Source organism: Paenibacillus sp. EKM212P (assembly GCF_011066115.1).
Lineage (GTDB): Bacteria > Bacillota > Bacilli > Paenibacillales > Paenibacillaceae > Paenibacillus > Paenibacillus polymyxa_B.
The window spans coordinates 461,372-692,057 of the sequence record NZ_JAAMNR010000002.1 but is presented as its reverse complement, the minus strand read 5'-3'; the positions used below and the strand labels follow the sequence as shown (position 1 = coordinate 692,057).

Here is a 230,686-nt window from a genome sequence, read left to right as displayed (position 1 = left end):
ATAATCAGCAACATGATGATCATGGAGGGACAGCTTGAAGAAAGCGGTAAAGCATCTCAGGATCAGGCGCTCGGGTCAGAAGCTAACATCGTTCCCTCCACAGCAAACAAGACAGAGTCCGGCCAAGAAGAAGACCTGTTGCGTGAAAAGACGGTCCATTACTTGAAGACTCTGCTTTCAACGTCCATCGGCCTGCCCGTATATCGAATCGAAGAGGATACACCTTTTGAAAATTATGGGGTTGATTCTATAAAGTCTATGGAGTTGACCGACCAGCTGGAGAAAACATTTGATCAGGTATCGAGGACTCTATTTTTTGAATATCCGGATATCCGGAGTTTAACGAAATATTTTGTGGAAGCCTATCGAGACCAATTGATTGCTTTGTTTGGTATAGATCAGGTAGCGGTGGCAGGCGCGAAAGCTGACACAACTTTTGCAGCAAACGAGGAAGTGTCCGGCAGAGCAGAGGACCTGCTGCGTGAAAAGACAGTCCATTACTTGAAGACCCTGCTTTCAACGTCCATCGAACTGCCAATATATCGAATCGAAGAGGATACACCTTTTGAAAATTATGGGGTTGACTCTATAAAGTCTATGGAGTTGACCGACCAACTGGAGAAAACATTCGATCAGGCGTCGAGGACTCTATTTTTTGAATATTCAGATATTAGGAGTTTGACGGAATATTTTATGGAAGCCTATCGAGACCAATTGATCGCTTTGTTTGGTATAGATCAGGCAGCAGCTGCGGGTGCAAAAGCCGACACAACTTCTATAACAAATAAGGCAGTGTCCAGCCAGGAAGAAGAGCTACTACGTGAAAAAATGATAAGTTACCTAAAGCGCCTGCTCTCTTCGTCCACTGGACTGCCGGAACATCGCATTGAAGAGGACAAAAATCTGGAAAACTATGGTGTTGACTCCATAAAGTCAATGGAATTAACCGATGAGCTGGAAAAAAACTTCGGACCGCTATCGAGGACCTTACTTTTTGAATATCCGAATATCCAGAGTTTAATAGAATATTTCCTGGAATCGCATCGGGGCGAATTGATTGAATGGTTTGGTATGGAGCAGGCAAAAGCCCCTTCTCCGATATTCCGTCATCCCCAATTTTCTGCAACTGAGGGAGAGCCTCCGGAGGAGGAGAAACAAGAAACAGGAGCGATGGACATTGCTGTAATTGGGGTGTCCGGGAAATATCCAGGTGCGGAAAATCTTCAGGAGTTCTGGAGCAATCTCCAAGAAAGCAAGGACTGCATTACCGAAGTTCCAAAAGATCGTTGGGAGCATGATCTTTATTTTGACAAGGAGAGAAACAAGGCGGGAAAAACCTACTGCAAGTGGGGCGGTTTCATGGAACGAATAAGCCTGTCAGAGCCAGCATTCTTTCATCTCACCCCCTATGAGATCAGTTTAATGGACCCGATGGAGCAACTCTTCCTGGGGATAATATGGAATTTGCTTGAAAGTGCAGGATATACGCGAGAGGCATTACAGAAGAAACACCAGAACAAGGTTGGCGTCTATGTGGGCGCTACGTATCACAAATACTGCTCCTGTGATACCGAACCGGACTCTGCTCAACGGGTAACATCATTTGGGTCTGTTGCAGTCGCAAACCCCATGTCGCATTATTTCAATTTCCAGGGACCGAGCATATCCATTGATACGATGAGCTCTTCCTCAGCTGTAGCTGTCCATATGGCATGTGAAAGCCTGATCAGGGGAGAGTGTCAAATAGCGGTAGCTGGCGGGGGGAATCTATTGACCAGTCCCAAAAAATATATTGAATCCAGTCAAAATCAGTTGATTGGAAGTCATGAAGATAGCAGAAGCTTTGCAGATGGGGATGGGTACCTTCCAGCGGAAGGAGTTGGAGCGGTACTCTTAAAACCGCTTCATAAGGCTGTACAGGATGGAGATTGCATTTTAGCGGTTATTAAATCCACGGCAACCAATCATGGGGGACATAGCAATGGATATACAATCCCTAACCCCAATGCGCAGGCGCAACTAGTCGAAGAAAACTTTTTGAAAGCCGGTATAGACCCCCGGACGATCAGTTATGTAGAGGCAGCCGCAAATGGGTCTACATTGGGAGACCCTATTGAACTCGCTGCTTTGAATAAAGCATTCCAGAAATTCACAACCGAGCAACAATTTTGTGCCATTGGCTCAGTCAAATCCAATATTGGGCATGCAGAAGCGGCTTCGGGGATATCACAGCTAACCAAGGTCATATTGCAATTATGGCATCGAAAACTGGTTCCTACCATTAAGGCCGAGAAGCTTAACCCTAATATTAATTTCAGTAATACTCCATTTTATTTGCAGCGGGAAGTTCAGGAATGGGAGCGGCCTGTAATTGAGATGCAGGGAGAAAAACGGGAATTCCCGTTGCGGGCAACCGTAAGCTCCTTTGGTGCGGGAGGCTCTAATGTGCATTTCATTCTGGAAGAATATATCCCTTCAGAAAAAGACAACATTCATTTACGAGTGGCAGATCAGCCCGAAGTGGTGATTCTCTCGGATATAAACCGGGAGAGACTGATGGCGCTTGCCAATCAATTACTTGGATATCTGGAGCAGCAGAGCGATGATGCCTTACAAGATATTGCCTTTACACTTCAGACAGGTCGCGAAGCGATGACATGGCGGGCGGCAATCGTAGCGAGTACGCGGCAGGATCTACTCACGGGTCTTAGGGAACTTCTCGAAATAGCTGATAGCGGCAACGGGCCAGAAGGGGCATCTATTCCTTTATTTATAGGAGAAAGCGCAGAAGACTCAAACACGAGTGCGCTTCTCTCAGGGAAAATAGGAGAGACCGTTTCTCAATTGCTGCTAGAGGAGAAAAACATGGAAAATATAGCGATGTATTGGACCCAGGGGGGCAGGATTTCATGGGAGGCACTCCATGAGGATAAAGATGTCCGCAGGATTCCTCTACCGATAACCCAGTTTTAAACATAAACAGGGAACCGATCACTATCAGATAGAAATTACAAATTATTCTGGAGGTAAATCATGAGGGAATTTAAAGATAAGATAGCCGTAGTTACAGGAGCTGCCAGTGGGATTGGCCGCGCTATTGCGGACCGATGTGTAAATGAGGGCATGAAGGTCGTTCTTGCGGACATTGAGGAGGAGGCCCTTCTAAGGGCTGAAAAACAATTGAAAGACATGGGCGCAGAAACGTTATCCGTAGTGACGGATATTTCCAAAGAAGCTGATATACGTGCATTAGCGCAAAAAACGGTTCAGACATTTGGAGCTGTGCATCTTTTGTTCAACAATGCAGGGGTGGACGCCGGCACGGGCTGCTTATTGTGGGAAAATACGGTGGCAGATTGGCAGTGGGTAATAAACGTAAACATATGGGGGATTCTCTTTGCAACTGAAGTTTTTGTTCCTATTATGCTGAAACAGAAAACCGCATGTCATATTGTGAATACAGCATCCATCGCCGGACTATTGTCCGGCCCCGGTAATGGAATATATAGCGCGTCAAAACATGCCGTTTTAAGCTTGTCTGAAACGCTACACCAAGAACTCAGATTGATAGGTTCCAATGTAGGAGTTTCGGTTGTCTGCCCTGGGTTCGTACGTACCCAAATTATGGATGCGGAACGGAACCGACCGACGGAGCTGAGTAAGCAGACCGGACTAGGAAATCTTCCCCCGGAAAGACAAGTCATTAATCAATTGGCCCGTAAGGCTGTCCAGAATGGAATACTTCCAGAGGATGTAGCAAATCAGATGTTTGAGGGAATCAAAAAAGGGCAGCTATATATCATAACAGAGCCGAAATTCAAACCTGCAATAAGACAACATATGGAGAATGTTCTTAACGAAAGCAATCCTACACCTTCCCAAATGCAATTAGTTCGGAATTTACTGTGAAATATTTATTTTAAATGGTTTTATTAGGATTTTATCAATGAGTATGTTGTGGGAGGTTAGAATGGACAGATCTGTGATTTTTATGTTTTCAGGCCAAGGCTCACAATACTACGGCATGGGAAGAGAATTATATAAGTTAAATCCAGTTTTCCGAAAATGGATGACCAAGCTGGATGAGATTCATACGGATATTACAGGCAGGTCCGTATTAAAAATGCTGTACGACGACAACCGTGGGAGGGGAGACGTGTTTGATAGCCTGTTATATACTCACCCTGCAATTTTCATGGTGGAGTATGCCCTCACACAGGTATTACTGGAAAAGGGGATTTATCCTGATTATGTTTTAGGTTCCAGCCTCGGTGAGTTTGCATCTGTTGCTGCGGTTGGTTGTATGAGTTATGAAGATACTCTTCAATGCCTTGTCAAGCAAGCAGAAATGGTAGAAACCTACTGTCCAAAGGGTGGCATGCTGGCAGTAATTGGCGACCTCAGTCTGTATGACCAAATATCCGTATTGAATGCCAACTCAGAGTTAGCATCAATCAACTATGACTCGCATTTTGTCATTTCTGGAAGCTGTGAGGAACTGGAAGAAATTGAACGCTACTTGATAGCAAATGAGATTATATGTCAAAGGTTACCGGTCCAGTTTGCTTTTCACTCTTCCTTAATGGACCCTATAGCCTTGGAATATACAGCGTATTTAAAGCTTAAGACCCTAAGGAATCCGACTATAAATATGGTTTCATCTATGTTCGGAGGAAAGGCGACATCCCTTGACAACCGTTTTCTTTGGGATGTTGCTAGAAAACCTATCCGTTTTCGGAACGCTTTAAAATGTCTGGGAGACGGGGACGAGGTTATCTATATTGACCTTGGCCCCTCTGGCACTCTTGCTAATTTTGTGAAGTACAATTTTGGTAGCAAGAAAATGGCAAGTATTTGTTCTATTCTTTCACCTTTTCAAAACAATATGAAAAATTTGGATCGTCTATTTGAAATATTCAACTAATATGCATTCACTAGCAAAAAGGAGGACACAAATGATCGCATATCTGTTCCCTGGACAAGGGGCTCAAGCCAAAGGCATGGGAGTAGGGCTGTTTGACGAATTTCAGGAATTGGTTGCAAAAGCGGATGCTATTCTTGGTTATTCTATTAAGAAACTGTGTCTTGAAGATCCTGCCAATCAACTGGGACAAACGGATTTTACCCAACCGGCGCTATTTGTCGTAAACGCTTTGAGTTATCTTAATACATTAAAAGAGACTGGAAGAAAACCTGATTATGTTGCAGGACATAGCCTGGGTGAATACAATGCCTTATTTGCCGCAGAGGCATTTGACTTTGAAACGGGCTTGAAGCTGGTTAAAAAAAGAGGAGAGCTGATGGTCAAGGCTACCGGTGGTGGTATGGCTGCGGTCATAGGCTTGAAGGAGGAAGTATTTAGAGAAGTTATCGAGAAAAATAATTTAAGGGAGATTGATGTTGCTAATTTTAATTCGCCAAGCCAGATTGTCATCTCAGGACCGAAGGGCATGATTGAACGGGCGCAGCCAATTTTTGAGGATGCAGGAGCCACAAACTATGTAATTTTAAATGTAAGCGGAGCATTTCACTCTAGGTATTTGGAAGATGCCAGACAGAGATTTGAGGCCTATGCGTCACAGTTCGAATTCTCAAAATTGAAAATACCAGTCATTTCAAATATCTATGCCAGACCCTACAGGCAGCAAGATGTAAGGAGTACGCTGATCAACCAGATCGTAAGTCCAGTCAAATGGTCGGAAAGTATAAGATATCTAATGGGTAAAAATGTAACCCAGTTCATACAGGTTGGGCCTGGAAAAGTCATAACAGGGTTGGTTAACGCAATACAACGAGACGCAGAACCGCTGATTGTGAGGGAGGATGAGGAACGTAGCGAGCAGGTACAGGAAGTAAAGTCGAAGAATAGTATATCCGGCCAACGATTTACGGCGGAGTCTCTTGGTCATAGCGAATTCAAACAATATTATGGACTTAAATACGCGTATCTTATGGGTTCGATGTATAAGGGAATATCTTCAAAAGAGATGGTCGTAAAAGCAGGTAAGGCAGGAATGATGGGATTCTTTGGGGCAGGGGGAGTCAAGATTGGGGCCCTTGAGGAAGCTATAAAGTATATTCAGCAAGAATTGAACCAAGGCGAAGCCTATGGAATGAATCTTATTCATGTTCCCGATCACCTGGAAATAGAAAATAACATCGTTGATTTGTACATAAAATACGGTGTTAGAACTATTGAAGCCTCTGCTTTTATGAGTATAACGCCTTCTTTGGTAAGGTACAGATTGAAAGGTTTGAAACGAAATGAAAAGGGGATCGTAACACCGCAGAACAGGATTATAGCGAAAGTATCAAGACCCGAGGTTGTGGAGGCATTCTTGAGTCCTGCGCCTCAGAATATCGTAAATAAACTGCTCGAGGAAAATAGGATAAGCCGGGATGAGGCCCGGATGGCGATGGAAATTCCTATGGTAGACGATCTGTGTGTCGAGGCTGATTCAGGCGGGCATACTGATCATGCTGTTGCATATGTACTGGTTCCGTTAATGCTTAAAATGAGGGATGAAGCGTTACTTAAGTATAAATACAATAAAAGTATAAGGGTAGGGGCAGCCGGGGGGATAGGGACTCCACAAGCTGCTGCGGCAGCGTTTATACTGGGTGCGGATTTTATCATGACAGGCTCAATCAACCAATGTACGGTTGAAGCAGGGACAAGTGATGATGTAAAGGATTTGCTCCAGCAGTTAAATATACAGGATACAGACTACGCCCCCGCAGGAGATATGTTTGAAATGGGAGCGAAGATTCAGGTTATGAAAAAAGGAGTTTTTTTCCCGGCCAGGGCGAATAAATTATATGATCTTTACCGTAATTATAACTCCATAGATGAAATTGATAGCGGAACCAAAAAATATATTGAAGAAAAGTATTTTAAGAAGAGTATTGAACAAGTATATGAAGATATTAAAGCTTATTACCCGGCTGAGATCATTGAAAAAGCTGAAAGAATTCCTAAACGTAAGATGGCGTTGATATTTAGATGGTACTTTACTTATTCTACACGACTTGCAATGAATGGAGACAAACACAGTAAGGTTGATTATCAAGTACACTGCGGACCAGCCCTCGGCGCTTTTAACCAATGGGTTAAGGGAACAGTCTTTGAGAATTGGAAGAACAGGCATGTTGACGAAATAGGACAAAAAATAATGGTTGAAACTGCGGAATACCTGAATGAGAGGTATAAAGCTTTAACGATAATGTGAGTATATGTGTGGAGAAAAATAGAAATCATTAAGATGATAGGGAATAAAAGAAAGTGGGGTTTTTCATGCATAGTTACAGGACTCATAACTGTGGAGAATTGGATCAAAAACATGTCGGCGAAGTAGTGAGAATTGCAGGATGGATAAAAAATATGCGTGACCATGGCGGGGTTATTTTTATTGACCTTAGGGATCAATATGGAGTAACGCAGATTGTTGTTTCTGATAATAACGAATTGAAAGATTTTGTATCAAAGATCACCAGAGAGTCAACTATTTCTGTTACAGGTACTGTATGTAACAGATCTGAAAATACGATTAGTCCCACTATGAAAACCGGGCATATTGAGTTAGCTGCTAATGAGATAGAAGTTTTAGGGAAGGTAGTGAATCCATTACCTTTTGAAGTATCTTTAGCAAATGAAGCTCGGGAGGATTTAAGATTAAAGTATCGTTTCTTGGATCTGCGGAATGAAAAACTACACAATAATATTATACTTCGTTCTAAAGTAATTCAAAGTATCAGAAGAAAGATGATCGATTTGAATTTTTTAGAGATTCAGACACCTATCCTGACAAGTTCATCTCCAGAAGGCGCCAGAGACTATTTAGTTCCTAGTAGAGTGCATCCAGGTCAATTTTATGCCTTGCCTCAAGCACCTCAACAATTTAAACAATTATTAATGGTTTCGGGCTTTGATAAATATTTTCAAATTGCTCCTTGCTTTAGAGATGAGGATGCAAGGGCAGACAGATCACCAGGCGAGTTTTATCAGCTGGATTTGGAAATGGCTTTCGCAACACAGGAAGATGTCTTTAATGTAGTTGAAAATATGCTATATGAAGTTTTCTCCGAATTTACAAATTTTAAAATCTCAAAGCCTTTTAGCAGGATTCCATATCAAGAAGCCATGCTCAAATACGGGAGCGATAAACCTGATTTAAGAAATCCATTAATTATCCATGATGTTACAGAGCTGTTTACAGAGACTGATTTTAAAGTATTTAAAAATAATACGATAAGAGTTATTGCTGTTCCTAGTTGTGGAGCACAGCCAAGAAGCTTTTATGACGATATAGTAAACTTTGCTGTTGAAGCTGGAGCGAAAGGCCTATCATGGATTAAGTTCAATGATGATATGTCTCTTAGTGGCTCTATTGCAAAATTCATCTCTGAAGAGGTGAAAAGCCAATTAATACATGTTACGCAAGCTAGTTCAGGATATGCATTGTTTTTTGCTGCTGACCAACTTAAAAATGTAGAAAAAATAGCCGGTGCTGTCAGAAATCAATTAGGAAAAAGACTGGATTTGCTGGAAAAGGATATATATAAATTTTGCTGGATAGTTGATTTTCCTATGTTTGAATTGGATACTGATACTCATAAAATTGGATTTAGCCATAATCCTTTTTCGATGCCACAAGGTGGTATGGATGCGCTACTGAATATGAATCCTCTTGATATCCTTGCGTACCAATATGATATTGTATGTAATGGGATTGAACTGTCCTCGGGTGCTGTCCGGAATCATGATACGGAGATTATGGTAAAAGCCTTTGAGATTGCAGGTTATACATATGGAGACATCAAGAGTAAATTTCCTGCACTCTTTAATGCTTTTCAATTTGGGCCGCCGCCTCATGCAGGTATAGCACCTGGAATTGATAGGATTGTTATGATCATTGCAAATGAATCGAATATCCGCGAGGTTATTGCTTTTCCAATGAATAGCAAAGCGCAGGATCTATTAATGGGAGCACCTTCGGAGGTTACTGAAAAACAATTGAGAGATGTTCATATAAAATTGGTAAATACTCAGCCAGAAACAGAATAAACAGATTCAACAACATACTGAAAGCAAAGGCTCAATCCGGCACGTATTTAAATCTCATTGAGTGTGTTAAAAACTCTCCCTGCTAGATGCAGAGGAGAGTTTTTTATTTAGCTCAGATTGGGGTTGTTCACTATGCAATCTTCATCGGTACACTGGAAGGTATAGCAGGCTTATCGAGTGGAGCTATACCAAAAAGTAGAAATTATAGGAATACAGGAAAATCGAAATAGCTAGAAACGAAAGAATCAGCGTCGCGGTGTATACCTTTCTTAACAATGTAGTTTGGGTAACACTGCATCTTCTTACAGCAAGATAGGTGGCCGGTACAAAGGCAAGCCCCAGTACCCAGAAAAAGATAATATTCAAATTGAAATTGGACATAGGCTGAAAGGGGTCGCCTATCAATTGGATGCTGGAAGCAATGAGATTGACGATCACAAGCAGACCCAGCAAGGGTATTACGGTTACACTGTCAGGGAAGGAAAGCCGCGAAGTACTCTTCTGCTTTCTTGCGTCCTTGAGCTTCCGCAGCCATCCAATAATACCGAAAATAGAACCAAGCGCAAACCAAATACCGCATCCCCCGACCAGAATATAACTAAAAATGGATGTTTGCAGGAAGGATATCGGGAATTGGTCATCGATCACTCCATATGACAACTGCGTCACTTTACCATCGGCATTGGTTAAGAAAAAAAGACGGCTGATATTTAGGCCCGCATGATCATAAGGAGTGCTCCCGGGAGTCACGCGTTCAAAAAAATAGGGTTTGGTTTCTACATAATCAACATTAATATTCATGGATGGAATACTCAGAGTGATTCCGCCATTGCCGTTGGCTGTGACTACTTCTTCCGCATTGGATAATACGGGTATAAGCTTCAATATACCAGATGATACTGCGCGAGCAGAACGGTATTTTCCCGCCACATCCCCGCTATGCTTCAACGTGCTGTCCGCTTGCGGAGTAGCGTCGGAACCCCCGACAAACAGGTCAATGAGTTCGCTTCTCGCCCCGGACATTTCATTTTCCACATTAGTCAGAATACTGATCCCAAAGTTTTGATCCGGCACGATAGAGACCAGAGAGGAGAATGAATCTGTATTTCCACCGTGCTCGATAACACGATAATCTCCCGCGAACCGTTCCCAAAAGCCATGGGCATTCCCCGGAAGCTCAGGATAGTGGGTAAACGAAGCCTCATGCATTTCTCGCAAGGTTTCATTCTTGTTGAACAGCGAATGTTTTAAGGAATGGTCCATGTTCAGATGAGCAAGCATAAAATGAGCCATGTCCTCCGAAGTAATGTTTAACGCACCCGCCGGCACATCATTAAAGAAAACATTCGGCTTTGCCACCCAGTTTCCATCCTTCTTGGAGTAGCCTGTTGCTTTATGTTCGATAACCTCTGGGATAAGATCATACCGTTGTGTAAAGTAAGAATGTTTCATGTCTAGAGGCTCAAATATATGTTTCTGAATATAGGTTTCAAAAGGTATTCCGGATACACGTTCTATAATATAACCGGCCAGGTTGGTCCCATAGTTGGAATAAGCAATCACTGTTCCAGGCTCATAAATCTGTTGAGGCTGATTTCCGGGTGCGATATGCTCCTTGAGAGGCCTAAGATCAGCAGCGTCATGAACCAAAAGTTTTTCCAGGCGCTCCTCAAAACCTGCCGTGTGGCTCATCAATGATTTCAGGGTAATAGGCTTATCAAAAGAAGGCTTGAGAAAGCCGTCAGGCAAGTATGTGCGGATGTCCGTATTCAAATCCAGCTTTCCTTGCTCAACCAGTTGCATTACTGCCGTCCAGGTGAACAATTTCGATACGGAACCGGCCTCCATATAGGTTGTTTCCGTACTCATGGGTGTTTGTTTCTCGATGTTTGCGTATCCGTAACCTTTTGAAAAAACAATTTTTCCGTCCTTTACTATGGAAACCGCAGCACCAGGAATCGCTGTTCCTATATATTTTTTCATAATTTGATCTGTTCTGTTTTCGATTTCGGAAATCGGAATTCCAGAGGGAGTGGTTGGAACGGACCCAGAAGCATATGCCTGGACCGGGATAAATGCCATCAATGCCAACAGGAACAAAGAGGCAAATCGTTTTTTCAATTTCATATCAAGTCTCCTTTTTGCTGCGCTTGAATCTTTAAGAGCAGTCTGTTTTTTGGAACATTTTTAGTGTAGCAGTCAAGTCTTTCTTATTTCTCTCCTGTTCCTTACTTTTTTCTTTCTCAAATGAAGCTTCAACTCTCAAATGATTTACCGAAAAAAAGCAATATTTACGTTGGTACAGCTTTATATGTATGTTGACTACCTATAAAATAAAGACAAGAAGAATCCTCATAGTTGAAAAAAATAGGAGATGACAATAAATGAAAGCCTGTGAACCTCTGACTATTTCATCTGAAAGCGGATACAATCTTCAAACTGATGAAAGTGTGCCCATTGCCCACGCTTGGAACATGATTGCGCGAGATCATAAGCAAGTGTTTGGCCGCGAACCATTGCTAACAGAAGTAGAGCCCTCGATCATTATCCGTTATGCGCAGGAAGGAGATAGCTGTCCGCATTGGCCAGAGGGCTATTGTCTGCGTTTTGTTGCTGGTAGCAAGGGAACGGTACTCCATATTATTGGCCGTGATGAATTAGGAATTATTTATGGACTGCTTCATTACAGCCGTTTCGCTCTGGGTGTGGAGCCGTTCTGGTTCTGGGCGGAGATTCTACCGCCTAAGCGGGATACCATAGTTTTGCCGAGTCAGAATGTTGACAGTATACCGTCCAAGGTCCGATATCGGGGATGGTTTGTCAATGATGAGGTATGCTTGATTGGCTGGAAGGATGATTATCCACCGACGGAGCAGGTGTGGCAGCCCGTTTTTGAAGCGTTACTGCGCTGTGGTGGAAATATGGTGATTCCCGGAACCGATTTACCACGCACAGGTATCCATCATAAGCTTGCAGCAGACATGGGTTTATGGATCACACATCATCATGCTGAACCGTTGGGGGCGGAGATGTTTTTGCGCGCCTTTCCGGGTAAACAAGCTAGCTACAGAGAGCATCCCGAGTTGTTTGAACAGCTGTGGCAGGAAGCGATTGAACGGCAAAAGGAAGAGAAGATTGTATGGGTATTATCTTTTCGCGGGCAGGGTGACAAGCCTTTTTGGGAAGATGATCCTTCCTTTAATACGCCGGACAAACGTGGACAATTAATCTCGTATGTGGTTCGCAAGCAGTACCATATGATCTGTGAATTTGTGGAGCATCCTGTGTGTTGTATGGCGATGTATGGTGAGATTGCCGAGTTATATAAGCAGGGACATATTGAAGTACCCGAAGGGGTGATCAAAATATGGGCGGACAATGGTTACGGTAAAATGGTATCTCGGCGCCATGGGAATCTTAATTATCGTGTGCCAGCATTGCCTGAGGCGCAGGATGGGGGCAAGAATGGAGTATATTACCATGTGACCTTCCACGACTTGCAAGCGTCGAACCATCTTACCCAATTTCCCTCCTCAGCCAGCTTGATTGTAGAGGAATTAACTTCAGCATTTACTGCAGGGGCGGACGAGTACCTGCTGGTCAATTCAGGTAATATTTTGCCACATGTATATACGCTGGATTTAGTAGCAAATTTATGGACGAAGGGTGAAGTGGATGCTGAAGAGCAGCTTACTGATTTTATCGGGCGGCTGTACAGTAGTCAGCTTCAAGAGATTTCCCAATTATACCGGGATTATTCCCGCTGCACGATCGTTTATGGCCCGCACAAGGATGATCGAGCAGGGGAGGAGTTTTATCACCATCCGGCTCGGCAGATTATGGGGTATTGGCTACAAGGCAAAGAAGGCAGTGATGAACGACTGTACTGGGCTACTGGAAAAAGGCCTTTTCCTGAACAGGTACGCTGGTTCAAGGAAAAAGCCGAGTCGGCAATCCCGGACTGGGTTGAACTGCGAGAGCGGTGTCTACGAATCATGAAGCAGTTGTCAGAAGATGAATGTCGAAGGCTGTATAATCAACTGCTTGTGCAGATTGAACTGCATCTAAGTGGCTCACGTGGACTGGCAAGCTTATGTAGCGCTTATGGGCTGTTCCTTGAAAAAGATTATCCACGAGCATTTATACAAGCTTCTCATGCCGTTTGGAGCTACCGAATGGGTAAAGAAGCTTTATCGCTCGCAGGAACTGGAAGATGGGAGCATTTCTACCGGGCAGATTGGTTAACCAATCTAGATAACACTATTTCTCATGCGGACACTGTGCGGAGATTTCTTCGTCTTCAGGGAGACAGTCCGGATATGTTCCTGTGGTCCAAACAATATTTAATGCCTGAAACAGAGAAATATATCTACCTAGAGAATACGCATCGCAAGCCCCTTCCCGATGATGAGTTGGCACGCAGTCTGGAGAAGGTATTATATTAAAAAGGAAGGCATGTAGCATAAGAAGCAACAGCGTCTGCCTGCAACCTTTCCAGCTTATACTACGTCAATGAAGTTGTTAATGGCCAAGCGGCCTAATTCAACTACAAGGTGGAACTTAACATGAGTATGAGAAAAAGTGCATTCGCAGCCATTACAACTGTAGCCATTTTGTCCTTCTCCATTGGAGGTCAAATGTCTGCGGCAGACAGTCAATTCAAGGATTTGAACAACGTAAGCGGCAAAGAAAAAATCATATCCCTTAAAGATCAGGGTCTACTCAAAGGTGTCTCTGACACGCAGTTTCTTCCGTCATCTAAAGTGACCGCTGCCCAAGGCATTCAGTTGATCTCCGGCGGACTCCAGCTCAGTTTGGCCGCGATTGATTTTAATAAAGCGCCACAGGCCAGTGGACTGTTCACCCATGTTAGGGATACCGCATGGTACGCTGAAGCTTTTATCAACGCTCATTATAATGGTGTGGTTATTCCAAAGGATATTGATCCTGCCAAAGCTCTGACTAAGGAACAGTTCACCCACATGCTGATTCAGGGCATGGAAAAAGCAGGCGCTCTTCCGATGATTAAAATCGCACCTGCGAATATTGCGGATGACAGCGAACTGGAGCCTTCTTACCAAGGTAGCATTCAACGCTCGCTAGTCTACAAGGTCAATACCTTGGATGCAAATGAAAAGTTTCATCCAAAAAAAGAGATTACACGTGCCGAAGCTGCTGTTATGTTATATAATGCATTGGAATACCTGAATGCTCATACAAAATCGTAATAAATACAGCAATAAAGAGCTTTTCTTCTGAGGGAATTAAGCTTTCAGTTACTTGACATCATTATCGTTAATGTTATAATAAGGAAATCGAATTTAGACCTGCGGTAGCTGATTACCGTAAGGATATTTTCCTGGTCCTTCGGCATATAACACAGGTAACGAATAAATAAGCTGGCTCCGGATGAGGAGTTCAGCTTATTTTTTTGGATCAAAAAGCTTACCGTTTTCACAGATCTACATATTGAGAGGAGACAGGGGTATGTTTGGGAATGACTGGGATGATGTACTACGAGAAGAGGTCGAAAAGCCATACTTTAATGAATTAAGGTATACGTTAGCCCGAGAGTACAAGTTACATAAGGTATATCCTCCAAAAGAAGACTTGTTTTCCGCACTTAAATTAACGCCATTTCATCTGACCAAAGCGGTTATATTGGGACAGGATCCATATCATGGAGAGGGACAAGCTCACGGTTTGAGCTTTTCTGTTAGACCTGGTGTGCGAACACCGCCATCTCTACTAAATATATATAAGGAGCTTCGCGATGATATCGGTACTCCCATTCCGAATCAGGGATACCTCGTTCCTTGGGCTGAGCAAGGTGTGCTGCTGCTAAACAACGTGTTAACCGTACGTGAAGGACAACCGCAATCTCACCAGGGAATAGGTTGGGAACGTTTCACGGATGCTGTCATTGAAGCGATTAATGAGCGCGAGCAGCCAGCAGTGTTTATTTTGTGGGGGAGCCATGCTCAGAAAAAAGCAAGCTTCGTGAATACCAGCAAGCATTTGGTGCTGAAATCCGTTCATCCGAGTCCATTGGCGGCTCACAGAGGCTTTTTTGGCAGCAAGCCTTTTTCGCGTACCAATGCATTTTTGCAGGAGCATGGAATGGAGCCGATTCGGTGGGAGATTCCTAACCGCTAGCACTGGAGGTGAGGACATGCGTCAATGGAAGGGACGTCAGGTCATTTTATATCACGGCAACAACGATCATACCCAGAAGGTGCGCGGCACGCTTGAAAAATGGGATGATATACGAAAGTGCGTTATTTTAGGCCCGAAAATGCTGGCTATTCCTTTTGAAAATATTACGTATATTACCATGCTACCTCCGGGGCGTGAGCGTAGAAGCCGCCATCCGGCGAAGCTCAACGCTATCGGTTATGTAATGAGTGTTCCGTTGCAGTTTGATAATGCCATTCATTTTCAGTCGGCGGTGACGATTTGGAGAGAAGATCAGCTGATTGCTTATAATGTAAAGCTGGTTAGTCACTCGGCACACAATGTAATCCTTGAAGATGGACAAACCTTATCTAAAGAAGAGCATTTGTTTGTGGTAAGGTCACTGCGTGGAGAACTTTAACTGTAATTATTCACCTTTTTTTGATGAAGGGTTCAATTTAGTAAGCTGCTAACCGATAAAAGTAATGGGATTGTTAATTATATCCTATTTTATAGAGATGAAACTAAGGGAGAGAAACGAATGGAGCGTATGAAACGTATGAGCAAACGGAGTACCTTCTTACTTGCTTTGCTGATGTTTGTATTTGCAGCATGGCCAGCGGGTTTGATCCGGGCTGAGGAGAGCACGACCTCCACGGTACAGTGGGACAGTCAAAATCCGACTACATTGAATCTGGGTGGAAGCCCCGCTCAATTAAAAGTGTGGTCATTGACTGAAAAGGGCAAAGAAGATGTTACCCAAAAGGCAGAATGGATCTCTGGGGATTCAAGCATTTTAAAGGTTGATAAGGGGCTCATTACTCCTGTGTCAAAAGGGCAGATTAAGGTTGTTGCCACATATGAGCAGCAAACGGTAAGTACAACGATTACAGTAAAATCGCCTTACAGCAAGCTGCAATTAAATCCGTCTAGTCCCATTAATTTGACGATTGGCGGAGAATCAAAGCAATTGACTGCTCAAGGTGTACTTACTGGAGGTGGGACGGAAAATGTATCCGGTATCGAATGGACTTCTTCGAATGCGGCTGTTGCTACCGTTGAAGATGGTCTTGTTCGTCCACTTGCCAAAGGCGTGACTTACATTAAAGCAAGCAAAGATGAACTTAAAGCACAAACGATTGTGTATGTGCGTTCTTCTTCTCAGGCGTTAGTATTGAGTGCAACTGGGGCCAAATCGGTCTTTCTGGGTAGCTCCCCAATTCAGGTTAGTGCAACCGATGTCAACCTGACTGGCGGCAAAACAGATGTAACCAACACGGCAGAATGGACTTCCTCCAATCCGCTGGTTGCCACAGTCGAGCAAGGTAAAATCACACCAATGGATGCAGGCAATTCGACGATTACAGCGTCCTATCACGGTTTGAGCAAGACTCTGAAGATTAATGTACTTCCAACGGTTGAAAAACTGGTTTCGAGCAAAGCCAGTCTGACTCTCGAAACAGGAGGCAAAACTTCTCTTCCGAGTATATCTGCTTATTTGGTCAATGGGGCAAAAAAAGCAGTTCAATCCGATGTAAAATGGAGCTTAAGCAGTGAAAGTGCAGTTAAAATAGCAAATGGTAAGCTAGTTGCAGTGAACCCAGGCAGTGCAACATTGACAGCAACGGTAGGTGCACTCAAACTGGATATTCCAGTGACTGTGCAATACAAAGTACTTAAACTAACCGCTTCAGAGAAAAAATACGTATTGGTTGCAGGCCAAGAAGCAAGTATTCCGACAGTAAAAGCACACATGGCTGGTGGCGGAATCCTTGATGTTACCAATCAGGTAAGCTGGGTAGGTACAACAGCCGCAGTTACAGTAGCAAATGGTAAAGTAAAAGCGGTGAATGGCGGTAACTCTGGAATCAAGGCTATGTATATGAACAAATATGTGAAAGTACCTGTCATTGTGGAAGGAGCCATTTCTACATTGACACCAAGCTTTTCGAGTGCTGATATGAATTTGAAAGGAAGTAAGTCCATCAAAGTCATCGGCATATATACGGAAGGTAAAAAAGCTACGCTAAGCAGTAAAGTGAAATGGACAACATCGAATGCTTCCGTAGCGATCGTAAAAGGCTCTTCTATTAAAGCCGTTGGAATTGGAAACGCAACGATTACGGGCACATATCAGGATAAGTCGTTTAACGTTGAGATCAAGGTCACACCTAAGCTGCTCAAACTGGTATTGAGCAATAAAAACCTGAAATTGCCTAAAGGCTCCTCTCAAGTGCTTAGTGTGAATGCAGTTTATGATTCAGGTGCAACTACCAATGTGACAAGCTCAGCGGTATGGACATCTTCCAAACCGTCGATCGTACAGGTTACTGGCGGTCAGGTGAAGGCGATTGATACCGGAAGTTCCAGTATCAAAGTAGTTTATGGTGGTAAGACTGTAGCGACATCGGCTAGAGTGTTAAAATAGTCTACGCATATTGCCACATCCACTTATACAAAATAACCCCCGGTCCAAAGACCGGGGGTTATTTTCAGCTTATTCTACGCCGTCCTGATAATGATTTTTCCAGTGCTTATCGCCTTTGTGTGCGAAGTCTTCAACTGTCTTTTCCAAAGTAGCTACCAGTTGGGCTTTAATCTCAGAAATTGTGTCTCGGAACAGTCTTTCTTCCGTACCATTAATTTTTTCACCATATAGAGCCTGAGCGGCTATAAATTGACGATGTTGCTCCACAAAACTGTCAATCGAATGCAATGCATGCTCCACGTATTGGGAGATGCTATGATGCTCGTTAGGCAGTTGCAATTTTAATTCATGAACTCTGTTTAATAATGCCATGATGATCACCTCGTGCGTTTTGTTATGTCAATAATTATACATCATTTTCGGAAAACTTTCATTAAATTTTGATTAAAATGTGACTTTTATTATGTCATGATTTCATTTTCACTGGTGATCAGGCATAATTTTTGGAATTATTTCGTTATTTCCTTTGTGTCGTGATTTTAAAATTTAATATATATGATACGAAGATGATATAGGAGCAAGCTGCGACAGCTGTCTTTCTGACATGTTATAATGGGGAAAAAGCCCAGTCGGAAAGGTTGTCAGTAAGGTATGAAGCTTTTTAAAGGTTTATTTTGGGGGATTCTGATCAGTCTTCTCCTGTGGTGTGCTTTGTTCGGGCTTGTCCACTGGATGTCTCATTAAGTCGCTTCCTGTATCTTATACAATAACTCTTGCGACCGTATCCACGTCATTAACGGAAATCGTATATACGTGTTCGTCATCGTAGAGCTTGAATTGCTGAGTTTCTTGGTCAGATAGGAGCTTAGGCCAGCCAATTAAGGTACTTCCATTCAGTAACCGGACTACAACGGCTTGCATTTGGCTCACGGCCAGTTTGATCTCATCGTTCATTCGTACAACCTCCTTTCTATACTATTTGTCGTCGAATATTCAACCTTTTTTTATAGTCAGTAAGGGGTTACAAAAAATAAAATCCGGGGATTACCTTAGTTGAAGGTATCTACTGGAATAGCTTGAAGGGAAGAGGGAAATTGAAGAAAAAATTGCTAAGTTTTATAGCTTTAGTACTGCTAGCTGCGGGCGCGTACTGGTTTGAAGGAGGCAATCTTCTTACGAAAACGACAGGAGAGAACCCGCCTTCATCGGCTCAGGTTACGCTGCAATTCCCGTCAGGTCGTTACCCTGAAACGGCGCAGCATATTAAGGAAGCCATTCAGGCGGGGAAATCACCGGTATGCACAATTGACCGTGAAGGAGCCGAGCAAAATCGCAAGCATTCGCTTGCAGGTGTTCCCACTCGTAAAGGATACGATCGTGACGAATGGCCGATGGCTATGTGCTCAGAAGGTGGCAAAGGTGCAAATATCAAATACATAGCCCCTAAGGATAATCGTGGGGCAGGATCATGGGTCAGTCACCAATTGGATGAGTATGAGGATGGAACTCGTGTGAAATTTGTTGTGAAATAGTGCTATTACTTTTTATTACCTTGGGCTGTTTCCTGTCTGGCCTTAATCAACGCCAGAAAATCAAAAAAATCACCTAGTGTATTGAAGCCGGCACCTAAAATGGCCAAGTCTTCAGCGGATAGTTGGTTAAACCATTCCATTTGCTTAGCATCAAACATATTATCACCGCCAACCATTGATAATGTATAGTATGTACTGACGGCAACGAAGGTCAGGGCTCTGGCATACCATTTAAGTATGCCTGTTTTTTGTGCAGAGGATGTGTAGAACTCATGTTTAAATTTAATTTTTATACTAAAATCGTTTCCATCGTTATCGTATTGCTTATACCTGTGCTGATCCTGTATGTCTATTCTAATCAGACAACAACAGGCGTATTACGTGAGGAGCTGAATCAATCTAATTATAATCAGCTGACTTTTTTTCAAAACCAGGTGAATACGAATATTGAAATGATTTCCTCCTGGCCGCATCTGCTGATTCATGATCCCGATGTAGCCAGTTTTCAAGCGATTTTTTTGAAGGACAAGGTTCTCAATCTGGATGGAATTAACCTTGTCAAACGGATTCAAATCAAGCTTGGGCTTCAGGAAAGCTCTTCTAATTGGAGAACCGGGCTGAGTATCTATTCTCCTTCGCTTGGACGGGTTGTATCGGAGAATGGAGCAGGTTTATATGACCAGAAAAAACTAAATCAGCTGATAAAAGACGGCTGGCAGGTATCCAAAAAAAGATCATACGGGAAAGACCAATTTATATTTTCATTGTATACATTATCCCCGTTTTCTTCGCTTGGTAATCCAGAAACCGCTAACACGATTATTAAAGTTGAATTTGACAGCAGTAATATTCAGGATATGCTTGACCGCTTCAAAGGTGATGGTCGAAAGGAGCCTTTTTATTATAAAAAAGGCGTAGGAGCGATCTATAATCGTACTGCCAATGAAGAGCTGTCTGGACAGCTGATTTCAAAATTAGAAAAAATGGGGCTCCATGAAGTTGATAATCTGACTGTGAAAATTGGAGAAGAAAGCTACCTGGTTCATGCCGTTCTTTCGCAAACGACGGGGTGGTATTTGATTGATTATATGCCTTTGTCCGATATGATGTCTCCGATTTACTCATCGAATCGACTGTTTTATATAACTGTTGTTGGCTCGCTGCTGGTAGGCTTGATTGGCGCTTACTTGCTTCATTCACAGGTACAAGTGCCGATTCTTCAGCTTGTGCGGGCATTTCGGAGACTAAAGGATGGAGACTATGCTGTTCGATTAAGTCTAAGAGGGAGTCACGAGTTTGCTTTCCTGTCTAGTCAATTTAATCTGATGGTCGAACAGATTCAGGAGCTATTTGAGAAGGTGTATGTTGAGCAGCTGCATGTCAAGGAAGCGCGACTAAAGCAGCTACAGTCACAAATCAATCCGCATTTTTTTTATAATTGTTTTTCGTTTATTACAAGTATGGCGAAGCTGCGCAATCATGAGGCGGTCGTGGCCATGGCTCATAATTTATCCAGGTATTATCGATATACAACAAGACAGGAGCGGGATTTGGTTCCATTGTCAGAGGAAGTCGAATTTGTTCAATATTATTTGAACATACAGCAGATGCGTATGCCAAGGCTAACGTTCTTAATTCATGTTTCTTCACAGGCTAGCAGTCTGCTGATTCCGCCGCTTGTAGTGCAGCCACTGGTGGAAAATGCGGTGCTGCATGGGATAGAGCCTCAAGCGGAGGATGGTGTAATTCATATTTTAACCGAGCGTGTTGGCTCGTATATGTACCTGATTGTGGATGATAACGGACTCGGTTTGAGTAGAGAGGCTATAACTGCCCTGACATCAACGCTTGACAAGCCAGTGGAAGAGGAACATGGATATGGTCTATGGAATGTGCATCAACGCATGCGATTACATTTTGGGGAAGATGCAGGACTGGAATTCTCTTTGTCTCCATTGGGAGGATTGCGTGCAGTTTTAAAATGGTCGATCTCAACAGAAGGAGAGCATGCGAATGGTTTAATTGAGCCTTCGCCAAATTCGAATATAGTTAAAACGGAGGGAACAGATGGTTCAGATATTACTAGTAGATGATGAGAGTTATGTAACAGAAAGTCTGGCAGCTACCATTCCGTGGGAGACGCTAGGCATCGAGAGGGTTCATCAAGCGGCTTCCGCATTAGCAGCAGTGGATGTGCTGGAAGCGTACGATATTGATATTCTGGTTACGGATATTCGTATGCCTGGTATGACGGGACTGGAGTTGATTGTTGAAGTAAACGAGCGATGGCCGCATATCCGAAGTTTGTTACTGACAGGCTATGCCGATTTTGAATATGCTAAAAAAGCGCTTCAGCTTAAGGCTTTTGATTACATTTTAAAGCCGGTGGATGATGAAGAGTTTATCAAATGTGTGTCAGCCGCCATGGATTCGCTAAAGGAAGAATGGGAAGCATTTGACAAGGTTCATCAATTACAATATAGCCGCAGAAACGATTTTGGTGTACTGCGGACCCATTTGATGCATGATTTACTACTCGGGCGTGATTTACCAGTACCCAAAATAGAGAGCAAAATGTCCGAGTACGAAATCAAGCTACGCACGGGACATCCTGCCAGTATGCTGCTTATTCAGCTAGGAAAGCATTTTTCTGATATGGACTATCATTCAGTCTCCTTAATTGAGTATGCGATTGGAAATATTGCCGAAGAAGTGTTCGCACCTGATTTTCACGTTTGGCATTGCAAAGCGCCGCATGACTGCTTAATTGTATTAATAGAAGGGAATTGGAATTCATTCCCTGAACGGAGCGCGGATGAGCAGAATCGTTTTTTGAGTGCGGCGATTGAGACCTTTCGAAAAAATGTGAGCAATTACTTGAAAGGGGAAATTTACGTTGCATTGACCGGATGGTTTAAGTTTCCAGAGGAGCTACCTAAGCTATATCAGAAAGCGATTAGATCCTTATACTGGAACCATCAGGAGGAGACGGATACACTGCTATTCATAGAAGAACAGACAGAACAGCCACACAGCTCAGTTAAGTCACTGGAGGGGCTTTATATGCACCCAACGCTTACTCATCTGCTTGAATCCAGGCAATGGGACGAGGCAGAAGCGAAAGTGAGCCGTGTATTTGGAAAAATGGAAGAGGTGGGATATACACGCGAGCATTTATATGAGCTGTTTATTTCGGTGACGAGCGCCTTTATGTATACAGCGCACAAACAAGGACGTTTCATTACACAGATGGATCAAGTAGGCTTCGATCCGTTACATGCGCAGAAAATGGTTCATTCGTTCCCCCACCTCAAAGAGTGGATATTTTCCATGATGAACAAACTTAAATCTGAATGGTCCGCAAGCGAGCAAAGCGCTAAAAGCTATGTGGTCAAGCAGGTTCAGGAGCTCATCTCCCAGGATAAAGGCCAGGAGCTGTCTGTTAAGACGATTGCTGATCAGGTTTATCTTCATCCAGTCTATCTGTCTAAAATTTATAAAGCTGAAACCGGAGAAGGTTTGGGTGACTATATTATCCGAATGAGAATGGAGCGGGCTCTTTATTTGCTCAAATATTCCAACAAAAAAATATACGAAATTACGACGGAACTAGGCTACCAGAATCCCCAATATTTCAGTAAGATGTTCAAAAAGCATTACGGAATGACTCCGCATGAATTTCGGGACCAGTAAAGATGGGACCAGTAAGGACGAAACCAGCAAAGATCAGTTGGGAAAGGTGCAGAAATATTTATTTTGTGACATAGGCTGTGAAGAAAAGCCCTCTTATAATAAAAGAGTAGAAAATGATTTTTAGAGGGGGAACAATATGCGAGTTCATTCGAAGAAAAAGCTGTTGTCGTTGCTCGCCGCAACTATGGTATTAGGAGTGGGCCTTGTGGGCTGCTCAGGTACGGGGAATGATGGAAATGCGGACAGCACAGCTAAAACTGAAAACGTATACAAAGAAAAATACAATCCAGAAGTCACAATTTCCACGGTATGGGGTGTAGATCCCGCCTTAAAATTTAAAAATGGTGAATCTATCGAAAATAACATTGCGACCAAATGGGCTAAAGAGAAATTCGGTATTAATATCAAATCACTCTGGTCCGTCACGGATACGAATGGCGCATTTGCTACAAAGCTGCGTTTGGCTATGTCCTCCGGTCAGGAGATGCCGGACGTCGTTGTACTGGGGACGGAGAATGAGCAACTGGCACAAGACATGATCGATTCTGGTATGTTTGCAGAGGTGGGTCCGTTGTTTGACAAGTACGCTTCGGATTCCTGGAAGCAGGCGATGAATCAGGATACAAACGTATGGAATCAGTATAGCCGAGATGGCAAAAAAATGGGTATTCCTGTGCTTGATTTCGCCTATAACCATGATTATGTATTGTGGGTACGACAAGATTGGTTGGATAAGCTGGGTATGAAGGCTCCAGAGACGATGGATGATCTGGAAAAAGTGATGGATGCTTTTAAAAATAAAAATCCGGACGGACTGGCTCCGAACAAAGTGATTCCGCTCAGCATCGGTTTTAAAACATCCATGAACACTTGGATGGGTGACCCATCCTGGATTTTCGGGGCATATGGCACTCTACCTCAGCAGTGGAACAAAGGCACAAATGGCAGTTTGGAATATGGCTCCGTGCAGCCTGGCATGAAGCCGGGTTTGCAAAAGCTGAGCGAGTGGCTCAAAAAGGGATATATTCCTCAGGAAGCAGCATTGTGGGATGAAAATAAAACGTCAGAACCTACAGTCGCAGGAACAGCCGGTATGATTCCTGGACCATATTGGATGAGCGGCTGGCCGCTTCAGGATACAGTCAAAAATGCGCCGGGTGCCGTGTGGAAGCCGATCAAGATTCCAGCGGGTCCTGACAATAAAGCCATGCGTCACGGAACGCAATATACCAATGGTGTTGTATTAATCAACAAACAAATGCAGCATCCTGAAGCTTTTTTCACTTATCAAAATTATTTGTTTGACCATTATGCTAATGCCAAACAAGACGGCGATTTGTCGAATGGGCTGTTTAAGGGCTACGATTATGATTTGGATGCGGGCGGAAAGCTAATGTCTATCGATAAAATACCAGGCGGTTATGTAAACTCTTTTCGTTATTTGCTGGTTCGTGATGGTGCGCGTATACCTGATGCCCAAATGAAGGCTTTGTTAAGTTTAGCTAACGGCGCAGAACCGAAGACCCGTCTGGAGAAAGATGTAATGGTGAACTACGGGAAAGATACTCCCGCAGCTGCCAAAGTGCTTATGGAACAGAAGGATATCTCCATGAAAGATCAGTTCACAGGCCCTACTACGCCAACCATGAAGGCTAAAAAGGACTATCTGGATAAGATTGAAAGTCAGACCTTCAATGAAATTATTTATGGCAAGCAGCCGATCTCTGCTTTTGATACCTTTGTACAGACGTGGAAAACAGCTGGTGGCGAACAAATTACAAATGAAGTAAACGAATGGTATAAAAGCGTCGAAAAGTAAAAACCAATGATGTTGTAACAGAGTAGGAGGGCTGTCCCGAGGTGGGCAGCCTTTTTACTACAGCTTCACCCGTATCGAGTGGAAATGAATGCGCTATCATTGCGTGTTTGAAAAAAAGTTTTATTCGTTTGGCGAGCTTGAAAAATGATTGCTTTTGTGCCATGTATGTTGGTTTTTTGAACTGTTGGGACAGCGAAAACGCTTTTATAATTGAAGTATACCATGAGAGTTACAGGAGGAACTGCAATGAGAAGTCTGCAACGTACGTGGCCATTTCATATCATGCTGCTGCCAGCCATCATTTTCTTAATTGTATTCAGCTACATTCCGATGGGCGGCATCGTGATGGCCTTTCAAAATTACAAGCCTTGGCTAGGCATAACTGGTTCCGAGTGGGTTGGACTGGATAACTTCCGCTTTTTGTTTCAACGGGAGGACAGTCTACAAGTCGTCTGGAATACGCTGATTATTGCTGTGTTAAAGATGTTTTTCAATCTGGTGGTTCCGTTTGTTTTTGCTATACTGCTGAATGAAATTCGTAAGGTCGGACTACAGCGATCCATTCAGACACTGGTTTATCTGCCACACTTTCTGTCGTGGGTCATCTTGGGCGGAATTCTGATTGACCTGTTGGCTTCAGATGGATTTATGAACCGTATTCTCGGTAGTTTCGGGATCCAGCCTATCTTTTTTCTGGGAGATAATAACTGGTTTCGGTTTACTGTCATTGTATCGGATATATGGAAGGAGTTCGGCTACAACACCATCGTATTTCTTGCCGCACTGGCGGGAATTAATCCTTCGTTGTATGAGGCTTCTGAAATGGATGGAGCGAGCCGCTGGAGACAGACGCTGCACATCACTGTACCTTCGTTAATTCCGATGGTAGTCGTTGTTGGAACGCTTGCACTTGGCAATGTACTGAACGCTGGTTTTGACCAGATTTTCAACCTTTATAATCCGCTGGTTTACCAAAAAGGCGATATTATTGATACATTCGTCTACCGGACAGCGTTAATCAATGGGGAAATGGGCTTTGCTACTGCAATCGGGTTGTTCAAATCCGTTATCAGTATGATTCTCATTCTGATATCTTATCGACTTGCTCACAAATGGGCAGGTTACCGCATATTTTGATTCCACGAGGCTGAAAGAGGGAGAGTCATGTATCATAAAACAACGCCATACCGCATCTTTAATGTGTTTAATATTTGCTTGCTTGTGATTTTGTCCATCATGTGTATCGTTCCGCTGATTCATGTGTTAGCGGTATCATTTAGTGCTAAATCAGCTGCAGATGCCAATCTGGTTGGACTGTGGCCGGTACAATTTTCATTAGAAGCCTATAAGAAGACGATGAATAACCCGATTTTTCTGCACTCCATCTGGATTTCTGTCTGTCGGACTGTATTGGGAACCGGCTTAACACTGCTTATTACCTTTTTAGCTGCTTATCCACTTTCAAAGGAAACATCTGTGTTCCGTAGCCGAAACGTATATTCATGGTTGTTCGTATTCAGCATGATTTTTAACGGTGGTCTGGTTCCATTCTATATGGTTATTCAAAAGATCCACCTCATGGACAGCTTCTGGGTACTTGTTTTGCCAGGAGCGGTCAACACATTTCTGATCATCCTTATGTTGAACTTTTTTAGAGGAATTCCCAAAGAGATGGAAGAGGCCGCATTGATCGACGGAGCAGGACATTTTCGGACATTGTTTAGTATCTTTTTACCGATATCCATGCCTTCCATTGCGACGATTGCGCTGTTTAGTATGGTATTTCATTGGAACTCCTGGTTTGATGGTCTGCTCTATTTGAGCAATGCAAAGGATTATCCGCTGGCGACGTTCCTACAAACTGTAATTATTCAGAAGGACATGAGTTCCATGAGCATGAGTCCGAAAGAGATGGAATTACTTTCTCAAACGACGGTTAATGCTGCGCAAATTTTCATTGGTGCAGCGCCTATTCTCATTGTATATCCATTTTTACAAAAGTATTTTGTTAAAGGTATGACGCTAGGTTCCGTCAAAGAGTAACAGAATTAATTGAAGGAGATGATTTGTAGTGACGAAGCAAAACATAATCAAGTACCCTCCCATTAGTGAGCGAGTTCCACGTATGCTGCATGGAGCGGACTATAACCCGGAGCAATGGCAGCATTACCCTGAGGTGTTAGCGGAGGATATCCGTCTAATGAAACTAGCCAAATGTAACGTGATGTCTGTCGGTATTTTCTCATGGGTTTCATTGGAGCCTGAGGAAGGCGTATTTACGTTTGAGTGGCTGGATCGTATTCTGGATTCGTTTGCTGAGAACGGAATCTATGCATTTTTGGCCACTCCTAGTGGAGCAAGACCAGCCTGGATGTCACAAAAATATCCTGAGGTGCTGCGTGTGGAGGCTAACCGTGTCCGTAATCTGCACGGGTTTCGCCATAATCACTGTGCTACGTCGCCTGTTTACCGGGAAAAAGTACGTATCATGAATACGAAGCTAGCCGAGCGTTATGCTAACCATCCGGCTGTTATTGGCTGGCATATTTCCAATGAATTTGGTGGAGATTGCCACTGTGATTATTGTCAGGAGGCATTTCGCGCTTGGGTCCAGGATAAATATGGTACGCTGGACAAGCTTAATCACGCATGGTGGACGACCTTTTGGAGTCATACAGTTACAGATTGGAGCCAAATTGAGTCTCCGGCACCTCATGGTGAGACACAGGTTCATGCTATGAATTTGGACTGGAGACGGTTTGTGACCGATCAGACCGCAGATTTTATCAAACATGAGATTGTGCCGCTCAAGGCTGCAAATCCAGCCATTCCGGTCACAACCAATTTAATGGAGTTTTTTGAAGGATTGAATTACTGGAAGTTTGCTGATCTGCTCGATGTTATATCCTGGGATAGTTACCCGACGTGGCATGACCGTGAGGGAGATGATAGCCGTCAAGCTGCGAAAGTGGCTATGATGCACGATATTATTCGTTCAATCAAGGGAGGCAAGCCTTGGATGCTCATGGAGAGTACGCCGAGTTTGACAAACTGGCAAGACGTCAGCAAGCTGAAGCGGCCGGGAATGCATCTGCTATCGTCTTTACAGGCTGTAGCACACGGGTCAGACACCGTTCAATATTTTCAGTGGCGGAAAAGTCGGGGTTCGAGTGAAAAGCTGCACGGTGCGGTCGTCGATCATGTCGGACATGAGCACACTCGGGTATTCGGGGATGTGACCCATGTCGGTAATGCGCTGGAAAAACTGGAGGAGGTTATCGGTACATCGGTACCGGCGGAGGCCGCAGTCATTTTTGACTGGGAGAACCGTTGGGGAATCAACGATTCACAGGGACCGCGGAACAAAGGTGTGAAATATGAGGAGACAGCTGAAGCGCATTATTTGGCACTTTGGGAGCAGGGTGTGCCTGTAGATGTCATTCATATGGATGCAGATTTCTCCAAATACAAACTTTTGGTAGCTCCGATGTTGTATATGGTCCGCAGTGGTGTGGGGGAGCGTATACAGAAATTTGTTGAAAATGGCGGCGTTTTCGTAGCAACCTATTGGTCTGGTATCGTAGATGAACATGATTTGTGCTTCCTTGGAGGCTTTCCGGGCCCGCTTCGTAAGACGCTGGGGATCTGGTCGGAAGAGATTGACGGATTGCATGATCATGATCGTAATCACATTTTGCCGGTTGAAGGCAATGAGCTGGATCTGCAAGGGGAGTATGAAGCTGTAGAATTGTGTGATCTCATTCATACGGAGGGTGCAGAGGTACTGGCTGTGTACGGCTCAGACTTTTATGCAGGACGTCCGGCTTTGACGGTGAACCGTTTGGGACAGGGAAAGGCTTATTACATCGCATCACGCAACATCGGACTATTTCACAGTCATTTTTACAGAAGTTTAATTGATGATGCAAGAATCAGTAAAGCACTCAATGTGAAGTTGCCTCATGGAGTGAATACGGCGATTCGTACCGATGGGGTTCATGATTATATTTTTATACTAAATTTCACGCATGAGCCGCAAAAGATTACGTTGGATGGACGAACTTATGCGGATATGCTTGAAAATCATGCGATAGAAGACGGTAGCGTTCAATTGGATGCCTACGCTGTTAAGGTTTTAAAGACAGAGCGCAATAAATAGAACATGATATTAAAGTGTGATCTCTGTCGTTTTCCCGAGTGAGGGAATTGGTAGGTTGGTCAGAGGCAATGAGAAGTATACAATTCGGATGGGAGATGACTTATGAAAACAGGTAACCGCACGATGGTATTTGCGATGTTGATCTTGCTATCCAGCTTATTGTATCCGTTCGGCTCTGTAGGGTTGGGTGCGGCTTCGGCCGCCCCTGCTTTCGCCAAAGGAGCAGATATAAGCTGGGTAGCAGGAATGGAAGCGCAAGGTATGACTTGGAAGGATAAAAAGGGTGTTCGTCGAGATATACTGCAAATTTTGCGAGATGACTATCAGATTAACTCGGTACGTATCCGTGTGTGGGTAAATCCTGACATGAAAGATTATGCAAGCGGATACATGAATGCCGAAAAGGCAGCAGAACTGGCGCAGCGAGCTAAAAAATTGGGTATGAGCGTTATGCTGACTCTACATTATAGTGATTCCTGGGCAGATCCAGGGCAACAGAACAAACCTTATGCGTGGCGCAATTTCACATTTACACAACTCATGGATGCAGTCTGGTCTCATACGGTCTATGTTATGAACACGATGAAAAGCAAGGGGGTAACACCGGACTGGGTGCAGATCGGTAATGAGACGAACAATGGAATGCTCTGGGAAGACGGCAAAGCTTCGGTGAACATGAAAAACTATGCCTGGCTCGTCAATACAGGTAATAATGCTGTAAAATCGGTAAGCAGCAGTACCAAAACGATCGTACATTTAGCCAACGGGGATAACGGTTCCGTGTTGAACTGGAATATCGGCGGACTGATTGATAATGGAGCTCAGTTTGACCTCATCGGGCTGTCTTTGTATCCGTCTCCTACTGACTGGCAGGGCAAGGTGGATCAGACGATTACCAATGCCAATAACCTAATTGCCAAATACGGTAAAGGCATTGTCATCAGTGAAATCGGGATGGAATATAACGAACCTGCAGCTTCCAAGGCATTTATTTCTGCAATCAAAACAAAGGTTCGGAACATTGGAGGCGGCAAGGGTACAGGGGTATTTTATTGGGAGCCGGCTGCAACCCCAGGTTATAATCAAGGTTATAACAAAGGTGCTTGGCAGGCTGACGGTAAACCAACCTCAGCTTTGGAAGGATTTATAAATTAAGAAGTACGTAAGAGTATATCAAAGAACCTCTAGTTCGCTTCTATGCAGACTAGAGGTTCTTTATTGTTATCTTGAGTTACTTGGAGGTTATAAAATTAGGCTTCCCGGTTCACCTTGAAGAACGAAATGAGCTCTTCCAGCTCCCCGGACATCAATGTAAGCTTGTCAGAAGCTTGGACAATAGAAGCCATAGACTCAGCCTGTTCTCCAATGGTATGCTCGATTTGTTTGCTGCTGTCGACTGTTTTGCTAACTGTCGAAGAGAGCTCGTCAGAGGTAGCTGACATTTCCTGCGTGCTGGCTGAAATCTGCTCCGTTGCGCTGGATACCTCTTGAATTTGTGACGACACTTTATTAGACGCATCTAAAATTTCAGAGAACATTTCGCCTGTTTGCTTCGTAACTTCTAGCCCAATGTGAACTTCTTTTGTACCAAGGCTGATGCCTTTTACAGTCTGCTCAATTTCTTTTTGGATTTCTTCAATAAGCTCTGCAATTTGTTTGGCAGACTCTTGAGACTGTTCAGCCAAATTACGCACCTCTCCCGCTACGACTGCAAAACCTTTGCCCTCTTCACCGACTCTGGCAGCTTCAATAGAAGCGTTCAGTGCAAGCAGATTCGTTTGACTGGCAATGCCTGTAATGATGCTGACGATATTGCTGATTTCGTTAGAACGGTTCTGCAGCGCATTAACGGAATCAGCTGTACTTTCCATTGTAGTGGAGATGGAGTCCATTTGAGCGGAAAGCTTTTGGGCTACCTGATTGCCTTCAACGGAGCGTTTTTCCATAGAATAAGCTTGATCGGCTACGGAAGAGGAGCTTTCGGCAATCGTTTGGATAACTGTCGACATTTCATTCATAGCTCTGGAGCTTTCAAGTGCTGCGTGATCCTGAGCTTCAAGCCCCTGGGTTATTTCCTGAATATTGCTGTTAATGACGTTCGTATTCGTACTGTTTTTCTCGCTAATGCTTAACAATTCCTGGGCAGATCCCGTAACTTCTTGCGTCGTATCCTGTACTTTCACCATGGTATCGTTAAGGCGTTTGATCATAGAATTAAATTTTTGATTGATAATGCCAAGGTCGTCCTCACCTGTCTTGATTTTTACATTCAGATTCCCCTCGCTGACTTCTTCAATGCCCTTCATCAGGCTACGAATCGGGGAGAGGGTACGTTTTACCAGTAAATATTGGACCGTTAAGAAGATCGCAAGGAACAGAATGAGCAATGAAACACCATATACAAGCAATTTATGAAGTCCGTTAGGTACAGAGCTCGCGTCTACGTCAAAGTATATCGCACTTGTGATTTTACCGCTTTCATCTGTAATTGGGTAAACAATGGTCGTCCATGTGCCAAAATCGTCAGTATAAAAGCTGCTAAACGCTGAGTCTTTAGATTGAAGCATTTTATTTACACCTTGTACATTTTCGTCTGGAAGAGTATACATATCCCCAATGTTCATCTTTGAGTCTTGGAAAGCTTGGACTAAATTTGTAGGAACGCCAATAATGGAGGTTTGATTTCCTTCTGCTAGTTCTGTGCCAAATATGTAAGCTTGGGCAACATTAGGATAAAATGTGTGGATAGAATCTAGGAATTTGCGTAAATCCTGTTGAGCAGAACCGTTATAATCTTTTTCGCTTAATGCTTGTTGTACTTTTGTTTTGTCAACATCTTCTGCCCATTTTTTAGTCAATACTTTAACTTGGTCTTGCAGCTGCGTGGTGAGAATGTTCTTTTGAAGTATATAGCTGGATGTGATGAGAATAGCACCTATTAATACGATGTTAAGAAAAGAGATTAATAGATTTTTACCAAAAAAGGACATAGTTCTCCACTTCAAGTTTTTCACGTTTTCTTCTCCTTTGAATTAGCATTTTAGTTTCATATACAACCTACCCCATATATATTTCGACAATTTGCTTTCTAAATGTTAGGTATTTATTAAAAGGGAGAGTAGAAGGTTATTCAAAAAGAACGGCGGCCCCTAGTAAATGAAACGATGGGACCGCCGCTTGTCGGCAAAACTGGATTTTATGTTGTTTTTCCAACTCAATTCTTACTAAATCACTTTATTGTTCAAACAATATTTAAAAAATAAGATAAATGAGAGCAAACGGGTATACTTTATACCTATAAATACCTGGATTGCATTGAGGGTTCTTAAGTTTCTGTCCCTATAAAAGAAGTGAAATGAGTAAGGGTAGTGAAATGAGCGATAAGACTGAGCTAATAACAAATGCAGATGCAGCTTCCGTTTCCAGTGTTTCATAACGGGTAGCAATCATAGCGGCCACAGCCGAGCCGGGAAAAGCGACAAGCAATACGGCCTTGGTTACATCTTCATGGGATAGTCCTATCAGAACAGCAATACCGAGCATAACCATAGGCATCACGATGGCTTTCAGCACAGCGATGCTAAGTGCTTTTGGACTGAACGTAATCTTTTTGATACCAATGGTTACCCCGATGGCAAATAGGGCTGTACCAGCAGTAATATTGCCGATTTGATCAAACATGGATTGCAAAAGTTTCGGAGCGTGGAATCCACATAGAGTCAATACGACACCAAACAAGGGTACGCAGGCAAGCGGCTCGCTGAGTCCATGAAGGACTGATTTCATAGTGACTTTAAATAAGTTGCCTTTAGTGCCGTCGGATTCTGTTGTTTTGCGCTGACCGACCGTTCCCAAAATACTTGCAAGCGGATCAAGAATGGCATTAACGACGATCCCAGTAATCGCAATCGAGATGGCGACTGCCGCACTTCCGAACAAGCTGCCCAGAACCGGAATTCCCATGAATGCAAAAGAAGGCTGTGTCGAATTCAATGCGAACATGGAGGATTCAGTCAGGCCTTTTTTGGCAATTAAGCGATAAACAATGAGCAATACAATATAAAAGCCGATTACACCAAGTAGCAAAGCCACAAGAAAGGGCCACTTTTGAATCAACGTCTCTCTGGGTGTCGTCGTAATACCAATAAACAAGTGTGCAGGTAGAGCAAACTTCGTCACGAGTGTATTTAATCCCTTAGAAGAAGCAGGGTTAAAGGCCTTAAACAATCCTGCGAAATAACCAATTAAAATGACAAAGAAAATAGGAATTAAGATAATAAAAATATGACCTGTAGCCATGATGTCGCCTCCAATGAAGATGTCCGCCAAAAATGGCGGACATCAGTTAAATAATCACTTTGCATATGCAAGTACACATTTGATGTTGTTCGCTATTTTTTAAACCAGAACCGTTTCCTGACCATATTGTTTGATGGGTTTATATTTGCAGTCCCACATCGCATCTCGAACTGCTTGTGCGATATCGTCCGGTTGATGACGCGCTACTCCATCCTGAACTGCTGCCTTAGCTACAGCCACGGCTACCGCTTCAGATACTTCTCGTAGCTCGTTGATTTTTGGCAGCAGGGAAGCACCAGGCTGCGACAAATCAACCATTTGAGCTACTGCATGGGCAGCTGCTGCAAACATGCTATCTGTTATAATTTTGGATTTTACCACGATTGCGCCGAGACCCAGACCCGGGAATACGAAAGCATTGTTGGATTGCCCAATTTCAAACTTAATATTGTTATAGATCACTGGCTCAAAAGGACTTCCTGTTGCAATGAGGGCTTTTCCTTCGGTCCAGTGGATCAAATCTTGCGGAGTTGCTTCTGCCAGTGGAGTCGGGTTGGACATAGGCATAATAATAGGACGTTCTGTATGTTTGGCCATTTCTTTAACGATTTCCTCACTAAATGCCCCAGTAACACCGGAAGTACCGATCATAATCGTCGGTTTCACGCGGCGAATGACTTCAAGCAAAGGGATTTTGCCATCCTCAGCATGTTCCCAGTCACGGCATTCTGCAACATCACGCACATAAGGGACCTGGAATGGAAAAAGTCCTTCTGTTTCGTTGGTGAGCAGGCCGCGGTAATCATAAGCCCAGAAGTTACGTCTTGCTTCTGCTTCTGACAGTCCTTCCAGCATCATGGCGGCGCTAATTTGGTCTGCATTGCCGATTCCGGCAGCTCCTGGACCAAAGACTAGCACCCGATGCTTGCTCAGTGGGATTCCGGACAATTGAACACCAGACATCACACCCGCGAGCGTAACCGCTCCAGTACCTTGAATATCGTCATTGAAAGTCAGAATACTATTACCGTATTTATTGATAATGTTCCGTGCGTTGACATTGCCCAGATCTTCCCAGTGCAGCAGGGCATTCGGGAAAAAGGAAAGTGCAGCTTGAACATAAGTGTCAATAAATTGGTCATATTGTTCTCCACGTACACGTTTATGACGATTCCCCATGTATAAAGGATCTTCCAATAGCTTCTCGTTGTTTGTACCTGCATCAAGAACAACTGCCAGCACCCGGCTAGGATCTATACCAGCAGCAGCTGTATACACAGCAAGCTTACCAATAGAGATATTAATACCTCCGACTCCCCAGTCCCCGATTCCCAAAATACTCTCGGAATCTGTGGCTACGATCAGGTCGATATCATCAGGGTCTAGGTTCAAATTCTTAAAAGCCTCTCCAATACCCGCAAGATTATCGATAGATAAATACATACCACCAGGCTTGTGATATTCATGACTGTATTCCTGTATAGCCTGGCCTACTGTTGGTGTATAAACAATCGGGAGCATTTCGCTTAGGTGCTCAGAGAGCAAACGATAATAAAGAACGGTATTCCGATTAAAAAGATCATTTAACGCAACATTTTTACGCAAATTATCCGGTTGGCTCTGAAATTGCTCGTAAACCCGCTGAACCTGCTCCTCAATAGTTAATATCGTAGGAGGAAGGAGACCATCGAGTCCAAGCTGTTTCCGTTCTTCCAGGGTAAAAGCCACTCCTTTATTCAGCAGGGGGTTGGCAAGTAGATCTTTTCCGGTTAATTTAGTTTCGATAGATCCGTCTTCCGTAAAATGAAAAGCACGCATTTTCAATTCCTTCTTTCTAAAAAATTACATTTTGTTAATCCTTGAACAATTCGTGAACAAGTATACGCCTTATTTTAAACCAAGTGAACAAGTATGTTGTGTGAAAAATGGTTATATAAGTGTTTACATAAGAAAAATTATGAAAATGAAAGCGATTTTCAATGTTTTTCGAATGAAAATTTCATTTAATTTTCATGATATTTTCGGAAAATATTTATTTAATGTGATAATTATCATAGTTTTTATAGGTGTGATTCGATTGAGTGCGCATGAAAAATAGCTTAACTTCATTTTATATAAACGAAGTTAAGCTATTTTTTGGCTATAGGGATGGTTGAGGGACGATTCAATGCTTCGCAGCTCTATGTTTAATGAACATCAGGCATTTAATTCTCCGATGCGCTGGACGGCTTCATCAGTAACTGTAGCAGAGCGTCGCATCCAGCTGTTACGCCATTTCAATTGCATGATGATGACGAGGGTAAAGGCACAGAACGTGATTAGGCTCAGAGAGATGAAGCCTGGCATATAGGAACCCGTTAATTTGTACAGATGACCCAGTATAAGGGGAAGAAAGTACCCGCCTATGCCACCAGCAGCGCCGACGATACCGGTCATGAGCCCGATTTCGTTGCCGAAACGCTGCGGAACGAGCTGGAATACGGAGCCGTTGCCAGCGCCAAGGCACATCATGCCTACGAACAGCAGCACGACTACCACGGCAAGTGGCGGTAAAAACGCAATGCCGGCGAGCATAATCCCGGCTCCCGCATACAAGTACATTAACATACGTGAACCACCAATCCGATCAGACAAAAAGCCACCTACAGGACGAAAGAAGCTTCCGGCAATCACACAAACGGTCGCAAAATCGGCGGCATGTACCGCGGAGAGGCCATATTGGGTATTGAAGAAAATAGTCAAATAATTAGAAAGGCCAACGAATCCGCCAAACGTCACGCAGTAAAAGGCACAGAATACCCAGGCATCCCTCTGTTTGAGCACCGAAGCATATTGCGACAGACTTTTTGGTGCTGGGCGGTGAGGGCTGTTGCGGGCAAAAATACTGAACAGAACGAAGACGGTTAAGATGGGGAGGATGGCCAATCCGAAAACGGCTTCCCAACTGCCAAAATGTTGAGCAATGCGGTTGGCGAACAATGTCGCAAGGACGGTACCGCTATTCCCGGCACCGGCAATTCCCATAGCCAAGCCTTGATGCTCTTTGGGGTACCATTGACTGGCCAACGGCAGCGCAGCTGCAAATGATGCTCCAGCTATGCCCAGGAGCAGGGCAACAACGTACATGTGCTCTAGCGAATCAACCCACAGCCAGCCGAGCAAGAGAGGGATTATCGTGACAAGCATACCAATCTGTCCCGTGAGCTTCGGACCGATATAATCCGACATGAATCCGAGCACGAGCCGCAGCAGGGAACCACCAAGTATAGGTAGGGCGACAAGATTGGCTTTTTGTACAGGGTCCATTGGATAATCATTAGCAATTACAACTGCCAATGGTCCGATCATTCCCCAGATCATAAAACTGATATCAAAATACAGAAAGGAGCCAAATAGGGTGGGCTTGTGTCCGCTTTTCCAGAAACTTTTTTTATTCATTCTCCATCTCTCCTGTTCTAATTGTTGTTCTTTGTCTGCAAAATGTAATTTGAACATGAAAAAGCCGCAAATCGCCCCTACATGGTATCTAGAAACGGTTTGCGGCTTCATTGCCGTGGTTGACACACCTCATTGTGAGTCGACTTGGTATGATCACGTTGGAGTGATTTTAATCAAATTATAAAAAAGGATCTGTTTCATGTCAATATACATAACACAAATTCGTAAAAAAATTAAATATAAGGTGAAAATATAGCTTTCGTGTATTAAATATTGACATGACCTTCACAATTCAGTAATCTTAGATACATATCGGCACAACGATGTGCCGACATTTACGGCAACGGTGCCCTTTTCCATTGAATGGAGAAGGGTTTTTTCTGTCTTATTTTATTCGGAGAATGGGGCTGGTTTAATATGATGAAAAAACTGGTCGTCGTCGGTAACGGTATGGCAGGCATCAAATGTGTGGAGGAAATACTTGATCTGGAGCCAGAGCGGTTCCAAATCACGATATTTGGTGCAGAGCCCCGTCCTGGGTACAACCGAGTGCTTCTGTCCAAAATGCTTCAGGAGGAGAGCTCATTTAAGCACATCATTACCCATGACTGGGACTGGTATGAAGAGAACGGGGTAAAGCTGTACGCGGGTGAACGCGTCTGTCGTATTGATGTTGCAGCCGGGATGGTGGAAACGGAATCCGGTATGAAAGAACCTTATGACATGCTCATATTGGCGACGGGCTCATTGCCTTTCATGCCGCCCATTCCCGGAGCCCGAAAACGGGGAGTAATCGCTTTTCGTGATGTGAATGATTGTGAAACCATGGCGAGATATGCCAAAACATACCGCAAGGCCACGGTTATCGGAGGGGGGCTGTTAGGACTTGAAGCCGCTCAAGGCCTGCTGAATCTAGGGATGGAAACTGAGGTTGTTCATAATGCGCAGTATCTTATGAACCGTCAGCTTGATCGGACGGCGGCTGTGCTTCTGCAGCGAAAGCTGGAACAACAGGGCATGAGGTTTCATTTGGCGAAGGAAACGGTCAACATCATAGGCCGAAACAGGGCGCAAGGATTGATGTTTGCGGACGGGAACAGGTTGGAAACGGATTTGGTTGTGCTGGCGGTTGGTATCCGACCGAATATCGAATTAGCTCAGGACAGCGGTCTGACCGTAAACCGTGCCATTGTCGTGGATGATTATATGCGCACGAGTATTCCCGGTATTTATGCCGTCGGCGAATGTGCTGAGCATCGCGGGATTTCATACGGGCTAGTGGCGCCGCTATATGAGCAGGGCAAAGTGCTGGCAAAAGTTATTTGTGGTCGTGAAACGGCTCCCTATGAAGGGACGGTTCCGTATGCGCAGCTCAAGGTAGCGGGGATTCATCTGTTTTCCGTAGGAGACATTCGCGAAGAGGGAAGCGAGATAGCGGTCATGGAGTATAACGGGATGCAGGAGGTTTACAAAAAAGTGATGATGCATGCCGGTGCTGTCACTGGTGCCATTTTATTCGGAGATACGGCGGAAAGTAACTCCCTGCTCGGTATGGTACGGCGCGGCGCGCCGGCTACAGAGCTTACATCCCGGGATAACAGCGGGAGCAGAGCAGAGGATGCGACAGCCGCACTGCCGGAAGAGGAAACGGTATGTGCGTGCAACGGCGTGAGCAAGGGGGCTATTTTGCGAGCGATTGCCACGGATAAGCTGAAGACGGTGGAAGAAGTGAAAAGCCGGACCAAAGCATCCGGTTCCTGTGGGGGCTGTCGGCCGCTGGTGGCTGCACTGGTCAAAAATAGTTTGTCTCGATCGACAGTTTCCGGACCTATAGTTACTCCGACCGCCCAAGAAGTTGTCCCTGTGTGTGGATGTACGCATTACAATCATGATTCGCTTAAAACAGCTATGGTGGACGCAGCCTGTCAGACTCCAGATGAAGTAGTGTCCCGTCTCGGTTGGACCAGACAGCAGGGGTGTGAATTATGTCGTCCGGCTGTACTTTATTACTTGGAATCTCTCGGATTGCACGACAGATCTGCGACAAATCAATTAGGCGCTGGCGTTGCGGTTCAGGTCGCCGCGCAGTGCGGAGGAGAAGCGCCCTCTGCGGGTCTGCGCTTTACGAACCTAAATGCCGAGAATCAGGCTTTTGTTAAGTCGGACCTGATGGATCAGGCATTTGTAGAAGTAGCCTGGCTAAGAGAGCGGTTGGCAACTTTATGGGGAAGTCTCGCATTGCCCTCGTTGGTTACAGTTACTGTTTGTCCAGGATCGGAGTATCCCGGAGGTGTACTTGTCCACGATATTGGAATATCCCGATCTCCAGCAGGCTGGGAGGTTTATGCCGGTGGTCATGCTGAGCATCCGGTTCGCCAGGGGCAGCTGCTTGGATTGGAGGAGGACCCGACAGAAGCAGTCCTGCTGGCTGCAGTTTGCTTGCGAATATACCGACATAGTGCCCGGTACGGGGAGAAAATGTGGGAGTGGATTGAAAGGACTGGCGTTATGGCGCTACGGGAAAGTGTGCTTGATGCTGCTCTTCGAAGTGAACTGGCGGGCAGCCTACGGACCACAATGCTGACAGGATGACGGGTTGAGTTGGAGTTGTGGCGATATATCTAGCGTGTGCAGACAATAAAATTACGAAAAATGGCGAAGGAGAGGTGACTTTGATGTGTCAGTCAGGAGAAGACAAACCGGAAGCTGGGCTACATGTATCGTCAGTAATGGATACGCAGTGCCCGTTTTGCAGCGTGCAATGTAAGATGACCGTTAGCACGGGTACAGAGACACTCGCGGGTATCATCCGTACAGTGTATAAGGCGGAAGGGAAGCCTAATGCAGCCTCGCAGGGTAGGCTGTGCATCAAGGGAATGAATGCGCATCAGCATGCGACTCATGCGGAAAGGCTGGTACAGCCTCTCATACGCAAAGAGGGCAAACTTGTTCCCGTCAAGTGGGAGGAGGCATTGGATACCATAGCTAGCAGTTTCTCTACGCTACTGTCCACACAGGGTGCCGATGCAATCGGAATTTACGGTGGAGGTTCACTCTCCAATGAAACGGCCTATTTACTCGGTAAATTTGCAAGAGTGGCTGTAGGTACGCGATATATCGATTATAACGGGCGCTTCTGCATGTCGGCAGCGGCATCCGCTGGTAGTAAAGTGTTTGGCGTTGATCGCGGACTGACCTGCAGACTGGCTGATATTCCATTAGCTCGTTGTATTGTACTCACAGGTACAAATATCGCTGAATGCCAGCCGACGTTAATGCCTTATTTTCACGAGGCGAAGGAAAACGGCGCGTTTATCATCGTGATTGACCCGCGCGCGACACCAACGGCGGCGGCCGCCGATTTGCACCTGCAAATCAAGCCGGGTACGGATGCTGTGCTGGCCAATGCCATGCTAAAGGTCATCGTAGATGAAGGATTTGCGAATGAAGAGTTTATCCGCAACCGGACCAACGCCTATGACGAGCTGTTGACTCATTTGAAGGGTGTGGATCTGAGCGAATCGGCTGCGTTGTGCGGAATTGAGGTAGAAATGATCCGGCAGGCAGCACGTGCCTTTGGCAGTGTGGAGACTGGCATCGTTTTTACGGCCAGAGGTGTCGAACAGCAGACAGATGGACATATGGCGGTGCGTGCATTTCTTAATCTGGTGCTGGCCACTGGCAAGATAGGAAGGGAAGGATGCGGTTATGGGGCTATCACAGGACAAGGAAACGGGCAAGGGGGGAGAGAGCACGGCCAAAAGGCTGACCAGCTTCCCGGCTACAGATCGATTGAGAATGAAGAAGATCGATTCTATGTGGCGTCCGTGTGGGGAGTTGAACCAAGCAGTTTGCCGGGAAAAGGGGTGTCCGCATATGAAATGATGGAGCTTGTTCATCAGCGAGAAATCCAAGCTCTGTTCGTGATGGGCTCTAATCCTGTTGTATCTAACCCGAATGTCCGGCTGGTGGAGGAAGCCCTCAAAAAGCTGAATCTGCTGGTTGTGGCGGATATGTTTCTCACTGAAACCGCGCGGATGGCCGACGTTGTTTTACCTGTGACGTCTTATTTGGAGAATACGGGGACGATGACCAATCTGGAGGGCCGCGTTCTGTTACGGGAAGCGGCGAGGCCCGCACCGGGCGAGGCTAGAGATGACTGGAACATTTTGTGTCAGTTGGCTGCAAAGCTAAACAAGGGCAGCTATTTCTCTTACAGGGATGCTGAGCATATCTTTGAAGAACTGCGGCTTGCCAGCCGGGGCGGTCCTGCCGATTATTATGGGATCACATATGACAGGCTGCGTCGTGAAGAAGGGGTATATTGGCCATGCCCGTCTACGGACAGAGTCGGTATGGATATGATGTTTCGGGAAACCTTTGCCCATTCCGATCAAAAGGCTGTTTTTACGGTGGTTGCAAGCTGTGGAGCAGGAGAGGAGATATCAGAGGAGTACCCACTTATTTTGACGAACGGCCGTGTACTGGCTCATTATTTGACCGGTGCACAAACGCGCAGAAGTCCGTCGCTGGCCGCGCGAGAGATTGAAAATTATGTGGAAATTCATCCGCGGACAGCGCGACGCTGGCATATCAGGGACGGGGAGTGGGTAGAAATAGCATCACCGCGCGGCAACTTCACTGTCCGCAGCCGAATCAAACCACATATCCGCGAAGACACGCTTTTCGTACCCATGCATTGGGGCGGGATACAAAATGTAAATCGGGCGACCCGACCCGATCTTGATCCGTTCTGCCGGATGCCTGGCTTCAAAACGGCAGCTGTACGTATTCGTCCCCTTCATCTGGCTGCAGTTGCAACAAGTGCAGATAATGGGGAATGGTCTGAGTTCTAGAGCAGGATGGAGTAAGTGACTTTTTCTTTGCATAAAAGACCAGCCCTCATTGTATGAATGAGGGCTGGCCTTTTTGGATTGGACAGTTAATGGCCTGCAATCACAGACTGCGTGAGGCCGATATTATAATTGCAATCGGGTTTCGGATATGTTTGCTCCCGTTTTTATTTCTGTTCTGAGCATAGCTTCCCGCCATTGTTTATACAAATTCCAGGCGTCCCCGTTTTCTAGCAGCGGTTTGCAGGTATACAAACCTTCCTCTATGGAGTCGACTCGTCCTGCAACGAACAGTCGGACCGCACTGTTGAGTAACACTTGATTCGAAAAGGCTATAGAAGCTGTACTTTGTAGCACTTCCTCCGTAATGCGCAGTTGTTCAGCGGGGGTCCAGTTATGCTCTGGTACCACCGAATCCAGCCCGTACATTTCTGGATCAATAACCTGTAGTGACACCTCGCCGTTAGCAAGCAGGTAAGTCCGGGTCGGCCGATCGATGAACAGGTCCTCCGATCCTTCGCTCCCCTGGACGATCAGAGCCCTGCGGTAATTGAGATTTTGCATGAGTTTCGCCGTCTTCTCGAACACAGTATTGTGGAAAACGCCGAATACAATATAGGGGGAAGAACCGTAATCAACCAGTTTCTCGGCAGTATTCAGCACCGTGCGAAGCCCCAGCTCTTCGCGAATGGACCGCAGATCTCGCAGGGGCGCGCACCACTGTTCGGAGGCTATGAATAGTACACCAGCCAGCTTCGCGGCATGAATGGCGGTTTCGCGTGTCATGTTCCCGGACGTAACCCCCATTTCCTGCAGTAAAAGCGGTAGCGTAACCCCCCATTTGGGAGGGAGAGGTGCGCTGCCATGCATCGTTACAGGTATTCCGCATGAGGCGAGTACGAAGGCTGTTGCGAAGGTGGCGATAAACGATGACTTCCTGCCATCGTACGGACCGGCAAAATCAATACCTTCCTGCATCGGGAAGCGATGGGTATATTTACGGCAGACGTTTACGAATGCTTCCAGCTCGGCAACGCTCTCCATTTTAATGCGCTCCGCGGCAAAGAAAGCTCCGATTTGAGCAGGGGTTGCCGACTGGGTCATAATAAGCTCGGCAGCAGATTCGGCTTCGGCATAATTCAGATCTCGGGCGCCTCTTTTGCCGCGACCCACTTCTTTTAATATTTCAATGATATTCATGTTCAGGCCCCTTTCAGATTTATGCTTTTAGCATTTGCTGTGCTTTGACGATGGAGATGGCCACATCAACGATACGTTTGCGTTCGTTCATTGCTTTTTTGCGTAGCACATCGTATGCTTCCGCTTCCGGGATGCCGTTTACTTCCCCCAGTATTCCTTTGGCCATATCAATCCATTTGCGTTCTTCCAGTCGAGCGGTCAGTTGCTTGCGTTCACTTTGCCAATGCTGGCGTTCAAAAAAGCGTTTGGCACTAAAATGAAGAGCCCAATTCAGTTCATGGGCTGCCATTGAAGGGGTTAGAATGCCATCGACAGTGACATCAGCTTCACAAGCCTCTGTCGATGATAGCGCTGATTCTGCGCTGCACCACCAGAGCAATGGGACCGCTTTGGCTTGCTCCAGCCTGTCACTCCATATGCTGATAGTGCCGACAGGTATGTTTAGTACCGCCGCATCTGCATTAAGGATTAGCTGTTTGATTTCGGATTCATTGCGGCAGGGCAGAGTTAGGTATCCGTTGGACTCTAAAAGGTACTCAGGTCCTGCCTGCCACGAGGAAACGGCGTGTGTCTGCTCAGATACATGGTCAGAATGTAAGTGAATTACCAACAAGGAACGCAAGCGGGCTCCTCCTCTCTGTAACATGAAGGGTAGTTAGGGATGGGGATGGTATTCATTGATAACAAATATGACATGAAATTTTATCTGTTTGCTTATTTTTTTCACCATCATCAAATTAAAACGGACTTTTAAACCATTTTGGCGTGTTTTGGTCTGAAAATCAATCCTAATTTTGTAGGAGAGTGATATTTTATACGTCATAGATATGTTACATGGTGATAAAATATAATTTTTTATAAGATATTGCGTAAGGAATGTTGACATATCATTTGAACCATTATATATTAGCTACAGTACTTTTTAATTCCATACTCTGATGGATACAACGGCGTATTCGATGAAACGGCAATGGAGCCTGTTTTCTCATGTGAGGGATATTTTGAATCCCCATATGTGAAGCAGGCTTTTTATGTTTTAAGGATACAAATGGAAGGGGAGTGACCTGATGAACGATATCCAAAAGTTAGTGTTGATCGGCAACGGAATGGCGGGAATACGCACTCTCGAACATTTGCTGAAGCTTGCACCAGGTAGCTATGAAATTACGGTATTCGGGGCCGAGCCCCATCCAAACTATAACCGGATCATGCTGTCCTCCGTTCTGGCGGGAGGGGCTGGTTTGCAGGATATTGTCATCAACGACTGGAGTTGGTATGAAGACAACAATATTCGATTGTATACCGATGATCCTGTCACAGCTATCGATACGGAAAAGCAGCAGGTGACGTCGCGCTCCGGCGTATGCATCTCTTATGATTTGTTGTTGTTGGCAACAGGTTCTAAAGCCTTTATTCTGCCGCTTCCAGGAGCCGACAAGGAAGGTGTTATCGGTTTTCGGGATATTCGTGACTGTGAAACGATGATGGAGACCGCAAAGACACACAAAAAAGCAGCCGTCATCGGCGGCGGATTGCTTGGGCTGGAGGCAGCTAGGGGGCTGCTTAACTTGGGGATGGACGTCACGGTTATTCATATTAACGGATATATTATGGATCGGCAGCTGGATGAGGCTGCTTCCCTTATGCTACGGCGCGAGCTGGAGGAGCAGGGAATGACTTTTCTGGTCAATAAGCGGACGGCGGCTATTACGGGGCGTCGCCGCGTGGAAGGGTTGAAATTTGCCGATGGCAGCGAGCTGGAAGCAGATCTGATCGTTATGGCGGTAGGCATCAAACCAGACATTGAACTGGCGCTGTCGGCGGGGATCCCTGTAAACCGCGGCATCATCGTAAATGATTACATGGAAACGAATATCCCCGGAATCTACGCCGTTGGAGAATGCGCAGAACACCGGGGAATCACTTACGGGCTGGTTGCTCCATTATATGAGCAAGGTGGTGTACTGGCTCAGCGGCTCGCGGGAATGGAGATTCCCGGCTACAGTGGTTCTGTTACCTCGACAAGGTTGAAGGTATCGGGTGTCGACGTGTTTTCAGCAGGGGATTACAAGGATGAACCGGGAACACGTTCCCTGCGGTATCAGGATGATATTGGCGGCGTCTACAAAAAAATCGTGATCAAGGAAGAAAAACTGATCGGAGCTGTTCTGTTTGGGGATACGTCTGACGGAGCCATGCTGTTTTCTTTGATCAAAAGTGGCGAGTCGGTGGTTGGCCGAGAGAAAGAGTTATTACTAGGCTTCAATCCCGGTCAACCTGAAGCTAGTGGCGCCATGATGCTAGAGCAGATGCCTGATGACGAAATTGTATGCGGATGTAATGGTGTATCCAAGGGTGACATTGGAGAGGCGGTTGCGGCTGGCTGCCGGAGTGTCGGGGAGATTAAGGCATGCACGAAGGCATCGGCATCATGTGGCGGCTGCAAGCCATTAGTGGAGGGACTCTTACAGCTATACGCAGGCGCAGAAGCCGGAGAAACGATGAAAGAGGGAATTTGTAGTTGTACGACGCTTGACCGGGAAGCGATCATTGATAGCATTCGGGAGATGGGATTGAAGAGCGTCAAAGAAGTGATGAATGTGCTGGGCTGGAACGAGACAGAAGGATGTACCAAATGCCGGCCGGCCCTCAATTATTATCTAGGTATGCTATGGCCGCTGGATTATGAGGATGAGAAGGAATCCAGATTCACGAATGAACGGTACCATGCCAATATACAGAAAGATGGCACCTATTCTGTCGTGCCCCGCATTTATGGAGGAGTTACTTCACCTGCCGACCTGAAGAAAATTGCTGCTGTCGCAGAGAAATACAATGTGCCTCTGGTGAAATTTACGGGTGGCCAACGTCTTGACCTGCTTGGTGTGAAGAAGGAGGATTTGCCGGGGATCTGGGCCGAGTTGGATATGCCTTCTGGATATGCCTATGGAAAGACGCTGCGAACGGTTAAGACGTGCGTAGGTAACACCTTTTGTCGCTTTGGCACTCAGGATGCTATGGGTATGGGCATCCGGTTGGAAAAGGCATTTGAACGTCTGAATGCGCCATCCAAAGTCAAACTGGCTGTATCTGGTTGCCCGCGTAACTGCGCTGAAGCGACGATCAAGGATTTGGGCGTCGTTGCTATTGACGGTGGCTGGGGGATCTACGTTGGAGGTAACGGCGGTATTAAGGTTCGGGCAGCTGAACTGCTTTGTACCGTTAAAACTGAGGATGAAGTGATGGAATGGACCGGTGCCTATCTGCAGTATTATCGCGAGCAGGCCAATTGGAACGAACGCACAGCCCATTGGGTGGAACGGGTCGGAGTTGAATCCATCAAACACGCACTCGCGAATGCAGAGACGAGGAAGCAACTGGTGACCAGAATTGAGGAGACGTTAAGCACGACGACTGATCCGTGGCACGAAATTATTCACAACGAAGAGCTGCGCAAAAATTTTGTGCAACTGCCGGAACTTAAGCCAGTAATGGAATAGGGGGCTGACAAAATGGAGACTAATACGACAACCAACAGAATCAGAATAGCTGATCTGAACGAAATTGACCGACGTGGAGCAAGGGCAGTTCGCATTCATAATACAGAGATAGCTGTATTCCGTCTGAGCGATGGCAGCGTGCATGCGCTTGAGAATCGTTGTCCGCACAAAGGGGGGCGGTTATCCGAAGGAATGATATGTGGCTCATCGGTCCATTGTCCGCTCCATGACTGGAAAGTCGACCTTTCCACTGGCCGGGTGCAAGAGCCGGATACTGGATGTGTGACTGCTTACCCCACGGAGATTGACAGTGAGAGCGGGGAGGTTTATATCGTAATCTAAGAGTTCTATGCGTATTGTGCTGGAGGTTCTGCTTTTTTTTCTTCTATATAATAGAAGGATCAAGGTGAAAGGCTTTGTTGAAGAAGTAGGCATCATTTTGATTGAAAAATAGGTTATTGACTAAATCTTAGTCAATAACCTATTTTCTTTTCACAGGATAACTGGATTTATCTCGAGACAAACAAAAAAGCCTTGAGTATCAAGGCTTTTGACGAATAGGACGGATGGGGATCGAACCCATGACCCTTACCCTGTCAAGATAATGCTCTCCCGCTGAGCTACCGTCCTGCGGTTACTAGATAATATCATGTATTAACCATATATGTAAAGTGGAAAAATAGAAGTCAGCCTGTACTTCATGAGCATTTATATATATAATTCGAATTTAGTGAGTTTGCAATCTGGAATTAATGATAGGGGGAACAGATGATGGCCGCAGAAATTATAAGTGTAACAACAGAGGAGCAGCTACAGGAGGCAATATCGATCCGTACCAAAGTGTTTGTCGAAGAGCAAAAAGTTCCTCTCGATTTAGAAGTTGATCATTATGACAAGCTGGGAGATACGGCCCATCATTTGCTAATTTGTGAACATGGTGAAATGGTGGCCACTGGTCGGTTGACATACTATGAGGAAGATACAGCTAAAATGCAACGTATTGCCGTTCTCAAGGAGCATCGTGCCGCAGGCTATGGACGTGTATTACTGCTAGCACTGGAGGAACGTGCACGTGAATTGGGGCTAAGATACTCGCTGCTAGATGCCCAATGTCAAGCCGAGAAGTTTTACGAAAAGCTCGGTTATGAGACGATCTCTGATGAACCTTTTGACGATGCGGGAATACCGCATGTACGTATGCGCAAAAAGTTGTAGTCGACAGCGTAAGGTGCATACAAATCTGTACAATGTGCATGCTAGTAAAAGTTCCTCCACTATACTATGGATAAGGAGCGATACAGCATGGCTAATACAGAACGGGAGCAAATTACAGCAGTACGTAAAAACGGGGATGGCGACCTTACGTCTTTTCAGACATCTACCGGTCGGATTTTAGATTATAGCCAAGCATTGAACGAGATTGAGGCAGGCTCAATTGCAGGCGTTAACGTGTTCAAGGCCAAGGATGGAAGCAAACGAATTCGGGGAGATGCCGATGGAGATCCTTCTAACAACCTGGATCAACTGCCATTGTTCTGACCTTAATTCGCAACATTAGAATGCAAGTTCATCATTATATTCAAGAACAGCAAGCCGCCTGGCTATCCTTTGTAGGAAAGCTAGGCGGCTTTTGTTAATTGTTCAAGCTGTATTTAGTATGCTACTCTGCACGTTCCAACTCTGTAAGTTGATATACTCGTTGCTGCTCCAGAAAGGACATGACCCCTGCCTTCTCCCTGAACTGTTCCATATCATCACTATAGTGCATTAGATGAATCCGTTCTTGAAGAGATGGCGCCAAGCTTAGCAGCTCGTCCAATGTCGTATGGACTTCTCCAGCGCCTTGTAATTGAACCTCATGGAGAATACTCCGACATCCTCGTTCATGCACCAGATGATGAAGCAAATCAGGGTCAAAAACCATATCTGCACTATAAAAAAGGCGGTCATTAATGAATATGGAATAACTGTTTTTACCAGGAATATGCCTTGTAGGGATTAGCTCCACCTGAATACCGGATACTAATGTAGTGGGTGCACCAGGCGTTATTACGTTTACCTCGAATACATCTTCAAGCTTGTCAATCATACCCTGCTGTGACATTCCGCCCTTGAGTGTATGCTCCCATAAAGGGTAGATTAGTGGTTCGGCGATATAAAGTAGAGGCTTGCGACGATGAAGAATGTTCATTTGAAAACCGAATTCCTCCAAACCTCCGACATGATCTGCGTGAATATGTGTGATTAAAATTGCGTCAATATCAGGCAGAGGGACGCCCATTTGGTGTAATGCTAAAGAAGCGGTTGTACCGCAATCGATCAGCAGTTTGCCTTCTCCGCTGTCCAGCAGCGCGTTGTTGTTGTAATAATGCTTGGCAAAGGCACTGCCTGTGCCAAGCATTTGTATCGTTAGGCTCATTATGGATTTATCCTCCAGACTTTGTGTACTAGGACTTCTACAGTCGTATTTTATCACCTATGCTACCGGAACTAAAGATTTGGCTCCTTATGTAAAAACTTTGGACAATTTGTGAAACACAGCGCAACTTGTGCGGCTGAGCTAGGTATAAATGTACGACAGAAGGTTTTAAACAGATGACGATGGAGGGATTAGTAGTTATGAAATGGAGAAGAGTGATGGCCCTGATGATGGCCTTTTCAATAATGGGAGGGACCGCCATTTCGGCGGAATCCGCCAAGGACCAAGTGCAGTTGATTATTAATGGAGAAGTGTCAAAAGATGGTGCAGTTGTCATTGATGGGAAAACCTATGTGCCCATCCGTGATTTTAATGGACTTGTCAATTTTGATCCATCCGGTGGAAAAGTTGTTTTCGACCAGCCGAACGTGCATATGTTCCTGTTCAAGGGAGATACTGTGTTTGGTAACGTGAATAAAGGCAATAAAGTGAAATTTAATGTATTTAGTCAAATTGATACCTTGAAAACAGATATCTCCGGAGTGAAGGTAGCGATCACCGACCCTTCGGGCAACGTGAAGGATATTCAGTCTCAAGATATCAAAGGAGCGCAAAAGGATAACTTCTGGTTCCGTACGAACGACTTTACGTATGATTTCAAAACAGCAGGGAATTACCGGGTTGGTTTCTATATTAAAGAGAGCAAAGACGGCAGCTATACCTTGGTGTCCGAAAAAGTCATTACAGCGATAAATTAGGCATACCACAAATTGACCTGCACCCTTGATCATGTTACGATACGGGGGAAAATAAAACAATTTGAAGGTAGGTATTTCCATGAGTGATCACAAACATGAACACGGTGAAGCCTGCAACCACGATCATGACCACGAACATGAAGAAATGGTTCTTACGCTAACTGATGAAAATGGTAAAGATGTAGAAATGGTGCTGGTAGAGACCTTTGACGTAGAGGATCACATTTATGCTCTTCTGCTTGAGCGAGGCAATCCCGAAGCGGATGGCATTATTCTTCGTATGGAAGAAGAAAACGAAGAAATGGTGCTTTACAATATTGAGGACGAAGATGAGTGGAAACGTGTAGAAGCTGCATATAGCGAGCTTGTTGCGCAATACGAATAGAATTGGATGTAGCAGCTGTATAGCTCTTTAAGAAAAAAAGCCCCCGAATGGGGGCTTTTTTTCTTGACTATCAACATGTTTTTTAAGCATGTATTGACAGTTCAATATTATGAAATAGCGTCAGTTTCGACGATAACCTTCACCTGATGTACTGTTCGGTCCTCAGGTCCTTTAACAGGCAGGCCTACTTCTACATGATCAACAATATAATCAATATTGTCCTGCGAAATAACTTCTCCTGGCAGTAAGATTGGAATACCAGGTGGATACACATAGATGAATTCTGCAATAATGCGACCTGCAGATTCCTTGAAAGGCACGATTTCCGTATCTCCATAAAAAGCGTCTCTTGGAATGAGGGAGAGCTGAGGGATATCCGGTATCTTTACAACTAGCTCATGCTCCTGACCTGTGGAATAGTGCAGAGAAGCCAGCTCACGCAGAGCTTTCAACAAAATTTCAATTTCCTCTTTGGTATCACCGGGGGTCACCAAACAGAGAATATTGTACATATCGCTAAGCTCAACCTCGATATTGTAGTGATCTCTCAGCCAATTTTCCACATCGTATCCGGTAAGGCCCAAATGGCGGATATGAACCGTAATTTTGGTTGGATCATAATCATAGGTAGCTTCCGTGCCAAGAATTTCGCTGCCAAAGCAATATAGCCCTTCAATCTTGTTGACCTCTGAACGACAATATTCAGCCAATTCCAGAGCACGTTGTGCTATTTCATGACCGTTAAGGGCTAGATTACGTCGGGATGTGTCCAACGAAGCCAGCAGAATATACGAAGTCGACGTTGTTGTCAGCATACTGAAAATCGTTTGTACACGCTGTGGGTTAACGTATCCGTTTTTCGTATTTACATTCAGAATTGAGCTTTGAGTCAAGGAACCACCCAGCTTGTGAACGCTTGTAGCTGACATGTCTGCTCCCGCCTCCATGGCGGACATCGGTAGATCAGAGTGAAAATGAATCAGTACTCCATGAGCCTCATCGACCAGGACCGGCACATTATAGCTGTGAGCGAGATCTACAATTTCCTTCAAATCGGCGCACACACCGTAATATGTCGGGTTGATAACAAGGACGCCCTTGGCGTCAGGGTGACGTTCCAATGCCCGGCGTACGGACTTGGTTGTAACCCCGTGGTGAATACCGAGATTCTCATCACTGACTGGAGAAATAAATACTGGTTTTGCACCAGCAAAGATAATGGCAGACATTATAGATTTGTGTACGTTTCTGGGTACAATAATTTTATCACCTGGCAAGCAAATGGACATAATCATGGTGATGATGGCTCCGCTTGTCCCCTGTACACTGTAATACGTATAATCAGCTCCGAAGGCCTCTGCTGCAAGCTTTTGAGCTTCTTCGATGACGCCTGATGGCTGATGCAGATCGTCCAATGGAGCGATGTTGATCATATCTATGGAAAAGGCATTATCCCCCATAAATTCGCGAAATTCCGAATCTGCTCCCACTCCCTTTTTATGACCTGGGATGTGAAATTGAACCGGGTTGCTCTGAGCATGCTTTTTCAAAGCAGTAAAAAGCGGGGTGTTGCTTTGATTCATTAGTGTTGTCACAACCTTTCGTGCAGGATTTCGACAATCCTGTGCAAGTGATAATAGAACAAAATTGAGTATAGCAGTTTGAAGTAGGAATGCAAGCGATTGAGGGCGCATTTATTTGCGAAAGAGTGGAGTAGGCTGAGAACCCGGTCTATACAGCCAAAAAACGAAGGTGGAGGATGTGGATTAGATGAGGCAAAATGGACGAAAAAAAGCTCCAAAGCGGCTGTGGACTCCTTTTTTTAGCAAATTGTGGGTATTGGTATTTCTGGTCGAATTTATGAAAGGATCTCTTCTGGTATCCATCCTGCCGGTATATATGGGAGAAACGCTTGGTTTGTCGGCCGGGATTATTGGTTTGGCCTTTTCGCTTCAGTATTTTGGAGACAATGCGTTTCGGGCACCGGCGGGTTGGATGGCTGAACGGCTCGGCTACCGTGGAACGATGTCGACCGCACTGTTGTTTACGCTTGTAGCGATTATTATGCTGAGCGTATTGACAGAGCCCGTGTGGCTCGTCGTTGCGTGTCTGCTGCTCGGTCTGGGTACTTCTCCGCTCTGGCCTTGTGTTATGACCGGAACGACCGAAATGTCCGGGCCTAATAACAGCAATGGCGCGGCGATGGGCACACTGGAAATTGCGTCTATGGGTGGAACGGGATTGGGTCCGCTCATTATGAACTTTGCCATATCCCACTATGGGCATTCTTACGGCATGGTGTTCATGATTTTGATAGGATGCAGTATTGTATTGTTGTTGGTTGCTCTTATGCTGCCAGGACCGAAAAGGTCTCCTGATAAAGGTGACCTCGAACAGAGCGCTCTAGTGTCGTCTGATGGGTACACAAAGCAGAAACAGCAAATTCTGAAAGGAATCCAGGAGACGATCGGTGTGCTCAAAACAAAGCTTAACGTCAATCCGTTAATTTACCCGGCGCTATTTTTGCAGTCTTTTGTTATCGGTTTGATCAGCCCCGTACTGACGCTGTACGCTCGGACGGACCTCGGGATTTCACCAAACCTGTACAGCGTGCTTCTGATTGCAGGCGGTGGGGTGACTGTGCTGGCACTGATCCCTTGTGGCAAGTTGGTCGACAGACTTGGAACGGAGTATTTTCTACATGTTGGCTTTTTGCTAGCCGGAATTACGCTGTTTTTCTTCTCAATCGTTCGATCTATTCCGCTGGTGTTTGTATCCGTGGCGCTTATTGGTTTGGGATATGCGCTCATTTTGCCTGCATGGAACACCTTTCTTGCCCGATTGATTCCGGAAAGCGAGCGAGCAACGGTGTGGGGCTTTTTTTTAACACTTCAAGGCTCCGGCATGGTTATAGGCCCGCTCGTTTCAGGAGTGCTATGGGACCGTGTCGGACACACCGCTCCATTTATCATCAGTGGGGTCGTGATGCTGCTCATGTTTGGCTGCCACCTGGCTCTGGCGCGCAATCCACGCAGGAAGAATGTGGAGGCCTGAACAGCGCCTTGAAAAGCGGCGAGGGCTACTCTTTCGAGAAAGACATTCGGTACAGCGGCAGCAAATGCTCAAAGGTAGAACGCACTGCCTGTAATAATGCAGCCCCGTCGCTGGCAAGTGGATCTTCTCGGTCAATACGGATTCCACACATGACCTCCGCTTTTTTTACCTGTTGCAGCTTATGGATGATCGTTTGAAAATCTTCATTATCCATATGTTGTTGTTCTGTGCCTTCCGGAGCCATATGATCCATGGACCAGTAAAAATGATCAGGCAGGTTAGAGCGCACATCGCTCAGATTGGCTTCGAGTGCCTGGGCAAATGTAGCTTTGTTAGGACTTTCATAAATAATTGCAAAAATAACGAATAGGTGGGAAGCGAACATACCTACCTCAAAATGCGGCAGCGCCTTGTACCCGCGCTTATTTGCCGCCCAGGCTACCCAAGTATCTTTGGGGGGATTGACTTTGCGTCGTGCATGCTTGGCGACGTGAACGTGCATAGGCTCTCCACATAAGTCCGTCAGAAATGGGGCTAATTCCTCGCCAATTGCCTCCAGCTTGGGCCGAACCTGCTGAATCAGCACTTCCATACGAGGCTCCAATCCCGGTATTTCAAAAACATCGAAGTCCTTTGCAGTAAATCCACTAAATGTCATTCCTTTTCCTCCTGTAACTGGGTTAAGCCATAACGTGTGGCGTAATATGTCCAATTATAGCATAATGCCGCCGGGCTTGGCCGACTTTAGACTAGGTTTGAAACAAGCATATAAGGCAAAAGTAGGATTGTTCGCTGTTACTCATAAAAATAGGTCAAATAACCAAGTACCCTTACATAAAATGAAGTATAAAATAGAGCAAGGGAAGATCAAGCGGGAAAGCCGCAGGCTTGCTGTAGCCGGACTTCTTGAATCGGACTTGAAAAAGGAGGGAATGCCGTGAACAAGGGCTGTGAGGTAGAATATTGCAATCTAGAGCTCCGGTTTAGCCGTCGGCATATCCATAATCTGATCAAGGATTTGATATCGGAAGGGTATTCGCTGTACTGGAGCGAGGATGAGTCGTACCTGGTTTTGTCGGTGAGAACCGGGCGTAAGCTGGTGAAGCTCCGTTTTCAACAGCTGCGCACAGGACACTACAAGTTGGCTGGAGATTATGTAATCCGCGATGCCAAGCTGGCTGAGTGGTTGGAGAAGCTGATTGGAAGCACCCGAGGTCATGCCATTGTCAAAAGAGTCAAGGATCATCATATTTTGGTAGAAAATATTTTGTTTGGTGAGGTCATTCGTCTGGTCGAGGTTACAGGCTTTAAGCAGCGTGTCATTTATCAGAAGGGACCGGTGCTGTCCGCACAGGAAATGGAGGATATGTACGCTTCCAATGAAGGAGAAACCCGACTGCTGCTGCTTAAAATGGAAGTGGACGATGAATTGGAGAAGCTGTTCATAGCGATGACAGACGGAGATAAGGCTAAAATCGGGAATTGCCATGAACGCCTGCAAACGCTATCCCACCAACTGCTGATGATGGAAGCGTAGTACATCTGAACACCTCATGTAAATGGGGTGTTTTGATCTGTGAATAGACAGGGGTTCACTTCTTACATCAAAAACGTTAAAATAGAAGTGCACGTGTTCCGATTCACATAAAGTGTAATGCGGTAAAGCGGCGATATAGAAGACAAAATATGTTGCAAAGGATGAGGAACCAGATGGCAAAACAGCAAATTGGTGTGATCGGCCTGGCGGTAATGGGTAAGAATTTAGCCCTTAACATTGAGAGCAGAGGCTTCACCGTCTCGGTTTTTAACCGCTCTCCAGAAAAAACGCACGATCTTATCAAAGAAGCAGAAGGTAAAAAACTGACGGGTACTTTCTCTATTGAAGAATTTGTGAACTCATTGGAATCCCCCCGTAAAATCCTGATCATGGTTCAAGCTGGTAAAGCAACAGATGCCACGATTGAACAGCTTGTGCCTCATCTGGACAAGGGCGACATTATTATAGACGGAGGCAATGCCTACTTCCCTGATACACAGCGCCGTAGCAAGGAGCTGGAGGAAAAAGGACTTCGCTTTATTGGTACAGGCGTATCCGGTGGTGAAGAAGGTGCCTTGAATGGTCCTGCTATCATGCCGGGTGGACAGGAAAGTGCCTATAAACTGGTAGAGCCGATTCTAACGGCAATCTCTGCTAAAGTGGAAGGCGACCCTTGCTGTACATATATCGGTCCTGACGGTGCTGGTCACTATGTAAAAATGGTGCATAACGGTATCGAGTACGGCGACATGCAATTGATCGGTGAAGCGTATCACTTGTTGAAATCAGTCCTGAATGTGAATGCGGAAGAGCTTCATGAAATCTTCACGGAATGGAATAAAGGGGAACTGGACAGCTACCTGATTGAAATTACAGCTGACATTTTTTCCCAGTACGATGCTGAAACAGGCAAGCCAATGGTAGACGTTATCTTGGATGCTGCTGGTCAAAAAGGTACAGGTAAATGGACAAGCCAAAGCGCGCTGGATCTGGGTGTGCCATTGTCCATGATTACCGAATCCGTATTCTCCCGCTTCTTGTCTGCTATGAAAGAGGAGCGCATTGCGGCAAGTAAAGTGCTGAGCGGTCCTAATGCTGAGTCCTTCAGCGGCGACAAAAAAGAATTTATCGAAAGTGTACGTAAAGCACTGTTTGCAAGTAAAATCGTGTCCTATGCTCAAGGTTTCGCTCAAATGCGTGCAGCTTCCGATGAATATGATTGGGATTTGAAATACGGAAAAATCGCTATGATCTTCCGCGGCGGTTGCATTATCCGCTCGCAATTCCTGCAAAACATCAAGGATGCATATGACCGCGATCCTGCCTTGAAAAACCTGTTGCTGGATTCTTACTTCAAAAATGTAGTTGAAACGTATCAAGATGCATGGCGTCAAGTGATTTCCGTGGCTGTATCCCAAGGTATTCCAGTGCCTGGCTTCTCCAGCGCGCTTGCATACTATGACAGCTACCGCACTGAGCGTTTGCCAGCAAATCTGCTGCAAGCACAACGTGACTACTTCGGTGCCCATACGTTCAAACGTGTGGACAAAGAAGGCGTATTCCATCATCAATGGTTCTAATGAACGGACGGATATGCATGAATAGCATTATGTAATACAACGGAAGCTTTTTTGCCCTATGGGTAGAAGAAGCTTCCGTTTTTTAATTTATAATTATGGACACGATTATGATGGCAGTAGAGGATTGTGTAATCTTTTGGCGCTATGGTATGATAGGGACAAAATATTTTAATGCATTACCGCGTCTAAGCTTTGAGTCAAAACAAAAAAGACGGGAAGTTCCCGTCTCTTTTGTTAAGTAGGTTTTCTATTGCTCCTGTGACCATTGCAGCATGCCGCCAGTCATGTTAGTACAGCCTTCATAACCTAGCTGCTGTAGATATTCGCAGGCTCGTTCACTGCGGTAACCGCTCCGGCAAATAAAGATAATTTCACCGGTGCGTTCAATTTCTTCAAGACGACCCGGAAGCTGTCCGAGCGGAATGTGCTTGGCACCTTCAATCATGCCTTCCGCTACTTCTTCCGCTTCGCGGACGTCGATTAATTGCAATTGCTCTCCTGCTTGCAGACGTGCGCGCAACTCAGAAGGTTCAATCAGGGCGATTTGCGTCATGGCCGGACCTCTTTTCTGATATATATTGGGTGCTACGTATGTTTTTGACGTGTGCAAAATGTCACACACACTCTATGTATGATAGCTAAGCTATCTCTAGGCTGTCAATCGGCTTAATCCTAAAGGCAGATAAAGATTAATTAACCGACGGAATTCAACTTGAGGGACTTAGATTAATATTTCTTATTTTTTGGGTGGAGAAATGAATGCTACAACTTGTATAATTAACGTAAAATAGGATGGTTTGAACCGAAAAGGAGCATGTACATTATGGATGTTATCGTTAGACCTACCCCTTCCTTGCAAGGAGAGATTGGGGCCCTGTCCTCCAAAAACTACACTACTCGTTATCTGCTCACTGCGGCACTTGCTGAAGGACAAAGTACCATTTATTATCCAGCTCATAGTGAAGATAGTGATGCTATGCGCCGTTGTATCGCCGATCTGGGTGCAGTACTGGAAGAGGATGATGAAAAAATAGTGATTACAGGTTTTGGTAGCCATCCTCAAGCTGTGAAGGAATTGAATGTGGGAAACGCAGGAGCGGTGCTCCGTTTTTTGATGGGTATTGCATCTCTATGTCCGGATGTTACATTTGTTAATACATATCCCGACTCATTGGGCAAGAGACCACATGATGATTTAATCGATGCACTGGGGCAACTGGGCGTGAAAGTAGATCATCGTGAAGGTAAGTTGCCAATTCGTATTCAGGGTGGTCAGGCGAAGGGCGGTAAAATTCAGGTGTCCGGCTCGGTTAGCTCACAATATTTGAGCGCCCTGCTATTCCTTACGCCTTTACTGGAGGAAGACAGTGAAATCGAAGTGCTGCATGATTTGAAATCTAAGGTGGTCATTGGGCAGACTCTGGAGGTATTGCAAGAGGCTGGTATTATCATTCATGCAAGCGATGATTACATGTCTTTCCGTGTCCCGGGGCGGCAATCCTACCAGTCACGTACGTATACGGTACAGGGAGACTATCCAGGGAGTGCAGCGGTGCTGGCGGCTGCTGCAGTAACGAATTCCGATGTTACCATCCATCGTCTTAAAGAGCAGAGCAAACAGGGAGAACGCGCTATTGTAGATGTGCTGCGTATGATGGAAGTGCCACTGACACATGAGAACGATACCGTCGTTGTTAAGGGCAATGGCCGATTGAAAGCTGTTGAGTTTGACGGTGATGCTGCAACAGACGCTGTGCTTGCAATGGTGGCTGCGGCTGTATTTGCTGAAGGCACGTCCCGTTTTTATAACGTGGAGAATTTACGGTATAAGGAATGTGACCGCATTACCGATTATTTGAATGAGCTGACCAAGGCTGGTGCTCGGGTAGAAGAACGTCAAGCAGAAATTATCGTACATGGCAGACCGGAGGGTGTCGAAGGTGGCGTGGAAATTAACGCGCACTTTGATCACCGTGTTATTATGGCCTTGACGATTGTAGGTTTGCGCGCACAGAAGCCGCTAGTAATCAAGGATGCACATCATGTCGCCAAATCGTATCCGCAGTATTTTGACCATCTAATGACGCTTGGTGCTTCTGTAGAATGGGTAAAATAAAAACAAACGAAGATGCGAATAGGAGGGAACAGAATGGCTTTTGAAAATCCGTCGAGAGAAGAGATTAAAAGCATTTTGGAACAAGTAGGCAATATTGCGGTTGTTGGTTTGTCTGATAAATCAGACCGTACTTCATACATGGTTTCTTATGCCATGCAGAAGCGGGGATACCGGATTATTCCGGTTAACCCTGCGGTGGCAGGGCAAACGATTCTTGGGGAGACTTGTTATGCCAGTCTTGCTGAAGTACCTGAGCCTGTGGAGCTGGTCAATGTATTCCGCCGCAGTGAATACTGTGCAGAGGTTGCGCGTGAAGCAGCTGCTATTGGAGCTAAGATTTTGTGGCTTCAACAGGGAATTATAAGCCAGGAAGCCGCTGACATTGCGCAGGAGCATGGAATGACGGTTATTATGGATCGTTGCATTAAGGTGGAGGACTCAGTGGCCCAAGCTGTACGTAAAGGATAAACATGGATCAGTGATCTGTGCTATACGCAGATGAATAAAAACCTTCTTCCCTTGCTTCACAGGGTTGAAGGTTTTTGGTGCGAAACGAGGAATATGGTACAGTATATTATACTTTCAGGAATCCATATAATGTATGTATGTCTTGATGATGAAATAGCTCTAAACGGATTCATAGTGTTATCTGTTGTGATGATAAAGTTTTTGACCTGTAGTAGCGTAAATAAATATTTTTGCAGATGGAATCATTGCTTTGACAAAAGTATTTATTCGGCTTACCATCAGGGATAGAAAGGAGAGGAATGCCATGAATTGGCTCGGATCCTTACAACAGCTCGGTCGTGCTGTCATGCTCCCGACGATGGTGCTACCAGCCGCTGCAATATTGCTAAGTCTCGGCAGCCTTCCTTGGTCCACATGGGGATTCCCTATGGTGTCTGATATGGCAAATGCGGCTGGACACGGGATTTTTTATTTTTTGCCATATTTATTTGCGGTTGGTGTTGCCCTGGGTATGTCGAATCAGGCAGGTCAGGCGGGACTGGCAGCATTGGCTGGTATGGCTATATACGATCAGGTCACATTGAGATTTGGAAACGGACTCATTCAACCGGCGACGCTCATTGGTATCATTTTGGGGGTCATTTCAGGGGTGGCCTATAATCGCTTCAAAAGCATCAAATTGCCCGAGGTGTTTCAATTTTTTGGAGGTACCCGATTTGTTCTGCTGCTTATTGGCCTCTTCTCGGCTGTGTTTGCAGGACTCATGCTAATTATTGCCCCACTCATACAGAGAGGGCTGCAATTTATAGTAGGTCTGGAATCAAGCTTGGGCGGCTTTGGACTGTTTATCTACGGTATTCTATACCGGTTGCTGGCGGCCTTTGGTCTGCACCATCTGCTTAATAATATTTTTTGGTTTCAACTGGGTACATATAAAACGCCGTCTGGCAACGTTGTGCAGGGCGATTTACCCCGGTTTTTTGCTGGCGATCCGACAGCGGGCTATTTCATGTCCGGGTTGTTCCCCATTATGATGTTTGCCATCCCTGCCATTGCGCTAGCGATCATTCAGGAAGCGCGTGAAGATTTGAAGCCAAAGGTGCAAAAAACATTTTTGACAGCTGCGCTTGTTTGCTTTTTTACTGGAGTGTCGGAACAGATTGAGTTTGCATTTTTGTTTGCTGCTCCTTATTTGTTCCTCGTTCATGCAGTTATGTCTGGGCTGGCCATGTGGCTTACCTTTGAGCTGGATATTCATCACGGATTTTCCTATTCGGCGGGTTTTATAGATTATGTCCTTAATTTTCATCTCTCACATAACGCCTGGTTGTTAATTCCAGTGGGAGTGGCGTACGGGCTTGTGTATTATGTACTGTTTCGATGGGCTATCCGGCGGTTCCGTATTCCAACTCCTGGGCGCGAGGAAGGTTCGGTTCTGGAGGATTGGGCCGGCAATATTCCTTATAGTGCTCCGCTTATTTTGGAAGCACTTGGCGGGAAGGAAAATATTGTGCAGGTGGAGGCCTGCATCACACGTTTGCGGCTGACCGTCCACAATGACAGACTGATCGATACCGGAGCGATGAAGGCTTTGGGATCGGCCGGGCTTATCAATCTGGGTGGAGGTAATTTGCAGGTTGTATTCGGAACGTATTCAGAACTGATTCGTGAGGAAATCGCGAAGCTGATGGAGCGTGATCTCCCTCAAATTTTGTTCAACGCTCCTGTACATGGAAAAATGCTCCCGATTCATGAAGTGCCTGACAAAATTTTTGCGACGAAGCTGGTCGGGGACGGTGTTGCTTTTGTTCCTGAACGTGGTGAACTTGTGTCTCCAGTGTATGGTACTGTGATGCACTTGTATCCGACTATGCACGCTTTAGGCATCTCCACACGAGAGGGACTTGAGGTTCTGCTCCACATCGGGATTGATACTTCACAGCTAAAAGGAAATTTTACTGCTATGGTAGAAGCAGGCGATACGGTGGAACCGGGGCAATTGCTGATCAAATTTGATTTGCAGGCGCTGCGAGAGCAAGCTCCATCACTGGTGACTCCTATGGTCATCACGAATCCGGATCGCGTCAAGTCGTGGAGCTTTGCTCCGTTTAAAACAGTGAAAAAAGGTCAGGCCTCGGTAATGTCCGTTGTGCTGCATGACAGGAATGTTGGAGGGGTAGAAACATGATAGAAGGCATCGGCGCCGCAGCAGGTGTGGCAATCGGGAAGGCATTTGTCCTGCCGAGCTGGGAGTGGGATTTACCTGATCAAAAAATGGATGCGGTAGATCTTGCAAAGGAATTTGAACGGTTGTATGAAGGGATACGCACATCCAAAAGTGAGATCCAGTTTATTAAGGATGAGTTTCGAGAGATGGTGGGGCCGGAGGAATCCAGCATTTTTGATGCTCATCTTGCGATATTGGAAGATCCAGAATTCATGAATGAAATTCGCGGAATTATTGAGCGTCAGTATAAGGCGGCTGAGGTGGCCGTGAAGGAAGCCATTGATCATTTTGTAACAATGTTTGATTTACTGGATGATGAATATATGAAGGAGCGGGCAATCGATATCAAAGATGTGGGAAACCGGCTGCTCAAGCATTTGCTGGGTGCACCGGAGGTGACTCTTCCCAAGGATACACAGCCCTATATTCTGGTAGCCAAGGAGCTCTCACCCTCCCAATCGGCACACTTGAATCCTAGCTATGTTTTAGGGATTGTAACTATGAATGGTGGTAAAACATCACATTCTGCGATCATGGCCCGCGCACTTGGTATTCCACTCGTTTCAGGACTGGAGAGCAATCTGAATTTGCCCGTTCAAACGGGAGATATGATGGTTGTGGACGGAGACCTGGGCAAAGTTTATGTGAATCCGGAAAAAACGGTAACTGATCATTATAAAATTTTGCGCGAAGAGCAGCGACGCAGAAAAGAGCAGCTTCAGGTACTTGCTTCTGTAGATGCCGTGACCAAGGATGGAACCACTCTGAGGCTGGCGGCCAATATTAGTTCGATTAAAGAGCTGGAGGCGGCTTTGAAGCATGGCGCTCAAGGTGTAGGACTGTTCCGCACGGAATTTTTATACATGGATCGCAAATCTGCTCCAGATGAAGAGGAACAGTATGAAGTATATCGGCTGATAGCGGAAAAGGCAGGAAACCACTCCGTAGTCATCCGTACATTGGATATCGGTGGAGATAAGCCGTTGGACTATCTTCAACTACCAGAGGAAGAAAATCCTTTTCTAGGTTACCGTGCTATACGGATCAGTCTGGATTGGAAGGAATTGTTTAAAACCCAGTTGACTGCAATTTTGCGAGCCAGTGCAATGGGAAATATCAAGGTAATGTATCCGATGATTTCATCCGTGGAGGAGGTCCGCCAGGCAGATGCTCTTTTGAAGGAGGCTATGGCGGATTTGGATGCAAGAGGGCTTACCTATAATCCGAACATTCAGCGAGGAATTATGATTGAGGTACCGGCTGCGGCGATGATCGCTGATCTATTGGCAGCTGAAACAGATTTTTTTAGTATCGGAACGAATGATCTGGTTCAGTATGTGCTGGCTGTAGACCGTATGAATGAGCAGATTGCACATATGTACCATCCATACCATCCAGCTGTACTTCGAATGCTGCGCATGACTGCACAAGCGGCACATCAAGCAGGAATTGATGTGAGTGTATGTGGTGAGATGGCTGGAGATGAACGGTCCGTTCCTCTTTGGCTGGAACTGGGGATACATCAACTCAGCATGTCTCCCCAATCTTTATTGCGGGTCAAGCATCGTGTGCTGAATACGACTGCATCTGAGGCAAAGACAGTCGCTCAGGTTTGCTTTGGCATGTCCACTGGTGCAGCGATCGAAGACAAGCTCACTGCAGCTAATGTCAGCTGCACTCCGGCCGGGCCTGGACGGCAGTAATATGTAATGTCCGTATACAGCTTCAGAAGGAGCCGAACTCCGTACTGTTAGGTTTGTCGTAGCAAACCTTAATGGCGTAGCATGGTTTAGACGAAAAAGAACCTTCAAAACCACTTTATTCATGGTTTTGAAGGTTCTTTTTTTCATCTTGTTGACAACCTCTTGTGATTATGGAAAATTCATAATTAGCAATTATCCTGATTCCATTAGATTGGGTTATTCAAGTCCTGAGTGTCAGGACTTATTCTCTTATTTCCGGGTGTTATCTGCTAACAAATCGCAGAACGCTCTTCCGTAAGGTGGAAGATCAGGCGGCCGACGAGCAGATACAATATGTCCATCCGTTACAACTGCCTCATCCTTCCAAATAGCTCCTGCATTCTCCATATCATCACGAATACCTGGTGTGGAGGTTACCGTAACACCATCCAAAATTTTAGCAGAGATCAGTACCCAGCCTGCATGGCAGATTTGTCCAATCGGCTTATGAGCAGCATGAAACTCTTGTACGAGTTGAATTACTTTGGGATAGCGGCGAAGTTTATCAGGTGCCCAACCGCCAGGGACGAGAATCCCGTCATAATCACTGCTATTCAGTTCCTCAAAGGCATATTCCGCTTCAGCAGGTACGCCATATTTTCCAATATATTTTTTACCCTTTTCCGCACCGGCTAAATGCACTTCTGCGCCTTCTTCACGAACACGGTAAATCGGATACCACAGCTCCAGATCCTCGAATTCCTCATCCACTAGGGCGATAACCTTTTTTCCGGCAAGTCTTGACATCCAACCATCCTTTCGTGCGTCACATGATGACACCTCTGTTTTGTAATCTGTACTTTTACATCTTAAGAAAAAGAACGCCCGAAGTCCATTCCTTCGCAGATTCTTATGTTAGTAGTCTGCTCTTTGACAGCAATTGTCGTCATTTTTTGATCCGCCAAAGCTTTGGTAATTTGTTCATAGCTGCAATCTGTGGAAGGATTTGAGGTCCCAAAGTCGAAATAAAACAAGGTATGATAGATTTAATGGAGTTAACAAATATTTATTAGACTAGTAGATAGATATATTTGGATTCTGACGAGATCCTCGTATAGTTTGATCCTACGTAATGAGGTGGTTAAATGCATAAGCAATGCCAATGTGGCAAACCGATGGGACTGGAACTGCGAAAGGTAATCTATGCGGGCAAGGTTGAAATTTTGCACGTCCCTGTATTCTCATGCTCGTCATGCTTTTCCAGTGAGGTTTTGCAGCATGTGACGAAAGACATTAAGGCACTATTACAAAGTCTAGGGAGCAAACCTACGGCACGGAGAATATCTTTTGCTCGCAACAATGAACTGGCAGAAATCATTCGCAAGCTTGTACTGGAGGAAGCGGACAATCCCAATGTGGATTGGCAATCTGCTTTGGAGGAGCGGATGGAGCTTCGAATTAATCTCTTATTGGATCTTTATCGCTATGCGAGAAGTCTGGGAGACGAAGATTGGATGAATGATGTAGAAAGAAAATTGGTTCAATTATCCGGTTTTACCAGTGAATCGGTATTTACGAATACAAAAAACTAAAAAATATGAAAATTTTCATGGTCACCATTGGATTTTACATGTTCTTTTTGTTACGATGAGAATAGGCCATACGACAAGACACAGAAAGGAATGTATATCCAATGGCGACGATGACAAAAATGACTACTGTTCAACAATTAAATACGGCTCTGGAAGCGTCATCAGACAAGCCGTTGCTTCTCTTTAAACATAGCACACGTTGTCCGATAAGTGCAGGCGCATATCAGGAAGTGGAGTCCTATTTGCATGGCGCTCCCAACGAAAATATTGAATACGGTATCATTTATGTAGTAGAAGATCGGCCGGTGTCCAATGAAACCGCGGACAGGCTTCAGGTGAAGCATGAATCCCCGCAGGCCATTTTAATCAAGGACGGAGAGGCTGTTTGGCATACATCCCATTCGAATATTACAGCCCGTGCACTCCACGATCATCTCACATAGATAAATGTGTGCTGTCGTTGCATAAAGTAGTATTTTGTCGTATCATGGTTCTAATTAGTTGATCTAGGATTCGGTTGAAAATTTATTGGCAATGGAGAGAAGGAATGTGACGGTAACGATCTATGATGTAGCTCGCGAAGCTGGCGTCTCAATGGCCACAGTGTCCCGCGTAGTTAACAATAATCCTAATGTGAAACCTCAGACCCGCAAGAAAGTGTACGAAGCGATTGAACAATTGGGATATCGTCCAAATGCGGTCGCTAGAGGTCTGGCCAGCAAGAAGACAACGACCGTCGGCGTGGTTATACCGGATATATCGAACTCAATTTTTGCAGAAATTGCGCGCGGTATTGAGGATATAGCGAATATGTATCACTATAATATTATTTTGTGTAATGCCGACAAGCGAAAAGAAAAAGAGATTCGTGTCATCAACACATTGCTTGAAAAGCAAGTGGATGGTCTTCTGTTCATGGGTGGTACAGTAACGGACGAGCATATTCAGGCGTTCCATACAGCTGCGGTCCCTATTGTTCTATGTGCAACGAGTGATGAAAAAGGAAGCTATCCTTCGGTCGATATCGACCATGAAGCCGCTGCTTATGATGCAGTAAACACGTTGATCCGCCATGGACACCGTCAAATCGCAATGATCAGTGGTACGCTTCAAGACCCTGCAAACGGCTATGCACGTTTCCAAGGTTACAAGAGGGCACTGGAAACAGCCGGAATTGATTATCAGGAGGATCTCGTGCGAATCGGGAACTACCGTTATGAATCCGGTGTCGAAGCAATGAAATATTTTCTCGGCCTAAAGAAGAAGCCAAGTGCGATTTTTGCTGCTACGGATGAAATGGCAATTGGTGCGATCCACAGTATTCAGGATGAGGGATTGAAAGTTCCTGATGATTTTTCGGTAATCAGTGTCGACAATATTCGTATGGCCTCTATGGTTCGTCCTCAGCTGACAACCGTCGCGCAACCGATGTACGATTTGGGTGCGGTAGCGATGCGTTTGCTGACCAAGCTGATGAAAAAGGAAAACGTGGAGAACCCTCGCGTTATTTTGCCGCATGAAACTATTTTGCGGTTGTCAGTTAATTATTTAGACTAGACGCAGTGCTGAATAGGATATACCTTCGATGAAAGCTCCTTTGATGGAGCTTTTTTCGCGGATATAAAGCTTCTTATGGACATCATCATCAAACCAAGAATAGAGGGATGCGTAATGAGCCGACTTTACGGATTAATGGGTGCTATGGATGAAGAAATTGAATTGCTGCTGGCAGCGATGACGGAAGCAAGCAAGACGGTCAAGGCTGGAATCACGTACACTACAGGAATCATTCACGGGCAAAGAGTCGTTGTCTGCAAATCCGGTGTAGGCAAGGTTAATGCTGCAGTAACAACACAAATCCTGATTGATCATTTTGGTGTAGAACAGATTATATTTACGGGAGTGGCAGGGGCCGTTCATCCCGATTTAAACATTGGGGATATTGTCATCTCATCCACATGTATGCAGCATGATATGGATGTAACGCCTTTGGGTTATGCCAGAGGGGTCATTCCTTATCAGGACACCTCAGAGTTTGTGGCTGATCCCGAGCTTGTAAGTCTAGCTGAGCAAGCCTGCAAATCGTTTGGCGATCGTTATATTGTCGGCAAGGTACTTTCTGGCGATCAATTTGTTGCAAGTCGTGAGTTAGTGACTGCATTGCATCAGGAAATGGACGGTGCTTGTACCGAAATGGAAGGTGCAGCTGTGGCTCAGACAGCTCATATGAACGCTGTGCCTTATGTTGTCCTACGGTCTATGTCAGATAAGGCTGATGGATCGGCTCACGTTAATTATGCTGAATTTACGGTAGAAGCTTCACATCGTTCGCATCGTATTGTGGAGTTCATGCTCAAGCATTTGGGCTAATGGTATAATTTTTTAATACATGAATCTTCGGACAAACCGGATATGGTCAAACTGCTCCTGTGATGCAAGGGGCACATCCTTTCCCATTCGTACCATCAGACAGTTAGCAGGATGTGAACATATTTCAGGATCATCCGTGGCGTACCAGACCATATCTACAGTTTTCATCAGACTTTCCATCATGCGGCGGTATTCCCATACGGAGAGGCCGCTGCCTTTTAAATCCCAATGCCAATAGTATTCGGTCGTAAAAATAATATAGGATTCAAGCTGGCCGTCCTCAAAGGCAATCCGAATCATTCGGCTACCCAGGCCCAGACCACGATAGTCATCGGCTACCTCAACAGCTCCAAGTTCCAGTAAATCCTTCATGCCAGCTTCCGACCAGCGCTCCATCTCATCTGGGTAATGAAAAGTAACATATCCCAGGAGAGTTTCCCCGTTGTGGGCAATGATAATTCTGCCTTCTGGCAGTTCCGAAATATCCACTAATGCATCGAACTGTTCCTTTGGTTTGCGAAAGGCATCTAATTGCTTGTGCATTTGAAATGAACGCAGTTGATCCGCGGATACGGGGCCTTCTACATAGATTGTTTGTCCGTTATGATCCAACGTATCCAAGTGGTACAGTTTTAAATGCTGCATGCGTACGCCCTCCTTGTTCGCCATAAGCTCGTTCCTCATACCCCCTACTTATAGCAAAAAAACAATTAAATGAAAAGGATGGTCGTCACATCCTGACCTATGATATACTGTTTTAGACATAAAATGTTCACAATTTAAATCAATCAGTAAACCAAAGGACTTCATCTGCTTTATTGATTTTGTAAGCGTTATCTTGTTCTGTGTGATTCTCATTAATCTATTGTGAGGAGGCTGAACGTATGAAGTTTGAAGAACTCCAGACTGTAGTTCCCACATCCAACATGGGCCCGTATGAACAAGCTTACAACAACTTTCAGTGGGAAGATGCAGAGCGTCATTTTACGTGGTATGAAACAGGCAAGGTAAATATGGCACATGAAGCCATTGATCGACATGTACAGGAAGGACGAGGGGAGAAAGCGGCACTATTGTATTGTGACGCAAACCGTCATGAAACCTACACCTTCTCTCAGCTTCGTGCTAGCTCTAACAGGTTCGGAAATGTGCTTCGCAAATACGGTATTGGTAAAGGGGAGCGGGTGTTTATTTTCATGCCGCGTTCACCCGAGCTGGTTATTAGTTTACTTGGTGTTCTAAAGGTAGGGGCTGTTGTCGGTCCATTGTTTGAGGCGTTTATGGAAACTGCGGTTAAGGATCGATTGGAGGATAGTGGGGCAGTAGCATTAGTGACCACACCTGCGCTTCTGTCACGGGTAAAACGTGAGGAACTTCCTGAGCTGCGACATATTTTTGTGGTTGGTGATATGGATGAACGCGAGCAGGGAATTATCGATTTTGAGACAGAAATGCTCACATCCTCAGAGGAACTTGAGCCAGAATGGTTGAATCGTGAAGATGGATTAATTATTCACTATACATCAGGCTCAACAGGCAAGCCCAAAGGCGTGTATCATGTGCAAAATGCAATGATTCAGCATTACTATACTGGGAAAATGGTGCTGGATTTGCGGGAAGATGATGTGTATTGGTGTACTGCTGATCCTGGCTGGGTCACGGGAACATCATACGGTATTTTTGCTCCATGGCTAAATGGAGCAACGAATGTCATTCGTGGGGGGCGTTTCAGCCCGGAAGACTGGTACCGCACGATTGAGCGTCACGAAGTGACCATATGGTATAGTGCTCCTACAGCGTTTCGGATGCTGATGAGCGCAGGGGAGCAGGTTGTTTCCAAATATGATCTTAGCAGTCTGCGGCATGTTTTATCCGTTGGGGAACCGCTGAATCCAGAAGTGGTGCGATGGGGATGGCAAGTGTATACACAACGCATTCATGATACTTGGTGGATGACAGAAACAGGAGCACAGTTGATCTGTAATTACCCTGAGCTGCCGATTAAGCCGGGTTCGATGGGAAAGCCACTCCCAGGTATCCAGGCTGCTATTTTGGACGACAGAGGGCAGGTGTTGCCTCCTAACCGGATGGGCCACTTGGCGATCCGAACACCATGGCCATCCATGATGAATCGTATATGGAACAATCCGAACAAGTTTCAGGAATATTTCCGCTTTCCCGGTTGGTATGTATCGGGTGATTCAGCTTACATGGATGAGGACGGATATTTCTGGTTTCAGGGTAGGATTGATGATGTCATTAACTCTTCCGGGGAACGAATCGGCCCTTTTGAGGTGGAGAGCAAGCTTCTGGAGCATCCTGCTGTAGCGGAAGCAGGAGTCATTGGAAAACCAGATACCGTGCGGGGAGAAATTATCAAAGCTTTTGTTGCACTGCGTGAAGGCTATGCACCGTCTGAAGCTTTAAAGCAGGACATCTATCGCTTCGTTAAGGAAGGGCTGTCTGCTCATGCTGCTCCACGCGAAATTGAGTTTAAGGAAAAGTTACCTAAAACCCGTTCCGGTAAAATTATGAGACGCGTGTTGAAAGCCTGGGAGCTTAACCTTCCTACAGGTGACTTATCCACCATAGAGGATTGAAGTGCTCTGCATATTAGAATTAAAAAAGGGAGTCTCCAAAGCCTTAATGGCTAAGGGGACTCCCTTTTTGTTAGGGTGAATCTCATCTTCACCCAACCTATCACTTTCTGCTTTTGTCTTCAGTTATGGACGGACGGCTCCAGAAGGAGCCGATTCCCCCATGGCATTCATGGAAGTGACACGAAACCAGCCTTTTGGCTTTTTCCCCGACTTATATTCAAAGCTGGTAGATGCGGTAGAGCCTATGTTTGTAAAAGGCTCCGCACCGTTTTCGCTGTAATACACGTTATAGCCTGTAATAGCGTCTGCAGACTTACCTGCGCTCCATTGGAGCGCTACGGATGAGCCAGCGGCTTTAGCTTGAGGCTGTCCAGGGGCAGTAGGAACCTCTGTAGGCTGCGCACCTGTTCCATCTCCCTCGCCCGGAACGTTTGGAGACTCAGAATCTGCAGGTGGCACCACAGGTGCTGCGCTTGCTTTCGTGCTTGGCCCGGACTCATGACCGCCCACATCAACGGCAGTCACGTAGTAGCTGGAGCTGCTGCCTCCAGGGCTGTCAGAGAACACCTTGGAGCCGTCAGCCATAACGACCTTGCCAAGCCGTTGGAAGCTACCCCCATCTGTAGAACGATACAGACGGTATCCTACGACGTCGCTGTTTCCGCTAGGGCTAAAGCTGATTATGGCTTTACCGTCACTATAGCTTACGTTGACACTAGATGGAGCGTTAGGAGCTGCTCCATCGTCCTTGCGTGGATCAATCTGAGTAGGAGCTTCCTTATCTGCATCCTGAGGTAGATAGTAGGACAACGAATTATGTCGTCTCATCACCTTAAAGGCTTGCTGAAGCTCTTTAATCAATTCTGAGATTGACTTTTCCCGTTTCCTAACGGTCCGTTCATATAACATATCATCCGGTGTACCATCGCGTGGAATATAATTCACACCTTGGTAGGTAATATATTTCGCACGGCTCACACCATTTTCACTGTTTTTAGGTGGATACTTACTGTTATAAATGTCCGAACCATATGCGGATGCTGTACGGCTTACAATGCCGTCAGGTCTCTTGAAGCTGTCCGTTTGGAACAGCTGAGCATCTTTAGCTGTTACTTCATTCATGATTAGAGCCCATAAGCGGCGAGCCCGCTCTTTTTGGACTTTCGTTTCAAGCTTATTGACAGGTTGCTTGTAACCAACCCATACACCTAGTGTGACGTCAGGCGTAAAGCCCTCGAACCAAACATCAGTGTAGGATTGCGTAGTGCCTGTCTTGCCGGCAATCGGAATCTTACCGGATTGATCAAAGTTCCGCTTCACCAGTCTGCCTGTGCCTTCCGACACGGCTGTACGCAACATATCTGTCATCAGGTAGGCGGTTTGCGGTGAGAAGGCCTGCACAGGATTAGGCTGATGCTTATATACAATATTGCCTTGCGAATCCACAATCTTTTCGATCATATAGGCATCATTAAACACACCGCCATTTGGAATGGCTCCATATGCATTCGTGAGTTCCTCGACGGTCACCCCGTGGGCTAAGCCGCCAAGTACACCCGTTTGGGCGTTGTTATCACTAGATTCCAAGGTGGTGATACCCAGTTTTTTAGCAAAAGCCCAAGCATTGCTAATCCCTACTTTTTCGTTAAACAGCTTGAGTGCTATCGTATTAAGCGATTGATTCAGTGCATAACGCGCCGTGACCAATCCTTGATAGCGGTTGTTAGAATTTTTCGGAATGTGATATCCATTACTGCCATCTTTCAAAATAATAGGGGCATCATCCACGATACTACCAGGCTGCACAAGACCGCTGTCCAATGCAGGGAGATAGGCAGCAATCGGTTTCATTGCCGAACCCGGCTGACGTACCATCTGGGTGGCATAATTCATCTGCTCCTTTTGGAAGTCCCGACCTTCCATCATTCCAAGAATGGCGCCTGTTTTATGCTGAATCAAAATAGCCGCTGCTTGTTCGTCACCCTTGGTTTTACTAGTGGCAGAGAAGTTGTTTTTATTTTCTGCAATTTGACGCATAGATTTGTATACGCTCTTATCAATAGTGGTGTACACCATATAACCGCCTGTGCGAAGTTGCTGTTCGGCTTCTTTGAGTAAATCGTTATCATCCTTGGTCTTGGTATCTGCACTGGCATTAGCTGCTTGACCCGGATTGGTGACAGACATGAGTGCCTGCGCAGCTTGTCGTTCTGTTTCCATCATAAGGTATGGATAGGTGTTATAAGCTTTAACAGTGCGTGGTGCGAGAGATTTTTTGATATCAAAAGCCATCGCTTCATCATACTGTGCTTTATTGATTTTGTTCTCCTCCAGCATTCGACTGAGTACTAGGTGCTGGCGATTGATGGCTCTTTTAAAGCCAGCTTCATTAAACTCACCCTTACCATTGAAAGCAGAATAAGAAGAAGGAAGCTGTGGCAAACCTGCTAGATAGGCAGCCTGGGCTATATTAAGCTCGTTCAGATCATGCTCATTAAAGATACCTTTTGCCGCTGCTTTAATGCCAAAGACGTTGTAACCGCTTGAACCATTACCAAAAGGTACTTTATTGAGATAGGCCGTAATAATTTGTTGCTTGCTTAGGAAGCGCTCAAGGCGCAGAGACAGCAAAATTTCTTTGACCTTGCGGTCATCCGTGCGATCGAGATTTAGAAAGACACGACGCGCAAGCTGCTGGGTGAGGGTACTACCCCCGGTTTGTACGGATTCATGCAGCGCCTTTTGCTTCACAGCACGCAGCGTTCCCGACAGATCGACACCTTTATGCTCGTAAAAATGATTATCTTCAATGGCAATGACTGCGTCAATGACGAGTTGTGGAATCTCCTTAAACGTGACAGGTCTTCGATCTTCTTCTGTCCGAAGTTGTCCGATGGGAGAGCCATCATTGAAATAAGCGAAGCCTGTGATTGCATTCTTATCTACTTCCTGTAGGATCATGGATCTGGAACGCACGGGTTCGCTTTTTACAATAGAAGCAACATAGCCGGCGGCGGCTCCTCCTGCAAATAGTGCCCCCATAAAACCGATGATGACGACCCACTTTATGACACGGCCGAGCCTTCGCATGGTTGTCCGCAAGCGGGAAGGCTTTGGCTCTGATACATTGTTTTTTTCTTCAACCATTAAGTCTTCCTCCTTTATAACAGCCATTATTATAGCATAAAATTACAAAATGAACCCATATGCTAAAAAGCCTGTCTTTTGGTGTCGTTGACTACATAAAAGCAGTGTGTTATAAATAGGTCAAAGTAAATATCGTGAAAAGCAGAGAAAGACTTCAGTAGAAGGCGGATTCACGTTGTACAGAGAGCCGATGGGTGGTGTGAATCGGTAGCGTCCCTCCTTTGAATTACCGTCTGGAGCTGTCTGGATGAATGGAAAGCATTTGCAGGTTTGCGAAGCTATCATAGTAATCCAGTACCGGGTGTAGGCCCGTTATAGGAATGAAGTGAAAGAAATGTCTGTCTTTGACATGCGTTTCTTTAATTAGGGTGGTAACGCGAGCAGCTCCTTCTCGTCCCTTGGGATGAAAGGGGCTTTTTGGTTTGTCTAATATGTAATATTTTGGATGAAAAATAGGAGGTATACAGGATGAAGTGGGAAGAATTGAAGCCGGAGCAACAGGTAGAGGTCGAGCGACAGCTAGAGGTGATACGTCGTGGAGTAGCGGAAATTGTACCTGAGGATGAGCTGAAGCGTAAGGTTATTAAATCGGTCGTTAGCGGCGAGCCACTCAAAATTAAGCTGGGTCTTGATCCATCTGCGCCTGACATTCACATCGGACATACGGTTGTTATGCACAAACTGCGCCAGTTCCAGGAATTAGGCCATCAAGTGCAACTGATTATCGGAGATTTTACAGGCAGAATTGGTGATCCGACAGGTAAATCGGAGACTCGCAAGCAACTGACTGAGGAAGATGTACAGCGTAATGCACAAACGTACAAGGAACAAATTTTTAAAATTCTCGATCCTGAAAAAACAAAGGTATTCTACAATTCCGAATGGTTAGGGCCAATGTCTTTTGCTGATGTAGTAACCCTGTCGGCCAAAGTAACGGTTGCCCGTATGTTGGAACGGGATGATTTTACAAAAAGGTACCAAAACGGATTGCCGATCAGCATCCATGAGTTCTTTTACCCGCTGATGCAGGGCATGGATTCCGTGGCTCTCCAAAGCGATATTGAATTGGGGGGGACGGATCAGAAGTTTAATCTGCTAATGGGCAGAACCCTGCAAAAAGAATACGGAGTTGAGCCGCAGGCTACGATTACATTACCATTGCTTGAAGGGCTGGATGGCGTCCAGAAGATGAGCAAAAGTTTGGGGAACTACATTGGTGTTGATGAGGAGCCGAACGAAATATACGGTAAGTCCATGTCCGTTCCTGACGAGCTGATGCTGAAATATTTTGAGCTTGCAACGGATATCAACAACGAGGAGCTGGCAGAGCTGGCGAAAGGTGTTAAGGACGGCTCAGTGCATCCACGTGATGCCAAAATGAAGCTGGCTGGAACGTTAGTGCGCATGTACCATGGTGAAGAAGCAGAGGAAGCAGCGAAGCAGCATTTTGTGACCGTATTCCAGCAACGTGCGCTGCCTGACGATATTGAAGAGTTCACCTTGACGGCTGATCAGTTAGAAGAAGGTGGCATTCGTGTGATCCAGTTGCTGACTCATCTGGGCTTTGCAGCATCTAACGGTGAAGCCAAGCGCAGTATTCAGCAGGGTTCGGTCAAAATTAACGAAGAGAAATGGACCGATGTGAACGAAGCATACACGCCGAAGGAAGGCGACATTGTGCAGGTAGGTAAACGGAAATTTGCTAAAATCAAGCTTGGATAATGAAAATATATTCAAAAGCAGCGCTGAGATTGTATCGATCTCAGCGCTGCTTTTTTATTTCTGCAAAGGGAAAAGTCATGGTAAACTTAGCACAAATAATCAAACATGTAGGTAAAGAGTTATACATAATGAAAACGTGGGTTGCACAATTTGGGTGTAGGATCGATAACCAAAACAATTACAAGTGCGGGGAAGGATTATATGGACTACTTTAAACGAATTCAGTGTGCGATTGAGTTTATTGAATTGAATCTCCGGGAGGATCTAAAAATTGCCGATATTGCTTCACAGGCATGCTTTTCAGCTTTTCATTTCCAGCGGGTTTTTCAGGCCATTTCGGGTTTTACGGTTCAACAATATATAAGAAGGAGAAGATTGTCCGAGGCGGCTGAACAGCTAAAACAATCCAATCAAAAAGTGTTGGACGTTGCGATTGAGTATCAGTACAACTCACAAGAGGCTTTTACCCGCGCTTTTGAAAAGAATTTTGGGATCACCCCTGGGAAGTATCGTAACGGTGATATTGAGCTTCCTGAGCAAAGTAAAATCAATTTTCTGGATTACCAAAAAAATACGATGGGGGATTTGGATGTGAATAAGCCGGTGATATTGCAGCTCGAAACGGTCAAAATTGTAGGATATGAATATAAAACAAACCTGAATAATGAGCAGCACTATAAAGAAATCCCAGGATTTTATGGACACTTTGGAGCAAATGAATATTTTATGTGTATCCCGAACAAAATTGCACCGGGAATGTCATATGGGGTTGCCTGTCGATTTGAAGACAACGGTGCGTTTTCATTTGTGGTGGGCGAGGCAGTTGAAAAAGAGTCAGAAGAACTGGCAGAGGGTTTCATATATATGGAGATTCCAGCAGGGAAGTATGCTGAGTTTGACGCTTCGGGTTCAGATGGACGGGTTCAGAATATACGAGACTTTATCTATGGCACATGGCTTCCTAATTCTAATTTTGAACGGAGGGAGGGGCCTGATTTTGAAATTACAGACGTGATGAATTCCTGCTATCCAGATCATTTGAGTATGAAGGTATACATCCCCATTGAATAAAACCCTCAGGCTCGATGCATAGAGAATATAAAAAAGCACCCGAATAAATTCGGGTGCTTTTTGGTGCTAATGCAAGGATTAGCGGTTGTAGAATTCGACGATTTGTTTTTCATCGATATCTTGGGACAATTCGCCACGCTCAGGCAAACGAATGAATTTACCTTCCAGAGCTGCGTCATTGTACTCCAGGTAAGCTACCAAGTGGTTGCGGTTTTCCAAAGCTTCTTTGATGGAAGACAGGGAACGACTTCTTTCACGAAGACCGATCACGTCGCCAGGGCTTACTTGGTAAGAAGCGATGTCAACTTTTTTACCGTTCACAGTAACGTGACCGTGAGCTACCAATTGACGTGCGCCTGCACGGGAATTAGCAAAGCCAAGACGGAATACAAGGTTGTCCAGACGGCTTTCCAGCAAGAACATAAAGTTTTCACCAGCGATACCGTGCATGTGTTGAGCTTTGTTGAACAGGGTACGGAATTGTTTTTCACCCAAGCCGTACATGTGACGCAGCTTTTGTTTCTCTTGAAGCTGCATACCGTAGTTGCTGATTTTTCTCCGTTGGTTTGCACCATGTTGTCCCGGAGGGAAAGGGCGTTTCAATTCTTTACCTGTGCCGCTCAGGGAAATACCGAGACGACGGCTCAATTTAAATTTAGGACCAGTGTAACGTGCCATTATAGAGTTAACTCCTTCATAATTAAAATTTGAGTTGGGGCTCTCTTTGCGCTCCAATTTGTTCGGCGCTACCTATTAAGGTAAGACGCACTACTGACAGAAAAGTTCAGCCGCTGTCCTGTCAGCAACAAAAAAGATGAGGGTGACACAAACTGTTACGCCCAAAATTTAAGATCCGCACAGTAGATAGTTCTGCCGTACAGTCTTTTTCAATAATATATACTATATGTAAGACTAGGTCAATGTCAAGAAGAGAAAAAGAATGAAAACGTCAAAATTTGTCGATAGGGCTTTAGAACTAAAAAAGTGGGACGAATTTCTGAAAAATGGATGCAAATTTCTAAAGTTGAGAGTAAAATAGATCATATTATGAGCTATAGTGGTGTATAGCCGCTGTCTTGGTACAGCTAACTTTGCTGTGAAGGAGCGCCTTAATATGTCGGAATTTTCAACAACGGATCAGCAAATGCTTGACAGTAAAACAGTCCAGGCTAGCGGTGCTCCGCTGTTTGATGATAAAGGATATACGTCTTTTGCCTGGCTCCAGAACATGGATATGACACCCTATGATTTCCCCTATATTAATCAGCTTCTTGTCCAAGGATATCGGAGTTGGTTACAGCAGAGCAATGGTATATCCTGGATTAACGAAGAGTATACTGCTGTTTTTAATTTTATAGGTGTTCGTGTTGCTGGTAGGGAAGAAGATGATGACGAGGATTTGGATTTGGTCGAACGTTGTTGCATATCTAGAGAGGTGGAAGTGAGCCAGCGCAAACTTCGTGATGGAAGCCTTGCGTTTGTGTATATGGTTCCCATACTATGCCGTAATTATAAGAGGGAGCCCTTTGCCGCTCTTCGTTTTACACAGCCTGTTCAACATTCTGTCTCAAATCAGGACACATTGTTAGTAGCTGCTTTACATTTTAAATCCTGCTTTTACTCGAAGTTTGAGTACATATTTATGGAAGATATCCTTGGGATGCAGAATCGAAGCGATCGTGAAGGTAGACGCCGTTCTATTTTATTTCAGATTGTAAAACGGATGCATGACAAAATTGACGTGGAAGGCGTGCTGGATGAGGTATTCGGGAGCATCGCCTATTTGTTTCCCCATGTAGATATCACCTTGTACATGAGTCAGGATCGACACAGTCGCAATCCGCAGGTCAAACCTTTGCTGCTGCATGAACGGGATGAAGATGTATGCGTTCGTGCATTTATGAAAGGGCAAATGGCTGTGAACGAGCCTGTCGGTACACAAGATGAAATAACTGAAATCGCCATCCCATTACGTGGCAAGCAGGGTGTATACGGTGTTTTCCATATGATTCTTCCATCGGGTGCGGATAGTATGAAAAAAGTGGATGTAGAGCTGATTGCCATGATGGCGGATACGGCTGGTACTGCATTTGAAAATGCGAAGCTGCTTGAGCAATCGAATGTACTTATCCATGAATTGCGTCTCATTAATGAACTGGTTCAGCGCTTGAATCAGAGCCTGAAGTTAAATGAAATATTTGAATTTGCCGTGCAGGAGTTATTAAAAATGTTCATGGCGGACTTTTGTTGTATTGTACAGCTTGATCAGGATGGAAATTGTTTTAAAGTCATGTCGAGTAATGTGGAAAGCTTAAGACTGGAAAGTTACCCTCTTGAAGATGGATTTGCTGGGCTGATACGCTTAACAGGAGAACCAGTGATTGTGTCGGACTATAGAAAGGATGGAAAGATATCCTCTCATTTTATGGATGCGACAGACTCCCAGTCTTTGATGGCTGTACCTATGAAGACCAGCGATACTCCTAAAGGGGTTATACTATTGTCCAGCAAGCTTCCACACTTTTTCTCTTACGATAATTACAAAATGCTGCAAATGCTAGCCCCTCATATCGGATTGGCGGTAACCAATGCTATGCTGCACGCTGAAGTGCGGCGATTGGCTAATATGGATATGTTAACAGGTCTGTATGTACGTCACTATGTGGACCAAATCATTCAGCAACATCAGGAAAAGGATTTCTGTGGATCTCTTATTTTGGTAGATATTGATCAATTCAAACAGGTGAATGATACGCATGGGCATCAGACGGGTGACGAAATTTTGAAAAGCGTCAGCAATATCGTTCGTTCGGCGACTCGCGATGAGGATGTATGTGCAAGATGGGGCGGCGAGGAGCTTGCCATTTATTTACCGCAGCTGGGGGTTCAGCAGGCGCTCGAATATGCAGAAAAAATACGTTACCGTGTACAGCATGAAACCGAGCCTCAGGTGACTGTTTCTTGCGGGATTGCTGAATGGAACTGGCTGGATGAGCAGATCAGTATTGAATCTTTATTTTATAGGGCTGATATGGCCTTGTACGAAGCGAAAAATGAAGGACGCAATCGAATAGTTGTTGATCATGTAGCCAATGTGTAGAGGATATTCCATAGGGAATGTTCTCTTTTTGTCTTGCATAACCCATTGCAGACAGGTAATCCTAAACGTAGCTATATCGTGTGTATGATTGAATTATAGGGAAAACACGATAAAGTGAACCAGGTAGCATAACTGCCTTGAAGCAGGCTTATTGCTCATGAGTACAGTTATGTTCAGGATAGGACGGATGATGGATGCATTGGAGAAAGCAATGGGTGATGCAGGTTTGTGTGTTCCTTGTAATAGGTGTGTTAAGTGGTTGTGCACTGGATCGACAATATACTCCTGAGCAGATTTTTAAGAGAGCTGTTGCAGGAATGGCCGGCAAAGAGATGGTAACGTTTACTGGACGGACTGCAATTAGAGCTGACAGTGGTCTGCCGACGAATAAGCAGTTTGAATATCGCGGTAGGCTAAGAAATCACGATGAATTGACCATGCACTGGGGTTCTGCAGTGGCTTTTCGTAAGCAAGGTGGCTACGCAGCTCTGCAACAAGGTAAGTCCGAGCATGATGTTACACAAGAACGTTTTCTTCGTCAGAGTGGAAAATGGGTTGCGCTGACATCCGGTTATCCCCCTCTGGTTGGAAATGGTATGTTAAATCGCTTCAATCCGATTCAGGAGCTTGAGGAATTAAATACACTGAATAAGAGCATTCGTATGGAAACGGGAGCTGCCCGGGGAACTTGGGTGTTGAGGATTGAACCGGAATCAGCTTCGGCAAAGCGCTGGTTGAAAGATCGTTTAATAAAAGAAATGAATACTTTAAACCCTCAAATCGGGATATTAAAAACGCAGCATACAGGAACGAATCGAGAACTGCAAAAGAAGTTGAGCCAAATATGGGCACAAAGTTGTGAGGATATGAGCAACCAGCTGGAGCAATCCATTGTGCGTACTGTGTATCATCTGACCATAGATCGTCAAACAGGTTTACCCTTAAAGCTTTCATCGGAATGCAGGATTTCCCGACAAGGAGCGAATGAAGAGCTGCATCAAGAGGCTTTGATAACCAGAGTTACTTTTAAGGACTACAAGTAACGTGGCGGGCATGATACAATGAATTTTGAATTAACCATTGTTCAAAAAGAATGAAATAGAGAAGGAGAGAACTACATGAAAGATCCTAGAATACTTAAGCTGGCAGAAAATCTGGTCGGTTACTCTGTTGAAGTGCAGCCTGGAGAAAATGTATTGATCGAAATGATTGGTACAGAGCGCGACTTGCTTAACGCCATCATTCATGAAGTTGGTAAAAAAGGTGGAAATGTTTTTGTACAACTTACAGACCGTAAGGTACAGAGCGCCATGCTTCGTCACGCGACAAAGGAGATGCTGGAGACCTGGGCTGAGATTGACCTTAACCGGATGAAGCAAATGCACTGCTACATCGGAATACGTGCAGGTGAAAATGTAAATGATCTGTCAGATGTGCCGGAAGATAAAATGAAAATGTATAATTCCATTTATCAGCATGCGGTACATAGCGAACAACGGGTGAAACACACTAAATGGGTAGTGCTGCGTTATCCGAATGACAGCATGGCTCAATTGGCGAATATCAGCACAGAAGCGTTCGAAGATTTTTATTTCGATGTGTGTAATCTGGATTATGCAAAAATGGACAAAGCTCAAGATGCATTGGCAGACCTGATGAATCGGACGGACAAGGTACGGATCAGCGGACCGGGTACGGATTTGAATTTCTCTATTAAGCAAATCGGAGCTATCAAGTGTTCAGGTCAATGCAATATCCCGGATGGCGAAGTATACAGCGCGCCTGTACGTGATTCCGTAAACGGAACTATCAGCTACAATGCACAAACCTTGTATAATGGTATTACTTTTGAAAATGTTAAATTCCGTTTTGAAAATGGTAAGATTGTGGAAGCGACGAGTAACGATACGAAGCGGCTGAATGATATTCTCGATTCTGACGAGGGAGCACGTTATATTGGCGAGTTTGCCATCGGATTTAATCCGCACATTTTACATCCAATGAAGGATATTTTGTTTGACGAGAAAATCGCCGGCAGCTTGCATTTTACACCGGGTCAAGCTTATGAAACAGCGGATAACGGTAATCGTTCATCGATCCACTGGGATTTGGTGTTGATTCAGCGTCCAGAATATGGCGGTGGTGAAATTTATTTTGACGATGTTTTGATTCGTAAAGACGGCATCTTTGTACTGCCTGAGCTGGAGCCATTAAACCCTGAGAATTTAAAATAACGATATCCGTTCTTGCTGAGAAAGCGATTTCAATGTATTATTATGGGTGAGTAACGATACATGACAATTCAGTAAAGCGAGGGATCTCTATGTCCAATAATAACGCGGCGGTTGTTGAAATTGCACAGACGGCGAGCAAGTTCACCTCTTCCATCGTCCTTCATTCCGAAAATAAGTATATTGATGTGAAAAGTATACTGGGCTTGTTTACGACCCTAGTCAGCAGCCATAGCTATGAACTACACGTTCATGGACCAGATGCGGAGGAAGCTAAGAAAGCGATCATCGAGGTATTCAAGAAGCACGGACTTCATATTTCAGTAGCCAGCTAACTTTATTCTTGAAGCAAAAGCATCCCTACCTGTAACTGTAGGGATGCTTTTTTTGTCAGGTTCTTGTATTAGCCTGCAATTTGGTCTAATATTAAGGATAGGACGTCTTGTGCGACATTGAGACATAGGGGGGAAGAATCCATGACTTCATCTGATTTGCAGGAACAATTGAATATCAAGGCTATTAATCTGCTTCAGGAAGATGCAGATAAAATAAAGAAGCTTATTGAAGTACAGATGGAGAATCTGGCAACCCGTTATTGCCCTCTCTATGAGGAAGTGCTGGATACTCAGATGTACGGATTTTCCAAGGAAGTGGATTTTGCGGTTCGCGCTGGACTTCTTCCGGAAATGGTAGGTAAACAGCTGGTCAGTGAGCTGGAACGCAATCTGGCTATTCTATATGAGGCCATGAATAATAAGGCCAATTAGGAAGACGGTTGAATTGATGAGAGCATGCGGAGTTTGAGAGCATGCTTTTTTTGATGCCTTTTTTTAAAAAAATGTTCCTTTAGGATGGCAAAAGCGCCTCGCCCTTCCACCATCCTAATGCACATTTTAAAACCTTAAAAGCTACACAAGGAAGAAGGATACACCTAACAATACGTACACTACCAGTAGCATGAGTCCCTCATACCAGTTGGTTGAGCCGTCCTGGGTGATGGATTTGGCGATAAATACAGCGACAGCAATGGCGACCAGCTCAATAGTGGTGAAAACGATATTCATCGTGTTTCCCATAAAGTAACTGACAAAAATCAGCACAGGGGCAACAAATAGTGCAATTTGCAAACTGCTGCCGACAGCTATTTCGACCGATGCACCAATTTTGTTTTTCATCGCCAGTAAAATAGCAGCGCTATGTTCGGCTGCATTACCAATAATAGCGACGAGGAAGGCACCTACGAACAATTCGCTGAGCCCAAATTGGGTCGTAAACACCTCCAGTGTACCTACCAGCCATTCGCTGACAAAAGCGACCATGACGGTAGCGAGTACCAAATAGGCAATGGATTTGTTTCTGGACCACACAGGGGCATGCTCATGTGGCAATTCTTCATCTTTTTGTTCGGTCACGTCAGCTAAATAGTCCTTATGCGTAATCATAGAAAAAATAAGCCACGCAATATACGCGACAATGAGCGTGCCTGCGACAATCAGGCTGAGCGTATCTGATTCGTTATCCGTGATAACGTGTGTGTTCAGAAAGACAGCTGGAACGAACAAGGCAATAACAGCCACAATCATCAGAGAACCACTTAATCCAGCCAGCGATATATTGAAATTTTGCACTTTGTACTTCAAACCGCCTGCGAACAGACTTGCTCCAAGCACCAGCAGCAGATTACCGATGATGGAACCGGTAAGACTGGCCTTTACCATATCGTAAAGACCTTCTTTAACGAGAAAGATGGCGATGATCAGTTCGGCTGCGTTACCAAAGGTGGCATTTAAGAACCCACCTAGACGTTGGCCAGCATAATGCGCGACACTTTCGGTCGCCCTGCCGAGAAAACCGGCTACGAATACAACAGAAATTGCACAAATGACAAATTGGGCTATAGCATTCCAATGGGTGTAATGAGCGACTGCGCTAAGAGCAAATGTCGCTATGAGCAAAGCGGGAGATAACCATTTTTTCAATGAAGAGCACCTCGATATCAATAGATGTGTACAAGTTTGGCGAAAGCTGTCACTTGTATGGATTTTCTAAATTAATATACCCAAAATGATATACGTTGTAAACGAAAGTTGTTTTTCATACGTAGGGTTTGCATTTGGAGTGGCTGAGGCTTTACAATACAAATAAAGGATGGATGAAGGGGGACATAGGTCATGGCAGAGCAAATTCAACAACTGGAAGCAGGAAACATCAAGATTTCCAACGATGTCGTAGGTAAAATTGCCGGGATGGCCGCATTAGAGACACCGGGCATTGCTGCAATGTCAGGCGGTTTATCGGAAGGCTGGGCCAAAAGGCTGAGCGGTAAAAATGTACAAAAAGGCGTATCAGTGGAGGTTGGACAGCTGGAAGCTGCCATTGATCTACGTATTATCGTGCTCTACGAAACACCTATTCATGAGGTGTCCCGAATTCTTCAGCAAAATGTGCGAGAAGCCGTCGAAAGTATGACGGGTTTGCGGGTTGTGGAAGTGAACGTAAAAGTGGAAGGTGTCGCGTTCAAGGACGACGCAGTGTAAAGGAATCAGGAACTGACAAATTGACATTTTTAACCAATTGTATACATGTCGGGAAATTCCGTGGGATAACCCGAATAAAAACACGAAAACTGGGGGTTATAGAATCGCCAGTTTTCGTTTTGTGAATCAACAGTATAGCCATTTTGCAGAGGGCTCTCGTATTTTATACATAACCAAAAGAACTTCCAAAGCCACCGTTGTAAATGGACCTTGGAAGTTCTTTTTTAGCGAAAACGGTTGGTTCTACGAGTTTGAAAGCGATTGGGTACTTCATTACGGACAGCTACCCCTGTGGTGCGTTCCTGCACCGCTTGTTTGGTGTTCTCACGAGAAATACTGAGCATAATGCCCATGGAAAACATCATGACAAGTAGGGAGGAGCCACCAAAGCTGATAAATGGAAGCGTTACGCCAGTGATTGGAATCGTTTGGGTTACACCGCCGATATTAATGAAGGCCTGAATGGCGATCAAACCCATGATGCCGGTGCCTACCAACGTTCCGAACGGATCATGGCAACGAAGAGCAATGATCATGCCTCGCCAAATAAAATACAAATATAGCATCAGGAATATGGCTGTTCCGATAAATCCGAATTCTTCACCGATTACGGAAAAGATAAAATCATTAAATGAATTAGGAAGATAGTGAAGCTTGATAATACCTTTACCAAAGCCTGACCCGTTTAAGCCGCCTTCACCTATAGCTTGCAAGGACTGCACCAGATTGTATCCCGTTCCTTGTCTATATTTCTCGGGATTAAGAAAGGCTTGAAAGCGCCCGATTTTATAATCTTGCTTGGCAGCAGCTTGTCCATCTGTGGTTCCAGAATCTCCTCCAAACAACGACCCAATACCAAATACGATGGAAGCGCCTAGCACGAGCAGAACAATGGATGCTGTAATATGCTTGACACTGGCTCCCCCGGCATAAATAATCAGACCACTGGTGGCAACCAAAATGAAGCAGGAACCTAAATCAGGTTGAAGCATGATGAGTCCTGCAACACAGCCTACAATGACTGTTACAGGTATGTAGCCAGTCCGCAGATCTCTAAAGCGATCACCTTTTTTGACGATGAGTGCGGATAAGTAAAGAATGATGGAAATTTTCGCAAGCTCCGTTGGCTGGAAGCCAACACTACCAAACCTGAGCCAGCTTTTTGCGCCGTTAAGTGAGCCTGTAAAAAGAACGATGATTAGCAGTAATATAGTTATGAAAAATAAAGGTACAAAAAGCTTTTTATATTTTTCCATCTTAATATTCATAGCTACCAACATAATAAAAAGTCCAAGTACAGCAAAAGCAGATTGGCGCTTCACAAAATATAAAGAATCAAAATTGTATTCTTTATTCAGCAGAGCTACGCTGGAGCTGGAGCTAAATACCATAATTACACCGAATCCAACCAGTAACAAAGTGAGGATCAGCAATTGGAAATCCGGTGTGCCTCTTCTTCGAGTCTCCGGCTTCGTATTTCTCATATCAGCTTCCCCCGGTATTCGCCACAAGGTATATTCCTCGCAGACGGTTATCATTTTATCGTTTATCCATTTTATCATATTATGTTTGATGGGCTTCTGCAAGCTCCCTGGAGCAACAGATATCGCAACAATTCCATATCTGCTACAATAGGATGAAAATGAAGACTTGAGAGCAGCGGCATACGTGGTGACGCTGCATGATTAATCGGGAACTTGCCCGATGCTTTAAAAGGAGAGGTGGAGCAGAATGACACAACATGTGATAGACGAGACCTGGTTTGATCGTTTGCAAGAAAACATGGTGGAATGGCGTAGACATTTACATAAGAATCCCGAAATTTCCTTTCAAGAAAGCAAAACCGCAGCTTTTGTAGCGGATAAGTTGGAGAGTTGGGGAATCGAGATTCGCCGTCAGGTAGGGGGACACGGTGTTGTAGGTACCATTCGTGGTGCTAAACCTGGGCCTGTCGTCTTACTGCGTGCCGATATGGATGCTCTTCCGATTCAGGATGAAAAGGAATGTGAATATCGCTCCAGCGTGGACGGAGCCATGCATGCTTGCGGCCATGACGGACATACATCCGCGTTGCTTGGAACGGCTTACTATTTTAGTCTGAACCGGGACGAGCTGCAAGGAGAAATTCGGTTGTTGTTCCAACCTGCGGAGGAATTGCTGCCTGGCGGAGCGGTCAGTGTGATAAAGGATGGTGTATTGGAAGGTGTGGATGTCATTTATGGCATCCATTTATGGACACCTTTTCCGGTCGGGACGGCCGCGAGTTGCGCAGGGCCGCTGATGGCGGCGGCAGACGATTTTTATATTGAAATCACAGGTAAGGGTGGGCATGGTGGCATGCCTCAGTCCACTAATGATAGTGTCGTGGCGGGTTCAGCTCTTGTTATGCAACTGCAAAGTATCGTAAGCCGTTCAGTCGACCCTTTGCGACCTGCCGTGCTGACGGTGGGAACCATCCAAGGGGGCTCTGCGCAAAATGTGATCGCAGAAACGTGTCGCTTGAGTGGGACGATTCGTACGTTTGATGAGGAGACACGAACGGTAATGAAGGAGCGACTGCATGAGGTGACAGAGCTTACAGCCGCAACATACGGTACAACAGCACAGGTTCGCTATATTATGGGATACCCACCAGTTGTCAATGACGCACATGAAGCATCTCGTTTCTTTAATGAAGCAAAATCTGTTTTTGGCGAGGAGAATGTACAGGAAGCGTCGAAACTGATGCCTGCTGAAGATTTTGCGTATTATTTGGAACGTGTGCCAGGTTGCTTCATGTTCGTAGGAGCGGGTAACCCAGTTAAAGGAGCGGTTTATCCACACCATCATCCGAAATTTGATTTTGATGAGGATGCGATGATTAACGCGGTTCGTTTGTTTATTGCGATGTCTACGGGATACGCTGCGGAACAAAAAGCAGGGGCAATTAAGGGCTAAAATGAGTTGAATTGGGAACGGTTCAATCTGGAGTATGAGCTGAATGAAATGGGGTACCCTACTCTTGAAAAGGAGGGAGTACCCATGAAAAAAGTTCAGGAAGTTATGACTAAAAAATGCGTAACGGTTACCCCGCAGGACAATATTTATGAAATTGCGGTCAAAATGAAGGACAATGATACTGGTTTTATTCCGGTTGTGGAAAGCGAAGGCAGTGATAAGTTGATCGGTGTAGTAACGGACCGTGATCTTGTCGTTCGCGGCTATGCGGCTAAAAATTCAGGTTCGGGTTCGGTCGATACGGTTATGACGACAGGTATTCGTACAGCTAGTGCGGACATGTCGGTGGATCAAGCAGCTGAGCTGATGGCAGAGCAGCAAATCCGTCGTTTGCCCGTGACGGAAGGTGACCGTCTGATCGGGATTGTCTCGATCGGGGATTTGGCTGTTCGTAATATTTTTGCAGACAACGCTGGAGAGGCGCTTAGTCATATTTCCGAGCAGGTCCACTAGAAGAATAATTAAGGTAGGCATTGGTTTGGGGAGGTCTTTACCCCGAGCTTCTAATCAGGAGTTCAACCCGAATATGGGTTGGGCTCCTTGCTGTTCTGGTTGATATGCGAATAAACGGATAAACTATTTATTATATAACTTTAAAATGATGTATGGTTAGATTATCAGGAGGTAGTTATGAATCCAGAACATCCTTGTATTGTACAACGTGATTTTACCGTTCTGCTGGAAATGGGCTTGCCCGGTTCAGAACGGGCTCGTTCACAGTTGCAGATTTATGCGGAGTTGGTTAAAAGCCCGTCCGCTTTTCATACATATCACCTCACTCCACTGTCTTTGTGGAACGCAGCTGCCCTCGGATGGAGTGCTGAGGACATTCAAAATAGTTTGAACTCCATGTCTCGTTGGGATATTCCACGTGATTTGTTGAAGGATATTGAACAGCTCGTTTCTCGTTATGGGACGTTGACGCTTTCAAGGGAGGGTACGGAAGAAGAGCGAACTTATAGCACAGATACGATTGGCGCATACCGTGCTGAACATGAGCCAGACGGAGGTATAAAGACAGGGAAAGCCAACAGCTATACAATAGGTGATCGCTTGATCTTGGAAGCAGAGACCCCCGCTTTACTGGATGAGCTACTGACCAAGCAAGAGCTAGAACAGCTTGGTTTACTTCGCGTTGACGAGGTAAGCGCATCGGTCCCGCCCGAAAATCGGGGCTTGCTCAAGCAGGAATTAACGCGCTTGGGATATCCCGTTGTGGATACGGCAGGCTATCTTGAAGGGAATCAGCTTAGTTTTACCTTGGGAAAGGGACAAACGAAGTTGCAGCTTCGTGATTATCAAGTAAAGGCCGCTGATGCGTTTGAAGGGGCGGACGGCTTAGGGGGTAGTGGTGTACTGGTGCTTCCATGCGGAGCCGGAAAAACAGTGATAGGTATGGCCGTAATGAATCGGTTTCAGTGCGAGGTGCTTATTCTAACATCCAATACCACTTCTGTACGGCAATGGGTAGAAGAGTTAAAGCAAAAGACGGATATTCCTGCCGATTCCATCGGGGAGTATAGTGGTCAGAAAAAAGAGGTGCGTCCGATTACGGTGGCAACTTACCAGACTTTGACACACCGTCGTACCAAAGATGGGGATTTTGAGCATATGAAACTGCTGAGTGAGCGGAAGTGGGGACTCATTATATATGATGAGGTTCATTTGCTACCCGCGCCAGTATTCCGGGCGACGGCTGACATTCAGGCTACCCGTCGTTTGGGGTTAACGGCCACGCTGGTTCGAGAGGATGGTTGTGAACGGGATGTGTTCTCTTTAATTGGACCCAAACGATACGATATGCCGTGGAAGGAGCTGGAGCAGCAGGGCTGGATCGCTCAGGTCGATTGTGTGGAGCTACGGCTTCCAATGACAGCTGAACTCTTGGAGCGCAGTATGCGTGCGGAGGGCAGACAGCAGTACCGAATTGCAGCCGAAAATCCGGTCAAACTGGAGGCGGTGCGTAGCCTGATGCAGCAGCACAGCGGCTTGCCCACGCTTATTATTGGTCAATATTTGGACCAATTGCGAATATTGGCTCAGGAGCTGGGCGTCCCACTGATTACGGGTTCAATGAGCCAGACCGAGCGGGTGCGCTGGTTCGATGCGTTCCGCAAGGGTACAATTCGGACCCTATTGGTGTCCAAGGTTGCAAACTTTGCGGTGGATTTGCCAGATGCGGCAGTAGCCATAGAGGTATCGGGTAGCTTTGGCTCTCGCCAGGAAGAAGCGCAGCGACTGGGCCGTATTTTGCGACCAAAGTCGGGCGAGAATAAAGCTTATTTTTATGCGCTAGTGACGGAGAATAGCAAGGAGACGGATTTTGCAGCTCGTCGTCAGCTGTTTCTGATCGAGCAAGGCTATGAATATGCGGTTCGCAGATTTAGTGTGACAGAGGCTATCGGAGGCCGGAATGCTAAGTCTGGAGATCGTGAGAAGAAAAAGGAGGCCTAATCAAGAATGGGCGTAACGAACACGCAAGACAGCTGGAATGAGCTTTCATCGGATGAGCTACTGGTGCTTAGACGATGCTTTATCTGGTACGCGGGACAGCCCATGAAGGAAGAAGAACCTATACAGCTTACCCGGGGAGTGTTAAGCGGAGTCGAAACGAAACTGGCACTACGTGGATTACGTGCCCGAGGCTGGCTGGAGGCTGTTACCAAATCGTGGGGCGAACGAATTTTATATATTCCGGTTCATCGGCTACCGGATCTGTACGATATGTTGTTAGAGCAAAATCCAATGAACATGATGCATTCGGATCATCCGATAACGGTACATGAATCAATGTCAGGCCTGGAGTCGGAATTGCTGCATGCGTTGTCACGTATTGCGGTACAAGGCGTCCCTTTGACGGCCAAAGGAACCATACATAAGCGATCATTGCAAAAATTGAATGAACTGACCCCCTTTCGCCCAGATGACCTGATGGGTCTTGGGTTGCATTATGCGCATGCAGAGCTGTATCCAGTGCAAACGGTGGTAATGATGGATTTGCTACTCAGTTTGGGGCTGTTAGTGAAAGAAACTGTGTCTTTTCGCATTCAGGAAACGGAACTGGCGACTTGGATTCGTTTGTCTGCTTGGCAAATGCGCAAGCATATTTTTGCTACACTCATGGAAAGATACGGCAAGGCCGAAGCGTCTATGCAGCATTTTCGCTATATGCTGTGTGCCGTCTCCCAGTATGTAGGAACAGAAGGGTGGATATCTATCAAGTTTCTGCTGCAATGGATGCTTCAGGTAGGCCTAATCCAGCATGAGAGTACGAGCAGAGCGGATTCCAAGAATGGTGCCCTTTTAGACCTTGTTCCTACAATCTCAAATCCGGAAGGGTTTGCGAGAGAAACGGGTTCTGATTTTAATTTCAATGAACCTTTCATGGAGGAATTGAAGGGTTGGCTGAAGGCTCTGACTGCTTTTGGAATGGGTGATTGGGGCCAGACTGTATCGGGCGAACTGTGTTTTCGCTGGAATGTATCTGTGATAGATATGCTTCGTCCCAATAATTATGAGGATACACATCCAGAGCAAGGTGCTTTTTATGTACAACCTGATTTTGAAATATTGGTTCCACCAGATGTGGCATATGACGTGCGCTGGCGACTGGAATGCTGCTGTGAACGTGTGACAGGAGATCGGATGGTAGTATACCGGATCACCAGAGAAAGTGTTACAGAGGCAATCGAGTTAGGGATGGAAGCCAAAGCAATTCCTGCTCTTCTGGATAAATACAGCCGAACAGGTGTGCCTGATCATGTACGTATGGCGGTAGAACAGTGGGCAGGTGATGTCGGACGGACCGCTTTTGCAAAGGTAACACTTTTGCGATGTGGCACACAGGAGGATGCAGACATAGTTGCACGCCATCCCGCGCTGGAAGGATTACTGGAACGGCTGGGCGATAGGGACTTTATTATTCCGGCAAGCTCTGCTGTCAAAATACGAAAAACGCTTGCTGCAATTGGATTAGGCCCACGTCGTGAACCGGAAGGTGTGGACGAGCCAACTCATCATTATCCATTGATTTCGGAAACAGAGAATTCAGGCAGTCCCAACAGTGAAATGGAGTCCGACCCGATTCAGGCCCGTCCTATCTTTTCCCAAGAGGGAAGAGCAGGTTTGGTTTATACAGGGCGCACGCTGCATTTTTACGAACAAGAGCACATGTTGCCTGATCCGTCTGACTATTTTCCAGAAAGATCTACAGTCCCCTCCTCATGGACAAAAGAATGGAGGAGTTACCATACTTCCACTGCCCGGCAGTTGATCGAGCAAGCGATCCGTTGGCAGGCCGCTGTGGGATTGCGAATCGGTGGGAAAGAGGTTAAATGGATACCGGAGGCGGTGGTTCCCGGTGCGCCATGGAGTGTCACAGGCTGGTACGCCTCAGGAATGGATGACGAAACACCTTCTCAAGCGAGCTTACAGCCAAGTGAATGGTCAGACATGCGGCTACTGGTTCCTTTTACATAGTAGAGCCAGGAAGTGCATGAAACTCCTTCTTCTCAAAAGAAGGATGTGGTATGATAAATGAGTCTACTTTTACTGGGTAGAACTTTATATAAAGTGAGATGAACATTCATGAGCGTAGCCGAATTGAATACGGTCAATATGGCAGAAGTGCTTATTAACGCCTATGAATTGGGCGATATGGTCAACCGATCCTTTGAGGTATCGGATTATTTATATTGGAAACAGCGTGTGGAATTGAATCCGTCTATTCAGGCGTGTGTACGCAAGCTGGATGCCAAAAAGGAGCTATTCGCGGAAACGGAGCGTTTTGGGCATTTTCATCCGAACTATCATGAAGCGAAGGATGCAGTGCAGGTCGTTGAGCTGGAACTGGAACAATTCGTGGAGGTTAAGGAGTTCAAACGAGCCGAAAAGGCGCTGGATGATATGCTTCATGCCATGTCTGAAACGATTGCATATTCCGTGTCCGAGACCATTAAGGTGCCGAGCAATGATCCGAATGTGAAAAAGGGCGGATGTGGCAGCGGAGGGAAATGCTCCTGTGGATAGGTCATAGGAATGATACCGAGTGGAGGGGAGATGAAGCGAATGTTTGCCGAGCGGACAGGGTACATCATTTGGGTAAGCGATATCAAGGCTGCCCGCAATCTGGAGAAATACGGAAATGTCCACTTTATTTCAAAGCGTATGCATTATGTAGTTATATATATGAATGCGGATCGGGCAGAAGACACCGTTAAAAATATTCGTAGACTTTCCTATGTGCGTAAGGTCGAGCGTTCTTTTCGAAATGAGATTAGGACGGAGTACAACGACGATAAGGAAAAGATGAAAGAATATGAAATATAAGTTTCTAATATCTATAAATTGTAAAATATTCTTAAAAGGTCAGCCTACGGGCTGGCTTTTTTTTGTAAAGTCAGGACTTTTGCATAATGGTCTTAATGCTGTTAGACCTAAAAAATCTTTAAAAACCGCCCATAAACTTCAATTTTGTAACTTGTAGTCCCGGGTCTGTTGAGGTAACATATGAATATATTGGTAGATATAAAGACCTATCTGGTGGGGAGAGTGATCCCGTGCGTGACAAAGCAATGCAGCGATGGAGTACATACGAACCGTTCTACGTGGAGATGGGCGATAAAAAAGTCGCCGATATCGTGATTACAAATCATGCGAAAACTCGCTACTTAGATCGAATAGAGCAGAAACAGTCCGAGACGAATCATATCGCCGCCTGGCTTTGGGAATGCCTGAAGCAAAACAGGATGGAGTCCTACTATCATAACGAAGAGGATGTATATTTAATTGATGGTGATCTGGTCGTCGTGGCCGAATTTGGAGAGTTGCCCGGCGAGATGGATATTGCGGGGAATCCGCTTCACAAGATGATTGTCATTACCTTTTTGGGTCGAATGTCGGAGACCATTGAATTAAGGGATTTGAAGTCATACTATTCATGGCTACGCCATTCGCGACGCATGACACTGATGAAAAGCACTCGTAAGCAAAAATAGACGGTGATTGGGCGGTCGGCTCTAGATGAAAAAATCTCCGAATTTATGATTACCGTCAATTTTGAGTAGAAAGTATGCAGTTATCAGCTGCATGCTTTTTTTATTTCCAGCAATAAAACTCCCCCAATTCAGTAGGTTTACTTGGAAATGCTTCGACAGATGTTTTTCTTATGGTAAAATAGAGAGATCAGAGGGGAGAGGGCTGTCAGTATGAACTTTCATCAGTTGCACATTTTTTATACCGTAGCGGAGCGTGGGAGCTTTTCGGCGGCGGCACAAGCGCTGCATATGACACAACCTGCGGTGACGATGCAAATTCAGTCTTTGGAAGATTATTTCGGCACGAAGCTGCTGCAACGTTCGACTAAAAAAATCGAGCTTTCAGAGGCGGGAGCGACACTACTACCTTTTGCGAAAAAAAGCATGCAACTGATTAGGGAAGCTGACGAGGCGATGTCTGCTTTTACTCACATGCTGGAGGGAAGATTGCATATTGGCGCCAGCCTAACGATTGGTGAGTATATTGTACCAAGAATGTTGGGGCCGTTTGGCCAGGAATACCCTCATATACGCATGGCAATGAATGTGATGAATACGACTCAAATTATGGATGATATACTAAAACATCAGTTGAATTTAGGACTGATTGAGGCCCCAGTCCAGCATCCGGATATCGTGGTAGAACCTGTAATGCAGGACGAACTGAAACTGATTGTGCCTTCAGGACATGCGCTGGCCAAGGCTAAAAAAGTGGTTCTGGAAGATGTGTTTAAGCATCCCTTTGTAGCCAGAGAAAAGGGATCTGGTACACGTCAAGTGATAGAAGATGAGCTGAAAAGTCGTGGTGTGGATGCCTCTCGACTTGGTATTGTAATGGAGATGGGGAGCACTGGAGCGGTTAAATCGGCGGTGGAGGCTGGACTGGGTATTACCATGCTATCACCTTCTTCGGTGAAGCATGAAGTTGCGCTCGGTTTGTTGAAAATTGTGAACATTTCAGATATCACGTTCAAACGAGAATTTTATGCAATTCATTTGAAGTCGGCGTTGTTGCCGATTCCGGTAGTCACCTTCCTGTCTTACTTGCGTCGTCATGATCAGGGAACGGACGTGCTGAGGGACTCGCAGGACGAGCTGGCGAAGGTGAAAGAGAAGGGGGATGTATAATGAAGGAGCAGATTAACGTAAAACGATATGATTTACATACACACACCCAAGCATCTGACGGCATGCAGCCACCCGCAGATAATGTGCGCTGGGCCAAGGAAAAAGGACTGGCAGGTGTGGCCATTACAGATCATGATACGGTAGCTGGTCTGGAGGAAGCTCTGAAGGAAGGAAAACGCATAGTAATTACTGTGGTGCCAGGAGTGGAAATTAGTACTCGAGCTGGCGGTAAGGATATTCATATACTCGGTTATTTTATGGATTACCGCAATAAAGTGTTTTTGGAGCGGTTGGAAAAGCTTCGCCAGGCGCGGGATACCCGTAATGATTTGATTTTGAGTCAATTGCGTAGTCTGGGCGTGGAAATCACACTGGATGAAGTGGTGGCTACGATGGGCAGACCGCTGGCACCAGATGAAAGCATTGGACGTCCACATATGGCAGATACGCTGGTTCAAAAGGGATATGCGAAGGATATGCGGGATGCGTTTGACCGTTACTTGGCGGAAGGAGCACCCGGATATGTGTCTGTACCCCGTGTAGAGCCTGCGGAGGCCATAAACTGGATTCGTGAAGCAGGAGGGGTTCCTGTGGTGGCTCACCCTGGCTTATACGGAAATGATGAGCTGGTTCGCTCTATTATAGAGGAGGCGAAGCCTGTGGGCTTGGAGGTGCGACATTCGGACCATGATGCTGAGGCTGAGAGCCGATATACTGCGATGGCGGCACAATATGGGCTCATTGCAACTGGCGGCTCGGATTTTCACGGTGCACGCCAAGGTGTTATTTTCCACGGTGATCTGGGTAGCCGTAGTGTGGAAGATCAGGTTGTCGAGGAATTGAGGAAGGCTGCTGTTGGACAAAAGTAAATAAAAAGCCCCTTGCCTTATGCATGGAACACAAGAAGTGTATCGTGCAAAGAACAAAGGGCTTTTTTTGTGGATTCAATAGGCCGGTGGGACTTAGCCGTTTTTGATGCGATTCGGCAGCTTTTTGACCAGTTCCTCATCGGGTGTAATGAAGAGCGTACGCTGATGGTCGTAGATGACAAAGCCGGGCTTGGCTCCGCTGGGCTTACGTACATGCCGAATCAGGGTGGCGTCCACAGGCACACTGCTGGACTGCTTGGCCTGGCTAAAGTAGGCGGCGAGTTGAGCTGCTTCCTCCAGCGTCGTATCCCCGAATTGCTCAGCACGAATAACGACGTGTGACCCCGGAATATCCTTTGTGTGCAGCCAGGTGTCATTTGGTCCGGCCAGTCGATTTGTCACATATTCATTTTGCAAGTTGTTTTTGCCGACCAGTAACTCGATACCTTCGGATGATGTATAGACGTGCAGGGTTGGACGGTCGTTTTTCTTCTTTTTCTTTCCTTTTTTGACCCGATCTCTGAGATAGCCCTGCTGAACCAGTTCTTCACGTATTTCCTCAATGTCATTCATAGAGGCGTGGGCTAGCTGCTGAAGAAGATTGTCCATATAACGGATTTCTTCGTGCGTTTTCTCCAGTTGTTCGTCAATGACAGCCAAGCTGTTTTTATATTTGTTGTATTTTTTAAAATACCGTTGTGCATTATCCGATGGGTTGAGTAGCGGGTCCAGTGGGATGGTCATTGGACGCTGTTCCTCATCATAAAAGTTGGTGAGCGTCACTTCTTTGTCCCCTTTTTTCACCTCATGCAGCGAAGCGAATAGCAGCTCTCCATAAACGCGAAATTGATCCGCATCTTCCGCCTCGGCCAAATCCTGATGGAGATAGTCGAGTTTTTTTACGTTTTTACTCCGCTCGTTTTGCAGAAACCGCAGTAGGTCACTGACCTTTTGCTTAACTGTATCCCGTTCTGCTTTTTCACCGAAGAAGTCCTCCATACACTCACTGATAGTAGCGTACTCCTTACGTTCTTCTTGGATCAACGTCAGTGGAATGGCTGAAAATATCACTTTTTCTTGTGCGTTTAGTCCAGATACTGGCTGAAAACGATGATTCCGCACGTCATCCATGATGTGACTGAATGTCCTCCATAGTGAACGATCACTATCACCAGATACTTCATTAGTTACTCGAGTTAGTATCTCTTCAGCAATGAGGGGACTGAGTCCAGTAAAAGTGTTCACGATCCAGCGTTTGGGAGCTTCTTCGGCCTCGATCGCTGTTTGATACGAGGATATGAAGGCTGCCTCTTCCGTTTCTAATGGATTCAGCTTGTTTTGTGCAGGAGGTTCCGTGTATTGAAAGCCAGGCATAATGACCCGATAGCTGCTGATAGACGGTGTGACATGATGAATGCCATCCAGCATCACGCCTGTTTCCGGGTCAAGCAAAATAATGTTGCTGTGTCTACCCATCAGTTCAATGATAATTCGTTTGAGTGAAATATCTCCCAGTTCATCACGTTGACGTATATCCATGTGAATAATACGCTCCATGCCCACCTGCGTGATTTTCTCAATAACGCCTCCTTCGCAATGCTTGCGAAGGAGCATGCAAAACATAGGGGCTTCTGTCGGATTAAGAAAGCTTTGTTCTGTAAAATGTACACGCGGGAAGGTCGGATTAGCCGACAGCAGCAGCTTTACGCTTCCGCCTTGTGCCCGCAGATTCAGCACGATATCTCGATCATTTGGCTGATGTATTTTATTAATGCGCCCGCCCCGGATGCCTTGCAGTTCGTGTACGATAGCGCGGGTTACGATTCCGTCCAATGCCATAATTATGTTCTCCTTTGAAGCAAATGTATTTTCGCCTTCCTTCTATGATACATAACTTTGGGACAAAACTTAAGCGGCTTTGTGATATTTCAGGTCCTGTCCGAATAGATTGAATCTAGAAAGTCTGTCCAGCTTATCAGCAATCGCGGCACAAAAATATAATAACGGGCAGCCATCCTACGCACAACCGACGGAAACGGACTATCTGACCGGGAGGGAATTGGGGAGAATGGAACAAGCACACTGGCACCAATTAAGCAATGAACAGCTTTCAACAAGTCTGGAAGTCGACCCGAAGCAGGGTCTTTCGGAGGAACAGCTTGCGGAACGAAGAGAAAGGTCAGGATGGAATGAGCTGAGCGAGGGGAAGCGAGTTTCGGCAATCTTGCTGCTGCTCAATCAGTTCAAGGATTTTATGATGCTTGTATTGATGGGAGCGACCCTGATATCCGGACTGCTTGGCGAATATTTGGACGCGATTACCATTATTGCTATTGTTGTACTGAATGGAATTCTCGGCTTTGTACAAGAATTCAGAGCTGAGCGTTCATTGCGAGCTTTGAGACAACTGTCGGCCCCAACCGCCAAAGTGTTGCGGGGCGGCAAACGAATTCAAGTTCAGGCCAGAGAACTGGTGCCGGGTGATATTGTGCTGCTGGAAAGTGGTGATCGCATTCCCGCAGATGTAAGGTGGTTGAGCACGAACGGCTGTGATGTAGAGGAGTCTGCCCTGACAGGTGAATCAGTTCCGGTGAGTAAGCATTGCCGCCCTATTCATGCCGCCGAAGTACCACTCGGGGATCAAAAAAACATCGGTTTTATGGGCACGATGATGACCAGAGGAACCGCACAAGGAATGGTTATACGTACAGGTATGAGTACCGAAATGGGTAAGATCGCAGACTTGATTGAAAATACGGAGTCGCAGGAGACACCGTTGCAGCACAGATTGGAGCAATTGGGCAAAATTTTGATTATCGTAGCGTTGGCGCTAACGGTGCTCGTTGTCGTAGCAGGCATTTTACATGGACAGCCAGCCATGAGCATGTTCTTGGCTGGAGTGAGCTTGGCTGTGGCGGCTATACCGGAAGGGTTGCCAGCTATTGTGACGATTGCGCTCGCATTGGGTGTGCAGCGTATGATTAAACGAAAGGCGATTGTACGTAAGCTGCCTTCTGTTGAAACGCTCGGCTGTGCATCTGTCATTTGTTCCGACAAAACGGGTACCCTGACCCAAAATAAAATGACAGTCACCAAGCTATGGCTGGACGGTCGTTTCTGGGGAGTTACGGGAGAGGGCTATGACCCACACGGGCATATTATGGACAGAGACCTTCCTGCCGATCTTAAAAACGGACAATCTCTGCGTAGACTACTGCAAGCCAGTGTGCTTTGCAACAATGCGGAAATTGTTCAAGCCGATACAGAGGAGCTACGTTCGAAAAAGAAAACCAAAGAGCCGACGCCGTCCGCCGTTTGGGAGCTGAAGGGTGATCCGACGGAAGGAGCGCTGATCACGTTAGCTGCCAAGGGCGGAATCACGCGACAAGGGCTATATGAGCTGTACACAAGGGAACGAGAATTTCCTTTTGACTCGGATCGGAAGCGAATGTCGGTACTCGTACGCCACCAGGGAGGACACATTGTCTTTGCCAAAGGTGCCCCGGATGTACTGCTGGGTCAGTGTTCCTATATTTTATGGGAAGGAAATGTCGTTCCGTTAACGGGTACGCTGCGCCAAAAGGTACTGGCGGCTAACGAAGGAATGGCCTCGGAGGCGCTACGTGTACTTGGTGTCGCTTACCGTGATATTCGCTCGCATGAGCGTGTCTCCACGGTTGAGGAGGCTGAAGCACAGCTGATCTTTATTGGGCTGACAGGCATGATTGATCCGCCACGTCGTGAGGTTCGCGAAGCCATTGGCAAGTGCCGTCGTGCTGGCATTCGCACTGTGATGATTACCGGAGATCACGGTACAACTGCAGAGGCCATTGCACAGCAGCTGGGCATTCTTCAGCGCGGATCCCATGTGTTGACAGGACAGGAATTGTCTGCGATGGATGATGCGGCGCTGGACAAAGCCGTTGATACCGTCTCTGTGTATGCACGAGTTTCGCCGGAGCACAAGCTACGGATCGTTAAGTCGCTGCAAAGACGCGGACATGTCGTAGCCATGACCGGAGATGGTGTCAATGACGCTCCAGCGATAAAGGCGTCGGACATCGGTATTGCCATGGGCATTACGGGGACGGACGTGACCAAAGAAGCGGCTGCGCTTGTTCTGAGTGATGATAATTTCTCAACCATTGTAGCCGCAATTGAGGAAGGACGGAATATTTACGAGAATATCCGTAAATTTATCCGTTATCTACTCGCCTCCAATGTTGGTGAGATTTTGACGATGTTTTTTGCCATGATGGCCGGGCTGCCATTACCTTTGTTACCGATCCAGATTTTATGGGTGAATCTGGTGACAGATGGCCTACCAGCGATGGCTTTGGGGGTGGACCAGCCAGAAAAGGATCTCATGGAGCACAAACCTCGTGGCGCAAAGGAAAATATTTTTGCTCGTCGATTGGGCTGGAAAATCATTAGTCGTGGCTTGTTGATTGGTTTATGTACGCTAGCGGCCTTCTGGCTGACATTACGTATTGCACCGGATGACGCAGGACAATTGATCAAAGCACAGTCCGTTGCCTTTGCTACGCTAGTCTTGGCACAGTTAATTCATGTATTTGATTGCCGCAGTTCCCGTTCTATTTTCCATCGTAATCCGTTTCAAAATAGTTATCTCGTGCTTGCCGTGCTCTCCTCCGTAGTGCTGATGCTGGTGGTTATGTACGTGCCTGTGCTGCAACCTATTTTCAAAACGGTACCGCTTGGATTGCGTGAGTGGGCGCTATCCATTGTGGCAGCCGGGATTCCTACGTTTCTTATGGGAGCGGGAAGTGTATGGGGCGGTCGACGCAACCGTCGTCGCGGCGGAAATACACACTTTTCAGCAGGACGTACGAAGTTTTCAGCCTAGTAATCGGATCATGCATACCGCATCGCTTTCCCACTATTGCCCTGTATGATATCATGGGATCAAAGCTTCATGAGGAACATGATATCAGCAGCAACGGCGGAGGTAAGCTATGGAATTCACAAAAATGAACGGTCTAGGTAATGATTTTATCGTTTGGTTTGGGCATCAGGATTTGCCGTCTGACGCCTCGGAATTAGCTGTTCGGCTATGTGATCGACATTTTGGTGTTGGCGCCGATGGGTTGGTATATATATTGCCGTCAGAGAAAGCGGATTTCTGCATGCGCATCATTAACTCGGACGGCTCGGAGGCCGAGCAATGTGGTAATGCTATCCGTTGTGCTGCCAAATACGTATATGACCGTAAACATATCAACCGTGAACAGATCACGATCGAGACTCTGGGCGCAGGTGTGCAGCAGGTGGAACTAACTGTAGAGAACGGACTTGTTCGTATGGTGAAGGTAGATATGGGAGAGCCGATTCTTGAGGGTTTGAAAATTCCAACTACACTAGAGCGGACTAGCGTAATTAACGAGCCTATTGAAGCTGGAGGAAGTGGTTTTCGCTTTACGGCTGTATCTATGGGGAATCCGCACTGTGTCATTTATGTGGAGGATGCGCCAAGCTTTGATCTGGAAGCCTGGGGGCCGAAGCTGGAATGCCATCCGTTGTTCCCTAAAAAAACAAATGTTGAGTTCGCCACGGTACGTAGCCGGAAGCATATAGATATGAGAGTATGGGAGAGGGGAGCCGGACCAACGCTAGCTTGTGGAACCGGAGCCTGTGCTACGCTTGTTGCTTCTGTACTAAACGGATACAGCGACCGTCACGCCATTGTAAGTCTGAAGGGCGGCGATCTGGATATCGAATGGAGCGAGGAAGATAATCACATATATATGACGGGCCCGGCTGAGCTCGTGTACGAAGGTCGTCTGTTCTGAATCATGTGAATTATAAAGGTAGCGTGTAACTGGCCTATGAATCGTATAGAAGTGAGTGAAAAGAAGACCTTAGAGGTCTTCTTTTTTTGGACTTACATGCCCCTGTATACAAGGAATACGATGAAGAAGGCAATATTCTGTCTTTTTTTGGCGCCTGAACGATGTATAATATAGAAAATGAAAAAACAATAAGGAGGCCGTTCATAGTGCGGAAATTTCGTTGGATTTCAGCAGTTGTAGTCCTCATATTTGTAGCCACCGCGCTTCCGGTTCAGGCGGCGACCATTCCTGCTGCCGCGGAAACGACGGATAAGCAGGTTGGCTCGCTAACTCCGACAGTGGTAAGCCGTTTAGAAAAAGCGGTGCAAGAACTCATTGGTTCAAAGACAGCATTTCAATTTGACGATGTGACAGATATGGGGAAAACCTGGATTGTAGAGGGCGAACTGGAAGACGGAACTGCTACGTTGCAGACAGAATATAATAAAGAAAAAAACAGAGTGGATTCTACAACCATACGATATAAAATAAGCAGCTTGGGAAAGGCGATGAACGCGCCACTCAAGACGAAAGTGCTAAACAGCGCCAAAGCGTTTGACAGCAAGCGTCCTCTGCAATTTGAAGCATTTTGGCGGGTCAAATCCCCTTATCAGTCCAACAAGCCTTCAAATTACTGGGTGTTTTGGGGTGCAGGAGAACAGGCTTCCTCGTTGTATGTGGATGTGGATCGAGGTAACGCTATTACCATCAACGCGGACTATGCCCTGAAGCAGGTGGACCCTGTGTTACTGAACCGTGCAATGAACACATTTAAGCGTGTGAGTGGACAGCGAATCAAGGTACAGCACGCTTCACGGTACAAGGACGAGACGAAGGGACTTTCATACTGGTCGTTTGAGGATGCAAACGAGGCGAGTGAGGTCAAAATTAGCGCGGTAACCGGTAAAGTGCTGGCCGTATCCACCTATGGGGTAGACTGGAACGATGACGCAGATTTCAAAAAAACATTTGCAAGCCCGAAATATACTGCCTCAGAAGCTTTGAAGCTAGTCAAGCCCAAGGCTCAGATGTTGTTTAATATCAATTTGACCGGTTATAAAGTGAAAGTTCAAGGGAATCAATATACGTTCTCCAAGCAGCAAAAGGGAACGGATTCTATTGTGGCTAAAGTGAATAAAAAAGGGACTTTTTACGCTTACTCTCTCCATTCTTCCGATGGGAAAATGTAGTAGGAAATAGAAAAGATAAATTAAGCCGCTTCACTCCTGATATCATATTGTCGGGGAGTGGGGCGGCTTTTTTTGTTTTTGGCTTATGTTTGTAGTCTCTTTATGTTACATTAGTATGAAAATAAAGAGCGGGGTGGAGCAGAGGACATGAAACCGGATTTGCGTACTGTGCTGAATCGTGAAATTATTGTCGGAGACGGCGCAATGGGGACTTTTTTATACCAGCTAGGATTTCCAGTAAATACGTCTTTCGAAGAACTGAACATCACTTCGCCTGACGTTATATCAGACGTGCATGCTCAATATTTAAGTGCAGGAGCTCGATTGCTGGAGACTAATACATTTTCTGCAAATGATTATAAGTTAGCCCGGTTTGGATTGGAATCTAAGGTAGAAGAGATCAATCGTGCCGGTGTGAGAATTGCCAGAGCTGCGGCCGGACCTGAACATTATGTGGTAGGTGCGGTGGGTTCCATATGTGGGGGCAAACGGCTTAACATATCAAAGCTGGAGCTGGCAAGAAACTATGAGCAGCAAATTGATGCCCTTCTCTCCGAAGGAGTCGACGGCATTTTGTGCGAAACGTTTTATTCACTGGATGAAATACGCATTGCGCTTCACAGTGTACGTAAATACAGTGACATTCCGGTAATTTGTCAGTTTGCAGTTGATCAGGTTGGTCGTACCCAGGATGGTTTTTTGGTGGCGGAAGCTTTTTCGGTGCTGCGTAATGAGGGGGCAGACATCCTTGGATTTAACTGTCACTCGGGTCCGCAGGGAATTATGAGTGTAATGGAGCAGCTGGACGGCCCTTTGTCTGTACCGCTGTCCGTATATCCGAATGCAGGACTAGCAGATTATGTGGACGGTCACTATGTATACGGTGCATCACCTGAATATTTTGGAGAATGTGCCAAGTCCTTTGTAGACCTGGGGACGAGGCTGCTCGGTGGTTGCTGCGGAACTACACCGGACCATATTGCAGCTATCTCCAAAGCCTTGAACCGTTTGCAACCGCCTCCGCTGGCTTCAAAAGAAGCTTTGTCGAAAGAGTCCTTTCAAGTGGTAGAGCAGATTGCAGATGAAGAGGAACGAGGAAATGGCAGACATACCAGCGAGCCCAATATTGTGGATCTGGTTAAGGAACGACATACGGTCATTGTAGAACTGGATCCTCCGCGCGATCTGGACATTACAAGGTTTATGCAAGGTGCTCATGCATTGAAGAAAGCAGGGGCCGACGCGCTTACACTAGCTGACAATTCGCTTGCAGTCACTCGCATGAGCAACATGGCGCTTGGACATTTGGTCAGTATTGAAACAGGCTTGCGCCCATTAATTCATATAGCATGTCGTGATCGCAATCTGATTGGTACTCAATCCCACATGATGGGTTTTGACGCGCTCGGTATTGACCATGTACTGGCGGTTACTGGAGATCCGGCGCGGTTCGGTGATTTGCCAGGCGCCAGTTCGGTGTATGATATGACCTCTTTTGAAATCATACGCATGATCAAGCAATTAAATGATGGTGTCGCATTTTCCGGTAAGCCACTGAAGCAGAAAGCTAATTTTGTGGTAGGTGCCGCATTTAATCCTAATGTCAAGCATTTGGGTAAAGCCGTACAGCGGTTGGAGAAGAAGATTGCCTCCGGAGCCGATTATGTTATGACTCAGCCCGTATACGACCACGAGTTGATTGCAGCCATCGCGGAAGCGACACGACATTTGGAAGTACCGATTTTTATCGGTATTATGCCGCTGGCTAGTGGGCGCAATGCAGAATACTTGCACAATGAAGTACCGGGGATTCAGTTATCCGATGAGGTACGTGCACGTATGTCTGGTCTTGAGGGTCCGGAAGGACGAGCAATGGGCGTGTCTATTGCCAAGGAGTTACTTGATACGGCAATGGAACATTTTAATGGTATCTATTTTATGACTCCATTTATGTTCTATGAAATGACAGCTGAATTGACTTCTTACGTATGGCAAAAATCAGGCCGCGTACAGGCCCCCTTGTTTCGACTATAATAATCAATTACAATAGTATAATGGATGTGATGCCGATGTCATTGAGTATGACCGGATACGGTCAAGCCATCCTTCATTATGAGGGCTATAAAGTGCGCTTGGAATTGAAATCGGTGAATCACCGCTATTGCGAAGTGATGATGAGAATTCCGCGCGAATGGACTCGATACGAAGATGGCTTGAGAAGAACGGTTCAACAGCAGATTAAACGCGGTCGTATCGATGTCTTCATCCACAGGGAACGTGATGAAGAACAGATGCCCGCCGCGCGGTTGAATGACACTGTGGTGCAGGCTTACCTGCATGCAGCGGAGCAGCTGGCGGATCGTTATGGAGTGAAAGGAACGTTAGGGATAAGCGATATTCTTGCTTTGCCTGACGTTCTGGGTGAGCCTGGAGAGGCTTGCCATGGAGATGAAGAGGACTGGGAAGAGCAACTACAGCGGGCTTTGAATGAAGCTTTGCAAGGTTTACTGGAGATGAGAAGGCGAGAAGGCGGGCATTTGGCGCAAGATTTGGAATCCCGTATTTTACGTCTGGAATCTCTGCATCATGAAATGACGGTGCTGGCTCCTCATGTTGTGAGCGACTACCGTAACAGGCTGAAACACAGGCTTAAAGAGCTTCAGGACGGTTCATTTACGCTTGATGAACATAAGTTCGGAATGGAGATTGCGTTATTCGCGGATCGCAGCAATATTGACGAGGAACTTACCCGGCTTCAAAGTCACTTTGGACAGTGCAAGGGATTGCTGCTGTCAGACGAGCCGGCCGGTCGCAAATTAGATTTTTTAATCCAGGAAATGAACAGGGAAGTCAACACGATCGGCTCCAAGGCCAATCATCTCACATTGGTTAATTTGGTCGTTGAGATGAAAGCAGAGCTCGAGAAAATTCGTGAGCAGGCTGCAAATATTGAGTAGCTACCTGGTAGCGGCACGGCTGCAAGAGTCACATGTATAGGGGGAAAGACCTGAATATGGCAATCAAATTGATCAATATTGGTTTCGGCAATATCGTGTCGGCCAACCGAATTATCTCCATCGTCAGTCCGGAGTCTGCTCCGATCAAGCGGATTATACAGGAAGCCAGGGACCGTCATATGCTAATTGATGCTACCTATGGCCGCCGGACGCGGGCTGTTATTATTACAGACAGTGATCATGTAATCCTGTCTGCGGTGCAGCCGGAGACGGTCGCTCATCGCCTATCCACTAAAGATGATGACAATGACGAATAAAAATGGAGTGTACTATGGCTAAGGGATTATTATTTGTAATATCCGGACCTTCGGGTGTCGGTAAAGGGACGGTAGGCAACGCATTGCGTGAGAAGCTACCAGAGATAACATACTCCGTTTCTGCTACAACTCGAACACCTCGTTCAGGCGAACAGGATGGAGTGACCTATTTTTTTAAAACGCGTGAAGAATTTTTGGGTATGATTGAACGAGATGAAATGCTGGAGTATGCTGAGTATGTAGGGAACTATTATGGTACTCCACGTGATTTTGTAGATCAGACCCTTGCGCAGGGAAAAGATATTTTTCTGGAGATTGAAGTTCAGGGAGCGCTAAAGGTTAAAGAAAAATTTCCAGAAGGCATATTCATTTTTCTGCTTCCGCCTTCGCTAGACGAATTAAAGGATAGAATCCGGGGACGGGGCACAGAAACTCAAGCGACCATAGACCACCGTATGTCGGTAGCTGTGGATGAAATGAATTTGTTGCGTCACTATGATTATGCGGTCGTCAATGATGAGATTGATTTCGCTTGTAAACGAATAGAATCCATTATTATCGCCGAACATTGTAAGGTTCATCCTTAAACGAGGGCTTTACATATGCCAAGCGTACTTAAAGAGAAATAATACTGTATAAGCTGAGCTTGAAGGTGTACACTGGAGTTCAGCTTATACAGTCCCAAAACTACATGAAGAGGTGTCTATTCGTGCTGTATCCTTCCATTGATGAAATGATGAAAAAGGCAGATAGTAAGTATTCGTTGGTTGTAGCGGCTTCACGTCGTGCCAGACAGTTGCGCGAGGGTGAAAAGACGACTCTCAAGAATCCTAAATCCCACAAACAGGTTGGAGTGGCGTTGGAAGAGATTTACGCGGATCATCTGCGTCTTGAAAGCGGCGAAGACGAGTAAGAATTATACACAACTATTATAACCGGGCGCAATGCCAATTCCTTTGACAACCGCAAGGTTGTTATTTTTTTAGGTCAGGGGGAGTTAACGATGTTGAAGGGAAAAGTTATTATTCTTGGTATAACTGGCGGAATTGCTGCTTACAAAGGGGCAGCGCTGTGTAGTAGGTTGACGCAAAAGGGCGCCGATGTTCATGTGATTATGACGGCCTCTGCCAAGGAGTTTATTACCGAACTTACGCTGCAGTCGCTCTCTCGTAATCCGGTGTACAGTGACACATTTGATGAAAGAGAGCCATCAGTCGTATCCCATATTCATCTGGCGGATGCGGCTGATTTGGTTCTTGTTGCTCCTGCAACTGCGAATATTATCGGGAAAATGGCGCATGGTCTTGCTGATGATATGCTGTCTACAACGTTGTTGGCTACAACAGCGCCTATTATGGTGGCACCTGCGATGAATGTACATATGTACACTCATCCCGCAGTCATGCAAAATATGGAGACGCTTGTATCACGTGGCGTGAAGATGATTGAGCCTGGTGAAGGATTACTGGCTTGCGGTTACGTTGGCAAAGGACGTTTGGAAGAGCCGGACACAATTGTGCAAACCATAGAACGCTTTTTTGATCAGCAAGCTCAGGAACAAAAAACCACCATCAAGTCTGAACCACGATGGTTTGGTGACGAATCTATGGAGGCTCAAATGCCTGAGTCACTTGTGAATGAGAATGAATCGGTGCTTTCAGGCAAAAAAGTCATTGTAACGGCTGGAGGCACGATCGAGCGAATTGATCCAGTACGTTATATCACAAATGATTCATCTGGCAAAATGGGCTTTGCCATTGCAAAAGTGGCTCAGGAGATGGGTGCAGAGGTGCACTTGATTGCCGCCAATACCAGCGCGGAACCGCCTACTGGTATTATGCTTGAAAGAGTCCAGTCAGCTGAAGACATGTACGACGCTGTATTAAAGCAATGGGAAACGAGCGATATGGTCGTTATGGCTGCTGCAGTTGCAGATTATCGACCACGTGAGATTGCACAGACCAAGATCAAGAAAAAAGATAGTGTATTTACGCTAGAGCTAGTGAAGAACGTCGATATTTTAGAATCACTCGGACGGAGTAAGAAACATCAATTTTTAATTGGCTTTGCAGCTGAAACCGAACATTTGGAGACGTATGCGATAGATAAATTAGAACGTAAAAATTGTGATTTGATCGCGGCAAACGATGTAACTGTGAATGGTGCTGGTTTTGGCGTCGATACGAATGCTGTTCAAATTTATGACCGAAGCGGGATCGTAGAGCGTATTCCTGTACAGTCAAAGGAAGAAGTTGCGCGTAAGTTGCTTACTATAGCCGCGGGACGCATGGGTGGGGTGCTGCATTAATGGAGACGGGCAATTTAGTTGCCAAGGTCATTGTCGATGTACCTGCCAAGGATACGGACCGCACCTTCGATTATCTGATACCAGACTCAATGAGACCTTGGATTGAGCCGGGTAGTCGGGTAGCTGTGCCATTTGGCAAACGGACGGTGCAGGCTTTTGTCATCTCGGTAGTCCCAGCTGATGATCCACCGAAATACAGAATGAGAGCGATCCAGGAACTGCTGGATTTGGTACCACCCTTATCTGCCGACCTAGTCGAACTGGGCAAATGGATGAGCGAACGTTATGCTTGTAATCAAATTATGGCACTGCAAGTGATGATTCCTACCGCGCTCAAGGGCAAAGCAGAACGTTATATCTCAATTGCGGAACAGCATGAGTTAACGCATCCACAACGTACTATACAACCGAATCAGGGCGATGAACTCGAATGGGCACTTCTGACCGACGATGGTATGAGTGATCCGACGGAGCGTCGGATTGTTAGCTTCATTCAGGAGAAGGAGCAAGTCCCATTGCAGCAACTCAGTCGACGTTTCCCGGAGGAAGCGGAGGTTATTAAATCCCTGTTACGCCGGGGTGTGCTTCAGGAAAGTCAAGTTATTAAAGACAAACTTGGCAAAAAGACCATGAAATCCGTTGATCTGGCTATTGGCATAGACGAGGCATCAACGGCGCTGGAGCAATTTTCTGCCAAAGCGCAGCGTCAGCGGGAGGTACTTGCTTTTTTGCTGGAACGTAGCGAGTTTCTGCCTTTGTCACTGAAGGAAGTCATGACCTCACTGAGTGTCTCGGCTGCAACGGTTAAGGCGCTGGAAGATAAGGGCTATGTGTTGCTGGAGGATGTCGAAGTGTTCCGCGACCCCTACCGGGGCAGACACTTCAAGCCTACAGAGCCACTCCCTCTCACAGCAGAGCAGCAGTCAGTATATGAACGAATTATTCGCCAGCTGGACACACGTGAGCAAGGAGCTTATTTGTTGCATGGAGTCACAGGGAGCGGTAAGACGGAAATTTATCTACAGACGATTCAGCGTTGTATCGAGCAGAATCGGCAGGCCATTGTGCTGGTACCTGAAATATCGTTAACCCCACAAATGGTTGAGCGTTTTAAAGGCCGGTTTGGCGATCAGGTAGCAGTGATGCACAGTAGGTTGTCCGGGGGGGAACGGTACGATGAGTGGCGCAAAATACGCGAAGGCCGTGTGAAAGTGGCGATTGGTGCTCGCTCGGCAGTATTTGCGCCTTTTCGTGAGTTAGGTCTTATTATTATGGATGAGGAGCACGAAACGTCCTACAAGCAGGAAGAGACACCTAAATACCATGCGCGTGATGTTGCCATTCGCAGAGCCCATCAGCATGGGGCTGTCGTTATTCTCGGCTCGGCTACACCGTCGCTGGAAAGCTACTATGCGGCTCGCTCACAAAGCAACGACGAGTTTGCGCCGTTGCTGCTTGAAATGCCAACTCGCGCATTGGGGAACACGTTACCCGAAGTACATATCATGGATATGCGTGAGGAACTGCGTGCTGGCAACCGCTCTATGTTCAGCCGTGCGTTGCATAATGGAATTGCAGAGCGGTTAGAGCGTAAGGAGCAGACGGTACTACTGTTGAATCGGCGTGGGCACTCCACGTTCGTCATGTGCCGTAGCTGTGGCTATGTCGCGGGTTGTCCGCATTGTGATATTTCGCTTACGTATCATCAGCGGTCGAACAATTTACGTTGCCATTACTGTGGTTATTCCGAGCCCGTGCCTCAGACTTGCCCTGAGTGCGGTAGTGAGCATATTCGTTATTTCGGTACAGGTACCCAGCGAGTGGAAGAAGAGCTGGCGAAGCTATTCCCCGGTATACGTGTTGTTCGAATGGATGTTGATACAACGACAGAAAAAAATGCCCACGAAAAGCTTCTCAAGCAATTTCGTGATAAAAAAGCGGACGTGCTGCTCGGTACTCAAATGGTTGCCAAAGGCCTGGACTTTCCCGATGTGACACTGGTTGGTGTCATTACTGCGGATTCGGCTCTCAATTTACCGGATTTTCGGGCTGCGGAAAAGACATTTCAGCTGTTAACACAAGTAGCTGGACGGGCTGGGAGACATCAATTGCCGGGGGAAGTATTCGTACAATCCTATACTCCAGAGCATTATTCGGTGATTCACGCAAGTCGCCATGATTATGCTTCTTTTGTGAGGGAAGAATTGAAACACCGCCGCAATTTGCACTATCCACCATATTGTCGTCTTATTTTGGTGACCTTTTCTCATGAACAACTCCCGGTGCTGGTCCGATTGGCTGAGAATTATTCAGCAACACTACAGGGACGGGCCAGACAACGGGGCTGGTTCGGGAATATGGATCGTCTTACATCGGATGTACTCGACATTTTGGGGCCAGTAGCTTCACCCATTTCGAGAATCAAGAATAGATACCGATTTCAATGTATGATAAAATGGCGTGGAAATATCGATGCGATTAGTTTGGCTCAGCAAGTAGCTGATGAAATGGCCGAATCCGCACAGGCACAAAAGTTGCTGATTAGTCTGGATGTTGATCCGCAAATGCTTATGTAGAGTGTTGCCACAAAAGTTATTATCACAATTAATGCGGACAAGCCGTCCGTACATAGGATAATGTAGCAGTCGCGTGTGTGATGAATACAGTTAAGCCTAAATGAAACATAAAGAGGAAGGTGTTCTGTTGTCATGTCAATTAGAATTATAGTGTTGGAGCCGGATGACGTATTGCACAAAGTAGCAAAGGAAGTCACTAAAATTACGCCTAACGTGCAAAAGCTGCTCGACGATATGGCAGATACGATGTATGAAGCGGAGGGAGTAGGTCTTGCTGCTCCGCAAGTAGGTATTTTGAAGCGTCTCATTGTTGTAGATGCTGGAGATGAGCATGGATTGATTAAAATGATCAATCCAGAAATCGTAGCCGAAGAAGGGGAGGAATTGGGTCCTGAAGGCTGCCTGAGTATACCTGGGTTGAACGGGGATGTGCGTCGTGCCGAGAAGGTTACAGTCAAGGGACTGGACCGCGAGGGTAAGGCCATTACCATTACAGCGACAGGGTTGCTTTCTCGTGCTTTTCAGCATGAAATTGACCATTTAAATGGAATTTTATTCACGGATATTGCAGAAAAAGTATATGAGGTTGCGCTGGAACAGCCAGGACCGAACCGTCAGATAGGAGAGTGAGGTTCGATGACTCAAGACATTCGTATTATCTTTATGGGTACGCCTGAGTTTGCAGTGCCATCGCTGAACATGTTACTGGACAACGGTTATAACGTGGTTGGTGTGATTACACAGCCCGATAAGCCACAGGGACGAAAAAAAATATTGACGCCTACACCAGTCAAGGAAGCGGCAGAAAAACGCGGATTACCTGTACTGCAACCGACCCGCCTGCGCCAGCCAGAAGCGGTGGCTCAGGTGGCAGAGCTGCGTCCTGATCTGATCGTAACCGCAGCCTATGGGCAAATTTTGCCTAAGTCCGTACTAGACTTGCCTCGGTTCGGCTGTCTGAATGTGCATGGTTCGTTACTTCCCTGTTATCGGGGAGGTGCACCGATCCAGCGTGCGATTATTAACGGTGAGACCGTGACGGGTGTGACGCTGATGTATATGGCGGAAGGACTGGATACTGGCGATATGATATCGCGAGTTGAGGTTGCTATAGAGCCGGAGGATACCTCCGGTACGATTTTTGAGAAGTTAAGCGTAGCTGGAGCAAAGCTTTTGCAGGACGAGCTGCCTAAGTTGCTGGCAGGCCAATCAGACCGTACGCCGCAAAATGAGGACGAGGCTACCTATGCCCCTAACCTGAACCGCGACGATGAGCGTATTTCGTGGAGTGACAATGCACAGCAGATATACAACCGGATTCGCGGCCTTGTTCCTTTTTCCGGCGCGTTTACGCTTTGGGAGGGAAATGTTTTTAAAATATGGGCTGCTGAGCAGCCTTTCATAAATAATGAAGTGAGTGGCTCAAATGCCCCAGCACCCGGGACGGTTCTTCAATTGACCGCTCGTGGCATTGAGGTGCAGACAGGCGAAGGAACTCTCTGGCTGACTCAGGTTCAACCGGCTGGCAAAAAGGTTATGGATGCCGGAACCTTTGCACGCGGCGGACAGATGAAGCCAGGCATGGTGCTCGGATGAGCGGGAGTCACTCCCGCCAGGGAGGCCAAGGCAAGGGAGTGGGTGCCAGAACCGGCAAGACTCGCAATCAGACGGCGCGGGAAGTTGCACTTGATGTGTTGACCAGTGTGGAGCAAGAGGGTGCGTATAGCAATCTTGAGCTAAATCGTCGGCTTCAGCAGGCAGGTTTGTCTGCAAGTGATGCTGGTTTGGCGACGGAACTTGTATACGGTACAGTCGCACGCCGAAATACACTAGATTATTTTTTGAATAAATTTGTTCAAAAAGGAACGGCCAAGCTTCAGGCTTGGGTACGTTCGTTGCTGCGGATGAGTGTGTATCAGGTGGTGTATCTGGATCGAGTTCCGGATCATGCAGTCGTTAGTGAAGCGGTGACCATTGCCAAGCGGCGTGGGCATCAGGGTATTTCCGGTATGGTCAACGGCGTGCTCCGCAGCATGCTGCGTGAGCCGGACAAGCTGCGTATTCCTGACGATTTGTCACCGGAGGAACGGATTTCATTAGAACATTCCCATCCACAGTGGCTGGTTAAGCGCTGGATTAAGCAGTACGGTGCAGATACTGCTGAGGCTATCTGTCAGGCTAATAATGAGCCCCCTGCGGTCAGCGTACGGGTGAATACGACAATGATCAGCCGTGATCAGCTGCTGGACGAGATGAACTCAAAAGGGCTTGATGCCGTTCCTTCGGCAGTTAGTCCCTATGGGATTGTTGTTCGTAGCGGTGGAAATATGGCGCTTACCTCGTGGTATACGGACGGATTGCTGTCCGTACAGGATGAAAGCTCCATGCTCGTTGCCGAAGCAGTCGCTCCTGAGCCTGGCATGCTGGTACTGGATTGCTGTGCCGCTCCAGGTGGCAAAACAGCTCATATGGCTGAGCTGATGAAGGATCACGGACGGATAGTTGCGAATGATCTGCATGCCCATAAGCATCAATTAATTCGTGAACAGGCTAATCGACTTGGCCTGGATGCCGTGGAAACAGTCACTGGTGATGCGCTAGAACTGAAGGAACGATATGCTCCAGCTTCTTTTGACCGTATTTTGCTGGATGCGCCATGCTCTGGCTTTGGAGTGATTCGTCGTAAACCGGACCTGCGTTGGAGCAAAACTGCGCAGGATGTTCGCGACATTACACAGCTTCAGCATGAGCTGCTGGATAGTGTGGCGGGACTGTTGAAGCCAGGTGGTATTCTGGTATACAGCACATGCACGATTGAACCGGACGAAAATGAAGGACAATTGACTCAATTTTTAAGCGAACATCCAGAGTATGAATTGGCAGAGGGTCATTCCTTCCCAGACGTGAGCCGCGAAAAGGATAGTATACAGGGAGGCTCGGTACAGCTGTTACCGCAGCATTTCCACAGCGACGGATTTTATATCGCGCGCCTGCGTCGGGTGAAATAGCGCGGAAGAGAATTCCAGGCAGCTTTCCACCAGTATTTCCACATTCCGCCGGAACATTTCCGGCGGTTTTTTGCATGAAGACGAAAAATTTTTACCCCCTCAGGGATTTGTGCTAAAATAGGAAGAATGAAAAATACTATCTGCGATCAAACAGAACTTAATGAAGAAGGAACGGGTGCAAACATTGATGAAACCTTTTATATATGATTTAACTCTGGAGGAGCTTCAGGACTGGGCCAAGAACAATGGCGAGCCTGCTTTTCGTGGAGGACAAATTTTTGACTGGCTGTATGTGAAGCGAGTCAATGATTTCAGCGAGATGACGAATTTGTCCAAGGCGCTGAGAGAGAAGCTTGAGGAGCAATTTAGTTTTGTGACGCTTAGTGAAATTACAAAGTTGGAATCGAAGGACGGTACAGTAAAATTCCTGTTCGGTTTGCACGATGATCATGCCATTGAAACGGTCATTATGAGACACAATTACGGAAACAGCATTTGTGTAACGACTCAAGTGGGGTGCCGGATTGGTTGTACTTTCTGCGCTTCGACGCTTGGAGGCCTCAAACGGAACCTGACGGCTGGTGAAATTACTGCACAGGTGGTGCAGGCTCAGAAAATTTTGGATAAAACCAATGAACGAGTGAGTAGCATCGTGATTATGGGCTCGGGCGAGCCTTTTGAAAACTATGAAGCGACCATGACGTTTTTACGTACAATGGTTCATGAAAAAGGTCTGAACATTGGTCAACGTCATATCACAGTGTCGACCAGCGGTATTGTACCGAATATTTATAAATTTGCCGACGAGGATACCCAGATTAATCTGGCAATATCCATTCATGCGCCTAATGATGCGCTTCGTTCGAAGCTGATGCCTGTAAATCGGCGTTATCCCTTTAAGGATGTTATGGATTCTCTACGTTACTATCTTGCTAAGACGGGGCGGAGAATTTCGTTTGAATATGCCCTGATTGGTGGTGTAAACGATCAGGCAGAACATGCTGAAGAGCTAGCGGATGTGTTAAAGGACATGCTGTGTCACGTCAATTTGATTCCAGTCAATCATGTGCCTGAGCGCAAGTATGTACGCACATCACGCAGTGATATTTTTAATTTCCAACGTATTCTTGCCGAAAAAGGCGTCAATGTGACGATCCGGCGTGAACAGGGTCACGATATTGCCGCTGCTTGCGGTCAGTTGCGTGCAAAGCATATGGAGTTGGGGTGAAACCATTTGATCAAAACAGTTCATGTCAGCCATGTCGGACGTGTACGTTCGGTGAATGAGGATTCTGCCTGGATCAGGCACTTGGAGCAAGGCTATATTCTTGGGATTGTTGCCGATGGTATGGGGGGGCATTTGGCCGGTGATACGGCCAGCCGCCTTGCGGTAGAGACACTTGCCGCTGATTTGGCGACGCTGGAGAGCGGATTATCCGCACATTCTTTGACGGCGGCGCTCAGCGACGCTATTTTGCATGCCAATGAAGTCATCTTCCAGACGGCTGCACGCGATGAAAAGTATCATAATATGGGAACGACAGTTGTTGCGGTTTTATTAAACGACGCATCCGGAATTATCGGACATATCGGTGACAGTCGTGCCTATGTCATTTCTAAAGGAGCGGTACGTCAGCTTACAGAAGACCATACTTTGGTTAATGAGCTGTTCAAAAACGGTCAGATCAGTAAGGAAGAACGGGAGAACCATCCTCGTCGCAATGTACTGACACGGGCGCTGGGCACTGATTCCGAGGTGAAAGTGGATATTGACTCCATTGCGCTGGAAAAAGGCGATGTACTGTTACTGTGTAGCGACGGATTAAGCAATCTGGTAACGGAAGAACAAATCAGAAAAGTAGTAGGTGCCGCAGAGAATCCTTTGGAGGAGCGCGCGGATCGTCTGCTACATCTGGCGTTGCTTGCCGGAGGAGACGATAACATTACTGTAGCTTTGTTTGAATTGCCCGACGACACGGTTTCATTGAGTGAAAAGGGGTGTGACGCATGATCGGGCACCTGCTAGGGGGAAGATACGAAATTATTGAGCGTATCGGTGGCGGCGGTATGGCGCTGGTGTATAAGGCTCAAGACATTTTGCTGAATCGCAATGTCGCAGTTAAAGTGTTGCGCCAGCAATTTGTTCATGATGAGGAATTTATTCGCCGATTTCGGCGTGAGGCGCAGTCTGCGGCCTCGCTTTCGCATTCGAATGTGGTCAGTATTTATGATGTCGGCCAAGAGGATGAAATCCATTATATTGTAATGGAGTGCATCGAAGGTAAAAATTTGAATGAGATTATTAAAGAACGTGCACCATTGCAAGTGGATGAAGCAGTACGGATTGCTTCCCAGATTTGTGATGCGCTGGAGCATGCCCATCAAAATCAGATCATTCACCGAGACATTAAGCCTCATAATATATTAATTGGACGTAATGGACGGGTTAAGGTAACTGATTTTGGGATTGCTAGAGCTGTTACGTCAACGACCATTACCCAGACGGGTTCTGTTGTGGGTTCTGTTCATTATTTTTCACCTGAGCATGCAAAGGGTGTCGTCACCGGCGAAAAATCGGACTTATATTCTTTAGGTATTGTCTTATATCAAATGCTGACAGCGCAGCTCCCTTTCCTGGGAGAAAGTCCAATTAGTGTAGCGCTCAAGCATTTGCAAGAGGAATTTGAGGAACCACGTAAAATTAATCCGTTGATTCCGCAAAGTGTGGAAAATGTCATTCTAAAATCCATGCGCAAAAATCCAGAAGAGCGTTATCAATCGGCAGACGAAATGCTAAAAGATCTGGAAACCTGTTTGCTGCCGGGACGGCGTAATGAATCCAAGCTGGAGTTTACACATTTGGATGATGAGGATCAAACACGGGTTATTCCGGCTATTAAGCCTCAACAATTAGGGATGTCTTCTAGTGGCGATGATGTACCTGTTCAACCGCGTGAGTCTGAACAGCTTCCGAGCAAGCAATCGTCCAAAAATAATAGAAAAAAAGCGATCTTGTGGGTAACACTAGTGTTGGTGTTACTTCTGTGCATGGGCGGAGTGGTGTACTATGTGCAAAGTGTACTTGTCGTGCCTGAGGTAAAAGTACCAGGTGTATTGACACAAACAGAAGACCAAGCGAAGGTTAATCTCAGTAAAGCGGGATTACTCATTGAGGAGCCAATACAGCATGAATACAAAGAGGGAATCGCGCCTGGAGTTGTATTTTATCAAAGCTATCCTGCAGATTCTTTAGTCAAGGAAGGAACCAAGATTAGTCTGAAAGTCGGGATTGCCAAGCCGCTCACCCCGATGCCGGATGTCAAAGGCCAAAGCTACGAGAATGCTGTTAAGCTGCTGACCGCCCAGCAAATTAAGGAGACGCAGATTCAGCAAAATGAGCAGTTCAGTGATCAGGCCGCGGGGACCGTCCTTAGTCAGACACCCGCTGCAAATGAGCCATTTGATAAGGACTCAGTCCAGGTTGTGCTCACAGTCAGCAAGGGCGCTGATACTGTGAAAATGCCAAGCCTGGTAGGGAAGACGCAGAACCAAGCAGAAAATGAGGTTAAAAAGGCAGGGCTGAAGGTTGGCTCGATTAAAGAAGAATTTAGCTATGAGCAGGAAAAAGGAAGAGTAACCAAACAGTGGCCGTCAGAGGCAGGCAGTGAGTTGCCACCAAATACGGAAATTACGTTTTATGTAAGCACGGGTTACCCGCCAGAAGCTATTACACTACCATTTAATGTGCCTGTTGCGCCGAAGGAAGAGGGCAAAAACAGCAAAATTCGTATCACTTATACGGATGCGCGTGGAGAAAATCAGGAATGGGGAAGCCGTACGATTAATACGACACAGATGTTCACTATCAATCTGCTAATGGCTCCGAACAAAGACAGTGTTGTCTCAGTATTTAGAGATGGTGACTTTATTGATACGTATCCAGTCTCTTATATTGAGGCGAAAAATGGAACGGTGACGATGCCCCAAATTGCTCCGCCTGCTGGAACTTCACCAACGGATACACCTGATGGTACTTCCTCGCAGAATGGAAGTGGAAACGGCGAGGAAGGTGATAGCGGGGGATCTTCTAATGATAGTGGTAATAGTGGAGGCGACTCGAACAATCAGGAGGGCACAGGAGGTAATGGTGACCCTTCCGCCTTTGTTCCTGGAACGAATTCCACGGGGAGTACGCGCAGTGAGTTGGCGGTTAGTCATAAAAACAACCCAGGCCACGCAAAGAAGGAAAAAGTGATTGAGGCTGTTCAGCATCAGTAAACTTGCAATAGGAAGATGCTCAACCTGTTATACGCAATGAAACTTGAACATTATGAAGGAGGACATCTTACACATGCCTGAAGGTCTGATCGTCAAGGCGCTTAGCGGATATTATTATGTCTCCAGCCTGGATCAGGATGGGCGTCCGGTATCTGGCGAAGCTACAGTACAATGCAGAGCACGCGGCATTTTTAAGAAAAAAGAGATTACGCCTCTTGTCGGTGATCGGGTCGTTTACGAACTGACTGAGAACGGGGAAGGTATGGTCGAGGAGATTAGAAAGCGTACGACAGAGCTAATTCGTCCTCCAGTAGCTAATACCACGCTAGCCGTGCTACTGTTTTCCTTGCGTGAGCCGGATTTAAACCTGCCTTTACTGGACAAATTTTTAGTCCATATTGAGCACGCCGGACTGGATACGATTATCTGTCTGACTAAGCGCGATTTGTATGAAGGCAGCCCTTCAGAGGATGACACCGTGCTGGCCGTTCAGGAAATGTACCGGAAGATCGGTTATGAGGTGCTGGTAACCAGTGCCCGTACCGGAGAAGGGACGGCTGAGCTTAAGAAGCTGTTGGCTGGTCAAATCAGCGTGTTTTCCGGGCAATCAGGTGTAGGAAAGTCTTCCATGCTTAATGCTCTGGAGCCTGGGTTAACGCTGGAGACGAGCGCCATAAGCAATAAGCTGGGCCGAGGAAAACATACAACTCGTCATGTGGAGCTGATTCCTCTAGACAACGGAGGATTTGTAGCAGATACACCAGGCTTTAGCCAGCTGGATTTTCTGGAGCTAGGTGTGGATGAGTTATCTCCCTGTTTTCGTGAATTCCAGCAGTATGCGGAAGGATGTAAATTTCGGGGGTGTACCCATATTCACGAGCCTAGCTGTAAAGTAAGAGAGGCCCTGGAAGAAGGCCATATTTCACAGGGACGATATGATAGCTATTTGCAGTTCTATCAGGAATTAAAAGAAAAAAAGCGGAGGTACTGAGTATATGTTAAAAATAGCACCGTCGATTTTATCCGCTGATTTTGCTCGCTTGGGCAGTGAAGTTGCGGAAGCTGAGGCAGGAGGGGCAGACTGGATTCATGTGGATGTAATGGATGGACATTTTGTATCCAATATTACACTGGGCCCACCTATCGTTCAGGCTATTCGTCCGCATACGACTCTTCCCTTAGATGTTCATCTGATGATTGAGCATCCTGAACGCTATATTGGCGATTTCGTAAAAGCAGGAGCCAACATCATCACTGTTCATGCTGAGGCCTGTGTTCATTTGCATGGTGTCCTTCACTTGATCAAGCAGCAAGGCGCTCTGGCTGGAGTGGCTCTCAATCCGGGTACTTCACCATACGCGATCAAGGAAGTGCTGCCAAATGTGGATATGATTCTGGTGATGACGGTCAATCCTGGCTTTGGAGGTCAGTCCTTCATTCCAGAGACGTTAAATAAAATCAGACAAATCCGTGCTTGGTTGAACGAACTGGGTCGTCCAGACGTACATATCGAGGTAGACGGAGGTATTGCGGAGGAGACGGCACCAGCCGTATTTGAAGCGGGGGCTGACGTGCTGGTGGCTGGGAGTGCGGTATTTGGCAGAACAGACCGCGCTGCGGCTATAGCTGCGATTCGGGACAGTGCAGCACGTTTGTCCAAGTGAAGCTGACCGAAGCATTGTGGATGACTGTAGCGAGCATGGCGACGGGGTTGACCCTTAGCTGTTTCTCGCTAGTGAAGGCTCCTTGGAATGCTGTTCTTTCACTTTTGGCTGTTCTAATTGTACTGTTTTATTTTCGGAAAAATGAACGGCGTGGTTTACGAATAGGTTTTGTAGTGTGCAGCGTACTTTATTATATCCTGTTTATTTTCATACTCTCAGCATATCTCTATATTCGCGGACTTGTCTGATGGTATAGCCTGGGATGGTTGTGCATAAATATGGTTACATGAGCGGGATTCTCATGTAGCCTTTTTTTTGTGGGGCAACAACCCTTGACAGGTTGCATAAACTACAGAGAACGGATGCAGGAGGATGATGGGGAGGGTGAGGCATGAAGTTTTACACAATCAAGCTGCCAAAATTTCTGGGTGGATTCGTTAAAGCCATTTTGAATACATTCCAGAAAAACTGAATTCAACGTAATGTAAACACAGGATGTAGGATGAAAGCTGGAGGTACACAGGGCATGCTTCCCGGGCACAACAGATAGGTAGCTCGGCAGTAAAAGATAGGAACGCACGGGAAGGTGCCTGACATTTTGTTCTCCTGAACCAGATGGATATTACTTTCGAATAACCAAAAAAGCACCCGTTTAAAACGAGGTGCCTTTTGTTTATAACGATATTTTTTTACGACTACACGCGAGTCACTTTACCGGCTTTCAATGCACGAGTGCTGACATAAACGCGTTTCGGTTTACCGTTAACGAGAATGCGAACTTTTTGTACGTTGACGCCCCAAGTACGGCGATTACGGTTGTTAGCGTGAGATACGTGGTTACCGCTGCCAGGCTTTTTGCCTGTTACAGAACATTTACGAGACATGATTCCACCTCCTATTCTGAAAATAACCAAATTCCATATGGAACGGGTCTCTCTTCAGGCCGACTGGGTCAGCCGGACTTTGTAAGTCACTAACCTGAACAAAACAATACTTAAATATAATATCATAGTCAAAAAAGCTCCGTCAACTGATTCAAAAACTTTATTTATTTCTCTTTCGCATTATAGTACAATATGGGATAGTTATTGCTGCGATTATTTTGTATTAAAATGGAATGTGAATTCTTATTCCAGTCATGCCGGCAGTTCAGAGGCGGGACTATAGTCATCATTCCAGCCGATGATTTATTGTTAGGCAGTTGACTGGTTTTTCATTTTATATGACCTGTAGAAGAACGACCAGACGTGAGTACAAAAGCTTACGAAAGTGTGATATTCGTATTCGTCGTCTGGCTTTAGTATAATTCAATTGAACCTGTACGCACAGTTGAATAAGGTGTTGTGAAGGTTGATAGTAAAACAAGTGTATTAAGCTAGGAAGGGGAATTCTCTTGAGTAATCGTTCTTTGAATGGAACAGATTTTACCGCAATGGTTTTAGCCGGGGCGGAACAATTACAGCAGCATGCGGAACATGTCAATTCACTAAATGTATTCCCAGTGCCAGACGGTGATACGGGAACCAACATGAATTTGACGATGAGCGCGGGCGTAACGGAATTAAAGAGGGGGGACTCTTCCTCCATCGGTGTCATGTCCGGCATATTATCCAAAGGTTTGCTGATGGGAGCCCGCGGCAATTCAGGGGTTATCCTGTCTCAGTTGTTTCGTGGCTTCAGCCGTTACGCTGCCCCATACGAGGAATTGAATACCCTTCAGTTCGCATCGGCATTGCAGAGCGGGGTGGATGCGGCCTACAAGGCGGTTGTTAAGCCGGTGGAGGGTACAATTCTTACCGTGGCGAAGGAAGCGGCCAGGCATGCTGTGTTTTTCTCGCGCCGGACGAACGACATCACGGAACTGATGGAAGAAGTGCTTGCCAAAGCGAAGGAAACGCTTGCCATGACGCAGGACATGCTCCCTGTATTGAAGCAAGTAGGAGTTGTAGATTCGGGTGGGCAAGGTCTTGTGTACATTTATGAAGGTTTTATGCAGCATCTTGGAAGCGGCTTGGTGACGTCTTCAACTGCAAAAAGTGATAATGTACGCACGGTTTTTGCTCCTCACGTATCGGAGAGACCTACTGCTACTGCAGTTGTTCCTTCCCCAGATGCGCCGATTTCTGCGCAAGCGAAGCTCGAAACGGATAATATTGAATTTTTGTATGATATGGAGTTTTTTATTAATCGACAATTGGGCGAAGCGCAAGGTACCGATTTTGATGAGGAAGCCTTCCGGAAAGCGTTAGCAGTAGATGGTGATTCTATTATCGTAATTTCAGACGATGATGTCATCAAGGTTCACGTGCATTCTAAGGCTCCTGGTGAAGTGCTGAATTTGGCACTGCGCTACGGAGAAATTACACAGATTCGTATTTTAAATATGCGCGAGCAGCATCGTGATTTGTTGTCTGCGGGTATGGATGTTGCTCCTGAGCCTGAGTGGTTTGCTGAAATACCAACAGAGCCTGCACGTGAGGAAGAGCCGTCTGAGCCCCCTGCTCATGAACTGGCATCCTTTGGTTTTATAGCTGTGGCTTCCGGTGAAGGAATTGCTGATATTTTCAGAAGTTTAGGCGTCGATGTTGTCCTTTCTGGCGGCCAGACAATGAATCCGAGCACAGAGGACTTCGTTAATGCGGCGCGCTCGATTGCGGCTCAACATATTTTTATTCTTCCGAATAATTCCAATATTATTTTGGCGGCAGAACAAGCACGTGAACTGCTAGAGATGGAACGTATGGTGTCGGTTATTCCGAGCAAAACAATTCCTCAGGGCATTGCGGCAGCATTTGCCTTCCAGGAGGAAGAGGCTTTTGAGGTGAATCAGGACAATATGCGTGACGCAGTCACCCGGGTGAAGTCTGGGCAAGTGACCTACGCGGTACGGGATACGACACTGGATGACCTGCATATTACAGCCGGGCATTACATCGGTATTCAGGATTCCAAAATTGTAGCGACCGAGGAACACTTAATGGCAACGTCCCGTCTTTTGCTAGCGAAAATGCTGGTGAATGGCGATGAAATTGTTACGATTCTCACAGGTTCAGACGCGAATCAAGAAGACACAGATCAGCTTGTTGCATGGCTTAAAGAAAATTATGCGGATGCTGAAGTGGAAGTTCATGAAGGTGGTCAGCCGATTTATCCTTATTTGTTCTCAGTGGAAACCTGATGTGCTTTAGCACGCCCATGGAAGTCCACAACAAAAGGAGGTCTGACTGATGAGCAGTACCATCATTTTGACGGATAGCACGGCTGATATTCCACCGGAATTAGCAGACCGTCTCGGTATAGTTGTTGTACCATTGACAGTGATGTTCGGCAGCACAGCTTACCTGGACGGCATTGAGATGTCAGCGTCGCAGTTTTACAGCGAACTAGTACGGGCTGATGAGCTACCTACGACATCACAGCCTTCACCAGCCCGTTTTTTGGAGACATACACGACGCTGTTGGAGCAATACCCCGAGAGCCAGGTTATCTCTATCCATTTATCCTCGGGTGTGAGCGGAACGTATCAGTCTGCTCTGCTGGGCAAATCCATGCTGGAGAAGCATGAACATAGAGTGACTGTGGTGGATTCCAAATCAGCTTCATACGGATACGGCATGCTAGTGGTTTATGCGGCAGAGCTGGCGGCTGCCGGGCACTCCCCGGCTGATATTGTTCGGGCTGTGGAACGTCGTGGGGAGCGCCGTCGTTTGTATTTCCTGGTGGATACCCTGGAATACTTACAAAAAGGCGGACGTATTGGCAAGGCAGCGGCAATGGTTGGTACGTTACTTAACATTAAACCGATTCTTTCGATTGACAAAGAAGGCACTATTTATTCGGTTGATAAGGCGAGAGGGCATAAAAAAGCGACAGCACGTATAATTGAACTACTGGAGCGGGATTTAAAAGGCCAAAAAATTAATATTGCTGTGGGTCATACGGCAGATCGCTCAGCGGCAGAAGCGTTCGTGGCTCAGCTGGCAGAGCATTTTGAGCTGGGAGATCGAATATATACTGAACTTGGCGCTGTGATTGGGACCCATGTAGGGCCAGGAACGATTGGCATTTTTGTATGGCCGGCCGGAGATGAGAGGTAATATGCTGCAATTGGATCAAATACCTTTAAAACAAATACATGGCGTGAGTGCTCTCAAAGAGGGAGAGCTTCACGCTTTTGGCATTTCTAACATACAGGACATGCTGGAATATTATCCGTTTCGGTATGAAGATTACCGACTGCGCTCGCTAAGCGAAGTGAAGGATGGAGATAAGATTACAGTACAGGCCAAAATTATGGGCATTCCGGTGCTTCAGCGTTACGGGCGCAAATCAAGGTTGACTTGTAAATTGATGGCCGAGGATTGGATGTTTACCGCGACGTGGTTTAATCGGCATTTCATGAAGGAGCAGCTAACCTCTGGTCGTGAAATTGTGGTGACTGGTAAATGGGATCTCAAACGGATGCAGATGACTGTTGCAGATTCTGAGTTTCCTGATAAAGGAGTAGCCCGCTCGGGGACACTTCAACCGGTGTACTCTATAGGCGGCAAGATTACGCAAAGCTGGATGCGAAAAACAATGAGCCAGACACTCCAGCAGTTTGGTGAAATGATCCCCGAAATATTGCCTGAGTTGCTTGTGCGTAAATATAGTATGATGCCGCGCAAGCAGGCTATTGCGGGTATACACCAGCCTCAGGACAACCGCGAGGGGCAAGAGGCTCGTCGGCGGATGGTGTATGAGGAGCTATTTTTATTTCAGCTGAAAATGCAGGCATTCCGGGCGCTAAATCGTGGTCGAGCGGACGGGGTGGTACATACCGTGGATAACGCCACGATTCGTGAATTTGTAAGGGCTTTGCCTTTTGAATTAACGGATGCACAGAAGAAGGTAGAGCTTGAAATACTGCACGATCTACGCTCACCTTATTGTATGAATCGTCTGCTTCAGGGAGATGTTGGGTCGGGTAAAACAGTTGTTGCTGCCATCGGTTTATTTGCCACAGTACGTTCCGGTTTTCAGGGAGCGCTGATGGTGCCAACCGAAATATTGGCCGAGCAGCACATGCGATCGCTTCACAAGCTGTTTGAGCCCTTTGGAATCAGTGTGGGCCTATTGACTGGGAGTACAACCGGGAAGAAGCGTAAGGAGCTGCTAGCTGCTCTCCAAATGGGTCTGCTGGACATTGTAGTAGGCACCCATGCTCTCATTCAGGAGGATGTATATTTTCGCCAGCTTGGGCTTGTTGTAACGGATGAGCAGCATAGATTCGGAGTGAATCAGCGTAGTGTACTGCGTCGCAAAGGCTATAATCCCGATGTGCTGACGATGACGGCCACACCGATCCCCCGTACGCTGGCCATCACTGCGTTTGGCGATATGGATGTTTCTACGTTGTCAGAGCGGCCGAAGGGGCGTATTCCAATTTCCACCTATTGGGTGAAGCACGAACTGATGGATCGGGTACTTGGTTTTATTTCCCGCGAGGTAGATCAGGGACGGCAGGCTTATCTGATTTGCCCGTTGATTGAAGAATCGGAGAAGCTGGACGTACAGAATGCCATCGATTTGCATATTCAAATGCAACAGGCTTTTCCACATTACCGCGTTGGGCTATTACATGGACGAATGACTCCCGCAGAAAAGGAAGAAGTTATGCGTTCTTTCTATGCGAATGAGGTTCAGTTACTCGTTTCAACGACGGTTGTGGAGGTGGGGGTAGACGTTCCCAATGCGACGCTAATGATCATTATGGACGCGGATCGTTTTGGGCTGTCCCAGTTACATCAATTACGTGGACGTGTCGGACGGGGAGCACATGCCTCGTATTGTGTACTGATCGCTGATCCTAAGTCGGAGGTTGGTCAGGAGCGGATGAAGGTTATGACTGATACGGACGATGGTTTTGAGGTGGCTAGACGCGATCTGGATTTGAGAGGGCCGGGTGACTTTTTTGGCACCAAGCAGAGTGGGCTACCCGAGTTTCGTTTAGCAGATATGGTAGCGGATTTTGAGGTGCTGGAAAAGGCGCGGGAGGATGCAACCGATCTGATTAAGGATTCGTCCTTTTGGACATCTCCGCAGTATGAAGCACTGCGCGGTTATTTGCAAAAAGAACAGATTTTCCAGGGGGATCTCATCGACTAATCCACCATGAATCATGAGGTTGTTCTAAACGTTTTAAACAGATAGGCACAATGGACAGGCTGGCCGTCATATATTTGGGAATGACCGAATGATATGGGAGGTGTGGCAACATTGAGCTATCAGCAATATGGAATTAGTCCGCAACTGGTGGAGCGGATTAAGTTGAAAATGAAGAATCGTGCGCTCAAGGAGCGGGTTAAGCAGCAGATTGAAGGTGTGACTAAAGCGGACCTGCAAAATAAAGCTAAGGTGCGTCATCTTGTGAAGTCCACTTCTGCTATTTTAAACGAGCGTTTGACGGCTGCGCAGGAGGAGCAATTGATCGCCTTCGTATTGGCACAAAAAATTGATCCGTCCAATACATTCCATCTAATCAAGCTGTGGGGAATGTTCCGTTGATTGCTTTTGAAGAGGTGCTTCAAAGCGCTCTCCATGTTTTTTTGTGAAGCACAGATGAAAAAAGGATTGCCTGATATCAGGCGATCCTTTTTGGTTTGTATTAGTTCATTCCCCGGGCAATAGCTAGTGTGTGCTTATCATGAGACTTTTATTTGTAATGACCGCCAATTTTGATAGACCGTTCCATGGCCTGTCCGGCATCTGTTAACGACGATGCGCGCATGATGATGGACTGACCGTACCGATCCTTTAAAGTGTCCGTCACCTTTTCCAAAGCACGGGATCGCTCCTGATCCTCAAAAAAATCCAGCTGATACAGTTGATCATCCACCAATCCGCTTAAAGTAACCCCTGCGCGCTTCACGGGCATATGATTCCAAAAAGTATAAAAGATTTTTTTAACGGTTTCATATACCTTTTGGGTATGGTTTGTAGGATCGGGTATCTTCATTTGTCGGGAGAATCCGGTTGGTGCCTCGTAGGGACTGCATATACAATGAACAGTCACAACCGAGCCCATATATCCTTTGCGACGGGCGTCCCGACACACCTCCTCTGTTAGTTCAAGCAGGATGGTTTCCACTTCCGCAGGCTGGAGATAGTCGCGGGGAAGAGTCATCATATGACCGATGGATTTGGGAGGTGTATTAAATGTTTCCGGCTTGACCGGGCTGTGATCGATCCCGTTAGCAGTTCGCCATATCACCTCTGCCTGAATATCGGACTGCTTGCCGAAATGAGACCGGAATCTGTCCTGTAGCCGGGGTAAGGGAGTACGTGCGATATCTCCAATGGTGTGTAGTCCAAGCTTCTCCAAATGCCATTCCATGCGCGAACCGATGCCGAACATAAGCCGTACTGGCTGAGGCCACAGCAATGCTGCAATATCGGATGTAGGCAACAAGAAAATGCCACTGTCATTTTTTTTAGCCCATATATCTGTTGCGGTTTTAGCTAGCATTTTGTTGGAGCCGATGCCAATTCGAATCCATACTCCTGTTTGTGCCAGTACCTTTTGCTGAATTTCACTTGCAATACTCACCGGATCCCCGAACAGGGAGAGGCTTCCGCTCATATCCAGAAACTGTTCATCAATGCTGAAAACCTCAACCAAATCCGTATATTCATTATAGATTTCTGTTATTTTTAATGAGACATCGATATAATGCTGCATGCGTGGGCGTACAATGATAAGGTCAGGACATTTTTTCACCGCTTCTCCCAGACGTTCTGCTGTAGATATACCGTATTTTTTGGCCAGCGGACACGCAGCTAAAATAATGCCTGAACGAAGTGCAGGGTCACCGGCCACAACGAGTGGCTTATGTTGGTATTTGGGATCATCTGCTTTTTCGATGCTGGTATAAAAACTTTGGCAGTCCGATAAGAATATGGTTCTATTTCTGCGTTCCTTCAAAAATCCGACCTCCTCTCCTGATATGTGTGGATCATCCTTCCAAAATATTCTTGAATGTATACTCTTATAGTAGTATTATATACAGAACAAGTGTTCTTAATACAAATGTATTTTTTGGAACGTTACAGTTTACGGAAAACCTAACATGGCGTATCATAATATCTTGAGCAAAAACAAGTGGAAATGAATGAATATTGAGGGGAGAAAACCATTTTTATGAACCCAAAACGTCGACCATCATCTCAAAAACGCAGTAGGTGGCGTATTTTTGGCAGAGTTTTGCTGATTAATATCAAGTGGTTCTCGTTTGCGGGTGTACTTGGAGTGCTGTTTGCTGGAGGTCTTATATCCGGTTATGTGGCGGCACTGGTTCATGATGAACCTGTACGATCACGTCAGTTGATATATGAAAAGGTAAATGAGAACGCTCTGACCAGCTTTGTATTTTTTAATGATCAGGTAACTCCGGTTGGAAGAATGCGCATGGAGGAGGATCGACAGCTCGTTGATCTGAAGGATGTTCCTCAGTCTATTGTGGACGCCCTCATTTCAACGGAAGACAGCCAATTTTATGAGCATCGTGGTGTGGATTTAAAGGGAACTGCTCGTGCCGTTAAGCAGAAGCTTTTGAATGAAAACCGCCAAACAGGCGGTAGCACACTGACGCAGCAGGTAGCCCGAAGGGTTTTTCTCAGTCTGGATAAGACGGACAGTCGCAAGGTGAAGGAAATGCTGCTGGCACTGCGTATGGAGCGGTTTATGGGCAAGGATAAAATATTAACGGCTTACTTAAACAAAATGCCTTTTGGTAATGGTTCCGCTGGTTACAATTTATATGGAATCAAGTCTGCTTCGTTAGGGATTTTCAATGTAAGTGATCTACATAAGCTTCATATTGCTCAGGCGGCTTATTTGGCAGGTCTCCCGCAACTGCCATCTGTTTATTCCGCTTTTGATGGTAAAGGGAACTTCGATGAAGAAGGCTTCAATAAAGCGATGGAGCGCCAACGTGTCGTGTTGGGAAGAATGCTGGCAACAGGTAAACTTACGCTATCCGAATATAACGAGGCGCTTCAATTTGATGTGAAAGCCACTCTTGCGCCACATCGCGAAAAAAGTTATAACACATTCCCTTATTTGATGCTGGAGACAGAGCGGGAAGCCGCCCAATTGTTAGCGCTCCAGCAAAATCCCGATATCACGGCAGCCGAGATTTCCAAGCCTGAGCATGCCGAGCTTCTTCAAAATACGCGAGAAGAGTTGCAACGGTCCGGCTATCGAATTTATACAACGATAAATAAGAAAATTTATAACAATATGCGGCAGATTGCAGCCAATCCACAAAATTTTTCTCCATACAGTAAGAAGAAGGGATTAGAGCAGATTGCAGCAATCATGATTGATCATAAAACAGGGGCTATACTCGGTATGATCGAGGGCAGGGATTTTAATACCGAGCAAATGAACTATGCAACTCAAATGACACGTCAGCCCGGTTCTGCCATGAAGCCTATTGCTGCTTATTTACCTGCTTTGGAAAAGGGCTACACTCAGCCAGCCGGTCTTATTGATGATTCACAAATCATATTGAAAGACGGGCGTAAGGGTTATCATATTCCTAAAAATTATAACAGACGGTACGAGGGGCTTATGACAGCCCGTGAAGCACTCAATCGGTCAATCAACATCCCTGCGCTGAGGCTGTTCTTATATGAAGTTAAAATTCCAAATGCTTGGAATTTTGTGCGTTCTCTTGGAATTACGACGATTCAGCCGCAGGATGAACATGCTCAGACAGGGGTTTTGGGTGGACTAAGCAAAGGGGTATCCGTCGAGGAACTGACCGCAGCATATGGAACGATTCCCAATATGGGTGTATATAATGCACCTCATCTGATCAGCAAAATTACGGATGCCAACGGGAAGATCGTATATGAATTTAAACCGCAGACGAAGCGTGTATATTCGCAACAAACCGCATTTTTGATGACGGATATGCTCAAAACTGTTATATCAGATCCGAGGGGAACTGGTAAACGCCTGCAAAATGCTTTTAAAAGCTATGGTGCCATTGATATCGCCGGTAAAACCGGTACGACACAAAACTTTGGTGATGTGTGGTTTATGGGGTACACACCTGACGTTACACTAGGCGTCTGGGCTGGTTACCGCCAACAGGTTAATACATTATCTCAAGAAGGCCATTCCAGAGCACAGTCAGTGTGGGCACTGATCATGAATGAGGCGGTCAAGGACCAGCCTGAGCTTTTTAAGAATAAGCACTTTATACGGCCGGAAGGTGTTGTAAGAGTTACGGTTTCTAACCTTACAGGTAAGCTGCCAGGGCGTTATTCCCGTCAATCGGGTCAACTCGTGACTGACTGGTTTAATCAAAAGTATGTGCCTACCGAAGTTGGAAGAGAACAGCTTCCACGTTCTGCTAGACCAGTGGTCCCGTCCAAACCAGATATCAAGGAACAAGAAGTCCCTGAGGTTGAGGTACCTGCAATAGATCAAGAGAAAATTCCACCAGAGGAAACGGATCCTACTGTTCCTGACGTAGACACAGAGATAGATATGCCTGATGAGAATAAAGATTTGCCATCTACAGATACTCCGCAACCTTCTGTTGAGAACGAGCAGGTGACTCCTTCTGAATCACAAAGCCAGAGTGAGACTCCAAAAACCAAATCTGACGAAGTTATTTATCCTGAAATAATACCTGATCAACCCAAAAACTAAACGACAGGAATGGCCTAGTTTAAAATGCCGTTCCCGACAATGTCTACAGTGACCTGCGGATGAAAACGGACATTGGGGTATTCTTTATTCCAATCCACACTTTTCCATACTGCTGGATAATGAGCGATCAACTGTCTGCCTACGCCAAAGGCATCACATCCATTTTCCTGAAGTGTACGGATAATTTGTTCCGCATCCTGGGTCATGATTTCGGAAAGTTGACGGTTCAGATGCTGTACGTTAGCTTTATCTTGAAGATGGTTTCGTGCATATTCAACAATATCGACAGGCAATTTTAGGTTAAGCTCCACATCAATCTGTCCATCGCGCTGAACGTTCACTTTAAGGCTACGTTTGACATTCTGGATTTTAGCCTGATACGTAATAAAGTTTTGCACATCACCGACAGGTCCTGGATGTATCCTTTTTACAAAGCGAGCTGTATTCTTCCACTTTCCAGTCATCAGGACATATAAAACACCTTGCTCACTATTTAGGCTACCTGTGAATTTTTGTCCGTGAAATAAGGCAATTCCACGTGCTGTAATATCTCCTCCTTCTTTGGAAAGATAGGGAAGTACAAAATCTTGACCCGGATCAAGCATTGGGGGAAGCAGTGTCTCCAGTGTCATTTCCGGGAACATACACATTTCCTCAAGGCTTCTGATTTTTTTGGTTATAAATTCGCCAATCAAGAGGCTACCTATGCTTTTTTGATCTATTATTTCCCCAGCTAATCCATCTACAATAGCTACCTTGACATGGGAAGTCGGATGGTCAGGCTCACGATACAGCACATCCAGATAGGGATATAAATCTTTTCGGGCCAAGCTTGTACCGTACAAAATAACTCCGTATTTGAAAAAGCGGATATCCCCGGTTACTTTGGCCCGGATTTTGTCTGTACTTTGCCGAACAGAATGGCCGGTGCCTGAATGAATTTCATTGGTGCTTTTACCTTGATTGCTTTGAGAATCGTCTACAACTTCTAGCGTTTGCAACAACATGCCTTCAGGAGTGAGATCATAAGCCGATGCATTTGCCAATCGGGCATCCTTCAAATTGTCCTGATCCCAGCAGCCTGTTATAAAAATGAGTAAAGTTAGCATTCCAAGCGCTCTGCTCTTTTTGTTCATGTTTCAGGTCCCTCCTTTTTTTTGAAGAGATAGGATAGGATCAGCAGCAGAAAAGGGAACACAATTAGGAAAATATAAGCAGAATTATTGGCTATGGAACCAATAAGCTCGAAATCTTCTCTTCGTTGAGGCAAATAGGCAATACAACATGAGGCGAGCACAACAAAGGGAACCGCCTTTTTGTGACTTTTTTGCTTGAATAGATAGCTTATTCCGTAAGACGCCGCATAATAATATCCACTTATAGCGCCAAAGATCGAAATGAGCCAAATCGGCAGAAAAATAAAATCGACCCGATCCATCGTCCCCAGTGGAATGGATCTGAGCAAATAAATGACTGGCTCCGGCATTAATTCAAGCTGTTGAGGGCTGAATACGGTTGTACAGGTAAATACGGTAAAACAATACAATAGTACCACGATCGCGTTAGCTGCCAGGATTGACTTGAGCTTGCCTATACTATTGCCCTCAACCATGGGAAAGACGACAAGAATGAACTCAAAACCAAACATCGCTAGGAGCGTTTCTTTTGAACCGACAATAATACGGGGCCATCCCGCCTCAGTCAGAGGTAGCAGATAAAGTGGGTTGGACTGCTTTATACCATAGCTAATTAACAGCATCATGGGCAAAATCAGAAATGAGATTAAAACAAGTACTCGGGCAATCGTTCTTAAATTTTCGCGAACCAGGTATATACTGCTAAACAAAAATAGGGCGAGTATAGCCCAACGGGGAGTATATTGCAGCATCCATCGGTTAATGACGTCATAAGCGTTCACAAGAACCGAGGTACCCATGAGCAGATAGTAAGCAATGTAAGCCACAGTCAATCCTTTTCCAATCCAGGAACCAGTAATCTGGGTTAATATTTGATAAATCGAAGAGGAGGGAAAACGTCTTAGCAGGAGCCAGCACATCAAAATAATGAGTTGAATCAAAAGGCCACCAATAATGACAGATATCCAACCCCCTCCTTTAGCTGAAAGGTGCATCTGATAGGGAAGTGACAAAATATCTACGCCAATCTCAAACTTAATGATGAGAAAAAACAGTTGACCCGATGCAATGGTACTTTCTTTATTCACGTCTTTTCCAGCTCCTAGAGTCGTTCTGCTGCTTCAATTTTTGGGCTTGGGAATCATATGGTCGCTGATGGAATGTCCAAATCGGAAAGCGGATAAAAACATCTTTCATATCACCGAGCCGGAATGGTGCAAGAGGAGCAAAGTAGGGCGTACCAAAGGTCTCAAGCTTGCAAAGGTGGATAGTAAGAAAAAGTAAACCGAAAGCAATGCCAATGTATCCAAACAAGGCTGCAGCAATCATCATCGGAAAACGAAGGATACGAACCGCTGAGCTCATTTCATGAGAAGGCACTAAAAAAGAAGAGATGGCTGTTAACGAGACGACGATGATCATCGTATTACGACACGAGACCAGCCCGAACGATAGCATCTCCGATGACGAGACCACCAACGATTCCAATAGTTTGGCCAACCCGATTGGGTAGACGAACCCCGGCTTCTCGTAGCACCTCAAAGATCAATTCAAGCAGCATAGCCTCCACAATCGCTGGGAATGGAACATTTTCCAGTGATTTTTTAATGGTATGCGCCAACTCTAGTGGCAAAATAGCTGGATGAAAAGCAATCGTCGCAATGTAAATGGCAGGCAGCGTAAAAGCGATCAAAAAGCTCATCATTCGAATCGTTCTTAGAAATGAACTAATAATCCAACGGCCGTGATAATCATCTGGACTTTGGTAAAATGCAAAAAAAGAGACGGGAGCTATTAGAGCAGTAGGGCTACCTTCAGCTAAAATCGCTATCCGTCCCTTCATTAGATTGGCGGTCACACGATCCGGTCGTTCCGTGCTGAGCTGTTGAGGGAAGAAGGAAAAAGGGTTGTCCTCAATAAACTCTTGAATAAAACCGGGGGGGAGCACCATATCGGAGGAGATCGCTTTAATTCTCGTTTTCACTGCTTCCACTAGCTCAGGATTAGCTAAGTCTTGAACATAGACAATAGCGATTTTAGTCCGGGTTTTAGATCCTACATAAAAGTAGCGTACAACCAGCGACGGTGTGACAATTTGTTTGCGAATCAGATTCAGATTGATGGATAACTGCTCAATGAATCCATTGTGCGGTCCGCGAATAACCCCTTCGTTTTCTGGTTCGTCCGTACTGCGAGTATATGTCTTTTCGGAAGAAAGGATAAAAAATTCTTCCGCCCCATTTATCATAAAAATGCAATATCCCTGAATAAGCGAATCAGCAGCATTTTGAAGGTCGGTGTCTTTTTGACTGCTTAAGGTGGTGAACATTTGATGAGAGACTGCATCGATTTTCTCATATAAGGCACTCAGAATATAAGTTTGAATCATCTCCTGATCTACGAGCGAATCAATATAGAGCAGCATACCGTCTTTGCCGTCAACGGAAATTGCCTGTTTTTTTAAATCATCCGTATAAAAAATGGCTTGCTCAATAAAGGAAACATTTCTGTTTAATTCAACGGAAGCTGCGTCATGTCCAGCCAAGAGAGCCCTCCTTTTTGGATGAGATAGGCATAATGTGTGCCATATGGATTGAATTTATCCATGATCTGGTGACTTATCCATTCTTGAATCACCTTCACTTCGCGTAATGCAATAGTTTTATACTAGAATTTAGGTTGAAAATAGGAAATGGGTTGGTTATTTTGCAAGGAATGAAATTTAATCGTGCAAGAACTAGAGACTAGATTACAAGGGGGCTTAATCTTGCGTCGGATCAATTCCTAGATAGTGTCCCAGTTTCCGCCGGACCTCGCTGCGGGCAAAGGATGAAAGCATGAAAAATCGTCTTTGATAGCCGCGGCATATATACAAAACCTCTACGCCTTCATGATTTCGGATTTCGCTGTATATTTTAACCCCTAGTGTTTTCATTCGTGCCTTTGTCTCTGCTAATTGAACAGCTACACGCTGTTGTACTCCAGTCAGGCTACGAACATACAAATCAGGCATTTTTAGAGGGGAGGTATGTATAATACGAATGTCTCGTTCCAGCACATCCAGCACAAGAGTTAGAAGTACACAGATCTTGACTAGCCCTGCGTCTTCTTCAGAAGGCAAAGGAGCTTTATTCTTGTGGTTCAGTGTCTTTTGGATTGGCATAAAAATCTCCTTTACTCCGAGTAAGAATACAATATATAATCATTATATAGAACATGTGTTCTGTTTATACCTCATCATAGGTATTTTTCCAAGGCTAAAGCAATCCTCAATTATTGGAAAAGTGGTAGAGAGCGATACCCATGTGCCATTGTGTAAAGAATTCTTGAGTTTATCGCCAATGACAGTCAAACAGAGTTTATGTTAAGCTAATGGATAAAAACTTACATAAAAGAGGAGATCGTTCTGACTGCGGTCAGCCTCTACTATTTAACTTAATAAAGTGGAGAAAGAAGGTATACATATTGTCACGTTCGTTATATGCAGCTTTATTATTGTTGAGCCTCATTTGGGGCGGTTCGTTTATGTTTATCAAGGTGTTGTTGCTACATCAAGTAGGACCGTGGACTATTGTATTTCTTAGATCCAGCTTTGGACTTATTTTTATCGTCTTATTAATGCTACTTATGCGCAGGCCGTTTAAAATTAAAAGCATTCCGTGGAAATCGGTTACTCTGGTAGCTTTGGTCAACATGGTTTTGCCATGGACATTGATCGGTTTTAGCGAGACCAAAATAGCTAGCAGCATGGCTTCTGTATTGAATGCCACCACGCCAATATGGACCATGTTGGTGGGGCTTGTTTTTTTCGGGGCTATTTTTCATCGGATGCAGTGGTTAGGAATGGGGCTCGCTTTTGTAGGAATTATTATTTTATTGGGTATTAATCCTGCATCTATTATTTCTGTTGACCCTGTGGGTTTTGGGTGTATGCTGCTTGCGACTCTCTGCTATGGATTTGGAACACAGCTCTCCAAACGTTTTCTCTCCAATCTTTCCATGTATCAGGCTACCTTTGCGACACTGTTTGGTGCGGCGGTAGGGGGTGGTATTATGATGGCGATTGTGGAGAGACCTGATTTGTCGATTGTTTCTGATCCAGGTGTATTGGGTTCCCTTATAGGGCTGGGAGTTTTGGGATCAGGAGTAGCATATATTTTGTTCAATTACATGATTTTGCGGGGGAGCGCGGAATTTGCTTCTTCGGTGACGTATTTTGTTCCAGTAAGTGCCATTGTATGGGGCTTTTTGCTCCTGAATGAACATATCGGCTGGAATGTTCTTACCGGACTGGTCCTTATACTTGGAGGGGTGTTTATGGCCAACCAGCGTAGAACCGCCAAATTAAGTGGATAATAATCAAACAGAAATAAAATACGCTTTGGGCTATTTAAATGTACATTCGCCAAACCTTCGGTATAATACGTTAATTCGCACATACAATAAAGCATGCTCACACATAAAATAAAATATGGTGCAGCAAAAAAGCAAGCTGTTTAGCAGGTGACAAGGTGTGGTATAATAAATTATAGAATTATTTGCACCACAGAAATGTCGGAGTTTTATTCCACAAAAGAAAGGATCAGGATACCATGTGTCCCCGAAGGATACTTCCCCAAAGGACGATTTGGAAACGATTTGATCTGTCTTATACTTAGCTTTTCCGCGGAGTAACGTCAAGTTGCGAAAGCCAACTCTGCGGAAGAGGGGATTGTACATGCGAAGGACCAAGTCCTCCAGGCACATCTTATCCGGTAGCTTCCGTAAGAGTGGGTTCATCCACATCAAACTTACGAGAAACCGAGGGAGCCTGTATGAGGAAAACTTACGAATCTATCGTGAACAATGGAGCATTGAGACAGATTGCTGTCATGTTGCTCGGAACATGCATTTTAGCTTTTACGTACTATCACATTAATGCTCAGAATCATTTGTCAGAAGGCGGATTTGCAGGCTTGGCCCTGCTGGGACATTACGCGTTTGGCATATCTCCAGCATGGAGTATGTTGCTGCTTGATATTCCCGTCATATTGCTGGCATGGGTACTGAAGGGCAGAAGATTTATGCTGCTTGCGTTAATCGGAGCCGTTGCTTTTTCACTGTTTTATGCAGGATTTGAGAAGTATTCGACTCTGGTTATAGATCTACATGGAAATCTGCTGATAGCTGCTCTACTTTGTGGGGTGCTTACAGGTTTGGGAGCCGGAATCGTACTGCGATTCGGTGGAGCAACCGGGGGCGATGATATCTTATCTCTGCTGATCAGTGAGTGGCGCGGGTGGAAAATCGGCAACGTGTTTATTGTCAGTGACATCATCGTATTGGGATTATCACTGTTGTATCTGCCTATGAAGGAAACAATGTTTACAATACTGGCTGTGTGGCTTGCCGGAAAAATAATTACATGGACGACCACGTTCCAACTGCACCGACCTGTGAAAAAGGTACTGCCAGCGGCTATTCCCGCTAAAAAGGTAGTTGCCAAAACAGTGCCGGTCGTCCACAGCCTTCGTCAATAAGGAAAGGGTGTTACGTCAGGAGAGAAATCTTCTTTCGTAACACCCTTTCGCTGTATTCAGCTTCTATCAGGAAGGTTTTAAAGTAGAATGGATGCGTCCATCCCGGTCATGAATAATTGCAGAAATCTGTTGGCGTTCTACAAAACTTTGAGCCTCATCAATCGCCTCATTTTTGTGTTTAAAGGTTGAAATGGGCTGGTTGTGTCCCTCTTCTTTGATTGCCCAGCGATCCTCGTACGGCACTACATGAATGGGTTCCTTCTCATCGGAAGAAGCGGAATGATGGTCGTGTACATTTTCGCTTGAATGCTGTTTTTCATGTTTTTTAGGTTTCTCATCTTGCTCGGCTGGATGATTATCGTTCCATTCCTCGGCTTGGGAAGTGGCAATCGCAATCGAGCGTCCTTCTTCATAGCCGTCACGGAGTAGAGCGTTAGCAATATCAACGGCTTTTTCTCGCACCCGAGGTTCCAGGTTTTTCATGGATGGAGGGTAATCATGTTTGTTCCAAGGCATAGTTGCACACTCCTTATAGCGGATGATGTATTATGTATTACCCGTTGTCGGCTTAAACAAACGGAAATCAAAGAAATGAATATATTGTAAAATGTATCTTGAAAAAAGCGTATAATGGTGTGCAGAATACGAGGAAAAGGAGTGAAGCATTTGCTTGCCTGGGGTTTTGTTTTTTTGCTGACTATCATCATTCATACTACAGATAGCTTGTCCTATGCTCTCCGGCTTGGTGGTTTGCGAGCGCGTCGGATTGGATTGGCGTTAACCGTTGCGGGAATGCTGCTGTTGGTTTCACGCACCTCTAACATGGCGCAGGGGCCTTTGCTCGGGGGGATGGTCGATCAGGCTAAGGCTGCAGCACAAGTGGGCGGAACGGATATTAGATTGGAACTATATATGCATGGGGTACTGCTGGCAGCAACCGTTGGAACTATGCTTGCTATATTACTGTATCCAACAGTGGTACGCATGTCAGCCAGATGGATTGTGCATTTGGAGCATACCGGATCTATTCCGGCTTTGGTGCGTCATTTAATGCTGCGAAGTCGCTGGAAGCATGCAGGCTACTACATAAAGCGCCCCACCTGGTCAATGCTTACTTCACTGATTAGTGGAGCGATACCCAAGCGTCTAATTATTCTGAATATAGCCGTTACTGCGATTTATACAACCGGAGTAGTATCTGCTTTATATGCATCATTTATGTGGCCTGCTCAAGGTACAGCCATGTCAATGTCGTCAGGTCTAATCAATGGCGTCGCAACGGTATTACTGACCTTGTTAATTGATCCAAGATTGGCGGTTTTGTCGGAGAAAACGCTACGAGGGGAGCTACCCTTAACTCGGATGAACAGCATGTACGGCTGGATGATCATCTCGCGTTTGGCAGGTACTTTATTAGCTCAGCTATTGCTAGTACCGCTAGCCATTTGGCTTGGATGGGTAATGAGTTAAATTGCTAGCTTACGTAATGATGTGCTGCCATATCCCAAAAAAGGCTGACCCGTGATCATCAATTAAAGATAGATCGCGGGTCAGCCCCAATGATTCTATGCTACTTACTTTTCAAATAATGACTTATATGCTCCGTATCCTTCACGCTCCAAATCTTCTTGAGGCACAAAGCGGAGCGCGGCAGAATTGATGCAATAACGCAAACCATCTGGACCTGGACCATCATCGAATACATGCCCTAAATGGGAGTCAGCTTCACGACTTCGCACCTCGGTACGGATCATAAAATGGCTGAGATCGGTTTTTTCTTTGACATTGTAGCTGCGCAACGGACGGGTAAAGCTGGGCCAACCGCAACCTGCGTCAAATTTGTCCAATGAACTGAACAAAGGCTCTCCTGATACGATATCCACGTAAATGCCTTCACCCTCATGATCCCAAAACTCATTTTGAAAAGGGCGCTCGGTCGCGTTTTTTTGTGTTACTTCGTATTGAATAGGCGTCAGCCGATCTTTAAGATCGGATTTATCAATCTTGCCGGACCAATTTTGCTCGATAAAATCTTCACGTCCCGAACCTTTGCGGTAGCGCTTGTAATGAGCGGGGTTCTTCTTATGATAGTCCTGATGATATTCTTCTGCTTCATAAAAAGTGGCCGCAGGCAGGATCGGTGTAGCAATGGGCTTGTCGAAGCGGCCACTTTGAGCCAAAGCTTCTTTAGACGCTTCTGCCTTGATTCGTTGCTCTTCATTATGATAGAAAATAGCCGTTTGGTAGGATGAACCCCTATCGTGGAACTGTCCACCTTCATCCGTCGGATCAATCTGCTGCCAGAATAGCTCCAACAGTTTTTCATACGGGAAAACTTGTGGGTCAAATGTAATCTGTACGGCTTCCACATGCCCCGTTGTTTCAGAACACACCTCTTCATAGGTAGGATTTTCGGTATGTCCCCCTGTGTATCCAGATCTAACCTTCAAAATACCGGGTAATTCCTCAAAAGGGGAAACCATGCACCAGAAGCAGCCACCTGCAAAAGTTGCTTTTTCTACTGTGTGTGGATTGTTGGTGCTCATATTTGTCACTCCAATCTGAGAATGTTTAATTAGTTGTTATTTAAATAGCTTACAATTAAATTATATACGAGATTTTTGCAAAATCCAACGAAACGTCAGAAACCAAACAGCAGTGTAAATGGCTCTGTCCTCAAAAATCGCAACGAAACATCCTACAGAGACGGTGGCAAACTATCGCATTATATTCTATTGGCGCGTTGAAGCCTTTTTCGGTAGAGTATAAAGCCGCCGCCCACCAGTGCAGTATATAGCACCAAAATGAGCAAACCGGTGATTGGATGTTCTGCAAAGGTGCCGCCTGCATAAGCATACACCGCAATTGCGGGAAGCTTGCCAATAGCTGTACCTAGGATAAAGCTCCAGAACGGAAACCCTGCTACTCCAGCGTATACATTTACCGCTGCCTGGGGGATGACCGGAATCAGCCGAGCCAGCAGCACAGCAGCAAAAGGCTCCCTCTCCATGACCCGATTGAAGCGCTCCAATGCGGGAACCCGCTCCAAATAGGCACGTCCTTTGTCACGGAACAGGGTACGTACGGCACTATAAACGACCAGCGCAGCCAAGGTAGTGCCCAGCCAGCAGATCAGAGCACCTTGCCAGGGGCCTGCGGCATAAGCAATAGAAGCGATAATCAGCTTGTACGGCACAAACGGTATTAACGCGAATAAAAATGCGAGCAGTAGCAGAACTGGAAAGGAGGTTTGCTTGTCCGCCCAGGCGAGCCAATCATATCTGTAGATAAACGCGATGCAAAGCAGCGAAACATAAGCCGCGACGAGTAGCCATTTTTTCATTTACATACCTCTTTCAATATCCCTGTTCGGCTTATCCCTTATACAGAAAAAAATAGGGTTCACATTCCCAATAATGTGTGCTATACTGCCACTAATAGAATAGTTCCCAAAGGGGAGTAGCTCAACGAGTAAAGTCGTCATTACGGGATTTTTTAATCCCCGGCTTTATTGGCAACGTAATGTTGTAAGCGAGACCTTTGCCAGGATTTTAGGAATCCGGGTAAATGGTCTTTTTTTGATGCCAAATTTGGGTCAAGCGCCGTTTCCGGATTCCGTGAAATGGTGCTTTTTTAGTATAAAGCGCTGAACTATGTACAGTATAACAAATAAATAAAAAAGGTGGGAGAAACGTATGGATTTTTTGTCAATTGAGTTTTTAACCGCATTAGTATCCATCATTATCATTGATCTGGTGCTAGCTGGTGACAATGCCATCGTAATCGGTTTGGCGGCTCGCAATGTTGATAAGGCCAATCAAAAGAAGGTCATTATTTGGGGGACGGTCGGAGCGGTCATCATTCGTGTGATTGCTACAGTGCTGGTCACGTATTTATTGCAAATTTATGGATTGCGTTTGATTGGGGGACTCGCACTTATCTATATTGCCTATAAGCTGCTGGTCGAAGAGAAAAAACATGAAATTTCAGCTACGAATCAAATGTGGGCAGCGATCCGCACGATTATTATCGCGGATACGATGATGGGCCTCGACAATGTACTTGCTGTTGCGGGAGCAGCTCATGGAAACATGCTGCTTGTTATACTGGGTCTGGCAATCTCCGTTCCAATCATGGTGTGGGGAAGTACGATTATCTTGAAGCTGACTGAACGTTACCCAGTAGTTATTACGATTGGTGCTGCTGTACTGGCTTACACTGCCGCCAAAATGGTGGTGGCGGAACCGCTGATTGCACACTGGTTTATGAACGGGGTCGTTAAATACGGCTTTGAGGTTCTGGTTGTGGTTCTGGTTGTAGCCATTGGGATGCGTGTTAAAAAAATTAAAAGTGAAAAAACAAGAAAGCAAGCGCAGCACGCCTAAGCTAACTTACATTAAGTAAACTTAGCTGAAGCTGAACGTTCATGCCGTAGAGGCTGTTCTGTTAGGTCCAATTGGACCCGGAGCAGTCTCATTTCTTTGCTTGTCAGCAGACTTCCATGTAAACTAGACAACAGATGAATGAGTGATTAAAGGTGGGAGCGAAATGGACAAGCAAACGAAGACAAGGGTAGCTATTGCAGGACTGGGTGGTATTGCTCGAAAAGTATACTTACCGTTACTGGCAGCACACCAAGGTGTAGACATTGTAGGTGTCATGAACCGTTCACAGGAGCCGGTGAGTTCCATTATGGAGCAATATAGGTTGCCAAGAGGAACGACTGATGTGAAGGAGATGCTAGCATGGGAACCGGAAGCTGTATTTATACATGCCGCGACCGAAGCTCATTTTGATCTAGTTATGGCGTGTATTGAAAAAGGGATTGCTGTGTATGTGGATAAACCGTTGTCCTATGATGTTCGTCAGAATCTGGAAATGACCGCTTTTGCGGAAGCGCAGGCCGTGCTGCTGGCGGTAGGCTTTAATCGACGTTTTGCCCCGCATTATGTAGCTGCTAAAGCATGGTTAGAGGAAGCAGGTGGAATCAGTCAATGTGCGGCCATTAAACACCGTACTGGATATGATCGAAGACCGGCGGCACAGACGGTTTATGATGATTTAATTCACATGCTTGATTTGCTTTTGTGGCTGGGTGGCGATGATTATGAGCTGCTGCATAGTAGTATGAATACGACGAGTGATGGATATATGGATGCTGCGTTCGGGACCGTACGTTTGGGGAATGCTACCGGAAGCTACAGTATGAGTAGACAGGCAGGGGCTGACATAGAGAAGCTGGAGCTTCACGGGGCAGGACGGTCTGTTGAAGTAATAAATATGGAACAGGCTGTTTTTATGCAAAAAAATCATTCACCACTAACGCAAACTTTTGGAAGCTGGGATACGATTTTGGAAAGACGGGGATTCACCGGAGTCGTGAATCATTTTCTGGAGCATATTCATCGTCCGGAGGAGTGTGCTGTACGGGCTGGAAAAGTATTGGAAAGCCATATGCTGGCTGACGAACTGATCAGCCGTTTGAGTGTTTAATATGGAACGTCCGAACGTGATCTTAACAGTCCAGACAGACATCAGAATTAGGTTGAAGGAGAAATGAATGAATGGAAGAAGATAACCGTGGTAAACAGCTAGAAGAAGCCATCATTGAAAATTATAAGCAAGAAGAAGATATGATGATCCTTGTATTTGCGCAATGGTGTATCAATCACGGGTTGGAGCCAGAGGAATTATATCGTGTAGCGTATCCGCATCAGGATAGCAACGAGCGTCTGCTACGAGTACGCAAGTTGACTGTATCGCGTGAAGAAGCGGGTGATATTCCGCTGGATACGGTATTAGGGGTACTGTCCATGTTCGGAAATGAGGACTTGGCGATGGTCGTATCTGAGGCGGCTGCCAGCCTTTCGTCGGAACGGAAATAGGGCTAGCCAGAATAAACAATATACTGTTATCATTTATGGCATCATGGACTCACTGTATTTACTTAAGACATTGTTGATGGGGAGAGTAAGCTTACGATGGAAGATATACCTATGCCAAGTACCTGTAAAGGCTGTGAAAGAGATATCTCGATATCGGAAGAGCAAATTACCAGAATTCTAACCAACATGAGACCCAAAATGGAATGTGTAAACGATGAAGTGTACGAAGCCAGACTGTTGGCCTGCTCACAATGTGAAGAGTTAATGTCCGGGCATACATGTGGCATCAGCGGAAGTATTGTTCGTGTACGTGCTTTGGCGGCAGCTCAAAATTGTCCCAGTTACCATGGTTCACGCTGGATAGGAACAGCCTAAAAGATACAATGCTCAAGCTCGGATAAACCTGGATTACGGGTTAAAGTAGTCATACCTTGGTCTGCCTTAATGGCAGGCTTTTTGGTTTGATTGGACCTTTTCTTAACGATTGACAAAAAGTAGGCAATAAAATATATTAAACACGTGAAATGTTTTTATTTAATTATTAATATTTATATTAATGTTTGCTAGATGTGATGTTGCGTAAAAATTAAGATCGGAAGAAGATCGGTAATATGAGTGATATTTAGACCAAAAATGAAAGCGCAAACATTCGTAAGGGTGTTCCAACAATCTTAATATTTTGGGGAGGGTTTGTTGTGAAGGGTTCTATTGTTGTTAATACCGATTGGAAACAAGGCATTATTAATAAAAATATTTATGGACAATTTGCTGAGCATCTTGGACGTTGCATTTATGAAGGCATATGGGTTGGAGAGGACTCACCGATTCCAAACACAAACGGAATTCGAAATGATGTAGTGGAAGCCCTGAAAAAGCTGAACATTCCTGTATTACGCTGGCCGGGAGGCTGTTTTGCCGATGAATATCATTGGAAAGATGGTATCGGACCAAAAGAAAACCGTAAGAGAATGGTAAATACGCATTGGGGCGGTGTGGTTGAAAATAATCATTTTGGCACACATGAGTTTTTTCAATTGTGCGAACTGTTAGATGCAGAGCCTTATATTTGTGGAAATGTCGGCAGTGGTACAGTTCAGGAAATGTCGGAGTGGGTAGAGTACATGACCTTCGATGGAGAGTCCCCTATGGCTGCATGGCGTCAGGAAAACGGTCGTGAGAAACCATGGAAGCTCAAATATTTTGGAGTGGGTAACGAAAACTGGGGTTGTGGCGGTAACATGCGCCCAGAATATTATGCCGACCTGTATCGCCGCTATCAGACATATGTCCGTAACTATGGCGAGAACCGCATTTATCGGATTGCAGGGGGGGCGAATGTGGATGATTATCGTTGGACCGAAGTGTTGATGCGTGAAGCTGGGCATCTTATGAACGGTTTGAGCCTGCATAACTATACGATCCCGGGAAACTGGGAAGGGAAACGGCAAGCACTCGGCTTTGATGAAGCGGAATGGTTCGAGACGATGAAAAAATCATTGCATATGGATGAATTGATTACTCGTCATTCAGCCATTATGGACCAATATGATCCTGACAAAAGGGTCGGACTGATCGTCGATGAATGGGGAACCTGGTTCCTGACTGAGCCGGGGACCAATCCGGGCTTCCTGTATCAGCAAAACACGATGCGCGATGCACTGGTAGCTGGGCTGCATCTACACATTTTCCATAATCACCATGACAGAATACAGATGACGAATATTGCTCAAATGGTTAATGTATTGCAAGCCATGGTTCTGACTGAAGGCCCTGCTATGCTGTTGACGCCGACATACCATATATTTGAAATGTTTAAGGTGCATCAGGATGCACAAGCACTGGCTGTTCATGTAAAGGTGGGCGATTATGAATATGATGGGGATTCCATCCCACAAGTAAGCGTGTCCGCCTCCAAGGCGCAGGATGACAATATTCATATTAGCTTTTGCAACATCCATCCGGGCGAGTCGGCAAACTTGAATTTGGAGCTAAGAGGACTGGAAGAGGTTAAAAAGATCAGCGGTGTTGTTCTTGCCAGCGACGATATGCAGGCACATAATACGTTTGATCAGCCAGAGCGTGTGAAAAAGGAAGCTTTCACATCCTATCAGCTGCAAGGTCAGCATTTGGATGTTACACTGCCACCAATGTCGGTAGTGATGCTGACAATTGCTCCGTAAAAAAGCTGGGTTGTGGTATGTAAGCACAATTTCATTATTATTGGTTATGAACAAAGAGAGCGTTCAGGTGAACGCTCTCTTTTACCTACAATTGCTCGCGGTGAATCACCCTGAATTCTTTGGGCGACATACCGAAGCGGGAACGAAATACACGATGAAAATACGTGTAATTTGCAAATCCTGACGATTCGGCGGCTTGTTCCAGTGACATGGGACTGAAAATGATTCGTTCTCTCGCCATGTTAAGCCTGATGTCCAGCGTGTACTGCATAATGCTCGTATCGAATGTTTCCTTAAACAGATGTACTGCTCGGGATACGCTGATACCGACGTGTGAAGACACGTCATCCAGCTTGAAGTTAGAGGATGCATTTTCTTCAATATAATTTTTAATCTGATACGCAAGATAGTTATGATGAGTAGCGATAGGATGATCGGATAGCATACGGTCAAACTCCAAACATAAAATGCGCATGTAATAACTTGATATTTCCGGGTAAGGATTAGAAATACGTCGTTGCTCCATCACAAGCTGACGAAATAGGCCAAGCAGGGCTTCTGTGAGCTGAACCTTAATTCTGTTGGGTCGTTTATGATGGTTCCACCACTCATCTACCCAGGAACCACCGAAAAAAATGTGATAATCTCCACTTTCCACGACCAGATCTCCCATGGGATTCAACTCACTATGAATATCCAGTTCATAAGGCTCGGTAGGATTGAATAGCAGTAGATCACCCGCTTCAATCCGTGTCATTTCCCCGTTAATGCGGGCCTGGCAGCGTCCATCTGTTTGCAAACGGAATAAATAATTTTTGATCCCATCAGGCTGGTTCGAATAAAAGGGCTTTCGATGGAAGGAATAGCCTGCGGTAAGAACCTGACAAGGCTCGACGATAGACATGATGATGACTCCTTTGGGCATATGGCTGTTTCAAATATTGACCAGATTGTTCATGTTTTAATCATATTATTCATTTTAAACGAAACAGAAATAGAATACTATGTGAACTGTAAAGCTTACATGTTAGATGAGAAAGTACATGTTGGAGGCCAAGGAGTGTGACGACGTGGAACGAATGAAGGCCGGGATTATCGGATGCGGTACTATTAGCTCGGTATATCTTGAAAATCTCCAAAAGAGCCCACTTATTGAAGTGGTGGCCGTCGCTGATTTACTAGATGAGAGGGCCAAGGAGAGGGCCGATGAATTCAACATTGAAAACGTATACAAGGTGGATGAATTGCTTCGTCAGCCTGAGATTGAGCTTGTATTTAATCTGACCGTGCCTGGCAGCCATGCACGGTCAGATGTGGCGATACTAGAGGCAGGCAAGCATGTGTACAGTGAAAAGCCTTTGGCGCATTGAAATTCACGGACCATCGTGCTAATGCTGAGCTGGCCTACCATGTGTTAGAAGCCATGCATGCTTTTCAGCGCTCATCATTGGAAGGCAATCACATTACGATGGAAAGCACGTTCAAGCCGGACGAGGATTTGTATTATGGAACAGATATAATGGAAAATTCATCCTAATTAAAGAGGTGAAGGGTAATGGCTAAAGTAGGATTGCAATTGTACACAGTAAGGGAAGAGCTTGAACAGGATTTTGAAGGTACATTGCGCAAGGTAGCTGAGCTTGGTTATAAAGGGGTAGAATTTCATACCTTTTTCGGACGCAATGCCAAGGATGTCAGAGCGCTTTTGGATGAGCTAAATCTGGAAGTTGTCGGAACTCATATACAATATTCTCGTTTGTTGGATCATTTGGATGAGGAGATTGCATACCACAAAGAATTGGGCAATAAGTACCTAATCGTTCCTTATTTAACCGAAGAACAGCGACAGTGGGATGAAATTTTTGCTAATTTGAATCGTATTGGTGAAAAAGTGAAAGAACAGGGCTTGATACTGGCTTATCATAATCATGATTTTGAATTGACAGAAAAAATCAATGATCGCCCGGTATTCGATGCTTTATATGATGCGGTTTCCGATGATTTGTTACAGGTCGAAATGGATACTTGTTGGGTATACTATGGGGGCTATGATCCAGTGGAATATATCGGACGTTATAATGGACGCCTGCCTATCATTCACTTAAAGGATATGGCACGTGACGAGCAACAAAAAGCAGTGACTGTAGAGCTTGGCAAAGGCGAAGTGCAGCTTCAGGCTATTACAGACGCCGCTATTCAGGCAGGTGTGGATTGGGTCGTCGTGGAACAGGATTTCTGCTCAAACCCTCCAATCGAAAGCATTGAAACCAGCATTAAATGGCTCCAACAATACGCAGCTCAGGGAGGAAATATTCATGTCTAAAACACTCAAAATCGGGATTATTGGTTGTGGAGGCATTGCCAACGGCAAACATTTGCCGAGTCTTGCCAAGCAGAAGCGTGCAGAAATCGTTGCATTCTGTGACATCATTCAGGAGCGCGCTGAAGAGGCAGCAGAAAAGTTTGGAGTTGAAGGGTCGCAAGTTTATAGTGATTACCGTCAGTTGCTAGAAAATAAAGACATTGAAGTCGTACATGTGTGTACACCCAATGACTCGCACTCAGAAATTACCGTAGCGGCGCTTGAGGCAGGTAAGCATGTGCTGTGTGAAAAACCGATGGCTAAAACTGCTGAGCAAGCACGGGAGATGCTCGATGCAGCCAACCGCACAGGTAAGAAGCTGTCTATTGCGTATCAAAACCGATATCGTGATGACAGTTTGTATCTGAAGCAATTGGTTGAGCAAGGAGAGCTTGGAGACATTTATCTGGGCAAAGCCATTGCTCTACGTCGTCGCGCGGTTCCGACTTGGGGAGTATTCTTGGATGAAGAGAAGCAGGGCGGTGGTCCTCTTATTGATATTGGCACGCATGCACTCGACCTGACACTTTGGCTGATGGATAATTACAAGCCTAAAAGTGTACTAGGTTCAACCTTCCATAAGCTAGGGGATCGTAAAGATGCGGCAAATGCCTTTGGGCCTTGGAATCCTGAGGAATTTAAGGTAGAGGACTCAGCTTTTGGTTTTATTACGATGCAAAATGGAGCTACGATTGTACTGGAATCCAGCTGGGCATTGAACGTCGTAGAGTTTGGCGAAGCGAAGACGCTGTTATGCGGAACCGAAGGCGGAGCCGATATGCAGGATGGATTGCGCATTAACGGGGAAAAGAACAGCCGCTTGTTTGATACGAAAATAGATCTGGATGCAGGCGGTGTTGCCTTTTACTCTGGAGAAACGGAAAATGAAGCAGACCGCGAAGCCCGTCTGTGGATCGAATCTATTCTGGACGACAAAGAACCTCTTGTGAAGCCGGAACAGGCACTGGTTGTTACTGAAATTTTGGAAGCTATCTATGAATCGGCCCGTACCGGGAAAGCTGTCTATTTTGACTAAGCACGTAATTATCCCGAATAGACCATCATTATAATGAAAGCAGCTTTTTTCACATATGATACAGGGAGGGATTTCTTTTGAAACTTGGAGTATTTATGGTGTTGTTTGGCGGACGTTCGCTGGAGGAGGCACTGGATTATGTGGCTTCTCAAGGATTGGATGCTGTAGAAATCGGTACAGGCGGCAACCCAGGAGATAAGCATTGTAAGCCGGATGAGTTGCTGGAGAATGATACAGCGCTCAAAAATTTTAAAAAGGCAGTAGAGTCCCGCGGACTAACGATTAGTGCGCTTAGCTGTCACGGCAATCCTCTTCATCCGCAAAAGCATTTGGCCCAAGCTGATCATGAAACGTTTCTTAAAACCGTTCGATTGGCAGAAAAGCTGGAAGTTCCAGTTGTGAACACTTTCTCTGGCTGTCCGGGTGATCATGAGGATGCGAAATATCCAAACTGGCCTGTGGCTCCGTGGCCTAATGATTTTCAGGAAGTGTTGAAGTGGCAGTGGGAGAATAAAATTATTCCTTACTGGACTGAGACGGGAAAATTTGCAGCAGATCATCATGTTAAAATTGGGCTGGAGCTACACGGAGGCTTCTCCGTTCATACACCAGCGACCTTGCTTCGTTTGCGTGAAGCTGCGGGAGAGGTCATTGGTGCTAATCTGGATCCGAGTCATATGTGGTGGCAGGGAATTGACCCAGTGCAGGCGGTTCAAATTTTGGGTCGAGAGGGAGCCATTCACCATTTTCATGCCAAGGATACGACGATTGATCCGGTCAATGTAAATAAATATGGGCTTACCGATATGCAGGAATATACGAAAATGCTAGATCGCGCTTGGCAGTTCCGTACTGTGGGTTATGGACATGATGTAAAAACCTGGGCAGATATTATCAGTGCTCTGCGTCTGGTGGGATACGATTATGTAGTGAGTATTGAGCATGAAGATGGTCTGATGTCCGTGGAGGAAGGCTTTACTAAGGCTGTCCACAATCTTCGCCAGGTATTGATTGAAGAACCGCTGAGCGAGATGTGGTGGGTCTAACCTAATAGGGGGAAATGTTGATGATTAACGTCACCATTTGGAATGAATTTTTGAACGAAAAGTTGAATGATGAAGCCAAACAGATATATCCTGACGGGATACACAAAGCGTTGGCTGACGGCCTGGCAGGAGAGGGATTTGGCATTCGAACAGCTACTCTGCGTGATGATGCCGAGCATGGTTTGGGAGAAGAGATCCTGAATTCCACAGATGTGCTGCTGTGGTGGGGGCATAAAGCCCACGATCAGGTGAGCGATGAAGTTACTGCGCGTGTTGTAAAGAGAGTGCAAGAAGGAATGGGCTTGATCGTGCTGCACTCGGGCCATTTTTCAAAGCCATTCAAAGCCCTAATGGGCACTAGCTGTGATCTGAAATGGAGGGTGGCAGGTGAACAGGAGATTATTTGGTCGGTGAATCCGTCACATCCTATTACAGAAGGCATAGACGCCAAAATTTTGTTGAAGCAGGAAGAGATGTATGGCGAGTTCTTTGATATTCCAGCGCCGGATGAATTGGTATTTGTTAGTAACTTTGAAGGCGGCGAAGTATTTAGAACCGGATGTACTTTCCGCCGAGGTAGCGGTAAGATATTCTATTTCCGCCCAGGTCATGAGACCTATCCGACTTATTACCAGCCTGATATTTTGAAAGTTATCGCCAACAGCATTCGTTGGACTTCTCCGACAAGTATTAACAAACCAATATATGGTAGAAGTGAACCTGTAAGACCTCTCGGTGGAGTGTTGGTATAATAACAATCATCACATTTTGATGAGCTGTATAATGAACAGATTGATAGGCGGAACCTCTAGGGATTCCGCCTTTTTGTATTTAACGATTTAGACATATACCTGCTGTGTTGGTTTGTTGTATAATCAGTTTTGGTCATGGCAACTTTATCAGCGCAGGTATTTAATTTAAGAAGAAAGTGTTTTCTTTCGGGATAAAGTATGCTAAAATGATATATACTAACAAAAGGAAAGCTTTATCAAACCGAAATGCAAAAGAAGGTGAAAAATTTGGAGAGTCAACCGCAATTTACAAAAATGTGTCCGCGTTTTGAAACCGCCTTTTCATGTTTGGGTAAGCGTTGGAATGGATTAATTATTCAATCCATGATGAGCGGTCCTAAGCGGTTTAAGGATATTTCCAATCTGATTCCCACAATGAGTGACAAAATGTTATCAGAGCGGATGAAAGATTTGGAAAATGAAGGAATTCTTACACGTCATGTATATCCGGAAACTCCTGTCCGTATTGAATACGAGCTAACAACCAAAGGCCGTGCACTTCAGCCGGTTATGGAACAGATTCAATTTTGGGCTGAGGAATGGATTAGATGAGCACCAAACTAAATAAGCGTTTCTCATAGCAAAACAGCCTTTTCCTAGGAAAAAGGCTGTTTTTTTATTTTGTGCATAGGTAGCACGGTTTAATAGCCTTTGACGCGCCCTGCAACTGAGAATAATGCTGCTGTTGCACGGCGGGGCACACGGGTTTGAATATCCAGCGCGGCCGAACGGAATGTACCCAAGCAGGAATGGCAAAGTCTTCCTGCATAAATGGGGGAACGGCAGGATTCACAAGGATAATCAAGCTGACTGTATGTGGAGGGAAACTTGCCTGCTCTTACCCAATCTGTGAGCAATTCTATAGGTGTGCCGGTTACGTCACTGAGCTGGCGAGTATGAGTAGAAGGATGCTTCCATAGATAGTTAGAACAGCGGTCCAAGAATATATTTTCTTCCTGAATACAAGAACTACACAGGTTTCTAAGGTTTTGACGAAAAACGGAACCGCATTTTGGGCAATTAGAAGTATGTATTTCCATAGAAACCAGTCCTTTGTATCGAAATATAGTGAAATTTTAAATTTATTAGTTATATATTACTATGACCTTATACCTATATCAATCTTTATTTATGGAATCTCTGATCTTTAAGTGTATGTTGAAATCTGTGTTGACATTACTTTGTTACTTATGTATTATTACTTACATAAAGTTACTTAATGAATAAAATAAACTATTGATGATAAGGGGATCTTTATATGATGCCATCTTTATTTTTGGCCCACGGCTCACCGATGCTTGCTATTGAACAGACGGACTATACTTCATTTTTAGAGCAACTGGGGAAAAGCATTCGCCCTAAAGCGGTTGTTATCTTTACTGCTCATTGGGAAGCGCAAACGTTGACGATCAGTTCGATGGATGACGTGTACGATACCATTTATGATTTTGGCGGTTTCCCACCGGAACTGTACATGGTGAAATATCCAGCACATGGTTCTGTGGAACTGGCCAATAAGCTGGAAAAATTATATGAACAAAAGGGCATTGACGTACAAACTGACCGGGTGAGGGGACTGGATCATGGATCCTGGACATTGTTGCATCGTATGTATCCTGAGGCGGACATTCCGGTAGTTCAGATCTCAGTAAATCCATATCTTTCGCCCAAAGCACAATATGCCATTGGTGAAGTGCTGCGTGGACTGGGAGAACAAGATATTCTGGTCATTGGCAGTGGAGTGACTGTTCATAATCTGCGTATCGTCAAATGGGGGGAAACGAAAACAGAACCTTGGGCTATAGATTTTGATGATTGGATTATTGAAAAAGTGCAAAGTAGAGATATAGAGGCTTTGGATCACTATGAAAGCGAAGCACCGTATGCTCGTCAGGCCGTACCAAGAGCAGAGCACTTTGTACCGTTGTTTATTGCGATGGGGAGTGGAAATCCTGCAAACAAAGCCAAGGTCATCCATAGAAGCTATGAGATGGGGAATTTAAGTTATCTATGCTTACAGTTTTAAAAAGTTTGTTGCCAGAAGAAGGACTATTGTTAAAATGCTTCGCTACTGCTCCTGTATAAGTAGGGGAGTGGAAATAAATTAGGGAGTGTTATAAGCTATAATGGCTTATAACACTCCCTTTTACATAAATAACGATTTATTATATCCGGCAAATCTCACGAGGGCACAATTCACAATGACACACGCCTTGCAGCATTTCCAAATCCTTGACAACAATCATGCCGTTATCGTATTCTACTGCATTTTTCTTACGTAGATCACTAAGCATCCGGTTTACGCTTTCCCGAGTCGCACCGATCATATTAGATAAGTCAGTATGAGTAATTTTCTTATGAATCAGGATATGTTCGCCGTGAGGCTCACCATAGGTATTGCATAAACGGATGAGTGTTGAACATAAAGCACCTGGCTTGCCGTACATCATCAAATCGCGGAACTTAGTCTGAGTAATACGGTGATGCGAACCCATCCATTTCATAAAGTCAATCGCAAAATCACAATGCTGGCAAATAAGCAGTTCCAAATCTGTATGATCGATTACGCCAATATCACTGTCTTCCAGAACCTCAGCAGAAAAGGAATGCTTAGTACCGAAAAATGGATCAGTTTGACCAACAAGATCGCCGCTTTGATACATATATAGAATAAGTTCCTTACCTTCATCCGTTGTTTTGGTTACTTTCACGCGTCCGCGCTTAATATAAAACAGCTTATCCGCTGTATCTCCTTCCCAGAACAGATGCGAGCTTTCAGGCATAACTCGATCTTTCATCATCACTTGCAACCGGTTGAAGCTGGCCTCCGAGAAGCAACAGGTGTTGCCGCGGGCTTCCATTACATTTGTAGGGTTTCTCATCGTCCATTTCCCCTTTGTATCCTATGTTTTTTATCTGCAACTTGATCAATTCAAATTCATTATATACCTGCGCAATGCGTTTTTGGGGCAAGAAGAGGGGGTAAAAGTGGCAGAATTCCAAACTTTGTGATTTAATTCACTTCATAAAATAAAATTTTAAATAGATTGTGAAAAAAATCACAATATATCTTGAAAAGCTGTGTTACGATCAGTGCGTGAACAAGAGATAGTACACGAGATAACAGGAGGATGAGGGAAATGGCTGTTAAAAACGAGGTTATCCAAAAAGAGCAAAGCGCAGAGCAGTATATTCAAACGCTGATTGACCGGGGGAACCGGGCACAGCAAGCTTTCATGAGTATGAATCAGGAACAGATTGACGAAATCGTACAAGCTATGGCACTCGCAGGGATGGATAAACACATGTACCTGGCGAAGTTGGCTGTTGAAGAAACAGGACGCGGTGTGTACGAGGACAAAATCACCAAAAACATGTTTGCAACAGAATATGTCTATCATAGTATCAAAAATGAAAAAACCGTCGGTGTCATTGAAGACAATGATTTTGACAGTTTTCAAAAGATAGCAGAGCCAGTCGGCATTATCATGGGGATCACTCCAGTGACAAACCCGACTTCGACTACGATGTTCAAAGCGTTGATTGCCATTAAAACACGTAACCCAATCATTTTCGGTTTCCATCCATCTGCTCAATCGTGTAGTGCGGAAGCAGCCCGCGTCTTGCTCGAAGCAGCCGTCAAACATGGTGCTCCAGCTGATTGTATTCAATGGATTGAAGCTCCATCGATGGATAAGACAAATTCACTCATGAATCACCCGGATGTGGCTCTGATTCTGGCAACTGGTGGATCAGGCATGGTTAAGGCGGCATATAGCTGCGGTAAACCTGCTCTGGGTGTAGGCCCAGGTAACGTGCCTTGCTTTATTGAAAAAACAGCAGACATCAAGCAGGCCGTGAACGATCTTATCCTCTCTAAATCTTTTGACAACGGTATGATTTGTGCTTCCGAGCAAGCGGTTATTATCGAAGAGCCAATCTTCGAACAAGTGAAAAAATTGATGATCGCTAACGGCTGCTATTTTGTAAATAAAGAAGAAGCAGCTAAGCTCACTCAAGGAGCTATGAATGTCGAGAAATGTGCAGTGAACCCAGCAATCGTCGGGCAGTCTGCTGTGAAAATTGCTGAAATGAGTGGTATCACAGTACCAGCAGGAACTAAAATTTTGGTCGCTGAGATTGAAGGGGTAGGAACAAAATTCCCATTGTCTGCGGAAAAATTGAGTCCTGTATTGGCTTGCTATAAAGTAAAAAATGCGGAACAAGGTATTCAACGCGCTGCTGAAGTCGTGGAATTCGGGGGCATGGGCCACTCGTCCGCTATTCATTCGAACGATGAGGACGTTATCGCCCGCTTCGCAAACCGTCTGCAAACAGGACGTATCATTGTAAATGCACCTTCCACACATGGTGCGATTGGCGACATTTACAACACCAATCTTCCTTCGTTGACACTCGGTTGCGGTTCGTACGGTCGTAACTCGACTTCGTCGAACGTATCGGCAGTCAATTTGATTAATGTGAAAAGGGTGGCGAAACGGACGGTGAATATGCAATGGTTCAAAGTACCTTCCAAAATCTATTTTGAAAAAAATTCGACACAGTATCTTGCTAAAATGCCTGATATCACACGTGTAGCCATTATCACGGACCCTATGATGGTAAAACTGGGATATGTGGATCGTGTTATTCATTATCTGCATCAACGCCAAACACCGGTAGCTATCGAAGTGTTCTCTGAAGTAGAGCCAGATCCATCGACAGTTACGGTAGAACGTGGTACAGAAATGATGAGACGTTTCCAACCGGATTGCATCATCGCACTGGGCGGCGGTTCACCAATGGATGCGGCTAAAGGCATGTGGATGTTCTATGAATATCCAGATACTGATTTCAATAACTTAAAACAAAAATTCATGGATATTCGTAAACGGATTTACAAGTACCCACGTCTGGGCCAAAAAGCACAATTTGTAGCTATCCCTACAACCTCGGGTACAGGTTCCGAAGTTACATCGTTTGCAGTAATTACGGACAAAAACCTGGGTAACACGAAGTACCCGCTGGCTGACTATGAGTTGACTCCTGATGTGGCAATTATTGACCCAGTGTTTGTATATTCGCTGCCTAAAACAGCTGTAGCGGACACAGGTATGGACGTTCTGACACATGCTATCGAGGCTTACGTGTCCGTAATGGCTAATGATTACACAGATGGTCTGGCAATTAAAGCCATTCAATTGGTATTCCAATACCTAGAACAATCGGCTCTGATCGGTGATAAGCTGGCTCGTGAAAAAATGCATAATGCTTCCACACTTGCTGGTATGGCGTTTGCTAATGCATTCTTGGGTATTAACCACAGTCTTGCACATAAATGGGGTGGACAATACCATACAGCGCATGGCCGCACGAATGCCATTTTGCTGCCGCACGTTATTCGCTATAATGCGAAAAAACCGACAAAATTTGCTTCGTTCCCTAAATATTCGCACTTTGTTGCGGATGAGCGTTATGCAGAAATCGCGCGCATACTGGGACTGCCTGCACGCACCACCGAAGAAGGGGTTAACAGCTTGATCGAAGCAATCCGTAAGATGAACAAAACACTCGGTATCGAGGAATCGTTCCAACAAATCGGTTTCGATGCGAAGGATTTCGAATCACGTGTAGACTATCTGGCTGACCGCGCATTTGAAGATCAATGTACAACTGCGAATCCGAAGTTGCCGCTGGTTACTGAGTTGGCTGATGTCTATCGCAATGCCTTCTACGGACGTTTTGACCAATAATATAATAGGTACGAAGAGGCTTGTGAAAAAGCATTTTCTCGTTCAATACCGATGCAGGCTCTCTATATAGAGGGCCTGTTGGTTTGGGAAGGGAGGTGAACGGCAAGGCTAAGGATATAGGCGTGAAGCTAGGGAAAATAAAGTGATAAAAATCACTCATATTGTGATTTTTATCACATACTACACTCTATCATTATTCTACAATAAGGGTGTAAGAAAGGTCCCGACACTGAGCGTAAGGCATCGGTGAACAGGCCGGGCTCAAGAAATAGCTTTATCGTGAAAAAAATCACAAGTCCGGAAGACCAAACAATTTGGAGGGATTTACATGTCGGTGATTGAGAGAGAATTACAAGAGCAACAATCTGGCTGGAGAGGTTTTAAAAAAGGCAAATGGACTAAAGAAGTCAACGTCAACGATTTTATTGAAACTAATATCTTACCTTATGTTGGCAATGAAGAATTTTTGGTTGGTCCTACCGCCAACACAACTGCATTGTGGGATATTGTATCCGATCTTACCAAAAAAGAGTTGGCAAACGGCGGCGTGCTTGATGTAGACGTGAATACGCCATCCACTATTATTTCACATAAACCGGGTTATCTAGACCGGGATAAAGAGCAAATTGTCGGTGTACAAACAGATGCTCCATTCAAACGCTCTTTGCAGCCGTTTGGTGGAATTCGGATGATGATCGACGCTTGTAAAGCCTATGGTTTTGAAGTACCAGAAAGTATCATTGATATTTTCACTCATATTCGTAAAACTCACAACCAAGGTGTATTTGACGCTTATACAGATGAAATGAGAGCAGCTCGTAAAGCTGGTATCATTACTGGTCTCCCAGATGCATACGGTCGTGGTCGTATTATCGGTGACTATCGTCGTGTAGCTTTGTATGGTGCAGACTTCTTGATCCAAGATAAAAAGCTGCAACTGAAAAGCCTTGAAGTTGATTCCATGGAAGAAGACGTAATTCGTCTGCGTGAGGAAATTTCCGAACAAATTCGTGCTTTGAATGAACTGAAACAAATGGCTGCTGAGCACGGTTTTGATATTTCAAAACCTGCTAACAATGCGAAAGAAGCTTTCCAATGGGTATATTTTGGATATCTTGCAGCAATCAAAGAACAAAATGGTGCAGCAATGTCCTTAGGACGTGTATCTTCCTTCCTTGATATTTACTCTCAACGTGATATGGAAGAGGGTACAATGACAGAAGAACAAGCTCAAGAACTGGTCGATCATTTTGTTATGAAATTGCGTATTGTTAAGTTCTTGCGCACACCTGACTATAATGAACTATTCAGTGGAGATCCAACTTGGGTTACTGAGTCCATTGGTGGTATGTCCGTAACTGGAGAAACTCGGGTAACTAAAAACAGCTTCCGTTTCCTGCACACCCTCTACAATCTGGGACCTGCACCGGAGCCGAACCTGACTGTACTGTGGTCGGAAAAATTGCCTGAAGGCTTCAAAAAATATTGTGCGAAAGTTTCTATTGAAACTAGCTCCATTCAGTACGAGAATGACGATCTGATGCGTCCGATTTATGGAGACGATTATGGTATTGCTTGTTGTGTATCGGCAATGAAAATCGGTAAACAAATGCAATTCTTTGGTGCTCGTGCCAACTTGGCTAAAGCTCTGCTGTATGCAATTAACGGTGGTAAAGATGAAAAATCTGGCGTCCAAGTAGGGCCTGAATTCCCAGCCATTACAGGTGAAGTTCTGGAATATGAAGAAGTGTTGAGCCGCTTCAAACCTATGATGGAATGGTTGGCAAAACTGTACATGAACACTTTGAATGTTATTCACTACATGCATGATAAATATAGCTACGAACGCATTGAAATGGCGTTGCATGATCGTGATATTCTCCGCACCATGGCTTGTGGTATTGCGGGTCTGTCAGTTGCTACCGACTCCTTGAGTGCCATTAAATTTGCAAAAGTTAAACCAATCCGTAACGAAAAAGGGATTGCTGTTGACTTTGAAATTGAAGGCGAATACCCTTGCTACGGTAACAACGATGACCGTGTAGATAACATCGCTGTGGAACTGGTAGAAAGCTTCATGAGCATGATTCGCAAGCATAAAGCTTATCGTAATGCGGTTCCTACTCAATCTGTACTGACTATTACTTCCAACGTGGTGTACGGTAAGAAAACAGGTACAACACCGGATGGACGTAAAGCAGGCGAACCGTTTGCACCAGGGGCAAACCCAATGCACGGCCGTGATAAAAAAGGTGCTTTGGCATCTCTGAGTTCCGTAGCCAAATTGCCTTATGAACACAGTCTGGATGGTATCTCGAACACCTTCTCCATCGTGCCTAAAGCACTGGGTAAAGAAGAAGAAACACGCAAAACAAACCTTGTTTCGATGATGGATGGCTACTTTGGAAGCCACGCACATCATCTGAATGTCAATGTGTTTGCTCGCGAACAACTGTTGGATGCAATGGAGCACCCAGAAAACTATCCACAGCTTACGATTCGTGTTTCCGGCTATGCCGTTAACTTTATCAAGCTGACTCGTGAACAACAATTGGATGTTATTAACCGTACTTTCCACGGTACAATGTAAATAAGTATTACAATGACGCACGCATAGCGGATGCGGGAAGGATGATGCAACATGTTGAAAGGTCACATACACTCATTGGAAACCTTCGGGACCGTCGATGGTCCCGGCATCCGCTTCGTGCTCTTTATGCAAGGATGCTTGTTGAAATGTCAATATTGCCATAACCCGGACACTTGGGCCTTGAATGAAGGTAATCCGATGACGTTGGAGGAGGTATTGGCTGAGATTGAGCCGTATTTAGCCTATTACCGTTCTTCAGGAGGCGGATTGACCGTATCCGGTGGAGAACCGACGCTGCAAGCTCATTTTGTCGCAGAGCTGTTCAAAGAAGTGAAACGTCGGTGGAATTTGCACACGACACTGGACAGTAACGGATTTAATGACGCGGGCCGTATCCATGAACTGCTGGACGTAACAGACTTGGTGCTACTGGATATTAAGCATATTGACAATGACAAGCATATTAAGCTTACAGGCAAGTCTAACGACCGTATGCTAAGTACGGCTCGCTGGTTGTCTGAGCAAGGGCGCAAAATGTGGATTAGACACGTATTTGTACCGGGTATTCATGATGACGAGCAAGATTTATTGAATTTGGGACGGTTTATCGGAACGTTGAACGGAGTCGAGAAATTCGAAATTTTACCTTACCATCAAATGGGTGTTTACAAATGGGAAATGCTTGGTAAGGAGTATCCGTTGGAGGGAGTTCCATCTCCTACAGATGAAGAAGTTCAACGTGCATACCGACTCATTGAAGAGGGTCGTCTGGAGACTGCAGGAAAGAATGCTGTCTGTCGTCCATCATAATGTAAATGGCTCAAAGCTATTTCCTAGTAATGAAGCCGCCGCCACATCAGGTCAGATGGGCGGCGGTTTTTTGTTGTTGAATTTTTTGCAGTCACAGGAGAAAGTTCCCTTTTTTTCATGATCAGCAAAATTTCCAGAAACTTTTTAACAACTGACGCGTCTAATAGTATGACTTTTTACGGGAATGATAATAATTTGGTGATAGAAGGAGACAGACAATGAATTTCAAGAAATGGACCATGCTCACCGCCCTTGCGGTAGCTCAGGTGGCCGCAGTAGCCCCTGTAGGAGCAGAAGCAGCATCAACAACCGTTCAATCCACCGATTCGGTTAGCGCACAGCAGGCTCAGGCCAATGTTGCTGATTCAGGCGTTCAGAATAGCATCGGAGATCAAGATGGCACTAACACACAAACTGACACGGTGACACCTAATAACACAGGCGTATCCAATGATCCATTGACTGGCCTGCCTACGGATACAACCAACGGATCGAACGTATCCAATGATGTATACGGTGGAGACGGAACGATCACCAATCCTGGTGGAGCTCCAACATCCATGGGTGCTAATCAATTGATTTTGTACTTAAACAGCGCGAAAATGGAACAAAACGGACAGGTGTACACAGCAACTCAGCCGATGACCGTGAAGGACGGAGTTTCCTATGTAGCTATCCGTTCACTTGTCAGCCGTGTCGGATTGCAGTTTAGTTATGACACTGCCACCAAAGAAACCGTAATCACACAAGGAACAAATGTCATGCGCTTCAAAACAGACAGCAAGGTTTATACGGTTAACGGTGAAGCCAGACAAATGAAGGGACCTGCTTTTCAGCAAAAGAACGTATTTATGGTGCCATTGACCTCGATTACACAGGCCTTAAATATTCCTTATACTGTGAATAATACGACTAAACAAGTTATCATGGATTTGAATCAGAAACCTAAAGCTTCCTTCACGGTTCAACAAAAAGATATCTATGCGGGCGAAACCCAAGTTACGTATTTGACGAAGGAATCTTCTCCTACAGGTCTTCCGATTGTGAACCAACGTTGGGAAGGTAAGCAGGACATATTTCAGGAGCCGGGTACATATGTAGTTACCTATTCTGTTCTTGACTCTGCTGGGAACTGGAGTGATCCTTACTCAGTTACAATTACAGTAAGGCCACCAAATCAGCCGCCAGTGGCTCTGTTTACAACTGATAAAAAAGAGTACAAAATGGGTGAGAAAATCACCATTACCGACCTGAGTACAGATGATGAGAATGCTATCACTAAGCGTGATTGGGAGAATAAGAAACTTGCCTTCTTCCAACCAGGTGATGTAACAATCACACTCACCGTGACTGATAAGCACGGCGTAACAGGTACCAAAAGTGAAACAATTAAAATTACGAATGAATTGCTGTACAACGAAGATGATTTCAATAAAATCTTCACACCATATGGTGATAAATATACAGTAGACGGCAGTCAGGTGCCTACCATGGCTACCATTCCTTTGACTAGTACATCTTCTCCGCGTCTTTTGATCCGTGCTAACAGCCCGGAACGTGTATTTCAGGACGGAATTGTGTATCAGGAAACCGGATCAGGCAGCACGCGCATACTCGTCCATCATGTGAATGAAACGGGTCGAGATGTGAAAATGTACGTGATTGCGACCAACAACAATATTACTCCTGCCAACATGAATGTCGAAAATTCTGGTTTTGCTGGACCATCTGAATTTGCCACAGCTGCGGGTAAAGTCTCAATTCAACGATATTTTCAATCCATGCAGGATGGAAGCAAGCGTTCTAGCACAGTTCTAAATCCTGGCGAAAGCCGCATTATTTTAGAGGATTTGAATGCACAAAAAATCAAGCAAAAACAGGTCATATCTTTGTTATCCGATTTGTATACGGATCAACCTATTCAATACACGGTAATTGTGTTAGATGCAAATGTAGATCCATTAACTGTGTTGCCTACTCTGGCAAAACTGCCTAAGGACGGTATTCATAACCGTGGAACGTATGCTAATTCGGATATCACGCTCAATTATACCGAAGAGGTTGGTAAAACAGCTCAACGTATCGTTCTTGGTGATAATAAGGTAGATCCGAACCTGATTGGTACGGACGGTCTGGACGGCTCTTCTGCTTCCAATGCCGGTAATTTTGGTGTTGTATATAAAGTTAAATTGGATCATGTAGCGCCGTATTCACTGATTACGTTCAACCCGCGTGGAGGCGAATATTCCGGCTATGCGATGGTAAACAATCAGGTTGTGGGTATCCCGACGAACGGCGCAGTATGGGCTCCAAATGAGATGAGTGTGCTGTATCGCACAGGGCATATCGAGGAAAGTGTAGAAATGTATTTCACTGCTGCTGCAGGAAGTAACTTGCCGGTTTCCGTAGTAGTTATGCCTTTGCCAGCTATTAAAAATTAATATGAAATAACCGGTGCTGTTTACCGGCTTAGACCTTGGGTCTCGTCATTCACCGTTTAAAAGTCGATGTCACTTGCAGAATATAGGCGTTCTCCTGCTGCGAATTTAATCGTAGCGCCGGAGAGCGTCTTTTTCTTATGTATAGATACGAATATCTCTTATAATATTGACTTTAATCGTGGTATAATAAATAGATGCAAGCCTAAGCCTGCATCAGAAAACCTGAAACTACAGACAGGGGAGGGTGAAACGCATGCTGACAAAGGATGAGATTATTGCAACAATGTCCGCTCAGGGGCTGCGTATTACAGATCAGCGCAAGACGTTGGCCACGTTATTTTCCGAGAATGAAGGGTATCTGTCCCCCAAAGACGTTTATGAATATATGGGTAAGAAGTACAGTGGACTTAGCTTTGATACGGTTTATCGTAATCTGCGTGTAATGCAGGAATTGGGTGTGTTGGAACAGGTATCTTTTGAGGATGGAATGAAGTTTAAGGTGAGCTGTAATGAGCATCATCACCATCACCATATGATTTGCTTGAGCTGTCAGAAAACATTACCGATTTCTTTTTGCCCAATGCAAATGACAGATACAACGGATCAATTCCAAATCGTCGAGCACAAGTTTGAAATTTTTGGTTATTGCAAAGATTGTCAACAGAAGAATGGGCATACTGACAGTAATTCGGATGGGGGATTCAGTCAGACGAGCGGTCACACTCACAGCCACGGGGGCTACTGAAATGAAAATCACCACACGCAGAGTGGTACAGGCTCCGATTAAGTTTTATCGTTCCTATATTTCACCGTTAAAGCCGGCTACCTGCCGGTTCTATCCAACGTGTTCGGCGTACGCGTTGGAGGCGGTAGAAGTGCATGGTGCGCTCAAAGGTTCATGGCTTGCTGCTAAGCGTATAGCCAAGTGCCATCCCTTTCATCCGGGTGGCGTAGATTTGGTTCCTCCTGCAAAAAAGGGAACAGATAGGTCTAGCGAAGATCGTTTGGCTACCCACTCCAAGAAGGGTCTGACTTGACAGCGCTATGCGGATTTGGTTATATTTTGGTTAATATTGTTTTCCTGCGAAGGGATGAGTAGGGTAAACCGCCCAGTACAGAGAGCCGGGGCTAGCTGCAAACCGGTCTGGAGCGAAGCCTGAATATGGTCCTGGAGGAACCTTTTTCGAGCGTATTTGCCACAGTTATTAGTGCTTGGGAGGCAAGCGTAAGGGGGAGGCGTGTTCCAGCGTTAATGGGCGGTCAGATGTGACCGGTGAAGCCTGTAGTCTGCGAGGATACAGGAAAATTGGGTGGTAACGCGTGAGGTGACTCTCGTCCCATAGGGGCGGGGGTCTTTTTTGTGCCCAATTTGTGCCAAATTCATGAATTGGAGTACCATCATGTCAGCAGATCTTATCGAGCTGCCGTGAACAAAACAGGAGGCAACACACATGTCCAATGAGAACACATTTTACATTACGACTCCGATCTATTATCCGAGCGACAAGCTACATATAGGTCATGCTTACACGACGGTTGCGGGAGATGCAATGGCCCGTTACAAGCGGCTACGTGGTTATGAAGTGCGCTATTTGACAGGAACGGATGAGCATGGTCAGAAGATTGAGCAGAAAGCGAGTGCAGCAGGCAAAACGCCGCAACGTTTCGTAGATGATATTGTGGCAGGTATTCAAGAACTGTGGCGGAAGCTCGACATTTCCAATGACGATTTTATCCGTACTACGGAGGAACGTCATAAGGCTGTCGTACAGGAAATTTTTGATCGTTTGCTGAAGCAAGGCGATATTTACAAGGGAGAATACGAAGGCTGGTACAGCATCCCTGACGAGACGTACTACACAGAAACTCAGCTGGTTGACGTGGTGAAGGACGCCGAAGGCAATGTGGCTGGAGGAAAAAGCCCGGATAGTGGACACCCTGTAGAACTGGTCAAGGAAGAGTGTTACTTTTTCCGTATGAGCAAGTATGCTGATCGGTTGCTGCAATTTTATGAAGAGAACCCACAGTTTATCCAGCCGGAATCACGTAAAAAAGAGATGATCAATAACTTCATCAAGCCGGGTCTGGAGGATTTGGCTGTATCACGTACTACCTTCGATTGGGGCATTAAGGTGAAGGGGGATCCGAAGCATGTCGTGTATGTGTGGATTGACGCACTTTCCAACTACATCACAGCCTTGGGTTATGGCTCTTCCAATACCGAGTTGTATGATAAATTCTGGCCTGCAAATGTGCATATCGTAGGTAAAGAGATTGTAAGGTTCCACACGATATATTGGCCGATCATGCTGATGGCGCTGGATCTTCCGTTGCCTAAAAAAGTATTTGCACATGGTTGGCTGCTCATGAAAGACGGTAAAATGTCGAAATCAAAGGGCAATGTTGTAGACCCGGTGACATTGATTGACCGTTATGGTCTGGACCAACTTCGTTACTACTTACTGCGCGAGGTGCCTTTTGGGGCAGACGGAACATTTACACCAGAAAGTTTTGTAGATCGAGTTAATTCGGATTTGGCAAATGATCTGGGCAACTTGTTGAATCGTACCGTGGCGATGGTAGATAAATATTTTGATGGCAAGGTTCCGGCTTATGAAGCGAATGTAACAGCATTCGACGGAGCTTTGGAAGACATGGCAACATCGACTTATAGCAAAGTAGAAGAAGCCATGGAAAACATGGAGTTTTCCGTGGCATTAACGGCGATTAGCCAATTTATTAGCCGTAGCAACAAGTATATTGACGAGACGCAACCATGGAATTTGGCTAAGGATGAGGGAAAACGTCGCGAATTGTCATCTGTTATGTTGCATTTGGTAGAAAGCTTGCGCATCGCTTCCATCTTACTCCAGCCATTCTTAACCCGTGCTCCTCATAAAATTTGGGAACAGCTCGGTATTAGCCAAGGTGAGCTGACTACATGGGATAGCGGCAAGCAGTTTGGTCGTATTCCGGAAGGAACGCAGCTGGTCAAAGGTAATCCGATCTTCCCGCGTCTGGATTCAGAGCAAGAAGTTGCTTTTATCGTGGAGGCAATGACTGGGGGGAAGAAACCGGAGGAAGCTACGACACAAGTTCAAGTTCAACCACAGAATGCATCTGAGGCGAGCCAGGAAGCGCCGGAGGCTAAGGAAGAGATTGGCATTGAGGATTTTGCCAAGGTAGAACTGCGCGTTGCTCAGGTCGTCGCTTGCGAGCCTGTGAAGAAGGCCGATAAACTATTGAAGCTCCAACTTGATCTTGGTTATGAGCAGCGGCAAGTAGTATCAGGGATTGCGAAGTTTTATACACCTGAAGATATCATTGGGCGCAAGGTAATTTGTGTGACCAATCTTAAGCCAGTGAAACTTCGGGGAGAGCTGTCACAAGGTATGATTTTGGCAGCATCACATGGAGATCAGCTTACGCTGGCCACCGTACCGGAAGGTATGCCGAATGGTGCAGTCGTAAAGTAGTACCTTATGTAAAAATAAAAGAGCGTATGTCCGGGAATCATTCTTCCTGGGCATGCGCTTTTTGGCTTGCATCATATTTTGCTCCCGCTACACGTATGTTTTAGTAGGCAGGGCTTGTTTGGTCGTGTTCACTTAAGACAGGTGGGAGGGAATATGATGACAAATATCAACGCCGGGTTGGCGATCGTAGCCGGACTGGTTTCTTTTTTTTCACCGTGCTGTTTACCGCTGTATCCATCTTATTTATCGTATATGACAGGGATGTCTGCGCGTGAACTGGCTGAAGGACGGCACAAGGCCGAGGCTCGTTATCGTACGATGGGACATACGCTTGCTTTTGTATTGGGCTTTTCGGTCGTTTTCTATTCACTGGGTGCAAGTGTCGGGTTGCTTGGAGAATGGTTTGCCAATTATGGGGATACGCTAAGAGTGGTAGCGGGGTTACTTATTTTACTAATGGGATTGGTTTCTCTTGGTGTGGTGCGTCCTTTGATTCTAATGAGGGAACATAAGCTTCGCTGGACATGGAAGCCTGCCGGGTACGCCGGTTCCTTTGTGATCGGAATTGGGTTTGCGGCAGGCTGGTCGCCCTGTATCGGTCCCATGCTAACAGCTATTATCGCTTTGGCGGCAGTAGAGCATCACATTTGGTTCAAACTAATTACAGGCTATGCGCTTGGCTTTGCGATTCCATTTTTTGTATTAGCTTTGCTGGCAGGCTCTATTCGACTACCCTCTCGCTATACCTCCATCTTAACCAAAACAGGTGGCATACTACTTGTTATCACTGGCATTTTACTGGTAACGGATCATATGACCGATGTAACGCTATTTTTACAACGGATTACCCCAGATTGGATGCTAGTTATGTGAAATATTCAATACGACTTAAAGGGAAATGTTCAAAAATACGCTCTGTGATAAACTCTCGTAGTGCATTTTGCTGTTCATCGGGATAAACATATTTGTTTTGTCCCCAGCGGCCCCATTTTTTCTTGCGTTTTTCTATGTCCATCTCCAGCTTGGTTTTCGGATAACGTTTCTCGATGACAGCTTTGGATGTTTTGGTGAAGCGATGCTGAATTAATTCGAACGTCAAATCTTTTGTAGCATGCCGGGGCAGGGTTTCTCCCAATTTGCGCAGCAACTCGCCGTAGCCTTCTTCCCAGCCGTCATACCAGATGATGGGTGCAATGATGAACCCCAGTGGATAACCGGCCCGTGCGATTTTGCCCGCGGCTTCAATACGTTCCTCGAAGCGTGAAGTTGCAGGTTCAAACTGTTTAATAACATAATCGGAATTAATGCTAAAACGGATGCGAGTATGACCATTATGTTTAATATCCAGCAATGGATCAACATGATGATATTTAGTAACAAAACGCAGACGACCAAATTCCTCATCTGCCATGAAACGAATCAAGTCTCCAAGCGTTCCAGTGATATGCTCCAAACCAACCGGATCGGAGGTACAAGCTGCTTCAAAACGGGTAATTTCAGGCGCACGCTCCTCGATATAAGCTTTAGCTGCTGATAAGATATCGTCAGTGTTGACATATACACGAATATACGGCTTTGCTCCCAAGGTTGTTTGTAAATAACAGTAGTGACAGTGCCCCATGCAACCAGTCGAAATGGGGATGGCGTATTCGGCAGAGGGCTTGGACTGGTCAAAAGTCAACGTTTTACGGATACCGACTACCAAAGTTTTTTTTGCCATTCGGTACTTTTCAACTTCAGTTTCACCTGGTAAATTGGTAATTCGGTTGTGAGAGGTAGTCATCCGATACGGAATATCCTTGGCTTTAACCCAATCCATAATACGCTGGCCCTTGGGATAATTCAGTGCGTCTGGCTCAAAAAACACCAGGTCAGGCAAAAATGGCTTGGTTCCTCTGGTTTGGACAGGAGTACGCTCAAGCGTAGACATGGCTAACGCTCCTTTCGAAATAAATCCACAGTGCTCTGGTGTCCAACTTTAACATATTGCCGCAGAAATAAACGATACAGGACGACGATATTAGTGTGCCCGGCTTAAATTGAACAAATCGTGGCAATAGCTGTGAGTGAAGGGATGAGACTTGCCAATGGGCAATGATAACATGTATCATTACATAGTAGGTTTAACGCAGGAAATGAAGGCGGTAAGCGCCCGTTCAATAACAGAAAAGAGGGAAACAAGTGCCAACGCCAAGCATGGAAGATTATTTGGAACGCATTTACCAACTGATTGATGAGAAAGGCTATGCTCGTGTCTCGGATATCGCAGAGGGGTTAGAGGTGCATCCTTCGTCTGTCACCAAAATGATTCAGAAGTTGGATAAGGACGATTATCTTGTATATGAGAAGTATCGGGGACTGATTTTGACACCGAAAGGGAAAAAGGTCGGCAAACGGTTGGTTGATCGCCATCAGCTATTAGAGCAATTTCTAGATATGATTGGGGTTGACAAGGACCTGATATATAAAGATGTGGAAGGTATTGAGCATCATTTGAGCTGGGATTCCATCACCCGTATCGAAACATTGGTCGAATATTTTCGCCGGGATGAAGATCGCTTGCGCCAGCTTCATGACATACACAAGGAATTGAGTGGAGATTCCTAAAAGCATCTGTCCTTACGGACGATGCTTTTTTATTTGTCCCGACCGCAACAAATATCCGGTTATTAGCGTCTATCCATTATATAGCAGGACAAGATAGGGGTTAAAATTAACAGGGTTAGCGGAGGATTGTAATAATATGAATCGAAAGAAAATAGTGGCGTTGGCTGCAGGTCTACTCTTAGCAGTGCAGACTGCCATCGTTCCTGGAGTTCAAGCAGCTCCAACTGGTGATATTGAAATTATATTGGACGGACAGTCCCTGCAAAGTGACGCATCACCGTATATTGTACAGGGAGCCAATGTTACGATGGTTCCTTTGCGAGTGATTAGTGAGGGATTGGGCGCTCAGGTCAACTGGTCGGAATCGTCCGGTACGGTAACGATTACAGCACAGAACAAAAATATATCTATGGAGAATGGTGCACAAAGCGCTACGGTGAATGGTAAGTCAGTTCGACTGGATGCATCTGCCCGTATGACAAGCGGGAGAGTCATGGTGCCACTGCGTTTTGTTGGGGAAGAGTTGGGATTAAAAGTAGATTGGCAAGCTTCAGAGCGAGTCATTACGTTAAGCAGTGGTAAGGAAGGTGTCTCTACTGGCGGGGACACTTCTGCGGGAAGCAGCGGCTCCATATCAGATACGTCTGCATCTAGCAATCAGGATAGTGTAAGTACAGATCAGGGAGCTATCGATGATGAGCAGGCGGTTGTCACTTCACCGTCAACGTCTACTAGTGAGGAGGGTTCAAGTTCTTCGCAGGCAACTGTTGTTCAAGTAAAGGCTTCAACTTCCATGCGTGGAGCATGGATTTCTACCATTAATGGAGATTGGCCTTCTTCCGCTGCCCGAAGCAGCTCCGAGAAGCAAAAGCAGGAGTTTACTAAAATGCTCGATGATTTGCAGGGGATGGGCATCAATGCGGTATTTGTTCAGGTTCGTGCCAGCGGTGATGCGCTCTATCCCTCGAGTCTCGTACCATGGAGCAAGTATTTGACCAACACCCAAGGTAAAAATCCAGGCTATGATCCCTTGAAATTTATGATTAGAGAATCGCATAAGCGAGGGATGGAATTTCATGCTTGGTTTAATCCATTCCGTGCGAATTCTACAGGAACAACCAGCGGTTTGGCTGCAAACCATGTGGCTAATCAACATCCGGACTGGATTGTTAAGAATGGTAGCCAATTATACATCAATCCAGGAATTCCGGCTGCACGTCAGCATGTCATTGCGGCGATTATGGAGGTCGTAAACGGATATGATATTGACGGCGTCCATTTGGACGATTATTTTTATCCTTACAGCGGGACTTTTGATGATGATGCGACCTTCAAAGCATATAATGCCAACAAAATCTCTAACAAGGGCGACTGGCGGAGAGACAATGTGAACAGTTTTGTCCGCGATTTGGGCAAAAGTATTCATGGCAGCAAGTCTAAAGTTCAATTTGGAATTAGTCCTTTTGGGGTATGGCGTAACAAATCTCAGGATTTAACGGGTTCAGACACGAAGGCAGGCGTTACAGCGTACGATACGACGTTTGCGGATGTAAGAACCTGGATTAACAAAGAATGGATTGATTATGTAGCTCCACAAATTTACTGGAGTATCGGTTTCACGGCGGCGGGATATGACAAGCTTGTCGCATGGTGGTCCAATGAGGTCAAAAACACAGATGTTAAGCTGTATATCGGTCATTCTCCGTATAAGATCGGCACCCCTGAAAAGGGCTGGCAAACGGCTCAAGAGCTAATTAAGCAGCTTGAACTGAACGAAGATTATAAACAGGTCAAAGGGGATATTTACTTTAGTGCACAGCATTTGCGTAAAAATCCATACGGACTCATTCAGCTTCTTCAAAATTATTATCAAATGTGATATAAATTGGATCATATAGGTTCTATTTGGGCCTCCGTTCTCATACATAAGCAGTAGAACTGCTTACTCCCAAGAGAACGGAGGTTTTTTGATCTATGCTGATCAATGCTGTGTTCCAGGGTGGAGGGGTTAAGGGAATTTCGCTGGCGGGTGCAGTTAAGGCTGCGGAGGAGCATGGAATTGTATTCAATCGTTTGGCAGGTACATCATCAGGTTCTATTGTAGCTGCTTTATTGGCGGCGGGATACTCTGCGGATGAAATGAAAGCCGTAATTGAGAAAACCCCCTTGGTCAAGTTGTTACGACGTTCTCCAGTGTTCAATATTAAGTGGGTTGGACCAGCAGCTCGTATCTTTCTTAAAAAAGGGCTCTACTCAGGGGAGGCACTGGAGCACTGGGTACGTGAGCTGTTACGAGCTAAGGGAGTGCGTACGTTCGCGGATTTACCTCCTGGCAAATTGCGCATTATTGCATCAGATATTACGAATGGACGCATTCTGGTGCTTCCTGAGGATATCAAACGTTTTGGTATCAATCCCTCTTCACTGGAGGTAGCTAAAGCCATTCGGATGAGCACAAGTATCCCTTATTTTTTTGATCCTGTTATGTTAAGGCTTGATTCTGCACTTGCCAAGGGAAAGACTTTTTCTCAGCAATTTGTATTTGTAGTTGATGGGGCTTTACTAAGCAATTTGCCTTTGTGGCTTTTTGATGAGCCTGTAAATGAACGTGAGGCCAAAACGATTCCAACGGTAGGGTTTCAAATGGTGGGCAAAACGGGTACGGAGACCAAAGTTTCTTATATACGGGGTCCATTGACCATGCTGCAGGCTATTTTTGATACCATGCTATCAGCACACGATGAGCGATATATTGAACAGGAGAATCGGTATCGGACGATTAAGATTCCAACATTGGGTATCCGCACTGCACAATTTAACATTTCTACAGAGCAAAGTGATTTGTTGTATGCTTCCGGTGTGCAGGCAGGGGATGCTTTTTTCCACAAATGGAGCATCACTTCTTACCAGCAGCAGTATAGCAAGTATCAATTGATGAAGGATACCATGTACGCTATGAAATAAACACTAACTCGCAGTTAAAGTTAATTTAAAAGGGTGTAAAAAAGGAGCCTCTTCCCGGTCATATTTGAATACGCGGGTGATGGCTCCTTTGTGCTACATTTTAAAGGATGTGATTATCATTAATGATATTTAGGTTGTTCTTCTTCATTTTTTCCCTTGGAACCCTCAATCACATGAAAAGGATACGCTTTGCGCTTGCCTGTAGTTTGCTGCTTACGTGCGTTGGCTGTTTTGCCCATGGTGCGCACAGAGGGTTTGATTTTGGGAGTACGGCTACGTTGTCCTGGCAGGTATTTGTATAGCAGAAATATAACTGCAAAAACAAGGACGGGAATTAGTAAACTTATGAGAAAGCCCCAGCTTCCTCTCCATAGCATATCCACAATTCCATATGCACCCAAAGCAAGGGTAAGCCAGAAAATAACGGCGTGTCTGTTCATTATTCACTCATCCTTTCACAGGATCAAGGACCGGACTGTTGAAGGTCTCCTTTACAGGTACATTTTCCAACTCAGCATCCAATTCAAGCATACGCCTAAATGAGGCAATAGATACCTCCACTTGATCATCAGTCGGTTCTTTGGTGGTAAGTAGTTGCAACCACAGACCGGGGTAACCTAAATAACGAAGTACCGGAATTTCACGAAGGGCATTGGTTAGCTTGAGGAATTCAAAAGAAAGCCCCAGTACGATCGGAAGTAGTAAAAGCCGTTGCCCCATACGTTCCCACAGACTATCGTAGGTAAATAAGGAATAGACAAGCACCCCGATGATCACAGTCAGCATAATAAAGCTACTACCACAGCGGTAATGTAGACGACTGTATTTCTGTACATTGGCCGGAGTTAGTTCTTCCCCAGCTTCGAATGCAGTAATTACTTTATGCTCTGCACCATGATATTGAAACAATCGTTTAATTAACGGAGTTTGGGAAATACCCCACAAATAAGCCAGTAACAGAATCAGCTTAATAGCTCCTTCTGCGAGGTTATGCAAAATTTGGCTGTGAAACAAGCTACCGAACAGGAAATTCTCTACAATAACCGGAACGAGAGTCAATACAATTTTGCCAAACAGGAATGACAAAATACCGACCGCCGCCACACCGATCATCATACTCAGACTCCAGCGAGATTCTTCTTTTTTCTTTTGCTCAGCGCGTTCTTCCGGATCTACTTCATCATCAGCATACGCATCGGCTGAATAGTTTAAATGCTTGGTACCTTTGGCGCTGGAGTCGATGATGCTTACAATCCCCCGCAATAAAGGAATTCTGCGGAATTTGGATACCCAGGATTGCTCCTTGCGTGGTACTTCCAAATATGTGATTTCGCCAGTTTTGCGGCGAACTGCCGTGACATTGACACGCTTGCCGCCGAACATGACACCTTCAATGACTGCCTGACCGCCGTAGCTCACAGGCTTGGATGCTTGTGACAACCGTCTCACCTCTCTTAATACATGCTTTTTTGTATATTGTATCGAATTTGGAAGGGAATATCTAGTTAGTTGAAACTGGTGTAACCACAGGCTTATAAAAAAAGCATTTATGGAGCGTCAGACTGCTCACATAAATGCTAATCATTATAAAACCGAATGAAGATTTGGAAACAACTTATTTTGTAATCGCCCCAACAACCTGGTCAACCAGCCCTTTTGAAGAGAGAGGACCGCCAAATGTCCATGTCGTACCGCTCAGTGAATAGGTACGTTTTTCTTTAACGAAATTCAGACCGTTCCAAACCGAATTATTTTTCATGGGTGCACCGAAAACATTATCGTCCGGCTGCACAATATAGATAAAGTTGCTATCCTGAACGGCAGACAGAGCTTCAATGCCTACAGTTGAAAAGCCATACTGTTCAACTTTGCTCGGTTTCCAATCATTAATCATACCGATCTTCGCCAGTGTTGCCACGACGACTGAATTATCCGAAAACATACGGAGGCTGGCCGCATTTTGCGAAGTGAAAGCCTGTGTCAGTATATAGTGATAATCCGACTTGCCAGCAGCGGCGAGCTTTTCTTTGGCTTCAGCATAATGCTGATCCAGTTCGGCAAGCACCTGCTTAGCTTTGTCTTCTTTTCCAAGAGCTACTGCGATGCTATTAAAAATTTCTACCATTTTATCATGATCGTAGCCGTTACCATCGTTCAGATTATATTCGATCGTCGGAGCGATGGCCTTGAGTTGATCATAGATAGCTTCATTCCCATCAACATTGGAAATGATCAGATCCGGCTTCAATGCAGCAATCGCCTCCAGGTTCGGCTCGTTACGCGTACCGACATCGACCACGCTGCTGTCCAGAGCCGCCTCCGGTGTCACATACACCTTGTAGTTGGCATTGTCAGCATTACCAACCGGCTGAACGCCCAATGCAATCAAATCCTCTGTAAATGTCCATTCCAGTACTACGACACGCTGTGCGGGCTTGTCGAGCGTGATCTCACCACGATTATGCTTTACCGTCACAGGACCGGTCGCTGTGTCAGTCGGTTTGCTACCCGACGTGGGTGCCTGATCTTTATCCGATGCTTTGTCGGCTGCTCCGCAACCTGCCAAAGTGAGCGTAAAAACCATCAATAATAAAATGCCAATGAGTCCCTTTTTCATAGAAGCATTCTCCCGTATATATGTTTTTGGAAAATGATAATGATTATCATTTTCATCATTATATTATGATAAAGGATTGAAATTTTGTCAATGCAAAAAACGGGTCCGAACGCTTAACTGGTAAGCTGCTATTATTCTGCATTCCGGTTCATTGTTAAACGATCCTCCTTTTGAGCATACTACCTAGCAAAATGGGAATGCAGAATCCGATGGAAGTACATGTATCTTCATTGCAATAGTCTTTACCATGAAAAAAGTTTGCATCTTGAAAGGGGATTAAACAACATGAGTGAAACCTACTCTATACCCAAGATAGGCCATGAACAGGAGCAGTCTCGCGAATCTCAGGATCAACGTAATCATAACGACAGTGGTAGAGGCAGGCAGCAGTCTGGCAAAATACATACGCCTCTCATTCCTTTTGCACTTGAGTTGGGTTTTTTTGCGGGTTTGCTCTGGGGATTGCTGCGCTGGCTGTTTTATAAGTTGCACTTTACGGTAGTAGCGCCTGGCTTTCTCTCAGAGCCTTTTTTCAAGCATTCGTTTATGAACACCATGGCGGGGCATCTGGTAGGGCTACTGTTTTTTATTGCATTATCTGTCGTTGCTTCACTGGTGTACACTCTGTTGCTGCGCAGATTTAAGGGCCCTTTACCCGGAATTGTATATGGCCTGATTTGGTGGGTTGTTTTATTTGTATTAACAGGTCCTAAGCTAGGGATGATGAATGCTCCTAATCGGTTAACATGGAATTCCTTATATACGGAAATTTGTGTGTTTATGCTGTGGGGACTATTTATCGGATATACCGTTGCTGTCGAGTATACGGATGAAAGAAAGCGCGAGCCTGAGAAAGCTGAGGGCTGAACGTAACAAAAACTTCTCAAGCGCCTATTCCCTGTGTTAAAATAGCATTTGGTTATTTGACAGAGGGGAGCGGAATGAAAGATGAAGAATGACCGGGTGTTAAAGCTGCGGCAGGCGCTGGGCGAGCATAATCTGCGGGCTATGCTAATTACTAGCCCTGTCAATCGTCGATATTTGACAGGCTTCACAGGTTCGGCGGGTTATGTGCTGATTACGGAATCCCATAGCTATTTGCTGACTGACTTTCGCTATATGACGCAAGCGACCGAACAAGCCGAAGGCTTCACGGTGGTGCAGCACGCTGCACAGGTCATGGAAACGGTGAAAGAATTGCTGTTTTCCCATCAGATCAGCGAAACAGGCTTCGAGCAAGACGCTGTAACTGTTGCGACGCATAAAGCTTACAGCGAAGATTTGTCACCTATTTCACTGGTTCCGGTGTCGGGCATTGTGGAGAAGTTAAGGGTGTACAAGGATGCAGAAGAGCTGGAAGTGATGCAGCGGGCAGCGGATTTGGCAGATGCTACATTTGCACACATTTTACCTTACATCAAGCCAGGTGTCAGCGAGCGTGAGCTGGATCTGGAAATGGAATTCTTCATGCGCAAGCAGGGAGCTACATCCTCTTCATTTGACACAATTGTGGCTTCCGGGGTTCGTTCGGCATTGCCTCATGGCGTAGCCAGTGCTAAGTTAGTACAAGCAGGCGAGCTGATTACGTTTGATTTTGGTGCGTTGCTGGATGGCTACTGCTCCGATTTGACACGTACAGTGGCTACACAAGGGGATTTGGCGCCTCAGTTGCGCGAAATCTACGATATTGTACTTAAGGCGCAGCTTCACGCACTCGAACATATTAAGCCGGGCATGACAGGCCGTGAAGCGGATGCACTGACCCGGGATATTATTGCGAGCCATGGCTATGGAGACAATTTCGGGCACAGTACAGGTCATGGTCTGGGTCTTGAAGTACATGAATCTACACGTCTGTCGAAGGCGAGTGATGATATTCTGGAGCCGGGTATGGTAGTAACGGTCGAGCCAGGTATCTATGTCCCTGGATTGGGCGGTGTACGGATCGAGGATGATATCGTTATTACAGATAGCGGCATCAAAGTATTAACACATTCGAGCAAAGAATTTACAGTCGTTTAATAACGATAACAGTCCTGTAGGAGGGGTATTTTAGTGATTAACGTTAATGATTTTAAAACAGGTTTGACCGTCGAGGTAGACGGAGATATTTTTACGGTGCTGGATTTCCAACACGTAAAACCGGGTAAAGGTGCTGCATTCGTACGCTCCAAGTTGAAAAACTTGCGTAACGGTAACACCGTTGAACGTACATTCCGTGCGGGTGAAACGATCGGTCGGGCGCAAATCGAAAATCGTGGTGTGTCCTATCTGTACGCTAGTGCAGACGACCATACATTCATGGATAATGAAACATATGATCAATTCACATTGTCCAGCGATCAACTGAAATGGGAGCTTAACTTCCTGAAAGAAAACATGAATGTAAATATCGTCAGCTATAACGGCGAAATTCTGGGTATTAACCTGCCTACAAGCGTGGAACTGAAAGTAATCGAAACAGAGCCAGGCATTAAAGGTAATACGGCTACAGGTGCTACCAAAAATGCCAAACTGGAAACGGGTTTGAATGTTCAAGTTCCTTTGTTCATTAACCAAGATGACGTATTGTTGATTGATACACGTGATGGCAAATACATGTCTCGCGCATAAAATTTGCAACTTTTAGATTTCCTCTGTCCTTGTTAAGGGCAGGGGATATTTTTATAAGCACTAATATTAAAAAACATTGGCTCCACACAGCACTTTCGTATTATACTGTACTAAAGTTATGCCGCAGGATGTCACGTTCAGTCGTTTGGTGCCATCTCAAGGTTACATACTGTTGAGTCTGAGGGAGTGAATAACGTTGTCTTTGTATGTCATGAAATTCGGAGGCAGTTCCGTCGGTGACACGGAGCGCATGAAGCGCGTGGCAAAACGCGTTGTTGAGAAACAGAGTGAAGGGCATCAATGTGTAGTGGTCGTTTCCGCAATGGGAGACACGACAGACGAACTGATTGACCAGGCCAAATTGTTGAATGAGCAGTTGCCTGCACGTGAGCTGGATATGTTGATGACGACAGGTGAGCAAATTTCAATCGCCTTATTGTCGATGGCTATTCAGCAGTTGGGTCATGAAGCGGTATCGTTTACGGGATGGCAGGCTGGTTTCCGTACTGAATCTGACTTTGGTCGAGCACGAATTACGGACATTCAACCTCAGCGTGTGCTGGATGCACTGAGCAGCAATAAGATCGTTGTTGTAGCTGGTTTCCAAGGGATGTCTGCAGAGGGAGACATTACGACGCTGGGACGTGGTGGCTCTGATACGACGGCCGTTGCGCTGGCGGCGGCGATTCAAGCGGATGCCTGCGAAATTTACACGGATGTGGACGGTATATATTCAACAGATCCACGGATCGTAAAAGTTGCTCGTAAGCTAAAAGAAATTTCATATGATGAAATGCTGGAATTAGCCAATCTGGGTGCAGCTGTATTGCATCCTCGTGCGGTAGAATATGCCAAACATAACCGGGTACCGCTGATTGTGCGGTCCAGTTTTAACCATAATGAAGGAACGGTCGTAAAGGAGAATGCAGTAATGGAACAGGGCGTTGTAGTCAGTGGGATTGCATATGATAAAAATGTAGCAAGAATCAGTATTTTGGGCGTCGCCGATATCCCCGGTGTACTGGCGAAAGTATTCGGAACACTGGCGGCAGCTAAAATTGATGTTGACATTATTGTACAGAGCGGGGTCGAAGCTGGTAAAGCGGATTTCTCCTTTACAGTAGCTCTGACGGATCGTGAAGCAGCACTGAAGACGCTGGAAGGTATTCGTGGAGAGCTTCCATACCGTGAAGTAACGTCTGAGGAAAACCTGGTGAAGGTATCCATTGTAGGTGCAGGAATGGTTAGCCATCCAGGTGTTGCTGCGCAAATGTTTGCCGTACTGGCAGAGCAAGGCGTTAGCATTAAAATGGTAAGCACATCTGAAATCAAAGTATCGTGTGTAATTGAAGCGGGTAAGCTTCATGAGGTTATTCAGGCGTTGCATACAGCTTATAACCTGGACACCGAGGAGCAAGCTTTTGTGGGTGGACCGCAAGACCGTCGTTAATAACTGCAACGTGATCTAGACATGAATATGTCTAATGTGAACGATGCTATGACAGGTAAAGGTTGATACATTATAAGTCCTCTATTTATAGTTTGATAAATCATAGAATACAGCAGTAGGTTAAGAGGTTGTTCCATCAGTGAGAGTTAAACTGAGGGGCAGCTTCTTTTTTGCTGAATCTATCTTTTCTACCCAAGGGTATCCCTTAGCCGACAAGGCTTTGAGAGGCCCTTTTTATTTGTGCGAATTAGAGAATGGTGCTTTAACAAGCGGGGGAAAGGTCTGTTGAGCGTTGATAGGAGTTAGCAAAAGTTTGCCTAGGTTTTCAATATATTTTCGGCATAAAAAGCGAGAGTCAACCATAGACTTGTCTTAAAGAAAAAGGACAACTGTGAGGGGGCGGCATCGGTATGGAATGGCTGGAGTTATTTCCCGAACCGTTGCACGGTATACTCGGAAGGCTTCCGGAAACGGTATTTAAGCAACTGGAAGAAATCCGGGTCAGGGAAGGAAGGCCGTTGGAAATTAATGCAAATGGTGATCATCATTTTGTAACGTCTGCGGGTCGGCTGACTTTGAACCATGTGGAAGCCTATAAGCCTGACCGTGAGGATGCCCACCGACTGCTGGATTTTATCAGCAATCATTCCCTGTATACCATGGAAGAGGAGCTTCGTAAAGGGTTTATTACGATCCCTGGCGGTCATCGTATTGGCTTGGCAGGGAGAACCGTGCTCAACCGAGGACGAGTGGAACATTTGAGGGATATAAGCAGCTTTAATGTAAGAATTGCTCGTGCAATTCCCGGCATAGCTGATCGGATATTGCCTTATGTAGCAGATCGAATGTCCGGGAAAATCCGGCACACCCTCATTTTGTCCCCTCCTCAGCATGGCAAAACGACACTGCTTAGGGACTTGGCTCGGCAACTCAGTTACGGAGGGATGGAAAGCAATGGGGGGCGACGGAATGGACTCAAGGTAGGCATTATAGACGAACGCTCTGAGATCGCTGGCAGTCACAAAGGTATCCCCGGTTTTGATGTCGGGCCTCGCACCGATGTATTGGACGGATGTCCGAAAGCAGAAGGCATGATGATGATGGTCCGCTCGATGTCACCGGATGTCCTCATTGTTGATGAAATCGGACGACCGGAAGATGCGGAGGCGGTGCGCGAAGCGCTTCATGCAGGCATTGCAGTCATTGCTTCCGCACATGGTCGCGATGTGGCTGAAATGGCGACCCGGCCTGCTTTTGCTGGATTAACTACAGGGCAAGAGCTGTTTCAACTCTACGTCATGCTGGAGCGGACGAGCCGGGGCGTCTCATTCCGGCTGGCAGATGCCAAGCAACGCAGGATTACACTGCCTGGAGAAGGGCAGAATGGGGGCATCTCCTATGCTTAAGTTGCTGGGTGCCGCCTTGGTTATACTGGCCGCTACGCTGGCAGGCTGGCAGCGGGCAAGGCAGTTTGCGATGAGGCCGCGGCAAATCAGGGAGTTGATTCTTGCGCTGCAAAGACTGACCACCGAGGTTTCCTACGGGGTGTCTCCGCTACCAGATGCTTTCGCCAAGACAGGAGAGCCCTTGCGAGAGCCGCTGCGCACTCTGTTTCAGCAAGCCTCACGCTGGATGCACCCCTCTTTTGGCCTGACTGCCAGAGAAAGCTTGCATAAAGCCATTGAAGACTCGTGGAGCCGTTCCTCTATGAAGCAAGCCGAGAAGGAAGCGATGCGGCAGCTTGCTTACAGTCTTGGAACCAGCGACCGTGAAGACCAGATCAAGCACATTGCGCTGACCATCCAGCAGTTATCCCATGAGGAAGCGCAGGCGCAGGCAGATCAGGTGAGGTACGAGCGTATGAGCAGGAGCCTGGGACTGCTGATCGGAGCATTGATCGTCATATTGATCTATTAGCGGGGTGCTCGAATGAATTTAGAAGTGAACGCGATTTTCCAGATTGCCGGAATTGGCATTATTATCGCTATGATTCATACCGTATTAAAGCAAATGGGCAAAGAAGACATGGCCCACTGGGTAACGGTCATCGGTTTCGTCGTGGTCCTGTTCATGGTGGTGCGAATGCTGGATAACCTTCTGCAAGAGATCAAATCTATCTTTCTTTTTCAGTAGGTGGACACATGGAAATCATTCAGGTGGTGGGCTTCGCCCTCATTGCCACAGTCCTCATTTTAGTCATTAAGGAACAGAAGCCGATGTTTGCCTTTTTGATTGCAACAGCTGCGGGAATCGTCATTTTTTTGCTGCTGATTGGCAAGATCGGATCTGTGGTTTCTGTACTGGAGCGACTGGCTCGGTCTTCAGGCATGGATATGATCTATTTTAAAACCGTATTGAAAATAATCGGTATCGCTTATATTGCTGAATTTGGAGCGCAAATCGTTCGGGATGCAGGACAAGACGGGATTGCTTCCAAAATTGAGCTTACTGGAAAGGTACTCATTATGGTGCTCGCAATCCCGATTATCAGCATTATTATTGATACCATTCTGAAGCTGATGCCCGCCTGAGGGGGTGATGCCATGAAAAGGCTAGGGGGCATGCCGAGTCTCAAAGTAATTGCGATGTTGTTGCTATGTCTTTGGTGTGCCTCAGCTGCGGTCCTCTTTGCAGATACACCGACTAACGAATGGATCAGACAGCAGGCGGAGCAAATGCCCAAAGATGAAGTAGAACATTATTGGGACGGGCTCATGCAGGAATACGGCGGATTTTTCCCTGATCAGAAAACGCCTTCCTTCATGGACATGCTGCTTCCAGGCGGTGAAGGATTCAGCATAAAGGGTGTATTGAGCGCTATAGCTGATTTTTTCATCCATGAAATCCGAGTAAATGCCAAGTTGCTCGTCACCATCGTCATGCTCAGCATTATGAGTATGGTGCTGGAAACGCTGCAAAGCGCTTTTGAAAGCAAACAGGTCAGCAAAGTGGCCTACGCTATCGTATACATGGTCATTATCATTCTGGCGATTAATAGCTTTAGTGTAGCGATTGGTTATGCCAAAGAAGCGATTGATAGCATGATTCACTTCATGATGGCAATGTTGCCCTTGCTGTTTACCATGTTAGCCTCGATGGGTAACGTCGTAACAGTTTCGGTGACCCACCCGCTGATTGTATTTATGATCAACACAGTCGGAACAGTCGTTCATACGCTGGTTTTCCCGCTACTGTTCTTCTCGGCTGTGCTGTACTTGGTCAACTCGCTGACGGGCAAATACAAACTGACCCAGCTAGCCGATCTGATGCGGAACGCTGGAGTAGCAGTGCTGGGAGTGCTGCTGACCATATTTCTGGGAGTCATTTCGGTACAAGGCTTGACTTCGTCAGTTACTGACGGATTAACGATCCGCACAGCCAAATATATTACGGGTAGCTTTGTTCCGGTGGTCGGCAAGGCGTTGGCAGATGCGACAGATACAGTCATTTCGGCTTCGCTGCTCGTTAAAAATGCCATTGGTCTGGTAGGAGTCATTATTATTTTGTTCCTGTGCGCCTTTCCCGCTCTCAAGATTCTAACACTGGCTCTCATTTATAAAGTGACAGCAGCGATCATGCAGCCTTTGGGTGATACGCCTATCGTGGAATGTCTGGATGCCATCGGCAAGAGCATGATTTATGTTTTCGCGGCGCTGGCGGCAGTGGGATTAATGTCCTTCCTTGCGATTACAGTCATGCTCGCAGCAGGCAATATGACGGTCATGATGAGGTGAACCAATGCATGTAAACCAACAAGGGGGGAGGGGAGTGACGTGACCTGGCTGGGAGGCTGGCTTAAGGAACTGGTGCTAATCGTGTTGCTGGCTTCTTTTGTCGATATGATCTTACCGAGCCGATCGATGGAAAGGTATGTCAAACTCGTTCTCAGCCTGCTTATTTTGCTGACGTTGCTGTCTCCGGTCGTACGCTTACTGAGCAGCAGCCCCTCCGAGGTTCTAGGGCGAGCATTGGATCTTCAACGTCAGGCTGAGACAGGCAAGAGGGAACCGACATTGGAGGAGATTTTAGCAAAAGGCAGCCAGTTGAAGCAACAGCAAGAACAAAGCTCCATGCAATGGGCCGGCAAAGAGGTAGCTAAGGAAATGAAAGGACAGTTGGAACAATATACTGGGTTAGCAATTCAGTCGGTCCAGGTTACCCTTGCAAAGATTCAACAGAAGGAATCGGAGCTGGAGGCAGGAACGGGTGTCCAGTCGGTAGTGGTCAAATTGGCAGAGCAGCAGCCAGAAAAAGAAAAGAACAACACAGAGGGCTCGCCTGGTGCAGATGCCAAGCCGATAATGGTGGAGCCTGTAGTCGAAAAGACAGTGAATATTCGTGTGGAACCGACACATACAAAAAATTCAGAACTTAATGAAGGAACACGAGAAGATGATCGTAATCCTGATAAAACTGCTGAGGACGGAAAGCCAACGGATACGAAAGCTTTTGGCCTAATTACAGGACTTCTACGTGAAAAATGGGGGATAGACAGCAAAAATGTTCAGGTGGTTTCTTCGCAGGATGGAACACATGAATGGTAACAGGAGGTGAGCAGAAATGAGCAAATGGCTGAAAAAGCTGGAGCAATGGCTGGGTGGAGGGGCGGATGGGGCGAAAAGATTCAACTCATTTCGTTGGCTGCTTATACTTGGCCTTATCGGTGTAGCGATCATGCTTTTTAATTCATTCGTTAATGTGAAAAAGGTTGATCCAGAAAACGTAGGCCGTGAGCCGCCTGGCGTGATGAAAAATGAGCCTACGTTAGAGACAACAACAGGTGAAGAAAGTTCCTTTGCCGGGATCGAGAAGGTTTTTGAGGACAATATGAAACAGATGCTGGAGCAGATTGTTGGCGTAGGAACCGTCGATGTCATGGTTACGGTAGATTCCACCGAAGAAGTTATCGTTCAACGCAATGTAAAGGACATGCAAGAAGAGAACAACGAGACGGACGCCAATGGCGGACAACGGCACACTACTCAATATACACGTGATGGCGAGATTGTCACCTATGAGTCATCAGGTGGCCAGCACACCCCGATTGTGACAAAAAAAGTAAAACCGCAGGTGAGGGGAGTGCTTGTTGTGGCTATGGGGGCAGAAAACCCTACAGTGAAGCAGCTAATTGTCGATGCTGTACAGAAGGGACTAAATGTACCTTCCTACAAAATTTCAGTCGTACCGCGCAAACAGGGGTAATTTGGAATTTAAGAGCAAAGAAGTTTATATTTTAAACCATTAATGAATATGGAGGACGGAACATGAATAACAAAAGACAAACCGTTTGGCTGGTGTCCATGCTGAGTTTAATGGTCGTGCTGTCTGCGTATTATTTGTTTACGGAGGACTCAAGCCCTGCCAATCCACCAGTAGCCGATAGTGAGCAAGTGAGCAAGGTTAAGCAGGATGCCGCACAGGAAGCAACGACGAAGGCAGAGGAACAATTGAAAGAACTGAAGGTAAATGAAGTAGTGACGAATGGAGAAGTAACTGATGGAGCATCAGCAACTTCCACAAAATCGGATACGGCTTCCACAACTGACCCAGCAACAGAAAACTCAAAAGGCGATAAAGATACGGCAGTTACCCCTACTACTGAACCAGCGACATCCGATCAAAACACAACTGCGACTAAGACGGACGCGACAGCACAAAGTGACGACAAAGCAGCCTCTACAGCCAAAACCGACCAGCAGGTACTGGATCAAGTGGCAACCGATCAAGCTGCCCAACCTACAGCAGCAGCTGTGATTGACAACTATTTGCTGGAACGGGACGTGGAAAATCAGAAGAAAAATGATGAACTGACTACCGCAATGAACGACAGCACACCAAAGAAAGCCGCGGAGGCTCAAAAGGAATTACATGTACTTGAAGATAAGCAGGCTAAAATTACTGGAATCGAAGAAGAGCTTCAGCAGCAGTTCGCCAATGCGGTCGTCCGTGAGGAAGATGCTGATAAATACAAAGTAGTGGTTCTGAGTGAAAAATTGGATGCTAAGCAAGCGGTAACAATTGTTGATAAAGTCATGAAGGAACTGAACGTATCGCAGGATAAGATCAGTGTCCAGTATGTTACACAATAAGACAAAAAACGCGAAAAAGCCCGGATTTCTGCATTATTCCGGGCTCTTTCTATTTTTAATGATTGTGATATAATACATAAAGCTGTTTCAACAATGTAATCAGCAACCGGCAAAATGCTGAAGGAGTGATTAATAGAGATGTTTAAATTAAGCGAGATTAAGGAATTGATCAAGCTGGTGGATGAAACGTCTGTGCATGAGCTTGAAATTGAAAATGAAGGAACTCGCCTGTTGATCCGAAAACCTGGCAAAAGCGAGATCGTTACGGTACAGGCTCCTGTGGCAACACCTACTTATGCAGTGGCACCACAAGCTGTTATTCCAAATCCACAAGTACAGTCCGATGTTGGACCTGCAACTGCTGGGGAACCGAGGGAATATGCAAGCAATCTACATAAAATCGTATCTCCGATGGTAGGCACTTTCTATAGTTCTTCATCCCCGGATACGGCTCCGTATGTGAGTATTGGCAGCAAAGTGGGCGAAAAAACAACGGTATGTATCATTGAAGCGATGAAGCTGATGAATGAGCTGGAAGCTGAAGTGAAGGGCGAAATTGTGGAAATTTTGGCCGAAAACGGACAGTTGGTCGAGTATGGCCAGCCATTGTTCCTTGTGAAACCGGAGTAAAGAGCTTGTTTGAACCCTCTTTTGAGGGTTCGGCAAGACTGCTCCCAGGGAGGTAAAGTCATGACATTTCAAAAAGTATTGATTGCAAATCGTGGAGAAATTGCGGTTCGTATCATTCGCGCTTGCCGCGAGATGAATATTTCGACAGTTGCCGTATATTCGGAAGCTGACAAGGATTCGTTACATGTGCGTCTCGCAGATGAGGCTTACTGTATCGGACCGACGCTATCTAAGGACAGCTACCTTAATTTTACGAACCTGATGAGCGTTGCTACATTGACTGAATGTGATGCCATTCATCCAGGTTACGGATTTTTGGCGGAAAACGCAGACTTCGCTGAAATTTGCGAATCGTGTAATATTACGTTTATTGGTCCTTCTCCTGAAGCCATTAACAAAATGGGAGATAAGGCCGTAGCCAAGCAGACCATGAAGGATGCCGGAGTTCCGGTTATTCCGGGTTCAGACGGGCTGGTTGAGGATTTGCAGGATGCGATCAGCATCGCACGTGATATTGGATATCCGGTAATTATCAAGGCCACAGCAGGTGGTGGAGGTAAAGGTATTCGTATCGCCGAAGATGAGGATAACCTTATTCAGCAAATTACTACCGCTCAGCAGGAGGCGCAAAAAGCATTTGGCAACGCGGGTGTGTACCTAGAAAAATATTTGACCGGTATGAAACATGTGGAAATACAGATCATAGCGGACAAGCATGGTAATGTTGCCCATTTGGGCGAACGGGACTGCTCTGTTCAGCGTCGTCGTCAGAAGTTGTTGGAGGAAGCACCATGTCCTGTACTATCGCAGGATGTCCGTGAAGAAATGGGTCAGGCAGCTGTTCGCGCAGCTTTGGCCGTTCAATACTCTGGTGCAGGTACTCTCGAATTTTTGCTCGGCCCGGACAATAATTTCTATTTCATGGAAATGAATACACGTATTCAGGTAGAACATCCCGTAACAGAAATGATTACCGGTGTAGACCTGATTAAGGAAATGATTTCTGTCGCTGAAGGACATCCGCTTTCCTTTACGCAGGAAGAAGTCACCATCAATGGTTGGGCGATAGAATGCCGTATTAACGCTGAGGACCCGGATCGCAATTTTATGCCTGCACCGGGTAAAATCGGATTTTATCTGCCTCCAGGCGGTCCTGGAGTACGGGTAGACAGCGCAGCATATCCAGGTTATAGCATTCCTCCTTATTATGACTCTATGATCGCCAAGCTGATTGTGTGGGCACCTACACGGCAAGATGCAATTGCCAAAATGAAGCGGGCTTTGTCTGAGTTTGCTATTGAGGGCATACCCACAACGATTTCTTTTCATCAGCGCTTGCTAGAGCATCCGACCTTTATTAGAGGCGATTTTGATATTAAATTTTTGGAGGAAAACGAAGTTTAATCGGTATATTTCCTCAGTTTGTCATAATGAACGCCAAATGATATAGTATGGATAATAAGTGAGCATGTCTGCTTTGAAATCCAAAGCTGGAATGAAACTTATTTTGACCGAAAGGTGTTGAAGGTATGAGCACAGTGCCAACCGAATTCGAACGTACAGAAATTGGGGAGATTCAAATCGCCCCAGAAGTTATTGAAGTCATTGCCGGACTGGCTACCGTTGAGGTACCAGGCGTAGCGGGAATGAGTGGCGGATTTGCTGGTGGGTTTGCCGAACTGCTAGGCCGCAAAAATTTATCTAAAGGTGTAAAAGTGGAAGTCGGACAGCGTGAAGCTGCTGTAGACGTCTCCGTCATTATTGAGTACGGTAACCGTCTGCCTGAGGTGGCTGCTGCTATTCAGCATAATGTTAAGCGTTCGATTGAGAACATGACAGGTCTTAACGTTGTTGAAGTGAACGTGCAAATTCATGATGTTCAATTCAAAAATGCTGAAAAAGTAGAAGAGCCGGAAGTGCTGGGCGCCGGACGGGTTAAATAGAGCGATACTTTGTACAAACCCCCGACCCTTATGGGTCGAGGGTTTACTCTAATTTAAGGAGGCTGTGCGTTTCGTGGCTAAAGTTATGGACAGACTTCTGCTGTTCTTGTACAGCTTAAGTATCGGAATTATTTCCATTCTCGCCATCCTCCTCCTGAGCGGGGCCATTCCGTATGTTTTAAGTATTGAGGATGAGCGAGTGGTGTGGTTCACCAGCCTGATTATTGCAGGGGTTCTGTTGTTATTGAGTCTTCGTTTTTTTTATATCTCTATTCGACGGAACCAAACCGTACAGCATTCTATTGATCAACGAACGGAATATGGTGACATTCAGATTTCAGTGGACACCATTGAAAATCTGTGCCTCAAAGCAGCTTCCCGATTTCGCGGGATGCAGGATTTGAAAGCACGCGTTCGCGTGTTGGAATCGGGACTTGATATTACGATTCGGGCGGTTGTAGACGGGGAAAGCTCCATTCCGGTGTTAACCTCCGAGGTACAAAAGGGGGTACACGATCATGTGGAAGAAATTACAGGAATTCCTGTGTCCAATGTGTCGGTGTACATCGCTAATGTTTCTCAGTCACCCAGCTTTAAGAGTCGTGTGGAATAGAGGTGATTTTCCCTGATGCCCTGGAAAGAAATATGGGGAAGTTACAAGGGCCGGATCATGGGGATCACGGCTGGTATTTTTTTCGGTTTTATTTATTTGTGGGCAGGCTTTTGGAATATGTTGTTCTTTGCATTGATGGTGTTCATCGGATATACGCTAGGAAGACGTAGCGATTCAGCGCTTGGTTCATTTCTCCCTTGGAAGGAATGGGGCGATTGGTTGTCGCAGCGTTGGCGTCCTTTTAAATGAACCCTGTGATACGTGTTCTCCAAAATAGAGCTGTAGCTTCTTTGCGCCCAACGTTTTGGAGGATGCGTTCACAGGTTTTTTTGTGGAAATTGGTTAGAATGAAAAATAGATATAGGCAAGCGTAGGAGGCAGGGCATGAAAAGACGTCTGGCGAGGGAATTAGCGGTACAGAGTATGTACCATATGGAAATGAATGAAGTGGATGCGGCAGCAGCCGTGGACATGTTGCTTCAAGAAGCCGCTGAGGAAAACGAAGCGGAAGTTGTCGTTAAAGACGCGGCAGTGTTAAGAGCGTATGTTTTAGAGCATGTGCGGGGTACGTGGGAGCACAAGGAAGCCATTGATGGGCTGTTGGTGGATTATCTTAAAGGCTGGCAGATCAGCAGACTTTCACGTGTAGATCGTCAAATTTTGAGACTTGCGGCATATGAGATGATTTTCCGTGAGGATGTTCCAGCCAAGGTAGCTGTTAATGAAGCGATTGAGTTGTCGAAGCACTTTGGTACCGAGGAATCCGGTAAATTTGTTAATGGTGTACTGGGACGAGTGATTCAAGAACTGGAGCAATTGAAAACACGTTTTTAAGTAGAGACTACTGAATCAGGTTGGAGAGTGGTTAAACATGTCAGCACCGATCATTGATGGTAAACAAATCTCTCAGGATATTCGCGCAAGCATTCAGCAAGAGGTCATTCGTCTGAAAGAGCAACGCTTTCAACCGGGACTGGCTGTTGTATTGGTAGGCGAAGATCCCGCTTCACAGGTGTATGTTAAAAACAAGGAAAAGGCGTGCCATGATCTCGGCTATTACTCAGAGGTTCACCGGTTGGCAGCAGATACTTCTCAGGAAGCATTACTGAAACTAGTGGACAAGCTGAACCATCAAAGTACTATCCATGGGATTTTGGTTCAACTGCCGTTGCCAAAGCATATTCATGAAAAAGCTGTCATTGACGCGATTGCAGTGGAGAAGGATGTGGATGGATTCCATCCGGTGAACGTAGGGAATTTGGTCATCGGTGACGATAGTCTATTGCCTTGTACTCCTGCTGGAGTCATTGAGTTAATCAAGCGTGCTGGAGTGGAGATTGCTGGTAAACATGCGGTAGTTATTGGTCGCAGTAATATCGTAGGCAAGCCAGTGTCTTTATTGTTGCAACGTGAAAATGCTACGGTTACGATGTGCCACTCCCGTACAGCGAATATCGGGGATCTAAGTCGAAAAGCGGATATCTTAGTCGTTGCGATCGGCAAAGCCAACTTTATTGATGCTTCGTTCGTGAAGCCCGGAGCGGTTGTGATAGATGTGGGGATGAACCGTCTGGAGAACGGAAAGCTGGCGGGGGACGTTGATTTTGAGAGCGTGAAGCAAGTGTCTGGTCCGATTACGCCTGTTCCCGGCGGAGTAGGCCCGATGACGATTACGATGCTGATGCAAAATACGCTTGTAGCGGCCAAGCGGTCGCACGGTTTGGCATAAGGGCAGCTGCCTATGGCTGAACAACGTATTTACTCTATAAAGGACCTGAATCGTTATATCCGGATGAAACTGGAATCGGATCAGGTGCTGTCTGATGTATGGATACGCGGGGAAATTTCTAATTTTACGCATCATTCGAGTGGTCACATGTACTTTACGCTCAAGGATGAGGGGAGCCGCATACGTTCGATTATGTTTGCAACCCATAATCAGCGGCTTCCCTTCGTACCGAAAGAAGGTACGCGTGTTATTGCCCGGGGAAACGTATCCGTGTACGAACGAGATGGACAATATCAGTTTTATGCGACTCAAATGCAGCCTGATGGTATAGGAAGCCTTTATTTGGCTTACGAACAGCTCAAGCAAAAGCTGGATGCAGAGGGACTGTTTGATACTGCTCGTAAGCGTAATCTCCCTGCCCATCCGGCAACCATTGGCGTGATTACGTCACCGACCGGAGCGGCTGTGCGTGATATTATTACGACCCTTCAACGGCGATACCCGCAGGCTGGAATTGTGTTGTATCCTGTGCTTGTACAAGGAAAAGGTGCCGCACCCTCGATTGTCAAGGCAATTGAAGCTATGAATCGTATGCAAGAGGTTCAGGTGATGATCGTCGGACGGGGAGGTGGCTCGTTGGAAGAACTGTGGGCGTTTAATGAGGAAGCGGTTGCGCGCGCCATTTACGCATCGGTCATTCCGGTTATTTCGGCAGTTGGACACGAAACGGATTTTACCATTGCCGATTTTGTGGCTGACTTGCGTGCAGCAACGCCAACCGCAGCAGCTGAGTTGGCTGTGCCTAATCAGGCAGAGCTACGGGATCAGCTGCTCCAGCGTGAGCAACGCCTGCGCAACGCCCTCCGGCAGCGGCTGGAAACCAGCCGTGAACGCTTGGTGAGGCTTCAGCGTTCACCAGTCCTGCTGCACCCACGCCGCTATATGCTACAGCATGCAGAGCGAATGGACATGCTGCATCAGCGGCTAATCCGCGCAGTGGGTAACCGTTCACGCTTAAACGCAGAAAAGAATGCACGTATGCGTCAGGTACTAGAGCGGTTTAATCCACGTGAACAAATTCGTTCGGCACGCAAGCAGGCGGATATGGCGCAACGTCAGCTGGAGTCTGCGATGCGTGCTATTACGAAAACGGGACGGCAGCAGTTGCACACGGGAATTCGTCAGCTGGATGCGCTGAGCCCACTCAAAGTCATGGCCCGAGGCTATAGCTTGGTATACGATGAGCAGGAGAAACGGCTGATTAAGTCGCTCAAAGACGTACAGCCGGGAGATTCCATCAAGATTAAAGTGAGTGATGGGCAGTTGGACTGCCAAGTATGGGGAATGAAGGAGGACGCGAAGCACGGTGGCGAATGAAACGGAATTGAATTTTGAAGCGGCTATGGCCGCTCTTGAAGAAATTGTCGGACAACTGGAGCATGGAGACGTTCCTCTGGAGCAAGCCATTGATTTGTTCCAGCGGGGGATGAAGCTGTCTCAGCTTTGCAGTCAAAAGCTGGAGCAGGTTGAACGTAAAATTGAAATGATCGTGGAAGAGGATGGAGATTTGCGCAAGAAGCCTTTTGGCGGCGGATTAGATGAAAACGGCGGTGAAGGGCTTGAATAGACCGTCGTTCAAGGAATATTTGACCGGAACGGCGGATGCGGTTTCGTCTGCACTGACCGAGCAGTTCCCGGCCGATTGGAACATTCCCGATGTTCTTCGAGAATCTATGAATTATTCACTCACCGCAGGCGGAAAACGGCTGCGGCCTCTGCTTGTGATCGCTGCTGCTGAAGCATTCGGTGGAAGCAGGGAAGCTGCGTTGCCAGTGGCATGTGCGGTAGAAATGGTACATACGTACTCTCTCATTCATGACGACTTGCCAGCCATGGATGATGATGATTATCGGCGAGGTAAGCTGACGAATCATAAGGTATACGGCGAGGCGGTTGCCGTCCTTGCGGGTGATGCTTTGTTGACCCATGCCTTTTACAGCATTGTGCAAGCAGGACGACGTCACGGTGTTTCATCCGATTCGCTGTTGTCCATTGTTGAGGATTTGTCCGAAATGAGTGGCGCGCGGGGCATGGTAGGCGGACAGGTCGCCGATATGTCAGGCGAGCAAGGAATGACGGGGATCGAGGAACTGGAATATATCCATCTTCATAAAACTGCTGATTTGATTATTTTCTCGCTCTTGGCAGGTGGACGGATTGGTGGGGCGAACAAGAGTCAATTAGAGGCGCTTCGCCGCTTTGGACGAGACTTGGGGCTGGCTTTTCAGATACAGGACGATATACTGGACCTCATAGGCGACGAGAGCAAAATGGGTAAGAAAACGCAAAGTGATGTTGAGCAGGAGAAGGTTACCTATCCGTATTTCATTGGTATGGACGCATCTTTGCGGCAGGTGGAGGAACTCACCGCATCTGCTAAAAAAGTGATAACAGAGAGCGGTATTCCCGATTCTTCTCGTTTGCTGGAGATAGCGGATTATCTGATGAAGCGTGATCATTAGTTGCGTTAGAGCTGTTTTGACTTATCTGCGTTTAAGCACAATTAAAAAGTGTGATATAATACTTGTTAACTTTACACACAAACTTGAAGGAAAGCGGGGAGATATGCGTGCTGCTTCCACACATAAAGCAACCAGGCGATCTGAAATCACTGTCGGTTGAGGAGTTGGCTTCTCTAGCCGAGGAAATCAGGAGCTTTTTGATTGAGAAGCTGTCCGTGACTGGGGGGCATCTGGCATCGAATCTGGGAGTGGTTGAGCTCACGATCGCCCTGCATTATTGCTATAACAGTCCAAAGGACAAGATGATTTATGACGTTGGGCACCAAGCCTACGTACACAAAATATTGACAGGGCGAATGGACCGTTTTGATACACTTCGTCAGCGTGATGGACTTTGTGGTTTTGTAAAAAGAAGTGAGAGCGAGCATGATGTTTGGGAAGCCGGTCATAGCAGCACTTCTCTGTCGGCGGCAATGGGAATGGCCTTGGCTCGAGATTTGAAGGGCGAGGACAATAAAGTCATTGCAATGATCGGAGACGGAGCGTTGACTGGGGGGATGGCCTTCGAAGCGTTGAATCATATCGGTCATGAGCGCAAAAATTTAATGGTCATTCTGAATGACAACGAAATGTCCATAGCACCTAATGTAGGGGCCATGCATAATTATTTGAGTAAAATCCGCTCGGACCGTCATTATTTGCGAGCAAAAGATGAGCTGGAAGTTTTGCTGAAAAAAATACCCGCGATCGGCGGTAAACTTGCCAAATCGGCTGGCCGTGTCAAGGACAGTCTTAAATATATGATGGTGCCTGGTGTACTGTTTGAGGAACTGGGACTTACGTATCTCGGTCCAGTGGACGGACATGATTTGCCGAAGCTAATCGAAACCTTCCAGCAGGCTGATAATGTCACTGGCCCTGTATTGGTGCATGTCGTAACCACCAAGGGCAAGGGCTATAAACCTGCGGAAGCAGATTCACACAAATGGCATGGAATCAGTCCCTACAAAATTGAATCGGGTCAGGTACTCAAAGCTGTAGGTAATCCGATGTATACGGAAATTTTCGGCCGAACGCTGATTGAGTTGGCTGAGCAGGATGAGCGCATCGTTGCGGTCACGCCTGCTATGCCTGGTGGATCAGGACTGGTACCGTTTAGTAAAGAGTTTCCTAGCCGTATGATTGACGTCGGCATTGCTGAACAGCATGCAGCTACCATGTGTGCTGCGTTGGCAATGGAAGGAATGAAGCCGGTGTTTGCGGTGTATTCCACTTTTATGCAGCGTGCTTATGACCAGATTGTGCATGATATCTGTCGTCATAATGCGAACGTAATGTTTGCGATTGACCGTGCAGGTTTTGTTGGGGCTGACGGGGAAACTCATCATGGCGTGTTTGATGTGGCATTCTTGCGTCATATCCCCAATCTTGTGCTTATGATGCCAAAGGATGAGAACGAGCTACGCCATATGATGAAAACAGCACTCGACTATGAAGATGGTCCAATTGCTTATCGTTACCCGCGTGTTAATGTGGTTGGCGTGCCGATGGATAAAGAATTACAGGCTATTCCCATCGGCAGTTGGGAGCTCCTGCGTAAAGGCGAGGGCTTTGCTGTAATCGCATCAGGACCGATGCTCCAGGTGGCGACAGAGGCTGTGGAGGCGATGAAACGGGAAGGTTTGCAAGTGGGCGTCGTGAATGCCCGTTTCCTGAAGCCTTTGGACGAGGATATGTTGCGTGAGCTGGCTCGTCAGCATACGAAGCTGATCGTATTGGAAGAAGCTTCTGAAGCAGGAAGCTTGGGTAGCGCTGTACTGGAATTTTACGCTAAAGCCGAAATACAAGAGGCACAGGTGCGCCTAATGGGGATTCCCGATCTGTTCGTGGAGCATGGCTCCATCAAAGAGCAGCGTGCTGAAGTAGGTCTTACCATTGAAGATGTATGCTTAAAGCTGCGTAAATGGGCTGCTGAGCCGGCATATGGCATGGGACAATCCGTATAGGGTAACTTGAAGTGAAGACCATGACGTTTATAAAAAGTATGACAAGAGCAGCCTGGCTGCCTAAAGGGAGATTAACATGTCTGTTCCGAAGGAACGCATTGATGTATTACTTGTAGAACAAGGCTTTTTTGAAAGCCGTGAAAAAGCTAAAGCTGCGATTATGGCTGGGCTAGTGCTGGCGGACAGCGAACGGATCGAGAAGGCGGGGATGAAGGTACCACGCGCCAGCGAGCTTAAAGTTAAGGGTTCGGTGCATCCGTATGTAAGCCGTGGAGGATTGAAGCTGGAGAAGGCCATCCGTCAATTTGAGCTGGATATGAAGGGCAGGACAATGCTGGATATTGGCTCGTCCACTGGAGGTTTTACGGATTGTGCGCTTCAGCATGGAGCTGAATACGTATACGCCATTGATGTGGGTTATAATCAGCTGGATTGGTCCCTTCGTAATGATGAACGAGTATGCGTAATGGAGAAAACGAATTTCAGATATATGACACCCGCGGATTTGAATGGTTCCGTGCCGAATTTCGCTAGTATTGACGTTTCCTTTATTTCATTACGTATTATTTTGCCCCCGTTGCTTGCTTTGTTGCATCAACCTGCTGATATTGTAGCTCTAATCAAGCCGCAATTCGAAGCTGGACGCGAAAAGGTCGGAAAATCCGGTGTGGTCCGTGATCCTGCTACGCATAAAGAAGTGTTGCAGACCATTCTGATGTTTGCACATGAGCTTGGACTTACGCTGCAAGGTTTGGCTTATTCGCCTATTACAGGTGGAGAAGGCAATATTGAATTTTTAGCGCATTGGCGTTTGGATGGGCTTCCTGTTGCAGAATCGCAGCTGGAGAAGATGGATTTCAGACCACTGATTGAACGTACCGTTCAGGAAGCAGGTCAGACTTTTAATAATGGTCCATCGCGTAAGTAACATTCAGGGGTTCTCCATGAGTTCTGTGAACTTAAGGGAACCTCTTTTTGGTGTGAGGGATTGATTATAGAACTCACGTTCGCCTATAATGAGATGTACAAAGGAAAAGGGATTTTACATCTTGTCCTAGAATATGTCCATGAGGTGATCGGTCCATGGACACAAGATATGATACGGTTATCATCGCTGTGATCGGGGTGATATTAGGGATATGGGCTTTGTATAGCCTACGTGCCTGGTTGAAGGAGCCAGGGCCGCTTGTGCTAAAGACGATACCGATTAACGAGGACTTGGACGAAGGGCCTGTCACAGACCTACTCGAAGAAGCAGGATATGAAGTAGTGGGCGGGAAGATGAAAATACCGCTTGCTTTTAAAGTGAATGGACATACCGTGTATAGCCGTTTGTTTTTAGACTACGTGGCTGTACGAAACGGTTCGACATATATGGTCAAAACGTCACGCCGCAAGAAACCAATGGAGTGGAGTGGTCCTGATTTAAGGGACAGGCTCATGCCGTATTTATTGCTCTATCCGGGTTGCGCGGGTGTATTGTACGTTGATACGGACGAGCGAAGTATTCGCCTTATTACATTAGTGGAAGACCTCGAAGAAGAGGAATATGAAGGTTAATCCATAGGAGGATTATATGAAGGGTCAACGACATATTAAAATTAGGGAAATTATTTCACAACATGAGATTGAGACGCAGGATGATCTGGTTGAAGCATTGCGTAAGGCTGGTTTTCAGGTCACGCAGGCGACCGTATCGCGTGATATCAAGGAGTTGCTGCTCATCAAGGTTCCAATGGACGATGGCAGATATAAATATTCGATGCCTTCAGATCAACGTTACAATCCGGCCCAGAAACTGAAACGTACGTTGGTCGATAACTTTTTGCATATTGACTACACAACCAATCTGATTGTGATGAAATGCCTGCCGGGAACAGCCAACTCGATTGCTGCTTTATTGGACAATATTGAATGGTCCGAGATCATGGGGACGATTAGCGGGGATGATACCATTTTGATTATTTGCCGATCGGAAGAAAACAGCGAAGCTATCGTGAATCGTCTTATGGGCTACATTTCCTAATTATAATGGCTACGCATATTAGGCGTTTTAATTTGTACATCATAGAGGTGAAAGAACGATGCTGGTCACTTTGTCTATACGGAATTTGGCGGTTGTAGAGGCCGTCGATGTTCATTTTTATAAAGGGTTTCATGTGTTGAGCGGGGAAACAGGTGCTGGTAAATCCATTATTATCGATGCGCTTGGGCTGATTGCAGGCGGTAGGGGCTCTGCTGATTTAGTGCGTTACGGTTGTGATAAAGCAGAGATGGAAGCCTTATTTGAACTGCCGGTAAAACATCCAGTTTGGATTACACTTGAGGAACAAGGGATTAAGGCTAATGCGGAGGAGCATTTGCTGATTCGTCGCGAACTTACGGTTCAAGGGAAAAGCTCTTCTCGAATTAACGGCCAGATGGTTAATTTAACGATGCTGCGTGAGGTAGGTGAGCAACTCGTCAATATCCACGGGCAACATGAGCATCAAAGCCTGCTACGTGCAGATCGCCATCTGGCGCTGCTGGATACGTTCGGTGATTCGGTCATCGGTCCGGTCAAAACGCTTTATCGGGAGCGTTACAATGCTTTTGTCAAAGCGGAAAAAGAAGTAAGAGAACTGCAAAGCTCCAGTCAAAAGGCTTATCAGCTTTTGGATATGTACCGATTTCAATTAGAAGAGATCGCTGCGGCGGAGTTGAAATTGGGAGAAGATGAATTATTGGCAGAGGAACGGGTCAAGCTATCCCATAGTGAGAAAATGATGGATGGGATATCAGGAGCATACGAACTGCTAAGCGGCAGAGGTGGACTGGATACGATCAATAACGTGTTGTCCAGATTAAACGATGTCCAAAGCTATGACAGCAAAAACCTTCAGCCCATTGCGGAGCAGATTCAGTCTGCTTTTTACCAGTTGGAGGACGCAGCATTCCAATTACGTTCTTATCGTGAGGATATTGAATTTAATCCAGGCAAGCTGCATGAAGTGGAGCAACGTTTGAATCAAATTACCGGATTACAGCGAAAATATGGTGATAGTATAGAGCAGATTTTGGAATACTATAGCCGTATTGAGCAGGAAACCGATCTGCTGGAAAATAAAGATGAGCGGTTGGAGCAGCTCATTGCAAAACGGGACGAGCTGCTTTCCGATTTGCTTGAGATTTCGGAAGAGCTTACAGAAGCACGCGAAATTTGTGCTGAAGAGCTTGCAGAGCAAGTGGAGCAGGAGTTAAAAGACCTGCAGATGGAAAGAACGTCACTCAAGGTGCGCATTGATCCAATTGAAGATCCACGCGGATATGAGTATAAAGGTCTGAAGGTAAGACCTACCAAGCAGGGCATTGATAATGCGGAATTTCTTATATCCCCCAATCCAGGTGAGCCATTACGTCCACTTGGTAAGATCGCTTCAGGCGGTGAGCTATCACGTATCATGTTGGCGATGAAAAGTATTTTTGCGCGTCATGATCAAATTCCAGTACTCATTTTTGACGAGGTGGATACCGGGGTGAGTGGTCGTGCAGCTCAATCCATTGCCGAGAAGCTATATCGTTTATCTTCCGTTTGTCAGGTCTTTTCCATTACTCATTTGCCACAGGTGGCATGTATGGCAGATCATCAGTACCTTATTGAGAAAAATGTCCATGATGGACGGACCATGACTCAAATTGAGGGACTTACGGAGGATGGGCGTATCAAGGAATTGGCACGGATGCTGGGCGGCGTGGAAATTACCGAAAAAACTTTGCATCACGCACAGGAAATGCTGAATTTGGCGGAAGGAAAGAAAGCCTGAAAAGAGCGGCTGGCGTAATGTTTAACAGTTATAAAAGCCTGGGGGCAAGGTTACCTTATAGGTACGCAATTGGCGACCACCTTTACTCGTCAAGCGAAAGAAGCAAAGGGAGCGTGACAGCCATTGAATTTTTACTCCAGGATCAAATTGCTCGGTCTTTTGCTTGTTTTTCTTATGTGTTCTATCGGTAACGCTCAGCATGTGCAAGCTGCGCTGCCTCCACAAGCTTCTTTGGATTTGTTCGGCTCTAAAAGCATGAGGACAACCCAAGAAAGTGTAGTTCCCGATTTAAAAGTATACCCGGGGGGGCAGACGATTGGGGTCAAAGTAAAATCTTCAGGAGTGCTTGTCGTCGGTCACCATATCATTCAAGAAAGTAATGATCGTAAGGTGTCACCTGGTGAAACAGCGGGGATTCGCCTAGGGGATCGGATTACACACATGAACGGCAAACCACTCAATAGCCTGGCAAGGGTTGCTGAGGCAGTAGACGAAGCAGGTAAGAATAAAAAGCCGCTCGACATTACACTTTGTCGAGGAGAGCAGACGATTTCCACGAAGTTAACACCAGCATATGATCAAGATGATAAAGCGTGGCGGCTTGGATTGTACATTAGAGACTCGGCTGCAGGTGTAGGTACATTAACGTTTTACGCACCGGACCAGGGTGTATACGGGGCATTGGGCCACGTAATTACCGATATGAATACCCAAACCCCTATTGTCGTGGGGAGCGGAGAGATTGTGCAGTCCAATGTCACGTCAATTGCGAAAAGCCAAAGTGGGGAACCAGGAGAAAAACGCGCTCATTTTCTCAAAGATCATCGGGTATTAGGAAATATTGAACGAAATACGAATTTCGGAATTTTTGGGAAAATGTCAGATGAGCCGCAATATGGATTGTATTCAACTCCTATTCCGGTGGCTCTTGCGAATGAAGTAAAGGAAGGACCTGCAGAAATTTTGACTGTACTGGAAGGTCAACAAATTCAGCGGTTTCAGGCGGAAATTGTACACATTTCTCAGCAGGACAAACCAGCAACCAAAGGACTTGTGATTCGCATTGTAGATCCAAAGCTGTTGGATAAGACCGGGGGAATCGTGCAAGGAATGAGCGGTAGTCCGATTATTCAAAATGGTAAGCTTATCGGGGCTGTGACACATGTATTTGTGAATGATCCTAAATCAGGTTACGGTTGTTTTATCGAATGGATGCTGCGCGATGCAGGAATCATGCAGAATAACGTAAGCTTGAAATCATCTTCTAATCTTAAGGCGAGCTAGTGGCCTTAAGATTTTTTTGTCGAAAAGCAGGGGAATAACTCATATTTGCAAGATAAAGAATCAATTATAATAGAAACTATAAAAAAAATAAATAAAAATAATTTTCGACAGAAGGAATTCATAATTCGATGTCGAAATCATATACTCCGACAAGAAATATTTATATACTGTAAACAGATATCACAATGGAATATCACTCAATGAGGAGGAAGTACATTGCAAAAAATTGAGGTATTGTTGGCTGATGACAACCGGGAATTTACGAATTTGCTTGCTGAATATATTTCCGATCAGGAGGATATGGAAGTTACAGGAATCGCCTATAACGGCGAAGAAGTGCTCCAACGCATCGCAGAATCCCGCAACATACCTGATGTACTTATTTTAGATATTATTATGCCTCATCTGGATGGTCTCGGTGTATTGGAGCGTTTAAGAGAAATGAACCTGACTCCACAGCCGAAAATCATTATGCTGACTGCATTCGGTCAAGAAAATATTACACAGAGGGCCGTACAGCTCGGGGCATCTTATTATATTTTGAAGCCGTTTGACATGGAAGTGCTGGCTAACCGTGTTCGCCAATTAGTGGGGCCGCAGTTAGTTAGCAGCAGTCCGGTGACCATTTCATCCATGCGGTCCAACGTTGTACCTATGGGTAAGACTAAAAACCTGGATGCCAGTATCACGGCCATCATACATGAAATTGGTGTACCAGCTCACATCAAGGGCTATCAATATTTACGCGAAGCCATTACGATGGTGTACAATAATATCGAAATTTTGGGAGCCATCACCAAAACATTATATCCGGCAATCGCCGAAAAGTTCAAAACGACGGCATCTCGCGTAGAACGCGCAATTCGTCATGCTATCGAGGTAGCATGGACCCGTGGAAATATCGACAGCATTTCACACCTGTTCGGTTACACCATTAATATCAGTAAGTCCAAACCAACCAATAGTGAATTCATAGCGATGGTAGCAGATAAGCTGAGAATTGAGAACAAGGTGTCCTGAAAGGGTCAGAATGATTGAGAAAGCAAGGGATTTTTGTGGTTTTACGTTTATCAATGATAATTGCAGGGATGGCTACTAATTTCCAAAACTGCCGACCCGATCCGATAAACTTCTGAATAGTAAATAACTAATACCGCCTATTTATTGGTTCTTCCAAGAACCAGTAAAGGAGCGGTATTTTTTATGAACGATTTTGAATTTCAATTGGACAATTTAAAGTTTTCTTCAATTATCATCATTTTCATGCTATCAGTGGTCGTTCTATTAAGGGAGAAAGTTGTTAAAATACAAAATACTGAATGATATCGGTCTGCTATCCCGTAGTATTTATCCCTAATTGGAAGGTGGAAAGAAAATGAATTCAATAGAGTATAAAGAGTTTTTATAATAAGATTGGAAAAATCAACGGCTGGAATTTCAGCCATGTGAAATGTATCTCCGAAGGAGTAAAATGGGACTTCTACAATGAAGTAGCGAAGACATGCAAGAAGTCGGATATATTGCTTGACATCGGTACTGGCGGCGGGGAAGCAATTTTATCAATAGCAGATTCTGCATTACTTCTAGTTGGGATTGACCATTCCACTGGAATGATTGAAACAGCAACCAAGAATTCTGCTGAATCAGACATAGCAAATGTTCGTTTTTTCCAGATGATGCTGAAAATCTAAATTTTCCTGAGAATTTCTTTAATGTAATCTCTTCTAGACATTCTTGTTTTTATGCAAAAGAAATAGCAAAGGTGTTAGTAAAGGGTGGTATGTTCCTTACACAGCAAGTAAGCGAAAACGACAAATTAAATATTAAAGAAGCGTTTGGAAGAGGACAGGCATGGGGTGCTAAGAAAAACTCGTTAAAAGCTAAATATATTACCGAATTAAGTGACGCGGGCTTTAAGGACATACAGTCATTTGAATTCAATGCAACCGAATATTATCAGACTCCTGCAGACTTAATATTTCTCTTGAAACGCACACCAATTATTCCCAACTTCGGAGAAGAAGAAATTGATTTTCAAATACTCCAACAATTTATTTTGGACAATCAAACCGAATTAGGAATAAGGACAAATTCAGAACGATTTATGGTGATTGCTAGGAAGTAAAACATAAAGGGATACCCGTTTTTGGGTATCCTTTTTTTTAAGTTTGATGGAATGAGTGAATAAAGATTTTTAGCATCTCCCTCGCTAAATGGCAGAATCATTGGGAATTATGAGACATAATACCCTTCACACTGTTTATAAAATAAACCTGAATCAGTTGCACTAACCATCACGAAGAAAAATTTCCCTTTTGTAAACAGTTCTGAAATTCTCTTTAAATTTGATATAAACAATGTGTCGTTTCTTGTCGATATAGTATCTAATATAAAGAGAACTGAGGAGCGAATATATGAAATTTAACATCCGAACAAAATTGATATTGGGTTTTCTTGCGGTAATAATCCTGCTGATCGTAATTAGTACAGTATCTATCTCAAAAATGAAAAACCTAGGCGACACTTCGATGGAAATTGATAGCCATTGGATGCCTAGTGTGACCATCCTGGGAACACTAAATGGTGATGTATCTGATGTTGAACGGCTCTCATTAAATATTATTGTAGAACGTGACCCAGAGGAAATGGAGAAGGTTCAGGGTGAATATGATAAGGTTTTAAAAAAGGTTGAGGAAGGCCGAAAAACATACGAAAAATTAATTGCTACCCCTAAAGAACGCGAAATGTACGAAGAATTCTCCAAAAATTATACGGAGTATTTGGCTAAGTTGCCAGAAGTGATTGAAGCGGGGAAAGCTAATGATTACACTCAATCAAGCATCCTTCATCAGGAGTCCTATAAGTTGTGGTATAGTTCAAACGATATGATCAGTCAGCTCATTAAATTGAATGCAGATGGATCTAAACAGACTACGAAAGAAGCTGTTGACAACTTTATTTCAGGGAGACAATTGGTCATCGTTTTGAGTATAGCAGCCGTTATATTGGCATTGATCATGGCAATCATCATAGCTCAAATTATTTCTAAACCTATCTTGCGAATCAGTCGTGCCGCTGAAAGTATCGCATCGGGTGATCTTACAAGTGAAGCTATCATTGTGAAGGGCAAGGACGAGATCAGTACGTTGGCACATTCCTTCAATGTCATGGTTGAGAACCTTCGCCAACTGATTCAATCAGTGAGCAAAACGACTGAGTTGGTAACCACTTCCTCAGAAGAATTGACGGCCAGCGCAGAGCAAAATAGCCAAGCTTCTGCACAAATAACCGAAACGGTGCAAGAAGTAGCTACTGGAACAGGAGATCAGGTAGATATGGTGACGAAATCGTCCCAAGCTATTGAAGAAATGTCTATCGGTGTTGAGCAAATCGCCATCCGCGCGCAAAATGTATTCGCATCTGCGCAAGATGCGGCCCATAAATCGGCTGAAGGTAACCAGATGATTCAACAGGCAGTTACGCAGATGAATGCTGTGAATGATTCGATGAATGGATTGGCAGATCTCATGGCTGGATTGGGAGGGCGTTCAGACGAAATTGGCAAGATCATTGATGTTATCACCAATATTTCTAGTCAGACCAACCTTCTTGCCTTGAACGCTGCGATTGAAGCGGCCCGCGCAGGGGAACATGGTCGCGGATTTGCTGTAGTTGCAGGCGAAGTTCGCAAGTTGGCCGAACAATCGGCTCACTCTGCTCAACAAATTACGGAGCTTGTGGGATTGATTCAAAAGGATACTACCCATGCTATTGAGGCGGTAGCGTCCAACGGGAAGGATGTCATGACAGGTCGTGAAGTTGTACAAAATGCAGGCGCATCCTTTGAACTAATTCAGGAAACCGTAAATAAAGTGGCCAGTGAAATTGAAGAGGTTTCTGCGGGATCAGAACAAATGTCTGCAAGTACAGATGAGATTGTTGGTTTTGTCAGACAAATTTCAGCGATTGCTGAGGAAGCCGCAGCAGGGACACAACACGTATCTGCCGCAACTCAAGAACAACTGGCGTCCATGGAGGAAATTGCTTCGTCTGCAAGAAACCTGTCTACGATGGCAGAGGACCTGCAAGGGCAAATTGGTAAATTCAAAGTATAGTTCGTATACTGCTTTTTATGTTACAGAGGAACTAGCTGCTCTATTGTGAGCGGCTTTTTTCTTTTTTTTATTAATATATTGTGATTAAAGGGTGGAGATATGAGGAATCTGTAATTGGAAAGATATGATATAATGGTGGGAAATTCTTTGGGTTGGAGTGACCATCATGGACAATAAGACTGAACTTAAAGCAAGTGACCTACGTCAGTTAGCGATAGACAAAATCATAGCTACACCATTTTTGAATGATTTTAAATATCTGAAAAGTAGAAAGGTTTTGAAAAAAGAAACCAAGGTTATATTTGAAATTTGTTTTGGTGCGACCAAATATGGTGCATTAAAAGTTTATATTATCGTGGAATCCAAAAGAATAAAAAAAGAGTATAGTACTGGGGCATGTTTTCACAGTGAGTTGATTGCTCTCACCAAGAAATATACGGAAAACAGGGATTACCTTGTGTCCACAGAAGCTGAAAGAGAACGGGTGATCCAAGAGATTATTGAAGATATTTACACTTTCGCGTTGCCCTTTTTCAAGCGATTTGAACATGTAGAAACACTAGCAGAACAAGTACATAAGTCAGGCTTTTTACCGCACCGCAAACGCTTTGATAAGTTTAATCCGTTGACGAAAAGATTCATTGATTTTTATTATCAAGGGGAGTAATGTAGCCATCTGGGCCATTTTTATTCTCACCATTGGGCTATGATAAGGAGAACGATCTTCAAAGAGGGGATATTATCGTTTTTCAAAAGGATGATGTACAATTTGTAAAACGGGGCAATGTACTCCTTAGGAAAAGATGATTTACCTAATATGCTCAATTTCTTGCTTAGAGGCGAGTCGGATATTGCACTGGAGGGTACGTTTTTTATATGGGTAGACAATCGGATGAACAGCACAGAGGCTGTATAACGGGTATAATTTCAATGAATAAAGCTATAGGCTAAGTCATCGCATTGAACGGGCTAGTGGTATTAACCCAATTGATTCTAGCAAAGGCGGGGATGAGAGCATGTGGAATAGTCTGACTTGGGTGTTCTTCGGCGTGTTGTTGGTGGCGTTGGGTTGGATTGTTAAAGCAAGGCGTAGTCGCAGCAGCAACAAACAAGTGCATGAACAGCGGGGCAGTAACGTCGTTGAATTTCGTCCTCGTAAGTCCGCTCGACAATCCCGCACAGGAAATGAATCTAAGTCTAAAGTGTCTTCCGGTCCACGCACGAATGCAAAAGCAGCAGGTATTCAGGCCCAAACTGGGTTTGGACTGTCTGACTCTATCCAGGGCACAGGCAAGCAAAAATGCTCCTTTTGTAAAAAAGAAGACAAATTAACCTTCTATGCGGATGACAATGGATCGCTGTATGGGGTATGCAAAGAGTGTAAGCATAAGGCGGAAAGACAGGATATGTTGCCACTTTAGTCTATACAGACGATTGATGACCATCATTAAAGAATTCTTTTATTTAACAAAAACTCCCAACCGATGTAGTAAATTGGTTAGGAGTTTTTTGTTTGGCTTTACATCGTTATCTAATTTGCCTGTCAATCAGTTCCTCGAGCGCATCTGCTATGTGATCTGGTCCATAGGAGAGCTCTTCCCGGCTTAAGCTCAACCAGGCATGGCGCTCATCCATATCAAATGCAGTCTCAAGCCAACCAGATAACCCTCTTCCCCTGCGGTCTACTTCTACAAGCACGTGCACGCCCTCGGGTTCCAACTGCATAACCAGCTCTAGCTCCTCGATATCACGTGCATATTCTGATCCGGGCGTAAATTCAAATTCCTGTACGTACGGAACACCGCGTCCCAGCTTAGGGTGACGTTCGCAGGTGGAGGAGCGGAATCGGAAGCCCAGCAGGTTAACCGCCTCAAACACTGTATTCATATAGGGATGTGGCTCGATTTTGAGTGAATCACGATCGGTCGGGTCCAAAGCCATGCCAATATCTAATGCTGTTTCCAGCCAGACGGGCTGTTTGGCGTGAGTAACAGGAGTTTCCAACGGCAATCTGAAGGAAAAAGGAATTTCAAGCTCCTGTCCTTGTTCTAGATGAAAGCCGTCAGATACCTTAATCCGTGCAATGCAGCAGGTGCTGGTAGTTTTTTTATCATCGTGCTCCACGATATATTCAGTCTTGAGCTCGATGTCAATTTTGCCGATTTCCTGATCAATTTTGCCGCCTTTGATGCGCATGATGCCACTAAGTTCTTCCCCAGGCACATATACAGCTTGATCCACCAGTGTATCGACTTTAGCTGAACCGATTCCTGCGCTTGCTAAGATTTTGTTAAAAAAACTCATTATTCCGTCCCCCCAGATAATCTCATGGTCATGATATACAAACGAAAACTAAAAACTTGTACAGCTTAACCGGATATACGGGGCAATGGTTCGATTCGTTCCAAAAAAATGCAAGAAAAAAGTCACTGGTACTCACGTAGGCATATTGCAGCTTGTAGAGCTATCTGTCCACTAATCGCAGTTCACTTTATGAGGAGGTATAAAGCAATTTCGACAACGAGGCTCATAAGCCTCAGAGTCGCCGATCATCACAATAGGTCCCACAGTGGAAGGTTTACCATTTACCATACGTTGCGTAAATACGGCTTCCGAGCTACCGCAGACAGCGCAAAAGGAAGTCAGTTTCTCGATGTCATCCGCCATGGCGAGCAGACCACCGACATAGCCGAACTCTTTGCCTCGATAATCCAGATTCAGCCCATCGGCAATTACATGCTTGCCGCAATAAGCTAGCTCTTGTACAAGCGACATAATATGACGACTGAAAAACTGGACTTCGTCAAAGGCAACCACGTCGGCATCTTTTGTTTCTTGCAAAATACGCTGAACGAGCTCATCTGTAAGTTTTCTTGGGATAGAGATAGCGGGCAGCCGATATCCGATCCGGCTTACTATTTCGTCCTCGGCATAGCGGTTATCTTCAGCGGGTTTGTAAGCTACCACTTTACGATGCCCGTATTGGATTAGTTTTTGACAGCGGCGAATCAATTCGCCGGATTTTTCACTGAACATGGGGCCTGTAATAATCGTAATTCGTCCTGTAGGCAAAGCGAATTCCCCTCTCTGTAACATGTACATAACACTGTAAATCTTCTTCTCCGAAAGAAAACGCCATTATAGATTACCATAACCAGCCGTATACAGACTAGAGAAAATATATTGATTTTCGACATGTTTTTGTATGTCCATTCCTAAAACGTAAATGTGGTCGTCATTGCTCTGCCGCCGCGGGCATGATATGGTGAAGCGTAGTGGAATGAAGGGAAGAGTGAAAGGCATGGACGAAAAAAATACGGATTATAGTGCCCAAAAAGGAGCATTACTGGAGCAAGGGCTGATCAGTCCGCAAGCTCTAGAACTCATCACTGAGCTGGAGACAGAGCTGAACTTTCTGCGCAAACAAAATGATTCATTTCGCAAGGCGCTGCGAGCCAAATCAGCACAAAGTCCAAGGATGTCTACCAAATTACGAGATGCGCTGTATGAATGATATGGAAAGATATCTGGATTAAAGGGTTAGCTTTTTTGTAGCCTATGCCTAAACGCTATATTTTGTACAGTGAAATAAAGAGAGTACAATAAGCTATATATAATCAATTGTTAATGGAGGAGAAACATGACTATACATTGTGATGTCGCTATTTTGGGTGGAGGAACCGGGGGGTATGTAGCAGCCATTCGTGCCGCCCAGCTAGGCAAAGAAGTGGTTATCATTGAAAAGGACAAGCTTGGCGGAACCTGTCTGCACCGTGGTTGCATTCCGAGTAAGGCCTTGCTACGCAGTGCGGAAGTATATGCCACGATTAAAGAAAGTGCACAATACGGTATCGAGACATCGGGAGCACAGCTTGTATTTCCCAAGGTTCAGGAACGTAAGGAAGCCGTTGTGGAACAGCTGCATCAGGGCGTTCAATTTTTGATGCGTAAAAATAAAATTACGGTACTGAGCGGTAAGGGACGCGTGATTGGTCCGTCTATATTTTCTCCAAAAAGCGGGGCAGTTGCCGTGGAACTAGAAGATGGTGAGATGGAAACGATTGTTCCTGCACATCTCATTATTGCAACAGGATCACGCCCGCGTGTGCTGTCCGGACTAGAGCCAGATGGCGAATTTATTCTGAGCAGTGACGAAGCGTTAACGATGGAAGAGCTGCCAGCATCCCTGATTATCGTGGGCGGTGGTGTTATTGGCGTGGAGTGGGCTTCCATGCTAAATGATTTTGGCGTGGAGGTTACAGTGGTTGAAGCTGCGAATCGACTTATTCCCACGGAAGACGAAGACGTTTCGCGTGAAATGCAGCGCTTGTTAACCAAGCGTGGTGTCAAGGTGCTGACGGGTTCACAAGTGCTGGCTAAAACATACGGCAAAGATGAGGAAGGTGTGCAGATTGACGTGCAAAAAGGGGAAGAAACCGAAACCCTCAGCGCTACCAAACTGCTCATTTCTGTAGGGCGTCAGGCAAATGTGGAAAATATCGGGCTGGAAAATACGGATATCCGCGTAGAGCGTGACTTTATCTCAGTTAATGAACATTTGCAGACGAATGAACCACATATTTACGCCATTGGGGATTGCATCGGCGGCTTACAACTGGCGCATGCAGCGAGCCATGAAGGTTTGCAGGCGGTTCATCATCTGGCGGGCGAAGATTTTCACAGTGTACCTAACCATCTGATTCCGCGGTGTATTTATACACGTCCTGAAGCCGCAAGCGTCGGCTTAACGGAGCAAGAAGCCCGCGAGCGTGGACATCAGGTGAAGACAGGGAAGTTCCCTTTTCAAGCTATCGGAAAATCGCTAGTATACGGCAGTCGGGACGGCTTCGTCAAAGTAGTGGCCGACGAGAAGACCAATGATATTCTCGGTGTACATATGATCGGTACGCATGTGACGGACCTGATCAGCGAGGCGGCTCTTGCGCAACTGCTGGATGCTACGCCGTGGGAAGTCGGACAGCTTATTCATCCGCATCCGACGTTGTCGGAGATTTTGGGAGAAGCGATGCTGGCCGTTGATGGACAGGCGATTGGCATATAAACGTTTCAAATAAATCGGTGCTTTTCTTTTTGGGGAGAAAAGGATTATAATGGGGTTAGTCAGAGTTTAGTACCAGGTTTTAAGACAAGATGGTACTAGGTACTGGAAGTAGGATGTTTGACACTTAAGGAGGTGCCTCAATGAGTTCTAAAGGCGCTGTAGACGCTGGCTTCAGACATGAACAGCTGGGACTTACTCACGGACAAGTTATTGATATGTACAGATATATGTTGCTCGCAAGAAGATTTGACGAGCGCAACATGCTCCTGCAACGGGCAGGGAAAATTAATTTCCACGTTTCCGGCATTGGACAGGAGGCGGCACAAGTAGGTGCAGCTTTCGGCCTTGACCGGGAAAAGGACTATTTTCTTCCCTATTATCGGGATTATGGATTCGTGCTTGCGGTAGGAATGACGCCGCGCGAATTGATGCTGTCGGCATTTGCTAAAGCAGATGATCCCAATAGCGGTGGTCGCCAGATGCCAGGTCATTTTGGTAGTAAACGGCTGCGTATTGTGACAGGCTCCAGCCCAGTAACAACACAGGTTCCGCATGCAGTAGGTGTAGCTTTGGCTGCCAAAATGCAGAAAAAGGATTTTGTATCGTTTGTTACGTTTGGAGAAGGCTCCAGCAATCAGGGAGATTTTCACGAAGGCTGTAACTTTGCTGGTGTACAAAAGCTGCCAGTCATTATTATGTGCGAGAACAATCAATATGCGATATCGGTTCCGATTCATAAACAGTTGGCAGGCAAGGTAAGCGACCGTGCTTTGGGATATGGATTTCCAGGGATTCGAGTCGATGGTAATGATGCATTGGCGGTATATGCGGCGGTGAAGGAAGCACGCGAACGTGCTGTCCGCGGTGAAGGTCCTACGCTGATCGAAGCCATGATGTACCGACTGTCTCCTCACTCCACCTCGGATAATGATCTGGCTTACCGGACCAAGGAGGAAGTGGATGAGAACTGGGCCAAGGATGGCGTAGCCCGTATGAAAAGCTACTTGATCGAATGCGGCATTTGGGATGAGGCCAAGGATGCGGATCTGTCGGCTGAGCTGCTGCTCGAAGTCAAGGAAGCGATTGAATATGCAGATAAAGCGCCTTTTCCAAAGCCCGAAGATACGCTGCTGCATGTGTATGCAGATAGCGATGGGGAGGGCCGATAACGATGGCGATTATGGAATATATTGATGCGATTCGTCTTGCCATGAAAGAAGAGATGGAGCAGGATGAAACGGTTTTTGTATTAGGTGAGGATGTCGGGGTGAAGGGCGGTGTCTTTACAACGACAAAGGGGCTTATGGACCAATTCGGTGAGCAACGTGTCATGGATACGCCATTGGCTGAGTCGGCTATTGCCGGGGTTGCGATTGGTGCGGCCATGTACGGAATGAAGCCGATTGCCGAAATGCAATATTCGGACTTTATGCTTCCGGCGACCAATCAGATTATTAGTGAGGCTGCTAAAATCCGCTACCGCTCTAACAACGATTGGAACTGTCCTGTGGTAATCCGCGCGCCAATCGGTGGTGGGATCTTTGGCGGTTTGTATCACTCTCAGTGTCCAGAATCGATCTTTTTTGGTACGCCGGGTTTGAAAATTGTTGCTCCATTTACCCCTTATGACGCAAAAGGATTGCTGAAAGCAGCCATTCGTGACCCTGATCCGGTGCTGTTTTTTGAAAATAAAAAATCCTACAAGCTGATCAAGGGTGAAGTGCCTGAGGATGATTATATCGTTCCGATTGGCAAGGCTAATCTATTACGTGAGGGTGACGATATTACGGTCATCGGTTATAGCCAGCCTTTGCATTTTGTCATGCAGGCTGCTGAGGAATTGGAGAAGGAAGAGGGCATTACCGCACATGTTGTGGATTTGCGCACACTCCAACCGCTGGACCGCGAAGCCATTGTTGAGGCTGCACGACATACAGGTAAGGTATTAATCGTGCATGAGGACAACAAAACGGGCGGTATCGGTGCCGAGGTATCGGCTATTATTAATGAGGAATGTCTATTCGAGCTGGATGCGCCGATTGAGCGTCTATGTGCTCCTGATGTACCAGCCATGCCGATCAGTCCACCGATGGAGAAGTTTTATATGTTAAACAAGGATAAAGTTAAGGAAGCCATGCGCCGTCTTGCAATGTATTAATATAGGGCAGATTCGACGAAAGCATTCCAAAAGTATAGCGGGGGTAGCGGTAAAACGCGCCCTCCTATGATGTTAAGGAGTTGAAAAAATGTCAGACCAAACACAATGGAACGACGTGACCATGCCACAATTGGCAGAATCGCTCGTATCGGCGACAATTGCCAAATGGCTCAAACAACCTGGTGAAACGGTAGAGCAATTCGAGCCGATTTGCGAGGTTATTACAGATAAAGTGAATGCAGAAATCCCATCCACATTGGACGGCATTATGGGTGATTTGTTGGCAGAGGAAGGTCAGACAGTAGCGGTAGGCGAGTTAATTTGCCGTATCCAGACGAAGTCGGCTGTACCTGCGGCGGCATCAGGGGCGACACCTGTTGCACCAGCATCTCAAAGTACTGTACAAACACAATCTCAGCAGAGTGCTGGATCGGATCAGTCCATGAGAGGACGTTTTTCCCCAGCGGTGCAAACCCTGGCTGCTGAGCATAATGTGGACTTAAGCCAAGTACCAGGCACGGGCATGGGGGGAAGAATTACCCGCAAAGACGTGCTGAATTATGTGCAGCAGGGCGGTTCTGCTCCTACTGGAGTATCTGGACAGCCGACTGCGACGACATCAGGACAAGGCTCTCCTTTTGCAGGAAGACAGCAGTCTGCCACTCAGCACGGTACACCGATTCAAAATATGGACCCTGCTATTCCGGTTCGTAACAGTGGGATTCATTTGACGGAGGCTCCAAAAGCCCCTGTGATCGAAGTTGAGGGTGGCAACAATAACAGATCCGAGTATTTTATTGATGTTACACCCATTCGCAGTGCAATTGCTCGTAATATGCGACAAAGCGTTTCCGAAATTCCACATGCTTGGACGACGATTGAGGTGGATGTGACCAACCTGGTGATGCTCCGCAACAAGATCAAAAACGAATTTAAGCAAAAAGAAGGCATTAATATTACGTATCTGGCTTTCCTCATGAAAGCAGTCGTGAATGCAATCAAGGAATATCCGATTATGAATTCGGTCTGGGCAGTGGACAAAATTATCGTCAAAAGAGACATCAATATTTCGCTAGCCGTAGGTACGGAGGACTCCGTTCTTACCCCTGTTATTAAAAAAGCGGATCAGAAAAATATTGCTGGATTAGCTCGTGAAATTGACGATTTGGCACGTAAAACCCGGGAAGGCACGCTCAAACTGGACGACATGCAAGGCGGAACGTTCACTGTAAACAACACAGGCTCCTTTGGTTCCATTTTATCTTATCCGGTGATTAATTATCCGCAGGCTGCAATTCTTACCTTTGAATCCATTGTCAAAAGACCAGTGGTTATTGATGATATGATTGCGGTCCGCTCGATGGCTAATTTGTGCTTGTCGCTGGATCATCGCATTTTGGACGGAGTGATTTGCGGACGATTCTTGCAACGGGTTAAAGAAAATCTAGAAGGCTACACTTTAGATACGAAGCTGTACTAATCATCCGAACAATTGGGGGAAATGTACGGAGAGGAAGTGACAGGCCGTGAACAGACGACCGCTTGATGTAACCTATACGAATAGGATGGAATATGCCCATGCATGGGATGTCCAGAAGGAGATTGTGGGAAAGCTGGATGCGGGAGAGGCAAGAGAAACGCTCATGCTTCTCCAGCATCCGCCGACCTATACGATTGGTTCTCAGCGGCATCCTGAACATTTGCTCCTCACACCAGAGCAACTGAAGGAGCAGGGAATCAGTGTCTTTCAGATTGACCGTGGGGGAGACATTACATATCATGGGCCGGGGCAGCTTGTCGGATACCCTCTCCTTATGCTCGGCAACCGGGAGGCGTTGAATCTGCACGGATACCTTCGAAGTCTGGAAGAAGTGATCATCCGGTTGTTGGCATCTTATGGAGTTGAGGGAAGCCGTAAGCCTGAATATACGGGGGTATGGATCGGGAATCTTAAAATTGCGGCCATTGGCGTCAAATTCAACAAGTGTAAGCACCGTCGGGGCTTCGTAACCAGCCATGGCTTTGCCTTTAACATCAAATCAGGGATACAGCATGAGGGCTTTGAGGGTATTGTCCCGTGCGGAATTCAGGAATACGGTGTGACATCATTGGAGGACTGCATACAGAAGCCTATATCGGTGGAGCAGATTGCGAAGGAAATTGTACCGTACTTTGAACAGCAATTTTCATTTGTTGCGCAATGGCAAACGCATTCTTTCCAATAAAGTAAGGCGGGCTATTGTGTATCTACACGGAAGCCCGCCTGTTTGCTTTACGTAACAGCTCGTCCACTTCAAGGCTTCAATAGTGCCTTAGAGCAGCCGGATACCTTGAGTGGGATTTTATTATAGTGGCATAATAAACGGCTCAATTACCATGAACAGCGTAGAACCAATCATAGCTGCGAGCATAATGTAGACGAAAAAACGAACCCATTTTTTGTTCGACATGTGTAACTCCTTTAGGATAGGTTTAAGTCATAGATAAGAACATCTATCCGTATTGTAGCGTAATCGGGAAAGAGAGGAAAGTTTAATGACAGTAAAAGTAGTAAAAGACCGAATCGTACAGGAATTTATGGAACTCGTACAGGTGGATAGCGAAACGAAAAATGAGCAGGAAATATCACGTGTTCTAAAAGAAAAGTTTAATGCACTCGGGCTGGAAGTAATGGAAGACGATTCTCGTGAAAGAACCGGACATGGTTCAGGCAATCTGATCGTCACCTGGAAAGCGGAAGGTGTGGAGCAAGCACCCAAATTGTTTTTTACCTGCCATATGGATACCGTTACTCCGGGTACAGGCATTAAGCCGCAGTTGGGTGAGGATGGCTGGATTCGTAGTGACGGTTCAACGATTCTGGGGTCTGACGACAAGGCGGGAATTGCTGCTTTGTTCGAGGCGATTCGTGTCGTGCGCGAACAGAATATTCCCCATGGTCAAATCCAGTTCGTGATTACGGCTGGCGAGGAATCTGGTTTGATGGGTGCACGGGCGATGAAGCCGGAAGTGCTAGATTCTGATTTCGGATATGCTTTGGATTCAAATGGTGAGGTCGGCTCTATTTGTATAGCTGCCCCAACGCAGGCACGTATTGAAATGAAGATAACTGGGAAGTCCGCTCATGCGGGGGTAAATCCCGAAGATGGCATTAGTGCCATTCAGGTCGCTTCTAAAGCAATTTCTAAAATGAAACTAGGACGGATTGATAAGGAAACGACCGCTAACATTGGCAGTTTCGAGGGCGGCGGCGCGACAAATGTGGTATGCGATTTTGTATTGATCCGTGCAGAGGCTCGTAGTATTGTGCAAGAAAAGGTTAATCATCAAATCCAGCATATGCGTGAAGCACTGGAAACCACCACACGTGAATTTGGTGCACAGGGAGAGTTCCGCAGTGAAGTCATCTATCCGGCATTCAGCTTTACGGAGCATGATGAAGTTGTACAGGTTGCTCAGCGTGCGATTCAAAGACTGGGACTGGCAACGCCAACCTTCCATTCTGGTGGTGGCTCAGATGCTAATGTATTCAACGGGCTTGGAATTCCAACGGTGAATTTGGCTGTGGGCTACCAGAACATCCATACAACAGAGGAAAAGATTAAGGCCGATGACCTGGTGAAGGTTGCTGAAGTTGTCGTAGCTCTGATTCAAGAAACCACAAAATAAATTTGTATTATACACTTGCAACATACTGAAAAAAGGTTCAGGTTAAAGACAGGAACAGCGTTCCTTCGTCTTTAGACCTGAACCTTTTTTGGAACAGCTAGCGAAGCGATGGTGGCGGTAGGTCCGTGTTCCTTTTGCCACTGACGCAAGAGTGCTTGAATCTGCCAGGCTTTACCAACGATATGGAGGGTGCTTTCAGTACGGTAGCTTTTCATTTCTGCATCTCCTCATGACAGGAAGTTTGTTATCCTACCACCAGCATATGTACAAAGTGGACAAGTTAGACTAACTTTGGTGATAATTAATAAAGAAAGATAGATATGAAGGAGGAAACTTACCGATGAACGAGCAAACGAACGGACAATTGAACAATCCAACAAACGATGCACATCGCAAGCCTTATTCGAATCCTGCGCTGGAGGAAAAGACCGTGTCCACACAGCCTATCTTTGAGGGAAAGGTCATTACATTACAGGTAGACACGGTAGAGCTTCCCGACGGCTCCACTGGCAAGCGTGAGATCGTAAAGCATCCAGGTGCGGTGGCTGTTTTGGCTCTACATGAAGGGAAAATGCTGGTCGTGGACCAGTACAGACAGGCGATGGGGCGCTGTGAGGTAGAAATTCCTGCAGGTAAGCTAGAGCGGGGTGAAGACCCGATGGAAGCAGCGGGACGTGAGCTGAGAGAAGAGACAGGTTATACTGCTAAGTCGTTGAAGCTGCTGCACTCCTTTTATACCTCTCCTGGCTTTGCGGATGAAATCATTCATCTGTATGTGGCCGAAGAACTGGAGCTAGGTGAGATGGAACCGGATGAGGATGAATTTCTGGAGCTGTTTGAGGTGACGCTGGAAGAAGCACAGACGCTCATTCGTGAAGGACGGATTAGTGATGCCAAAACGATTCTGGCCGTCTATGCATGGCAACTCCGCCAACTTACAGGGAGCTTCTAAGCGTATGGATGAAAAAATAGTAGAACTTAACGACTACTTTGCAGACTTGCATATTCATATTGGCAGGACAGAGAAGGGAAATCCGGTCAAAATTAGTGGCAGCCGCGATCTGACCTTTGCCAACATAGCTAAGGAAGCCTCCGGTCGCAAAGGAATTGGGCTAATCGGTATCATTGACTGCCATGCACCTAATGTACAGGAGGATATTCGTACCTATTTACATACGGGTGAAATGAAGGAAATCAGCGGCGGAGGTATCGCATACCGGGATACGGTTATTCTCCTTGGCACGGAGCTGGAAATACGTGCTGAAGGTCGTCCTGAGGCGCACATACTGGCCTATTTTCCAGATCTAGCGGCGATGGAGGATTTTACCCAATGGCTGGCCCGGCATATGAAAAATGTTAATCTCAGCTCACAACGAATCTATGCACCGCCACGCGAGTTGCAGCAGCAAATTTACGGACGTGGAGGCATTATGGTGCCTGCGCACGTCTTTACTCCTCATAAGGGCATATACGGCAGTTCAGCGGCTCGTATGGAGGAACTGCTGGATATGGAGCTCATCAGTGGGGTGGAGCTGGGGTTGAGCGCAGATTCATCTATGGCCGGTTTGATTTCGGAACTGGATCGCTTCAGCTTTCTCACGAATTCAGATGCCCATTCACTTGGGAAAATCGGACGAGAATACAACAAATTATCACTGGCGAAGCCGTGTTTTGATGAATTCAGAATGGCTTTGGAGCGGCGGGAAGGACGACGGGTGCGTGCCAACTACGGATTAAATCCGAAACTGGGCAAATACCATCGTTCTTACTGTCAAAGCTGCGGTACGATTATTGACGAGCAACAGATGGCGGATGAACGTTGTCCTGACTGTGGTCATACCAAGCTGGTGCGAGGTGTGTTGGATCGAATATGGAGCATTGCCGACCGTGAGCAACCCATGATTCCGTCCCATCGTCCGCCATACATTTACCAGATTCCACTGGAGTTTATTCCAGGTCTGGGCAAAGCCAAGCTGAACCAGCTATTGGCTGCATTTGGAACAGAAATGAATATTTTACATGAGGTTACACAGGAGGATTTAGCAGCAGTCGTCGGAAAAGTGCTAGCAGAGCAAATTGTGCTTTCACGCGAGGGGCGACTGTCGCTTGTGTCCGGTGGTGGTGGAACATACGGCAAAATAGCTAAGTCCTAGTAAAGTCTTGTCCCTCTAAAGGCATATCAGCGTCTGCTTGTTCATAACCATAAATTATCTATGCCGCTGGCTTGGCACATCATTCGTGATGTTTGATCTGCAGCGAAAGCTGCCCCATTTCTTGCCATCAGCCGTCGGATTACGGTTGTTTTTTGGACAAACAAGCAGATGAAAGGGGCAGGACGCCGATGCAATGGTTTCGTCATACGTTAAAGGATCAGACGCCGTATTATGTTTTCTTGGCTGTGCTGTTTCTGGTGGGAGTCGTCTTTGGCGCACTTATGGTAAACGCACTCTCGCTTGAGCAGTTACAGGATTTGTCCCGTTACCTGAAGGATTTTTTTGTAACGGTCAATCAAAACGAACAGGGCTTCGCTGATTCGCAGGCGGCCTCGACCTTTTGGGATAGCGTATCTTTACATCTGAAATGGGTCGGCCTAATTTGGGTGTGTGGCCTTTCGGTTATTGGTCTACCGGGCATTCTTGTATTGAATTTCCTCAAGGGTGTGCTAATCGGATTTTCAGTAGGTTATATGGTGGGGCAATATTCGTGGAAAGGACTGCTATTTTCTTTGGTCTCAGTTGCTCCCCATAACCTGCTCGTGATTCCGGTACTGCTCGTCTGCAGCGTGGCTGCGATGACATTTTCCATCCATATGATCAAAACCAAAATACTCGCTACCCGGCCGTCAGACGGAATGCTGCGTCCGTTGCTGTCTTACGCAGGATTGACTGCTGTGATGATGGTGCTTCTTATTGGTAGCGCGTCCTTTGAAACTTGGATCACCCCGGTTATGATGCAATGGGTCACTCCTATGCTGACAGCTTCCGTGTCATCTTGATCCGTTTCAAAATGTTTGACTTTATTTGTATAGACCCCCTATAATAATAGGAGTGAAAAAAGTGCAGTAGGCAGTAGCTTTGCAGGGGGAGGGAGACACATGGAAGCACGGATCGAAAAAATTAAGCAGCAACTGCAATCCCAGGGCTACAAACTAACGCCTCAGCGGGAAGCCACCGTCAGAGTTTTACTTGAGAACGAAGATGATCATCTGAGTGCGGAAGATGTATTTATGCTCGTCAAAGAGAAAGCTCCCGAAATCGGTCTGGCAACCGTATACCGTACCCTAGAACTGCTAAGTGAACTGCATGTCGTGGAGAAAATTAATTTTGGTGATGGCGTTGCGCGTTATGATTTGCGCGGCGATACAACCAAACATCACCATCACCATTTGATATGTGTGCAGTGTGGCAGTGTAGATGAAATACTGGAAGATTGGCTTGGACCATTGGAGGAGCGCCTGGAACGGGAATATAATTTTACCGTAGTGGATCATCGTTTGGACTTCCACGGTATTTGTTATCGTTGTAAGGCGAAGAACGATACGACCGCTCAGAAATCTTTCGGCAAATCCAGAAAAAACAAATCTCAGGACTAAAAGCTGACTACCCAAGCTCTCACCGACGAAGATGCGTTCGGGAGAGCTTTTTTGGTTCGGATTCTGTTGTTCGGGATTAAGTGGTATAAAAAGGAATAGCTTGTCATACCCTTCCATAGAGAGTCCTAATTAGGGCCATATTCTGGGGAAAAGGCGGCTGATCCACATGGTACTATCGTTGCGGAGAGGACTAAAATGGCTGCGTTTGGTAATCTTGTTCGGGGTGCTGGCATGTATGTTCTTTTTTAGCCTCAGGCTGTTTACAGATTGGATAACACCTGTAGATCATTACCGAATACCGGAAGGACATGCAGTGAAGGTATTTGGCGGACAAAAAGTAAATGAAGGGTCCGAGCATCGAATGGCAGTGTTGGAACGTTTACGTTTCTTTTACTGGTATGGTGAATAGTCTAAGTAATCGGTCTTGATGAGCTTATGAAATGAAGGCAGCACAAGAAGAAGCAGACGCTGAGACTGAACCGCTGTATGCAGAACAAGGAGACTTTTGGAACTCATGAAAATGTACATTCAACCTTTCGCTCAATATATGGAAGAGGAAAAGGGTTTGTCGCGCAGCACTTTGGAAGCGTATCAACGAGACGTACAGCAGTTTGTCGAGTTCGCAGAAAGCTGTGGTATTGAGCAGCCGGATAATGTCCAACGGTCACATCTGGTACTGTATTTGGGCCATTTGAAGGAACAGGGAAAAGCTGCGGCGACGATATCACGTAGCGTCGCCTCCATTCGCTCCTTTTTTCATTTTCTTATTCGGGAGGGAATTACGATCCATGATCCGTCCGTTCTGCTGGAGTTGCCTAAAGCGACTAAAAAGAAGCCCTCGGTGCTAACGCAGGATGAGATAGAGCGTTTGCTGGCCGCGCCAGATGTGACAGCCCCGCAAGGGGTGCGAGACAAGGCGATGCTGGAGTTGTTATATGCGACGGGCATTCGCGTATCGGAGCTGATTGCCCTAAACGTGCGTGATGTACGCACCGATCTGCGCTTTGTGCACTGTGGCGGCGAGGCAGGCAAGGAGCGTGTTGTACCGATCAGCCGTGAGGCATCACAGTGGGCACAAGCCTACATGGACGAGCAGCGTCTATTATTGCTGAGGTCTGGGCAGGGTGAAGAAACTCAGGTAGAGCAGGAAGCTATGTTCCTGAACGTATCTGGACAGCGTCTCAGTAGACAGGGCTTCTGGAAAATGATTAAGAAGTATGGCCAGGAAGCAGGCATAAGCGAGGATATCACGCCCCACACACTGCGGCATTCCTTTGCGGTACATATGCTGGAGGGCGGAGCGGATTTACGCTCAGTACAGGAAATGCTGGGTCATGCTGATCTGTCAACGACGCAGATATATGCGCAGACGGCAAGACGGAATATGAAGGAAGTATATGAAAAGCATCACCCGCACGGCGGCAACCGCACTTCTCATGAAAGCAAAGATCAAACGTAACGATACTTTGCTTTCATAGAAAATGTGATAATGACTATAACTTTACGATTGTACAAGTCAGGAGAGATATTAATGTCAACAGCCAACCAAGCTACAATTCAGGAAGCAGCAGAATATATCAGTGCCAAAAGCGGAATACGTCCAGAAATTGGTCTTATTCTGGGATCGGGTCTCGGTATTCTGGCCGATTTAATTCAGGATGGAATTAGTATTCCTTATCAGGATATTCCCCATTTTCCTGTATCGACGGTAGAAGGTCACGAGGGAGAATTACTGTTAGGCACGATTGAAGGTCGCGCTGTCGTCATGATGAAAGGGCGCTTCCATATGTATGAGGGCTATGGCCCGCAACTGACGGCTTTCCCAGTTCGGGTGATGAAGCAATTGGGGATTCAAAGTCTGCTGGTGACGAATGCAGCAGGTGGTGTAAATACTTCCTACGAAGCAGGCGATCTGATGGTCATCTCGGATCATCTTAATCTGACAGGACAAAATCCGCTGATCGGACCGAATGATGCCGGTCTGGGCGTTCGTTTTCCAGACATGTCGGAGGCGTACAGCCGCCGCTTGCGTGAAATTGCTAAGCAAACGGCTAACCAACAGGGCTTCAGCCTGCAGGAAGGTGTATATGCTGGATTGCTGGGACCTAACTATGAAACGCCTGCTGAAATCGTCATGCTGCGTACACTGGGTGCAGATGCGGTGGGTATGTCGACCGTATCTGAGGTTATTGTAGCCCGTCATGCAGGTATTGAGGTACTGGGCTTCTCCTGTATCACGAATATGGCCGCAGGCATTCTGGATCAGCCTTTGTCCCATGGTGAAGTGATGGAGACGGCAGAGAAGGTACGTGAGCAATTCTTAAAACTTGTGCTAGCGATTATTCCACAAATGTAGATTGGGGATCATGTTTAACCGAAGCGGTGGACATATATCCAAGAACCCCGTATCCGAACGCCTTTTGTTGGCGTGGGTACGGGGTTCTTTTTCACATACAGCGGTTGAGCTGAGTATGATCTCCTAATGAAGAGGCTGTGTGCTCAATGCAGTTGAATTCGCTTTTTCTGCTACAGCCAGTTTATGTCGTTCTTGCACCTTGATCACAATAACCATAAAAATAATCCAGTAAATAGATAGCGAGTTCAGGAAACGGCTGTCCGTTATATTGTTCAATACGATAAAAAGGAAAAAAACCGCTGCCGTCAGCCATGTATACATATCTGCTTTACCAATTCTGAATTTAAATAAAGTGGTTATGGCGATTGTAATGGTTGCCAGTAGTCCTGTAAGGCCCACATCGATCCACAGATCTCGGAAACCGCTATGGCTGCTTGTCAGATCAAATCGAATTCCATTCGCATAGATACTGGGCCGGGCTGCCCAGTAGGAGCCGTAACCATGTCCAAACCAGTAATGGCTCTGAATAGCACCACCAATCCCCTGCCAGATTTCCGTTCTTCCAGTTAAGGTCGTTGTTTTTCCGAATTCTGACGCAATCGCATCTCCATAAGTTAATATGAATACCAAACCCAAAAGAACGAGCAAGCAGGAACAGCTAATGAAGAAACCGCGCAATGCAATACTTCGGATTCTCTTGAATAGCAATATAAACAATATAAATACGAAGAGCGAAGATGTCAGCACCAAAGAGGTGGTAGATTGGCACTCCATGAGCAATAAGGCATTGAGTAAGATGAAGCCAATATGCAAAACTTTATGTTTACCCCTGAAAAAGTAAATAACATGTGAAACAAAACTTAACAGAGAGAGAGTTCCAAGTGTATTTTTATGACCAGAGATGCCCTTCCACAGCCCTGTATGTTCTACGCCACCATGAATAGCAAAGGACGGAACGAGCAAAACGGCGAGTAGATTGAGTATGCTCAAAATACTTAACGTAACGACTAAGAGGCGAATGCAACCCTGCGTTGTATAATGGGTGACCAAATAGAGTCCAAAGGTAGTGAAGGCAAGAAATTTGAGAACCATCAGCAAAGAAGAGGTCTGCTCTTGTTCAGCCCATAAACAGGAGGCAGCGATGTACAGCATGAGTAGAGTCAGTAACGGATTGTCGGCTAAGGTTGCGATTAATGACTTGAGTGAAGGTAGTAGCATGGTATAGCTAAACAACAGGATAAGCAGGGAAATCGTGATAACTCTGGGGGACAAACCCTGACAAGCATAAGGAATCGAAAAAGCCAGTAAACCAGCTACTGTAAGTACATGTTTCACGATTTCACCGCCTAGATACATTATGTATCTATAATATACAAAACGTATCTTCTTGTACAATAATAATAAAATATTTATTTTCATTTTTCTCAAGCCTAGAGCAAGCCTTATTGTGCATATACTCAGTCCATGCTAAGAAAATGAAGGAATTTTTCGGCTTGGTCAAAAAGGAACATTTTACGTTTTTAAACATGGGGGTGTTCGGGTGGCGGATCATTTTACAGACCGTTTGAAGTTGAATTTGAGTGGTACAGGCAAAGACTTAACGCCGCAGCAATTAAATGATAATTTTAAAACCATTGAAAAAGAATTCATTGAACGCAGTGTAAACGTAAGTTGGTTTGGAGCTGTTGGTGATGGTATTCAGGATGACACGGCAGCTTTGCAGGAATTGATTAATAAGACCCCCGATTATTCCATTCTTCACATCCCCAGTGGACGATACAAAATAACCTCTACCTTACAGATTCGCAAGCAGGGTCTGCGCATTTTTGGCATTCATAAGGGCAGATACCGACAAGGCAAAGGTGTTACGTCGATTGAATATTATGGTACGGGTCCTTGTTTTCAAATTGGAGATGAAAGTCTACCCTCGTTTAGCGGATTTCAAAATGTGCAGTTTCATGACTTATCGATCCGGTACGAGGGGGCTGACAGATCCACATTAAATAATCCGTTTTCGCAGTCAGTGAAGCGTGGATATTATGGCAAAGGTACTTTAGGTATTCAGGATTGGAAGGGCGGCGGAGTTGCCCTGGATAACGTCCTAATTGAGCATTTTGAAACGGCTTTTTGGGGCTATGAAAGTGATGTGAATTTATTTAAATGCACGGAGATTAATTACAATAAAACAGGGATTCACTTGCAGAATAGAAGTTCACAGTTTACTAGCATAGCGCTTTTTACATTGGGGAACGATACGGCATTGGATCTGAATAGCTCCAACGGGGCCCGATTTTTGGCTAGCCAGCACATTAAGGATGGAAGTTCCAATGATATTCCCATTCTAATTAATGATTTTATGAACGCTGAATTTATAGGCTGCTGGTTTGAGGGACTAAGCAAAGAGCATAAGATGACAGTGCCTTCTTTTATTCAAATTGGTGCTACCAAAGAAACGAAAAATGTGGCCTTGCGTGACTCCATTTTAGCGATAGCGGACAAATTCAATGACACCCAATCCGTATGTAACTATTTTGTGGATGTGGTCATTGGCAAAAAAGTTTTGGTGGACGAGGTGGGAGGGTATCCCCGTAATCTAAAGCAGCTTATTTCTTTCTCTGGCAGCTCTTCCACACAGCAGGTGACACTTCGCTCACATTTGGATTTTAGCTATAGCAATAATCGTTATGACGAGAACAATGGGACAGGGCAGGCTTTGCTGCTGGTCGAGAAATACTCGAACAACGGAATTGAGCATTTGGACGAAACCTTTGTTAAAGCCTACCTGGGAGCAAGGCAAAATCTCCCCGCAGGTAGCTGGCAGAAGGTAAAGTTCAATCAAATCAACCATGATGAGCTGATTGAATTCGACGCGGCGAATAGCCGATGGCGAGCCAAGCGAGCTGGGAAATACAGAATACAAGTTTACATTTCGACCGATCCTCAAGTGGATGGTAATCGCACACGGCTGGCACTTCACCTGAATGATGAGCAGCTTGCCGGGAGCTCCGCCTATGCCTATCTCGATGATAGGGTTATCGGCGGACTGAACTATAGTGCATTGAGTGGAGCAATGGAACTTAGACTGGAAGCGAATTCTTTTATTGATATACGGGTGTTTAGTCAAAATACAATGGATATTTTACCGGGTGGCGGTATCACATATCTCACCGTAAGCCGAATTTAAACCATTATTTCACAGACGATAGATGTTCTGTCGTTTTATATATTGGAAAATGCGCACCATGCTGACTCAGCTTGGTGCTATTTGATGTTTTTATCCATATGGAATATTTTTCTTTCATTCTGACGACAATGGTTAGCAGCACGCGAATAGGCCGGAGGGTTAAGTAAATGGGCTCCGGTGCTTTACGCCAATATGTTGAGGAGGGAACCGATTGTGAAGAAAAAAGTGGTGGCGTTCATCCTGGCTTGCCTGGTATCCTTGACTGCCGTCCCTGTCGGCGGTTGGGCCGAAGAAAGCATACCTGAAAGCAAAACCAAAGAGGGATCAGCGGCTGAGCTAGCTCCCCAGGCTCTCTCGGCGATCCTGATGGATGCAGATACGGGCACAGTCATCTATGAAAAAAACAGTCGTGAAAAGCTTCCTCCAGCGAGCATCACCAAGATTATGACGATGCTGCTGACCATGGAGGCCATTCAGGATGGCAAGCTTAAGCTGACCGATAAAGTTCGGGCCAGCGAATATGCATCTTCAATGGGGGGCTCGCAAATTTTCTTGGAGCCGGGAGAAGAAATGACGGTCGATGAGATGCTGAAGGGAATCGCGATGGCTTCCGGCAACGACGCTTCTGTGGCGATGGCTGAGAAAATTGCAGGGTCTGAGCAGGCTTTTGTCGACATGATGAACGCCAAGGTGCAGCAGCTCGGGCTCAAGGATACCCATTTTGCCAATTGCAACGGTTTGCCTGTCGAGAATCACTATTCTTCTGCGCATGATATTGCGGTTATGAGCCGGGAGTTGTTGAAATACCCGCAAATTACGAAATATACGGGAGCCTATCAGGACTATTTGCGCAAATCCTCGGTAAAACCCTTTTGGCTGGTGAATACGAATAAGCTTGTCCGTTTCTATACTGGAGCAGACGGGCTGAAAACAGGCTATACGGGAGAAGCAAAGTTCTGTCTTTCCGCTACTGCGAAGCGTGATGGCTTGCGTGTCGTAGCTGTCGTGCTTGGGGAGCCGAATACGAAGATACGCAACAATGAAGTATCTTCCATGTTCGACTATGCGTTTTCTCAATATACAATGAAATCCATATACAAGCCGGGTGAATTGCTGGGTAGTGTAAAAGTTGAAAAAGGCGTATTGCCAGAGCTGAAAATTCAGGCTGAGCGTTCTTACAGCGTGTTGGTGAAAAAAGGTGGCAACAAACAAACGTTGCGTCATGAATTACAACTGGCCCCAAGCCTCAAAGCTCCTGTCCGGGCTGGTGACCCAGTCGGTAAGCTGGTCGTCTATCAGGATGGACAACGTCTTAAGGAGTTTAATATCACTTCGCCTGTGGCTATCGAAAAGGCCGGATGGTGGAAATTGTTTAAACGTACCATGTCGAACCTATTTTCTTTGTAGATTTTACGGGGTTTTCTTCTAGTTTTGTCGGAGGGCAGGAATCGTCTGCGGCTACGTAGAAATCCTTGTCCAAGACCGGGAGGAGAGTGAGTAAGCATGAACCTGCAAATTGAAATGGAGCATCACCGGGGGGTACTGATTGTAAGGCTGTCTGGTGAGCTTGATCACCATACGTCGGACATGGTCCGTATGCAAATGGATGAGGCGATTCAGCGTCGGCAATGCGAGCATATTGTGCTCAGCCTGAAGAATCTTCAGTTTATGGATAGCTCCGGCCTTGGCGTTATCTTGGGACGGTACAAACTGATCAAGCAAAAGGGCGGGAAAATGGCAGTCTGTGATGTCAATCCGCCAGTACACCGACTGCTGGATATGTCAGGGCTGTTCAAAATCATGCCCATATATGACAACGAGGGAAATGCGCTCACGGAACTGGAGGTAGTGTCATGAGAGAAGGCACGGGTAACAATTTCATGAGCTTGCAGTTTGCTGCCAAATCGGAGAATGAGGCATTTGCTCGTGTGGCTGTCGCGGCATTTATTTCTAGGCTTGATCCCACAATGGATGAGCTAAGTGATTTGAAAACCGTGGTGTCTGAAGCGGTGACCAACAGCATTATTCACGGTTATGACAGCGACCCGTCAGGTGTTGTAACGATCAAAGTCGGGATTGAAGCGGACGTGATTACGTTGGTTATTGAGGACGCAGGCCGAGGAATTGAGGATCTGGAACTTGCCAAGCAACCTCTATATACGTCCAAACCTGAATTGGAACGCTCCGGCATGGGCTTTACGATTATGGAAAATTTCATGGATGAGTTTGAAGCAGTCAGTGAGCCGGGCGGAGGCACGTCGGTCCGGATGAAGAAAAGGATTGAATCCAAGAAAGCTTTATATAATTAGGAGTTGATCCTATGGAAGCAGGAGGAAAAAAAACTTCGCACAGCTATTTGGAGGATGCGGAAGTCAAGCGGCTTATTGCACTGAGTCAATCCGGTGATAATGAGGCTCGTGAGACACTGGTCAATAGTAATATCCGGCTCGTCTGGTCTGTCGTGCAGCGCTTTATGAACCGGGGGTATGAACCTGACGATCTTTTTCAAATTGGTTGCATCGGCTTGTTAAAATCGGTGGATAAATTCGATCTCAGCTACGAAGTCAAATTTTCAACATATGCAGTACCGATGATTATCGGTGAGATTCAACGGTTCCTGCGTGATGACGGTACACTCAAAGTTAGCCGTTCCTTGAAGGAAACGGCTAATAAGGTCCGCAAAATGAAAGACGAGCTATCCAAACGGCTCAACCGTCTGCCTACAGTCAAGGAAGTTGCTGATGAGCTGGGAGTGACACCGGAGGATGTTGTTTTTGCGCAGGAGGCCAATAAGCCGCCTACCTCCATTCACGAAACGGTATTCGAAAATGACGGTGATCCGATTACACTTATGGATCAGATTGCTGACGAATCACAGGAAAGGTGGTTCGACAAGCTGGCACTCAATGAAGCCATTGGCGGACTATCTGAGCGGGAGCGGTTGATTGTGTACCTGCGCTATTACCGGGATCAGACTCAATCAGAGGTTGCAAGTCGGCTTGGTATTTCTCAGGTACAGGTATCACGGCTGGAAAAAAAGATTTTACAACTGATCCGCGATCAGATTGCCCAATAATAACAGTCAGGATCTTAGTGAAATCCTTATGCTTACGTATTTAAAAAGGGTATTCCAAAGCCATTTTAATGGCCAAGGGTACTCTTTTTTGCGTGGGATAAAAGACAATACACAGAATAGGTTTCCTTGCTTCGTTCCATACTAATCGATAATTACGAGGATAAGGAGGGGATCGGATGACTCATAGTCCGGCTCCTACAGTAGCTCCTATTGTCTACTTGCGGCTCCGTAGCCGTGTCCGCATGATACAAGGGCAGGATTTACATTTGGGTGATGTAGCCCATCTGCTGACTAATCCTGAATGGGAAAAGGATCTGCTTGAGCTTGTTCTCAAGCGGCCGCAGCACCAGGACGGTAATCTGATACTGATAGACATGCTGCAGATCATAGCAAAAATTAGAGATCATATTCCGGGGGTCGTAGTTGAATCTCTCGGGAAGCCACATGTACTTGTGGAACTCGTGGAGAAACCCCGTAAGCCGTCCAAAATACTGTTTGTTTTGGTATGGGTGCTTCTGTTTTTTGGCTCTGCGCTAACAATTATGAATTTTCATGCCGACGTTAGCATGATGGAGGTACAGGTTCGGATTGTGGAGATGATTACGGGACATAAAGATGAACATCCGTACCTGTTTCAAATTGCTTACTCGATCGGCATCGGCTTTGGCATGATCGTTTTTTTTAATCACTTGTTCAAGAAAAATTGGAACGAGGAGCCGACGCCGCTGGAGGTGGAAATGTATCTGTACCAGGAAAATGTGGATCAGTATGTTGTGGCAGAGGAGTATGAAAAGATGGCCCGTTTGCACACAAAGGATAAGAAACCATGATATTTGTACAGGCTGCACTTCAGATTATTTTAGGTATTGCTGGGGGCCTTGCGGTGGGTAGCGGTGTAATTGCTTTTTTTATTGTGCTGGATATCATGCCGCGATTAGCACAACTCACCCGTACGTATAAAAAATCACGTGCATACGAAAAGGCAATGATTATAGGTTCAGTGCTGGGGACTGTGGTCGATTTTTGGAACATCTGCTTGCCACTACCGGGCATATTTACATGGATACCTGGGTTATTTTGCGGAGTGTTTATTGGTTTGCTCGCCGCGGCTTTAACGGAGGTATTGAATCTCCTGCCTATACTCGCCAAGCGACTCCACATGACCGTGTATATGTTTGGCCTATTAATGGCAATGGTGCTTGGCAAGGTGACGGGTTCCTTATTTGACTGGTTTGTATACAACCGTTAACAACGAAAGCGAGGGGGCAAGAAATATGGATCACAGAGCGGATCAAGAGCAACATCAAGACGGGGGAATCGGAAAGGAATATCATACTGACGGAGAAGAGTTGAGTCCATGGAAGGAAAAGCAGGCGCAGGAATCTGCACGTTTTAAACACAAAAAAGAGAGTGAGCGGTCTGATAACGTAGAGGAGTCCGTTCGCTACTGGCAGGCCGAAGATGATATATCGCCGAGGATGAAGGATAATAAGAATACACTTGAAACAGTATTAGGTTTGGGGGAGACCTTTGATGTTGTATTCAGGGAAATGACACTGGGTGGGCGTCATACCGGATATCTGTTCCTAAATACCTTTGCCAAAGATCAGATCATGCTTGAAGTGCTAAAGCGTCTCACCTATCTGACGCCGGATAATCTCTCTTCGGATGGACTACAAGCGTATTTCGAAAATTTTATTCCACATATTCAGGTGGAGAAGACAGATAAGATGTCTGTCGTCATTAACAAGGTGCTGACAGGAATGAGTGCCTTTTTCATGGAAGGTGAACGTTTTTCCCTTATTCTGGATACTCGTAATTATCCGGTGCGTAGTCCGGAGGAACCTTCTTTGGAGCGGGTTGTGCGCGGTGCCCGCGACGGGTTTACTGAAACAATGCTTACAAATGTAGGTTTGGTGCGCCGACGTTTGCGGGACCCAGGACTTAAATTTGAGGCTATGCAGGTCGGGCGTCGAACCCGAACAGACGTATGTTTGGGCTACATTGACGATATTGTGGATAAGGTGATGGTGGATACTGTACGAGACAAAATTAAAAATGTTAATTTGGATGGTATTCCGCTGGCCGATAAGCAATTAGAGGAGACGATTATCAATAAAGGTTGGAATCCATATCCATTAGTACGATATTCGGAGCGACCAGATGTCGTGGCATCGCATATTATGGAAGGAAGGCTCGTTATTTTCGTCGATACCTCACCCAGCGTGATGATCTTACCAACCACTTTTTTTGATTTGTGTCAGCATGCAGAAGAGAATCGGCAAACTGCTTTTATGGGAAGTTATTTGCGCTGGGTACGTTTTTTAGGCATATTTGCCTCGATGTTTCTGCTTCCCATGTGGCTGCTAATGGTCATCAATCCCGAATTAAAACCGGCGTTTCTCGATTTTATCGGTCCTCAAAAGGAAGCACATCTTCCGCTGATTGCACAGTTTATCATCGTGGAACTAGGGGTCGATCTTATGCGAATGGCGGCTGTGCATACTCCGACACCGCTGGCTTCCGCTATGGGCTTGATCGCAGCCATTATGGTCGGTGATATAGCGGTTCAGACGGGACTTTTCGTGAATGAGGTCGTGCTGTATATGGCTGTCGCTGCCATAGGAATGTTCGCAACACCGAGCTACGAGCTAGGGCTGGCGAATAGACTGATTCGACTATTCCTGCTGATTGCTGTTGCAATTTTTCACGTACCGGGCTTTGTCGTGGGTACGACACTGATCATTTTGATGCTGACGCTGCATCGGTCATATAATTCTTCGTATTTGTGGCCGTTCATTCCTTTTAATGCCAAAGCGTTAGCTTCCATCTTGTTCCGCATGCCTGTACTAGATGCACCTAACCGCCCGTCATCTAACAAAACGAGGGACAATACGCGTATGCCCCATACGGATGCCGACACAGATTCGAACTCAGGCAATGGACAGGAGCATTAATATAAATGATCTGCATAAAAATCCATTGTTCTTGATGTTTTTTTTGCTATACTGGTGTAAACATTCGATGGAATATGACTAGCTTGTTCCAGAAAGAGAGGCGCCAGAACATGTATTTGCATGGAAGCAGTAAAATTAACAGCAATGGACATTTGGAAATCGGCGGTTGTGATACAACACTTTTGAAAGAGCGTTTTGGCACACCGCTATATATTGTTGACGAACAGTTAGTCCGCCGGCGCTGCCGGGAGTATATAGAAGCTTTTCGTGAAACCGGATTGAAGTTTCAAGTCGCTTATGCAAGCAAAGCGTTTTGTGTTATGGCGATGTGCGCTTTAGCTGCTGAAGAAGGGATGTCGCTTGACGTAGTTTCCAGTGGAGAATTGTTTACTGCGCTACAAGCAGGGTTCCCGGCAGAGCGAATCCATTTCCACGGCAATAACAAAACACCGGAAGAAATTGAAATGGCGTTAGATGCGCAAATTGGCTGCTTCGTCGTCGATAGCGAAATGGAGTTGCATTTGTTGCAGGCCCTTGCCTCCGAGAAAGAACAGCAGGTGAATATCTTACTGCGGGTTACACCAGGGGTTGAGGCGCATACGCATGAATATATGGCCACAGGTCAAGAAGATTCAAAATTTGGCTTTGACATTGGAAACGGTACAGCAAGCCAAGCAGTGGAACAGGCTATCAAGCTAGACCATCTTAACCTGCTGGGGGTACATTCTCATATCGGTTCGCAAATATTCGAAGTGAATGGCTTCCAAATGGCTGCTGAACGGGTTGCAGCTTTTTCCAGAGAAATTAAGGAACAGCTTCAGTTTTCTTTCAAAGTGATTAATCTGGGCGGGGGATTTGGCATTCGCTACACAGAAGAGGACACACCACTGAAAGTATCAACCTATGTACAGGCTATCGGCGAAGCGGTGAAAACTTATTTTTCAGGACTTTACGATGAACTTCCAGAAATTTGGATTGAGCCGGGACGTAGTATTGTAGGCGATTCAGGCACGACCTTATATACGGTAGGAAGCATCAAGGATATCCCGCAGGTACGCAAATATGTCTCGGTAGATGGCGGGATGACAGATAATCCACGCCCTGCACTGTATCAGGCCAAGTATGAAGCGATGCTGGCTAATCGAGCGCAGGATACGAACGAAGAGACGGTGTCCATTGCGGGCAAATGCTGTGAAAGCGGCGATATGCTGATTTGGGATGTAGAGCTGCCTCGTATAAATAGCGGCGATTTGCTCGCTGTTGCCTCAACCGGAGCCTACAATTACTCCATGGCGAGTAATTATAACCGAATACGTCGACCAGCAGTTGTATTTGTCAGCAACGGTGAGGCCGAGTTGGTAGTGCGTCGGGAAACCTACGAAGATATCGTACGCAACGATGTTGTGCCACAGCGCTTGATTCGTGATCAAGCTAGTCCAGTGGTTCAGCCCAACGCCAAGATTACCGTTTCGTCCTGATTTTAGAATTGTAAGATCAAGCAGGCCATTGAGTCGGTAATAATACACCGGGGACAATGGCTTTTTTTTTTGGACAAGACTTTGCTAAGCGCGGCAATTCATAGTAAACTGGAACTTGATGTTATTTAGTTCTCAAAACAGGTTGAAAAGGAGATACAAACAATGAAAAAAGGTAGAATAGATCTTGAAAACGGCGGTATCGTTGAAATTGACTTTTTCCCAGAAGAAGCTCCAAACACCGTTGCTAACTTTGAAAAGCTGGCAAACAGCGGTTACTACAACGGTTTGAGCTTCCACCGTGTCATTCCGGGCTTTGTTGCTCAAGGTGGTTGTCCAATCGGTAACGGTACAGGCGGTCCTGGTTACACGATTGACTGTGAAACAGCTACGAATACAACAAAGCATGCCAAAGGCGTTCTGTCCATGGCTCATGCAGGTCGCAACACAGGTGGCAGCCAATTCTTTATCTGCTACGCTCCACAACCACATTTAGATGGAGTACATACTGTATTTGGTAAAGTAACCAAAGGTATGGAATTCATTGATGCTGTAAAACAAGGCGACAAAATGAAAGAGGTTAAAGTATTTGACGTGTAATTTTACCGTTAATTACATGATCTTTTTCAAATAGCGTTGCACCTAAGCCGTTCTGTCTTTGGACAGGGCGGCTTTTGTTGTCTTTTGTTTGACGGTTTATTGATTTTCGCAATCACGTAGGCGTTACAGTGCGTAAGATCACATTCGAAAAGTAAGTGTTGTGATAGCCTTTCGATAAGAATGCATTTTCCATTTATTTTATATGAGTATTCAAACTCAGTAAGGATTGGAAAAGAAGGGGGCTTATCACATTGTCTATTTTAACGCGCACAAATCGACTCGGATTTTTTGAAATCCGGCTGGAATCCATTGGTGGACTCGGCGCTAATCTGGCTGGCAAAATGTTGGCCGAAACCGGGGTGCTTGGTCTGGGGCTGAATGCTTCAAATTTTTCGTCCTACGGTTCGGAAAAAAAGGGAACTCCGGTTAAAAGCTTCGTCCGCTTCTGTGAGCCGGAGGTCGATATTCGGGATCACAGTCCGATTGAGCAACCGCATGTGGTAGGCATTTTCCATGAAACGTTATACAAAACGGTAAATGTAATCAGCGGACTGCCAGCGGATGGGATTGTAGTGGTTAATTCCACGCGTCCAGCAGAAGAAATACGGGCTGATTTGGGACTGGTATCCGGTACATTGGCGGTGGTGGATGCGATGGGCATCGCACTGGAAGAGCGAACCAAACTAAATACGTCCATGCTCGGTGCCTTGTTCCGTGTCTGTGATTTCCTGGACCCGGAAGCGATGAGATCGGTTATACGCAGTACCTTTGAAAAGAAAAATCCGCTGTTAGTGGAACCTAATCTCCGTACATTTAACCGTGGTTATGAGGAAATGGAACTGCACGTATATCCAGTTACTGATGACGCAGAGGATCGGGTTTTTGAACGTCCGCAGCCATTGATGGGATACGAAACGCAACTACTGGGGGGCGTTATTGCAACTCAGGGAAACAGCATGACGAGAGATGTTAGTGGTTCACGTCAGGGGTATGTGCCTGAATATGAAGCTGATAAATGTACCCATTGTGCCAAGTGTGATTCGATTTGCCCGGATTACTGTTTTGTATGGGAAGAGCAAGCTGACAAACGCGGAAGAATGATGCCATTTTTGCAAGGGATTGATTACCAGTATTGCAAAGGATGTCTGAAATGTGTAGATATTTGCCCATCGGGGGCATTAAGCTCGCGTCGTGAGCAATGGGGATGGGCGGAACAGAATCGAGTTGCCCACCAATTTCCGGTATATGAAGGAGGGCGTGCGTAATGGCAAAACTGGAGGAAGAACTCAAACAGACAGGCGCCGCGCAAGTGACAACGTTCGAATCCGGTAATGAAATGGCAGCTACGGCGGCTGCGCAGATTAATTATCATATGATGGGATATTTCCCGATTACTCCATCTACTGAGGTAGCGCAGTATTTGGATCAGATGAGAACGAGAGGTCAGCATAATATTAAGCTGGTTGCAGCAGACGGAGAACACGGATCGGCAGGGATTTGTTATGGAGCTGCCGCAGCGGGAGCGAGGGTTGTGAACGCCACTAGTTCGCAAGGTTTCCTGTACATGCTGGAGCAGTTACCTGTTCAGTCAGGTACCCGTTTTCCAATGGTTATGAATCTGGTGACACGAGCTGTCAGTGGTCCCCTGGATATTCGCGGGGATCATTCGGATCTGTACTATGGTTTGAATACAGGCTGGGTCATTTTGACGGCAAGTACACCACAGGCTGTGTATGATATGAACATCATGGCACTAAAAATCGCAGAGCATAGCGATGTTCGGCTACCTGTAATGGTTGCATATGACGGTTTTTATACGTCCCATCAAAAACGTAAAGTGCAATATTTTGCAGATGCTGAGACCGTGCGCGGTTTTGTAGGTCCTAACCCGAACTTAAATTATCCGAATAT

205 protein-coding genes, 1 tRNA gene, 3 pseudogenes and 1 other annotated feature (2 of these 210 cut by a window edge) are annotated in these 230,686 nt (G+C 45.7%); of the genes and pseudogenes, 166 read left to right on the top strand and 43 right to left on the bottom strand.

The window, feature by feature from the left end:
* The 5 genes from G9G54_RS09305 to aspS form a co-directional block, all read left to right on the top strand.
* Positions 1–2,973, top strand: the end of a protein-coding gene (locus G9G54_RS09305; protein WP_165177467.1) for an SDR family NAD(P)-dependent oxidoreductase. It extends 5,901 nt beyond the left edge of the window; only the last 2,973 of its 8,874 coding nucleotides appear in the window; its start codon lies beyond the left edge, outside the window; the stop codon is at positions 2,971–2,973.
* 60 nt (positions 2,974–3,033) lie between these two features.
* On the top strand, positions 3,034–3,909 hold the full coding sequence (locus G9G54_RS09300) for an SDR family NAD(P)-dependent oxidoreductase (protein WP_061828465.1): 876 nt from the start codon (positions 3,034–3,036) through the stop codon (positions 3,907–3,909).
* A gap of 61 nt (positions 3,910–3,970) precedes the next feature.
* The gene (locus G9G54_RS09295; RefSeq protein ID WP_165177465.1) at positions 3,971–4,924 is read left to right on the top strand and encodes an acyltransferase domain-containing protein; all 954 of its coding nucleotides are present in this window, start codon (positions 3,971–3,973) and stop codon (positions 4,922–4,924) included.
* Between the two features lie 31 nt (positions 4,925–4,955).
* Positions 4,956–7,229, top strand: a complete 2,274-nt coding sequence (gene fabD / locus G9G54_RS09290) for an ACP S-malonyltransferase (RefSeq protein ID WP_165177463.1) — start codon at positions 4,956–4,958, stop codon at positions 7,227–7,229.
* 65 nt (positions 7,230–7,294) lie between these two features.
* Positions 7,295–9,064 (top strand): aspartate--tRNA ligase, encoded by a 1,770-nt coding sequence (gene aspS, locus G9G54_RS09285; RefSeq protein ID WP_165177460.1) that lies wholly within the window; start codon positions 7,295–7,297, stop codon positions 9,062–9,064.
* Between the two features lie 183 nt (positions 9,065–9,247).
* Here the strand turns inward: aspS and G9G54_RS09280 are convergent, their stop codons facing one another.
* On the bottom strand, positions 9,248–11,191 hold the full coding sequence (locus G9G54_RS09280; protein WP_165177458.1) for a serine hydrolase domain-containing protein: 1,944 nt from the start codon (positions 11,189–11,191) through the stop codon (positions 9,248–9,250).
* 257 nt (positions 11,192–11,448) lie between these two features.
* On the opposite strand from G9G54_RS09280, the gene G9G54_RS09275 reads away from it, so the two are divergent.
* The 5 genes from G9G54_RS09275 (at position 11,449) to G9G54_RS09255 (ending at position 17,666) form a co-directional block, all read left to right on the top strand.
* Entirely contained in the window at positions 11,449–13,509 is a 2,061-nt protein-coding gene (locus G9G54_RS09275; protein WP_165177456.1) for a glycosyl hydrolase 115 family protein, read from the top strand.
* Between the two features lie 120 nt (positions 13,510–13,629).
* Positions 13,630–14,292 (top strand): S-layer homology domain-containing protein, encoded by a 663-nt coding sequence (locus tag G9G54_RS09270; RefSeq protein WP_165177454.1) that lies wholly within the window; start codon positions 13,630–13,632, stop codon positions 14,290–14,292.
* A gap of 259 nt (positions 14,293–14,551) precedes the next feature.
* On the top strand, positions 14,552–15,220 hold the full coding sequence (locus tag G9G54_RS09265) for a uracil-DNA glycosylase (protein ID WP_013310967.1): 669 nt from the start codon (positions 14,552–14,554) through the stop codon (positions 15,218–15,220).
* Between the two features lie 16 nt (positions 15,221–15,236).
* Entirely contained in the window at positions 15,237–15,659 is a 423-nt protein-coding gene (locus tag G9G54_RS09260; RefSeq protein WP_061828460.1) for a hypothetical protein, read from the top strand.
* A 120-nt stretch (positions 15,660–15,779) separates the two neighbouring features.
* Positions 15,780–17,666, top strand: a complete 1,887-nt coding sequence (locus G9G54_RS09255) for an Ig-like domain-containing protein (RefSeq protein WP_165177452.1) — start codon at positions 15,780–15,782, stop codon at positions 17,664–17,666.
* A gap of 69 nt (positions 17,667–17,735) precedes the next feature.
* Here the strand turns inward: G9G54_RS09255 and G9G54_RS09250 are convergent, their stop codons facing one another.
* On the bottom strand, positions 17,736–18,038 hold the full coding sequence (locus G9G54_RS09250) for a hypothetical protein (RefSeq protein WP_013310964.1): 303 nt from the start codon (positions 18,036–18,038) through the stop codon (positions 17,736–17,738).
* Positions 18,039–18,425: 387 nt separating this feature from the next.
* Positions 18,426–18,620: a hypothetical protein gene (locus G9G54_RS09245; protein ID WP_061828457.1), complete on the bottom strand. Its 195-nt coding sequence runs from the start codon at positions 18,618–18,620 to the stop codon at positions 18,426–18,428.
* Positions 18,621–18,760: 140 nt separating this feature from the next.
* Here G9G54_RS09245 and G9G54_RS09240 point away from each other — a divergent pair, with 140 nt between their 5' ends.
* Positions 18,761–19,198, top strand: coding sequence for a NucA/NucB deoxyribonuclease domain-containing protein (locus G9G54_RS09240; RefSeq protein WP_165177450.1), 438 nt, complete (start codon positions 18,761–18,763; stop codon positions 19,196–19,198).
* A gap of 5 nt (positions 19,199–19,203) precedes the next feature.
* Here G9G54_RS09240 and G9G54_RS09235 read toward each other — a convergent pair whose 3' ends face one another.
* A complete protein-coding gene (locus G9G54_RS09235; RefSeq protein WP_023989363.1) occupies positions 19,204–19,356 on the bottom strand; it encodes a hypothetical protein in 153 nt (50 codons plus the stop codon).
* A gap of 114 nt (positions 19,357–19,470) precedes the next feature.
* Here G9G54_RS09235 and G9G54_RS09230 point away from each other — a divergent pair, with 114 nt between their 5' ends.
* The 7 genes from G9G54_RS09230 (at position 19,471) to G9G54_RS09200 (ending at position 30,024) form a co-directional block, all read left to right on the top strand.
* Positions 19,471–21,291 carry a sensor histidine kinase gene (locus G9G54_RS09230; protein WP_165177448.1) on the top strand — a complete coding sequence of 607 codons (1,821 nt, stop codon included), beginning with the start codon at positions 19,471–19,473 and terminating at the stop codon, positions 21,289–21,291.
* Entirely contained in the window at positions 21,266–22,891 is a 1,626-nt protein-coding gene (locus G9G54_RS09225; protein ID WP_165177446.1) for a response regulator transcription factor, read from the top strand. The genes G9G54_RS09230 and G9G54_RS09225 overlap by 26 nt, the downstream gene beginning before the upstream one ends.
* A gap of 136 nt (positions 22,892–23,027) precedes the next feature.
* On the top strand, positions 23,028–24,710 hold the full coding sequence (locus G9G54_RS09220) for an extracellular solute-binding protein (protein ID WP_165177443.1): 1,683 nt from the start codon (positions 23,028–23,030) through the stop codon (positions 24,708–24,710).
* A gap of 246 nt (positions 24,711–24,956) precedes the next feature.
* Entirely contained in the window at positions 24,957–25,847 is an 891-nt protein-coding gene (locus tag G9G54_RS09215) for an ABC transporter permease (protein WP_165177441.1), read from the top strand.
* Between the two features lie 27 nt (positions 25,848–25,874).
* Positions 25,875–26,753: a carbohydrate ABC transporter permease gene (locus G9G54_RS09210; protein WP_061828452.1), complete on the top strand. Its 879-nt coding sequence runs from the start codon at positions 25,875–25,877 to the stop codon at positions 26,751–26,753.
* Positions 26,754–26,781: 28 nt separating this feature from the next.
* Positions 26,782–28,869, top strand: coding sequence for a beta-galactosidase (locus G9G54_RS09205; RefSeq protein WP_274597339.1), 2,088 nt, complete (start codon positions 26,782–26,784; stop codon positions 28,867–28,869).
* A 102-nt stretch (positions 28,870–28,971) separates the two neighbouring features.
* A complete protein-coding gene (locus tag G9G54_RS09200) occupies positions 28,972–30,024 on the top strand; it encodes a glycoside hydrolase family 53 protein (protein ID WP_165177439.1) in 1,053 nt (350 codons plus the stop codon).
* Between the two features lie 95 nt (positions 30,025–30,119).
* Here the strand turns inward: G9G54_RS09200 and G9G54_RS09195 are convergent, their stop codons facing one another.
* From G9G54_RS09195 to G9G54_RS09180, 4 genes are all read right to left on the bottom strand, one after another.
* A complete protein-coding gene (locus tag G9G54_RS09195; RefSeq protein ID WP_165177437.1) occupies positions 30,120–31,883 on the bottom strand; it encodes a methyl-accepting chemotaxis protein in 1,764 nt (587 codons plus the stop codon).
* Between the two features lie 325 nt (positions 31,884–32,208).
* Positions 32,209–33,168 carry an AEC family transporter gene (locus G9G54_RS09190; RefSeq protein ID WP_165177435.1) on the bottom strand — a complete coding sequence of 320 codons (960 nt, stop codon included), beginning with the start codon at positions 33,166–33,168 and terminating at the stop codon, positions 32,209–32,211.
* Between the two features lie 99 nt (positions 33,169–33,267).
* Positions 33,268–34,986, bottom strand: coding sequence for an NAD-dependent malic enzyme (locus G9G54_RS09185; protein WP_165177433.1), 1,719 nt, complete (start codon positions 34,984–34,986; stop codon positions 33,268–33,270).
* A gap of 378 nt (positions 34,987–35,364) precedes the next feature.
* The gene (locus tag G9G54_RS09180) at positions 35,365–36,606 is read right to left on the bottom strand and encodes a nitrate/nitrite transporter (RefSeq protein WP_165177536.1); all 1,242 of its coding nucleotides are present in this window, start codon (positions 36,604–36,606) and stop codon (positions 35,365–35,367) included.
* 417 nt (positions 36,607–37,023) lie between these two features.
* On the opposite strand from G9G54_RS09180, the gene nirB (G9G54_RS09175) reads away from it, so the two are divergent.
* Together nirB (G9G54_RS09175) and nasC are read left to right on the top strand one after the other, a co-directional pair.
* On the top strand, positions 37,024–39,198 hold the full coding sequence (gene nirB, locus G9G54_RS09175) for a nitrite reductase large subunit NirB (RefSeq protein ID WP_165177431.1): 2,175 nt from the start codon (positions 37,024–37,026) through the stop codon (positions 39,196–39,198).
* Positions 39,199–39,281: 83 nt separating this feature from the next.
* On the top strand, positions 39,282–41,462 hold the full coding sequence (gene nasC, locus G9G54_RS09170) for an assimilatory nitrate reductase catalytic subunit NasC (RefSeq protein ID WP_165177533.1): 2,181 nt from the start codon (positions 39,282–39,284) through the stop codon (positions 41,460–41,462).
* A gap of 123 nt (positions 41,463–41,585) precedes the next feature.
* Here nasC and G9G54_RS09165 read toward each other — a convergent pair whose 3' ends face one another.
* Together G9G54_RS09165 and G9G54_RS09160 are read right to left on the bottom strand one after the other, a co-directional pair.
* On the bottom strand, positions 41,586–42,659 hold the full coding sequence (locus tag G9G54_RS09165; RefSeq protein ID WP_165177429.1) for an anthranilate phosphoribosyltransferase: 1,074 nt from the start codon (positions 42,657–42,659) through the stop codon (positions 41,586–41,588).
* Between the two features lie 19 nt (positions 42,660–42,678).
* Positions 42,679–43,281 (bottom strand): ANTAR domain-containing response regulator, encoded by a 603-nt coding sequence (locus G9G54_RS09160; RefSeq protein WP_061828979.1) that lies wholly within the window; start codon positions 43,279–43,281, stop codon positions 42,679–42,681.
* A 445-nt stretch (positions 43,282–43,726) separates the two neighbouring features.
* On the opposite strand from G9G54_RS09160, the gene nirB (G9G54_RS09155) reads away from it, so the two are divergent.
* Positions 43,727–46,159 (top strand): nitrite reductase large subunit NirB, encoded by a 2,433-nt coding sequence (gene nirB / locus G9G54_RS09155; protein WP_165177427.1) that lies wholly within the window; start codon positions 43,727–43,729, stop codon positions 46,157–46,159.
* A 12-nt stretch (positions 46,160–46,171) separates the two neighbouring features.
* Positions 46,172–46,501, top strand: coding sequence for a nitrite reductase small subunit NirD (gene nirD, locus G9G54_RS09150; RefSeq protein WP_165177425.1), 330 nt, complete (start codon positions 46,172–46,174; stop codon positions 46,499–46,501).
* Positions 46,502–46,717: 216 nt separating this feature from the next.
* Here the strand turns inward: nirD and G9G54_RS09145 are convergent.
* A tRNA-Val gene (locus tag G9G54_RS09145) sits at positions 46,718–46,789 on the bottom strand.
* 141 nt (positions 46,790–46,930) lie between these two features.
* Between G9G54_RS09145 and G9G54_RS09140 the strand changes: the two genes are divergently transcribed.
* Together G9G54_RS09140 and G9G54_RS09135 are read left to right on the top strand one after the other, a co-directional pair.
* Positions 46,931–47,374: a GNAT family N-acetyltransferase gene (locus G9G54_RS09140; protein WP_069289898.1), complete on the top strand. Its 444-nt coding sequence runs from the start codon at positions 46,931–46,933 to the stop codon at positions 47,372–47,374.
* A gap of 87 nt (positions 47,375–47,461) precedes the next feature.
* The gene (locus G9G54_RS09135) at positions 47,462–47,698 is read left to right on the top strand and encodes a DUF3892 domain-containing protein (protein WP_013371899.1); all 237 of its coding nucleotides are present in this window, start codon (positions 47,462–47,464) and stop codon (positions 47,696–47,698) included.
* Between the two features lie 121 nt (positions 47,699–47,819).
* Here the strand turns inward: G9G54_RS09135 and G9G54_RS09130 are convergent, their stop codons facing one another.
* Positions 47,820–48,578: an MBL fold metallo-hydrolase gene (locus tag G9G54_RS09130; protein ID WP_165177423.1), complete on the bottom strand. Its 759-nt coding sequence runs from the start codon at positions 48,576–48,578 to the stop codon at positions 47,820–47,822.
* A 200-nt stretch (positions 48,579–48,778) separates the two neighbouring features.
* Here G9G54_RS09130 and G9G54_RS09125 point away from each other — a divergent pair, with 200 nt between their 5' ends.
* Entirely contained in the window at positions 48,779–49,336 is a 558-nt protein-coding gene (locus tag G9G54_RS09125) for a hypothetical protein (protein WP_013310940.1), read from the top strand.
* A 79-nt stretch (positions 49,337–49,415) separates the two neighbouring features.
* Positions 49,416–49,721, top strand: a complete 306-nt coding sequence (locus G9G54_RS09120; protein WP_061828984.1) for a DUF1292 domain-containing protein — start codon at positions 49,416–49,418, stop codon at positions 49,719–49,721.
* 107 nt (positions 49,722–49,828) lie between these two features.
* Here the strand turns inward: G9G54_RS09120 and G9G54_RS09115 are convergent, their stop codons facing one another.
* Positions 49,829–51,304 (bottom strand): aminotransferase class I/II-fold pyridoxal phosphate-dependent enzyme, encoded by a 1,476-nt coding sequence (locus G9G54_RS09115; protein ID WP_165177421.1) that lies wholly within the window; start codon positions 51,302–51,304, stop codon positions 49,829–49,831.
* Between the two features lie 187 nt (positions 51,305–51,491).
* Between G9G54_RS09115 and G9G54_RS09110 the strand changes: the two genes are divergently transcribed.
* Positions 51,492–52,775, top strand: a complete 1,284-nt coding sequence (locus G9G54_RS09110) for an MFS transporter (protein ID WP_165177419.1) — start codon at positions 51,492–51,494, stop codon at positions 52,773–52,775.
* 25 nt (positions 52,776–52,800) lie between these two features.
* Here G9G54_RS09110 and G9G54_RS09105 read toward each other — a convergent pair whose 3' ends face one another.
* A complete protein-coding gene (locus G9G54_RS09105; RefSeq protein ID WP_025724011.1) occupies positions 52,801–53,433 on the bottom strand; it encodes a YktB family protein in 633 nt (210 codons plus the stop codon).
* Positions 53,434–53,712: 279 nt separating this feature from the next.
* On the opposite strand from G9G54_RS09105, the gene G9G54_RS09095 reads away from it, so the two are divergent.
* The gene (locus tag G9G54_RS09095; RefSeq protein ID WP_165177417.1) at positions 53,713–54,312 is read left to right on the top strand and encodes a hypothetical protein; all 600 of its coding nucleotides are present in this window, start codon (positions 53,713–53,715) and stop codon (positions 54,310–54,312) included.
* 173 nt (positions 54,313–54,485) lie between these two features.
* On the top strand, positions 54,486–55,892 hold the full coding sequence (gndA, locus tag G9G54_RS09090) for an NADP-dependent phosphogluconate dehydrogenase (protein ID WP_165177415.1): 1,407 nt from the start codon (positions 54,486–54,488) through the stop codon (positions 55,890–55,892).
* Positions 55,893–56,139: 247 nt separating this feature from the next.
* Here gndA and G9G54_RS09085 read toward each other — a convergent pair whose 3' ends face one another.
* Entirely contained in the window at positions 56,140–56,445 is a 306-nt protein-coding gene (locus G9G54_RS09085) for a rhodanese-like domain-containing protein (RefSeq protein WP_010345522.1), read from the bottom strand.
* A gap of 270 nt (positions 56,446–56,715) precedes the next feature.
* Between G9G54_RS09085 and aroA the strand changes: the two genes are divergently transcribed.
* From aroA to ptsP, 4 genes are all read left to right on the top strand, one after another.
* The gene (gene aroA / locus G9G54_RS09080) at positions 56,716–58,008 is read left to right on the top strand and encodes a 3-phosphoshikimate 1-carboxyvinyltransferase (protein WP_165177413.1); all 1,293 of its coding nucleotides are present in this window, start codon (positions 56,716–56,718) and stop codon (positions 58,006–58,008) included.
* A gap of 33 nt (positions 58,009–58,041) precedes the next feature.
* Positions 58,042–58,476, top strand: a complete 435-nt coding sequence (locus tag G9G54_RS09075; protein ID WP_165177410.1) for a CoA-binding protein — start codon at positions 58,042–58,044, stop codon at positions 58,474–58,476.
* Positions 58,477–58,780: 304 nt separating this feature from the next.
* Complete coding sequence (locus G9G54_RS09070) at positions 58,781–60,664, top strand: glucose PTS transporter subunit IIA (RefSeq protein WP_061828992.1); 1,884 nt, start codon at positions 58,781–58,783, stop codon at positions 60,662–60,664.
* Positions 60,661–62,406, top strand: coding sequence for a phosphoenolpyruvate--protein phosphotransferase (ptsP, locus tag G9G54_RS09065; protein WP_165177408.1), 1,746 nt, complete (start codon positions 60,661–60,663; stop codon positions 62,404–62,406). Before G9G54_RS09070 ends, ptsP begins: the two co-directional genes overlap by 4 nt.
* 249 nt (positions 62,407–62,655) lie before the next feature.
* On the opposite strand, the gene G9G54_RS09060 is transcribed toward ptsP, so the two are convergent.
* Complete coding sequence (locus G9G54_RS09060) at positions 62,656–63,192, bottom strand: type 1 glutamine amidotransferase domain-containing protein (protein WP_165177406.1); 537 nt, start codon at positions 63,190–63,192, stop codon at positions 62,656–62,658.
* A 338-nt stretch (positions 63,193–63,530) separates the two neighbouring features.
* Between G9G54_RS09060 and G9G54_RS09055 the strand changes: the two genes are divergently transcribed.
* The 4 genes from G9G54_RS09055 (at position 63,531) to G9G54_RS09040 (ending at position 66,347) form a co-directional block, all read left to right on the top strand.
* Positions 63,531–63,977, top strand: coding sequence for a hypothetical protein (locus G9G54_RS09055; RefSeq protein ID WP_165177404.1), 447 nt, complete (start codon positions 63,531–63,533; stop codon positions 63,975–63,977).
* A gap of 101 nt (positions 63,978–64,078) precedes the next feature.
* Complete coding sequence (gene ytxJ, locus G9G54_RS09050; RefSeq protein WP_061828995.1) at positions 64,079–64,420, top strand: bacillithiol system redox-active protein YtxJ; 342 nt, start codon at positions 64,079–64,081, stop codon at positions 64,418–64,420.
* A gap of 106 nt (positions 64,421–64,526) precedes the next feature.
* Positions 64,527–65,534 carry a catabolite control protein A gene (gene ccpA / locus G9G54_RS09045; RefSeq protein ID WP_061828996.1) on the top strand — a complete coding sequence of 336 codons (1,008 nt, stop codon included), beginning with the start codon at positions 64,527–64,529 and terminating at the stop codon, positions 65,532–65,534.
* A 114-nt stretch (positions 65,535–65,648) separates the two neighbouring features.
* On the top strand, positions 65,649–66,347 hold the full coding sequence (locus G9G54_RS09040; protein WP_061828997.1) for a 5'-methylthioadenosine/adenosylhomocysteine nucleosidase: 699 nt from the start codon (positions 65,649–65,651) through the stop codon (positions 66,345–66,347).
* Between the two features lie 12 nt (positions 66,348–66,359).
* Here the strand turns inward: G9G54_RS09040 and G9G54_RS09035 are convergent, their stop codons facing one another.
* Positions 66,360–66,992: a GNAT family N-acetyltransferase gene (locus tag G9G54_RS09035; RefSeq protein WP_165177402.1), complete on the bottom strand. Its 633-nt coding sequence runs from the start codon at positions 66,990–66,992 to the stop codon at positions 66,360–66,362.
* Positions 66,993–67,231: 239 nt separating this feature from the next.
* On the opposite strand from G9G54_RS09035, the gene acsA reads away from it, so the two are divergent.
* The gene (gene acsA, locus G9G54_RS09030) at positions 67,232–68,947 is read left to right on the top strand and encodes an acetate--CoA ligase (RefSeq protein WP_165177400.1); all 1,716 of its coding nucleotides are present in this window, start codon (positions 67,232–67,234) and stop codon (positions 68,945–68,947) included.
* Between the two features lie 123 nt (positions 68,948–69,070).
* Here the strand turns inward: acsA and G9G54_RS09025 are convergent, their stop codons facing one another.
* A complete protein-coding gene (locus G9G54_RS09025) occupies positions 69,071–72,094 on the bottom strand; it encodes a transglycosylase domain-containing protein (RefSeq protein ID WP_165177398.1) in 3,024 nt (1,007 codons plus the stop codon).
* 135 nt (positions 72,095–72,229) lie between these two features.
* Positions 72,230–72,496, top strand: a binding site (T-box leader).
* Between the two features lie 66 nt (positions 72,497–72,562).
* On the opposite strand from G9G54_RS09025, the gene tyrS reads away from it, so the two are divergent.
* Positions 72,563–73,816, top strand: a complete 1,254-nt coding sequence (tyrS, locus tag G9G54_RS09020) for a tyrosine--tRNA ligase (protein ID WP_165177396.1) — start codon at positions 72,563–72,565, stop codon at positions 73,814–73,816.
* A 201-nt stretch (positions 73,817–74,017) separates the two neighbouring features.
* Positions 74,018–74,887, top strand: a complete 870-nt coding sequence (locus tag G9G54_RS09015; protein WP_165177394.1) for an AraC family transcriptional regulator — start codon at positions 74,018–74,020, stop codon at positions 74,885–74,887.
* A 78-nt stretch (positions 74,888–74,965) separates the two neighbouring features.
* Here G9G54_RS09015 and rpsD read toward each other — a convergent pair whose 3' ends face one another.
* Positions 74,966–75,565 carry a 30S ribosomal protein S4 gene (gene rpsD, locus G9G54_RS09010; RefSeq protein ID WP_013310919.1) on the bottom strand — a complete coding sequence of 200 codons (600 nt, stop codon included), beginning with the start codon at positions 75,563–75,565 and terminating at the stop codon, positions 74,966–74,968.
* A 436-nt stretch (positions 75,566–76,001) separates the two neighbouring features.
* On the opposite strand from rpsD, the gene G9G54_RS09005 reads away from it, so the two are divergent.
* The 5 genes from G9G54_RS09005 (at position 76,002) to G9G54_RS08985 (ending at position 80,985) form a co-directional block, all read left to right on the top strand.
* Positions 76,002–77,987 carry a sensor domain-containing diguanylate cyclase gene (locus G9G54_RS09005; protein WP_165177392.1) on the top strand — a complete coding sequence of 662 codons (1,986 nt, stop codon included), beginning with the start codon at positions 76,002–76,004 and terminating at the stop codon, positions 77,985–77,987.
* 218 nt (positions 77,988–78,205) lie between these two features.
* Positions 78,206–79,030, top strand: coding sequence for a hypothetical protein (locus G9G54_RS09000; RefSeq protein ID WP_165177530.1), 825 nt, complete (start codon positions 78,206–78,208; stop codon positions 79,028–79,030).
* Positions 79,031–79,105: 75 nt separating this feature from the next.
* Positions 79,106–80,221, top strand: coding sequence for an aminopeptidase (locus tag G9G54_RS08995; protein WP_013310916.1), 1,116 nt, complete (start codon positions 79,106–79,108; stop codon positions 80,219–80,221).
* 89 nt (positions 80,222–80,310) lie between these two features.
* Positions 80,311–80,553: an HPr family phosphocarrier protein gene (locus tag G9G54_RS08990; protein WP_061829006.1), complete on the top strand. Its 243-nt coding sequence runs from the start codon at positions 80,311–80,313 to the stop codon at positions 80,551–80,553.
* Between the two features lie 141 nt (positions 80,554–80,694).
* Complete coding sequence (locus G9G54_RS08985) at positions 80,695–80,985, top strand: YlaN family protein (RefSeq protein ID WP_007431028.1); 291 nt, start codon at positions 80,695–80,697, stop codon at positions 80,983–80,985.
* A 141-nt stretch (positions 80,986–81,126) separates the two neighbouring features.
* Here G9G54_RS08985 and cax read toward each other — a convergent pair whose 3' ends face one another.
* Positions 81,127–82,197, bottom strand: coding sequence for a calcium/proton exchanger (gene cax / locus G9G54_RS08980; RefSeq protein WP_069289890.1), 1,071 nt, complete (start codon positions 82,195–82,197; stop codon positions 81,127–81,129).
* A gap of 192 nt (positions 82,198–82,389) precedes the next feature.
* On the opposite strand from cax, the gene G9G54_RS08975 reads away from it, so the two are divergent.
* Complete coding sequence (locus G9G54_RS08975) at positions 82,390–82,755, top strand: Asp23/Gls24 family envelope stress response protein (protein ID WP_013310912.1); 366 nt, start codon at positions 82,390–82,392, stop codon at positions 82,753–82,755.
* Between the two features lie 224 nt (positions 82,756–82,979).
* On the opposite strand, the gene ftsW is transcribed toward G9G54_RS08975, so the two are convergent.
* Positions 82,980–84,239, bottom strand: coding sequence for a putative lipid II flippase FtsW (gene ftsW / locus G9G54_RS08970; protein WP_029517642.1), 1,260 nt, complete (start codon positions 84,237–84,239; stop codon positions 82,980–82,982).
* 247 nt (positions 84,240–84,486) lie between these two features.
* Here ftsW and G9G54_RS08965 point away from each other — a divergent pair, with 247 nt between their 5' ends.
* From G9G54_RS08965 to G9G54_RS08925, 9 genes are all read left to right on the top strand, one after another.
* Positions 84,487–85,692, top strand: coding sequence for a M20 metallopeptidase family protein (locus tag G9G54_RS08965; protein WP_165177390.1), 1,206 nt, complete (start codon positions 84,487–84,489; stop codon positions 85,690–85,692).
* Between the two features lie 84 nt (positions 85,693–85,776).
* Positions 85,777–86,205 carry a CBS domain-containing protein gene (locus G9G54_RS08960; protein WP_023989320.1) on the top strand — a complete coding sequence of 143 codons (429 nt, stop codon included), beginning with the start codon at positions 85,777–85,779 and terminating at the stop codon, positions 86,203–86,205.
* Positions 86,206–86,382: 177 nt separating this feature from the next.
* Positions 86,383–88,206 (top strand): DNA repair helicase XPB, encoded by a 1,824-nt coding sequence (locus G9G54_RS08955; protein ID WP_165177388.1) that lies wholly within the window; start codon positions 86,383–86,385, stop codon positions 88,204–88,206.
* Between the two features lie 6 nt (positions 88,207–88,212).
* Positions 88,213–90,231: a helicase-associated domain-containing protein gene (locus G9G54_RS08950; RefSeq protein WP_165177386.1), complete on the top strand. Its 2,019-nt coding sequence runs from the start codon at positions 88,213–88,215 to the stop codon at positions 90,229–90,231.
* A gap of 108 nt (positions 90,232–90,339) precedes the next feature.
* Entirely contained in the window at positions 90,340–90,780 is a 441-nt protein-coding gene (locus G9G54_RS08945) for a YlbF family regulator (RefSeq protein ID WP_061829012.1), read from the top strand.
* A gap of 39 nt (positions 90,781–90,819) precedes the next feature.
* Positions 90,820–91,080, top strand: a complete 261-nt coding sequence (locus G9G54_RS08940) for a YlbG family protein (RefSeq protein WP_023989316.1) — start codon at positions 90,820–90,822, stop codon at positions 91,078–91,080.
* A gap of 230 nt (positions 91,081–91,310) precedes the next feature.
* Positions 91,311–91,748 (top strand): hypothetical protein, encoded by a 438-nt coding sequence (locus G9G54_RS08935; RefSeq protein ID WP_023989315.1) that lies wholly within the window; start codon positions 91,311–91,313, stop codon positions 91,746–91,748.
* Between the two features lie 210 nt (positions 91,749–91,958).
* Positions 91,959–92,915, top strand: coding sequence for a selenium metabolism-associated LysR family transcriptional regulator (locus G9G54_RS08930; protein ID WP_165177384.1), 957 nt, complete (start codon positions 91,959–91,961; stop codon positions 92,913–92,915).
* Positions 92,915–93,784: a PHP domain-containing protein gene (locus G9G54_RS08925; protein ID WP_165177382.1), complete on the top strand. Its 870-nt coding sequence runs from the start codon at positions 92,915–92,917 to the stop codon at positions 93,782–93,784. Before G9G54_RS08930 ends, G9G54_RS08925 begins: the two co-directional genes overlap by 1 nt.
* Before the next feature lie 93 nt (positions 93,785–93,877).
* On the opposite strand, the gene G9G54_RS08920 is transcribed toward G9G54_RS08925, so the two are convergent.
* Positions 93,878–95,623, bottom strand: coding sequence for an Rqc2 family fibronectin-binding protein (locus G9G54_RS08920; RefSeq protein WP_165177380.1), 1,746 nt, complete (start codon positions 95,621–95,623; stop codon positions 93,878–93,880).
* 229 nt (positions 95,624–95,852) lie between these two features.
* Here G9G54_RS08920 and G9G54_RS08915 point away from each other — a divergent pair, with 229 nt between their 5' ends.
* The 19 genes from G9G54_RS08915 to spoVM all read left to right on the top strand — a co-directional run bounded on the left by G9G54_RS08915 (position 95,853) and on the right by spoVM (position 118,403).
* On the top strand, positions 95,853–98,651 hold the full coding sequence (locus G9G54_RS08915; protein WP_165177379.1) for a calcium-translocating P-type ATPase, SERCA-type: 2,799 nt from the start codon (positions 95,853–95,855) through the stop codon (positions 98,649–98,651).
* A 109-nt stretch (positions 98,652–98,760) separates the two neighbouring features.
* Positions 98,761–99,594 (top strand): diaminopimelate epimerase, encoded by an 834-nt coding sequence (gene dapF, locus G9G54_RS08910; protein WP_165177377.1) that lies wholly within the window; start codon positions 98,761–98,763, stop codon positions 99,592–99,594.
* A gap of 206 nt (positions 99,595–99,800) precedes the next feature.
* Positions 99,801–100,823 (top strand): hypothetical protein, encoded by a 1,023-nt coding sequence (locus G9G54_RS08905; RefSeq protein ID WP_165177376.1) that lies wholly within the window; start codon positions 99,801–99,803, stop codon positions 100,821–100,823.
* Between the two features lie 147 nt (positions 100,824–100,970).
* Positions 100,971–102,857 (top strand): bifunctional homocysteine S-methyltransferase/methylenetetrahydrofolate reductase, encoded by a 1,887-nt coding sequence (locus tag G9G54_RS08900; RefSeq protein WP_165177374.1) that lies wholly within the window; start codon positions 100,971–100,973, stop codon positions 102,855–102,857.
* Between the two features lie 35 nt (positions 102,858–102,892).
* A complete protein-coding gene (locus G9G54_RS08895) occupies positions 102,893–103,780 on the top strand; it encodes a YicC/YloC family endoribonuclease (RefSeq protein ID WP_165177372.1) in 888 nt (295 codons plus the stop codon).
* A 56-nt stretch (positions 103,781–103,836) separates the two neighbouring features.
* Positions 103,837–104,097 (top strand): extracellular matrix/biofilm regulator RemA, encoded by a 261-nt coding sequence (gene remA / locus G9G54_RS08890; protein WP_005548256.1) that lies wholly within the window; start codon positions 103,837–103,839, stop codon positions 104,095–104,097.
* Between the two features lie 14 nt (positions 104,098–104,111).
* On the top strand, positions 104,112–104,684 hold the full coding sequence (gene gmk / locus G9G54_RS08885; RefSeq protein ID WP_061829021.1) for a guanylate kinase: 573 nt from the start codon (positions 104,112–104,114) through the stop codon (positions 104,682–104,684).
* A gap of 122 nt (positions 104,685–104,806) precedes the next feature.
* Positions 104,807–105,010 carry a DNA-directed RNA polymerase subunit omega gene (rpoZ, locus tag G9G54_RS08880; RefSeq protein WP_013310893.1) on the top strand — a complete coding sequence of 68 codons (204 nt, stop codon included), beginning with the start codon at positions 104,807–104,809 and terminating at the stop codon, positions 105,008–105,010.
* Positions 105,011–105,100: 90 nt separating this feature from the next.
* A complete protein-coding gene (coaBC, locus tag G9G54_RS08875) occupies positions 105,101–106,405 on the top strand; it encodes a bifunctional phosphopantothenoylcysteine decarboxylase/phosphopantothenate--cysteine ligase CoaBC (protein WP_165177371.1) in 1,305 nt (434 codons plus the stop codon).
* Positions 106,405–108,981: a primosomal protein N' gene (priA, locus tag G9G54_RS08870; protein ID WP_028540561.1), complete on the top strand. Its 2,577-nt coding sequence runs from the start codon at positions 106,405–106,407 to the stop codon at positions 108,979–108,981. The genes coaBC and priA overlap by 1 nt, the downstream gene beginning before the upstream one ends.
* Before the next feature lie 132 nt (positions 108,982–109,113).
* Entirely contained in the window at positions 109,114–109,611 is a 498-nt protein-coding gene (gene def, locus G9G54_RS08865) for a peptide deformylase (protein ID WP_023989305.1), read from the top strand.
* 6 nt (positions 109,612–109,617) lie between these two features.
* Complete coding sequence (fmt, locus tag G9G54_RS08860) at positions 109,618–110,577, top strand: methionyl-tRNA formyltransferase (RefSeq protein ID WP_165177369.1); 960 nt, start codon at positions 109,618–109,620, stop codon at positions 110,575–110,577.
* A complete protein-coding gene (gene rsmB / locus G9G54_RS08855) occupies positions 110,574–111,989 on the top strand; it encodes a 16S rRNA (cytosine(967)-C(5))-methyltransferase RsmB (RefSeq protein ID WP_071558516.1) in 1,416 nt (471 codons plus the stop codon). The genes fmt and rsmB overlap by 4 nt, the downstream gene beginning before the upstream one ends.
* Positions 111,990–112,176: 187 nt before the next feature.
* Positions 112,177–113,217 (top strand): 23S rRNA (adenine(2503)-C(2))-methyltransferase RlmN, encoded by a 1,041-nt coding sequence (gene rlmN, locus G9G54_RS08850; protein ID WP_013310887.1) that lies wholly within the window; start codon positions 112,177–112,179, stop codon positions 113,215–113,217.
* Positions 113,218–113,223: 6 nt separating this feature from the next.
* Entirely contained in the window at positions 113,224–114,000 is a 777-nt protein-coding gene (locus G9G54_RS08845; protein WP_165177367.1) for a Stp1/IreP family PP2C-type Ser/Thr phosphatase, read from the top strand.
* Positions 113,997–116,267, top strand: a complete 2,271-nt coding sequence (pknB, locus tag G9G54_RS08840; RefSeq protein WP_165177365.1) for a Stk1 family PASTA domain-containing Ser/Thr kinase — start codon at positions 113,997–113,999, stop codon at positions 116,265–116,267. The genes G9G54_RS08845 and pknB overlap by 4 nt, the downstream gene beginning before the upstream one ends.
* A gap of 73 nt (positions 116,268–116,340) precedes the next feature.
* Positions 116,341–117,258, top strand: a complete 918-nt coding sequence (gene rsgA / locus G9G54_RS08835; RefSeq protein ID WP_023989300.1) for a ribosome small subunit-dependent GTPase A — start codon at positions 116,341–116,343, stop codon at positions 117,256–117,258.
* 4 nt (positions 117,259–117,262) lie between these two features.
* A complete protein-coding gene (rpe, locus tag G9G54_RS08830; protein ID WP_028540565.1) occupies positions 117,263–117,931 on the top strand; it encodes a ribulose-phosphate 3-epimerase in 669 nt (222 codons plus the stop codon).
* A 391-nt stretch (positions 117,932–118,322) separates the two neighbouring features.
* Positions 118,323–118,403 (top strand): stage V sporulation protein SpoVM, encoded by an 81-nt coding sequence (gene spoVM / locus G9G54_RS08825; protein WP_010345573.1) that lies wholly within the window; start codon positions 118,323–118,325, stop codon positions 118,401–118,403.
* Positions 118,404–118,626: 223 nt separating this feature from the next.
* Here spoVM and rpmB read toward each other — a convergent pair whose 3' ends face one another.
* A complete protein-coding gene (gene rpmB / locus G9G54_RS08820) occupies positions 118,627–118,815 on the bottom strand; it encodes a 50S ribosomal protein L28 (RefSeq protein ID WP_013310881.1) in 189 nt (62 codons plus the stop codon).
* A gap of 509 nt (positions 118,816–119,324) precedes the next feature.
* Here rpmB and G9G54_RS08815 point away from each other — a divergent pair.
* From G9G54_RS08815 to G9G54_RS08800, 4 genes are all read left to right on the top strand, one after another.
* Complete coding sequence (locus G9G54_RS08815) at positions 119,325–121,109, top strand: DAK2 domain-containing protein (RefSeq protein ID WP_023989298.1); 1,785 nt, start codon at positions 119,325–119,327, stop codon at positions 121,107–121,109.
* 49 nt (positions 121,110–121,158) lie between these two features.
* Positions 121,159–122,028, top strand: a complete 870-nt coding sequence (locus tag G9G54_RS08810) for a DegV family protein (protein ID WP_023989297.1) — start codon at positions 121,159–121,161, stop codon at positions 122,026–122,028.
* Between the two features lies 1 nt (position 122,029).
* Positions 122,030–124,078, top strand: a complete 2,049-nt coding sequence (gene recG, locus G9G54_RS08805; protein WP_034095059.1) for an ATP-dependent DNA helicase RecG — start codon at positions 122,030–122,032, stop codon at positions 124,076–124,078.
* Between the two features lie 111 nt (positions 124,079–124,189).
* On the top strand, positions 124,190–124,477 hold the full coding sequence (locus tag G9G54_RS08800; protein WP_165177364.1) for a stage VI sporulation protein F: 288 nt from the start codon (positions 124,190–124,192) through the stop codon (positions 124,475–124,477).
* Positions 124,478–124,625: 148 nt separating this feature from the next.
* On the opposite strand, the gene G9G54_RS08795 is transcribed toward G9G54_RS08800, so the two are convergent.
* Complete coding sequence (locus tag G9G54_RS08795) at positions 124,626–125,894, bottom strand: DNA polymerase IV (RefSeq protein ID WP_076264818.1); 1,269 nt, start codon at positions 125,892–125,894, stop codon at positions 124,626–124,628.
* 216 nt (positions 125,895–126,110) lie between these two features.
* Between G9G54_RS08795 and G9G54_RS08790 the strand changes: the two genes are divergently transcribed.
* Positions 126,111–128,636, top strand: a complete 2,526-nt coding sequence (locus G9G54_RS08790; RefSeq protein WP_165177362.1) for a transglycosylase domain-containing protein — start codon at positions 126,111–126,113, stop codon at positions 128,634–128,636.
* A gap of 14 nt (positions 128,637–128,650) precedes the next feature.
* Here G9G54_RS08790 and G9G54_RS08785 read toward each other — a convergent pair whose 3' ends face one another.
* The 4 genes and pseudogenes from G9G54_RS08785 to G9G54_RS08770 all read right to left on the bottom strand — a co-directional run bounded on the left by G9G54_RS08785 (position 128,651) and on the right by G9G54_RS08770 (position 132,935).
* The gene (locus G9G54_RS08785) at positions 128,651–129,772 is read right to left on the bottom strand and encodes a Ger(x)C family spore germination protein (protein ID WP_165177361.1); all 1,122 of its coding nucleotides are present in this window, start codon (positions 129,770–129,772) and stop codon (positions 128,651–128,653) included.
* Entirely contained in the window at positions 129,769–130,860 is a 1,092-nt protein-coding gene (locus G9G54_RS08780) for a GerAB/ArcD/ProY family transporter (protein ID WP_103744641.1), read from the bottom strand. The genes G9G54_RS08785 and G9G54_RS08780 overlap by 4 nt, the downstream gene beginning before the upstream one ends.
* Positions 130,853–132,317, bottom strand: a pseudogene (locus G9G54_RS08775) (spore germination protein). Before G9G54_RS08775 ends, G9G54_RS08780 begins: the two are co-directional and overlap by 8 nt.
* Positions 132,318–132,533: 216 nt before the next feature.
* The gene (locus tag G9G54_RS08770) at positions 132,534–132,935 is read right to left on the bottom strand and encodes a hypothetical protein (protein WP_165177359.1); all 402 of its coding nucleotides are present in this window, start codon (positions 132,933–132,935) and stop codon (positions 132,534–132,536) included.
* A gap of 302 nt (positions 132,936–133,237) precedes the next feature.
* On the opposite strand from G9G54_RS08770, the gene G9G54_RS08765 reads away from it, so the two are divergent.
* Positions 133,238–134,128, top strand: a complete 891-nt coding sequence (locus tag G9G54_RS08765) for a DMT family transporter (RefSeq protein WP_061829040.1) — start codon at positions 133,238–133,240, stop codon at positions 134,126–134,128.
* A gap of 458 nt (positions 134,129–134,586) precedes the next feature.
* Positions 134,587–135,291 carry a YitT family protein gene (locus G9G54_RS08760; protein ID WP_013310869.1) on the top strand — a complete coding sequence of 235 codons (705 nt, stop codon included), beginning with the start codon at positions 134,587–134,589 and terminating at the stop codon, positions 135,289–135,291.
* A 66-nt stretch (positions 135,292–135,357) separates the two neighbouring features.
* On the opposite strand, the gene G9G54_RS08755 is transcribed toward G9G54_RS08760, so the two are convergent.
* Positions 135,358–135,807: a DUF2188 domain-containing protein gene (locus G9G54_RS08755; RefSeq protein WP_061829041.1), complete on the bottom strand. Its 450-nt coding sequence runs from the start codon at positions 135,805–135,807 to the stop codon at positions 135,358–135,360.
* A 150-nt stretch (positions 135,808–135,957) separates the two neighbouring features.
* Between G9G54_RS08755 and G9G54_RS08750 the strand changes: the two genes are divergently transcribed.
* A complete protein-coding gene (locus tag G9G54_RS08750) occupies positions 135,958–136,761 on the top strand; it encodes a lipid II flippase Amj family protein (RefSeq protein WP_165177527.1) in 804 nt (267 codons plus the stop codon).
* Between the two features lie 104 nt (positions 136,762–136,865).
* Here the strand turns inward: G9G54_RS08750 and msrA are convergent, their stop codons facing one another.
* Positions 136,866–137,837, bottom strand: coding sequence for a peptide-methionine (S)-S-oxide reductase MsrA (msrA, locus tag G9G54_RS08745; protein ID WP_165177357.1), 972 nt, complete (start codon positions 137,835–137,837; stop codon positions 136,866–136,868).
* A 179-nt stretch (positions 137,838–138,016) separates the two neighbouring features.
* Positions 138,017–138,634, bottom strand: a complete 618-nt coding sequence (locus G9G54_RS08740; RefSeq protein ID WP_023989286.1) for a TVP38/TMEM64 family protein — start codon at positions 138,632–138,634, stop codon at positions 138,017–138,019.
* Between the two features lie 352 nt (positions 138,635–138,986).
* Here G9G54_RS08740 and G9G54_RS08735 point away from each other — a divergent pair, with 352 nt between their 5' ends.
* From G9G54_RS08735 to G9G54_RS08715, 5 genes are all read left to right on the top strand, one after another.
* Positions 138,987–139,676 (top strand): TerC family protein, encoded by a 690-nt coding sequence (locus G9G54_RS08735; RefSeq protein WP_025722249.1) that lies wholly within the window; start codon positions 138,987–138,989, stop codon positions 139,674–139,676.
* A gap of 163 nt (positions 139,677–139,839) precedes the next feature.
* Complete coding sequence (locus tag G9G54_RS08730; protein ID WP_165177355.1) at positions 139,840–140,784, top strand: Gfo/Idh/MocA family protein; 945 nt, start codon at positions 139,840–139,842, stop codon at positions 140,782–140,784.
* A 71-nt stretch (positions 140,785–140,855) separates the two neighbouring features.
* The gene (locus tag G9G54_RS08725; protein ID WP_023989283.1) at positions 140,856–141,176 is read left to right on the top strand and encodes a hypothetical protein; all 321 of its coding nucleotides are present in this window, start codon (positions 140,856–140,858) and stop codon (positions 141,174–141,176) included.
* A gap of 96 nt (positions 141,177–141,272) precedes the next feature.
* A complete protein-coding gene (locus tag G9G54_RS08720; RefSeq protein WP_023989282.1) occupies positions 141,273–141,551 on the top strand; it encodes a hypothetical protein in 279 nt (92 codons plus the stop codon).
* 320 nt (positions 141,552–141,871) lie between these two features.
* The gene (locus G9G54_RS08715) at positions 141,872–143,356 is read left to right on the top strand and encodes an alpha-N-arabinofuranosidase (protein WP_165177353.1); all 1,485 of its coding nucleotides are present in this window, start codon (positions 141,872–141,874) and stop codon (positions 143,354–143,356) included.
* A gap of 85 nt (positions 143,357–143,441) precedes the next feature.
* On the opposite strand, the gene G9G54_RS08710 is transcribed toward G9G54_RS08715, so the two are convergent.
* Positions 143,442–144,260 (bottom strand): AraC family transcriptional regulator, encoded by an 819-nt coding sequence (locus G9G54_RS08710; RefSeq protein WP_023989280.1) that lies wholly within the window; start codon positions 144,258–144,260, stop codon positions 143,442–143,444.
* A 166-nt stretch (positions 144,261–144,426) separates the two neighbouring features.
* On the opposite strand from G9G54_RS08710, the pseudogene G9G54_RS25570 reads away from it, so the two are divergent.
* From G9G54_RS25570 to G9G54_RS08680, 7 genes and pseudogenes are all read left to right on the top strand, one after another.
* A pseudogene (locus G9G54_RS25570) lies at positions 144,427–144,720 on the top strand (Gfo/Idh/MocA family protein); the annotation flags it as partial.
* Positions 144,721–144,722: 2 nt separating this feature from the next.
* Positions 144,723–144,893, top strand: a complete 171-nt coding sequence (locus tag G9G54_RS25565; RefSeq protein WP_233903743.1) for a hypothetical protein — start codon at positions 144,723–144,725, stop codon at positions 144,891–144,893.
* Between the two features lie 18 nt (positions 144,894–144,911).
* Positions 144,912–145,679, top strand: coding sequence for a sugar phosphate isomerase/epimerase family protein (locus G9G54_RS08700; protein WP_013310856.1), 768 nt, complete (start codon positions 144,912–144,914; stop codon positions 145,677–145,679).
* A complete protein-coding gene (locus tag G9G54_RS08695; protein ID WP_013310855.1) occupies positions 145,672–146,754 on the top strand; it encodes a Gfo/Idh/MocA family protein in 1,083 nt (360 codons plus the stop codon). Before G9G54_RS08700 ends, G9G54_RS08695 begins: the two co-directional genes overlap by 8 nt.
* A 77-nt stretch (positions 146,755–146,831) precedes the next feature.
* The gene (locus G9G54_RS08690) at positions 146,832–147,800 is read left to right on the top strand and encodes a sugar phosphate isomerase/epimerase family protein (protein ID WP_013310854.1); all 969 of its coding nucleotides are present in this window, start codon (positions 146,832–146,834) and stop codon (positions 147,798–147,800) included.
* 20 nt (positions 147,801–147,820) lie between these two features.
* A complete protein-coding gene (locus tag G9G54_RS08685; RefSeq protein WP_165177351.1) occupies positions 147,821–148,552 on the top strand; it encodes a ThuA domain-containing protein in 732 nt (243 codons plus the stop codon).
* Between the two features lie 246 nt (positions 148,553–148,798).
* Positions 148,799–149,143, top strand: coding sequence for a winged helix-turn-helix transcriptional regulator (locus tag G9G54_RS08680; protein WP_013371810.1), 345 nt, complete (start codon positions 148,799–148,801; stop codon positions 149,141–149,143).
* Positions 149,144–149,232: 89 nt separating this feature from the next.
* On the opposite strand, the gene G9G54_RS08675 is transcribed toward G9G54_RS08680, so the two are convergent.
* Complete coding sequence (locus G9G54_RS08675) at positions 149,233–149,532, bottom strand: hypothetical protein (RefSeq protein ID WP_223821919.1); 300 nt, start codon at positions 149,530–149,532, stop codon at positions 149,233–149,235.
* Positions 149,533–149,849: 317 nt separating this feature from the next.
* On the opposite strand from G9G54_RS08675, the gene G9G54_RS08670 reads away from it, so the two are divergent.
* Entirely contained in the window at positions 149,850–150,617 is a 768-nt protein-coding gene (locus G9G54_RS08670; RefSeq protein ID WP_053325702.1) for a DODA-type extradiol aromatic ring-opening family dioxygenase, read from the top strand.
* 139 nt (positions 150,618–150,756) lie between these two features.
* Here G9G54_RS08670 and G9G54_RS08665 read toward each other — a convergent pair whose 3' ends face one another.
* Entirely contained in the window at positions 150,757–151,473 is a 717-nt protein-coding gene (locus G9G54_RS08665; protein ID WP_165177348.1) for a Crp/Fnr family transcriptional regulator, read from the bottom strand.
* A 258-nt stretch (positions 151,474–151,731) separates the two neighbouring features.
* On the opposite strand from G9G54_RS08665, the gene adhE reads away from it, so the two are divergent.
* From adhE to G9G54_RS08625, 8 genes are all read left to right on the top strand, one after another.
* Complete coding sequence (gene adhE, locus G9G54_RS08660) at positions 151,732–154,344, top strand: bifunctional acetaldehyde-CoA/alcohol dehydrogenase (RefSeq protein ID WP_023989274.1); 2,613 nt, start codon at positions 151,732–151,734, stop codon at positions 154,342–154,344.
* Between the two features lie 328 nt (positions 154,345–154,672).
* Positions 154,673–156,934 carry a formate C-acetyltransferase gene (gene pflB / locus G9G54_RS08655; RefSeq protein ID WP_025722256.1) on the top strand — a complete coding sequence of 754 codons (2,262 nt, stop codon included), beginning with the start codon at positions 154,673–154,675 and terminating at the stop codon, positions 156,932–156,934.
* A gap of 51 nt (positions 156,935–156,985) precedes the next feature.
* Positions 156,986–157,744 (top strand): pyruvate formate-lyase-activating protein, encoded by a 759-nt coding sequence (pflA, locus tag G9G54_RS08650; RefSeq protein WP_013310845.1) that lies wholly within the window; start codon positions 156,986–156,988, stop codon positions 157,742–157,744.
* Between the two features lie 218 nt (positions 157,745–157,962).
* Complete coding sequence (locus G9G54_RS08645) at positions 157,963–160,185, top strand: copper amine oxidase N-terminal domain-containing protein (RefSeq protein WP_165177346.1); 2,223 nt, start codon at positions 157,963–157,965, stop codon at positions 160,183–160,185.
* Positions 160,186–160,438: 253 nt separating this feature from the next.
* Complete coding sequence (locus G9G54_RS08640) at positions 160,439–160,930, top strand: Fur family transcriptional regulator (protein WP_165177344.1); 492 nt, start codon at positions 160,439–160,441, stop codon at positions 160,928–160,930.
* 1 nt (position 160,931) lies between these two features.
* On the top strand, positions 160,932–161,222 hold the full coding sequence (yidD, locus tag G9G54_RS08635; protein ID WP_061829057.1) for a membrane protein insertion efficiency factor YidD: 291 nt from the start codon (positions 160,932–160,934) through the stop codon (positions 161,220–161,222).
* A 414-nt stretch (positions 161,223–161,636) separates the two neighbouring features.
* The gene (metG, locus tag G9G54_RS08630) at positions 161,637–163,661 is read left to right on the top strand and encodes a methionine--tRNA ligase (RefSeq protein WP_165177342.1); all 2,025 of its coding nucleotides are present in this window, start codon (positions 161,637–161,639) and stop codon (positions 163,659–163,661) included.
* A gap of 156 nt (positions 163,662–163,817) precedes the next feature.
* A complete protein-coding gene (locus G9G54_RS08625) occupies positions 163,818–164,534 on the top strand; it encodes a cytochrome c biogenesis CcdA family protein (RefSeq protein WP_165177524.1) in 717 nt (238 codons plus the stop codon).
* Here the strand turns inward: G9G54_RS08625 and splB are convergent.
* Positions 164,527–165,591 (bottom strand): spore photoproduct lyase, encoded by a 1,065-nt coding sequence (gene splB, locus G9G54_RS08620; RefSeq protein ID WP_165177340.1) that lies wholly within the window; start codon positions 165,589–165,591, stop codon positions 164,527–164,529. The two genes, G9G54_RS08625 and splB, sit on opposite strands and share 8 nt — an antisense overlap.
* Positions 165,592–165,842: 251 nt before the next feature.
* Here splB and mntR point away from each other — a divergent pair, with 251 nt between their 5' ends.
* From mntR to G9G54_RS08605, 3 genes are all read left to right on the top strand, one after another.
* Entirely contained in the window at positions 165,843–166,268 is a 426-nt protein-coding gene (gene mntR / locus G9G54_RS08615; protein WP_007430946.1) for a transcriptional regulator MntR, read from the top strand.
* A 136-nt stretch (positions 166,269–166,404) separates the two neighbouring features.
* A complete protein-coding gene (locus G9G54_RS08610) occupies positions 166,405–168,147 on the top strand; it encodes a family 10 glycosylhydrolase (RefSeq protein WP_165177338.1) in 1,743 nt (580 codons plus the stop codon).
* A gap of 95 nt (positions 168,148–168,242) precedes the next feature.
* Positions 168,243–169,232 (top strand): patatin-like phospholipase family protein, encoded by a 990-nt coding sequence (locus tag G9G54_RS08605; RefSeq protein ID WP_039270925.1) that lies wholly within the window; start codon positions 168,243–168,245, stop codon positions 169,230–169,232.
* A 119-nt stretch (positions 169,233–169,351) separates the two neighbouring features.
* On the opposite strand, the gene G9G54_RS08600 is transcribed toward G9G54_RS08605, so the two are convergent.
* The 3 genes from G9G54_RS08600 to G9G54_RS08590 form a co-directional block, all read right to left on the bottom strand.
* Positions 169,352–169,672: a DUF2339 domain-containing protein gene (locus G9G54_RS08600; protein WP_165177336.1), complete on the bottom strand. Its 321-nt coding sequence runs from the start codon at positions 169,670–169,672 to the stop codon at positions 169,352–169,354.
* A 7-nt stretch (positions 169,673–169,679) separates the two neighbouring features.
* Positions 169,680–170,672 (bottom strand): DUF1385 domain-containing protein, encoded by a 993-nt coding sequence (locus G9G54_RS08595; RefSeq protein ID WP_165177334.1) that lies wholly within the window; start codon positions 170,670–170,672, stop codon positions 169,680–169,682.
* Positions 170,673–170,847: 175 nt separating this feature from the next.
* A complete protein-coding gene (locus tag G9G54_RS08590; RefSeq protein WP_165177332.1) occupies positions 170,848–171,849 on the bottom strand; it encodes an ABC transporter substrate-binding protein in 1,002 nt (333 codons plus the stop codon).
* A gap of 285 nt (positions 171,850–172,134) precedes the next feature.
* Here G9G54_RS08590 and G9G54_RS08585 point away from each other — a divergent pair, with 285 nt between their 5' ends.
* The 34 genes and pseudogenes from G9G54_RS08585 (at position 172,135) to G9G54_RS08425 (ending at position 202,067) form a co-directional block, all read left to right on the top strand.
* The gene (locus G9G54_RS08585; protein WP_165177330.1) at positions 172,135–172,716 is read left to right on the top strand and encodes a YqhR family membrane protein; all 582 of its coding nucleotides are present in this window, start codon (positions 172,135–172,137) and stop codon (positions 172,714–172,716) included.
* A gap of 81 nt (positions 172,717–172,797) precedes the next feature.
* Positions 172,798–173,871 carry a M24 family metallopeptidase gene (locus tag G9G54_RS08580; protein WP_165177328.1) on the top strand — a complete coding sequence of 358 codons (1,074 nt, stop codon included), beginning with the start codon at positions 172,798–172,800 and terminating at the stop codon, positions 173,869–173,871.
* Between the two features lie 33 nt (positions 173,872–173,904).
* Positions 173,905–174,462: an elongation factor P gene (gene efp, locus G9G54_RS08575; RefSeq protein ID WP_029517249.1), complete on the top strand. Its 558-nt coding sequence runs from the start codon at positions 173,905–173,907 to the stop codon at positions 174,460–174,462.
* A 196-nt stretch (positions 174,463–174,658) separates the two neighbouring features.
* Positions 174,659–175,912, top strand: a complete 1,254-nt coding sequence (locus tag G9G54_RS08570; protein ID WP_165177326.1) for an aspartate kinase — start codon at positions 174,659–174,661, stop codon at positions 175,910–175,912.
* 410 nt (positions 175,913–176,322) lie between these two features.
* Positions 176,323–177,318: a stage III sporulation protein AA gene (spoIIIAA, locus tag G9G54_RS08565; protein WP_165177324.1), complete on the top strand. Its 996-nt coding sequence runs from the start codon at positions 176,323–176,325 to the stop codon at positions 177,316–177,318.
* Positions 177,311–177,829, top strand: a complete 519-nt coding sequence (spoIIIAB, locus tag G9G54_RS08560) for a stage III sporulation protein SpoIIIAB (RefSeq protein WP_029517252.1) — start codon at positions 177,311–177,313, stop codon at positions 177,827–177,829. Before spoIIIAA ends, spoIIIAB begins: the two co-directional genes overlap by 8 nt.
* A 12-nt stretch (positions 177,830–177,841) precedes the next feature.
* The gene (gene spoIIIAC, locus G9G54_RS08555; protein WP_010345636.1) at positions 177,842–178,045 is read left to right on the top strand and encodes a stage III sporulation protein AC; all 204 of its coding nucleotides are present in this window, start codon (positions 177,842–177,844) and stop codon (positions 178,043–178,045) included.
* Between the two features lie 8 nt (positions 178,046–178,053).
* The gene (gene spoIIIAD / locus G9G54_RS08550) at positions 178,054–178,443 is read left to right on the top strand and encodes a stage III sporulation protein AD (protein ID WP_039270937.1); all 390 of its coding nucleotides are present in this window, start codon (positions 178,054–178,056) and stop codon (positions 178,441–178,443) included.
* 12 nt (positions 178,444–178,455) lie between these two features.
* The gene (gene spoIIIAE / locus G9G54_RS08545) at positions 178,456–179,646 is read left to right on the top strand and encodes a stage III sporulation protein AE (RefSeq protein ID WP_165177322.1); all 1,191 of its coding nucleotides are present in this window, start codon (positions 178,456–178,458) and stop codon (positions 179,644–179,646) included.
* Between the two features lie 39 nt (positions 179,647–179,685).
* Positions 179,686–180,456, top strand: coding sequence for a stage III sporulation protein AF (gene spoIIIAF, locus G9G54_RS08540; protein WP_165177320.1), 771 nt, complete (start codon positions 179,686–179,688; stop codon positions 180,454–180,456).
* A gap of 16 nt (positions 180,457–180,472) precedes the next feature.
* Entirely contained in the window at positions 180,473–181,114 is a 642-nt protein-coding gene (gene spoIIIAG / locus G9G54_RS08535; RefSeq protein WP_029517255.1) for a stage III sporulation protein AG, read from the top strand.
* Between the two features lie 62 nt (positions 181,115–181,176).
* Complete coding sequence (locus G9G54_RS08530) at positions 181,177–182,001, top strand: SpoIIIAH-like family protein (RefSeq protein WP_165177318.1); 825 nt, start codon at positions 181,177–181,179, stop codon at positions 181,999–182,001.
* Between the two features lie 138 nt (positions 182,002–182,139).
* On the top strand, positions 182,140–182,631 hold the full coding sequence (gene accB / locus G9G54_RS08525; protein WP_039270944.1) for an acetyl-CoA carboxylase biotin carboxyl carrier protein: 492 nt from the start codon (positions 182,140–182,142) through the stop codon (positions 182,629–182,631).
* Positions 182,632–182,691: 60 nt separating this feature from the next.
* Positions 182,692–184,035: an acetyl-CoA carboxylase biotin carboxylase subunit gene (gene accC, locus G9G54_RS08520; RefSeq protein ID WP_165177316.1), complete on the top strand. Its 1,344-nt coding sequence runs from the start codon at positions 182,692–182,694 to the stop codon at positions 184,033–184,035.
* A gap of 125 nt (positions 184,036–184,160) precedes the next feature.
* Positions 184,161–184,574 (top strand): Asp23/Gls24 family envelope stress response protein, encoded by a 414-nt coding sequence (locus tag G9G54_RS08515; RefSeq protein WP_013310820.1) that lies wholly within the window; start codon positions 184,161–184,163, stop codon positions 184,572–184,574.
* 73 nt (positions 184,575–184,647) lie between these two features.
* Complete coding sequence (gene amaP / locus G9G54_RS08510; protein ID WP_013310819.1) at positions 184,648–185,187, top strand: alkaline shock response membrane anchor protein AmaP; 540 nt, start codon at positions 184,648–184,650, stop codon at positions 185,185–185,187.
* Between the two features lie 15 nt (positions 185,188–185,202).
* Positions 185,203–185,436, top strand: a complete 234-nt coding sequence (locus G9G54_RS08505; protein ID WP_023989248.1) for a DUF2273 domain-containing protein — start codon at positions 185,203–185,205, stop codon at positions 185,434–185,436.
* Positions 185,437–185,571: 135 nt separating this feature from the next.
* Positions 185,572–186,021, top strand: coding sequence for a transcription antitermination factor NusB (gene nusB, locus G9G54_RS08500; protein ID WP_165177314.1), 450 nt, complete (start codon positions 185,572–185,574; stop codon positions 186,019–186,021).
* A gap of 37 nt (positions 186,022–186,058) precedes the next feature.
* The gene (gene folD / locus G9G54_RS08495) at positions 186,059–186,916 is read left to right on the top strand and encodes a bifunctional methylenetetrahydrofolate dehydrogenase/methenyltetrahydrofolate cyclohydrolase FolD (protein WP_165177312.1); all 858 of its coding nucleotides are present in this window, start codon (positions 186,059–186,061) and stop codon (positions 186,914–186,916) included.
* A 12-nt stretch (positions 186,917–186,928) separates the two neighbouring features.
* A complete protein-coding gene (gene xseA / locus G9G54_RS08490) occupies positions 186,929–188,293 on the top strand; it encodes an exodeoxyribonuclease VII large subunit (RefSeq protein WP_165177310.1) in 1,365 nt (454 codons plus the stop codon).
* Positions 188,283–188,543, top strand: coding sequence for an exodeoxyribonuclease VII small subunit (xseB, locus tag G9G54_RS08485; protein ID WP_013310814.1), 261 nt, complete (start codon positions 188,283–188,285; stop codon positions 188,541–188,543). Before xseA ends, xseB begins: the two co-directional genes overlap by 11 nt.
* Positions 188,515–189,438, top strand: a complete 924-nt coding sequence (locus G9G54_RS08480; protein WP_165177308.1) for a polyprenyl synthetase family protein — start codon at positions 188,515–188,517, stop codon at positions 189,436–189,438. Before xseB ends, G9G54_RS08480 begins: the two co-directional genes overlap by 29 nt.
* A gap of 107 nt (positions 189,439–189,545) precedes the next feature.
* On the top strand, positions 189,546–191,444 hold the full coding sequence (gene dxs / locus G9G54_RS08475; RefSeq protein ID WP_165177305.1) for a 1-deoxy-D-xylulose-5-phosphate synthase: 1,899 nt from the start codon (positions 189,546–189,548) through the stop codon (positions 191,442–191,444).
* A gap of 76 nt (positions 191,445–191,520) precedes the next feature.
* A complete protein-coding gene (locus G9G54_RS08470; protein WP_165177303.1) occupies positions 191,521–192,372 on the top strand; it encodes a TlyA family RNA methyltransferase in 852 nt (283 codons plus the stop codon).
* 155 nt (positions 192,373–192,527) lie between these two features.
* On the top strand, positions 192,528–193,004 hold the full coding sequence (locus tag G9G54_RS08465) for a hypothetical protein (protein WP_165177301.1): 477 nt from the start codon (positions 192,528–192,530) through the stop codon (positions 193,002–193,004).
* Positions 193,005–193,020: 16 nt separating this feature from the next.
* Entirely contained in the window at positions 193,021–193,470 is a 450-nt protein-coding gene (ahrC, locus tag G9G54_RS08460; protein WP_013310809.1) for a transcriptional regulator AhrC/ArgR, read from the top strand.
* A 58-nt stretch (positions 193,471–193,528) separates the two neighbouring features.
* Complete coding sequence (recN, locus tag G9G54_RS08455) at positions 193,529–195,247, top strand: DNA repair protein RecN (RefSeq protein ID WP_165177299.1); 1,719 nt, start codon at positions 193,529–193,531, stop codon at positions 195,245–195,247.
* A gap of 123 nt (positions 195,248–195,370) precedes the next feature.
* Positions 195,371–196,531 carry a SpoIVB peptidase gene (gene spoIVB / locus G9G54_RS08450; protein ID WP_039270958.1) on the top strand — a complete coding sequence of 387 codons (1,161 nt, stop codon included), beginning with the start codon at positions 195,371–195,373 and terminating at the stop codon, positions 196,529–196,531.
* A 216-nt stretch (positions 196,532–196,747) separates the two neighbouring features.
* Positions 196,748–197,551: a sporulation transcription factor Spo0A gene (gene spo0A, locus G9G54_RS08445; RefSeq protein WP_023989239.1), complete on the top strand. Its 804-nt coding sequence runs from the start codon at positions 196,748–196,750 to the stop codon at positions 197,549–197,551.
* 355 nt (positions 197,552–197,906) lie between these two features.
* Positions 197,907–198,656 (top strand): annotated as a pseudogene (locus G9G54_RS08440) (class I SAM-dependent methyltransferase).
* A 289-nt stretch (positions 198,657–198,945) separates the two neighbouring features.
* Positions 198,946–200,646 (top strand): methyl-accepting chemotaxis protein, encoded by a 1,701-nt coding sequence (locus G9G54_RS08435; protein WP_165177297.1) that lies wholly within the window; start codon positions 198,946–198,948, stop codon positions 200,644–200,646.
* Between the two features lie 166 nt (positions 200,647–200,812).
* Positions 200,813–201,313, top strand: a complete 501-nt coding sequence (locus G9G54_RS08430) for a hypothetical protein (RefSeq protein WP_165177295.1) — start codon at positions 200,813–200,815, stop codon at positions 201,311–201,313.
* Positions 201,314–201,430: 117 nt separating this feature from the next.
* Positions 201,431–201,562 (top strand): hypothetical protein, encoded by a 132-nt coding sequence (locus G9G54_RS25995; RefSeq protein ID WP_256026455.1) that lies wholly within the window; start codon positions 201,431–201,433, stop codon positions 201,560–201,562.
* A 100-nt stretch (positions 201,563–201,662) separates the two neighbouring features.
* Positions 201,663–202,067 carry a hypothetical protein gene (locus G9G54_RS08425; protein ID WP_165177293.1) on the top strand — a complete coding sequence of 135 codons (405 nt, stop codon included), beginning with the start codon at positions 201,663–201,665 and terminating at the stop codon, positions 202,065–202,067.
* A gap of 106 nt (positions 202,068–202,173) precedes the next feature.
* Here the strand turns inward: G9G54_RS08425 and G9G54_RS08420 are convergent, their stop codons facing one another.
* Positions 202,174–202,950, bottom strand: a complete 777-nt coding sequence (locus tag G9G54_RS08420) for a sporulation protein (RefSeq protein WP_165177291.1) — start codon at positions 202,948–202,950, stop codon at positions 202,174–202,176.
* Between the two features lie 171 nt (positions 202,951–203,121).
* The gene (locus tag G9G54_RS08415) at positions 203,122–203,718 is read right to left on the bottom strand and encodes a thymidine kinase (RefSeq protein ID WP_023989232.1); all 597 of its coding nucleotides are present in this window, start codon (positions 203,716–203,718) and stop codon (positions 203,122–203,124) included.
* Between the two features lie 208 nt (positions 203,719–203,926).
* Here G9G54_RS08415 and G9G54_RS08410 point away from each other — a divergent pair, with 208 nt between their 5' ends.
* The 6 genes from G9G54_RS08410 to lipB all read left to right on the top strand — a co-directional run bounded on the left by G9G54_RS08410 (position 203,927) and on the right by lipB (position 210,091).
* Complete coding sequence (locus tag G9G54_RS08410; protein WP_165177289.1) at positions 203,927–204,160, top strand: hypothetical protein; 234 nt, start codon at positions 203,927–203,929, stop codon at positions 204,158–204,160.
* Positions 204,161–204,286: 126 nt separating this feature from the next.
* Positions 204,287–205,708, top strand: a complete 1,422-nt coding sequence (gene lpdA / locus G9G54_RS08405; protein ID WP_165177287.1) for a dihydrolipoyl dehydrogenase — start codon at positions 204,287–204,289, stop codon at positions 205,706–205,708.
* Positions 205,709–205,848: 140 nt separating this feature from the next.
* Positions 205,849–206,877, top strand: a complete 1,029-nt coding sequence (locus G9G54_RS08400) for a thiamine pyrophosphate-dependent dehydrogenase E1 component subunit alpha (protein WP_025723034.1) — start codon at positions 205,849–205,851, stop codon at positions 206,875–206,877.
* Positions 206,878–206,879: 2 nt separating this feature from the next.
* Positions 206,880–207,866, top strand: a complete 987-nt coding sequence (locus G9G54_RS08395; RefSeq protein WP_039270974.1) for an alpha-ketoacid dehydrogenase subunit beta — start codon at positions 206,880–206,882, stop codon at positions 207,864–207,866.
* 88 nt (positions 207,867–207,954) lie between these two features.
* Entirely contained in the window at positions 207,955–209,346 is a 1,392-nt protein-coding gene (locus G9G54_RS08390; protein WP_165177285.1) for a dihydrolipoamide acetyltransferase family protein, read from the top strand.
* 46 nt (positions 209,347–209,392) lie between these two features.
* Positions 209,393–210,091, top strand: coding sequence for a lipoyl(octanoyl) transferase LipB (gene lipB / locus G9G54_RS08385; protein ID WP_039270978.1), 699 nt, complete (start codon positions 209,393–209,395; stop codon positions 210,089–210,091).
* 120 nt (positions 210,092–210,211) lie between these two features.
* Here lipB and prli42 read toward each other — a convergent pair whose 3' ends face one another.
* Positions 210,212–210,316 (bottom strand): stressosome-associated protein Prli42, encoded by a 105-nt coding sequence (gene prli42, locus G9G54_RS08380; protein WP_023989226.1) that lies wholly within the window; start codon positions 210,314–210,316, stop codon positions 210,212–210,214.
* A gap of 85 nt (positions 210,317–210,401) precedes the next feature.
* Here prli42 and G9G54_RS08375 point away from each other — a divergent pair, with 85 nt between their 5' ends.
* Complete coding sequence (locus G9G54_RS08375; protein ID WP_165177283.1) at positions 210,402–211,535, top strand: tripeptidase T; 1,134 nt, start codon at positions 210,402–210,404, stop codon at positions 211,533–211,535.
* 71 nt (positions 211,536–211,606) lie between these two features.
* Here G9G54_RS08375 and mciZ read toward each other — a convergent pair whose 3' ends face one another.
* Positions 211,607–211,750, bottom strand: a complete 144-nt coding sequence (gene mciZ, locus G9G54_RS08370) for a Z-ring formation inhibitor MciZ (RefSeq protein WP_076159536.1) — start codon at positions 211,748–211,750, stop codon at positions 211,607–211,609.
* 125 nt (positions 211,751–211,875) lie between these two features.
* On the opposite strand from mciZ, the gene G9G54_RS08365 reads away from it, so the two are divergent.
* From G9G54_RS08365 to G9G54_RS08335, 7 genes are all read left to right on the top strand, one after another.
* The gene (locus G9G54_RS08365; RefSeq protein ID WP_061829249.1) at positions 211,876–212,487 is read left to right on the top strand and encodes an NUDIX domain-containing protein; all 612 of its coding nucleotides are present in this window, start codon (positions 211,876–211,878) and stop codon (positions 212,485–212,487) included.
* A gap of 4 nt (positions 212,488–212,491) precedes the next feature.
* Positions 212,492–213,688 (top strand): endonuclease Q family protein, encoded by a 1,197-nt coding sequence (locus G9G54_RS08360; RefSeq protein ID WP_165177281.1) that lies wholly within the window; start codon positions 212,492–212,494, stop codon positions 213,686–213,688.
* A 188-nt stretch (positions 213,689–213,876) separates the two neighbouring features.
* Entirely contained in the window at positions 213,877–214,530 is a 654-nt protein-coding gene (gene spoIIM, locus G9G54_RS08355; protein ID WP_023989222.1) for a stage II sporulation protein M, read from the top strand.
* A gap of 99 nt (positions 214,531–214,629) precedes the next feature.
* Complete coding sequence (gene fur / locus G9G54_RS08350) at positions 214,630–215,127, top strand: ferric iron uptake transcriptional regulator (RefSeq protein WP_165177279.1); 498 nt, start codon at positions 214,630–214,632, stop codon at positions 215,125–215,127.
* 166 nt (positions 215,128–215,293) lie between these two features.
* Positions 215,294–215,536 carry a YqzK family protein gene (locus G9G54_RS08345; RefSeq protein ID WP_165177277.1) on the top strand — a complete coding sequence of 81 codons (243 nt, stop codon included), beginning with the start codon at positions 215,294–215,296 and terminating at the stop codon, positions 215,534–215,536.
* 105 nt (positions 215,537–215,641) lie between these two features.
* Positions 215,642–216,586 carry a site-specific tyrosine recombinase XerD gene (gene xerD / locus G9G54_RS08340; RefSeq protein WP_165177275.1) on the top strand — a complete coding sequence of 315 codons (945 nt, stop codon included), beginning with the start codon at positions 215,642–215,644 and terminating at the stop codon, positions 216,584–216,586.
* A 72-nt stretch (positions 216,587–216,658) separates the two neighbouring features.
* Complete coding sequence (locus tag G9G54_RS08335) at positions 216,659–217,483, top strand: purine-nucleoside phosphorylase (RefSeq protein ID WP_165177273.1); 825 nt, start codon at positions 216,659–216,661, stop codon at positions 217,481–217,483.
* Positions 217,484–217,606: 123 nt separating this feature from the next.
* On the opposite strand, the gene G9G54_RS08330 is transcribed toward G9G54_RS08335, so the two are convergent.
* Positions 217,607–218,818 (bottom strand): O-antigen ligase family protein, encoded by a 1,212-nt coding sequence (locus tag G9G54_RS08330; protein ID WP_165177271.1) that lies wholly within the window; start codon positions 218,816–218,818, stop codon positions 217,607–217,609.
* A 205-nt stretch (positions 218,819–219,023) separates the two neighbouring features.
* Here G9G54_RS08330 and G9G54_RS08325 point away from each other — a divergent pair, with 205 nt between their 5' ends.
* From G9G54_RS08325 to G9G54_RS08270, 12 genes are all read left to right on the top strand, one after another.
* Positions 219,024–220,667, top strand: a complete 1,644-nt coding sequence (locus G9G54_RS08325) for a glycosyl hydrolase family 28-related protein (protein ID WP_165177269.1) — start codon at positions 219,024–219,026, stop codon at positions 220,665–220,667.
* A 213-nt stretch (positions 220,668–220,880) separates the two neighbouring features.
* Positions 220,881–222,074, top strand: coding sequence for a D-alanyl-D-alanine carboxypeptidase family protein (locus G9G54_RS08320; protein WP_165177267.1), 1,194 nt, complete (start codon positions 220,881–220,883; stop codon positions 222,072–222,074).
* 96 nt (positions 222,075–222,170) lie between these two features.
* Positions 222,171–222,524, top strand: a complete 354-nt coding sequence (gene spoIIAA, locus G9G54_RS08315; protein WP_013310782.1) for an anti-sigma F factor antagonist — start codon at positions 222,171–222,173, stop codon at positions 222,522–222,524.
* A complete protein-coding gene (gene spoIIAB, locus G9G54_RS08310; RefSeq protein ID WP_007430887.1) occupies positions 222,521–222,976 on the top strand; it encodes an anti-sigma F factor in 456 nt (151 codons plus the stop codon). Before spoIIAA ends, spoIIAB begins: the two co-directional genes overlap by 4 nt.
* A gap of 11 nt (positions 222,977–222,987) precedes the next feature.
* Positions 222,988–223,743, top strand: coding sequence for an RNA polymerase sporulation sigma factor SigF (sigF, locus tag G9G54_RS08305; protein ID WP_023989213.1), 756 nt, complete (start codon positions 222,988–222,990; stop codon positions 223,741–223,743).
* A 176-nt stretch (positions 223,744–223,919) separates the two neighbouring features.
* Positions 223,920–224,573 (top strand): stage V sporulation protein AA, encoded by a 654-nt coding sequence (locus G9G54_RS08300; protein WP_039270998.1) that lies wholly within the window; start codon positions 223,920–223,922, stop codon positions 224,571–224,573.
* Positions 224,570–224,992, top strand: coding sequence for a stage V sporulation protein AB (locus G9G54_RS08295; RefSeq protein WP_039271000.1), 423 nt, complete (start codon positions 224,570–224,572; stop codon positions 224,990–224,992). The genes G9G54_RS08300 and G9G54_RS08295 overlap by 4 nt, the downstream gene beginning before the upstream one ends.
* A gap of 25 nt (positions 224,993–225,017) precedes the next feature.
* A complete protein-coding gene (locus G9G54_RS08290) occupies positions 225,018–226,700 on the top strand; it encodes a spore germination protein (RefSeq protein ID WP_165177265.1) in 1,683 nt (560 codons plus the stop codon).
* A gap of 110 nt (positions 226,701–226,810) precedes the next feature.
* Positions 226,811–228,178: a diaminopimelate decarboxylase gene (lysA, locus tag G9G54_RS08285; RefSeq protein WP_165177263.1), complete on the top strand. Its 1,368-nt coding sequence runs from the start codon at positions 226,811–226,813 to the stop codon at positions 228,176–228,178.
* A gap of 162 nt (positions 228,179–228,340) precedes the next feature.
* Positions 228,341–228,775 carry a peptidylprolyl isomerase gene (locus tag G9G54_RS08280; protein ID WP_013310775.1) on the top strand — a complete coding sequence of 145 codons (435 nt, stop codon included), beginning with the start codon at positions 228,341–228,343 and terminating at the stop codon, positions 228,773–228,775.
* Positions 228,776–229,026: 251 nt separating this feature from the next.
* Positions 229,027–230,040, top strand: coding sequence for a 2-oxoacid:acceptor oxidoreductase family protein (locus tag G9G54_RS08275; RefSeq protein WP_069289833.1), 1,014 nt, complete (start codon positions 229,027–229,029; stop codon positions 230,038–230,040).
* Positions 230,040–230,686 carry the 5' end (the start) of a thiamine pyrophosphate-dependent enzyme gene (locus tag G9G54_RS08270; protein WP_165177261.1) on the top strand. Its footprint extends 1,642 nt past the window's final position, so the window shows 647 of its 2,289 coding nt (coding positions 1–647); the start codon lies at positions 230,040–230,042; its stop codon lies off the right edge, out of view. The genes G9G54_RS08275 and G9G54_RS08270 overlap by 1 nt, the downstream gene beginning before the upstream one ends.

Coding starts and splice junctions, on each gene's coding strand:
- pknB (WP_165177365.1), top strand. CDS start 113,997: ATGATCGGGCACCTGCTAGGGGGAAGATACGAAATTATTGAGCGTATC.
- G9G54_RS08950 (WP_165177386.1), top strand. CDS start 88,213: ATGGGCGTAACGAACACGCAAGACAGCTGGAATGAGCTTTCATCGGAT.
- G9G54_RS09180 (WP_165177536.1), bottom strand. CDS start 36,606: ATGAATAAAAAAAGTTTCTGGAAAAGCGGACACAAGCCCACCCTATTT.
- G9G54_RS08985 (WP_007431028.1), top strand. CDS start 80,695: ATGACTTCATCTGATTTGCAGGAACAATTGAATATCAAGGCTATTAAT.
- G9G54_RS09225 (WP_165177446.1), top strand. CDS start 21,266: ATGGTTCAGATATTACTAGTAGATGATGAGAGTTATGTAACAGAAAGT.
- rpmB (WP_013310881.1), bottom strand. CDS start 118,815: ATGTCTCGTAAATGTTCTGTAACAGGCAAAAAGCCTGGCAGCGGTAAC.
- splB (WP_165177340.1), bottom strand. CDS start 165,591: ATGTCTACGCTTGAGCGTACTCCTGTCCAAACCAGAGGAACCAAGCCA.
- G9G54_RS08410 (WP_165177289.1), top strand. CDS start 203,927: ATGAAGGGAAGAGTGAAAGGCATGGACGAAAAAAATACGGATTATAGT.
- G9G54_RS08790 (WP_165177362.1), top strand. CDS start 126,111: ATGAACCCAAAACGTCGACCATCATCTCAAAAACGCAGTAGGTGGCGT.
- G9G54_RS09135 (WP_013371899.1), top strand. CDS start 47,462: ATGGCTAATACAGAACGGGAGCAAATTACAGCAGTACGTAAAAACGGG.
- spoIIIAA (WP_165177324.1), top strand. CDS start 176,323: ATGGAATGGCTGGAGTTATTTCCCGAACCGTTGCACGGTATACTCGGA.
- sigF (WP_023989213.1), top strand. CDS start 222,988: ATGGAAGCAGGAGGAAAAAAAACTTCGCACAGCTATTTGGAGGATGCG.
- spoVM (WP_010345573.1), top strand. CDS start 118,323: ATGAAGTTTTACACAATCAAGCTGCCAAAATTTCTGGGTGGATTCGTT.
- G9G54_RS09210 (WP_061828452.1), top strand. CDS start 25,875: ATGTATCATAAAACAACGCCATACCGCATCTTTAATGTGTTTAATATT.
- ftsW (WP_029517642.1), bottom strand. CDS start 84,239: ATGAGAAATACGAAGCCGGAGACTCGAAGAAGAGGCACACCGGATTTC.
- G9G54_RS08700 (WP_013310856.1), top strand. CDS start 144,912: ATGGCTAAAGTAGGATTGCAATTGTACACAGTAAGGGAAGAGCTTGAA.
- dapF (WP_165177377.1), top strand. CDS start 98,761: ATGGAATTCACAAAAATGAACGGTCTAGGTAATGATTTTATCGTTTGG.
- G9G54_RS08605 (WP_039270925.1), top strand. CDS start 168,243: ATGCTGATCAATGCTGTGTTCCAGGGTGGAGGGGTTAAGGGAATTTCG.
- G9G54_RS08290 (WP_165177265.1), top strand. CDS start 225,018: ATGGATCACAGAGCGGATCAAGAGCAACATCAAGACGGGGGAATCGGA.
- G9G54_RS09295 (WP_165177465.1), top strand. CDS start 3,971: ATGGACAGATCTGTGATTTTTATGTTTTCAGGCCAAGGCTCACAATAC.
- nusB (WP_165177314.1), top strand. CDS start 185,572: ATGAAAAGACGTCTGGCGAGGGAATTAGCGGTACAGAGTATGTACCAT.
- G9G54_RS09230 (WP_165177448.1), top strand. CDS start 19,471: ATGTTTAAATTTAATTTTTATACTAAAATCGTTTCCATCGTTATCGTA.
- G9G54_RS08300 (WP_039270998.1), top strand. CDS start 223,920: ATGACTCATAGTCCGGCTCCTACAGTAGCTCCTATTGTCTACTTGCGG.
- G9G54_RS08365 (WP_061829249.1), top strand. CDS start 211,876: ATGAACGAGCAAACGAACGGACAATTGAACAATCCAACAAACGATGCA.
- G9G54_RS08610 (WP_165177338.1), top strand. CDS start 166,405: ATGAATCGAAAGAAAATAGTGGCGTTGGCTGCAGGTCTACTCTTAGCA.
- G9G54_RS08505 (WP_023989248.1), top strand. CDS start 185,203: ATGCCCTGGAAAGAAATATGGGGAAGTTACAAGGGCCGGATCATGGGG.
- G9G54_RS09220 (WP_165177443.1), top strand. CDS start 23,028: ATGCGAGTTCATTCGAAGAAAAAGCTGTTGTCGTTGCTCGCCGCAACT.
- G9G54_RS09250 (WP_013310964.1), bottom strand. CDS start 18,038: ATGGCATTATTAAACAGAGTTCATGAATTAAAATTGCAACTGCCTAAC.
- coaBC (WP_165177371.1), top strand. CDS start 105,101: ATGTTGAAGGGAAAAGTTATTATTCTTGGTATAACTGGCGGAATTGCT.
- G9G54_RS09200 (WP_165177439.1), top strand. CDS start 28,972: ATGAAAACAGGTAACCGCACGATGGTATTTGCGATGTTGATCTTGCTA.
- fur (WP_165177279.1), top strand. CDS start 214,630: ATGGAAGCACGGATCGAAAAAATTAAGCAGCAACTGCAATCCCAGGGC.
- G9G54_RS08730 (WP_165177355.1), top strand. CDS start 139,840: ATGGACAAGCAAACGAAGACAAGGGTAGCTATTGCAGGACTGGGTGGT.
- G9G54_RS08580 (WP_165177328.1), top strand. CDS start 172,798: ATGAAGAATGACCGGGTGTTAAAGCTGCGGCAGGCGCTGGGCGAGCAT.
- G9G54_RS08590 (WP_165177332.1), bottom strand. CDS start 171,849: ATGAAAAAGGGACTCATTGGCATTTTATTATTGATGGTTTTTACGCTC.
- recN (WP_165177299.1), top strand. CDS start 193,529: ATGCTGGTCACTTTGTCTATACGGAATTTGGCGGTTGTAGAGGCCGTC.
- G9G54_RS08735 (WP_025722249.1), top strand. CDS start 138,987: ATGGATTTTTTGTCAATTGAGTTTTTAACCGCATTAGTATCCATCATT.
- G9G54_RS09300 (WP_061828465.1), top strand. CDS start 3,034: ATGAGGGAATTTAAAGATAAGATAGCCGTAGTTACAGGAGCTGCCAGT.
- G9G54_RS08395 (WP_039270974.1), top strand. CDS start 206,880: ATGGCGATTATGGAATATATTGATGCGATTCGTCTTGCCATGAAAGAA.
- xseA (WP_165177310.1), top strand. CDS start 186,929: ATGGCTGAACAACGTATTTACTCTATAAAGGACCTGAATCGTTATATC.
- spoIIIAD (WP_039270937.1), top strand. CDS start 178,054: ATGGAAATCATTCAGGTGGTGGGCTTCGCCCTCATTGCCACAGTCCTC.
- G9G54_RS08625 (WP_165177524.1), top strand. CDS start 163,818: ATGACAAATATCAACGCCGGGTTGGCGATCGTAGCCGGACTGGTTTCT.
- G9G54_RS09125 (WP_013310940.1), top strand. CDS start 48,779: ATGAAATGGAGAAGAGTGATGGCCCTGATGATGGCCTTTTCAATAATG.
- G9G54_RS08420 (WP_165177291.1), bottom strand. CDS start 202,950: ATGAGTTTTTTTAACAAAATCTTAGCAAGCGCAGGAATCGGTTCAGCT.
- nirB (WP_165177431.1), top strand. CDS start 37,024: ATGATGAAAAAACTGGTCGTCGTCGGTAACGGTATGGCAGGCATCAAA.
- pflB (WP_025722256.1), top strand. CDS start 154,673: ATGTCGGTGATTGAGAGAGAATTACAAGAGCAACAATCTGGCTGGAGA.
- G9G54_RS09005 (WP_165177392.1), top strand. CDS start 76,002: ATGTCGGAATTTTCAACAACGGATCAGCAAATGCTTGACAGTAAAACA.
- metG (WP_165177342.1), top strand. CDS start 161,637: ATGTCCAATGAGAACACATTTTACATTACGACTCCGATCTATTATCCG.
- rsgA (WP_023989300.1), top strand. CDS start 116,341: ATGCCTGAAGGTCTGATCGTCAAGGCGCTTAGCGGATATTATTATGTC.
- G9G54_RS08390 (WP_165177285.1), top strand. CDS start 207,955: ATGTCAGACCAAACACAATGGAACGACGTGACCATGCCACAATTGGCA.
- spoIIAA (WP_013310782.1), top strand. CDS start 222,171: ATGAACCTGCAAATTGAAATGGAGCATCACCGGGGGGTACTGATTGTA.
- G9G54_RS08990 (WP_061829006.1), top strand. CDS start 80,311: ATGTCCAATAATAACGCGGCGGTTGTTGAAATTGCACAGACGGCGAGC.
- adhE (WP_023989274.1), top strand. CDS start 151,732: ATGGCTGTTAAAAACGAGGTTATCCAAAAAGAGCAAAGCGCAGAGCAG.
- G9G54_RS08280 (WP_013310775.1), top strand. CDS start 228,341: ATGAAAAAAGGTAGAATAGATCTTGAAAACGGCGGTATCGTTGAAATT.
- G9G54_RS09215 (WP_165177441.1), top strand. CDS start 24,957: ATGAGAAGTCTGCAACGTACGTGGCCATTTCATATCATGCTGCTGCCA.
- G9G54_RS08685 (WP_165177351.1), top strand. CDS start 147,821: ATGATTAACGTCACCATTTGGAATGAATTTTTGAACGAAAAGTTGAAT.
- remA (WP_005548256.1), top strand. CDS start 103,837: ATGGCAATCAAATTGATCAATATTGGTTTCGGCAATATCGTGTCGGCC.
- spoIIM (WP_023989222.1), top strand. CDS start 213,877: ATGCAATGGTTTCGTCATACGTTAAAGGATCAGACGCCGTATTATGTT.
- G9G54_RS09115 (WP_165177421.1), bottom strand. CDS start 51,304: ATGAATCAAAGCAACACCCCGCTTTTTACTGCTTTGAAAAAGCATGCT.
- G9G54_RS09185 (WP_165177433.1), bottom strand. CDS start 34,986: ATGCGTGCTTTTCATTTTACGGAAGACGGATCTATCGAAACTAAATTA.
- spoIIAB (WP_007430887.1), top strand. CDS start 222,521: ATGAGAGAAGGCACGGGTAACAATTTCATGAGCTTGCAGTTTGCTGCC.
- G9G54_RS09085 (WP_010345522.1), bottom strand. CDS start 56,445: ATGACGCAAATCGCCCTGATTGAACCTTCTGAGTTGCGCGCACGTCTG.
- nirD (WP_165177425.1), top strand. CDS start 46,172: ATGGAGACTAATACGACAACCAACAGAATCAGAATAGCTGATCTGAAC.
- G9G54_RS08645 (WP_165177346.1), top strand. CDS start 157,963: ATGAATTTCAAGAAATGGACCATGCTCACCGCCCTTGCGGTAGCTCAG.
- G9G54_RS08940 (WP_023989316.1), top strand. CDS start 90,820: ATGTTTGCCGAGCGGACAGGGTACATCATTTGGGTAAGCGATATCAAG.
- G9G54_RS25995 (WP_256026455.1), top strand. CDS start 201,431: ATGTACTCCTTAGGAAAAGATGATTTACCTAATATGCTCAATTTCTTG.
- lpdA (WP_165177287.1), top strand. CDS start 204,287: ATGACTATACATTGTGATGTCGCTATTTTGGGTGGAGGAACCGGGGGG.
- tyrS (WP_165177396.1), top strand. CDS start 72,563: ATGAAGTGGGAAGAATTGAAGCCGGAGCAACAGGTAGAGGTCGAGCGA.
- fmt (WP_165177369.1), top strand. CDS start 109,618: ATGACTCAAGACATTCGTATTATCTTTATGGGTACGCCTGAGTTTGCA.
- rsmB (WP_071558516.1), top strand. CDS start 110,574: ATGAGCGGGAGTCACTCCCGCCAGGGAGGCCAAGGCAAGGGAGTGGGT.
- def (WP_023989305.1), top strand. CDS start 109,114: ATGTCAATTAGAATTATAGTGTTGGAGCCGGATGACGTATTGCACAAA.
- G9G54_RS08295 (WP_039271000.1), top strand. CDS start 224,570: ATGATATTTGTACAGGCTGCACTTCAGATTATTTTAGGTATTGCTGGG.
- G9G54_RS08785 (WP_165177361.1), bottom strand. CDS start 129,772: ATGAACAAAAAGAGCAGAGCGCTTGGAATGCTAACTTTACTCATTTTT.
- G9G54_RS09075 (WP_165177410.1), top strand. CDS start 58,042: ATGGCTTTTGAAAATCCGTCGAGAGAAGAGATTAAAAGCATTTTGGAA.
- G9G54_RS08680 (WP_013371810.1), top strand. CDS start 148,799: ATGCAAAAGAAGGTGAAAAATTTGGAGAGTCAACCGCAATTTACAAAA.
- nasC (WP_165177533.1), top strand. CDS start 39,282: ATGTGTCAGTCAGGAGAAGACAAACCGGAAGCTGGGCTACATGTATCG.
- G9G54_RS09235 (WP_023989363.1), bottom strand. CDS start 19,356: ATGTTTGATGCTAAGCAAATGGAATGGTTTAACCAACTATCCGCTGAA.
- ahrC (WP_013310809.1), top strand. CDS start 193,021: ATGAAGGGTCAACGACATATTAAAATTAGGGAAATTATTTCACAACAT.
- G9G54_RS08945 (WP_061829012.1), top strand. CDS start 90,340: ATGAGCGTAGCCGAATTGAATACGGTCAATATGGCAGAAGTGCTTATT.
- fabD (WP_165177463.1), top strand. CDS start 4,956: ATGATCGCATATCTGTTCCCTGGACAAGGGGCTCAAGCCAAAGGCATG.
- G9G54_RS08665 (WP_165177348.1), bottom strand. CDS start 151,473: ATGAGAAACCCTACAAATGTAATGGAAGCCCGCGGCAACACCTGTTGC.
- msrA (WP_165177357.1), bottom strand. CDS start 137,837: ATGAGCACCAACAATCCACACACAGTAGAAAAAGCAACTTTTGCAGGT.
- G9G54_RS08710 (WP_023989280.1), bottom strand. CDS start 144,260: ATGTCTATCGTCGAGCCTTGTCAGGTTCTTACCGCAGGCTATTCCTTC.
- recG (WP_034095059.1), top strand. CDS start 122,030: ATGCTGCAATTGGATCAAATACCTTTAAAACAAATACATGGCGTGAGT.
- G9G54_RS08930 (WP_165177384.1), top strand. CDS start 91,959: ATGAACTTTCATCAGTTGCACATTTTTTATACCGTAGCGGAGCGTGGG.
- G9G54_RS08375 (WP_165177283.1), top strand. CDS start 210,402: ATGACAGTAAAAGTAGTAAAAGACCGAATCGTACAGGAATTTATGGAA.
- gmk (WP_061829021.1), top strand. CDS start 104,112: ATGGCTAAGGGATTATTATTTGTAATATCCGGACCTTCGGGTGTCGGT.
- G9G54_RS09265 (WP_013310967.1), top strand. CDS start 14,552: ATGTTTGGGAATGACTGGGATGATGTACTACGAGAAGAGGTCGAAAAG.
- G9G54_RS08465 (WP_165177301.1), top strand. CDS start 192,528: ATGGACACAAGATATGATACGGTTATCATCGCTGTGATCGGGGTGATA.
- G9G54_RS08670 (WP_053325702.1), top strand. CDS start 149,850: ATGATGCCATCTTTATTTTTGGCCCACGGCTCACCGATGCTTGCTATT.
- G9G54_RS09060 (WP_165177406.1), bottom strand. CDS start 63,192: ATGTCAAGACTTGCCGGAAAAAAGGTTATCGCCCTAGTGGATGAGGAA.
- G9G54_RS08640 (WP_165177344.1), top strand. CDS start 160,439: ATGCTGACAAAGGATGAGATTATTGCAACAATGTCCGCTCAGGGGCTG.
- G9G54_RS09245 (WP_061828457.1), bottom strand. CDS start 18,620: ATGAACGATGAGATCAAACTGGCCGTGAGCCAAATGCAAGCCGTTGTA.
- G9G54_RS08925 (WP_165177382.1), top strand. CDS start 92,915: ATGAAGGAGCAGATTAACGTAAAACGATATGATTTACATACACACACC.
- xerD (WP_165177275.1), top strand. CDS start 215,642: ATGAAAATGTACATTCAACCTTTCGCTCAATATATGGAAGAGGAAAAG.
- G9G54_RS09110 (WP_165177419.1), top strand. CDS start 51,492: ATGAGGCAAAATGGACGAAAAAAAGCTCCAAAGCGGCTGTGGACTCCT.
- G9G54_RS08755 (WP_061829041.1), bottom strand. CDS start 135,807: ATGCCTTGGAACAAACATGATTACCCTCCATCCATGAAAAACCTGGAA.
- G9G54_RS08915 (WP_165177379.1), top strand. CDS start 95,853: ATGGAACAAGCACACTGGCACCAATTAAGCAATGAACAGCTTTCAACA.
- G9G54_RS09015 (WP_165177394.1), top strand. CDS start 74,018: ATGGACTACTTTAAACGAATTCAGTGTGCGATTGAGTTTATTGAATTG.
- G9G54_RS09280 (WP_165177458.1), bottom strand. CDS start 11,191: ATGAAATTGAAAAAACGATTTGCCTCTTTGTTCCTGTTGGCATTGATG.
- G9G54_RS09270 (WP_165177454.1), top strand. CDS start 13,630: ATGAGTATGAGAAAAAGTGCATTCGCAGCCATTACAACTGTAGCCATT.
- mciZ (WP_076159536.1), bottom strand. CDS start 211,750: ATGAAAAGCTACCGTACTGAAAGCACCCTCCATATCGTTGGTAAAGCC.
- spoIIIAC (WP_010345636.1), top strand. CDS start 177,842: ATGAATTTAGAAGTGAACGCGATTTTCCAGATTGCCGGAATTGGCATT.
- G9G54_RS08435 (WP_165177297.1), top strand. CDS start 198,946: ATGAAATTTAACATCCGAACAAAATTGATATTGGGTTTTCTTGCGGTA.
- G9G54_RS08530 (WP_165177318.1), top strand. CDS start 181,177: ATGAATAACAAAAGACAAACCGTTTGGCTGGTGTCCATGCTGAGTTTA.
- nirB (WP_165177427.1), top strand. CDS start 43,727: ATGAACGATATCCAAAAGTTAGTGTTGATCGGCAACGGAATGGCGGGA.
- rpsD (WP_013310919.1), bottom strand. CDS start 75,565: ATGGCACGTTACACTGGTCCTAAATTTAAATTGAGCCGTCGTCTCGGT.
- accC (WP_165177316.1), top strand. CDS start 182,692: ATGACATTTCAAAAAGTATTGATTGCAAATCGTGGAGAAATTGCGGTT.
- G9G54_RS09035 (WP_165177402.1), bottom strand. CDS start 66,992: ATGCAGCATTTAAAACTGTACCACTTGGATACGTTGGATCATAACGGA.
- prli42 (WP_023989226.1), bottom strand. CDS start 210,316: ATGTCGAACAAAAAATGGGTTCGTTTTTTCGTCTACATTATGCTCGCA.
- acsA (WP_165177400.1), top strand. CDS start 67,232: ATGAAGTTTGAAGAACTCCAGACTGTAGTTCCCACATCCAACATGGGC.
- G9G54_RS08470 (WP_165177303.1), top strand. CDS start 191,521: ATGTCTGTTCCGAAGGAACGCATTGATGTATTACTTGTAGAACAAGGC.
- rpe (WP_028540565.1), top strand. CDS start 117,263: ATGTTAAAAATAGCACCGTCGATTTTATCCGCTGATTTTGCTCGCTTG.
- G9G54_RS08810 (WP_023989297.1), top strand. CDS start 121,159: ATGAGCAGTACCATCATTTTGACGGATAGCACGGCTGATATTCCACCG.
- aspS (WP_165177460.1), top strand. CDS start 7,295: ATGCATAGTTACAGGACTCATAACTGTGGAGAATTGGATCAAAAACAT.
- aroA (WP_165177413.1), top strand. CDS start 56,716: ATGGATGTTATCGTTAGACCTACCCCTTCCTTGCAAGGAGAGATTGGG.
- pflA (WP_013310845.1), top strand. CDS start 156,986: ATGTTGAAAGGTCACATACACTCATTGGAAACCTTCGGGACCGTCGAT.
- G9G54_RS08955 (WP_165177388.1), top strand. CDS start 86,383: ATGAATCCAGAACATCCTTGTATTGTACAACGTGATTTTACCGTTCTG.
- G9G54_RS08720 (WP_023989282.1), top strand. CDS start 141,273: ATGGAAGATATACCTATGCCAAGTACCTGTAAAGGCTGTGAAAGAGAT.
- ytxJ (WP_061828995.1), top strand. CDS start 64,079: ATGGCGACGATGACAAAAATGACTACTGTTCAACAATTAAATACGGCT.
- gndA (WP_165177415.1), top strand. CDS start 54,486: ATGGCAAAACAGCAAATTGGTGTGATCGGCCTGGCGGTAATGGGTAAG.
- spoIIIAB (WP_029517252.1), top strand. CDS start 177,311: ATGCTTAAGTTGCTGGGTGCCGCCTTGGTTATACTGGCCGCTACGCTG.
- G9G54_RS08425 (WP_165177293.1), top strand. CDS start 201,663: ATGTGGAATAGTCTGACTTGGGTGTTCTTCGGCGTGTTGTTGGTGGCG.
- G9G54_RS08960 (WP_023989320.1), top strand. CDS start 85,777: ATGAAAAAAGTTCAGGAAGTTATGACTAAAAAATGCGTAACGGTTACC.
- G9G54_RS08770 (WP_165177359.1), bottom strand. CDS start 132,935: ATGCCAATCCAAAAGACACTGAACCACAAGAATAAAGCTCCTTTGCCT.
- G9G54_RS08740 (WP_023989286.1), bottom strand. CDS start 138,634: ATGAAAAAATGGCTACTCGTCGCGGCTTATGTTTCGCTGCTTTGCATC.
- G9G54_RS08400 (WP_025723034.1), top strand. CDS start 205,849: ATGAGTTCTAAAGGCGCTGTAGACGCTGGCTTCAGACATGAACAGCTG.
- G9G54_RS08480 (WP_165177308.1), top strand. CDS start 188,515: ATGAAAACGGCGGTGAAGGGCTTGAATAGACCGTCGTTCAAGGAATAT.
- G9G54_RS08345 (WP_165177277.1), top strand. CDS start 215,294: ATGGTACTATCGTTGCGGAGAGGACTAAAATGGCTGCGTTTGGTAATC.
- G9G54_RS08920 (WP_165177380.1), bottom strand. CDS start 95,623: ATGGCATTGGACGGAATCGTAACCCGCGCTATCGTACACGAACTGCAA.
- G9G54_RS08360 (WP_165177281.1), top strand. CDS start 212,492: ATGGATGAAAAAATAGTAGAACTTAACGACTACTTTGCAGACTTGCAT.
- accB (WP_039270944.1), top strand. CDS start 182,140: ATGTTTAAATTAAGCGAGATTAAGGAATTGATCAAGCTGGTGGATGAA.
- G9G54_RS08995 (WP_013310916.1), top strand. CDS start 79,106: ATGAAAGATCCTAGAATACTTAAGCTGGCAGAAAATCTGGTCGGTTAC.
- G9G54_RS09040 (WP_061828997.1), top strand. CDS start 65,649: ATGAGCCGACTTTACGGATTAATGGGTGCTATGGATGAAGAAATTGAA.
- G9G54_RS09190 (WP_165177435.1), bottom strand. CDS start 33,168: ATGGCTACAGGTCATATTTTTATTATCTTAATTCCTATTTTCTTTGTC.
- folD (WP_165177312.1), top strand. CDS start 186,059: ATGTCAGCACCGATCATTGATGGTAAACAAATCTCTCAGGATATTCGC.
- G9G54_RS09025 (WP_165177398.1), bottom strand. CDS start 72,094: ATGGTTGAAGAAAAAAACAATGTATCAGAGCCAAAGCCTTCCCGCTTG.
- G9G54_RS08515 (WP_013310820.1), top strand. CDS start 184,161: ATGAGCACAGTGCCAACCGAATTCGAACGTACAGAAATTGGGGAGATT.
- spoIIIAE (WP_165177322.1), top strand. CDS start 178,456: ATGAAAAGGCTAGGGGGCATGCCGAGTCTCAAAGTAATTGCGATGTTG.
- G9G54_RS09120 (WP_061828984.1), top strand. CDS start 49,416: ATGAGTGATCACAAACATGAACACGGTGAAGCCTGCAACCACGATCAT.
- G9G54_RS09165 (WP_165177429.1), bottom strand. CDS start 42,659: ATGAATATCATTGAAATATTAAAAGAAGTGGGTCGCGGCAAAAGAGGC.
- rlmN (WP_013310887.1), top strand. CDS start 112,177: ATGAAACCTTTTATATATGATTTAACTCTGGAGGAGCTTCAGGACTGG.
- G9G54_RS08760 (WP_013310869.1), top strand. CDS start 134,587: ATGAGGAAAACTTACGAATCTATCGTGAACAATGGAGCATTGAGACAG.
- G9G54_RS09055 (WP_165177404.1), top strand. CDS start 63,531: ATGCATAAGCAATGCCAATGTGGCAAACCGATGGGACTGGAACTGCGA.
- ptsP (WP_165177408.1), top strand. CDS start 60,661: ATGATAGAAGGCATCGGCGCCGCAGCAGGTGTGGCAATCGGGAAGGCA.
- G9G54_RS08335 (WP_165177273.1), top strand. CDS start 216,659: ATGTCAACAGCCAACCAAGCTACAATTCAGGAAGCAGCAGAATATATC.
- G9G54_RS09275 (WP_165177456.1), top strand. CDS start 11,449: ATGAAAGCCTGTGAACCTCTGACTATTTCATCTGAAAGCGGATACAAT.
- G9G54_RS09255 (WP_165177452.1), top strand. CDS start 15,780: ATGGAGCGTATGAAACGTATGAGCAAACGGAGTACCTTCTTACTTGCT.
- G9G54_RS09260 (WP_061828460.1), top strand. CDS start 15,237: ATGCGTCAATGGAAGGGACGTCAGGTCATTTTATATCACGGCAACAAC.
- G9G54_RS09140 (WP_069289898.1), top strand. CDS start 46,931: ATGGCCGCAGAAATTATAAGTGTAACAACAGAGGAGCAGCTACAGGAG.
- G9G54_RS09000 (WP_165177530.1), top strand. CDS start 78,206: ATGCAGGTTTGTGTGTTCCTTGTAATAGGTGTGTTAAGTGGTTGTGCA.
- G9G54_RS08430 (WP_165177295.1), top strand. CDS start 200,813: ATGGACAATAAGACTGAACTTAAAGCAAGTGACCTACGTCAGTTAGCG.
- G9G54_RS08695 (WP_013310855.1), top strand. CDS start 145,672: ATGTCTAAAACACTCAAAATCGGGATTATTGGTTGTGGAGGCATTGCC.
- G9G54_RS08725 (WP_023989283.1), top strand. CDS start 140,856: ATGGAAGAAGATAACCGTGGTAAACAGCTAGAAGAAGCCATCATTGAA.
- G9G54_RS08900 (WP_165177374.1), top strand. CDS start 100,971: ATGAAACCGGATTTGCGTACTGTGCTGAATCGTGAAATTATTGTCGGA.
- G9G54_RS09070 (WP_061828992.1), top strand. CDS start 58,781: ATGAATTGGCTCGGATCCTTACAACAGCTCGGTCGTGCTGTCATGCTC.
- G9G54_RS09130 (WP_165177423.1), bottom strand. CDS start 48,578: ATGAGCCTAACGATACAAATGCTTGGCACAGGCAGTGCCTTTGCCAAG.
- G9G54_RS08895 (WP_165177372.1), top strand. CDS start 102,893: ATGTCATTGAGTATGACCGGATACGGTCAAGCCATCCTTCATTATGAG.
- G9G54_RS08975 (WP_013310912.1), top strand. CDS start 82,390: ATGGCAGAGCAAATTCAACAACTGGAAGCAGGAAACATCAAGATTTCC.
- lysA (WP_165177263.1), top strand. CDS start 226,811: ATGTATTTGCATGGAAGCAGTAAAATTAACAGCAATGGACATTTGGAA.
- G9G54_RS08965 (WP_165177390.1), top strand. CDS start 84,487: ATGACACAACATGTGATAGACGAGACCTGGTTTGATCGTTTGCAAGAA.
- G9G54_RS09105 (WP_025724011.1), bottom strand. CDS start 53,433: ATGACATTTAGTGGATTTACTGCAAAGGACTTCGATGTTTTTGAAATA.
- priA (WP_028540561.1), top strand. CDS start 106,405: ATGGAGACGGGCAATTTAGTTGCCAAGGTCATTGTCGATGTACCTGCC.
- spoIIIAG (WP_029517255.1), top strand. CDS start 180,473: ATGAGCAAATGGCTGAAAAAGCTGGAGCAATGGCTGGGTGGAGGGGCG.
- G9G54_RS08600 (WP_165177336.1), bottom strand. CDS start 169,672: ATGAACAGACACGCCGTTATTTTCTGGCTTACCCTTGCTTTGGGTGCA.
- yidD (WP_061829057.1), top strand. CDS start 160,932: ATGAAAATCACCACACGCAGAGTGGTACAGGCTCCGATTAAGTTTTAT.
- G9G54_RS08585 (WP_165177330.1), top strand. CDS start 172,135: ATGAGTGAAACCTACTCTATACCCAAGATAGGCCATGAACAGGAGCAG.